This window comes from Janthinobacterium sp. PSPC3-1 (assembly GCF_049896105.1).
In the GTDB taxonomy this organism is placed as follows: Bacteria; Pseudomonadota; Gammaproteobacteria; order Burkholderiales; family Burkholderiaceae_D; genus Janthinobacterium.
The window spans coordinates 1-177,361 of the sequence record NZ_JAFCTQ010000013.1 but is presented as its reverse complement, the minus strand read 5'-3'; the positions used below and the strand labels follow the sequence as shown (position 1 = coordinate 177,361).

Here is a 177,361-nt window from a genome sequence, read left to right as displayed (position 1 = left end):
GTTGTTGAGCGTGTCATAAGTTCTCCAGTTGGTGAAGTTTACCAAACTAGAGTGTCCGAAAAAGTCAGGGTACCTCAAACAGTCTGCTTAGTTAGGTGAGCCGAGTTAATTAGCCCATACGGTCCCCGCAGTAATGAGCCGATCACGACTGCATCCCCTGAGCTGTTCCCCAAGCGTATGTTTTTAATCTCATCGCCAGAGAGTGTTGGACGAGCCGCGTAGCCGCGAAGCAAGTTACGCTTCTTGCGATCTCTGATCTTTCCGACCAGTTTATGGAAAGCCAAAGGGCGATTTATGCCAAATTTTGGGGTATGTATTTTCGCCAATTTGCACTAACAAAGGAATTAATGTGGCACTAAGTATAAGACATTTCCCCATTGGAAATTGGAATTTATTTCATGAATTCCCCGGCAATCCTCTCATTTTTAGAGGGCGCTAAAAATAGAGGTTAAGCGGCCAAGGCAAGCTTCTGTTTTGGTGTGATGCCGCTAAGTGCCATGTTGGGCTGGTCGCGATTGTAAGTCCACAGCCAGCGGGTTGCAAAATACTAGATATCATCGAACGTTTCAAACAGGTGATGGGCAACCATTCTTAGCGCACCGTGCGGTTATAGCGCTCGACATAAGCATTCTGCTGCGGCTGGCTAGGCTGAATGAAGTCGATGCAAATGCCGCGTTTGGCGGCCCAAGCCCACGTCACAGCGCTGATGTATTCCGGACCGTTATCGCAGCAATTGACTTGGAGTTTGATGATCCTGTCGAGGGACGTTAGGACGCCAAGGAGAAATCAACCTCGATGCCGAGACCCTCACAGTTGTAATCGACAATCACCTTGAAGGAGGACATGGACTAATGCATTAGACGCCGTAAAAGCATGCTCAGTCGATACCTAATTACAGCCACGGACGCGCGCCGCAGGCGCGCAGCGGCATAGGGGCACCAAATTTCAGCAACGCCCGATAGATACGATGGCTGTGCTGCCATTGTTTGAGCTGTATTGCCCGCGACCGGTGCCTGAGCCATTCATCGAGTCGCCACCAGATACTTGGTGCCTATGCCAATCGAACGCATCCTCGCCATCAATTCTATATCCGTCGGCTTCTATCACTGCAAGCGTATTCAGTACTGGGCAATCTGCCGCCCTCTGCCTACGAACAGCAATGGCAGAGCGTGAACCTATCGTTGTATCCGAAATTACTTGACCACCGCGCCAAGGAGCAACGATTAGATATTTTTAGCCCATGGAGCGAGGTCCGCCATTCAGACACGGACTCATGCATCGGCCGCCGCAGAAGCACACACGCCAAGCATCGCCTCAACCCTGGCCAGCATGCACCACATCTGACGGTGCGGTAGCAAGTTCTATCCCGGCACGTCTCCGTCCGACCCGCGCCGTTCCTGCACTGACGCGTCGATGAGGTTGCTGCGCAGCCTGACGATCGCTTTTTGCAAGATGCGAAATTCTTCCGGCGACAGGCCAGCCGCTTTCGCCGTCACCTCTCGATACGCAAACGCTTTTTCCCGCACGCTGCGGCCTGCATCGGTCAACGCCACGCGCACACTGCGCTCATCCTTGCTGTCGCGCTCGCGCCGCACAAAGCCCATCGCCTCCAGCCGCTTCAGCATGGGCGTCATCGTGCTCGCTTCCACGAACAGCTTCTCGCTCAGGCCCTTGACGGTCTGGTTGTCTTCTTCCCACAGGCAAATGATGGTGATGTACTGGGGGTAGGTCAAACCCAGCTGTTCCAGCACGGGCTTGTACACGCGCGAGTAAGCGAGGTTGGTCGAGTACACCGCGAAACACATGAAGTCGCCAAAGCGCACGGCTTCCTTGTCGCTCTCTGCTTTCTTGTCCATATGACAACCCCCCATTCAATTATCACGATAATCATTATTGTACTTGATCTTTCCAGGCCTACCGCATATGATTATCTTCATATTCATTATCAAGATAATTAATTTACTGTAACGGCATCGTGCCAGCCCTGGAGAATCATGTGAAAAAGACTTACTGTGATCGTGCCCGCTTTCTTGCCCTGGCTGTGTTGTCGCTGGCCAGTTTGTCGGGAGCTGTGCAAGCGCAGCCGACCGGCGCAACACCCGCCATCAGCGCGACTGCCAGCCTGGCGCTGCCGGTTTTTCAGCACATCCGGCAGATCAAGGCCGGCGTGCTCGATGTTGGCTACGTGGACGAGGGGCCGTCGAATGGGCCGGTGGTCATCCTGCTGCATGGCTGGCCGTACGATATTCATAGTTATATCGACGTCGTGCCGATGCTGGCCAAGGCCGGTTACCGCGTCATCGTGCCGCACCTGCGCGGCTATGGCACGACGCGCTTCCTCGATCCGCACGCACTGCGCAACGGCCAACCTGCGGCGCTTGCTTCCGACGTGATCGCCTTGATGGATGCGCTGAAAATCGACCAGGCCACTGTCGCAGGATATGACTGGGGCGCGCGCACGGCGGATATCGTCGCGGCATTGTGGCCGGAGCGGGTGCGCGCACTGGTGTCCGTCAGCGGGTATTTGATCGGCAGCCAGGACGCTGGCAAGCAACCGTTATCGCCAGCTGCCGAGCAGCAATGGTGGTACCAGTTCTACTTCGCCACGGAGCGCGGCCGCGCCGGTTATGAAAAAAACCATCGCGACTTTGCGAAACTGATCTGGAAGACCGCGTCGCCGCAATGGCACTTCGACGACCGTACGTTCGCGCGCAGCGCCGCGGCCCTGGACAATCCCGACCATGTCGCCATCACGGTACATAACTACCGCTGGCGGCTCGGCCTGGAAAAAGGCGAAGCCAGATATGACGCACTCGAAGCACGCCTGGCGCAATTGCCAGTGATCACCGTACCGACCATCACGCTGGAAGGGGACGCCAATGGCGCGCCACACCCGGAGCCGGCGGCCTATGCGCAGCGCTTCACCGGCAAGTACCGGCATCAACTGATTGGCGGTGGCGCGGGTCACAACCTGCCACAAGAAGCGCCGCGCGCGTTTGCCGATGCCGTCATCGCGGCAGATCAGCTCTGATCACGCTCATTTCTACCTCATCGAAAGGAAACCATGAACAATATCGACAAAGTCCTGTACACCGGCAAAACGCATACCACCGGCGGCCGTGACGGCGCCGCACACAGCGACGATGGCCGCCTGCAGATCCGCTTGTCGCCCCCAGGCGGCAACGGCGAAGGCACCAATCCCGAACAGCTGTTTGCCGCCGGCTGGTCGGCCTGCTTCATCGGTGCAATGGGGCGCGCCGCGAAGGAGAAAAACATTGTTTTGCCGCCTGACGTGGCCGTCGATGCGGAGGTGAACCTGGGGTCGGGAGAAGGTGGCTTTTTCCTGCAGGCGCGACTTCGCATCAGCCTGCCTGGACTGCCGCGCGAGCAGGGGCAAGCGCTGATCGAGGCGGCGCACCAGCTGTGTCCGTATTCCCGTATGTCGAGGGGAAACATCGATGTCACCCTTTCCCTGGCCTGAAGGAGCAGCGTTCATCATGGTATCTACTCCCCTCTCGCGGCTGCGCCGCTGCCTGGCGCTTGCGCTGTTTGCCGGCGCGGCCATCGTGCACATTGCGCCAAGTGCCGCCGCCGGACCCAGCGGCTTGCCGTCCCTCGGCGCGCTTCCTGCACTGACCGGCGCGACCACCTGGCTGAACTCCGCGCCGCTGACCCCGGCGCAGTTGCGTGGCAAAGTCGTCCTGGTCGACTTCTGGACCTACTCCTGCATTAACTGTATTCGCACCCTGCCTCATGTACGCGCGTGGGCGGAAAAATACCGCAGCCAGGGCCTGGTCGTGATTGGCGTGCACACCCCGGAATTCGGCTTCGAGAAGGATGCCGCTAACATCAACAAGGCAATTGAGCGCTTCAAGATCGATTACCCGATTGCGGTGGACAGCAACCACCAGATCTGGAATGCCTTTCATAACAATGCATGGCCGGCGTTCTATCTCGCCGACACCATAGGGCAGATCAGGGCGCGTCTATCGGGCGAAGGCAATTACGAAAAAACCGAGAAGGCCATTCAGGCGCTGCTTGCCGAAGCAGGCAGACTTCAGCCGATGGGTGCGCTCGCCACGCCTCAAGGCAGCGCTGAACAGGCTGCGCCGGACATCGCCAACCTGCGCTCGGGGGAGGCATATGTCGGCTATGCGCAAGCGTCGAACGATGTGACGCGCAGCGGCTTGAAGCGGGACGTCGCCCACGATTACACGACGACAGCGCCTGGCCTGAACCAATGGGGCTTGTCGGGCAACTGGACGGTAGGCGCTGAACACGCCAACCTGAATCAACCCGGCGGCACAATCGTCTACCGTTTCAATGCGCGCGACTTGCACCTGGTATTACGGCCCCGCGCCGATGGCAAACCGGTACGTTTTCAGGTCAGGATCAATGGCAGCACACCCGGGAAAAACCATGGCGCGGATACCGATGCGCAAGGCAATGGCAGCGTCACCGATACCCGCCTGTACCAGTTGGTGCGGCAGGCCGGCGGCGTCAGGGAAAGCACTTTCGAGATTCGCTTTCTTGACGCGCGTGTGGGGGCGTTTGCGTTTACTTTTGGGTGATTGGATGCCGGGGTCACATGCATTGGGCGCTTTGGAAGCATGCTGAGTCGAAACCTGATTAGAACCACGAACGCGCGCCGCAGGCGCGCGAGGCTGCCGCGCAGCGGCAGCAGTTGGCCGATTCGGAAAGGGCCGGGCCAGTAGGCCCGACCCTTCGAATCCCCCGCGCAGGGCGCGCAGGCGCCCTGCTTCTCTCCGCCTGCAGACGAAAAAAAAGCTACCCGAGGGTAGCTTTCTTTTTTTCGTCTTTGGCGGAGAGAGGGGGATTCGAACCCCCGATAGAGTATTACCCTATACACGCTTTCCAGGCGTGCGCCTTCAGCCGCTCAGCCATCTCTCCTGCATGCAATGCTGGCGTACTACTTGCATTGCTACTGTTTCCGCTTGTCGCGAAGCCGCAGATTATAGCAAGGAATCCACATTCTGCCAAAGATATTTACCCTAGAGTAAAAGTAACCCTGGATCTTGGCTTGGGGTTCAGGCAGCTACCAAACCACGCATCCGATTACGACGCCTCTTTCAGCTGATCCAGGATGGCCGGATTTTCCAGGGTGGAGACGTCCTGCGTGATCGTCTCGCCCTTGGCCAGCACGCGCAGCAGGCGGCGCATGATTTTGCCGGAGCGGGTTTTGGGCAGGTTGTCGCCGAAGCGGATCTCTTTCGGTTTCGCGATCGGGCCGATTTCCTTGCCGACCCAGTTGCGCAGCTCCAGGGCCAGCTTCTTCGCTTCTTCGCCGGTCGGGCGGGCTTGCTTCAGGACCACGAAGGCGCAGATCGATTCGCCCGTCGTGTCGTCCGGGCGGCCCACCACCGCCGCTTCGGCGACCAGCGGGTTGGCGACCAGGGCCGATTCGATTTCCATCGTGCCCATGCGGTGGCCGGAGACGTTCAGCACGTCATCGATGCGGCCGGTGATCGTGAAGTAGCCGGTATCCTTGTTGCGGATCGCGCCGTCGCCGGCCAGGTACATCTTGCCGCCCAGCTCTTCCGGGAAGTAGCTGGACTTGAAGCGGTCCGGGTTGTTCCAGATGGTGCGGATCATCGATGGCCATGGGCGTTTCACGACCAGGATGCCGCCCTGCCCGTTCGGCACGTCCTGGCCCGCTTCGTCGACGATGGCGGCCATGATGCCTGGCAGTGGCAGGGTGCAGGAACCCGGCACCATCGGCGTCGCGCCCGGCAGCGGCGTGATCATGTGGCCGCCGGTTTCGGTTTGCCAGAAGGTGTCGACGATCGGGCATTTTTCGCCGCCGATGTTTTTGTAGTACCACATCCACGCTTCAGGGTTGATCGGCTCGCCGACCGTACCCAGCAGGCGCAGGCTGGACAGGTCGTAGTGTTGCGGATGGACTTTCGGGTCCACGTCGGCCGCCTTGATCAGCGAGCGGATGGCCGTCGGTGCGGTATAAAAAATGCTGACGTTGTGTTTCTTGATGGTTTCCCAGAAGCGGCCCGCGTTCGGGTAGGTCGGGATACCTTCGAACACCACTTGCGTGGCGCCGACGGCCATCGGGCCATACGCGATGTAGCTGTGGCCGGTGACCCAGCCGATGTCGGCGGTGCACCAGAACACGTCGTCGGGCTTGATGTCGAAGCTCCACTTCATGGTCAGCGCGGCCCACAGCAGGTAGCCGCCGCTCGAATGCTGCACGCCTTTCGGGGTGCCGGTCGAGCCGGAGGTGTAAAGAATAAACAGTGGATGCTCGGCATCGACCCATTCCGGCTCGCACTGCGCGCTCTGGCCTTCGACCAGGTCGTGCAGCCAGGTATCGCGGCCTGCCACCATCGGCAGGTCGCTGCCGGTGCGTTTGTAGACAATGACGTTTTTCACGGACTCGCAGCCGCCCAGCGCCAGTGCTTCGTCGACGATGGATTTCAAGGGCAGCTTCTTGCCGCCGCGCAGTTGTTCGTCACCCGTGATCACGGCCACGGCGCCGGCGTCGATAATGCGTTCTTGCAAGGATTTGGCTGAGAAGCCGCCGAACACCACCGAGTGGGTGGCGCCGATGCGCGCGCAGGCTTGCATGGCGGCCACGCCTTCGACCGACATCGACATGTAGATGATCACGCGGTCGCCCTTGGCGATGCCCTTGGCCTTCAGGCCGTTGGCGAACTTGCAGACTTTTTCGTGCAGCTGGCTATACGTGGCTTTGGTGACGGTGCCGTCGTCCGCTTCGAAGATGATGGCGGTCTTGTCGCCCAGGCCATTTTCGATATTGCGGTCGAGGCAGTTGTACGAGACATTCAGCTGGCCGTCTTCGAACCATTTGTAGAACGGCGCGTTGTCTTCGTTGAGGGTGCGGGTGAACGGTTTTTTCCAGCTCAGGTTTTCGCGGGCCAGCTTGGCCCAGAAGCCTTCGTAGTCGCGCTCGGCTTCAAGCACCATGGCCTGGTAGGCGTCCATGCCCGAAATGGTTGCCTGCGCAGCGAATTGCTGGGAAGGTTCAAAGATGCGGGACTCTTCCGGTCCCTGCTGCTGCGTGCCTTGGTTTTCTGTCGTGGCCATGCTGATCTCCAGTGTAGTAATTGTTTGCTAATACCATATTCCCAGCGTCTTACGGACGCCTTACAGCCTGGTTTTTTTCATGCTCCTGCTCTTACCATACTCGCCCGCATTGATGAGCGTCAAGCACGTGACGCCCCATATAGTGGCCCGAAAAGATCTGACTGTCTGTTTATCTTGGGCCTGCTTGTGTTTCATCAAGACCAAGAACTCGACATGGGGGCATGCGCAGTGACTATCAGCAAGTGTAAAATGTCGGCATGCCAAAAAATGGGCATTAATCCCAGGACTCTCCACATGATCGACCACTCAAACAAGCCCTCACACACCAAGCTGCACCCCTTGTCTGCTTTCATCTTCATGTCGCGCTGGCTGCAATTGCCGCTGTACCTGGGCCTGATCCTGGCGCAATGCGTGTATGTATTTCATTTCTGGGTGGAACTGTCCGACCTGATCGGCGCCGTGTTCGGCAATGATGCGGCCCTGCAGCACATCCTCACCGCCGTCGCCGTGCCCGGCAATCCGCTGCCGACCAAGCTCAACGAAGCGACCATCATGCTGGTGGTGCTGGGCCTGATCGACGTGGTGATGATCTCGAACCTGTTGATCATGGTGATTATTGGCGGCTACGAAACCTTTGTGTCGCGCATGCACTTGGACGACCATCCGGACCAGCCGGAATGGCTGTCGCACGTAAATGCGTCGGTGCTGAAAACCAAGCTGGCGATGGCCATCATCGGCATCTCGTCGATCCACCTGCTGAAGACCTTCATCAACGCAGGTTCGTACAAGATGGACGTGATCATCGCGCAAACCGTGATCCATATGGTCTTCATCATTTCGGCCATGGCAATCGCCTACACCGACCGCATCATGACCGTGACGCAGAACCAGGCGCGTCCACCGCACTAACTCATGCAGTAACCAGTTTCATCCTTCTTATATCTCGCGAGAACACCATGACTGTCATAAAGCAAGAAGACCTGATCGAATCCGTCGCCGCAGCGCTGCAATACATCAGCTACTACCACCCTGCTGATTACATCGAACACCTGGCGCGCGCCTACGAGTCCGAGCAGAGCCCGGCCGCAAAAGATGCGATCGCGCAAATCCTGACCAATTCGCGCATGTGCGCGGAAGGCAAGCGTCCTATCTGCCAGGACACGGGTATCGTCAACGTCTTCCTGAAAATCGGCATGGGCGTGCGCTTCGAGGGCTTTAGCGGCACCGTCACCGACGCCGTCAACGAAGGCGTGCGCCGCGCGTACAACTTCGACGACAACAAGCTGCGCGCGTCGATCGTGGCCGACCCGCATTTCGACCGCAAGAACACCAAGGACAACACGCCAGCCGTGGTGCACATGGAACTGGTCGAAGGCAATACCGTCGACGTGAAGGTGGCGGCCAAGGGTGGCGGCTCGGAAAACAAGTCGAAGATGATCATGATGAACCCGTCCGACTCGCTGGTGGACTGGGTCATGAAGACCGTGCCGACCATGGGCGCCGGCTGGTGCCCACCGGGCATGCTGGGCATCGGCATCGGCGGTACGGCCGAAAAAGCCATGCTGATGGCAAAAGAGGTGTTGATGGAAGACATCGACATGTACGAGCTGAAACAGCGCGGCCCGCAGAACAAGCTGGAAGAACTGCGTATCGAACTGTGCGACAAGATCAACTCGCTGGGCATCGGCGCGCAAGGCCTGGGCGGCCTGACCACCGTGCTGGACGTGAAAATCATGATGCACCCGACCCACGCCGCCTCGAAGCCGGTCGCCATGATCCCGAACTGCGCCGCCACCCGCCACGGCCACTTCGTGCTGGACGGTTCGGGCCCTGCCTACATGACGCCGCCACCGCTGTCGACCTGGCCTGACGTCAGCTGGGCGCCGGACACGGAAAAATCGAAACGCGTCGACCTCAATACCTTGACGAAAGAAGAAGTCGCTTCGTGGACGCCGGGCCAGACCCTGCTGCTGAACGGCAAGATGCTGACCGGCCGCGATGCCGCGCACAAGCGCATCCAGGACATGCTGGCCAAGAGTGAAGAATTGCCGGTGGACTTCAAGAACCGCGTCATCTACTACGTCGGCCCGGTCGATCCGGTGCGTGACGAAGTGGTTGGCCCGGCCGGCCCGACGACGGCCACCCGCATGGACAAGTTCACCGACATGATGCTGGAAAAAACCGGCCTGATCGCCATGATCGGCAAGGCCGAGCGCGGCCCGGTCGCCATCGAATCGATCCAGAAACACCAGTCGGCCTACCTGATGGCGGTCGGCGGTTCGGCCTACCTGGTGTCGAAAGCCATCAAGGGCGCGAAAGTGCTGGGCTTTGCCGACATGGGCATGGAAGCGATCTACGAGTTCGACGTGGTCGACATGCCGGTGACGGTGGCGGTGGACTCGAAAGGCACTTCGGTGCACAACACGGGTCCGAAGGAATGGCAGGCCAAGATCGAGCAACTCAATAGCGTCAGCAAGATTCCCGTGACGGTTGCTTAAACAGGCACTACCATGAACGCCGCGCGGCACACAGCTTGCGCGGCGTTTTTCATTTCCATCGGCCCCGGCTTACCATGACTTTTACTTTACGCGACGCCGCCATCGGCGTCTTCGACTCCGGCGTCGGCGGCCTGTCGGTGCTGCGCCATATCCGCGCGCAACTGCCGCACGAAGACCTGATCTACGTGGCCGACTCCGGCTACGCGCCGTATGGCGACAAGACCGAACAGCAGGTCATCGACCGTTCGCTGGCCGTCGCCGCCTATCTGGTGCAACAAGGCATCAAGGCACTGGTGGTGGCCTGCAACACGGCCACCATCGCCGCCATCAAGGCGCTGCGCGCGCGCTACCCCGAGCTGCCCATCGTCGGCGTGGAGCCGGGATTGAAACCGGCGGCCGCCATCAGCCACAACGGCAAGATCGGCGTGCTGGCCACCGAGCGCACCTTGCGCGGAGAAAAATTGCTGGCCTTGCGCGAGCAGGTCAGCACCGCCACCGGCGCCACTTTTCTTTTGCAGCCCTGCGTCGGCCTGGTCGAACGCATCGAGCAGTGCGCCATGGGCAATGAACCGGGTGACGCCACCAGCGCCATGCTGGAGCGCTATATCGCCCCGCTGCTGGCGCAAGGCGTCGACACCCTGGTACTCGGTTGCACCCACTACCCTTTCGTGCAGGAAGCGATTACCCGCACCGTGCGCGCCCATACCCAGCAGCCGGTGACCCTGATCGATACCGGCGAAGCCGTGGCACGCCAGCTGGCCCGTTTGCTCGACGCAGCCGACCTGCGCCGCGACCTGAACCACGCGCCGCAACTGCAGGGCTACACCACCGCCGGCGTCGAAGCATTGACGACCGCGTTTGCCGGTTTGCTGGAACTGCATCCGCCCGTGGCACACCTGTCCATCTAGGGGAAACCAGGCGTTTTCAGGCAATCTTTCGAATAATTAAAAAAGACTGCATTTAGATTTGCCACTTCGCCGAGTTCTTTGTATAATTCGGCACCTGTTCAGCAAAACACTCGCTGAACTAGCAGTAAGACAGTGGTGGCTGTAGCTCAGTTGGTAGAGTCCAGGATTGTGATTCCTGTTGTCGTGGGTTCGAGCCCCATCAGCCACCCCACAGAATTAGTAGGAAAATCAAAGGGTTACATGCTTCGGCTTGTAACCTTTTTTTTGCATTTTCCAACGCAATCTCAAATCAGCGTGCGGCGGCGGTGAGGACAGGACGTGCACTTTCCAGCGCCAATAATACGCAGTACGCCAAGGGTGTGATCAAGGCAAGGCCTTTCACCGACATCATGCAGAACGGACACCGAGGAGGACGTGCGGACGATCTCACGCAGCCAGGTGGTGCGTTTTTACCTGTGCTCGCTGCGCCAGACCGACACTTTCCGCAACCTGGGCGGTGCATCCATGCTCAGCTACCTGACCGGCTTTCGCGCGGCCGAGGTGCTGCCAAATCGCGGGCAAGACGAAGGAAGGCGCCATCGTTACCAGCTTGCGCCTGGTCGTCGCGCGCGCAGAGCTGACGCACATTGGCAATTAACCAATTTCCTTGCGCGATTTCACCATGGTTTTTGAAAGCCCGGAGAACGCTTTTTTTGCGAGCGACACGGAAGGCTTATCTAAAAATATGTATATGAATCCACCCAAGACGATACTAAACGAAAGAGCAATGGCAATTCCAATTGGAGATTCTATCGTTAGCCCGTTAGTGATCCGGGGCAAAAATCTCTTGATTAATTCTACTGCGATTGTATGAGAAATATAAATGGCATAACTGGCGTCACCTACATGAATCAACATCCTGAAAAAAACAGAATTAAGTCTCGATAAAAGTGGCTCCAGTTGAATTGCCAGCAAAACAATTAAAAATGATGGAATGCCAAATTCGATAAACCTGTTCACAAAACCAGTTATCTCGATTAAAGACATAATTGCATAAAGCAAGAGGATTATAATGGCAATAATCCATAGTGGAATCTTGCGAAGATAAGTGGAATCCTTGAGCTTGAATGCCGCCATGCCAAGCATGAACTCAAAGAGCAGATTTGATCGTAAAAAATCAGCGTAGGGCGTTCCATCAGGTAGCAGGTACCCCATCCCAAACAGCGAAACCACTAATGCACAGGTAACGCAATAGAATCGGGTCGGGCTAATGGACAACGAAACAGCAGCCATTGCATAGAATATCATTTCATAATTCAACGTCCACCCAACCCCAAGTAGTGGCTGAAGCTGGCCGTTGTCGTTGAAGTACGGAATGAAAAAGATTGATTTAAAATAGTTCGGGATGCTTGCCGTTGTTGAATTAAACAAGTCCGGGCGAAGGATCAATACCATCAGCAGTAGAGTCGTCATCAGCCAGTAGAGCGGCACCACCCGCGTGATGCGGTTAATTGCGAACTGGATTGCGCCGACGTTCTTTTCGGACGCCATGGCGATTACAAATCCGCTTAAAACAAAAAATAGATCAACGCCGAAGGAGCCAAAGGTAGCACCCTTTCCTATGTGAAAATATACTACGCTAAGCGCAGCTACTCCTCTCAGGACTTGAAGTGACTGGAGTTGACTGGCCGCTGCAGGCCGGGCAGTTGGATACATGAATTCCCTTTTATTCTACTTTTATCTTTCTTGGAGTTCTATCGCATCCTGAGACGTAACGCGACTTATTCCTTGTTTTTCTTGCAACTATAGCATGGTTAACCATATATTAATCATCGGTACCTGCTTGGCTATACTGATTTGTGGCTTTTTTCAGAAATACCCAATGCGCAGCTGAATCACGCCCCAGGTAAACTATCGGCATGAGTACATCCAGCAAACCAACGTTTTGACACGCATGGCGCAGGCGCGAAAAAAAGCCGGCACGCGGCCGGCCTCGCTTTTTCACGCCACGCTGTTTATGCCGCCAGCACCGACTGCACCGTCGTCGCCAGGTCTTCCATGCGTACCGGCTTGACGAGGAAATGGCGGAAGCCGACCGTCAGCGCGTCGTCCATATACATCGGCAGGCTGTGGCCGGTGACGGCGACCAGCACGGCGTTCGCGGTCTCCGGGTTGTTGCGCAGGCGGCGGCCAATTTCGATGCCGCTGATGCCGGGCATTTCGATGTCCAGGTAGACTGCGTCGGGCACGCATTGCTTGACTTGCTCGACCGCCATTTGCCAGTTGCGCACCACCACCACGTTATGGCCAAAGGTTTCCAGCAGCATGGCCAGCGACTCGCCCACTTCCTGGTTGTCGTCGACCACCAGCAAATTGAGTTTGCGGGCCGGTGCGGCGGACTCGCCCTGGCGGCGTTCCGTGGAGGGATTTTCGATTGTTTGGCTCATGTCGGTGTGGTTTCTGGCGTCGGCGAAAACGGCAGTATACAAGAAGGGGCGCTTGCACACCGCACGCAAGCCATCTGGCGCGCAGGCCAGGCGCGTACCACGGCCACAACAGCCACGCAAAGGCCGATTGACGGCGAGAATGAGAATCACTATCATCCAGTCCCCTGCCATCGGAGATACCGCCATGCCCCACCCTGTTCCTTTCACCATGCGCCCGTGCGCGCTGGCCATTACCGTTGCCTGCCTGGCCTTGCCGCTGGGTGCGCAGGCGCAGCAGGGCAGCTCGGCCGACGATGCGGGCCCGGTGCTCGAAGCGATCCAGGTCAGCAGCAATCTGCTCGGCACCAGCATGGCGGCCAGCACGAAAAACTTTGCCGGCGCGCGCAGCGTGGTGCAGAAGGAAGAGATCGAGAACTCGGGCGCGTCCAGCGTCAGCGATGTGATGCGCCGCATCCCCGGCGTGCAGATCAGCGACAACTCGGGCAGTTCGGGCAGCGCCGTATCGTTGAATATCGGCGTGCGCGGCTTGCCTGGGCGCTACTCGCCACGCAGCACGGTGCTGCTCGACGGCATCCCGATGTCGGTGGCGCCTTACGGCCAGCCGCAGCTGTCGTTCGCGCCCGTCAGCCTGGCCAATGTGGAAACGGTGGACGTGGTGCGCGGCGGCGGCGCGGTGCGCTTCGGGCCGCAAAACGTGGGCGGCATCATCAACTTCAAGACCCGCCGCATTCCCACCACCGAAGGCATCACGGGCGACGCCAGCGTGCGCCATAACAGCTATGGCGAGGGCGACGGCCACAACACGCAATACAGCGTGTTTGCCGGCAGCCAGCTCGATAGCGGCCTGGGCCTGGCCCTGCTGTATTCGGGCATGACCGGCAGCGACTGGCGCGTGGCCAGCGATGAAAAACTGAACGACTTCGCGCTGAAGTTCCGCTACGACCTCAGCCCGACTGCCGAGATCTACGGCAAGCTGTCTTACTACGACGTCACCTCGCACACGCCGGGCGGGCTGACGCAGGCGCAATACCGTCTTGACCCGTTCCAGAACACCCGCCGCAGCGACTTCTGGAGCGGCGAGCGCAAGGCAGCCGACGTCGGCTACTTGAACAGTATTTCCGCCACCCAGGAACTGGAAGTGCGCGCCTACTACAACGAGAGTTCGCGCCAGAGCACCCTGATCAATGCGGCCGGCACCGGCCTGGGCCACCAGCCGCGCAATTACGAAACGGCGGCGTTCGAACCGCGCTACACGCAGCGCTTCAAGGCGGCCGGCATGACGCATGACGTGACGGTGGGCTACCGCTACCTGCGCGAACGGGCCGACGAAACGATCTATAACGTGGTGGTCGCCACCGGCGTGCAACAGGCGCCGACGCGCTTTGCCGACAACAGCACCGACGCCCAGGCCATCTATATCGACAACAAGATTGCCGTCAACGCCTGGCGCATCACGCCCGGCGTGCGCTACGAACATATCAAGACGGTGCGCATCAATCACCTGCCGCAGGAAGAGAAAATCGAGCTGCTCAACAACAAGGCCCTGCCCTCGCTGAACCTGGCTTACTTGCTGAGCAATAACGTGACCGTGTTCGCCAACTACAACAGTTCGTTTGGCGCCGTGCAGAACACCCAGCTCAATGCGCAATCGGCAAAAAACCCCTTGCAGCCGGAACTGGCGAAAACCATGGAACTGGGCGGCCGCTGGAAGAGCGCCAGTCTGTCGGCCGAGGCCACCTTGTTCAACATCAAGTTCGACAACCAGATCCAGTCGGTGGGCAGCGGCACCAATGTCACCTTCTTCAACCGTGGCGCCACCCACCACCAGGGCCTGGAAACGGCGCTCGACTACCGCTTCGACGCGTCCGGCCCATTCGCCGGCCTGAACGCCTACGCCACGTACACCTACACCAAGGCGACCCTGGAAGAAGGCGCGAACGCGGGCAACGACGTGCCGTATTACTCGCGCAATACCGATACGGTGGGCCTGCACTACCAGCGCGGCGGCGAGCGCGGCGGCTGGGGCTTCGATTTGTCGAGCACGCATCAGACGCGGCAGTTCGCCGATGACGCCAACACGGTACTGGAAAACCGCGCCGGCGACCTGGGCGTGATTCCCGGCTACCGTACCTGGAATACGCAGGTGAAATGGAAGGTGCCGGGCCAGACTGGCCTGGAACTGCTGGCGGGCGTCAACAACCTGGCCGACAAGCGCTACTTCACGCGCACCTCGGATGGCAACCTGGGAAAAATGGTGGGCGCGCCGCGCATGGTCTACCTGCAGGGACGGCTGGCATTCTGAAGATTTCTATCGGGAAATAAATTGTTGTAGAAAGTATACTTTCCGTTTCAAGAATGAAAATAAACTGAAGGAACAACTGCTCGGCTAGCAGGTTTTAATGCTACCATTTGCATGTCAATCGGGAAACAAGATTATTTTTAAACCAACAAACGGAAATACCATGAAATTGCCAACCATCTTCTTGAACATTGCCGCCCTGGCGACCCTGCTGTCGGCCGGTGCCGCCAGCGCAGCAACCGAGCTGGTGGTCAACGGCAGCTTTGAAAGCAACTCGATCAGTTCGTCGTCGGCACAGCTCAGCAGTGTTACCGGCTGGACCTCGTCAATCAGCGGCAATTCGGCATTCGAGATCCAGAAAGGCTCGACCCAGGGCGGCGCCAGCGGCTTCATGCCAACCGCAGCCAACGGCGTGCAATACCTGGAATTGAACACCGACCGCCTGACCTCGATTTCGCAAACCATCAGCACCACCGCCGGCAGCAGCTATTTGCTGTCGTTCGCCTACTCGGGCCGTCCCGATACGGCGGGCAATGCCAGCAGCCTGATGAATGTGTACTGGGGCAACACGCTGCTGACCGCCAGCCCGCTGGTCGGCACCACCACGCCAACCTGGCAGACCTTCAGCCAGACCGTCAGCGCCCTGGGTTCCTCGACCGTGCTGCGTTTTGAATCGGTCGGCCCAACCTCGGCGCCTACCTACGGCTCCTACCTGGACAATGTCTCGGTGTCGGTGTCGGCGGTGCCGGAACCACAAACCTACGCCATGATGCTGCTGGGCCTGGGCCTGATGGGTTTCATCGCACGCCGCAAGCGCCAGGCATAAGCATCACGTACCAGCGCACCGTTTTCTGACGAGCCACCCCGCAGCCATGCCGGGTGGCTTTTTTCATGGGCGCGACACCATAAAATTCGGTCCTTGTTGCCCAATAGAATTAGATTGAGGCTACAATACTTTACTTATGTCAAACAATGCCAAGCGCGCATTGTTCCGCCGGGGCCGCCACCGCGCCTTGATTACCAATACGCATTGATAGAACAGGATGGCGAGCGCCATCAGTACCGACCATGGCTGAAGAAAAACCGACTACTGAAACGAGTTCCTACGGCAAGGACACCCCTGTGGGCCGGCCGGATATCGATGGCCGCGCCGGCGTCTTCGTGCCGACGGAAGAGTTTGACATCAACAATACGACCACCTTCCGCAAGGGGGCCGGGATCGTCGGTTTCGGCAATCACGACGGCACCCTGACCGTGTATTTCGAATCGAACCGTTTCGATGAAAGCAATCTGCACAAGTGGGAAAACAAGGCGCGCAAGGCGTATGACCGCATGGTGATGGGTGCGCCGACGGTGTCAAAAGGAAAGTTTGACGCGCGCTTCCTGGAGCAGGTCGGGATCATCGATGGCATGGGCATCAATCTGAAGCACCCGGAACGGCTGACGCATTGGCTGGCGGTATCGAACCTGCCCGACACGGCGCCGGAAGAGCCGGTGGTGCGCTGGAAAAATCGCTGAAACGGGCTGTCAACCAGCTATAGCTGAGTCCGCAAGCATTTGTCCTACACGGTGGCGGACATTCATCTGATTCTTGTAGGAATTAAAGATAGCTATGATGGAGTCATACCGTTAGCGCACAAGCGCTCAACTTGCCACCCATCAGGAGTCCATCATGTCCCGCCTTATTCCCTTCAGCTTTGGTGCCTTCCAAATCAGTCTGGCTGGCGCGGCCGTGTATATCCTGTGCTCGGCGGACGTGTTGCACCAGGCGTCAGTCTACTTCCACTGAAACGCCTGAGGTTGCCACTGCTGCCACTGCCGATCAGCGGCGGCCGTGATAGCGGCCATGCCCGCCCCATCCGCCACGCGGGCCACGGTAGCCCGAGCGCCCGAAGCCGAACATGAAGTCCAGCCCGATCGATACGGGCGGATTGTAATAATAAGGCTGCGGCGCATACACGGGCGCCGGCACATACACCGGTTGCTGCACATACACAGGCTGCTGCTGCACGTACACCGGTTCACTCGTATATTCCACCCGCGGCGCGCTGACCACGCGCGACGACTGCACCGGCTCGGACGAGACCGTATGCCACTGATAGGGATCGTAGGCCGCCTGCGGCGCACGCGTGCCATAGTAGGCCGGGCCGGGCGGCGCCACCACGCAGCCGCCGAGGGCGGCCATCGAGATTACTGCCAACAAGGTTTTCATCGCACACTCCTTTTCCAATCTAGTAGTGTAAGAAATAAAGCGTCCCGGCGCTGCGGATTTACCGAATGTTACACGCCGATGCAGAGCGCAACATGAAGCGTGGCGCGCTCGCGACAAAGCGGCGCCAGCGGCTTCAGATAAACGGAATCTCGCACTTGTCGATCGCCTTGCCGGACGCGTCATGGCGTTGCGCGCACACCTGGTAGCGCACGCCGAAATCGAGTTCGATCTGCTCCACCTTGCCATACTTCAAACCGATCGTGTGTTGCACCTGCTGCTTGCCGGCCAGCGCCGCCACGTCCTTCGGGATCGCCATGGCCGTCTGCACTTCGTCCTGGCGCGCTTCCTGGCGCCGCGCCACGTCGATCGCCAGCGCAAAAGTCATGTTGACGCCGCCATCGGCATAGGCGAACGACGGTGCGCTGCGCTGGGCCCGCATGACGCCCCAGGCGCACTGCTTGTCCTGCGCCTCGCAGCGCTTGAGTTGCGCCAGCGGAAAATACTCGGCGGCCACCTTGCCATGCTTGATGGGCCAGCTGGTCCGTACGCCATCGCGTTTGCCGCTCATCGGATTGACCCAGCTGAGGCTGTTGACGAGCGCCACCGTCTGCCCCGTTTCCAGTCCGGGCGGGGTGCTGAAACCGGCGCAGGCCGACAGGGAAACGACAGTGGCGGCGGCAAGGGATAGTTTCAAGATGGAATGCATGATGGCCTCTGGGCATGAAAGAAACACGGCAGTATAGTGCCGAGCGTAACAGATACGGCGCGCCGTGGCGTGGCGTACATGACAGAACGGGCGGCTCCGCAATCGCGGCACCGCCCGTCAGGGGTGACAAACATCGATCCGGCCAGGGCGAACCTGGCCGGCGGCGATCAGTCCAGCTTCCAGTTGTAGTCGACCTTGGTCCAGGTCTGTGCCGCAGCGCCATCCTTGGTGCCCGGCTTGAACTTGCATGCCGACAAAGCCTTGATGGCGGCCTTGTCCAGGTTCTTGAAGCCGCTGCTCTTTTCGATTTTCGAATCGGCAACGCTACCATCGGCATTGACCAGGAAGGACATCGACACCGTGCCCTGCTCCTCGTTCATCAGCGATGCTTTCGGATAATCGGCCTTGCAGGTCTTGGCATCGAAGGATGCGGGAACCTCTGCCGCAAAGCTAGCGGACGAGACAGAAAACAGCAATGCAGCTGCAACACCCATATGACGCATACTTTTAGACATTTGTTTCCCCAATAAAATCAAACAGAGTGATTACAGCTTCCAGGAATAATCGACCTTGGTCCAGGTTTGGGCCACGCTGCCATCCTTGGTGCCTGGCTTGAACTTGCAGGCGCTGATGGCCTTGACGGCGGCCTTGTCCAGATTGCGAAAACCGCTGCTTTTATCGACTTTCGAATCGACCACCTTGCCGTCGGCCGAGACCAGGAACGACATCGTCACGTCGCCCTGCTCTTCATTGACGAGCGAAGCTTTCGGATATTCAGCCTTGCAGCTTTTTGCATCGAAGGTCGCTGGCACTTCGCTGGCCAGGACGGTGGCGCTCACGCCGGAGAGGAGTACAGCTGCGATAACACTACGCTTATTCATAGTTACACTTTTTCAACAACGTTAAACAAATTCGTAAAACCGGCTGCGCGATTGACCGCGCAGCCCAGGACTCTACTGCCACCATGGCACTGCTACTGGATGCTGCTACAACTTAAAACTCTTCCCACTCGTCATTGCTGGTGCTGGCCGCAGCGGCACGCTTGCCGGCCTTGGGCGCGGCAGGAGCGGCAGGGGTGGCCGCTTCGGTCTTGCGTGCCAGCGACTTGACCGGACGCAGAGGCGCGGCCGGCTTGCGTACCACCACCGCTGCCGGGGCTTTTACCTGCGCTGGCGCCGGCACGTAGGCCGCCGCGCGCTCTTCGCCCTCGACCAGCTTGAAGATGCTGACCACATGCGACAGTTCGGCCGCCTGGTCCTGCAGGCTTTGCGCCGCAGCGGCCGCTTGCTCGACCAGCGCCGCATTCTGCTGCGTCATGCCGTCCATCTCGATGATCGACAGGTTGACCTGTTCGATGCCGGCGCTCTGCTCGGCGCTGGCGCTGGCGATCTCGCTCATGATGTCGGTGACGCGGCGCACGCTGTCGACCACTTCACCCATCGTCACGCCGGCCTGGCCGACCAGGCGCGTGCCGCGTTCGGTCTTCTCGGCCGAATCGTCGATCAGGATCTTGATTTCCTTGGCGGCGCCGGCCGAACGCTGGGCCAGGTTGCGCACTTCGGAGGCCACCACGGCAAAGCCGCGGCCTTGCTCGCCGGCACGTGCCGCTTCCACGGCCGCATTGAGCGCCAGGATATTGGTCTGGAAGGCGATGCCATCGATCACGCCGATGATGTCGACAATCTTCTTGGCCGATTCGTTGATCGAGCTCATGGTATCGACCACTTGCGACACCACCGAGCCGCCCTTGATGGCGACGTCCGACGCGGTGGCGGCCAGCTTGTTGGCTTCACGGGCGTTGTCGGCGTTCTGTTTCACGGTCGAGGTCAGCTCTTCCATGGCGGATGCGGTTTTTTCCAGCGCGCTGGCCTGCATCTCGGTGCGCGAGGACAGGTCGATATTGCCGTCGGCAATTTCACGCGAGGCCGTGCCGATGGTTTCCGTGCCCACCCGCACCTGGCCGACGATGCCGACCAGGCTGTTGCGCATTTCCTTCATTTCCGCCAGCAGGCTGGAATTGTCCGAGCTTTGCGTATGGATGCCGATCGACAGGTCGCCCTTGGCGATGCTGCCGGCGATCGATGCCGTGTAGTCGGGTTCGCCGCCCAGCTGCTTGAGCAGGCCGCGGGTAATCACCAGTGCGGCCGCCACGCCCAGCGCCACGGCCAGTACGCCCAGCACGATCATGAACAGGCGCGCGCTGTCGAAAGCCTTGCGGGCATCCGATTGCATCTGCTCGTTGAGCTTGTCTTCCAGGGTGGCCAGTTGTTCCAGCGCATCGATCCATTTTTTCTGGACCGGACGGATTTCCTTGATCATCACGCGCGTCGCCGCTTCGGCATCGTTGGCCATCCACAGCGCCGAGGCCTTGGCTATCGCCGGCATGGCGGCCGCTTCATATTCCTTGATGGAAGCGAGCAAGGTTTTTTCTTCGGCCGTCGATTCGATGGCGAACTTGGCTTCCAGCTTTTTCTGTGTTTCCTGGTAGGTATTGGTCTGCGCCTTGATGCGCGCCATTTCCGGCTCCATGTCGCCCGAGTCTGTCATCAGGGTCAGGATGCGCAGCGAAGTGATGCGGTCGCTGACATTGCCACGCATGTCGATCACCAGGCGGGTGACGACGTTGTTGACGTTAATGACGTGATCGAGACGTTCCTGGATTTGCGCCATGCGCGCAATGCCGAGTATCGTCACAGCCACCAGCAGAACCAGTACCAGGGCGAACCCCAGGCCCAGGCGTGTACCAACCTTCATTTTTGCTAAATTCATTTCGGCTCTTCGTAAATGAAACTATTGATAAGAATTTTGCCCGGCACGACAAGACGAACGCTGCACAACGCCAATATCCGCCAAGGGCCTGATCAGCCCGCCAGCGGTACCGGCTGCACGCAACACGGTGTGATTCCTGTCCCGGCAGCCCTGCGAATACCGCAGTGACTGCGCATGCAAATTTGCCTCTCATATTGCTTTCTATCTACGATTAATTCCACCGCGACATATAAAATACACATGAGAAATATTTGTCTATAATCAATTATAGGTGTAAATTTTGCCTCAAAGCAAGCATTAACTGCCTGAATAAGTTGCAGATTAACTTTCTTCGGGGAAATGACAACATCGCCGTTTCTTGCACCGTAGAAATGCCCCATGACTGTGCAAGGGTGTGCCAAAACAGCACATTGTCAACATGCGATGCCATGCGAACGGGCGTTTTTTCACCAGAAAAAGGCAGGAATGAGGGCGGCGGGAAGATGCCTGAAAAACAGTATTAAGGACCTGATATGGCGTAAAAACGACGCCTCAGCTATCCCAGCTGCAATGCAGCAAACAGGCGTGACCGGCAACGCCAAACACATACACGCTCGAGATGGCACCCAGCTGCCCGGCCAGGCTGCGCCGGCCATCGGACACCAGCCGATACCATTGCGGCTCGGCCTCGAACATGTCAAATAATTCGCGCTCGAAACCTTCGAACAGGCGGGTATCCAGTGGCTGGCGGTCAAGCTCGCTCATCGGGCGCAGTCGCTCGAGCAGCCACTGGCGCGGCGTACAGGCGGCGCCGCTGCAAATCACCGTATCGAGTCGCGGCAGGGACAGGCCTTCGGGCGACAGGCCCAGCGCATCGCACAGTATCGGCAACGCCGCAGCGGGCGAGACGGCGCCCAGATATTCACACAGAAAAGCGCTGCCATCGTCTTTCAACGCGCTGACCGCTTGCAGGTAGCCGTGCAGCTGGCGCGCCTTGTCGTGCATCAGCCATGCGCCGGCGACAGACGCGCCGCCGCTTCGAGCAGCAGGCGCGGGTCGCCCGAGGCCAGTTTTTTTGAATCGGACAAGGTCTGGCGGAACCCGCGCGCGCCGGGCAGGTTCTGCATCAGGCCCAGCATGTGGCGCGTGATGCTGTTGAGCTTCATGCGGTCCTCTTTTGCCAACTGCGCACTGATATACGGAATCATGGCTTCGAGCACCTGTTCGCGCGTTTTGACGTCGGACGCATCGCCGTAATAGCGCTGGTCGAACTGCGCCATCACATACGGGTTGTGATACGCCTCGCGGCCCAGCATCACGCCGTCCAGGTGCTGCAGATGCAGGTCGATCTCGTCCAGCGTCTTGATGCCGCCATTGATGATGAATTCGAATTGCGGAAAGTCGCGCTTGAGCTGATAGGCGTACTCATACTTCAGCGGCGGCACTTCGCGGTTTTCCTTGGGGCTCAGGCCTTTCAGGATGGCATTGCGTGCATGCACGATAAAGGTCTTGCAGCCGGCCTCGGCCACCGTGCCGACAAAATCGCGCACGAAGTCATACGACTCGCTGTCGTCGATGCCGATGCGGTGCTTGACCGTGACGTCGATATCGACCACGTCGCGCATGGCTTTCACGCAGTCGGCCACCAGTTGCCGCTCGGCCATCAGGCAGGCGCCGAATGCCCCTTTTTGCACGCGCTCGGACGGGCAACCGCAGTTCAGGTTGATCTCGTCATAGCCCCACTGCTGGCCCAGTTTCGCGCTGGTGGCCAGGTCCTTCGGATCGCTGCCGCCCAGCTGCAGCGCCACCGGATGCTCTTCCTCGTTGAAGCGCAGATGGCGCTCCACGTCGCCGTACACCAGCGCGCCGGTGGTCACCATCTCGGTATACAACCAGGTATGGCGCGTGATCTCGCGATGAAACTTGCGGCAATGGCGGTCGGTCCAGTCCATCATCGGGGCGACGGACAGCACCCGACTACCTACTTTAGATAAATCCATTTGATTTCCAAACGTAAGTTGCTTTCTTGAATTTTTTAAATTTATTTCAATTTAATACAAAAATATTGATGATTTTTTATGCTCAAATTCACCAGCTAAGCTCCTCAAGATGCCAAGCACATGATTTATTGCCGCGTGATATCGGTATATCAATAGAAGTCGCCTGAGTAGAAAAATCTTGATATATTCAATGAGCAACACCAAGACGATTCAATGTTGCGAATAAATGAGCAAGCAATATTTCAAGATATTTCACCACAAACAGAGCGATTACTCCATTACATGAAATATCCATGCGACGCAATAGATTTGACGCGATTATCAAAAATGCAGAAGACATACGGAAAAGAATTCCATAGTTAAACTATGGAAAATTCCGTAGAAATATGGATCAAATGGAGGCGAGTTGGAAATATCTTAGAGCTATGCTTGCAAACCGGAATCAAGGAGAAAAATACTTCAGAACACTTGATTAGATGGCTAACTGCTTATATATTAGGTCATTGAGCAAGCGTAATACTAACTGAACAATGTAGTGATATAACAATCAAATAAAAAATTAGCTTATTTTATTTGGTTTCATCAAAAAGGACTTGAGTCTGCGAAGCTACATCTTGTAGATCCTTGGCATCCAATGGCGTCTTGAGATAGTAATCCGAGTCAACACGCTTACCGCACAGAAAGCGTAATAGCTTGCCTATAGCTACAGATTGATCTTTTAAATCGTCTTCCAACTTCGGATCTGGATATGCAAGTTGATTGATAAGCTGTTCGTGCTTTCCAGTTGCTGAACGTACCGACCCAGGACGAGGCAGCGCCACATGATACGCAAAACAACGGTGATAGGCAGCATAATAATGTCTACTGAGCGCGGCACGAATCATCGCCTCATCAGCTGCGGTCTTAGCAATAGCAGTCGCTGCACCAAACAGTTGCTCAGGCGTACTCATGAGCGCTCGCAATTAAAACGTCAAATGCAGGAGACTTACTAATATCAAGCTCGCGCTCCTTTCGTGCTAGCGCCTTATTCAGCTGAAAAACCTCTGATGGTGTGCCTACAACTCGCAAAACCATGGTAATGCCAGTCAAACCACCAGCAATATTACTCGTTACAATATCACCTGCAAGCACATCGAAAGCTTTGTGAGCGCGGAGTACTGCACCGGCCGCTTCCATGTGACTCACCACATCCTTATCAGACAAACCAGCACTCTCCATTATGGCCGCAGCCTCGCTAATCAATCCTTCAGGCATGGCGGAAATATCCAAACCCATCTCACGAGCACGCTTTAATTGATCGTTTATCATTTTGAAGGCTCCTATTTCCATCCCGGTAAGAACTCCGGTCTTGAACTCACCATTCTCTGGCTGAAGAACCTCCACAAGTATATCTAGAGCTTGGGTATAGCAACCAAGTGCAGATAGCGAAGAACACCAGTTCAGTAAAAAGGTAAGTTCACGGGAAAGCTTCAATGCTCTGTTGAAACAAGCATTTACCTCTGCTATGTCACCTGTGGTTGCATATAGCATACCCATGACAGCCCAACCGCTTGCGGCATCAACGGCAAGCAACTTCTCGCAATCACGCTTCAACTGCCTCCACGCAAACGTGTTTGGATCAGCGTAACATCCAGTGGACCGGAGTACGTTGAGGCTATCAATCAGTTCGTTGGTTTTGGTGAGTGGTTGTGCGGACATTTCATCTATTCTAATCGTTCAGCCGTGCTAACGCCGCACGACTTACATCTGTTTACTTGTTTCCAACCGATAATAACAGAAGTTAACTTCAACCGCTCACCTCAGGTCAAGATTCGATGAGAAGTAGCGACGAAACGACGGCGATTTTGGGTTACGTCTTAGCAAACCGTCCCATACTAAATTTTCATTGACCCGTCTTACCTCACCTAGTCTACCACCTATGCGTCCGGAAGAACAAGACGGATGAAGTCATGGTTGCCATGAAAACAGGGCTGCAAACGACAAACCCGCTGCGCGCATCACCGGTTAGTGTCATGCGGCGCAGCGGGTTTGGATGCAGCATGGCCCACAGGCCATGCTCGCACTACATATTACGCGTCACGCGACGCTTTTTTACGCTCGTGCTCTTTCAGGAAGCGCTTGCGCAGGCGGATCGATTTCGGGGTGATTTCGACCAGTTCGTCGTCCTCGATGAATTCGACCGCGTATTCCAGCGACATCTGGATTGGTGGTACCAGGCGTACCGCTTCGTCGGTACCCGACGAACGCACGTTGGTCAGCTGCTTGCCCTTGATCGGGTTGACGACCAGGTCGTTGTCGCGCGAGTGGATGCCGATGACCATGCCTTCGTAGACCGGATCGTTGTGCGACACGAACATGCGGCCGCGGTCCTGCAGTTTCCAGATCGCGTAGGCAACAGCGGCGCCGTCGTCTTGCGAGATCAGCACGCCGTTGCGACGGCCGGCCATTTCGCCACGGCTGTTATCGACCGGTGCGTATTCGTGGAACACGTGGCTCATCAGGCCGGTGCCGCGGGTCAGGGTCATGAATTCGCCCTGGAAGCCGATCAGGCCACGCGCAGGGATCAGATACTCGAGACGCACGCGGCCCTTGCCATCCGATTCCATGTTCTGCAGGTCGCCACGACGACGGCCCAGTTCTTCCATCACGCCGCCCTGGTTGGCTTCTTCCACGTCAACCGACAGGTTTTCAAACGGCTCGTGGCGCACGCCATCGACCATCTTGAACACCACGCGTGGACGCGATACGGCCAGTTCGAAGCCTTCGCGGCGCATGTTTTCGATCAGGATGGTCAGGTGCAGCTCGCCGCGGCCCGATACTTCGAAGATCGTGTCGTCGTCGGTTGGCGCTACGCGCAGGGCAACGTTGGCTTTCAGTTCGCGGTCCAGGCGGTCGCGCAGCTGACGCGAGGTCACGAATTTGCCTTCGCGGCCAGCCAGTGGCGAGTTGTTGACCATGAAGTTCATGGTCAGGGTCGGCTCGTCGACGGTCAGCATCGGCAGCGCTTCCGGGGTATCCGGTGCGCACAGGGTCGAACCGATGCCGATTTCGTCGATACCGTTGATCAGGCAGATGTCGCCGGCCACCGCTTCGTCCACCAGCACGCGCTCCAGGCCCTTGAAGTTCAGCACCTGGTTGATGCGGCCTTTGACTGGCGTTGCGCCTGGGCCATTGATGACCAGCACGTCCTGGCCGACCTTGACGGTACCGCGGTTGACGCGGCCAATGCCGATCTTGCCGACGTACGACGAGTAGTCCAGCGAGGTGATCTGCATCTGCAGCGGGCCTTCCGGATTGTCGTCACGCACTGGTACGTGTTCCAGGATGGCGTCGAACATCGGCTTCATGTCGCCGCTGCGGATATCTTCCGTCAGGCCGGCGTAGCCGTTCAGGCCCGAAGCGTAGACGATAGGGAAATCGAGTTGTTCGTCGGTTGCGCCCAGCTTGTCGAACAGTTCGAACGTCTGGTTGATGGCCCAGTCCGGACGTGCGCCTGGACGGTCGATCTTGTTGACGATGACGATAGGCTTCAGACCCAGTGCCAGCGCCTTGCGCGTGACGAAACGGGTTTGTGGCATCGGGCCTTCTTGTGCATCGATCAGCAGCAATACCGAGTCAACCATCGACAGCACGCGCTCCACTTCGCCGCCGAAGTCGGCGTGGCCTGGGGTGTCGACGATATTGATGTGGGTGCCTTCGTACTCAACAGCGCAGTTCTTCGACAGAATCGTAATGCCGCGCTCCTTTTCCAGGTCGTTCGAGTCCATGACTCGGGTGTCGACCGCTTGGTTTTCACGGAAGGTGCCGGACTGGCGCAGCAGTTGATCCACCAGCGTGGTTTTGCCGTGGTCAACGTGGGCGATGATGGCGATATTACGAATTGCGCGTTTTGTAGTAGACATGGTCGTTATATTTGCTGAAAAACTGCAGGGAGCGTACGGGGTGTACGGTGCGTTTCGATACTGGCTGAAACTGGAACCGCGTAGTATAGCATGTTGCGTTGCGGCGCTATTTAAAAATGCTTGCGGGTCCAGACTTCAGGAATGGTTGGGTTAAAAATGCAACATAACCCATTAACGGCTGGGATCGGACCCTGAGGGTCCGATCCCGGTACTTGCTTCGGGTTACTGGTGCGCGGTAGCAATCAAGCGTTCCGGCGCCAGGATGCTGTACTCCTGCAACTGGCCCGTGCCCAGCAGTTTGGCGTCGTGATATACGCGCACCCTGCCCGGTTCGGCTGGCACGACGACCTCTTCCTTGCCCAGCGCAATACGCTGGCCATGCAAAAAGCGCTTGGCCAGTTCCTGCGTCAGTTGCACCGCCGGAAAACTCGACAGCAAGGCGTCGACCGGAGCAAGCAAGCTCAACGGTTCGGCATGCGCCGTCAGTTCGTCCAGCGTAATCACGCCATCGAGCGTCAGTTCGCCCACCTGCGTGCGGCGCAAGGCGTTCAGGTGCGCACCGCAACCCAGGGCATTGCCGATGTCTTCGCCCAGCACGCGGATATAGGTACCCTTGCTGCACATCACCGACAGTTTCAGGAACGGCGCTTCGTAGCTGAGAAACTCCAGCTTGTGGATGGTCACCGGGCGCGCTTCGCGCTCCAGGGTAATGCCGGCGCGCGCATATTCATACAGCGGCTTGCCGTCGCGCTTCAGGGCCGAGTACATCGGCGGCGTCTGCAGAATCGGCCCGCGGAACTGCGCCAGCACGGCGTCGATCTGCTCTTGCGTGACGTTCACCTCGCGGGTGGCGATGACGGTGCCTTCGGTGTCGCCCGTGTCGGTGGTCAACCCCAGATGCACCAGGGTTTCATAGGTCTTGTCGGCTTCGAGCAAATCCTGCGAAAACTTGGTGGCCTCGCCAAAGCACAGCGGCAGCAGCCCGGTGGCGAACGGGTCCAGCGTGCCGGTATGGCCCGCTTTCTTGGCGTTCAGCACGCGCTTGGACTTGATCAGCGCATCGTTGCTGGACCAGCCGACCGGCTTGTCCATCAGCAGCACGCCGTCGACCAGGTCGCGTACGCGCTTGATGCCGGGTGGTCGTTTCGGTCCCGCCACGTTTATTGCTCGCCTGCTTTATCTTCCGGCTTCTCGTCCGGTTCGGCGTCCGCCGCGCGGGTGGCGTTGGCCTTGTCGATCAGCAGCGACATTTCCATGCCGCGCGAGGTCGAGCTGTCGTGCACGAAATGCAGCATCGGCAGGGTGTGGATGTGCAGGCGCTTGCCCAGCAGGCCACGGATGAAGCCAGCGGCGGCCATCAGGCCTTCGGTGGTGTTCTTGATGGCTTCCTTGCTGTCTTTCAACATCGTGAAAAACACCTTGGCGTGCGCGTAGTCGGGCGTGATCTGCACTTCGGTAATGGTGATCATCGTGCCAACGCGCGGGTCTTTCAGTTCGTAGGCGACGATTTCGGCCAGATCGCGCTGGATCTGGTCTGCCACGCGCAAGCCGCGCGCCGGCATGGTTTTGCTATGTTTGGCCATGATTATGGTGTCCTAAGTGCCGCAGGGCGCATGGATCAAACGGTTGCCCGTTGACCAATGCGCCCCACGTGTTGTGCGCGGACAGGGTGCTGTCCGCGCGATTGTTCTTGCTGTGATTACAGGGTACGAGCGATTTCCTGGACTTCGAACACTTCCAGGGTGTCGCCAACCTGGATGTCGTTGTAGTTCTTCAGCGACAGGCCGCACTCCAGACCGGCGCGGACTTCTTTCGCGTCGTCCTTGAAGCGTTTCAGGGACTCGATCTCGCCACTCCAGACCACGATGTTGTTGCGCAACAGGCGGACCGACGAAGCACGCTTGACGACACCATCGGTGACCAGGCAACCGGCAATCGCGCCGACTTTCGAGACCAGGATAACCTGGCGGATCTCGACCTGGCCGATGACCGTTTCGCGTTTCTCTGGTGCCAACATGCCCGACAACGCCGAACGGATCTCGTCGATCGCATCGTAAATGATGTTGTAGTAGCGAATGTCCACGCCGTTCGACTCGGCCAGCTTGCGTGCCTGGGCATCAGCACGGGCGTTAAAGCCGATGATGACCGCTTTCGAGGCGACCGCCAGGTTGACGTCCGATTCCGTGATGCCACCTACCGCCGCGTGAACAACTTGTACGCGCACTTCGGAGGTCGACAGTTTCTGCAACGAACCGACCAGCGCTTCCTGCGAACCTTGCACGTCGGTTTTGATGATCAATGGCAAGTTTTTCACTTCGCCTTCGGCCATCTGGTCGAACATGTTTTCCAGTTTCGCGGCTTGCTGCTTGGCCAGTTTCACGTCGCGGAACTTACCTTGACGGAACAGACCAATTTCACGCGCCTTGCGCTCATCGGCCATCACGACCACTTCTTCACCGGCGACCGGTACTTCGGTCAGGCCCTGGATCTCGACCGGGATCGATGGACCGGCTTCGGCAATCGCCTTGCCGTTTTCGTCCAGCATGGCGCGCACGCGGCCATACGAGGAACCAGCCAGTATCACGTCGCCACGGCGCAAGGTACCCGATTGCACCAGGATCGTTGCGACCGGGCCACGGCCCTTGTCCAGACGGGCTTCGACCACCAGGCCACGGGCCGGTGCATCGACGGGCGCCGTCAGTTCCAGCACCTCGGCCTGCAGCAATACTTGTTCCAGCAGATCGTCGATACCCTGGCCCGTTTTGGCCGAGACCGGCACGAATGGCGATTCGCCACCGTATTCTTCCGGCACGACTTGTTCGGCAACCAGTTCCTGCGTCACGCGGTCAACGTTGCCACCCGGCTTGTCGACCTTGTTGATCGCCACCACCAGCGGTACGCCGGCTGCTTTCGCGTGGGCAATCGCTTCTTTGGTTTGCGGCATCACGCCATCATCGGCGGCAACCACCAGAATCACGATGTCGGTCGCCTTGGCGCCACGGGCACGCATGGCGGTAAACGCTTCGTGACCCGGGGTGTCGAGGAAGGTGATCATGCCGCGTGGCGTATCGACGTGGTAAGCGCCGATATGCTGCGTAATGCCACCGGCTTCGCCCGACGCGACCTTGGCGCGGCGGATGTAGTCCAGCAACGAGGTTTTACCATGGTCGACGTGACCCATGACGGTGACCACCGGTGCGCGCGGCTTGGTTTCGAAGTGCGCGTGTTCGCCCACATCGGCCAGCAACGCTTCCGGATCGTCCAGTTCGGCGGCAAACGCCTTGTGGCCCATTTCCTCGACCAGAATCATGGCCGTTTCCTGGTCCAGCACCTGGTTGATGGTGCACATCTGGCCCAGTTTCATCAAATGCTTGATGACTTCGGAGGCCTTGACGGACATCTTGTGCGCCAGTTCGGCCACCGTAATGGTTTCCGGCACGTGCACATCCTTGATGACGGCTTCGGTCGGCGCCTGGAAGTTCGATTCGCGGTCGTCATGGTGCGTCGGGCGACGGCCCTTGGCACCGCCACGCCAGCTGTCACGACCCGCAGGGCCGCTGTTGCCGCGTGGCTTGGGACCACCGGTGGTGCCGCGTTTTTTCGCGTCATCGGACCAGGTGGACGACACATTGGCCGACTTGATCGATTTCTTGTCTGCCACGGCAGGCTTCTTGTCGCCCGGCTTGTCGCCAGGTTTCTTGTCGGCCGGCTTGTGCAGCGTGCCTTCCGGCGCTTTCGGCTTGACCGGCACCGGTACTGGCTCAGGTGCCTTGATGGCGCGGCGTGGCGCGTTCATCATGGCCTTGATCTGGGCGACCTCGTCCGCCACGGCCTTGCGGGCGCGTTCGGTGGCTTCGGCTTTTTCAGCGGCTTCCTTGGCGGCAACGGCAGCGGCGGCGGCTTTTTTCTTGGCTTCTTCGGCGGCGGCGGCTTTTTTCGCTTCGGCGGCGGCATCGTCGGCGACTGGCGCGGCGGTGCTGGCGACCGGCGCGGCGGCGGCCTTGGCGGCGGCTTTCTTCGCTTCGGCTTCGGCTTCTTTCTTGGCGGTCAGTTCAGCCTGTTGCGTGGCTTTCGCCTGGGCTTCTTTTTCCGCGTCGAGCTTGGCCAGGCGTTCCTGTTTCTCACGCAGATCGGCTTCCTGGCGTGCGATCAGTTCAGCTTGCTTGCGAACTTCTTCTTCACGACGCGCCACTTCGGCGGGATCGATCACCGGCGCGGCAGGCGCGACCGGTTCAGGCGCAGCGACAGGCGCCGCTTCGTCGCGCTGGACGAAGGTGCGTTTCTTGCGCACTTCCACCTGGATGGTGCGCGACTTGCCGGTTGCATCGGCTTGCTTGATTTCAGTCGTTTCCTTGCGGGTCACGGTGATTTTTTTCTTTTCTGTGTCAGCCGCTGCGCCATGGGTGCGGCGCAGATGATCCAAAAGCTTGTCCTTATCATCTTTCGACAATGGATCTGACGTCGAACTTTTCTCGACGCCGGCAGAACGCAGCTGCGTCAGCAGCAAATCTGCAGGCATCTTCAGTTCGGTGGCAAATTGGGCTACGTTGTTACTCGCCATTCAGTCCTCTTTTCTATGTGTCGCGGAGATGATAAAGATACTCAAATTAAGCCTTTGCGGATTCAGCCTGACTCCATGCCTTGGCTTGCAGCGCCTTGGCACGATCGTCGTATTTCGAGTCAACCAACTTCATCTCATCGTCGGTCACATCTTTAAATTCACTTGTAATCAGTTCACGCGCACGGTCCGCAGACAAGGCCAGGATTGCGCCAAATTCGTCGTATGCCAGTGCTGCAAATGCTTCAACAGTCTTGATACCAGCCAGACCCAGCTTGCCAGCGGTGACGCGGTCCATGCCTTCCAGACCCACCAACGCCTCGTCCATGCCTTCCAGACCCTCTTCCGAAGCGATCGCTTCGGTAACCAGCGCATCACGCGCACGGGTACGGAGTTCATTGACGGTATCTTCGTCAAACGATTCGATTTCCAGCATTTCGGAAATTGGCACGTAGGCGATTTCTTCCAGACTGGCGAAACCTTCTTCCACCAGAATGTCTGCAACTTCTTGATCGACATCGAGCTTTTCCATGAACAGGATGCGCACGGCAGCCGTTTCCTGGGCAGCTTTGTCGGCCGATTCTTCGGCCGTCATGATGTTGATCTTCCAACCGGTCAGGTCGGCGGCCAGGCGCACGTTCTGGCCCGAACGGCCGATCGCGATGGCCAGGTTTTCTTCGTCGACGACCACGTCCATCGCGTGCTTTTCTTCGTCGACCATGATCGACGACACGTTCGCCGGCGCCAGGGCGCCGATCACGAACTGCGCCGGATCTTCCGACCACAACACGATGTCGACGCGCTCGCCGCCCAGCTCACCGGTGACGGCCTGCACGCGCGAACCGCGCATGCCGACGCAAGTACCGATCGGGTCGATGCGCTTGTCGGCCGTGTAGACGGCGATCTTGGCGCGGACGCCGGCATCGCGGGCGGCCGATTTAATTTCCAGCATGCCTTGTTCGATTTCCGGCACTTCCAGTTCGAACAGCTTCATGATGAAGTCCGGCGCGGTGCGCGACAGGATCACCTGCGGGCCGCGCATGTTGCGGTCGATGCGCAGGATGAAAGCACGCACGCGGTCGCCGATACGCAGATTCTCTTTCGGGATCATCTGGTCGCGTGGCAGACGCGCTTCGATTTTGCCGGACTCGACGATTGCATCGCCGCGTTCCATGCGCTTGATGGTGCCGGTGACGAGCGAGTCGCCGCGTTCCAGGAAGTCGACCAGGATCTGTTCGCGCTCGGCGTCACGCACGCGCTGCAGGACCACCTGTTTGGTGTCTTGCGCAAAGCGGCGGCCGAATTCGACGGACTCGATCGGTTCTTCGATATGGTCATCGACTTCGATGTCGGCGATCTGTTCTTTCGCCTCGAAGTGCAGGATCTCCTGATCCGGCAACTGCAGGCCGGCTTCGTCAGGCACCACGTGCCAGCGGCGGAACGATTCGAATTCGCCCGAATCGCGGTCGATCGAAACGCGGATGTCCACTTCACCCTCATATCGTTTCTTCGTGGCTTGCGCCAATGCGAATTCCAGGGCGCCGAAGACGACATCCTTATCGACGTTTTTTTCACGCGCCAGCGCGTCTACCAATAATAAAACTTCGCGACTCATGCTTTGCGTCCCTTAAAAACCACCTGCGGCACCAAGCGTGCCTTATCCACGTCGGCGAGCGTAAATTCCAACATCGCCGGACCATCCTTACCTTCAAATTCCAACGACAAATTCTCGCCCACGGGTTCTTGCAAGATCCCCTGGAACGATTTCCGGTTGTTCGTACCCGGCATCGCCTCGCGCAGCTTGACGATGATTTCCTGGCCTGCGAAACGGACAAAGTCTTCCAGCTTGCGCACCGGCCGGTCCAGGCCCGGGGAAGAAATCTCGAGGCGTTCGTAAGGAACGTTCTCTACCGTCAACACATGCGATAACTGGTGACTGACCGTGGCACAGTCTTCGACCGTGATCGGACCTTTTTCAGCGGCATCGGCGGCGCTGAAATCAATAAAGACGCGCAGCATTCCGCGCTCGGCACGTTCGACATCAACGAGCTCGTAGCCCAGACCTGTGACTGTCTTTTCAATTAATCCCAACTGCTGCAAGAAATTCTCCAGAAATAAGGCCCGTTTTCGCCCGATATCGCGCTCGGAAGCGCCAGACACCTGCAAAAACACGCATTCAATCATATATGGCCCCTCGCGGAGCCATTACAAACGGTTCAACAAAAAAAAAATGGGCATCTGCCCATCTTCTTGTATTTCCCCAACCAGATGAAAGCACTCCCCACCGAACAACCCTGCGGAGAACTTTTATTAGGCTGCAGATTATAACCTCTTATTAACTTCGCCGCAATGCCGCGCATGCGCGCAGGACCGACTTACAACAGTTACAAGAGTGTGCGCAGCCGGGGCAAAACCCCGGTTTGCGCTACAAGAAAGGCCCTTTTTTAACCTTTGGTACGGCGGCGCGGCATGCCATCCATGCCACCGCGCGGCTGGCCACCGGAACGCACCTGGCCGGCGCTACCACCGCCGCCAGTACGGCGCGGGCCGGTATTGGCAAAGCCGAATGCCGTTTGCAGCGGATCGGGCTGGCGCGGACCGCGCTGCGGCGCACGGCCTTCGCCGCCTGGACGGCCCTGGCCACCCTGGCCGGCCACGCGCGGGGCGCGGCCCTGGCCTGGCTGCGCACCGTCGAAGGAAGCAGCCGAACGCGGCTGGCCACCCTGGAAAGGACCTTGCGGCTGGCCACGGCCAGGACCACGCGCTTCGCCCGGACGACCCATGCCGCCTGGACGGCCCTGGCCTTGCGGACGGGCGAACTGGCCCTGTGGCTGGCCACGGCGCGGCGCGACCGGGAACGGATCGGCGTTGCGGTTGCTGACATCGATGCGGTTGCCGTTCGGCTCGTCATCACGCTCCTTGCGGTCGACCTTGCGTGCTTCGCGGCCCTTGGCGGCGCCAGCGGCGCGCGGGTCACCCGAGGCCGGCATTTTCTTTTCGATACCGTAGGCGGCCAGCAGGTCGCGCACGGTGTTTTCATCCATCTCCTCCCAGCGGCCACGTTTCAGGCCGCTCGGCAGGGTCATGGCGCCGTAGCGGGTACGGATCAGGCGCGAGACGGTCAGGCCGATCGCTTCGAACATGCGGCGCACTTCGCGGTTACGGCCTTCGCCGATCACCACGCGGTACCACTTGTTGATGCCTTCGCCGCCGCCATCGGCGATCTTCGAGAACTGCGCCAGGCCGTCTTCCAGCTCGACGCCGGCCAGCAGCTTCTGGCGCATGCCTTCTTCCAGCTCGCCCAGGGTACGCACGGCGTATTCGCGGTCGATGCCGTAGCGCGGGTGCATCAGGCGGTTGGCCAGGTCACCGGAAGTCGTGAACAGCAACAAGCCTTCGGTATTGAAGTCGAGGCGGCCAACGGCCAGCCATTTGCCGGCCTTCATGGTCGGCAGGCGGTCGAACACGGAAGGACGGCCGTCCGGGTCGTTGTGGCTGACGATTTCGCCGGCCGGCTTGTGGTACACCAGCACGCGCGGCGGCTTCTTGCTGACGCGGCGCTGGATCAATTTGCCATTGATGCGCACATGGTCGGACGGCAGGATGCGCTGGCCGATATGGGCCGGCTCGCCGTTGACGGACACGCGGCCCGAAATGATCAGGTCTTCCATGTCGCGGCGCGAACCGAGGCCGGCTTCGGCCAGCACCTTGTGCAGCTTCGGCGCATCGTCGTCGGAGGTCAGGTCGCGGCGCACGGCGGTTTTCTGCACGCGGCCGGCGCCGCCCTCTTCGCTGTCGAAGGCGTCGGAGGTGACGAACGAGAAGATCGCATCGGCTTCGTTCAGCTTGCCCGGCGCGGCCTGGCGGCCCTTGCCCTTTTTACGGCTCTTGCCGGCGTTCTTGCCGGTGCCCGGCATGTCGTTGCGCGGCGCGCGCGGCTGGCGTCCTTGCGGCGCCGGCGATACCAGATTGCCTTCGGCATCGAACACATCGGCGACCGGCGCGGCCGCTTCCACTGCAGCGTCTTGTGGCGCGACTTCAGGCCTGGCGGCTTTCTCGGCCTTCGGGCGTGGCGGCTGGCGCAATGCGCGTTCGGCCTGTACACCGCGCATCTGGCGCGGACCACGGGTCGTGCGCGCCTCTTCGGTTTTTTCAGCAACAACTTGCGGAGCCGTTTCAGCTTCCACGGCGGCGGCCTTGGCGGCGGCGCGGGCGCGCGGCGGACGCGGCGCCGGTGCGGCAGGTGCCGCGCCAGCGTCGGCGGTCACGGCATCGGCCGGCGCTTTCGGCGCGGCCTTGGCGCGCGGTTTTTTCACGGCGGGCGCTGCCTCGGCAACGTCGACGGCAGGCGCGGCGGCGGCGGCATCAGCAGCGATCTCGGCCTTGGTGCGGCGCTTCGGCTTGGCAGCGACGGGCGCGGCCTCGGTGACTGCGGCGGCTGGCGCAGCGGCGGCAGCGGCTTCGATCTGAGCCTTGGTGCGGCGCTTGGGCTTGGCAACGATGGCTTCGTCGCTGGCGGTAACTGTCTCGGGTGTGTTCGGATTATTCATTGTTCGTTTCTTGGCTGTGCTGACCTGGCGCAGCGTCAGCCGTTAGTTCTGGCGCAGGGTCGTGAGTATAGGCTTCGTCCGTGGGCGAAGCATCGGGGCCGGCATCAGGGCTTGCTGTCACTACTGTCACAGCCGTACTGCTACCTGCACCAAGCGGTACTGCAACGTCATTCGTTGCTTTGTCAAAATTTTCTTGCAGGGCGGCTTCCAGGGCTTCGAGCCCGTTGCCCTGCATTTCGCTGATTTGCTGCAACGGCGGCAGCTGGGACAGCGAGCTCAAACCCAGGTCGTCCAAAAATTGTCTGGTGGTGGCCAGCAAGGCCGGCCGGCCCACCACGTCGCGGTAGCCGATCGCATCGACCCAGCCGCGGTCTTCCAGCATCTTGATCGTCTGCGAATTGACGGCCACGCCGCGAATTTCTTCGATGTCGCCGCGCGTGACGGGCTGGCGGTAGGCGATGATGGCCAGCGTTTCCAGGGTGGCCCGCGAATACTTGGGCGGCCGCTCGGGTGTCAATCGATCGAGATACATCTTCATTTCAGGGCGGCTTTGAAAGCGCCAGCCCGACGCCAGGCTGACCACTTCGATGCCGCGCCCTTCCCACTCCTGCCGCAATTCCTCGAGCAGCTGCTTGATCGTATCGGCGCCGACACCAACCCCGCGCACGCGGCCATTGTCATCGGCATCGACGAACAGCTTTTTCAGGCTGTGGATCGTCAGCGCTTCACGCGCGCACAGCAACGCTGTTTCGAGGACTTTCTTGGCCTCAATGGTGTTCATAGCAATTCTGTGCGGATATGTATTGCAATTCGTATGCAGAGAAAGAAATCAAAACGTTCATTTCAACGTAACAGAGGGCATGCATCGCTGACGATGTCATGCTGGGTTACAAGTTGAGGCTGTTTTTCCGACGCCTTGGCCTAAGCGCGCAAAGCGGGAGTCTTGCGGATGCGATGAAAATCCTGCGATCCATGGCGCTGGCCTTAAATAACCAGCAATGAAACGAACTCCGGAGCAGCTGCTTCGCTGATGGCGGCGTACAAGCCGGGCGCGCGAGACAGTCGTCGTTTCATCCAACGATGCCAATTGTACCTGATAAAAAGCGGAAAAGCGCAAAACCGGGCAAAACAGCATTTTGCCCGGCGTAAACGCTACAGACCGGCCCGCCTCGGGCCGGACTTCCTAGTGCGACGACAGTTTCTCGGCCAGGATGGCCGAGGTGCCGAGGAAGGCCGGGTATTGCGCGGTGATCACGAAAGTGGGTACCTGCGACACGTAATTGGCGAAGCGGCCCTTGCGCTCGAAACGGGCGCGGAAGCCCGAACGGTCGAAGCGCGCGCCCAGGCGTGGCACGATGCCGCCGCCGATATAGATGCCGCCCAGCGCGCCCAGGGTGACGGCGACGTTGGCCGCCACCGTGCCCAGCATGCAGCAGAAGGTTTCGATGACGTCGTCGCACAGCTGCGATTCGCCGGCCAGCGCGCGGCGCGTGATCTCGGCGGCCGGCAGCTTTTCGTCCGCCACGCCGGCACGGTCGGCCAGCGCGCGGTAGATCAGTTCCAGCCCATCGCCGGAAATCAGGCGCTCGGCCGAGACGTGTTCGAATTCGCGCCAGGCAAACTGCAGAATCGACACTTCCAGCTCATTGAAGGGCGCGAAGTTGACATGACCGCCTTCGCTTTGCAGCGCGATCCAGCCGCCGTGCGACGGGATCAGGCCCGATACGCCCAGGCCCGTGCCGGCGCCGATCAGGCCGATGGCGGTGTTCGGACGCGCGGTGCCGGCGCCCACCTGGTGCTTTTCGCTGCTGGAGAGCATCGGCACGGCGCGCGCCAGGGCGGTGAAATCGTTGACCACGTCCAAGGTGGTGAAGCCGCACTCTTCGCGCATGGCGCGGATCGAGAACGACCAGTGATGGTTGGTCATGCTGAGGAAATCGCCCGACACCGGATTGGCGATGGCGATCATGGCGTGGCGCACGGCCTGGCCACCGGCGGCGACAATCTGCGGCAGGGCCAGGTAGGCTTGCAGGGCGGCCGCCAGACTCGGATAGTCGGCGCAAGGCAGCACTTCAACCTGGCCGATCTGGCCGGCGGCCACTTCCAGGGCAAAACGGGCATTCGTGCCGCCTACATCGGCCAGCAGGCGCGGACCATCGGCGTAGGCGGAAGTGGGCAATGCGGGAGTAGACGAAGCGCTCATGATTTTAAGTGTAAGTGGGACGCATGGGACGCCAAGCTTAAAGGATGAATGAGCTTCGAGGCAAGCAAAGTTTGTAGTTTAAGTACATCAAAAGCCGCATTTATCGGTAGTTCCACTCCAAATACGACAGGCAATCACCGGGCATCCAAATGAAGCAAGCGCTCACACTTGCTGTACGCCAGCAAACCATGTTGCGCAGCAGCAAAGACATCCTCCATCCGCCGCACGACAGGCCAGCCGTGCGCTACCGTCAGGAATGACGGATTGCCCCTGCTTTCGTAGGATTACTACCAATTCCCGACAACAAATCAGGAGGCCAGGCCTTCGTTGAGCAGGCCGGCAGGCGCCGGTTGGTCGGAGCGGTAGACGGCGTTCCAGGCATCGAGGCCGCCATGCAGGGGCTTGGCGCGGTGGAAACCATGTTCATTGAGCAGCTTGGCCACTTGCGCGGCCGTCACGTCGTTGGGGCAGCTGCAATAGACGACGATATGGCGGTCCTTGTCCAGGCCGATCAAGGCCGGCACCGGTTCCTTGCCATTGAAGAACAGGGCACCCGGCACGGCAGGTTCGAGCGACTGCGCCGTGGCGCTGCGCGCATCGACCAGCAGCGGCTCATGACCCTGTTCGATCAGGTCCAGCAATTCGGTAATGCTGATGCGTTCGACCTGCAAGGCCTGGCGGAAGCGGCGGCGTTCCAGGTATTTATACATCAGGAACAGGCCCAGCAAGGTCGCCAGCACCAGCAGCGCGGTGCTGCCCATGGTGCTGAGCAGGTCCAGCACCCGCTCCACGCTGGCATGGAAGATCACGCCGACCAGGATGCCGGTGCCGCACCACAGCAAGCCGCCCAGGCCCGCATACAGGAAGAAACGCGACGCCGGGGTGCCCATGGCGCCCGACATCGGCGCGGCAATCGTATTAAAACCGGGCACGAACTTGGAGACGATCAGGGCTTTCGGGCCCCAGCGCTTGAATTTGTCTTCCGTCTGGCTGACGCAATAGTCGGGCGACAGCGAGATGCGGCACAGCAGGCGCAGGATGCGCTTGCCGAAATGGCGCCCTGCCCTGAACCAGGTCAGGTCGCTGATCAGGCAGGCCGTCAGGCCCGCCGCCAGCACCAGCGCGCCGTTCATGTCGCCATCGACCGACAGCGCACCCGCCACCACCAGGATAGGGAAGGCGGGAATCGGCAAGCCGAGCTGCTCCACCAGCACGATCCCGAAGACGATCAGGATACCGTAGTGTTCGAGCAGGAAGATAAGGTTGGGCATGGCGCTATCTTACCGCAAAAGCACGCTCAATTTTGCACACCTCTTGGTATGGCGCTCAGTAAAGTACGGGTATACGGATGGACGGGGTTGCGATACAGCTCGTCCGAATCGGCCAGTTCCACCACTTTGCCCTGATGCATCACCATCACCTGGTCGGCGATATATTTCACCACCGACAGATCGTGCGAAATGAAGATGTAGGACAGGCCGAATTCATCCTGCAAGTCCTGCAGCAGATTGAGCACCTGCGCCTGCACCGACACGTCCAGCGCCGACACCGATTCGTCGCAGACCAGGATTTCCGGCTGCATGGTCAGGCAGCGCGCAATTGCGATGCGCTGGCGCTGGCCACCCGAGAACTCGTGCGGATAGCGGTGGAAGGCCTGTTCCGGCAAGCCGACTTTATCGAGCAGCCAGTAGGCCTTGGCGATCCGCTCCTGGTCGTTCGCGCCGATCTTGTGGATGCGCATCGGTTCGAGCAAAATCTGCCCCACCGTAAAGCGCGGGTTCAGCGAGGCATACGGATTCTGGAAGATGATCTGGATCCGACGTTTATAGGGCAAATATTCCTTGTTCGGCATGGCGATCAGGTCCTTGCCGTGGAACATGGCCGTGCCGCCGGTGGCCTGGTGCAGGCGCAGCAGGGTCAGGCCGACCGTGGTCTTGCCGGAACCGGACTCGCCCACCACGCCCAGCGTCTTGCCGCGCGGCAGGGTGAACGACACATCCTTGACGGCCTGGAACTCGCGCTTGCCAAATAAGCCTTCGCGCATGTAAAAACTCTTGCTCAGGTTATTGACCACCAGCACCGGCTCGTCGCCCGGCGTATAGCCGCGCGAGCGTTGTTTGATTTCCACACCGGGGCCGGCCTTGCCTTCCATATAGTCGGCAATCACCGGCAGCCGCCAGGGCCGTTCGTCCAGCGACGGGCGGCAATGCAGCAGCGCCTTGGTGTAGGCGTCGGTGGGCGCCTCGAACACCTGGCGCACTTCGCCCGTTTCGCGCACTTCGCCGTGGCGCATGACGATCACATGGTCGGCGATCTCGCCCACCAGGCCCAGGTCGTGGGTAATGAACAGCACCGACATTTGATGTTTCTTTTGCAGCGCGGCGATCAGGTCCATGATCTGTTTCTGGATCGTCACGTCCAGCGCCGTGGTGGGCTCGTCGGCGATCAAGAGTTTCGGCTCGCAGGCGATCGCCATGGCGATCATCACGCGCTGCTGCTGGCCGCCCGACATCTGGCTCGGGTAGGCGTCGATCTTGTTGGCGGGATCGGGAATGCCGACTTCGTCGAGCAGTTCAAGCGTGCGTGCGCGCGCCTGCCTGCGGTTCATGCCCATGTGCTGGCGCAGCACTTCGGCGATCTGGAAGCCGACCGTAAACACCGGGTTCAAGGATGACATCGGCTCCTGGAAGATCATCGAGATATCCTTGCCGCACATGTCGCGCCGCTCGGCGATCGACAGCGTCAAGAGGTCGCGCCCGCCAAAGAAGATGCTCGATTGCGGGTCGATGATCGTGTTGTCCGGCGGCAGCAAGCCCATCACGGCCAGCGAACTGACCGACTTGCCGCTGCCCGATTCGCCCACCAGCGCCACCGTGCTGTTGCGCGGGACGTTGAAGGAAATGCCCTTGACGGCTTCGAAGGTGGTCTTCTTGTCGAGACGGAAAGTGACGCGCAGGTCGCGCACTTCCAACAGGTTATTCTGGTCCATGAGCAACTCCTATTTCACTTTGGGGTCGAGCGCATCGCGCAAGGCATCGGTAAACAGCGAGAACGCCGTCACCAGCACGGCCATCGCCGTGGCGGCGGCCGTCAGCTGCCACCATTTGCCCAGGATCAGTTCATTTTGTGCTTCGTTCAGCATGCTGCCCCACGAGACGGTACCGACCGGCACGCCAAAGCCCAGGAAGCTCAAAATCACTTCGGCCTTGATGAAGCCCACCACCAGGATCGACATCTGCACCAGCGCCACGTGGCTGACGTTGGGGAAGATATGCGAGAACATCTTGCGCCAGTGCGAAGCGCCGATGGCGTCGGCCGCCATCACGTATTCGCGCGCCTTGTGCTTGATGTATTCGGCGCGGATCAGGCGGTACGGCCCGGTCCAGCCGGTCAGCCCCAGGATCAGCACGATGGTCAGCACGCCTTTTTGTTGCAGCACGGCGGCGACCGTCAGGATCATCAGGATCGACGGTATCGACGTGAAAATGCTGTAGAACCAGTTGAAGAAATCGTCGACCAGGCCGCCGAAATAGCCGGAGACGGCGCCGAAGATGGTGCCCAGCACAACGGCCAGCAAGGCCGCCACCAGGCCCACCACGATCGACGTTTCGCCGCCCTTGATGGTTTTCTGCAGCACGTCGTGGCCCCATTTGTCGGCGCCGAACGGCAAGGTGGCCGCCTTGTGGGCAATCACTTTTTTCGCCTTGCCCATCGTGCCGCGCAGGGCGGTGATGTCGTCGGCCAGCGGATCGGTCACGCCGTACATCTCGACGCCGGCCGATGGGCTGCTGCCCATCTGGGCGCGCAGTTCGGCGATATCGTCGGCCAAAGGATCGAGCACATTGACGGGCGTCGGCAGATTGCGCTCGTCACTGACGGGGATCGCGCCGTCGACACCGGCAACCACCGGGTCGGCGCCGGCAAAGGTGGGCGGCGCATAGCTGACGGCCACTTCATCTTCCCAGTTGGCGCCCACCAGGCCGCCGCTGGATGCCAGCACCAGCAGGAAAAACGCGCCGACCACGGCCAGCGATACCATTGCGATTTTGTCGCCGCGCAAACGGCGCCACGCCAGGGCCCACAGGCCCGGCGATGTATGAGGTTTCGACATCGTCACTTTCTACTTCAGTTGGACACGTGGATCGACCGCCTGGTACATCAGGTCGGTCAGCAGGTTGAAGAGCATGGTGGCGGCGGCGACATACACGGTGATCGCCTTGATCACCGGAAAATCGCTGCGCTCGACCGCCAGGATCACTTCACGCCCGATGCCGGGAATGCCGAAGAAGCGTTCCAGCAAAAAGGCCCCGATCAAGAGCGCCGGCAGATTGGACATCACGTAGGTAATGATGGGAATGGCGGCATTGCGCAGCACGTGGACCCACATGATGCGCCCTTCCTTCAGGCCCTTGGCGCGCGCCGTGCGCACATAATCCTGGTTCGCTTCGTCCAGCACGAAGGTGCGGAACAGGCGCAGGGTCGGCGCGATCGAGACGGCCAGGCCGATCAGGATCGGCAGGGTGGAATAGCGCAGCAGGTTTTCCCAGAAGCTGTCGCCCCAGCCCTGCACCGGGAACAGGCCCAGCTTGTAGGCGAAGCCGTACTGGAACACGATGATGTAGACCAGGATGGAAATCGACATGCCGACCGTGCAGGCGATCATCACGGCGCGGTCCGTCAGCGAACCGCGGACAAAAGCGATGGCCAGCGCCAGCGCCACGCCGAAAAACGTTTCCAGCACGGTCAGTGGAATCAGCACCATCATCGACGGCCCCAGGCGCGAAGTGATGATATGCGAGACGGTCTCGCCGGTGGCCCAGCTCTGGCCGAAATCAAACGTGACGATCTGCTTGATGAAGATCCACAGCTGCACGTAATACGGCTGGTCGACGCCGAGCTGGCGGCGGATATTGGCGATGCTTTCGGCGCTGGACATCTTGCCGGCCAGGATATACGCCGGGTCGCCGCCGACCCAGTTGAACAAGATAAACACCAGCAGCACCACGCCCAGCATGGTCGGCAGCATCTGCCACAGGCGGCGCAGGATATAAGCAAACATAATGATTCCTTAGCGTTATAAGCTGCGTTTATTTAGCGGCTGGCGCTGGAACCGGTGCACCGTTGCTGTCGATATCCATGAAGGCCCATTCCTGGAACAGGATCGGATGCTTCTTGTAGCCCAGCACCGATTTTTGCGCCAGCATATTGCGATAGCGCGCGTAGCCGATCAGGGCGCCGGCGTTCACTTCCAGGCGGCGCGCCATTTTATGGTACAGCTGGTCGCGCTCGAGGCTGGCCGGCATGTGCTGGCTGGCCGCATACCACTGATCGTACTCGGGGTCCTGGTAGCAGCCGTTGTTGTTCTGGTGCGTGTTCGGGCCGTAGAACAGCTGCATGAAGTTGTCGCCGTCAGGGTAATCCGCCAGCCAAGGCGCGGTGCGCGTCTGCATCTTGCATTGCTTTTCCGTCTTTAAAATATCGGAAAAGATCATGCGGTCGTTTTCCATGCGGATGCCCAGCGAGTTATACGTCTTGCGCCACATTTCGGCCTGCAGCACGCCGTTGGCTTCATTGCGCGAGGCGTAGCGGATCACCAGCGGCTTGCCGTCCGGCAAGGTACGCCAGCCGTCGGCGCCCTTCTTGTAGCCGAATTTATCCAGCAGTTTATTCGCCAGCACGGGATCGTATTGCAGCAGGCTCTTGTAGTGCGGATCGTAGCCGACCACGCCCGGCGGTATCGGATAGTCGAGGCGCTTGGCCTGGCCGTTCCAGATGATGCGGATTTCTTCGTCGATATTGTGCGCCATGGCGATCGCGCGACGCAGGGCGATTTTTTCCTTGCTGAAACCACCGAGGATGGGGTCTTCCATATTCCAGTAGTAATAGCTGATCTCCGGGTCCAACAGGCGCGACAGTTGCACGCCCTTCTCCGCCAGCTCGGGACGCAGCTTGCCGTTCAGCAGCGCTTTTGGCGCCAGCGGTCCGTCGAGCCAGAACACGTCGGTGCCGCCGCTCTGGAACGACAGCCAGCGCGACTGGTCTTCGATCATCACGGTGATTTCGATGCGGTCGATGGCGGGGATAGCCTTGCCCTGCATCTGGCGCACGATGCGCTGGTCGTCAGGGTCGTCGCCGGCCAGGAAGTTCCAGGTTTCGGGCAGGTGCTGCGGATTCTTGTTGAGCACGATGCGGTTGCCGCGCGTCCATTCGCCGAGCGTGTAGTAACCGGTACCGACCGGGTTCGAACCCACCTCCCCTTTCACGTCGCCGTATTTTTCCACCACTTCGCGCGCCACGGCGGCGGTCGGCACATAGGCCAGGATCATGGGGAAGTTGAAATCGGTCTTGGTCAGGGTGATGCGCAAGGTGTAGGGGTCGAGGATTTCCAGGCCCGCCACTTTCTTGCTGTAGTCGAACTTGTTGGTCTTGGCCGCCTCTTTCGCGACATCGTCGAGGCCGACGATCTTGCCTTCGAACAGCCAGCTGTGCGGCGAGGCCAGGCGCGGATCGAACAGCCGCTTCCACGAATACACGTAGTCGGCCATGGTCAGTTCACGGCGCTTGCCGCCGAACGCGGCGTCGGGCGTGTACAGGATGCCTTTTTTCAGGCGGATGGTATAGGTCTTGCCGTCGCTGGACACTTCCGGCAACGCCGCGGCCGCCTGCGGCACCACCTTGACGGGACGCGCCAGGTAGTCATAGGTATACAAGGTATCGAACACGGCTTGCGTGATGTGGTTCGAATACAGGTCGCGCGCGGTGGCCGGATCGAAACCCGTCTCGGCGGCCGGCAGGATGTAGCGCAGCGTCTTGGCCGGCTTGGCACTGGCGGGGGCGTCGGCGGCGGCCAGCAGCGGCAGGGAACTCAGGCAGGCGAGCAGCGCCAGGCGCCGCATCCATGGTGACTTCATGTAATACCCTTCATCTTGATTATCTGTCGCACCGTATTGGTGCGCTTGTACTGGCTTCGCCCTGTGATACAGGATTCCACCGCCAAAACCAGTCCATCCACGCAAGATCCATGCCTTGTCACTAGCGCCACGGCGCCCGTCTTGGCGACCCGTCCTGACTGTCCGAAAAACGCGTAACGATAACGCATATTGTGCCCACCAGGCAAAAAGCCGCGCTGCCGCGCACCGGCCGCCGCCGTGCGCCATCACTGCTGACGCAAATATTGCGCACTGCAGCATTGAAAGTTCCAGTAAGCAAAATTGCGCATATGTAGAAACCCTTACATGCAAGAATGAAAAGAATTCGTGGCCCGTCCAAGAAACCCTATATCGCACTGCAACATTCCCCACATTGTAAAAAATAAAATAAAAATATTTTCACACTTGGCTGTTGTTTCCGTGATGAATAGGCATGGCGCCGCGTTGACAGGGCTTCGCGCCAAGTGGTCTGATGACTTCCGGCGTTTTAAAAAACGCCGTGCGACATTAACGATTGCCGACGCAGCAGTCATGATTCATAACAAAGCAAAAGTTGGCCGTACATCGGCCAATCAGTGACCCTTCAGGAGATTGAGAATGATGATGGAAACAGTGATGTCCCGCTCGGTACGCCTGATCTGCTCAGGCAGCGTGGCAGCGGTCAGCCTGGGCCTGATGGCACCAGCAATGGCACAGGACGCGAACGTCCAGCGTGTCGAAGTGACCGGCTCCAGCATCAAGCGGGCGACGGCAGAGACGGCCTCGCCCGTGCAAGTGATCAGCCGTGACGACTTGATGAAATCAGGCAAGGCCACCGTGGCCGAATACCTGCAAACGCTGACCGCCGACGGCGCCGGCTCCCTGCCTACCGGTTTCGGCAATGGTTTTGCCGCAGGCTCGACGGCGATTTCGCTGCGCGGCCTGGGCGCCACCTCGACCCTGGTGCTGTTGAACGGACGCCGCATGGCGCCGTTCGCGCGTGCCGATGATGGCCAGAAAAGCTTTACCGACCTGTCCACCGTGCCGATGCAGATCGTCGAACGGATTGAGATCCTGAAAGACGGCGCCTCGTCGACCTATGGCGCCGACGCGATCGCCGGCGTGGTCAACATCATCCTGCGCAAGGATTTCCAGGGCGTCGCCCTGAAAGCGGACACCGGCATTTCCGGCGACAGTGATGCCCAGCAGCACCGCGCCTCGATGACCTTCGGCAAAGGCGACCTGGAAAACGACAAATACAACTTCGTCTTCAACGCCGAATACAGCAAGTCGGACAAGCTGATGAACAGCGACCGCGCCGACCGCAAATGGATCGGCAAGGGTGACTTGCGCGCCTACGGCTACCCGATCGGCACCCAGTTCGCCTCCGGCTATATCAGCGGCAACAACAACGCCGCCGCCAGCCCGGCCGGCTCGATCCGCGATCCGAACACGCTGAACTACGTGTCCCTGCCTGGCTGCTCGACCCTGTCGAACTCCACGCCGCAAGACCCGAATGGCGGCTGCCTGTGGCATCAGGACCAGTTCCGTTCGATGCAGCCGAAGATCGAATCGATCAACCTGTACACCCGCGGCACCTGGCAGGTCAATGCCGATACCCAGGTCTATGCGGAAGCGGGCTACTCGAAGCGCGACACGGCATTCACCCTGACGCCACCGTCGATCACGCCGACCATCGCCTTCCCGCCCAACGCCTCGAATCCGAACGGCGTGATCAACTACGGTTCGGGCGCCGGCACCACCATCGTGCTGGCCGCCAACCATCCGCAGAACCCGTACGGCGTGCCGGTACGCGTGCGCTATGCGGCTTTCGACGTCGGCCCGAGCACGCGCACGGCCAACAACGAGTTCAACCGCATCGTGCTGGGCATCAAGGGCACGGCCGCCGGCTGGGACTATGACGCCGGCTACACGCACTCGGAATCGAAGCTGCACCTCGATTACAGCAACATGCTGAACATGGCGGTCGTCAAGGATGCGCTGGGCAATCCGAACAGCCCGTACTTCCCTTACTACATCGGCGCGCAGGCCGGCAAGAACCCTGCCTCGCTGTACGCGGCGATGGTGACGAATGCCACCTCGGACTCGACCACCAAGCTCGACATCATCGACTTCAAGGCCACGCGCGAACTGATGCAGCTGCCAGGTGGCGCCATGGGCCTGGCGGTCGGCGCCGAGCACCGCCGCGACAAGCTGGACAATCCATCGCTGTCCGGCACCGCAACCGGCCAGATCAACTCCAGCTATGTGGCGGCCAAGGGCGACAGCAAGGTCTCGGCCGTGTACCTGGAAGTACTGGCACCGGTGATCAAGACGGTGGAACTGTCGGGCGCCGTGCGTTACGACAAATATGACCGTTTCTCGTCGACCACGCCGAAACTGGGCGCCAAGTGGACCCCGCTGAAAACCTTCGCCTTGCGCGGCACCTATTCGGAAGGTTTCCGTGCGCCAGGTCCGGCAGAGAGCAATGCCGACTCGCAATCGACCGGCACCTCGACCGTGCGTGACCCGATCCGCTGCCCGAACGGCACGCCGCTGGCCGGCGCGACCTCGACCGACTGCGCCGCTTCGGTGGCCGCCGTGAAGATCGGCGACCCTGGCCTGAAACCGGAACAATCGAAGGGTTACACCCTGGGCCTGGTCTGGGATCCGTTCGATGGCACCAGCCTGTCGCTGGACGGCTGGAAGATCAAGCGTGAAAACGAGATCAACCCGCTGCCGTACAACCAGGCCGCCGCCCTGCCGACCGCGATTCGCGCCGACAACAACCTGACCATCAACGGTGTCGTCGTGCCTGGCACGGGTACCCTGTTGATCACCAAGGCGCCGTACCGCAATTCCAGCTTCACGGAAATCAAGGGCGTCGACCTCGACATCAAGCAGCGCGTGCGCCTGGGCGACTACGGCCGCGCCATGTTCGGCCTGACCTGGACCCATGTCGCTTCGTGGGTACGCGCCGAGTCGGACACGGTACGCTATCAGTACGCCGGCACGCACGGCAACTGCGACACGTCGAACTGCGCCGGCACGCCGAAAAACAAGATCAACCTGACCGGTTCGTGGGACATCGGCAACTGGAATCTCAGTGGCGTCGTCAACTACCGTTCGGAGATGAAAAACACCTTGTTCTCCGGCGACCTGTGCGCTTCGCACCTGGCCAGCGGCGCCGATGCACCGAATGGTTGCAAACTGGCCTCGTTCACCACGCTCGACCTGTCGACGCGCTGGAACGTCAGCAAGCACGTGCAACTGTACGCATCGATCAACAACGTGACCGACAAGATCGCGCCGCTCGACCCGCTGACGTATGGCGGCATGAGCTACAACCCGATGGACGCCAGCGGTGCGATTGGCCGCTACTTCAAACTGGGCGCCAGCTACACCTTCAACTAAGCTGACACATCAGTAAGAAGCCTGCAAGGCGGTGAGCGATCACCGCCTTTTTTATTGCGTTAACGCAAAACCTCCTGTTGTCGCGGCTGTTAAAAGTCAGCTTTGGCCATCCGGCCGACAACCCGCAACAGGAGACTCGCATGACATGCAAGCATATCGCCCCGCCCTCTTTACGCCTGCTCTGCACGGCCATGCTGGCGGCAAGCAGCCAGGCCGCGCTGGCACAATCGGCCGAGGAAACCACCGCGCCCGCCATGCAGCGGGTGGAAGTGACGGGTTCCTCGATCAAGCGGCTGGTGTCGGAAACGGCCACGCCCTTGTCCATCTTCCGGGCCGAGGATTTCGCCCGCCAGGGCTTGAGTACCGCGCAGGAAGTGCTCGGTAAAATTCCCTCGAATGCGTCGAGCATGGGCAGCGGCAACGCCGTCGGCGGCAATACCAGCGGCCTGCCCACGGGCGGCCAGGCCAGCGCCGACTTGCGCGGCCTGGGCGGCGACAAGACCCTGGTGCTGCTCAATGGCCGGCGCATCGCCAACCATCCGTATGACGGCGCCAGCGTCGACCTGAACATCATTCCGATCGCCGCGCTGGAACGGGTCGAGGTGCTGCGCGACGGCGCCTCGGCCATCTACGGCACCGACGCCATCGGCGGCGTGATCAACTTCATTACCAAGCGCTCGGTCAACACCACCAATATCACGGCCGAAGCCGTCGCACCCCAGCACCGCGGCGCGGACGAACAGCGCCTCAACCTGTCCTCCGGCATCGGCCAGCTCGATACCGATGGCTACAACCTGTTCGGCGTGATCGATTATCACAAGCAGGACGTGCTCACGTCCCAGGACCGCGCCTTTTCCAGCACCGGCATCATTCCCGGCCGCGGCCTGTCGGTCACCAGCGGCACCACCTTTCCCGGCAATTATTTTGATGCGGCCGCCAACGGCGGCGCCGGCCTGGCCGGCAATCCCTACGCGGCCAGCGGCTGCCGGCCGCCGCTGTCGGTCGCCGCCGCCAATGGCACCTGCCGCCAGGATTACACGCGCCAGATCGACGACCTGCCGGCGCAGCGGCAACTGGCCCTGTTCGGCAAGGGCAGCGTGAAGCTCGGTGGCGGCCACCTGGCCACCTTTGAATATCTGCATTCGGAGAACAAGGTCAAGGCGCGCACGGCGCCGCCACCGCAAATCGGCTTGATACTACCGGCCAGCAGCCCCTGGTATCCGGGCAATGCGGGCGGCGTGCCGGCCCAGGCCGGTTTGTCGGGCCAGCCGCTGAGCGTCAACTGGCGCCCGGTGGAGGCGGGCCAGCGCCAGATCGACTCGCGCGGCAAGGCCGACCGCCTGGTGCTGGCACTGGAAGGCGAGCTGGCCGGCTGGGATTACCAGGGCGCGCTGGTGCGCGCGGTCAGCAAGTCCTCGGAAGACTTTACGGGCGGCTATGTGCAGGACGCCTCGTTTGCCGCCGGCGTGCTGAGCGGCATTTTGAATCCCTTCGGCGAACAGAATGCCGCTGGCAAGGATTACCTGGCCAGCACGGCCTTGCGCGGCGAAGTGCAGAACGCCAAGGTCACCACCACCGGCATCGACCTGAAAGCCAGCCGCGAGCTGATGCAGCTGGCGGGCGGGCCGCTGGCCCTGGCGCTGGGTGCGGAGTTGCGCCGCGAAAAGGCGCAGTTCAATGTCAACCGCGATATCGCCGGCCAGGCCAGCAGTTCGGGGCTGTCCGGCTCGCTCTCGAAAAACGGCGAGCGCGATATCGAAGCTGTGTTCGGCGAACTGAACCTGCCGTTGGTCAAAGACCTGGAAGTACAGCTGGCGGCGCGCTTCGACCACTACAGCGACGTCGGCAGCACCACCAATCCGAAAATCGGCCTGCGCTACCAGGCCAGCGACAAGCTGGTGCTGCGCGGCTCGGCCAGCACGGGGTTTCGCGCGCCGACCCTGTTCGAGAAAAATGCGCCGCCGTCGCGCAACGATACCAACGACAGCTATGACGACCCGATCCTGTGTCCGGGCGGCGTGCCGCAGCCGGGCGCCAATCCGCTGCGCGACTGCGACCTGCAGCAGTACAAGCTGCAAGGCGGCAATGAAAACCTGCGGCCAGAGAAGTCCAAAACCTTTGCCTTCGGCATCGTGCTCGAACCGCTGCGCGAGGTCACCGTCGCGCTGGACTACTGGAATATCCACCTGAAGGACAAGATTGCCTCATTGCCCGAACAGGCGATCTTCGGCAACTATGAAAAATACAAGGCGCTGTTCCTGCGCAACCCGGACGGCTCGCCGAACGCCATCCTCGACCTGAACGACAACCTGGGCAAAGTCAAAACGGACGGCGTCGATGTCAGTGCCAACGCCCGCCTGTGGCGTGGCGCGTATGGCGAGCTCGGCGCCTCGTTCGACGGCACCTGGATCCACCGCTACGATTACCAGAACGAACGCGACGGCGAGTTCATCAACAACGTGGGGCGCTATGCGGACAATAACCCGGTGTTTCGCTGGAAACACACGGCCACCCTCAACTGGCGCCTCGGTGCTTGGGGCGCCACGCTGTCGCAAGCGTACAAGTCCGGCTATACCGACCAGAACAGTGTCGACGCGGCGTACCGGCACGACGTGTCGTCATACAGCCTGATCAATGTATCGGGCAGTTATGCGCGCCAGGGCTGGCTGCTGACGGCCGGCGTGAAAAACCTGTTCGACCGCGAACCGCCATTCTCGAACCAGGGCACGCTGTTCCAGAAAGGCTATGACCCGCGCTACACGGACCCGGTCGGCCGCGCCTGGTACTTGCGCGGCAGCTATACGTTTTAAGGGGGGGGGGCGGCGGCAGGGGTAGCAGCGGGTGGCAAGCGAGATGGTTGGAACGGTGCCAGCAGCGATGCTGAGCGCCGTTTTATTTTACGCTCCTTTACACGCCTGACAAGAGCACGCGATAGTTTATTACTGAAGCAATGTAAAACTAACAAAATAATGTTGCATTTCGTCCAAAGATAAGAGCCGAAATTGACAATTCAAACCATGAATGCTCTGATGACGGGCCTGAAAATATTCCGAATTTTCATTGGCCAATTTGGATATCAGCAAATTAATTATCATAAGACAACAAGTTATCTCAAGATAATTGCCGTGTCTATTACAAAAACAAGGAATTTCAAATCATGGTCGAAAATGTAATCGCGCGTTCGCTGCGCGTCATGTTTGCCGGTAGTCTTGCCCTCGGCATGCACGCCGCGTATGCGCAAGAAACAACAGAAGCGCCGATGCAGCGCGTGGAAGTCACCGGTTCCAGCATCAAGCGCATCGCTTCCGAAGCGTCGCTGCCGGTGCAGTCGTTCAATCAGAAAGACATCAAGAAATCGGGCGTGACCACCGTCACCGATTTCATCCAGCAAATCCCGGCCATGCAGGGCTTTTCCGTGGCGGCCGATTCGGTCGGCGGCGGCGGCGGTGGCGTGACCACGGCCTCGCTGCACGATATCGGTTCGGCTTACACCCTGGTGCTGCTGAACGGCCGCCGCCTGGCGCCTGCCAACTCGGGCACCACCATCGACCTGAACTCGATTCCCCTGGCCGCCATCGAACGCGTCGAAGTGCTGACCGACGGCGCCTCGGCCCTGTACGGCGCCGACGCGATTGCCGGCGTGATCAACTTCATCCTGAAAAAAGGCGCAGCGCCACTGGAACTGAACGCCAAGTACTCGCGTCCTGAAGAAAAAGGCGGCGCCAGCAACTCGTTCTCGATCAGCAAGGGCTTTGGCGATATCGACGATGATGGCTACAGCATTTTCGTGTCGGCCAGCCATGACGAACAGAAGGCGCTGAAAGCATCGCAGCGCAGCTTCGCGCGCAGCGGCATCATCAACTTCAACGATCCGAAGACCGGTCAGGCGCTGCAATTCATCAATGGTTCCTCGCGTTCGGCCCCGGCCAATGCCAGCGTGAACTACAACCGTACCGATGCAAACGGCAATCTGGTGATCAATCCGGAGACCAGCAAACCCTTTGTCGACAGCGTCAACCTGGCCAACCCGTATGCACTGGCCAATGGCGGCAAGTGTGCACCCAGCAATATGGACTTCTACGGCAACGGCAATTGCTATTTCGACTCGCCGGGAACCATCGAGATCAATCCGGAATCGAAACGCGATTCGCTCTTCAGTTCCGGCTCCATGAAGCTGGGCAAAACCGGCTGGCAGGGTTTCTACGACCTGGCCTACACGGAAGCGAAAATCGTGTCGAGCATTGCCCCTTACCCGGCTGACTTCTCGATCTCCCCGACTTCTCCGCTGTTCAGCAAGTATCTGGCGCCGCAACTGACCCCGACGCAGCTGGCCAATGCCGTTAGCGGCGTTGCCACCTACCGCTTGTCGGAAATGGGCAACCGCGTGTATGACTACGGCACCAAGGCCACCCACCTGGTCGGTGGCGTGGAAGGCAGCGCTTTCGGCTGGGATATCAACACCGCCGTGACCTACTCGAAAAACAAGCAGACGCAGAAATACGTCAGCGGCTTCCCACTGGCCGACCAGTTCAACGCGCAGATCGACGCCGGCAATATCGATCCGTTCGCCTACCCGGTGGGCAGCATGCCCGACGCCATGCGCCAGGCACTGCTGGGCACCGGCTTCAGCGGCACCTACAGCACGCAAACCGTGGAAATGAAGGGCATCGACGGCCGCGCGTCGCGCGATGTATTCAAGCTGCCAGGCGGTACCGCCATGCTGGGCGTGGGCGCCGACTACCGCAACACCTCGTACAAGGTGCGCCAGGCCGACGTAGCCCGTGAAGCACAGATACTGTTCGACAACCCGCAAGTCGACAGCGACTACTCGCGCGACAATGCCGGCGCCTATGCCGAGCTGATGATGCCTGTCACCAAGAAACTGGAACTGACCGGTTCGGTCCGTTACGACCAGATCAGCGCCGTCGACAACAAGCTGACCGGCAACAAGGTTGGCAAGACCGAAGATGCAGCCACCTGGAAAATCAGCGGCAAATACTCGGCCACCAAAAACCTGATGTTCCGCGCCGCCGCCGGCACGGGCTTCCGCGCCGCCAGCATGCAGGAAATCGCCGGCCCGCTGGAAGACTGGGGCGTTACCGGTGGTAACTACCAATGCCCGCTGACGGCAGCCAATGGCATGGCCGGCCACCCGCTGGCAGGCTATTGCAACAATGTCGGTCGTCAACAGTTCGAAGCCTTCCAAGGCGGCAATCCCGACCTGAAACCGGAAAAATCGAAACAGTGGAGCATCGGCACCGTATTCGAGCCGTTCGACAGCCTGTCGATGTCGTTCGACCTGTGGAATGTCGAGATCCGCGACCAGGTAACCGCCGTATCGGAAGGCCTGATCTTTGCCGACCCGGCCAAGTACGCTTCGCTGTTTACCACCAAGCACATCAGCTCTACCGGCCGCGACGTGCTGGCCATCAAGTTGCTGCCAATTAATATCGGCAAAGTGGAAAACCGCGGCATCGATTACGACTTCACGCACAAGATGAAGTTGCTGGACGGCCGCCTGACCAGCCGTCTGTCGGGTACCTACCTGCTGCGTTCGCGCTACACCACGCCAGGCACCGACGATCAATGGGAAACCAGCTTGAACCGTTACGGTTCGAACGACAAGGTCAGCTTCCGCAATATCATCAAGGCCACGACCTCGTATGAAACCGCGAAGTTTACGCACACCCTGAGCGCCAGCTACCGCAACGGCTACACCGACGTCAATCAGAGCGCGGACGATTGCGCCGTGATCGTCGCCGGCCAGCCAGGCGCCTGCTACGGCGTGCAGCTGGAAGTGCCGAGCTACACGACGTTCGACCTGCAAAGCGCGTACCGCCCGATGAGCAACGTGGAAATCACGGCCGGCATCCTGAACATGTTCGACCGCAATCCGCCGTTCACGCTGCGCAATACCGGCTCGCACCAGGTGGGCTACAACCCGGCGTACTCGAGCGCCCTGGGCCGCCAGTTCTACCTGAGCGGTTCCTACAAGTTCTAAGCATTCTTTACGCTGAAAACTGAAAAGCCCGGAAAGCTTCACGCTTTCCGGGCTTTTTTCATATTGAACGTAAAGCGCTTATTCCTTGTCGCCCTGCAAGCGGCGCTGCTTGACGGCGGCCGCCAGGTTTTCCAGCACCGCCACGCTGGCGCTCCAGTCGATGCAGCCGTCGGTCACGGACTGGCCATACACCAGTTCCTTGCCCGGCACCAGGTCCTGACGCCCCGCCACCAGGTGCGATTCGACCATCACGCCGACGATGCGGTCGTCGCCGCCGGCAACCTGCGCGGCGATGTCGGCACAGACGGGCACCTGGTTTTCCGGTTTTTTCGAGCTGTTCGCATGCGAGGCGTCAATCATCAAACGCGACGCCAGGCCCTGCGCGGCGATCGCCTTGCAGGCTTCCTCCACGCTGGCCGCGTCGTAGTTGGGCAGCTTGCCGCCGCGCAGGATGATATGGCAGTCTTCATTGCCATTGGTCGAGACGATGGCCGAGTGGCCGCCCTTGGTGACCGACAGGAAATGGTGCGGCTGCGAGGCGGCCTTGATCGCTTCCACGGCGATTTTGACATTGCCGTCAGTGCCATTCTTGAAGCCGACCGGACAGGACAGCCCCGACGCCAGTTCGCGGTGCACCTGCGACTCGGTGGTGCGCGCGCCGATCGCGCCCCAGCTGATCAGGTCGGCGATATATTGCGGGCTGATCACATCCAGGAATTCCGTGCCGGCCGGCAGGCCCAGTTCATTGATGTCGCGCAGCAGCTCGCGCGCCATGCGCAGGCCGTCGTTGATGCGGAAGCTGTTGTCCATGTACGGGTCGTTGATCAGCCCCTTCCAGCCGACCGTGGTGCGCGGTTTTTCGAAATACACGCGCATCACGATTTCCAGCTCGCCGGCAAAGCGGGCGCGTTCCTTGACCAGCAGGCGCGCATATTCCATCGCCGCTTTCGTGTCGTGGATCGAGCAAGGGCCGATGACGACCATCAGGCGGTCGTCCTGGCCATGCAGGATGCGGTGCAGGGCCACGCGGGAATCGGCTGCCGTCTGGGCGGCAGCTTCCGAGCAGGCAAATTCGCGGATCAGGTGGGACGGCGGAGTCAATTCCTTCATTTCGCGAATACGCAAATCATCGGTGCGGGGCATTATTTTCTCCAAAATTTGAACAGGGGTAAAACATCTGGGTAAAAAAAAACCGCCATCAGTGGCGGTTTTTCAGAATTTGCTGGGATCTCGTTTTTTGCTGCTACGTGAACCGACCGCTACTCCACCGCCTTTGGGTTGGAATTGCTAAAGTAAAAATAGGCGGTAAAAAAGTGGCGAGCGAACATGCGAGTCATCCGTAAGTGATGAACGACTATAAACCCATTCTGTAAAGCTTGGCAAGCATATTTGTCGGCAAAGCCGCGGTTGGCTGTCGTTTCAGGCGGCAAAGTGGGAAGAAAACCGCAAAAAGTTGCGCGCCCTATCCCCTCCTTACCTAACTTTACATCGCCGCCCGTGACTGTCGCCAGGGAGGAAAGCGCGTGAACTGTGTCCAAATGTAAGCGTTGCATTTCACATACTGAAGTTCCCCGCACACCGCATGTTGCCAGCGCCAGCCATCCGGCAGGGCTCCGGCGCGCCGCCGCCCACGGGCCAAGATGCACGAACGCTTCTTTACAGCTGTGATGTTTGGCGACTGTTGTTCGTTTTCACACTTGATTTTCTGGTCATTGCTGCGTCACTTTTCACATGTTTTGATGGCTGCGCTCGCTATCCCAGGAGGATGGCCAGCACATCGCATCGGCGACGTATCCGCCTAGCCGAACAATCAAACTCAAGAATTACCTCAGGAGTATCAGCCATGATGATAGAAAGCGTGTTGTCCCGATCCCTGCGCCTCATGTTTGCCGGTTCGCTGGCGCTGGGCGCGCATGCCGTCCAGGCGCAAACCCTGGCCGGCGATGCCGACGGCGAGATGCAGAAAGTGGAAGTGACGGGTTCCAGCATCAAGCGGCTGTCATCGCAGACGGCGCTGCCGATCACCTCGATCAAGGCGGAAGACTTCATCAAGCAAGGCTTGACCACCGCGCAGGAAGTGATGAACACCATCCCGATGAACCAGAGTTCGACCGGCAGCAGCCAGTCGGTGGGATCGGGCACGGGCGGCATGTCGAGCGCCGACCTGCGTGGCCTGGGCAGCGACAAGACGCTGGTGCTGCTCAATGGCCGGCGCATCGCCAGCCATCCGTTCAACGGCGCCGCCGTCGACCTGAACATCATCCCGCTGTCGGCGCTGGACCGGGTCGAAGTGCTGCGCGACGGCGCCTCGGCCATCTATGGCACCGACGCCATCGGCGGCGTGATCAACTTCATCACCAAGCGCTCGGTGCAGGGCGCCACCGTCAGCGTCGAGCACTATGCGCCGACCAGGAGCGGCGGCGGAGAAGAGTCGCGCATCAACCTGTCGGGCGGCTTCGGCAACCTGGCCACCGATGGCTACAATTTCTTTGGCGTCGCCGACGTGCACAAGCAATCATCGCTGGCGGCCACCTCGCGCGCGTTTTCCAGCACCAGCGTGATTCCAGGCCGTGGCGTGGACAACAGCAGCGGCACCTCGCAGCCGGCCAATTTCTATTCCGCCAACGGCCTGACCGGCAATCCGTATGCGGCATCGAACTGTCCCGGCACCGGCCTGATCACCACCGCCAGCGGCACCTGCCGCACCGATACCGTCAAGTATATCGACGACATACCCGAAACCAGGCAGGAATCCCTGCTGGGCAAGGCCACCTTCAAGCTGAGCCCGGACAATATCGCCACCGTCGAGTACCTGCACTCGCGCAGCACCAGCACCTCGAACATCGCGCCCTCGCCATTGACCGGCATCAGCATGACCTCGGCCAGCCCGTATTATCCGGGCAACGGCAATGTGCCGGGCGTGGCGGGCCTGGCCGGCGAAGACCTGACCCTGAACTGGCGCACGGTGGCGGCCGGCAAGCGCACCGGTTTCGATACCAGCACCTCGGACCGCCTGGTGCTCGCGTCCGAAGGCCTGATAGGCGGCTGGGACTACAACGTCGGCCTGACCTATTCCGTCAGCAAGGCGGCCAGCGCCTTTGTCAACGGCTATACCAATGACAGCCTGGTGAAAGCCGGCGTGCTGGACGGCACCTTGAACCCGTTCGGCGAGCAATCCGCGGCCGGCGCGGCCTACCTGGACGCGGCCCAGTTGCACGGGCAATACCTGGGCGCGAAAATGACCAGCACCGGCGTCGATGCCAAGGTCAGCCGCGAAATCTACCAGTTGCCGGCCGGCGCGGTCGGCTTTGCCGTCGGCACCGAGTTCCGCCATGACGAGGCCGAGTACAAGGTCAACCGCGCGCTGGCCTCGCAGGCGCAAAGCTCGGGCTATGCCGATGCGCAGGACCAGGCCGGCTCGCGCAATATCGCCGCCGTGTATTCGGAACTGAGCGTGCCGCTGCACAAGGACCTGGAGCTGTCGCTGGCGGCCCGCTACGACCACTACAACGATGTCGGCGGCAGCTTCAATCCGAAGGTGGGCCTGCGCTGGCAGCCAAGCAAGCAGGTGCTGCTGCGCACATCGTACAACACGGGTTTCCGCGCGCCGACCCTGTATGACCTGCACGGCCCGGCCACCTCCACCTTCACCGGCAACTCGTATGACGATCCGGTGCTGTGCCCGGGCGGCACGGCCGTGGCCGGCGCCAACCCGAACGTGGCCTGCGGCCAGCAGCAATACATCCGCAGCGGCGGCAATGCCAACCTGAAGCCGGAAAAATCGAAGACCTTCAGCGCCGGCATCGTGTTCGAACCGGTCAGTTCGGTCACCATGTCGCTGGACTATTTCAATATCAAAATCCGCGACAAGATCGGCACCGTGGCCGAACAGACGCTGTTCGACAACTACGAGAAATACCAGTCGGCCTTCGTGTATTCGGCCGATGGCAAGACGCTGCAGTATGTCAACGCCGTGCTCGATAACCTGGGCGAAGTCCATACCTCGGGCATCGACACCAGTTTCACCTGGCGCCTGCCACGCAGCAGCTATGGCAACCTCACCTTCCAGTTCGACGGCAGCTGGGTGCACAGCTACAAGTACCAGAACGAAACGGGCGGAGAATATATCGAAAACGTGGGCGTGTATGCCGACAACAATCCCGTGTTCCGCTGGAAGCACAACGCCTCGCTGACGTGGGCGCTGGGCAAGTGGAGCGCCAACCTGTCGAACAAATACATGAGCGGCTACCGCGACCAGAACTATGTCGACGCCGGCTATGAACAGAACGTGAAAGCGTATTCCACCTTCTCGCTGTCGGGCGCGTATTCGGGCTGGAAAAACACCGATATCACGATCGGCGTGAAAAACCTGTTCGACAAGAACCCGCCGTTCACCAACCAGGGCACGGTGTTCCAAACCGGCTACGATCCGCGCTACACCGACCCGCTGGGCCGTACCCTGTACGTAAAGGCTTCGTACAAGTTCTGATGATCTGCTGATGTACTGTCATGCCCGCAAGGTCTTGCCTTGCGGGCATTTTCTTTTGGGGCTACGGCTGTGGCCGTCGTGGCCCGGGCACCACATGCCGCGCGATATGCACAGGTCAAGCGGCGTACAACTGATGCAGATCGAATCCGGGACAGGCCGCGCCACCGACACTCAAGGCGCATCGACGGTTTTTTCCGTCCGACCTTTTTCGGAGACCAGCATGATCCACAGTCTATCCGCACGTCCGCTTTCCTTTCCACCACCACCTCTGGGCCTGGCCCTGGCCAGCGCCCTGCTGGCGCTGCCGCTGCTGCCCGTCCTGCCGGCGCTGGCGCAAGATGCGCCAACCGCGGCGCCGATCGCCAGGGTTGAAATCACCGGTTCCAACATCCGCCGCGCCGAGGCGGAAACGGCCTCGCCGGTACAAACCCTGAACGCGGCCGATATTGAAAAATCGGGCAAGTCCAGCGTCGCCGAATTGCTGCAAACGCTGGCCGTCGACAACCAGGGTTCCGTGCCCACCACCTTTGGCGGCGGCTTTGCCTCGGGCGCCTCCGGCATTTCCCTGCGCGGCCTGGGCACCTCGTCAACCCTGGTGCTGCTCAACGGCCGCCGGGTGGCGCCATATGGCCTGGCCGACGATGGCCAGAAGGTGTTCGCCGACCTGAACATCATCCCGCTCGAGGCGGTCGAACGGGTGGAAATCCTCAAGGACGGCGCCTCGGCCATCTATGGTTCGGACGCGATCGCCGGCGTGGTCAACGTGATCCTGCGGCGCGACTTCCAAGGCACCACCGTGCGCGGCAACTATGGCAAGACGAAAGACTGGGACGGGCGCGATGCGCGCGCCGCCATCACCCATGGTTTTGGCGACCTCGACACCGACCGCTACAACGTGCTGCTGAACCTCGAATACAGCGAAAAAGCCGCCATCTGGCACCGCGACCGCGCCGGGCGCGGCGCCGTCGGCCGCAGCGACTTGCGCGACCTGGGCTTCAGCGCCCAGGAGTCGCTGAGCGGCGCCGGCGCCATCACCACCAACAACGCGGCCGGCAGCGCCGTCAACGGCAATGTGCGCAATCCGGCCACGCTCGACTACTACAACCGCGGCAACCTGGCCGGCGCCGGTTTTACGCGCACCTTTCCCGGCGCCGCCTGCGGCAATTTCACCAGCCATCCGCAGGGCGACCCGGGCGGCGGCTGCCTGACGGATGCGGCCCAGCAATACGGCCAGATCCAGCCCAAGCAGAAGAACATCAATTTCTTCGGCCGCGGCGCCTGGCAGCTGACGCCGGCCCTGCAGACCTATGCCGAACTGAACGTGTATCACAGCGAATCGACCTCGACCACCACGCCATCGACCATCAGCGGCTCGGTCGGCTATCCGGGCGGCCCCGTCAGCAATGCCGCCGTGGCGCTGGGCGCCGCCCACCCCGACAACCCGTATTTCGGCAGCGTGGCGCGCCTGCGCTACCTGGCCGCCGACGTGGGCCCGCGCGTGTCGGACATCGAATCGACGTTTTCCCGCTTCGTGGCCGGCATCAAGGGCACGGCCGCCGGCTGGGATATCGACAGCGCGCTGCTGTACTCGGAAAACAAGGTGTCCAATGACCGCAGCGGCTACCTGCAGCGCGACGTGGCGTTTGCCCTGCTCAATCCCAGCGCGGCCAATGTGGCGGCCGCCAGCCTGAACCCCCGCTATGCCGCCCTGCCACCGGGCAGCGTGTGGCGCATCGCGGAAAACGCCGGCCTCAATTCGGCCGACCTGTACGGGGCGCTGTCGCCCACCATCTCGAACGACGCCCGCACCCGCATCGCGCAGGTCGACTTCAAGGCCAGCCGTTCCATGGCCAAACTGTCCGGCGGCGACCTGGGCGTGGCGGTGGGGGCGGAATTCCGCTATGAATCGACGCGGCTGGAGCCGACCGCCGGCACCGACCGCGGCAATATCATCGGCCTCGGTTATTCCGCCTACCGGGGCAGCCGCCGGGCCTCGGCCGTGTATGCGGAAGTGCTGGCGCCGGTGCTGGCCAACCTGGAACTGTCGGCCGCCATGCGCGCCGACCATTTCTCCAGCATCGGCAATTCCTGGACCCCCAAGGTCGGCGCGAAATGGACGCCGGTGCGCCAGCTGGCGCTGCGCGGCACCTTTGCCAAGGGTTTCCGCGCGCCCAACGCGGCCGAAAACGGCGTCGGCGGCCTGGCCGCGTTTTCCACCGCCGCCGACCCGGTGCGCTGCGCGCTGGGGGTGGAAGTGGCGTGCGATCCGGCCTCGATCGCCGTGATCACCTCGCCCAATCCGAACCTGGCGCCGGAGCGCTCGCGCAGCCATTCGATCGGCGCCGTATGGGACCCGCTGCCGCGCACCAGCGTGTCGGTCGATTTCTGGCAGATCCGCCGCAAGAATGAAATCAACCAGGAGCAGACCGACGCCGCGATTGCCGCCGGCAACGTGGCGCGCGACCCGTCCACCGCCACCGGCATTCCCGGCGACCCGGGCGCCATCACGGCCGTGCTGGCCAGCTATGTCAATTCGGCGCAAACCAAGGTGCGCGGCATCGATATCGACGGCCGCCAGCGCTTTAACTTGAACGGCGACATGGGCAACCTGACCTTCGATGTGAAATGGACCCATCTGTTCAAATGGCTGCGCATCGAGCGCGACGGCACCGAGCGCGATTTCGCCGGCACGCACGGCAACTGCGACGTCTCGAACTGCATGGGCACGCCGGACGACCGGGTCAACCTGGGCGCCACCTGGGAACGCCGCAACTGGCGCGTCTCGGCCAACGTCAACTACCGCGCGCCGCTGGACAACGTGCTGTTCAAGAACGACCCCGACGGCTGCGCCACCCACTACGCCGACGGGTCGGATGCGCCCGGCGGCTGCCGCATCGCCTCGTTCACCACGGTGGACCTGACGGGCCGCTGGCTGGCCACGCCGCAGCTGGAAGTGTTTGCCTCGGTGCAGAACCTGTTCGACAAGGTCGCGCCGCTCGATCCGCTGACCTATGGCGCGACAGGCTACAACCCGCTCGATTATGCCGGTGCGGCGGGGAGGTTTATCAGTGCGGGGTTGAAGTATAAATTCTGATCAGCTTGCTTACCCCAAGCAGCAGAAATCCGGCTCGGTCGCCGACACAGGCTCACCGGGCCAAGCGGACCTGAAAAATGTCGAGGGCAAGGCGCAGCGACGAAGACAGTACGCATGGTCGGCGAGGAGCTGCAACGCCGCCATCGGCATTTTCTCAGGCCCGCGTCTGAACTGACCCCCGAAAGTTGGACACGAACTTTCGGGGTTTTTTATGGCAAAGTACAGTATGCAATTCAAACTGGACGTTATCCAGCAATGTGTACGAGGTGAAGCAGGAGCCAAGACGGTCGCCCGCCAGTACGGCATCCATCATTCGATGGTTGAACATTGGCTCTCTTTGTATAACGTTCATGGGCAAGCTGGTTTGGAGAAGAAGTTTACCCACTATCCGGTAGAGCGGCGCTTGCAGGTATTGGAGCACATGTGGGCCAACAAACTCTCTTATCGCCAGACTGCAGCAGTATTTAATATCCGCGGCGGGAAATGCATCTCGCTATGGGAGCGCTGCTATCATAGTGGCGGTATAGACGCTCTGAAGCCGCGACAGCGCGGCAAACCTAAAAATATGCCTACCCCTCAGTCGCCTCAGCCTGTAACCCACGTAGATGATGAAACTCGTAGCCGCGAAGAACTGCTCGCGGAGGTCAACTTCTTGCGCATGGAGAATGCCTACCTAAAAAAGTTGAAAGCCTTGGTTCAGCAGCAGCAAGAGCAGCAGACAACAGTGCGAAAAAAGCACAAGTAGTCGCCGAACTAAGGCAGCAATTTTCTCTGACAGACTTGCTCAAGCTGGCCGGCCTGCCGCGCAGTACCTTTTACTATCAGCAAAAGGTTGCGCAGGTGGCCGACAAGCATGATGCATTGAAGCAGAAAATTCGAACCATTTTCGCACGCCACAAGGGGCGTTATGGATATCGACGCGTGACACTCGCTCTTCGGCAGTTGGGCCAGCAAGTCAACCATAAGACTGTACAACGCCAGATGACCCAGCTGGGCTTGAGGTCATTGGTACGGCCGAAGAAATATCGCTCGTACAAGGGCGAAGTTGGCCAGCCAGCGACCAATATCTTGCAGCGTCAATTTCAGGCAGAGGTAGCGAATCAGAAATGGGTAACGGACGTGACGGAGTTTAACGTCGCTGGCGAGAAGCTGTATCTGTCGCCGGTGATGGACTTGTATAACGGTGAAATCGTTGCGTTTGAAACGGCTAGGCGGCCCGTGTTCACTCTGGTGAGCTCCATGCTCCAGAAGGCGCTGACCAAACTGAAAGCGAAAGACAAACCTTTGCTACATTCTGACCAGGGATGGCAATATCGGATGCCTGCATACCAGAAAATGCTGAGCGGTAAGGGGCTGGAACAAAGTATGTCCCGCAAAGGAAACTGCCTCGACAACGCAGCCATGGAAAGCTTCTTCGCCGTGCTCAAGACCGAGTTCTTCTATCTGAATAAATTTACTAGTGTCGAGGAACTACAGCGGGGCATCAAAAAGTACATTCACTACTATAATCATGACCGTATCAAGCTCAAGCTAAAAGGGCTGAGTCCTGTGCAGTACAGAACTCAGTTCTTGATCAGCTAGCAAATTAAACCGTCCAACTATTTGGGGTCAGTTCACTCCCCCCGGCCCGCCGTTTTTACGCCTTGCGCCTTTCAATGCGCCGGCCAGCGTCACTTGACGGCATTCAGGTTCACCCCGGGCATGCCGACCTCGGTTGCATGTCAAGCCGTGCCACCGACCGTAATGCCATCAAGCCTCAACGTCGGCTGCCCCACCCCCACCGGCACGCTCTGCCCTTCCTTGCCGCACACGCCCACGCCCGAATCCAGGCGCATGTCGTTGCCGATCATCGAGACGCGGTTGAGCACGTCGGGGCCGTTGCCGATCAGGGTCGCGCCCTTGACCGGGTAGCTGAGCTTGCCGTTTTCGATCATGTACGCTTCGCTGGCCGAAAAAACGAATTTGCCATTCGTGATGTCGACCTGGCCGCCGCCGAAGTTGACGGCATACAGCCCGTTTTTCACGGACGCCAGGATCTCGCCCGGGTCCTTGTCGCCACCGAGCATATAGGTGTTGGTCATGCGCGGCATCGGCAGGTGGGCGAACGATTCGCGGCGCGCGTTGCCCGTCACCGGCATCTTCATCAGGCGCGCGTTCATGGTGTCCTGGATATAGCCCTTGAGGATGCCGTCTTCGATCAGGGTGGTGCACTGCGTGGGGTTGCCCTCGTCGTCGATATTGAGCGAGCCGCGCCGGCCTTGCAAGGTGCCGTCGTCGACCACCGTCACGCCTTTGGCCGCCACCCGTTCGCCGATGCAGCCGGCAAAGGCGGACGATCCCTTGCGGTTGAAGTCGCCTTCCAGGCCATGGCCGATCGCTTCGTGCAGCAGGATGCCGGGCCAGCCCGGTCCCAGCACGATGGTCATCGGACCGGCCGGCGCGGGGCGCGCCTCCAGGTTGACCAGGGCCGAACTGACGGCGTCGGCCGCATATTGTTCCAGCACGGCGTCGGTAAAATAATCATAGCTGTAGCGCCCACCGCCGCCGGCCGAACCGGTTTCGCGGCGGCCGTTCTGCTCGGCGATCACGGTCAGCGACACGCGCACCAGCGGACGGATGTCGGCCGCCAGCACGCCGTCGCTGCGCAGCACCAGGACCACGTCGTATTCGCCGGCCAGGCCCGCCATCACCTGCACCACGCGCGGATCTTTTGCGCGCGCCATCTTTTCCACGCGTTCCAATAGTTGCACCTTGGCGGTGGCGTCCAGCGAGGCCAGCGGATCGTTGGGCAGGTACAGGGAGCGACCGCCCTGCGGCTGCATGCTGCCGGCAATTTTGACCTTGCCGGTGCCGACGCGCGCGATCGTGCGCGTGGCGGCGGCCGCTTCCAGCAGGGCCCGTTCGGAAATCTCGTCGGAATACGAAAACGCCGTCTTGTCGCCCGACACGGCACGCACGCCGACGCCCTGGTCGATGGAAAAACTGCCGGTCTTGACGATGCCTTCTTCCAGGCTCCAGCCTTCGCTGCGGGTCGACTGGAAATACAGGTCGGCGTAATCGACCTTATGGGTGAACATCGTGCCCAGCGCCTTGAGCAGCTTGTCTTCGTCGAGGCCGAATGGCGTGAGTAAAATAGTGCGCGCCACGGCCAGGCTGGACAGATTCGGTTCGAATGGGATCATGGTTTGACTCTCCAACAAGATTACATGGTGCGGTGTGCCAGCGCGGGCAGCGATTCGCGCACGCCGGCCAAAAATACCGGATCGATCTGTCCGCTCACCACGCCCTCGCCTTCGTCCAGCACCGCCTTGACTTCGCCCCAGGGGTCGATCAGCATGCTGTGGCCCCAGGTGCGGCGGCCGTTCGGATGCACGCCGCCCTGGGCCGAGGCCAGCACATAGCACTGGTTTTCGATGGCCCGCGCGCGCAACAGCACTTCCCAGTGGGCGCGGCCGGTGGTGTGGGTAAATGCGGCCGGCACCACGATCAGCGCGCAGTCGCCCAGCGCCCGGTACAGCTCGGGAAAGCGCAGGTCGTAGCAGATCGACAGGCCGACCCTGCCCAAGGGCGTATCGACGCTGCGCACCTGGGCGCCGGCGACGATGGTGCGCGACTCATTGTAGGACTCTGCGCCACGGGTAAAACCGAACAGGTGGATCTTGTCATAGCGGCCGGCCGGCGCGCCTTGCGGGTCGTACACCAGGGTGGTGTTGAGGACCTTGCCGGCCTCGGGCGACGCCAGGGGCAAGGTGCCGCCGATCAGCCATATGCCGTGCTCGCGCGCCATCTGCGCCATGCCGTCCTGGATAGGGCCGCTGCCGGGCTGCTCGGCGTGGCCCAGCTTGTCCGTTTCATGCTGGCCCATGATGGCCCAGTACTCGGGCAGCATCACCAGCATCGCGCCTTCGCTGGCCGCCTGCGCCACCAGGCGCCTGGCGGTGGCCAGGTTTTCCGTGATGGACGGCGTGGAAATCATCTGTATTGCGGCGACTGTGTGCATCGATATCCCCTGTGTTCGACTATTGCCTGGTCTATTGCGCCGCGGCCGGCACGGACGCCGGCAGCGTGATGGTGGGCTCCAATTTACCACTATCGAGCTTGGTCACCACGGGCGACTTCCACGGTCCGGCGATCTGCATATGATAGGTCAGCGCCTTCATCACGGGCGCGCGCAGGAACAATTGCGCCAGGAAGCTGCCGATGCCGATCACCGGATTGACCGCCAGCGCATACACCAGCGGCCCCGTGCCCAGGTTGAATTCGGGGATCACCACCACGTGCAGATTGGTGGTTTCGTTGGCGATATCGGCCGTGCCGTCCATCAGCACGGTGGCCGCCACGCCATGCATTTTGAGGTTGTCGGTGGTCACCACGCCGCGCTTGATGCTGGCGTTGGCCGTGATGCCGTCAAACGCCAGCCCTTCCGAAAACACATCGTGGAAATCGAGTTTCAGCAAACGCGGCAAGGCTTGCAGGCTGAGCACGCCCAACAGCTTGGCCGCGCCCGGATCCTGCTTGAGGAACTGGCCCGATTCCACGTTCATCTCGATCTGGCCCGACAGGGTGGGAATGTCGAGCGAATACGGCAAGCCGTTCCAGGCGATGTCGCCACTCAGTTTGCCCTTGCCGCGGCGCACGGTGTCGGCAAAGCCGAAACGGTCGAGCAGCTTGCCTGCATCGACGATATCGAGGCCGAAGCGCAAGCTGGTGGTGCTTTGCCCATCCTTGACCACCCATTTGCCGTTGCCGCTGAGGGCGCCATCGGCATTGGCCAGCAGCAGCTTGCCGACCCGCCACTCGCGCCCGCTGGCGGCCATGGTGTTATAGGCCTGCAATTCCAGCCGGCCGATCTGCTTGTTGAATAACTCGAAACGCTCGGCAACGATATCGAGCGAAGGAATCGATTGCGCGCTGCTTTTACCTTCGAGCAGGCTTTTCACGTCATTCGCGGCCGACTCGGGAATGATCAGCGACGACAGCCGGGCCGTCATCTTGCCCAGGCCCGACGGCGTTTCCAGCCAGGTGACGTAGCCCGACACCTGCTTGGCGTCGATATTGGCCTGCCATACGTCTTTCTGATGGGTGGCGCCGACCACGACGTTTTCCAGCTTGCGCTCGCCCAGCATCAGTTCGCCGGCGCGCGCGGCCATCATGTCGGGCACCACATACTGGGCGATATCGGGCGCGTCGTCATCGGCTGCGGCGTCGGCCGGCGCAGCGCCGCTGCCGGCAATCGCGCTGCCGGCGGCGATCCAGCTGTCGACATCAAACGTCTTCAGGTTCACATTGAGCATCATGCCGGTGTCCGGTTCGGGCGCTGGCGTATTCACGCCGATGCCGCCGTGCACCAATCGCCATGGTTCCTTGCCCTGCTTCTGGCGCTGGTAGCGCGCGGCCAGGCCGGTCCCCAATGCGATGCGGATCTCGTCGGTGCGCAAGCCGGCCGCATTGGCGGCATTCGCGCTCAAGGTGAATTTCACGGGCATGCTGTCGGCGGCCGGCTTTTTCAAGGGCGCCGGGAAGTCCAGACCCAGGCCCGCCAGGCTGCTGTCGACGCTGACCACCAGCTGATGGTCGCGCGCCGTGATCAGGCCGCTGTAACGGGCGCCGCCATTCAGGTGTTTTGCCAGCCGCTGCAGCACCGGCGCGGGGTAGGTTTTGCGCAAGCCGTCGATCGTCATGGCGCCGCCTATCTTGACCTGGATCGAGTTGTCGGGCTGGGTGCCGCCCGAGATGGCCAGCGGCCCGCCGAGCAGGTTGCCGTTCAGGCCATTCAGGTTGACGCCTTTTTCATTGAACTCGATCTTGCCCTGCGCGCCCAGCACCGGCGGCAGGTCGTTGAACAGCACCACGTCGTTGCCGGCCAGCTGCAGGCCGCCCTGCACTTTCGCTTCCAGCATGCGCTCGATCGGCAGGTGCAGTTTCAACGCCAGCTTCGCATTGCCGGTGGCCGTGGTCTCGTCGGTAAAATGGTCGATCCAGGCCAGCACCGGGCTGGCGCTGACGTATTTGAGGAATTCCTGCATCGGGCCCGCCGCATTGCCTTCGATATCGAGCAGGGTGTCGAAGACGGTCAGGTCGGGTATCACGGCTTTCACGTTGGCCAGCGCCACGCCGCCGGTGGTGGCCGTGTCGCCGCGAATTTCCATGCGCGCGCGCTCGAACACAAAACTGCCCTTGATCTTTTCCGCTTTCGGCCACAGCGGCGCCTTGCCGGCCAGCGGGCCGCTTTCGGCAAATTCACCGGGCGCGTAATTGAGCGTGCCATTGTCGATCTTGCCGGCCACGCGGAACTCGCCCTGCTTGCGCTGGGCGGGCGTATCGGCCTTGAACGGAAAGTGTTCCAGTTCCCCGCGCAGACGCAAGGTGACGTCGCGCGCCACGCCGCCTTCGAGCGCGCCGGTCAGCCAGTGGCGCAGGTGTTCCGGTGTCTGCAGCGGCAGGTAGCGGCCGATGGTGTTGATTTCAAAATTGTCCAGCGTGCCGGTCAGGTCGACCTGACCCAGGTTCTTGCCGTCGAGCGGCATGCGGTGCGTGCCGCGCAGGTTGGCGCGCAGGCCTTGCTGGTTGAACGCCAGCTGCGCCAGGTCCACCTGCAGCATATTGTCCGCTTCGAAGGCCCAGCGCGCCTTCATCTGGAATTGCTCGAACGGCAAGGCAGGTTCTGTCAGATAGGAAGGAAACTGCAGCAACAAGTCCTGCGCGTCGATCTCGATCTGGCCGCCCTGCTCGCTGGCGTCGATGCTGCCGCTCAGATTCTCAAAGCCGGGAATCGCGGGCGCCGCCGCCTGCGCGGGGCTGCTGGCGGTTTTTTCCATCGCCAGGCGCGCCGGCTGGGCGTTCAGTCCCAGTCCCAGCAGGCGGCCGCGCAGCCGATAGCTGCTGGCGCTGGCGACATCGCCCTGCCACTCGGCCGAAAAATCCTGCAGGCGCCCGCGCGGCGCCAGTGCCGCCAGCTGGGCGCGCTGCGCCACGCTCAAGGGCAATTTTTCGGCCAGCGCGGCCAGGGTCTGCAAGTCCAGGGCCTTGGCCGTGATCTGCGTCTGTGCCGGCTGGCGTTTGGTGGCGGCCACATAACGTTCGGACAAGGTGGTCGGTGGCAGGCTCAGGCCGTCGCGCGTTTCCAGCGCAAAATTGGCCAGTTCCACCTGGTGGCCGTTGGCGCCAAACGTCGGCTTGCCGTCCGGCGCCGAGGCCGACAAGGTCTCCTTGGCCGATACGCGCCCGCTGACGCTCAACAGATCAAGCGCGGGAATGTCCTTGCCCAGCCGGGCTTGCACATCGCTCAGGCTGGCATCGGCCGTGAAGCCGGCCAGGCGCGCATGGTCGAGGTTCAGCCAGGCGCGCAAGGCGCCCTTGCCCTGGCTCAGTTCGAACGGGTAGTCGAGATAAGCGCGCCAGGCGGCCAGGTCGGCATTCTTCAGGTCGGCGTACAGCTCGCCCTTCCACATCGACACATCGGAAATGCGCGTGCTGAAGGCGGGATGGGTGAAGTGGGCGCGCACATCGATGGGCGCGGCCAGGCTGACCGGCGGCGTGGCCTGCAAACCCAGGCGGTGGCTGCGCCAGCGGTTGCGCAGCAGCAGGTTGACCTGCTCGAGCGCCAGTTCGGGCGTGCCGCGCAGCTCGTCCGTCCAGCGCACGCGGCCGTCGCGGATGATCACGTCATGCTGCGACAGCAGCCAGTCGGCGCCCTTGCCATCGCCTTGCGCCTTGTTGTCGACCAGCACGCCGGCCACATACAGGGCGCCATCCTTGCTGCGCCGCACATCCAGGTCCGGGCGCGTGATTTCCAGCCGTTCGAAACGCACCGAACCGAGCACGCTCCACCACGACACGGTGGCCGAAATACTGGGCACGCTCAAGGCCGGCCGGCCCGCCTGGTCGCGCAGGGTGACGTCGCCGAGGAACAGATTGGGCCGCAAGCCATGCCAGGAGGCATACACGCGGGCGATGCTGACGGGGTTGCCCAGCGCGCGGCTGGCGGCCTGTTCGATATCACCTTTGTAATAATCGATATTCGGCAGGATGGCGTAGCGCAGGAACAGGAACAGGATGGCAAACGCGAAATACGCCAGCACCACCGCCTTGACGGCAAAACCGAGCGCGTGGTGGGTGGCCAGGTTGGCCATGCGCCAGGCGGCACGCAGCCGCCGCCAGCGCAGGGCCAGCGGCATATGTTCTGTCGGGCTTGCTTCTGGCGATTTTTGCATCAATAAGCTAATAAACTGGCCTGGCGTCAAATAATGGCAAAATCGCCTGGTTTCCTGGGGCTTGCCATGCTGCTGGCGTCATCCTTGCACTTGCATCCGGACTGAGCCTCCCTTACCATCGTCCGGGAGAGCACGCACACTGCCAGGCAGTGCCGGGCAAACTGTGCAGCGGCCCAATTTTACCGCATCCCCTGCCGTGCGCAGGCAAGCCCGGCGACAAAGTACGCACTTTAGCCACGATAACCGATCAACACCATAGAAACCGCCACCATGAGCCACCCGTCCCTGACTTCCGCCTCGCGCTTTTACCAGCGCTGGCTCAATGCCGCCCCGGAACGCGCCGCGCAAGCCGCGCAGCTGGTCGGCATGCCGCTCGACGGTCTCGATTTTGCCGTGGAACTGGCCCGCCTGGCCAACGCCGCCACGCCGCCGCTGCCGCTCGAGCGCGCCATGCGCCAGCTGCGCAACCTGCTGGTATGCGGCCTGATCGCGCGCGACCTGGACGGCCAGGCCGACCTGCACGAGGTGGTCACCGCCATGACGGGCTTTGCCGACTTCGCCATCGGCCGCCACTGCGACGCCATCATGGCCGAGATGGTGGCCGCGCACGGCATGCCGGTGGGCGAGGAGTCGGGCCAGCCTCAGGAACTGATGGTGCTGGCGATGGGCAAGCAGGGCGGCGGCGAACTCAATGTGTCGTCCGACATCGACCTGATCTTCGTCTACCCGGAGGATGGCGATACGCAAGCGACCCAGCCGGGCCAGCGCAGCCTGTCGAACCACGAGTTTTTCATTCGCATGGGCAAGAAGCTGATCGCCGCCCTGGCCGAAATCACGCAGGACGGCTTTACCTTCCGCGTCGACATGGCGCTGCGGCCGAACGGCAACTCGGGACCGCTGGCCGCCAGCCTGGGAATGGTGGAACAATATCTGATCGTGCAGGGCCGCGAATGGGAGCGCTATGCCTGGGTCAAGGCGCGCGCCGTCACCGGCAAGCCGGAAGACATCGCGTCGCTGGACGCGATCGTGCGCCCCTTCGTGTTCCGCCGCTACCTGGACTTCGGCGTGATCGATGCGATCCGCAACATGCATGGCCAGATCCGCGCCGAGGTCAACCGCCAGGAGCGGCTGCACCCGGACCGCAGCAACAACGTCAAGCTGGGCCGTGGCGGCATCCGCGAAATCGAATTTTTGGCGCAGGTATTCCAGTTGATACGCGGCGGACGCGACGCCGAGCTGCGCGAGCGCTCCACGCGCGCCACCTTGCGCACGGTGGCCGAAAAGGGATATCTGGAACCGGCCATCGTGGAAAAACTGCTGGCCTCGTATTCCTTTTTGCGCAACCTGGAACACCGGCTGCAATACCTCGACGATGCGCAGACCCACACCCTGCCCGCCAGCGAGGCCGACCGCCTGGTGGTGGCGCAGATGATGGGTCTGCCCGATACGGCCACCCTGCTGGCCCAGCTTGAAGCGCACCGCGTGTTCGTCGCCGGCCAGTTCGATGAAATGTTCAGCGACAAGACCAGCGGCGCGCCGCCGGCCGACACCGGCATCGACCCGCAGGCCTCGAACGACTGCGCCGCCTCGGACCAGCAGGAAGCCATCGAAGCGCGCTTCGCCGCGCTGGGCTTTCACGAGCCGGCCGCCTGCGCGCGCCGGCTGCTGGCCACCTGGCAGGCGCCGCGGCTGCAGTCGCTGCCCGAAGCGAGCCGCACGCGCCTGGTCGCGCTGGTCAATGCCGCCCTGCCGTTGATCACCGACTGCTCCATGTCCAACGGCAACGCCAGCCAGCTGGCCACCCTGGGCCGGCTGCTCGATTTCCTGGAAGCGATCGCGCGCCGCTCGGCCTATCTGTCGCTGCTGACCGAATACCCGCATACCCTGGAACGCGTGGTGCGCATGGTGTGCGCCAGCGGCTGGGCCGCCACCTTCCTCACGCAACATCCTATCCTGCTCGACGAACTGCTCGATGAACGCATCCGCCACAGCGTGCCCGACCCCGCCGCGCTGGCGCTCGACCTGCAGCGCCAGCTCGACGACGCGCCCGGCGACACCGAGCGGCAGATGGATATTTTGCGCGAAACCCATCACGCGCAGCTGTTCCAGTGCCTGGCGCAGGACCTGGCGGGCGACCTGAGCGTGGAAAAGCTGGCCGATTATCTGTCGCAGCTGGCCGACATCATCGTCGCCGCCACCGTGCAGGCCGTCTGGCAGACCCTGCCCACGCGCCACCGCGAAGTGCCGAAATTCGCCGTCATCGCGTATGGCAAGCTGGGCGGCAAGGAACTGGGCTATGTATCCGACCTCGACGTCATTTTCCTGTTCGATGACGACGACCAGGAAGCGCCCGGCCTGTACGCCAAGCTGGCGCAGCGCTTTATTACCTGGATGACCTCGCATACCTCGGCCGGCATCCTGTTCGATATCGATATCGCGCTGCGCCCGGACGGCGCGTCGGGCATGCTGGTGTCCAGCGTGCAGGCCTTCGAGCGCTACCAGGGCAGCGCGGCCTGGGTATGGGAACACCAGGCGCTGACGCGGGCGCGCTTTTGCGCCGGCGACGTCACCATCGGCAAGCATTTCGAGCGCATCCGCGACAGCATCCTGCGCAAGGAGCGTCCCGAAAACGGCCCGCTCAAGGGCGAGGTGGTGGCGATGCGCAAGCGCATGATCGACGCCCATCCGCCGCGCCCCGGCAGTTTTGACCTGAAGCAGGACCCGGGCGGCATGATCGATATCGAGTTCATGGTGCAATACCTGGTGCTGCAGCACGCGGCGCGCTATCCGCAGCTGACAGCCAACGCGGGCAATATCGCCCTGCTGCGTTTATGCGGCGAACTGGGTCTGATCGACGCCACCCTGGCCGCCGGCGTGGCCGACGCCTACCGCGCGCTGCGCAAGCTGCAGCACCAGCTGCGCCTGCAGGGGCAGGACCTGGCACGCGTGGCGCCCGAGCGGGTACAAGTGCATGCCGACCATGTGATGCGTTTATGGCACACCATCTTTGCCAGTGTGATTGCGTAAATAGAACAGCGGCGTATGATGCAAACAGGCAACTTCGCTTCCCAGTAGTGCCGTACAGGCCGCGCCGGGGTTGCCGATCATCCCAGGAGACAGCAATGAATACATGTGTCAAAACGGGCGTGCACGCCCTGCTCGCCGGCTTTCTCGTCTGCGCCGCCCAGGCGGCATGGGCGGCGCCCAAGGGCACGGCCGACGAGGCCATCGCCATGACCAAGCGCGCCGTGGCCATGATCAAGGCCGACGGCAAGGACAAGGCCTTTGCCGCGATCAGCGATCCGGCCAACACCAGCTTCCATGACCGCGACCTGTATATCTATGTGTACGACATGAACGGCCTCACCCTGGCGCACGGCAACAACCCCAAGATGGTCGGCAAGAACCTGATCGACATGAAGGACAATGAAGGCAAGGCCGTGATCCGGGCGCTGATCGCCACCGCCGGCAGCAAGGACGGACGCGGCTGGGTCGACTTCAAGTGGCCCAATCCCATCACCAAGGTGGTCGAGCAGAAATCCGGCTATATCGAAAAGGTCGACAACATGATCGTCGGCTCCGGCATCTACAAATAAGCACCCACGATACTGCGCCCGCTGCATGGCCCTCCATTTCCTTTTTCGATTGAGCGGTGCAGCGCGCGACGCGCAAGCGAACCTGCAGCTGGGCTGCGTGCTGGCGCTGGTGGCCGGCGCCGTCAATGCGGGCGGTTTTCTCGCCATCGGCGGCTACACCTCGCACATGACGGGCATCGTCTCGGGCATGGCCGATGACCTGGCGCTGGGCAATGTGACGGTGGCGCTGGCCGCGCTGGGCGCCTGGCTGGCCTTTGTCAGCGGCGCGGCGGTGACCGCCATCATGGTGAACTGGGGCCGCCGGCGCCGGCTGCACAGCCAGTTCGCCATGAGCCTGCTGCTCGAAGCGCTGCTGTTGCTGGTGTTCGGGCTGACCGGCAACTACCTGGCGGCGATGCCGAATGTGCTGGGACCCGTCACCATCCTGCTGCTGTGCTTTGTGATGGGGCTGCAGAACGCCATCATCACCAAGCTCTCGGGCGCCGCCATCCGCACCACCCACGTGACGGGCATCTCGACCGATATCGGCATCGAAGTGGGAAAAATGCTGTATTACAACCGCCACCAGCTGCCGGACGGCCCCGTGCGCGTCAACCGCAGCAAGCTGATCACGCACAGCCTCGTCATCAGCTGCTTTTTTATCGGCGGCGTCAGCGGCGCGCTGGCCTTCAAGCATATCGGCTTTCCGGCCGCCACCATTATCCTCGCCGGCGTCTTGAGTCTGCTGGCCGGCATGCCGGTGCTGCATGACGCGCGCCAGCTATGGCGTGCCTACCGGCGCCGGCTGCGCACCGGGCATTGGTAAAAATATTTTTCTTCATGGCAACAAATTACTGATTTTAATGCTAATATTTTTCTGCGCCTGGCGGCCGACATGGCCTGCACGGCGGTCTTTTGATGCGACACCCTACCGTTGTCCAATTTTGAAAGCGAGAAAATGATTTCCATTAAAAAAGCCGTATTTGTCTTTGCCACCGCCGTCGGCATCGCCGCTTCCTTCTCCAGCGCCGCCGCCGTGCGCTCGACGGTTCCTTCGGAAAGCTGCGCCTACATCCTGAACAGCTGCTACCAGGGCGTGCAGGAAGCGTGCGAGATCTGGTACGACAAATGCGCCAATGAGGGCGCGCAATAGAACTGACCGTAATGGCAGACGAAAAAAAACGCCCGCAAGGGCGTTTTTTCATGGGCTCGGCAGCTTACTTGGCCGACATCAGGGCAACCGTGGTGTCGAGCATGCGGTTCGAGAAACCCCACTCGTTGTCGTACCACGACGACACTTTCACCAGGCGGCCCGACACTTTGGTCAGGGTCGAATCGAAGTTCGACGACGCCGGGTTGTGGTTGAAGTCGATCGATACCAGCGGCTCGGTCTGGTAGGTCAGGATGCCTGCCAGCGCGCCTTCCGATGCCGTTTTCATCAGGGCATTGATTTCTTCGACGGTGGTGTCGCGCTTGGCGATGAAGGACAGGTCGACCAGCGACACGTTGATGGTCGGCACGCGGATCGCGAAACCATCCAGCTTGCCATTCAGTTCAGGCAGCACCAGGCCCACCGCCGCGGCGGCGCCGGTCTTGGTCGGGATCATGCTCATGGTGGCCGAACGGGCGCGGCGCAGGTCTTCATGCATCACGTCGCTCAGTACCTGGTCGTTGGTGTAGGCGTGCACGGTGGTCATCAGGCCGGTTTCGATGCCGATCGCGTCGTTGAGCGGCTTGACCAGCGGCGCCAGGCAGTTGGTGGTGCACGAAGCGTTCGAGATGACGGTGTCGGTCGATTTCAGCACGTCCTGGTTCACGCCGAACACGATGGTGGCATCGACGTCCTTGCCGCCCGGTGCGGAGATAATGACTTTCTTGGCGCCGCCCTTCAGGTGAGCCGACGCTTTTTCCTTGGTGGTGAAGAAGCCGGTGCACTCGAGCACCACGTCCACGCCCAGCTCGCCCCATGGAATTTCAGCAGGATTGCGCTGCGCAAATACGCGGATCGGATCGCCATTGACGATCATGTTGTCGCCTTCGACGGTGACGGTGCCCGGGAACTTGCCGTGCGCGGTGTCGTAGCGGGTCAGGTGGGCGTTCGATTTGGCATCGCCCAGGTCGTTGATCGCAACGATCTGGATGTCCTGTTTCTTGCCGCCTTCGTAGAAAGCGCGCAACACATTACGGCCGATACGGCCGTAGCCATTGATTGCAACTTTGATCGTCATACTCTGCTCCTGATTGAAATAGAAAGACTTGGCACATTAAAAAATCTGCTGCCGCCGCGTCCATCTGCGGGACGCTGGCGGCGGAACTACCTTATCCGGCGATGACAGCCTTCACCTTGGCTACCACGTTTTCGACGGTGAAACCGAAATGCTTGAACAGCACGCCGGCCGGGGCCGACTCGCCGAAGGTATCGATACCGACCACGGCGCCTTCCAGGCCCACGTATTTGTACCAGAAGCTGGTCACGCCCGCTTCGATCGCCACGCGCGGCACGCCTTTGGTCAACACGCTGGCCTTGTAGGCAGCGTCCTGGCGGTCATACACGTCGGTCGACGGCATCGACACCACGCGCACGTTGATGCCTTCCGAAGCCAGCGCGCTGGCGGCGGCAACGGCCAGTTCCACTTCGGAACCGGTGGCGATCAGGATTGCTTTCGCATCGGCCACATCGTTCAGCACATAGCCGCCGCGGAAGATATTGGCGATGGTGTCGCTGGAACGCTCCTGGTACGGCAGGTTCTGGCGCGAGAAGATCAGGGTCGACGGGCCATCCTTGCGGCGCACGGCAGCGCCCCAGGCCACGGCCGACTCGACCGTATCGCATGGACGCCAGTTGTCCAGATTCGGGATCAGACGCATCGACGAGACGTGCTCGACCGACTGGTGGGTCGGGCCGTCTTCGCCCAGGCCGATCGAATCGTGGGTAAACACGAAGATCGAGCGCAGTTTCATCAGCGCGGCCATGCGCAGCGCATTGCGGCTGTAGTCGGAGAACGTGAGGAAAGTGGCGCCGAACGGGATGTAACCGCCGTGCAGGGTGATGCCGTTCATGATGGCGCTCATGCCGAATTCGCGCACGCCGTAGTTGACGTGGTTGCCCGGTTTGCCCGAACGCACGGGGATCGATTCTTTCCAGTTGGTCAGGTTCGAACTGGTCAGGTCGGCCGAGCCGCCCAAAAATTCCGGCAGCGACGAGGCCAGTGCCTGGATCGCGTTCTGGCTGGCCTTGCGGGTAGCGATGTTTTCCTTTTTCTCGACGCAGGAAGCGATCGCCGCGGCCAGCGCGGTTTCAAACGCTTCCGGCAGGTCGCCCTTCATGCGGCGCGACAATTCGGCGGCCTGCTGCGGGAATTCGCGGCTGTAAGCGGCAAAGCGGTCGTTCCAGTCGGTTTCCAGCAAGGCGCCCTGCTGTTTCGCATCCCAGGCCGTGTACTGCTCGGCAGGAATCTCGAACGGTGCCGAATCCCACTGGATGTATTCGCGCACGGCGGCGATTTCCTTGTCGCCCAGTGCGGCGCCGTGGACCTTGTCGCCGCCCTGCAGGTTAGGCGAGCCCTTGCCGATGATGGTCTTGCAGCAGATCAGGGTCGGTTTGGTGGCGGACTTGGCGGCGGTAATGGCGGCATCGACAGCGGCGACGTCATGGCCGTCGACGGCGCGGATCACATTCCAGCCGTACGCTTCGAAGCGGGCCGGGGTGTCGTCGGTAAACCAGCCTTCGACCTTGCCGTCGATCGAGATGCCGTTGTCGTCGTACAGGGCGATCAGCTTGTTCAGGCCCAGGGTGCCGGCCAGCGCGCATACTTCGTGCGAAATGCCTTCCATCAGGCAACCGTCGCCGACAAAGGCGTAGGTGTAGTGGTTGACGATGTCGTGGCCAGGCTTGTTGAATTCGGCGGCCAGCAGTTGTTCGGACAGCGCCATGCCGACCGCGTTGGCCAGGCCCTGGCCCAGCGGGCCGGTGGTCGTTTCCACGCCCGGCGTGATATCGACTTCCGGGTGGCCCGGGGTTTTCGAATGCATCTGGCGGAAGGCCTTGATGTCGTCCATCGACAGGTCGTAGCCGGTCAGGTGCAGCAGCGAATAGTGCAGCATCGAGCCGTGGCCGTTGGACAGCAGGAAGCGGTCGCGGTTCGGCCATTTCGGGTTCGCCGGGTTGTGGCGGTAATGCCCACTCCACAGGGCAACTGCGATCTCGGCCATGCCCATCGGCATGCCAGGATGGCCGGAGTTAGCCTTTTGTACAGCGTCCATTGCCAGTGCGCGGATCGCATTGGCCATTTTGGTAGTCGGGAGCGTAGTTGTCATGGTGGTGTGGGTCAGTCGCGAGTTTGGGATTCGTTTGCAGCAGCGCGGACAGGCGGCCGGCCGCTTTTGTAGTCAACTATTTTACCAGACTGGGGGAGTGCAAATTAGAATTGCAGCGTACTGCCAGGCCAACTCGCTATACTTTCGTGTCTGTTTATCCATCTTTTTCCCTGTTTAGGAATTGCATGCCGCGTTTTTTCTGCCCCCAGCCGCTCGTCGCCGGCACCACCATCGCCCTGCCCGAGGCCGTCGCCCACCATATCGCGGTGGTGCGCCTGGCGCCTGGCGAGCTGATCACCCTGTTCAATGGCGAGGGCGGCGAAGTGCAGGCCAGCATCGTCTCGGTCGCCAAGCGCAGCGTGACCGCTGCCGTGCAGACGCACATCGCGCGCGAAGCCGAGCTGCCGTTTGCCGTGACCCTGGCGCAGGCGCTGCCGGAAGCGTCCAAAATGGACTGGATCGTCGAAAAGGCAATCGAGCTGGGCGCCGCCGGCATCGTGCCGCTGGCGGCCCAGCGCTGCGTGGTGCGCCTGTCCGCCGAGCGGGCCGAAAAGAAACTGGCGCACTGGCAGGGCATCATCGTCTCGGCCTCGGAGCAAAGCGGACGCAACCGCCTGGCGCAGCTGGCGCCGCTGCAGGAGTTCAATCAGTGGAGCCGCCAGCAGGATCTGCACAAGCGCATCATATTGACGCCGCGCGCGCAGCGGTCGCTGGCCGACTGGGCGCGCCACCAGCCGCCGCAGGCCGTCACGCTGATGGTGGGACCGGAAGGCGGCTTTACGGAGGCGGAAGAACAGGCGGCCATCGCGGCCGGTGCGATTGGCCTGGCCATGGGACCGCGCATCCTGCGCACGGAAACGGCGGGCTTGAGCGCGCTGGCCATCTTGGGCGCCTTGTGGGGCGGCATGTAAGCGGCAAGACTGGGCATCAGATGTCTTGCCGGAAAACACCGGAAAAAAAAGCCATGTCAGCGGTAAAGTGACATAGTCAAAAAAAACACCCCCTGGGCAAAACTGCGCAGAGGGTGTCGAATGCATGTCCAGGCACAGCCTGCATTGCAGGCCATGCTTCGTTGCAAAGATCAGAACTTGTGGTTGTATTCCACCGACAGTTTGACTGTACGTGGTGCTTGCAAGGTACGGTTTTCGTTGTAGTTGGCCAGGATGCCTTCGCCGCTACCGTCGTCATAGGTTTCTTGACGGGCAGTCGCAGTTTGCGAATTGGTCACGTTGAAAACGTCGATCTTGAACTCCACGCCTTTCAGGATGGCTGGCTTGTATGCCACGTTCAGGTCCAGACGCTTCTCAACCGGCATGCGGCCAAGGCTGCCACGTGGGGTCGGCACGCCACCGCAGAAGTAGTATTCAGCGCCGTAACCAGGACCGCCGTACGGATTGTCTTCTCCCGCATCGGCAACCGGATTGGTACCCAGGCAGGTTTTCGGACGACCCGACTGGATCAGCAGATTGCCGCCAACCGACCATTCGTTGGTGAACTCGTAGTAACCGAACGCTTTCAACTGATGGCGACGATCATTCGGCAACAAGCCCATCGAATCCGGGGTGAATTCCGGGAAATCCCAACCAGCCGAGGTACCAACATCGGTTTGACCGGTATCGGAACGGGTCTGGCCTTCCATGTTGCCATAGCTACGCGACCAGGTGTAGTTGATCTTGCCATACCAGCCATTGCGGAATGGATGTTCGGCAAACAGGTCCACAGCAGCGTAGGTACGCTTGACTTTCGGGAAGCCCAACTCTTCTTTGGACAGCGTAACGTAACGGCCAGTGCCATCGGTGCCATTCAGCCAGACCGTTGCCTCTTCGCCCGGATTGAAGATGAAGCAAGGAATATCCGTAGCCTCGACAGCGATGCCATTTTTGGCAGCATAGGCGCGCAGCGGACGGGTGTCGCAGCTATCATCGATACCGGCACCGAGTTTGCGATAGGTCGCTTTGGCGCCAAAGTTAAAGCTTGGATTGAACGCCTTTTCAAAGCCCAGCGTGACTTCATCCTGATAGTTCGGCTTGAGGTCCTTGACGACGACGCTGCGCACATCCTTGCGCTGGCCGTATTCATTATCCGGCGACACAGGGGTATTGATGGCAACCAGGCCCAACGGCTGGCCACGCTCATCGATGCCGGTGTACGTGAAGTCCTGCGTGATCAGCGTCGAGCGGCTGGCGGCACGGGCAGCAACCTGGGTAGGCAGTTGCAAGTGATAGCGGCCAGCACTACCGAAGACCTTCAACGATGCGTCGCCATTGACGTCCCACGATGCGGCCAGACGTGGCGCGATCTGGTTTTTCACGTCGATGAATTTTTCACCGTCACCATTACGGTTGGTGTATTGCTCGTTACGGATACCTGCGGTGATCAGCAGGTTTTTCGTCACCTGGTAACGGTCCTCGAGGTATTGCGCCGATTGGGTTGCCGAAGCATCCGTCACGCTCGAGAAGTCCGACAGACGCACGTAGTAGCCACGCGTGCCGTAACCATTGAAGTTACCGACCACGCCCGGACGACCGCCCGACAGATTGACAGGGCGGAAGGCATTGGCTTCGCCCACCGTGCGATAACTCCACGAACCGCCACCGGCGCGGAACTGGCCAGCGTTGACAGAATCAATTTCATTGTGGTCGACGCCGACGCGCAGGGTGTGATTGCCCAGTTTGTATTCGAGGTCGGCACGGAACGATTTCACTTCATCGCTACCTGGCTTGGTGATATTGCCGGTAGCACCAGAATATTTCTGATAGTTGCGATACAGATTACGCGCATCGAGTTCTGGCACGCGGCCGGCCACCGTCGAAGTGACGGAGCGCAAAATGCCGTTAACATCATAATCTTCGTACGTCGTGCTGCGTGGCGCCTTGGAAATGCCATACAAGGTGGTGAAGACCAGATCGTCGGTAAACTGACCCGTATACTTCAGCGCATTCGACTCGGCACCGTTACCGCCGCCGTTCTTGTCGTTCTGTTCCGAATACTTCACACCATTCGAGGTATAGCTGTCGACGTTCAGGCCATAGTTGCGCTGACGGTCCTTGGTGGTGTCGCCGATCGAAGTCCATTCCAGACGATGATTGTCGGTAATGTTCCAGTCGAATTTGGCGAGGTAGCGGGTCTGCTCGACATGGCGGTCAGCCCAGCCATCACGCTCAAGCGTAGTGCTGGCGGTACTGGCGCCTATCCCTGTTTTCGTCGCGGTCTGGTCAACTGCGACAAACATGAACAGCTTGTCCTGGATGATCGGGCCGCCGACGTATGCGCCATAATAATTCTGGGTGCTTTTGCTGGTGTCGCGACGGAAATGCAGCGCACCATCGGTGTCCGGGTTGACGCCCGTGTTCGGATAGTAGATGTTCTTGGCGTCGGAGCGCAGTTTGTTCGGGGTAATGGCAGCAGTTGCACCAAATTCCCAGTTATTGGTACCGCTCTTGGTGGTCACGTTCAGTACGCCACCGATCGAACGACCGAATTCCGCGCCAAAACCGCCCGTCAACACTTGCGCCTGTGCAATCGCACCAAACGGCAATTCCGACGAACCCAGCTGGGTCAGAGGATTGGTGACTGGGAAACCATTGACGTAAAAAGCATTTTCAGACGCGCCGCCGCCGCCGATACTGGTGCCGCCATACGCGGAGTCTGCACGCGTGGTGTTCGGAGCCAGCAGAATGATCGAACTCAGGTTGGTGGCAACTGGCAATTTATCCAGTTCCTTGGCCGTAAAGATGGCGCCATTGTTGGTATTGGATACGTCGATACGGTTGCGGCGGCCCGTTACCTGCACCGCTTGTACTTGCGAACCGAACGAAGCATCAACACCCTGACCAATCACGACGTCGGCTTCCTTGCTATCGACGATTTTGCCATCGCGCAACAACTCAACCTTGTAGCGACCGATAGGCAGTGCCGTCACCGTATAGCGGCCAGTGGCATCTACATTGGTGGTGCGTTTCAAGCCGGTATCGAGGTTCAGCAGCGTGACGCTGGCGCCCGCCGGTGCATCGACCGTACCAAAAATGGTACCTGCGGCATTCGACTGCGCCATGACTGGAGCGACGATCATGGTGGACATGGCTCCGGCACTGAACGCAAGCGCCAGAGCGCGAACTAAAACTTTTTCTCTCAACATGTGGTTTCCTAATTATTAGAATTTAAGCGCCTCTGATAGAGCTGCTCGTTAAATTTTAAGCACTAAATCATGTTTAATACGTTTTTTATTTCCGGTTTTAGTTTTTGAATCGTTGATGTTTCTCCCTGCCGCTGATGGGACAGGTTTCGGAAGAGATTTAACAGCCCATCCAAGCGATATATAGAACCATGGCGCGCTGAGCAGTGTCAATACAGGATGTAAAATGATGTAAGGAAACAACAAAAAAGCACCAAAGTGAAATACCACAATGGTGCAAAGCTGCACGAATTTGATGCATTGCAATAAAACGAATATCGATACTTAAAAAATGCGCTTACAAAAACATGAATAAAGGCAGGGATGAGTCGCGGCAGGAGGGAAGCAAGCAGTTTGCTGCAGTGCGGATGCGCGAGCTTGCCACTCGACCAGCGATGAATTTTTCGTTACGTAAAAACAACAATGATGAAATTACACTTTGAAATACTCTCTTTTTCCATTACATTTTGTTTTTGGAGATCTTACAAATATGCCGATACACCAGTGTCCATATTCGTGCGGCCTCACTACAATTTCCCGGATTGGAATTTGTATTTGCATATTCAATTTTCAGATAAACCATTCTTGAAGTTTATCGATAAAAACACGCGTCAATTTTTTCTTCGAATGTTTTTTTATAATCCGCAATACCAATTCAATCAACTCCCGAATATCGGCCATGCCTGTTTGACGTAATACGACGAGTAATTGCGCAATCAATATGCATGCCTTGGCAATAGCCCGCCGTCGCAAAAAAATCGTCGCCTCGCAACAACAACACTGACTGATAGCGCACGCCTGCGCTCACTTTGCCTGCAACAGCCCGACAAGCAGCATGTGCTGAAGGTAAAATAACGCCTTGCGCTTTCTGGAACGAGGAAGCACAGACTCTCCGCTAACTACGGAGCCCGGCAATTTTAGAAAAAAATACTGACCATGTTGCGACTCAACGAAGTAAAACTCCCCCTCGAACACGACGAGGCGGCCCTGCCCGCCACCATCCTGGCGCGCCTGGGCATTGCTAGCGCCGACCTGCTCGGCTTTACCGTCTTCAAGCGCAGCTATGACGCCCGCAAGCGCAGCGCCGTGGTGCTGATCTACTCGCTGCACGTCGAGGTGCGCGATGAAGCCGCCGTGCTCGCGCGGCTGCAACACGACATCCATCTGATGCCGGCGCCCGATACCGGCTACAAATTCGTCGCCGGCGGCGAACGGCTGGCCGGCCAAAGCAGCGAGCCGCGCCCGATCGTCATCGGTACCGGCCCCTGCGGCCTGTTCGTGGCGCTGATCCTGGCGCAAATGGGCTTGCGCCCGCTCATCCTCGAGCGCGGCAAGCAGGTGCGCGAACGCACTGTCGACACCTTCGGTTTCTGGCGCAAGCGCGAACTGAACCCGGAATCGAACGTGCAGTTCGGCGAAGGCGGCGCCGGCACTTTTTCGGACGGCAAGCTGTACAGCCAGATCAAGGATCCGAAACATTATGGCCGCAAGGTGCTGACGGAATTCGTCAAGGCCGGCGCGCCCGAAGAGATCATGTATGTGAGCAAGCCGCATATCGGCACCTTCCGCCTGGTCAAGATGGTGGAAGAGATGCGCGCCGAAATCGAGCGCCTGGGCGGCGAATACCGTTTTGAAAGCAAGGTGGTCGATATCGATATCGTGCCGGGTCCGGACGGCGGCCAGGTACGCGGCGTGGTGCTGGCCAGTGGCGAGACCATTGCCAGCAACCACGTGGCGCTGGCGATCGGCCACAGCGCGCGCGACACGTTTGAAATGTTGCACCAGCGCGGCGTGTATATCGAGGCAAAACCGTTTTCGATCGGTTTCCGCGTCGAGCACCCGCAGTCGCTGATCGACAGCTGCCGCTTCGGCCCCAGCGCCGGCCACCCCATCCTCGGCGCGGCCGACTACAAGCTGGTGCACCACGCCAGCAATGGCCGCTCGGTCTACAGTTTCTGCATGTGCCCTGGCGGCACGGTGGTGGCGGCCGCGTCCGAACCGGGCCGTCTGGTGACGAACGGCATGAGCCAGTATTCGCGCAATGAACGCAACGCCAACAGCGCCATCGTGGTCGGCATCACGCCCGCCGACTATCCCGGCGACCCGCTGGCCGGCATCGCGCTGCAGCGCGAGCTGGAAGAACGCGCGTTTGCCTTGGGTGGCGGCAACTACGATGCGCCGGGCCAGCTGGTGGGCGACTTCGTGGCCGGCCGCGCCTCGACCGAGTTCGGCAGCGTGGTGCCGTCGTACAAGCCGGCCGTGCACCTGACCGACCTGGCCAGCGCCCTGCCCGAATATGCGATCACGGCCTTGCGTGAAGCGTTTCCGGCCTTTAACAAGCAGATCAAGGGCTATTACAAGGCCGACGCCGTGCTGACCGGGGTGGAAACGCGCACCTCGTCGCCGATCCGCATCAAGCGCCGCGACGACGACCTGCAAAGCCTGAACACGCGCGGCCTGTTCCCGGCCGGCGAAGGCGCGGGCTATGCCGGCGGCATCCTGTCGGCGGCCGTCGATGGCATCAAGGTGGCCGAAGCGGTGGCGCTGTCCATCGCGGCCGCCAAATAAAGCCGGCCGTCAGGCTGCCAACGGCAGCCTGACATGAATGTGGCAGCCGCTGGCGCGGTCGATGGCGCGCACCTGGCCGCCCAGCTGCTGCACGATGGTATGCACGATATGCATGCCCAGGCCAGAGCCGCCCTGGCCGCGCTTGGTGGTGAAGAATGGTTCGAACATGTGCTCGCGCACGGCGGGCGCCAGGCCGATGCCGTCATCGCAAAATTCCAGCGACAGCCACTGCCTGACACCCTCCGCTTCGACACCGGCGCGGATGGTAATCTGGCCCGGACCGCCGTGCGGATAGCCGTGGCGGGCACTGTTCATCAGCAGGTTCGACAGGATTTGCGACAATTTTCCGGACGCCATGCGCACGCGGCAGGCGGGGTCGATGTCGAGTTGTACCCGCAGGGCCGACTTGCGCAGCTCGGGGCTGTGCGCCGACACCAGGCCGTGCACATAGTCGTACAGCACCAGGTCGGCCACGTATTCGCTGGCCTGGTCCACCGCCAGTTGCTTGAAATTGCCGATCAGCTCAGCCGCCCGCGTCAGGTTGCGCTCGACCAGCGCGGCGGCGCCCGTTAAGGCCTGGGCGATGTCGATCAGCTCGGTACGGCTGACTTTCGGCGCGCCCAGCATCTGCACCAGCTGATCGGCATAACTGCCCATGCTCGACGCCGCCGTCAGCGCCACGCCGATCGGCGTGTTCACCTCGTGCGAGACGCCGGCCACCAGCGAACCGAGCGCCGCCATCTGTTCCTGCTCCAGCAGGCTGGCCTGCGCCGCCAGCAGCGAGTCCGTGCGCTGGCGCACGATGTCTTCCAGCTGGCGCGTGCGTTCCTGGTGCTGCAGCTCGGCCGCGCCACGGGCCGAAAAAATCGACAGCAGCAGCAGCGCCAGCAGGCGCTTGTCTTCATCGATGGGGCGCGTGTCGATGGCCGACAAAATGCCCAGCGTACGCCCTTCCGTATCGATCAGGGGCATGCCGACATAGCTCTCGGCGCGCATGTCGACCAGCATGGTATCGAGCGGAAAGCGGCGCTGGATGCCGTTGCCGTGAAAACACATGTCCTGGCAGGTCACGTCCTGGCAAGGCGTGTGCCGCAGGCTGTATTCGATATTGTCCTGGTAGCCATCGCCGCCCCACAGCGCCAGGGTGCGGATGGCTTCGCCACCATCTTCCTGCCGGATCAGGCGGCCGGCGATCACATAGCGCACATCGAGCGCTTCGGCCAGCTCGCGCACCAGGATGCGCAGGAAATCGTCACCGCGCGCATGCGCCGTCGAGGCGGTAATCGAGCGCAGCGCCGCTTCGGCCAGGGTGCGCCGCTGCGCCTGGTCGAACAGGGGTTCTTGCGAATTGACATCAAACAGCGGAATACTCATGCATGCTCCTGCACAGCCCGGCAAGCGGTTCCTCCTCGCGGGCCAGCGAAGGCGGACCCTCGCTGATTGTACCTCCGGAAATTATTAAATAATACAGATGTGCGGAAATTTTTATAGCCAGCCGGAGCGCTTGAACAGGTAATACATATAGCCGCAGGCGCCGCACATCACGGCCACGGCGGCCGGATAGCCATAGTACCAGTCCAGTTCCGGCATGTATTTGAAGTTCATGCCCCAGATGCCGGCAAAGGCGGTAAACACGGCAAAGATGGCCGCCCAGGCCGCCAGTTGCTTGTTCACTTCGCTCTCGTCGATGGCCACCATCGACAGGTTGACCTGGATCGCCGTGCTGATGGTGTCGCGGATCGAGTCGAGCGTGCCGTTGATGCGCGCCAGGTGATCATGGACGTCGCGGAAATATTCCTGCGTGTCGTGCGCCAGCGGCGGCACCCTGCCGCCGTGCAGCTTGCCGACCGCCTCCATCAGCGGCGCCACCACATGGCGCAGCACCATCACCTTGCGTTTCAACTGGTACAGCCGTTCGATATTGACGCGTTCGGTGCCGGAATCGAACATGCGGTCTTCGATCGCCTCCAGCTCGGATTCGAGCGCGTCGAGCACCGGAAAATAACGGTCGACCACCGCGTCCATCAGCGCATACAGCACAAAGGCCGATCCCTGGCGCAGCAGGTGCGGTTCGCGCTCGGCGCGCGCGCGCACGCCAAGGAAACCCTGCGAGCTGTTGCTGCGCGACGACAGCACATAGTTGGCGCCGACAAAGATATCGACTTCGCCCAGCACCAGCTCGTCGCCGACCATTTCCACGGTTTTGACGACCGCAAACAGCGAATCGCCATATTCCTCGATCTTCGGGCGCTGGTGGCCGCGCTGCGCGTCTTCCACCGCCAGTTCGTGCAGGCAGAATTCGTGCTGCATCTGTTTCAGTTCGTCGGGCGTGGCGTCGAGCAGCGCGACCCACACGAAGCAATCGGGACGTTCCACGTAATCGCTGATATCGTCGATCGGCAAGTCGGCCAGTTTCTTGCCATCCTGGTAGGCCACACAGTTAATCAGCATACAATTCCACAGTTCAAGTTGACGCCGGACGACACAGTCCGGCAGGCGCCAGCTTACCCTATCGTTCGCCTGATTTGTGGGGTGTGGCGTGCAAAGTCGCCGAGGGGGAGGGAAAGCGGACGCGGCAGAAGGCCGCGCCCGATGTACCGAGGTCAGTCTTCCTTGGCGCCGTCGATGCCCAGTTCCGAGATCTTGCGGGTGATGGTGTTGCGGCCGATGCCCAGGCGCACGGCGGCGTCGTTCTTGCGCCCGTGCGTATGCTTGAGCGCCGTCTTGATCAGGGCCGACTCGAACTGGCGCCCCAGCACCGCCATCACTTCCTGCTGCCCTGCCCCCAGCATGCCGGCCGCCTGCAGTTCCAGCAAGCCGATCCAGCCTGGCGGCGCGCCATTGACCGGTGCCGCGGCGTCGAAGACCTGGCCGCCATGCGGCGCGCTGGCGGCCTGCGGCTCGCCGTGCGATTGCAGCGGCGCCGGCGGGTTGATCATGCCGGTCGACTCGCCCTGCCCTTGCGTCAGCTCCAGCGGCAGGTCCTTGATTTCCACCGTCTGGCCCGGCGCCATCACGGTGATCCAGTTGCACAGGTTTTCCAGCTGGCGCACGTTGCCGGGCAAGTCGAGACTGCTGAGGAACTGCATGGTCGGCTCGCTCATGCGCTTCGCTTCCACGCCCAGCTGGCGCGCGCTCTGCACCAGGAAGTGGCGCACCAGAATGGGGATATCTTCGCGCCGCTCCCTCAAACTGGGCAGGCGCAGCCGGATCACGTTCAGGCGGTGATACAGGTCTTCGCGAAACAGGCCGTCGCGCACGCGCTGCTCGAGGTTCTGGTGCGTGGCGGTAATCACGCGCACATTGGCCTTCATCGGCTGATGGCCGCCGACCCGGTAGAAATGCCCGTCCGACAGCACCCGCAGCAAGCGCGTCTGCAGGTCGAATGGCATGTCGCCGATTTCGTCCAAAAACAGGGTGCCGTTCTCGGCCTGCTCGAAGCGGCCGCGGCGGGTCGTCTGCGCGCCCGTAAACGCGCCCCGTTCGTGGCCGAACAGTTCCGATTCCAGCAAATCCTTCGGGATCGCCGCCGTGTTCAGGGCAATGAACGGCTGGGCCGCGCGCGGGCTGTGCTTGTGCAGCGCGCGCGCCACCAGTTCCTTGCCGGAACCGGATTCACCGGTGATCAGCACCGTCACGTTCGATTGCGACAAACGGCCGATGGCGCGAAACACTTCCTGCATGGCCGGCGCCTGGCCGAGGATTTCCGGCGTTTCCGACGGCCCCGACTCGACGCTGGTCTCGCGCAGGCTTTCTTCCAGCGCGCGGCGTATCAGCTCGACGGCCTTGTCGATATCGAAGGGCTTGGCCAGGTATTCGAAGGCGCCGCCCTGGAAGGCCGCGACGGCCGAATCGAGGTCGGAAAAGGCGGTAATGATAATGACGGGCAAGCCGGGAAAGCGCGTCTTGACCATTTGCAGCAGGTCGAGCCCTGACGCGCCCGGCATGCGGATGTCGGACACCAGCACTTGCGGCGTATCGAACTCGAGCGCGGCAATGGCGTCGCGCGCATTGGCAAAGCTCTTGGTGGCCAGGTTTTCACGGGCCAGGGCTTTTTCCAGCACCCAGCGGATTGATTCGTCGTCGTCAACTATCCAGATTGGCTTCATTAGTGTGTGCGTCCCGCAATGGATTTCATGAGTGGGATACGACGGCAGGTGCTTCCCACGCTTATGGCAAAGGTAAAACGATCCTGAAATCGGTATATCCAGGCCGGCTTTCGCATTCGATCACGCCCAGGTGCTGTTGCACGAAGGTCTGTGCCAAGGTCAGTCCCAATCCGCTGCCGCCTTCCCGTCCCGATACCAGCGGGTAGAAAATCCGGTCACGGATCTGGGGTGCGATGCCCGGTCCATTGTCAATGATATGCAAGTCTAATGCCAGGCCGTAGCGGACCTTGGCCAACGTCACCTGGCGCGCCACGCGGGTCTTGAAAATCAGCTCCGCATCGCCCGCTTCGATCCGCTCGGACAAGGCTTGCGCCGCGTTATGGGCGATGTTCAGCACGGTCTGGATCAGTTGCTCCTTGTCGCCACGGAACTCGGGAATCGAGGCGTCATAGTCGCGCGAGATGGTCAGGCCGCTGGGAAACTCGGCCAGGATCAGGCTGCGCACGCGCTCGCACACTTCGTGGATATTCACGTCGCCGACGATGTGCGGCCGGCGGTGCGGCGCCAGCAGGCGGTCGACCAGGGTCTGCAGCCGGTCCGCTTCCTTGATGATCACCTGCGTGTATTCGCGCAATTCGAGCAGGTGCAGCGCCGGCAATTCGAGTTCCAGCAGCTGCGCCGCGCCGCGGATGCCGCCCAGCGGGTTCTTGATTTCATGCGCCAGGTTGCGGATCAGCTCCTTGTTGACCTGGCTCTGGTCGAGGATGCGCTCTTCGCGGTCCAGCTTGAGTTGCTGCACGTTTTCGCGCAGCTCGATCAGGATGCTGTCCTCGGGTCCGTCCAGCGCGCTAATGATGCTGTGCACGCGCAAGGGGTCGCGCCCCAGGCGCTCCAGGCTCAGGTCCTGGCGCAGGTCGGAAAACTTGTGTTCGCGGGCCTGGGCGCAGATGCCGGCCAGCTCCTCGGGATTGACGAACAACGCCGTCAGCTTTTGCCGCGACAGCGCCTTCAAGGAACTTTCCAGCAGGTTTTCCGCCGCCGCATTGGCGTAGCTGATGCGGCCGTCCATGTCGAGCACGATCACGGCCGAGGCCAGCAGGTCGAGTCCGGCCAGGTGCGGCGCACGGCGCGGGGGGGTATGGGCTTCGGTCATCGGATATTCGCAATCTCACGTTTGAGGGCCTCGACGTTTTGCTGCGTCCGGCCGAGGTTGTCTTTCAATTGGGCCACCCGTTCCTGGTACTTGGCATAGTTGCGCTCGTTGCCCTGGCGTTCAGGCTGGCCCTGGTTGAACTCTTGGCGTTGCGCGGCCAGCTTCTGCTCTTCGCTGCGCAGCTCGTCCTGCAGGATCTGGCGCCGGTCCAGGTCGCGCGCGCGTTGTTCGGCGCCATCGACGCGGGGAAAGTTGCCCGCGCCAGTGGCGGCAGCCGGATTGGCGGCCGGCGCGGAGGGCCTGGCGTTTGCTGCGGCCAGCGGCGCGCTCCTGCGCGGCGGCTCCGTCATGGCGCCGGGCAAATCGAGCAGCTTGCAGGCCGCGCTGTCGCGCTTGTCGGTATAGGTTTTATGGCCCTGGGCATCACTGCAGACATACAATTGCCCATGCGCCAAGCCGGCGGCGCCCAGCAGGGCCGCCGCCAGCGCCATCCTGTAATGCTTGTTCACTTTCCACTCCTGTCAGCTCTCACGGTACCGGGCGACTATACAACATCATGCCCGCGTGCCCATGAAAAAACGCGGGGAAGACCGAAAGCCTCACCCCGCGTTTTGATTGCTTGCCGGCAGTGTTGCCGGCATCACGCCATTACAGCGAGTAGTACATGTCGAACTCGGCAGGATGCGTGGTCATGCGCATGCGCTGTACGTCCTGCATTTTCAGTTCCAGGTAGGCATCGATCATCGAATCGCTGAACACGCCGCCACGGGTCAGGAACTCGCGGTCCTTGTCCAGTGCATCCAGGGCTTCTTCCAGCGAAGCGCAGACGGTAGGGATCAGTGCATCTTCCTCAGGCGGCAGATGGTACAGATCTTTCGAGGCGGCTTCGCCCGGATGGATCTTGTTGGCAACACCGTCCAGGCCGGCCATCAGCAACGCGGCGAAGCACAGGTATGGGTTGGCCAGTGGATCCGGGAAACGTGCTTCCACGCGGCGGCCTTTTGGATTGGCAACGTGTGGAATACGGATCGAAGCGGAACGGTTTTTCGCCGAGTACGCCAGTTTCACCGGTGCTTCGTAGCCTGGTACCAGGCGCTTGTACGAGTTGGTGCCCGGGTTGGTGATCGCGTTCAGTGCCTTGGCGTGCTTGATGATGCCGCCGATGTAGTACAGGGCGAAATCGGACAGGCCGGCATAGCCGTCGCCGGCGAACAGGTTCTTGCCATCTTTCCATACGGACTGGTGCACGTGCATGCCCGAACCGTTGTCGCCAACGATAGGTTTCGGCATGAAGGTGGCGGTCTTGCCGTAGCTGTGGGCCACGTTCCAGACCACGTATTTCAGGTTCTGCGTCCAGTCGGCGCGCTCGACCAGGGTCGAGAACTTGGTGCCGATTTCATTCTGGCCGGCGCCAGCGACTTCATGGTGGTGCACTTCGACCGGGATGCCCAGCGATTCGAGAATCAGGCACATTTCCGAACGCATGTCCTGGAAGCTGTCCACTGGTGGCACCGGGAAGTAGCCGCCCTTGACGGTAGGACGGTGGCCGCTGTTGCCGCCTTCGATGTCCTTGCCGGTCGACCACGAACCTTCGTCCGAACCGATCTTGACGAAGCAGCCCGACATGTCGATCTTCCAGCGCACGCTGTCGAAGATGAAGAATTCCGGCTCAGGGCCGAAGTAGGCGGTGTCGCCCATGCCCGACGATTTCAGGTAGGCCTCGGCGCGTTTCGCGATCGAGCGCGGGTCGCGGTCATAGCCCTTGCCATCCGACGGTTCGATCACGTCGCACTGCATGAACAGGGTGGTTTCTTCCATGAACGGGTCGATATTGGCGGTGCTTGGATCCGGCAGCAAAATCATGTCGGACGCTTCAATGCCCTTCCAGCCAGCGATCGAGGAGCCGTCAAAGGCGTGGCCCGATTCGAATTTGTCCATGTCGAAGTGCGACACGGGCACCGTTACGTGCTGCTCTTTACCACGGGTGTCGGCAAAGCGGAAATCAACGAATTTGACTTCGTTCTCTTCTACCATCTTCAAGACTTCTGCGGCTGTCATTGCCATGCGTATCTCCTAAATGAATGTGGGGTGAGCCGACCTGAATGCGTCTGGGCTGATGATGTTAAGCAAAGATTGCGTGCCACCAAAACTCACAGGAATCATAGCAGATTCCATGCCAGCTTTTAAGTCCCCAGGGCCGGCACGGGCAAACCATGGCTATCCCTGTGAAAGTTTGATCGACGTTAATTTATCGACATGTATTGCGCTAAATCAAAAATGCACTATGCAAGTGCGAAAAACAAATAATGCACCAATTTGTAGCGTTTACAACGAAAAATCTGAAAATGCCCGATTCTGGTGCAGTACGCAGGGTCGTTTGCGGTGCGCGTCCGGCGCACTATAATCATTTCCACCATTCCCTTACCTGGAGCCTGTCATGAGTACCCCCGCCGACATTCTGACTATTGCCCGCAGCCGCGCCAACGAGGGCACACCGTATGCCGGCGCCGTCACGCCGCAGGAAGCCTATGAGCTGCTGCAGCTCGACCCTGCCATCAAGCTGATCGACGTGCGCACCAATGCCGAGCGCGACTGGGTCGGCCGGGTCGATATCGCCGACACCCAGCACGGCGCGGTACAGTGGGCCACCTATCCGGGCGGCGTGCCCAATCCCGACTTCGTGCGGCAACTGGCCAACCAGGCCGGCCAGGACGACATCTTGCTGTTCCTGTGCCGTTCAGGCGTGCGCTCGCGCCACGCGGCCAAGCTGGCCACCGAACACGGCTACCCCAACAGCTACGACATCCTGGAAGGCTTTGAAGGCGACAAGGACGCCGATGGCCACCGCAAGGAAATCGGCGGCTGGTGCAAGGCCGGCCTGCCGTGGCTGGGCGCATAAAGACACACGCTGTTTGACATGACAGGCCACGCGCCGGCCTGAGACCGGTTACAACCATCCATGGCCGTTTGCAAAAGCGGCGCAAATTCTCCTTGCGAAATAGTACCTTATATAGTACAACGTAGAGGTGCGTCATGGATGCTTCCCACTTGCGGCAGATTAGCCTGCTGTTCTATGCGAACGGCAACGGCGGCGAACCGGTGCGCGACTGGCTCAAGAGCCTGCCCGCCCTTGAACGCCATGTGATCGGGCAAGACCTGATGCATGCACAGTGGCGCTGGCCGGTCGGCATGCCGCTGTGCCGGCACCTCGGCCAGGGATTGTGTGAAATTCGCAGCAGCCTGTCCGGCAACCGCATCGCCCGTGTATTGATCTGCCAGCATGGCGACTGCCTGGTGGCGCTGCACGGCTTTATCAAGAAAACCCGCACCACGCCCGACGACGACCTGGCGCTGGCCCGCAAACGATTGAAGGAACTGTGATGAACCACGCGCATCCCCATCTGGGCAGCAGCCTCGACGACTTCCTGAAAGAAGAAGGCATCTTCGAGCAGACGCAGACCCAGGCCATCAAGGAAGTCATCGCCTGGCAATTGACGCAGGCGATGCAGGAGCAATCGCTGTCGAAAACCCGCATGGCGGCCATGCTGCAGACCAGCCGTTCGCAGCTCGACCGCTTGCTCGACCCCACCAGCGACGTGACCCTGTCCACGCTGGAGCGGGCCGCCACGCTGGTCGGACGCAAGCTGTCGATTACTCTGGTATAGCCGCCACCGTCTGCTCGCCCATCAGGGTCAGGATACGCTTGCGCACGAAATTGATATGGCTGCGCAGGCCATACAAGCCATCGGCAAACGACAGCGGTATCGAGATCTGGTTGACCATTTCCTCGATCTCGTCGAGCCGTTGCAATTGCTCCGCATACACCTGCGCGCGGCGTGCTTCCGGCACATCTTCCAGCGCCTGCTCCACCGTGCGCAACTGCCCGTACCAGCGGTACACGCGCGAGCGGATGCGCCAGACATACAGCGGCGGCACCACGCGCGACAGCGGCAATATCAGCGCACCGAGCGCCACCACCAGCACCCACATGCGGTCGAAGAAATTGGCCAGCCAGAAGCTCATGTAGCGCTGCAACACCGGTGCGCCGTCCTTGTAGAATTTCAGCGCTTCCGGCGCCACCGGAATTTCCGTATAGCGCGCCGACGGAAACTGCCCCTGCTGCTGGAACCAGCCGGTGCCGCCATGGATGCTGGCTGCCGCCTGCACGAACAGGTCCACCAGCGCCGGATGCAGGTCCTCGCGCGCCACCAGCGTAGCGGTGGGCGCGATCAGATGATAGTCCTGCGCCGGGATATTGCGCCCCAGGTCGACAATGCCGCGCGGCAGCACCACATGGGTCAGGAAGGGCAAACGCCGCGTATAGGCTTCCGCCTGGGAAAAGTCGAACAGACGGATGCCTGGTGTCTGCAACAGCATCTGGATCAGCGGCGCTTCCGGCGCCGAGCTGAACACCAGCCCATCGATACGTCCTTCCAGCAGTTCCACCGTGGCCGGCGTGTTTTGCAGCGCACCCACCGTCAGTTCGTTCGGCTCGACGCCATTGACGGCCAGCAACTGGCGAAACAGGCCCGGCACACCCGTGCCTTCCGGCCCCAGGTTGATCTTCATCCCTTTAAGCTGCGTCAGCTCGGTGACCGCCTTGTCTTCGCGCAGGAACAGCCAGACCGGTTCCGTAAACAGGCTGCCGAGGGAAATCAGGCCATGGCGCTCGGCGTCCGCATGTTCGGTCGAGCCGCTTTGCACGAAGGCGATGTCGGTCGTGCCGGCGTTCAGGCGCTGCAGGTTTTCCTGCGAGCCCAGCGAGGGCTGCAAGCTGACCTTGATGCCGTGCTTGGCCAGGGTGGCCGCGTACTGCTTGCCGAACTCTTCGTAGGCGCTGTTGTCCTGTCCGGTCGACAGCCTGACCTGGCGCGGCGGCGCCGGATCGACCAGCCAGTAGGCCAGCGCGCAGACGGCCGCGATCAGCAACAAGGTGGGGCCGGCGGTGGCGAGAAAGTCGCGTACGGAAAAACGGCTGAACGCGAGGATTTTGGACATATGGTGGCGCATGGGTTTCATGGGGGGCTACCTTGCCAAGAAATGGGCAACTATGCAAGCTGCTTTCGCCTGCGCTACATTAGCAGTCTTGCCACTCACACGGAGCCATGCATGTTGAAAATCCTGGGAAAAGCCGCATCGATCAATGTCCGCAAAGTATTGTGGACCTGCGAGGAACTGAATCTGCCGTATGAACGCGAGGACTGGGGCAGCGGCTTCAAGGCGACCAGCGAGCCGGCCTTCCTGGCGCTCAATCCCAACGCGATGGTGCCGGTGCTGGTCGATGACGAGCTGGTGCTGTGGGAATCGAACGCCATCTGCCGCTATCTGTGTGCGAAGGAAAGTCGCGAGGACCTGCTGCCGGCGGCACCACGCGCGCGCGCCGAGGTGGAAAAATGGATGGACTGGCAGATGGGCGAGCTGAACAACTCCTGGCGCTATGCCTTCATGTCGCTGGTGCGGCACAGCCCCGCGCACCAGGATGCGGCGCTGCTGGCGGCCGGCATCGCCGGCTGGAACGCCATGATGGGTATCCTGGAACAGCAGTTGCAGCGCACCGGTGCATACGTATGCGGCGAGCGCTTCACCTTGGCCGATATCGTGCTGGGCCTGTCCGTCAAGCGCTGGCGGATGGCGCCGCTGCAGCATCCCGATTATCCGGCAATCGCCGCCTACCATGCGCGCCTGGCGCACAAGACGGCGGCGTTTGCGGGCTAATTGAACGACTGCTTGACCGGCAGTTTGTCTTCAGGTTTGTCTGCCTGATTGACCGGCGGCTTGTCTGCCTGCTTGACTGGCGGTTTCTCCGCCTGTTTGGCTGGCTGCTTGACTGGCGGTTTCTCCGCCTGTTTGATCGCCTGCTTGTCCACCGGCTTGGCCGCCGGTTTCTCCGCCTGTTTGACCGGCTGCTTGACCGGCGGTTTCTCCGCCTGCTTGGCTGGCTGCTTGACCGGCGGTTTGGCCGCCGGCGCCACCGGCTGTACGACCGGCGGTTTGACCACTGCATGGACCGGCGCGTCCGGGTCGATCAGCGGCATCAGGCTGGGCGCCAGCGAAACGAGCAACTGCACCGGCAAGGCGCTGGTGAAGTCGTAGTTTTTCGACTCCGGCCCGCGCACATAGGCCGTCATGCTGCCATAGAAACGCTCGCCGATATTGAAGACAAACGTGGCCGAACGGTTCACATAGCGCGACTCGATCAGGCGGCCACCGGCGCCATACACGTCGAAGCGCTGGTCGCCAGTCCCCGTCTTGCCGCCGACCGGGATCGGCAGGCCGTCGGCGCCAACAAACGCGGTTTTCGCGCGCTTGGCGGTACCGTCCGAGACCACCGCGCGAATCGCCTTGGCCACCGCGCGCGCCACGTCCGGCGACAGCACCTGCTCGGCCTTGACATTGGCGGCGCGCTTGACCATGGTGTCATATGGCGTGCTGGCGGCAAAGTGCATGGAGTCGATGCGCACGCTCGGTTTGCGCACGCCGTCATTGATGATAATGCCCATCAATTCGGCCAGCGAAGCAGGACGGTCGGCCGAGGCGCCCAGGGTGGTGGCAAACGACGGCACCAGCGAATCGAAGGGATAACCCATCTTTTTCCACTGGCGATGGATCTCCAGGAAACCTTCAACCTCCAGCAAGTCGGCGATGCGGCGGTCCTGGGCATGCTTGCGGTGCGTATTGAACAGCCATTTGTACACTTCCTGGCGCTGCTTTTCACTGGCCGCCACCATCTGCGACAAGGTCGCGCCCTCGTTCTGGCGCAGGAAAGCCACCATCCACAATTCCAGCGGATGCACATTGGCCAGGTAGCCGCGGTCGGCCAGCGACCAGTTTTCCATCGCATACTGATCGTACATCTTCGCCACGCGCTCGGGCGGCACTTCGTTCTGCGACGGCAGGTTGACGTTCAGGAAGTCGGCGAACTCGGCACGCGTGCCTTTCGGATTGATGGTGCGGTAGATATTGGCCAGGCGCACCGGTGTCGGCCGTATGCTGGCCAGCAACACTTTTTCCTGCTCGTCGACGCTCTTGCCGCGGTACTTCTGGTAGAAGCGGTGCAGGAATTCGCGTCCTTCCTTGTCGGCAAAACGGCTCAGGTACTGGGCCCGGCGCGGATCGTCGGCGTCGGCCAGCAAGGAAGCCGAGGAATCGGGGCGCGAGAACATGTAATAGCGCGCCACGTCGCGCATCAGGCGCACGAACACCAGGTTGGTCGACTGTTGCAAGGCATGCTGCACCGTCATGATGCGGCTGTCGTCAAGCTTGGAGAAATTGCCGAAGTGATGCAGGCCGCCGCCCGTGAAGAAACCTTCGCCGGGGTTGCCAGAGTACTTGCGCTCCATCGCCGCTGCCAGCATGTCCGGCAGGTTGCGCGCCTCTCCCAACGGTTTTGACGACAGGTAAGCGATCCCCCACTGCGTCAGCATGTCCTTCGGATCAACGGCGATTTTCGACAGTTCTGCCGCCGGCAACTCCCTGTAGCGCTGCTGCAGCTGGTCGACGATGTCGAGGTAGCTGACCAGGGTGCGCAGCTTGGCGGTGGAGCCGAGGTCCAGCTTGGCGCCTTCGTTGATGTCGAGCGGCTGGTCGAAGTTATCGGTCTGCACGCGCAGCAGGTTGGCCTGGTCGCCTTTTTGCAGCAAGGTAAAGCTGTACACCACATTGGCCGGGTCGCCGTTGCCCAGCATGCCCTTGCCGGTCAGGCCGGCCGCTTTCGCCACTGCCGGATCGCGCAATTCGCGCAGCACTTTCGTCACCGCATTTTGCGCCTGCGCATCGAGCGTGCTGACCACCTTCAGGTCGAGCCGGTCGAGGTTGTACAGGCGCGGGTCGCCCAGCATGCCGGCCAGGTGATTGCGCACGGCGTTCGAGGCCTTGCGCGTGACAAACGATGTGGCCGCTTCCGACTGCACGCCAGACGCCGCCGACGGACGCAATGGCTGGGCCATGGCGGCGTCGCGCAGCTGCGGCGTGATCACGCCGGCTTGCGCCAGCAGGCGCAAGTGGCTGTTGGTCAGCGCTTCCAGGTCGGCGCCGCCGGCCACCAGGTAGTGCGAGGGACGGCGCTGGGCGATCAGCAAGCTCAGCGCCTGCTTGTAGGCCAGCGCACTGCCCGGCTGGTCCAGCCTGGCATTGAGTTGTTGCTTGACGTCATCGAAGTTGCGGCCATACCAGACCCACATGCCGTCGCCGATGCCGTTGACTTCGCCAAAGCCGCTTTTTGCCGACAGCGGCACGGTATTGAGGTAATTGAGCACGATCTGGCGCCGCACGGCCATGGTGTTCTCGCCATCCTGGTACGAGCGCAGGCTGGCCGACAGCATCTGGAACAGCTTGTCCTTCATGGAACTGGTGCGGCCGTCTTCCGAATGGCGGTATTTTTCGATCTGCGTGGCCAGGGTGCTGCCGCCGCCGCCGCGATGGCCGCCCACCATATTGAGCGCCTTGTCGAGCACGGCCTTGCTCAGGCGGTCCCATTCGACGGCCGGATTGCGCTCGGGCGTGCCCGGGTCGAGCAATTCGCGGTTCTCGATGAACAGCAGGCTTTGCACCAGCGCCGGTGGCGCCTCGGCGAAACCGTTGAAGGCACGCTCGGGATAGACGGCCGAAAACAGCGGCGCGGCGCGCCAGTCGAGGATGGTCAGGCCGGCGCGGCTTTTCTCGCGGTAGGTGGCGAACACGCCCATGTCGGCCAGTTCTACCATTTTCGGCGACATGCGCGCCTGCGCCGTGACGGTATAGTCGCGCGCGTTGAGCTTGCCGATAAAGTCGGGCAGGCTGGCGTAACCGAGCCGCTCGTCATAGGGTCCGTGCTGCGGATAACGTATCGCGCCGGCGGGGCTGGGGCCAGGCTCGACCTTGTAGGTCAGCTGGCGGCTCAGGCGGCTGAAAAATTCCGCCTGCAGTGCCGAGGTACGCACTTCGCGCACGACAAACCAGGCGATGCCGGCAATCAGGGCCAGCACGATCAGCAGGAAGATCGGCCACACGCGCGAACGGCGTTTCTTGCGCGGCGCGGCCGGCGGCGGCAGGTCGGCACCGGCTGCGGTTGCCGGGATCGTTTCCGGATCGGATGGAGGCCGTACTTGCGCATGGGCCAGGTTGTCGCCTGTGTCTTTCATGGGATGCTGGGGGTAGGTTGGGTAAGAGTGACGCGGATCAGGCGGCTACGGCAGATGCGGCCGGCGTGCTCTGCGCAAGATAAGACGGTGGCCAGGCGAGGCCGGTAACGATGCAGCTTGCTTGACATGATATCCAGACCGGTAAATCAACAATACGCCACAAAACGCCGCTTGCTTGGGTACGGTGGCGATGACGCGTAGTCCTGATCACCATTGCACCACATCGGCATGGCAAGGATGGACGAGCGCGCACAAAAATCTTTCTACGCTGAAGATTTTCGCAAAAAAACAACGACCGGACTGTACGCTTGCATACATAGCTGCAAGGCGGGCTGAACGCCGGCTGATGAAACGCCGGCGCCGGGCTGGCAGGGTTCAGATGGCGTGGTATTCGGCTTGCATGGTGTCGAGCGCCGCGCGCATCTCGGCAAAGGCGGCCAGCGCCTGCGCCGGCTCGCCTTTCACGCCCAGTTCGATATGGCGGCGCGTCTGCGCGTCGCCCACGCTGGGCAGGCTGAATACCTTGATCTGGGGATACTTCGCTTCCAGTTCCACCATCAGCGGCGTCAGCAAGGATTCGGCCGTTTCATACACCAGCAGCGCATGTTCCGCATGCGGCACCTGGTTGAACAGGTGGGCGTAATGCGTATCGAGCACCCATTCGATCATCGGCCACGACATGACGGGAAAACCGGGCACGAAATAATGCTCGCGCACGGCAAAGCCGGCAATCTTGTTGTACGGGTTCGGAATCAGCTCGGCGCCTTCGGCAAACTCGGCCATTTTCAAACGATGCAGGTTTTCCGGCGAGTCCAGGTCGACCGCCACGCCCGCTTCCGCGCCCATTTCCGTGATGCGCTGCTGGATGTTGCGCTTGCCTTGCGGATGCAATACCAGCGGCAGGCCCAGGGCGGTGGCCGCCGCCTGGCGCGTATGGTCGTCCGGGGTCGCGCCGATGCCGCCAAAGCACAGCACGATGTCGCCGCTGGCAAAAGTACGCTGGAGCAAGGCGACGATGCGCTCCGGCTCGTCACCCACATATTCCGCCCAGCTCAGCTGCAAGCCGCGCGCCTTGAGCAATTGCACCACTTTCGGGAAATGCTGGTCCGTGCGCTTGCCCGACAGGATTTCGTCGCCAATGATGATCAGTCCGATAGCCATGTCACTCCCTTGTTCGATTCGATATGATAATTGGTGTATCAGGCATCTGCCGCCGGCACGTCCTTCATGCCGCGCACGCCACGCAGCGCCGCCAGCGCTTCCAGGCAGTAGTACTGGAACCACAGGCCCGTGAAAATAAAGATCAGCACATACAGCCAGATGGCGAACCCCGCCAGGAACGGGAAGAACACCACCGACATCACGCCGCCCATCCACAGCATGCCGGGCACGGCGCCGGCCACGCCGGACACCAGGCCAATCACGAACAGCTGCGTGCGGCGGTCGCGCATGATGGCCTGGCGTTCTTCCACGCTGGCGTAGTCGGCCATGGCGTCATACGCCATCACGCGGTAGGTCAGCCAGCCCCACAGCACGGCCTGCCCCACCAGCGCCGCCGGCGGAAACGCATACAGCGGCAACATCACCAGCCAGGCGAGAATGAACAGCAAAAACGTGGCCAGCGAGGTGCCCACGCTGCCCAGCACGCTGCCGCCATGCTTGTGTTCCAGCTGCGGAAAATGCCGGCCGCCCACGTGGCGCGCAATCGCCGGCATGGCGAACAGGCCCATGAAGATCAGCGCCGTCAATATCATCAGCGGCAACAGCAGGAACATGGCGATCAGCGGCACGATCACCGATTTCAGCATGCCCAGGCCAAACGTGGCCAGCACGGCGCCGCTGGTGCGGAAGAAATCGTATTCGGCAAACCAGGCGTGCAGGCTGTCGATCAGCGGCTGCAGGCCGAACCACAGCAAGGCGCCCCACAACAGCAGCGACAGCACAAACGGCAGCGCGCTCAGCAACAGCATCTTGCCGTGCAACTGGGACAGCAGCGCGCGGCCATAGGAATTGATTACATTGCGCATCAGGGCGTCCCTTCATGTACGTCGTCAAACAAATCGGTGCGAGGCGCGATGATAGCAATAATCGACGACACACTGATGACAAAATGGTCGAGCGCGGTGGCGGCCGGCACGATAACGCGCCCCGTGGCGCATTCGCGGCCCATGCTCTACAATCTGTAGCTTTCATCGTCTTCATAAGGAAAGTCATGTCCATCACCACCACCGCCTCCGGCCTGCAATACACCGACACCGTGATCGGCGACGGCGCCGAAGCCAAGGCAGGCAACAATGTTGTCGTGCATTACACGGGCTGGCTGCAAAACGACGACGGCAGCGCCGGCGCGAAATTTGATTCCAGCAAGGACCGCAATGATCCATTCGAATTCCCGCTGGGCGCAGGCCGCGTCATCCAGGGCTGGGACGAAGGCGTGCAAGGCATGAAAATCGGCGGCAAGCGCCAGCTGATCATTCCTGCGGCACTGGGCTATGGCGCGCGCGGCGCCGGCGGCGTGATTCCACCGAACGCCACCCTGATTTTCGACGTCGAACTGCTGGGCGTGTAATTCCCCCCTTCAGCCGCACCCTGCGCCGCCTCTTCAGGCGGCGTTTTTTTTGAGGCGGCCCTCTAATGCGCCGCGCGGTTTTTTCACTATGATGTCAGGCACCGCGGCAGGCACGGTGGCCACTCCGCCGCAGCCGCCGCTTGACCGTTACCGTGATCCACCCAGCATTGAGGAGCCAACATGAGTTTACAAGAGCAATTCGACCAAGCCCAGCTCGATTCCAAGACCCTGTCCGAACGTCCGGACAATATGACCTTGCTGAAAATCTATGCCCTGTTCAAGCAGGCATCCAGCGGCGACGCCACCGGTGATCGCCCTGGCATGACCGATTTCGTCGGCCGCGCCAAGTTCGACGCCTGGGCCGCCCTGGCCGGCACCTCGAAAGAAGAGGCGCAGCAGCAATATATCGACCTGATCGACGATTTGAAGGATTAAACGGGTCAAAAATGAGTGCTGAGCTCGCTTTTGGCGCCGAAATCGTCAAAAACTGCTGAAAAACTCTCGAATAACCACCAAAACAGGCGGTTAACGCAAAAGTGGCTACCAAATCGGTAGCCACTTTTTTATTGTTCAAATACTAGTTTTTGGCCGCCGCCAGCGCCTGCGCGATCCAGCCATCGAACTCCTGCTGGTGGAACTTGATCCAGCCGGCCGTATGGCGGGCGATATCGGCCTGGGTGTTGGCACCGGTACGCATGCGCTCGTTTTGCGCATTGATGTCGGCGATCGGCAAGCGCATGATTTCAAACAGTTTCACGGCCGCCGGATTTTTCTCGGCCCAGGCGCGGTTCACGACGATGCGCGTGGTGTTGACGGCAAAGCCATAATCGCTGCCGTCGTCGAGACGGGTATTGGTCTTGTCCGGATTCGACGAGAACGGCACTTTCAACCAGACCACATCCTTGCCCGGCACCAATACGCCACTGACCCAGTACGGCGTCCAGGTGTAGTACAGGATAGGTTCGCCGCGCTTGTAGCGGCCGATGGTGTCGGCGATCAGCGCCGAATAGCTGCCCTGCACATGCTGCACGGTCTCGCGCAGCTTGTAGGCGTCCATGTGGTTTTCGATCATCGCCTCGCAGCCCCAGCCCGGATTGCAACCGGTGAGATCCGCCTTGCCGTCGCCATCGTGGTCGAACAGCTTGGCCAGGGTCGGGTCGCGCAGCTGGTCGATATTGGTGATGTTGTACTTCTCGGCCGTCGCCTTGTCGATCAGATAGCCTTGTGCGGCCGGGCCCGCATACTGGCCGGTGCGCAGCAGCTTGGCGTCGCCACCCGCATTTTCGTAGTAATCCTTGTGCAGCGGGTCCCAGTGCACCGCCAGAAACGTCGCGTCGCCATTGGCGATCGCGATGTGCGCGGTCGGATACTCCACTTCCTTGATCGGCTGCATCTCGTAGCCCAGCTTTTCCAGCGCGCGCTCGACCAGCATGGTCTGGAAAGTTTCTTCCGCGATCGAGCTTTGCAAGGCTTGCACCTTGATGCCCTTGCCGGGCAGGCCGGCATCCGGCGTTTGCGCCATGGCCAGGCTGGTGCTCAGGGCCAGCGCGGCGATGCCGAGGAACGACAGCCACTGGAACTTGCGTTGCGATTTTTGCGTGATTTTGAAATGTTCAGTCTGATGCATGTAAATCCTTTCTCGTTCTTGTTATCGGGCTTAGTGGGCGGCGCTGGCCAGCGGCGCTGGCGCGGCAACCTCGCCGCGCGTGCCGCGCACCAGGCGCATCACGAAACCGGCCGGGCCCGTCTGGTACCAGTGGCGCACGCCGCGGCGGGGCTGGCCCATCGCCTGCGTCAAACGGTCCAGCGTGATGGCCAGCAGCACGATACCAAGACCGCCGACAGTCGCCAGGCCCATGTCCAGGCGGCCAATGCCGCGCAAGACCATCTGGCCCAGGCCACCGACGGCGATCATCGAGGCGATCACCACCATCGACAGCGACAGCATCAGCGACTGGTTGATGCCGGCCATGATGTTCGGCATGGCCAGCGGGAACTGCACGCGGGTCAGCAACTGCCATGGCGAAGCGCCATAGGCACGCGCCGCTTCGATCAGGTCCGGACGCACCTGGCGTATGCCGAGGTTGGTCAGGCGCACCAGCGGCGGCAGGGCGAAGATGATGGTGACGATCACGCCAGGCGCATTGCCGATACCAAACAGCATCACCACCGGCACCAGATACACAAAGGCGGGCGTGGTCTGCATGGCGTCCAGCAGCGGGCGCAGGATGTTTTGCGCGCGGTCGCTGCTGGCCAGGAAGATCCCCAGCGGCAAACCGATGATCATGCAGAACACCAGCGAGGTCAGCACCAGCGACAGGGTGATCATGGCTTCCGGCCAGATGCCCAGCATCGATACCAGCAGCAAGGCCAGCACGGTGCCGATCGCCAGGGTGCGGCTGGTAAATTGCCAGGCCAAGAGACCAATGATGGCGATGACCGTCAGCGATGGCGCGGCCAGCAGCACGTCGCTGACACCAGTCAGGGTGGCGTCGATCGGCGCGCGCACGGCCTGGAAAAACGGACGGAAATTGGCCACCACCCAGCCCAGGCCCTGGTTGATCCAGGCTTCCAGCGGCAGCGAGCCATCAACAATCTGTGTCAGGTGAAAGCCGCCGGCGGCGTGCTCGGGCGTGACGGCCGGTGCGGCGGCGTCCAGCCACGAGGTATCGGTCGGCGCGGACGGCAGCCACGGATTGATCTGGGCCGCCTGTTCTACGACGGGTTCTACGGCAGTAACGTTAGCTGGATTCATGCTTGTCCTTTCTGTAATTGTGGCTCGGCAATGGCTGGCGTATCGCGGTCGAGGAACTTCAGCAAGGTGGTCTTGCTGATGGCGCCGCGGAAGCTGCCGTCGTTGGCCACCACAGGGACGGCATAAGGCAGTTGCGCCACCTGGCCGAACAGGCCGGCGACGGGTTCATCGGCATTGATGGTCTGCACCTCGGGCAAATAGGCGTGGGCCAGGCCCAGCGGGCCGACATGGCCGTCGAGCGCATTGCGCAGCGAATCGGCCGATACCACGCCGAGAAACTTGCGCTGCGGGCTGACGACATAGGCGTAGGCGCGATCCTGCTCTTCCAGCATCGACAGCGCGGCGCGCGAACCGCGGGTGGGCGACTCGGACACCACGATCTGGCTCTTGCGGGCAATATCGCTGGCCTTGAAGACGGCCGCCGCATCGACGCCGCGCACAAAGTTGCGCACATAATCGTTGGCGGGCTTGCGCAGGATTTCTTCCGGCGTGCCCACTTGCACCACATGGCCATCCTTCATGATGGCGATGCGGTCGCCGATGCGCATCGCTTCATCGAGATCGTGCGAGATGAAGACGATGGTGCGGCGCTTGATCTGTTGCAGGCGCAGCAGTTCCGATTGCATTTCCGTGCGCATGATCGGATCGAGCGCGGAAAACGCCTCGTCCATCAGCAGGATGGAGGGATCGCAGGCCAGCGCACGGGCCAGGCCCACGCGCTGCTGCATGCCGCCCGACAATTCGTCGGGATAGCTGGCGCCGTAGCCGTCCAGGCCTACCTGCTCCAGCGCTTGCTGGGCCAGCGCATGGCGCTCGGCCTTGGGCATGCCGGCCAGTTCCATGCCGAAGGCAGTATTGTCGAGCACGGTAATTTGCGGCAGCAGCGCGAACGACTGGAACACCATGCTGATGTCCTTGCGGCGCAGCGCGCGCAACTGGGCGTCGGGCAAGGTATTGATGTCGTTGCCGTCGATCAGGATGCGGCCGTCGGTCGGCTCGATCAGGCGGTTGAGCATGCGCACCAGGGTCGACTTGCCGGAACCGGACAGGCCCATGATGACGAAGATCTCGCCCGCTTCAATCGTAAAGGTGGCGTCGAACACGCCGATGGTGCAGTCGGTCTGGGCCAGGATATCCTGCTTGCTGGCGCCCTGACGGACCAGTGCCAGTGCTTCTTTCGGCTGGTCGCCGAACACTTTGAATACATGGTCGATGATGATTTGTTTTGCCACGTTGTGGTTCTCCCTCGATTTGACGAATGGAATGAAACCCTGCAGGCCACTAGCCTGCGGCGGGAATCAGCAAACCTTTTTCCGTCGGCTGTGCACCGGCGCAAAAAGCGCACGGGAGCGACTGGAAAAAGGGGTGACACGTGTAAGACCGGTGCATGGCGCTAGCCATGCCGGAGTGCCGTCTGCGCGCTGAAAGAGGCTGGGGTTCAGGACTGTCAGCAACGCGGGCGCCATGCAAAAACATGGCACCAAATGTATTTTGACCAAGAATTTCTGGTCAAACTTCTAGTGAATGCGGGTGCGAAACCCAAGGATTGGTTTACTACCGAACTAGCGGAGCGGACTGCGAAGCAGAGTGTGCTACAGGGGTTATCTGTTGTAAATATGCGTCAAGTATAGCGCAAAAAGATGCAAAAGTCCAATAGCTTTCCAAATTGAAATATGTTAGCAATGTTCGCCAACACACATAAGGCGGGAGAATACGGGGAAAACCAGCGGGTAGGCAGTGCTACCCGCCGGGCAACGAAGGTGTTGTTTTTACCATCGCAATGCGGTGCACGGAAGTAATCAGGCCGCCTCGGTAAACACCTTGCGCATCTTGTCGGCGATCTTGCCTTCGATCATGGGCGCAAAGGCGCTGAGCATGAAACCGAGCTTCAGCGTGAGCTGGGCCTGGTCTTGCTCCAGGGTCAGCGCGCCATCGACGCCGCTGCGCTCGAAGCGCAACACATCGCCATCCCAGGCGCACGATAAATCATATTCCTGGGCCAGCTTGTCGGCCACCTGCTGCGCCGCCGCACGGGCTTTTTCCGCTGTCAGCTTATGTTGCTGAACTATATTTATATCCGCCATCAAACCTTCCTTTTCGTCAAAACGGGTAGTAGCAAGGCCGCCATGATACCAGCCGTCCCCCTTCCCTCACATCGTTTGCGCCGTATCAAACCCCGCAGCGCCGCGCAGGCCGACTATTCCAGTTCCAGTCGCCCCTGTCGTGGAGAGCCATCATGGACCAGAAAGTCATCGTGCCGGTCGAAGCCGTGCTGACCCAATGCGTTTCACTGCCGGTCGGCTATGTGCCGACGCCATCGGCGCCCTACCGCCAGCACCGCAAGCAGGCGCAACTGACCCTGCAGCCGGGTCCGCCTCGCCTGAATGAGCCTGGCGTGCGCAAAGCCGCGGCCGTCGCCGCCGGCGCGCGCGTGCTGATATGGAAGCAGGACCCATCGGTCAGCGAACTGGGCACCCGCAAGGCTTTCCTGCCGGGCCTGATCCTGGAAGGGCCGCACGATGCACGCATCACGTTTGGCACGCCCGGCATCGCCCAGGTCAGCCCGAACGCCTTTGGCGACTTCATCGTCTCGCCCAATACCGATCAGTTCGACGCCGTGCATACCTTTGCCATCGTGCGCATGACCCTGACCATGTTCCAGCGCGCACTGGCCTTGGACGGCACGGCCGCGCCGCTGCCCTGGCAATGGAACAGCGCCAGCAATACCGATCCGCTGCGCGTGTTTCCGCACGGCTTGCCCAATGTCATGAACGCCTATTACAGCCGCCGGGAACAGGCGCTGAAATTCGGCGACTTCATTCCCAGCGGCGCCACCGAGCGCGTGTACACCTGCCGTTCGCTCGATATCGTGTCGCATGAAACCGGCCACGCCGTGCTCGATGGTTTGAAACCGAACTGGCTGCTCAACAGCAACCCGCCGCAAACGGGGGGGCTGCATGAATCGTTCGGCGACCTGACGGCCATCTTCCTGGCCTTGTCGCAGCTGGACCAGGTCGAAGCGGTGATCACGCAAACCAAGGCCGACCTGCACGACAAGACCTTCCTGGCCGACCTGGCCGAACAGTTCGGCCTGGCATTGGGCCGGCCCAACGGCTTGCGCAACGCCGACAACGACATCAAGCTGTCGCAGGCGGGCACCGAGGTGCACGCCATCTCGCAGGTATTTACCGGCGCCATCTACGACATCCTGGCCGACATCTTCGACCATGAACGCCGGCCACAGCTGAAAGACGACGCCGCCGTGCTGCTGGCCTGCGGCGACTACCTGTGCAGCCTGGTGCTGCGCGCCCTGCTGGCCGCTCCCGGCCGCGCGGCCACCTACGCCGACGTGGCCAACCACATGCTGTCGCTGGCCCGGGCCGATGGCAAGGACGCCTACCTGGACTTTATCCGCAACAGTTTTACGGTGCGTGAAGTGCTCGGTGCGCAGCTCGATGGCGGCGAAAATGAGCTGCCGGGGTTTGCGCCAGCCGCCGAGGATGAAGACGACGCCGTGCAGGACCGCCGCGCCTGCTGCGGCACCATGAACAACGCCCAGTACAGCGCGGCCGACCAGGCATTCGATGCGGAACGCGAGGCGCTGGCCGCATGGTGCCGCGACTATGGCCCGCGCCACGCTTGAGCCGGCAATCCGACCAACCACCACAGGAAACGACATGAAAATTTCAGCAACCAGCAGCGGCGGCTTTGCCGGCCTGCGCGAGCACTACGAAATCGACACGCGCTCCCATCCCGCCGGCCAGGCGCTGGAGGCGGCGCTGGCCGGCTGCGGCTTTTTCACGGCGGCGCCCGCCAGCGACATGGCGCACGGCAGCGAACCGCTGGGCGCCGATATTGCGCAATGGCGCATTACCGTCGAGGCCCCCGACAGCCAGCACACGATCACGTTTGCCGAAGATGGCGGTGCGGACAGTGCGCGCTGGCAAAACCTGGTGGCAAAAATCCGCGCCAGCACCTGAATTCATGTAAATCGTTGATCTCAATAAACACACGGCGCGATGGGTGTGGTTTTTTTGCCCATCTTCGCCGGCGCGTTTCCTGAACACGGCAACACTCCCCCTTGCAGAGCGTGGCGCGGCCAAAAAAAATGAATTTGCTTATATGTATTGTATATAAAGCGGATTTGTGAGAAGTAGCGAATTGCCTTAAAATACGGTGCTTTGCTTTAGTATGCGCCGTTGAAGTTCCTGCAGGCGCTACAGCACCTCCCCATTTGATAGGACTGTTATGACCCACGTTGTCACCGAATCCTGCGTCGCCTGTCGTTACACCGATTGCGTCGATGTCTGCCCGGTAGATTGTTTCCGGGAAGGCCCGAATTTCCTGGCGATCGATCCGGACGAATGTATTGACTGCGCAGTGTGCGTGGCCGAATGCCCGGTGAACGCGATTTTCGCGGAAGAAGACGTGCCGGGCGACCAGCAGGCCTTCATCAAGATTAACGTCGACCTGGCGCGCAACTGGCCGTCGATCACCAAGACCAAGGCGGCCTTGCCGGAAGCCGAGGCCATGAAAGACGTCAAGGACAAGCTGCACCTGCTGGTCAAGTAACGGCAGCAGGCAAGCCCCCCGGAAAAGCAGCGGAAACGCTGCTTTTTTTATTTTAAAAACATGGTTGCAGGACTGCCATGCAAGTGTGGCGCGATTGCAGACAGAAAGCCGCAAAGTGTGGCCCTGTGCGTGTTAAAGCACATTTTGCCCTCAACAAATGTCATAGAATTGGATTATGATATTTGAGCCGCATTGGCGCTTGGAATAAAACAAGGACTCTATATGCTTTACCAACTGCACGAACTGCAACGCTCTTTCCTCACTCCGGTGATGCAATGGGCAGACATGTCCTCCAAGTTATTTACCAACCCGGTTTCCCCTCTGGCCCATACCCCGTTTTCGCAACGCATCGCAGCCGGCTACGAGCTGATGTACCGCCTTGGCAAAGACTACGAAAAACCCCGTTTTGACATCAAATCCGTGCTCGTCAAAGGCGAGAGCGTCGACATCCACGAACACGTTGTCGTGACAAAGCCATTTTGTCGCCTGATCCACTTCAAAAAAGAGTCACCCGGTGTGCAACAGCCCAAAGTGCTGCTGGTTGCCCCCCTGTCCGGTCATCACTCGACCCTGCTGCGCGACACTGTGCGCGGCTTGCTGGCCGAACATGATGTCTACATCACCGACTGGACCGACGCGCGCATGGTGCCGTTGACCGAAGGCCCGTTCCACCTCGATGACTACATTTACTATGTGCAGGAATTCATCCGCCTGCTGGCGCCCGACCTGCACGTGATCTCGGTCTGTCAGCCGACCGTGCCGGTGCTGGCCGCCATCTCGCTGATGGCGACGGCAAAAGATCCGCACATGCCAAAAACCATGACCATGATGGGCGGCCCGATCGATCCGCGCCGCTCGCCGACGCAAGTGAACAACCTGGCGACGGAAAAGAAATTCTCGTGGTTTGAAAACACCGTGATCTATGCGGTGCCGCCGAACTACCCGGGCTTTGGCCGCAAGGTCTATCCGGGCTTCCTGCAGCACGCCGGCTTTATCGCCATGAACCCGGGCCGCCACGCGCAAAGCCACCGCGAGTTCTACATGCACCTGGTGACCGGCGACGACGAGCCGGCGGAAGGCCACCGCCAGTTCTACAACGAGTACAACGCGGTGCTGGATATGCCGGCCGAGTACTATCTGGAAACGATCAAAACCGTCTTCCAGGAATTCAGCCTGCCGATGGGCACATGGAAAGTGGGCGGCCAGCTGGTGCGTCCGCAGGACATTACCAACGTGGCGCTGTTTACCGTCGAAGGCGAGCTGGACGACATTTCCGGCGCCGGCCAGACGCAGGCCGCGCATGACCTGTGCAGCGGCATTCCGGCCGACATGCAGCAAGACTTCGTGGCGCCGAAATGCGGCCACTACGGCATTTTCTCGGGCCGCCGCTGGCGCGAGATCATTTGCCCGAAAATCGGCGAATTCATCCAGAAGCACGGCTGATCAGCCATGCCTCCTGAAAACGGCACGCCGGCGCACGCCAGCGTGCCGTTTTTTCATGTGTGCGCGGTTTCCAGCTTTACCGTCGGGTGCGTATTGACATAAATCTGCTCCACCGGCGGTTCGCCCGGCCCCGGCTTTTTCATCGCATAGCCGTTCACGGGTTGCGAGCGGTTCACCCACAGCGCGTAATACAGGTGGTCGGCGCGCGGATCGTCCGTATTCGGGTGGATCAGTATTGTCAGGCCCAGGCTGTTCAATTGCAGCCACGGCACGATCACCGGCAACAGCTCATTGGTAAAGCCGAAGTAGAACGAGGGAGTGACATGCGGACCGCGCGGCTCGGTATTCCAGTCGCCCAGCTCGACGCTGAAGCGCTCGGCCGCCCATTTGCGTATCAGGGCCGCCTTCTGGAAACTGTCTTCATCGAAATAGATATGCGCGTGATAGCTCTCGATATCGGTGTACGCGCGCGGCGCGGCAGGCAAGTGCTCTTCGCCGGGGCGCACATTGGCCGGGCGCGGCGTGGGCGCCGTGTCGGTGTGCTCGCCCCATGGACTCTTGCCGGGCGCCGCTTTCAAGCGCGGCGCCTGGCGCGCATCCTGCGCCAGCGCCGTGCCCGCGAGGCCGGATGCGGCCAGTGCCGCCAGCAGGCCGCCACGGCGCAGCAGGCCACGCCGTTGCGGCGACAACAGATTGGCCCATTCCAGGTCGATGGTGTCGCGGCTGGCATTTGGCGCCGCGGCCTGATTCAGTTCTTGCATACGTCCACATCCTTTCAATCGCCATCAGCACAAGCAGCTCAGATTAAGGGATGGTCAAACAAACAAGAACGAATCGTTACGCATGAGCTTATGCCAATTCTGAAGAGATGCCGCAGCGTCGTCTTCAGGGCGCGGGCGGCACGCCGGCCAGCGACTGGTCCAGGCGTTTCCAGTAATCGCGTTCCAGCCTGGCCAGGTCGACTTCGCGCGCGGCCTCGTTGAAACGTTTTTGCTGCAGCGCGCCGCCAGCATCGCGCTTGAAGCAGACATGCACGGGACGCTCCTTGAACACCGTATCGACAAAGGCGATGCGCTCGCGTTCAGCCTTGCTGAATTCCGGCCCCATCAGCAAGTGCTGCAGCACGTGACGCTCGATGACGATCACGCGGTAACGCTTGATCAGCAGTTTTTTCAGATTGGTCGCATCGTTCAAGCCTTCTTCGGTGCTCAGCTCGCCGCGCGCCACCATGGCGTCGAACTGCTCGCCATTCGCATAGCCGGCCACCGTGCCGACGCGCAACTTGCCCAGTTCCTGCAGGCTGGCGCCGGGTGGCCCATCCTCCTTCAGATAGGCCAGTACGCCGAGGGTATTGCCAACCGGGACAGAAAAATGACAGAGCTTTTCCCGCTCGGGCGTACGCCACACCGCCATGAAACCGGCGTAGCGCGGATTGCCGAGGCCAAACTGCATGGTCCGTTTCCAGGGAAAGTATTCGTATTTGACCAGATAACCCATGCGCTCGAACACGGCGCTGACCATGGCGGCCGACATGCCGTCGGCCGGCAGCCTGGGCGACACGAACGGCGGCCAGTCATCGGCGGCAAAACGCACGATGCCGGTGGTCGGCGCCACCTGCGCCTGCAGGACAGGCGCGGCGCAGAAAGTGAGCAAGGACAAAACCACTGTCCGGAGAAAAGACATGTACTGCTCCTGTCACCCGGCGTATCAGTGGAAACGTGATGGCGTCAGGCAATACGGTCGGTTTTTGACGATAAACCATCGTCCCATACAATAACAATTTTTCAAAGTTGTTTATCGATAGTCATTAATTCCTGTTGGAAATAAAATACACGGTGAGTGCCGGCTATCCCTTGCGTCAGGCAGGTTTTTCACTTGTGCCGAGGCCAGATGGCCGATAATACGGTTTTACCGTATTGAAGATCGCCGTGCCGCACCCAGCTCCCCCCTCCCTTGCCGACCAGATAGAAGACTTGCTGCCGCAAACGCAATGCACCAAATGCGGCTACAACGGCTGCCGACCGTATGCGGAAGCGATTGCCGCAGGCAGCGCCGAGATCAACCAGTGCCCGCCCGGCGGCGCGCAAGGCATCGCGCTGCTGGCCAATTTACTGGGCAAAAAGGTCATTCCGCTCAATCCGGTCAACGGCCTGGAGCGCCCCCGTTCGGTCGCCTACATCGATGAATCGCTGTGCATCGGCTGTACCCTGTGCATCCAGGCCTGCCCGGTCGACGCCATCGCCGGCGCGGCCAAGCAGATGCACACGGTGGTGACCAGCCTGTGCACCGGCTGCGACCTGTGCGTGGCACCCTGCCCGGTCGACTGCATCGTCATGTATCCGGTCAGCGGTGACGCCACCGGCTGGGATGCCTGGAGCCGGCTGGATGCCGATGACGCCCGCGCGCGCCACGATGGGCGCACCGAGCGGCTGCGCCGCGAAGCCGAGGAGAACGACGCGCGCCTGGCCGCCAAGGCCGTCTCGAAGATGCAGGAACTCAAGCAGGAAGTGCCCGTGACGACAGCCGAAATGGCAGAAAAAGAACGCAAGCGCGCCATTATCGCCGCCGCCATGGAACGGGCGCGCGCCAAGGCCGCCGCCGCCAGCGCCCCTCCCACCCCCGACACGCCGGAAAAAGACGCATGAACGCCGCCAAACGCCTGGAAATCTTCACGCGCTTTCGCGCCGCCAACCCTTCCCCGAAGACTGAACTCGAGTACACCACGCCGTTCGAGCTGCTGATCGCCGTGCTGTTGTCGGCGCAGGCGACCGATGTCTCGGTCAACAAGGCCACCCGCTTGCTGTATCCGGTCGCCAATACGCCGGCCACGATACTGGCGCTGGGGGTCGATGAACTGGCCAGTTATATCCGCACCATCGGCCTGTTCCGCACAAAAGCAAAAAACGTCATCGCCACCTGCCAGATCCTGCTCGATCAGCATGGCGGCGAGGTGCCGCGCGACCGCGCCTCGCTGGAAGCCTTGCCCGGCGTGGGCCGCAAGACGGCCAATGTGGTGATGAATACGGCGTTTGGCGAACTGACGATGGCGGTCGACACGCATATCTTCCGCGTCTCGAACCGCACCGGCATTGCACCGGGCAAGAATGTCGAGATCGTCGAGCAAAAATTGCTCAAATTCGTGCCCAGGGAATTTTTGCTCGATGCCCATCACTGGCTGATACTGCACGGCCGCTACACCTGCATCGCGCGCAAGCCGCAATGCTGGAATTGCATGATCGCCGACCTGTGCGATTACAAGGAAAAAACGGCGATGCCGGCGCTGACCTGAAAAAAAACGGCCCATCGGGCCGCCTCGCCCATTACAGCAATACCATATTGTCGCGATGGATCAGCTCGTGGCCTTCGATAAAGCCGAGGATCGCCTCGATCTCATTGGACGGCTTGCGCATGATGCGGCGCGCTTCGCCGCTGGTGTAATTCGACAGGCCGCGCGCCACCGCCACGCCGGCCTCGTCGAGGCAGGTGATCACGGCGCCGCGGCCAAACTCGCCCTGCACCGCCACCACGCCGATCGGCAGCAGGGACTTGCCTTCCCGGCTCAGCTTTTGCACGGCGCCCGCATCGAGCACCACCGCGCCGGCCGTCTGCAGATGATCGCTCATCCATTGCTTGCGCGCCGTCAATTGGCCCGTCTGCGCGCGCAATTCGGTGCCGATCGCTTCGCCTTGCGCCAGGCGGCTCAGCACGTCGCTGTCGCGGCCCCAGGCGATGATGGTGTGCGCGCCCGACTTGGCGGCGCGCTTGGCGGCCAGGATCTTGGTCAGCATGCCACCACGGCCCAGGCTGCTACCGGCGCCGCCGGCCATCGCTTCCAGGGCCGGGTCGCCCGCCACGCCCTGCGTGATCAGGTAGGCGTTCGGATCCTTGCGCGGATCGGCCGAAAACAGGCCGTGCTGGTCGGTCAGAATCACCAGCGCATCGGCTTCGATCAGGTTGGCCACCAGCGCACCCAAGGTATCGTTGTCGCCGAACTTGATTTCATCGGTGACCACCGTGTCGTTTTCATTGATGATCGGCACCACGCCCAGGCGCAGCAGGGTGGTCAGTGTGGAGCGGGCGTTCAGGTAGCGTTCGCGGTCGGCCAGGTCGGCGTGCGTCAGCAGCACTTGCGCCGTGCCCAGGCTGTGCGCGCGAAAACTGCTTTCGTAGATTTGCGCCAGGCCCATCTGGCCGACGGCGGCGCAGGCCTGCAATTCGTGGATATCGGTCGGGCGGCGCTCGAAACCGAGGCGCAGCATGCCTTCGGCGATGGCGCCGGAACTGACCAGCACCACTTCCTTGCCGAGGGCGCGCAAGCCGGCGATCTGCGCGGCCCAGCGCGCGATGGCGGCATGGTCGAGGCCACGGCCGTCGTTGGTGACCAGCGAGGAGCCGACCTTGATGATGATGCGGGTAGCTTTTTGAATCACGGAATCCATGGAGGCTCTTATCTGTCAGCGCGCCGGACGCAGCAGCAGCAACACCAGCCCCGCCGCCAGTTCCATCGCGCACATGTACAACACCAAACCCTGGGGCAAGCCGAAGCTGATGGCCGCGAACAGGCGGCCGGCTGGCTGCGCCAGGACCAACATTGCAGTGATATCGCTGAAGACGGGCGTTTCGCCCTGCCGTGCCGCGAACAGCGCCAGGAACGCGGTAGCGCCCCACAGGCCGACATGCGTGGCGTAAAACTGGCTGTAGCCGTTCACGCCATTGAGAAAGATGCCCATGCCGGCCGCCATCTCATCGGCGAACAGCAGGCAGGCAAATGCACCCAGCCCGTAGGCAGCGGTGATCAGCTGCAACACACGGCGCCGCCAGCCCAGCTTGCGCAGGGATGCCGCAGCGCCGGCCTGTACCGGCATCAAATGCTTAGTCCAGGATCTTGAAACGCGGATCGTCCGGGTCGATCGACGAGATGCCGCGTGCTTCTTCGGTCATCTGCGTTTCTTCGGCACGGCTTTCGCTGTGTTTCTTCTCTTCCAGGTGCTGGTAGATGGCATTGACCAGTTCCGGGCAACCCTGGTGGTTCAGCGCGGAGATCTCGAACACGGGACCTTTCCAGGCGAAACGCTTGAGGAAGTCCTTGACCAGCTTTTTACGGTCTTCTTCCGGCACCATGTCGAGCTTGTTCAGCACCAGCCAGCGCGGCTTGTCGACCAGCGACTCGTCGTACTTCTTCAGCTCCTTGACCAGCGCCTTGGCTTCCTTGACAGGATCGACATTGGTTTCAAACGGCGCCAGGTCGACGATGTGCAGCAGCAGACCGGTGCGTTGCAGATGGCGCAGGAATTGATGGCCCAGGCCCGCGCCTTCGGAAGCGCCTTCGATCAAGCCCGGAATATCGGCGATCACAAAGCTCTTCTCGTGCGACACGCGCACCACGCCCAGGTTCGGGTGCAGGGTGGTAAATGGGTAATCGGCAATTTTCGGGCGCGCGTTCGAGACGGCCGAAATAAAGGTCGACTTGCCGGCGTTCGGCATGCCCAGCAGGCCCACATCGGCCAGCACCTTCAGTTCCAGGCGCAGTTCGCGGCGTTCGCCTTCCTTGCCCTCGCCCTTCTGGCGTGGGGCGCGGTTGGTCGAGGACTTGAAGTGGATATTGCCCCAGCCGCCTTCGCCGCCCTTGGCCAGCATTTCGATTTGACCGTGTTCGGTCAGGTCGGCCAGGATTTCACCGCTGGCGTGGTCGACGATCAGGGTGCCGACCGGCATGCGCAGGTGAATATCGTCAGCGCCCTTGCCGTAGCAATCGGCGCCGCGGCCAGGCTCGCCATTGCGCGCCTTGTGCATTTTGGAGAAACGGAAATCGACGAGCGTATTGATATTGCGGTCGGCGACTGCCCAGATGGTGCCGCCCTTTCCGCCATCGCCGCCATCGGGACCGCCAAAAGGTCGGAATTTTTCACGGCAGAAAGAGGCACAGCCGTTGCCGCCATCGCCCGCGATGACTTCGATTTTTGCTTCGTCGATAAACTTCATAATTTTGCCGCCATAAAACTAAAAAGGCTCTACCTTGGGCAGAGCCTTTCGATTGAAGGCTTGCGCCTTACATCATGCGATTCCAGCGGAGCCGAACTGGCTCCGGGCTGGAATTACGCTGGTACTGCTTCGTTTGCTACAACGGTCACGAATTGCTTCGAGCCAGCACCTTTGACAACGAACTTCACTTTGCCAGCGATCAACGCGAACAGAGTGTGGTCCTTGCCCATGCCTACGCCTTCGCCGGCGCGCACTGGGGTGCCGCGTTGACGAATGATGATGCCGCCGGCATTGATGGTTTGACCGCCGTAGACTTTGACGCCCAGACGTTTTGATTCTGAATCACGGCCATTTCGCGTTGTGCCGCCGCCTTTTTTGTGTGCCATTTAAGACTCCTTGATAGCTGATTAATTCAAACAGCGGCGATTAGCCGTTGATCGAAACGATTTGGATTTCGGTAAAATTCTGGCGATGGCCTTGATGCTTCTGGTAGTGCTTACGACGACGCATCTTGAAAATTTTGACCTTATCATGGCGACCATGCGCCACAACCGTAACCAGTACCGTTGCACCTTCGACCAATGGCGCACCAAATTTAATGGTGTCGCCCGCGCCTACTGCGAGAACTTGATCGATGGTGAGTTCGGAACCAATGTCTGCCGGTATCTGTTCTACTTTAAGTTTTTCGCCAGCGACAACTTTGTATTGTTTGCCACCGGTTTTTATGACCGCGTACATGATTTGAAACCTCATCAAATGTTGAAAGAATTTATCCCGCTGCCATGAAAAGCAAGCCGTGCACAACAGGGGGAACCAGCGATTATACACGGCCTGAGAAATCGCGTCAAAAACTATTCACAAAGCTTGATGATCGTGGTATGTCGACAACCTGGACACGATGTCAGGCCCGCGTTTCGATGATCGGAAAGTCAATCATTGTTCTGTTGCCATAGGCAAACGGCACGCAGGCGCAAGCCATGTCGTATAATCGCCGCACCCACAATCTATTGCAGGTTCGCCTTGTCTGACGCTCACAAACACGTTAACCAAAACACCATCGTGGAAACGATTGCCGCCGATATGGACGCAGTCAACACGGTGATCCGCCAAAAACTGCATTCCGATGTCATTCTAATCAACCAGATTGCCGAATACATCATCAGCGCAGGCGGAAAACGCATCCGCCCCGTGTTGATCTTGCTGGTCGCCAATGCCCATGCTTATCGCGGCACGGCGCACCATGAACTGGCGGCCGTGGTCGAATTCATCCATACCGCCACCCTGCTGCACGACGACGTGGTCGATGAATCGTCGATGCGCCGTGGCCGCCAGACGGCCAATGCGCTGTTCGGCAATGCCGCGTCGGTGCTGGTGGGCGACTTCCTGCACTCGCGCTCGTTCCAGCTGATGGTTGCACTGGACAATATGCGCGTGATGCAAATCCTGTCGGACGCCACCAATGTGATCGCCGAAGGCGAAGTGCTGCAGTTGCTCAACATGCACGATCCGGACGTCACGCAGGAAAGCTATCTGACCGTGATCCGCTCGAAGACGGCCAAGCTGTTCGAAGCCTCGGCCCAGCTGGGCGCCCTGATCGCCGGCGCCAGCGAAGCCGATATCGAAGCGGCCGCCGAATATGGCCGCTCGCTGGGCACCGCCTTCCAGCTGATCGACGACGTGCTCGACTATGCAGGCGACGCCGCCGAAATCGGCAAGAACGTGGGTGATGACTTGCGCGAAGGCAAACCGACCCTGCCGCTGATCTATCTGATGGAAAACGGCACACCGGAACAGCGCGCGCTGGTACGCAGCTGCATCGAGCAGGGCGACGAACAGCATTTCGACGCCATCCTGGCGGCCATCACCAGCAGTGGCGCGCTCGACTACACGCGCACGCAGGCAGAAATCGCGGCCAAGCGCGCCGCCGACGCCATCGCCGGCTGGCCCGACAGCGTGTACAAGCAATCGATGCTGCAACTGTGCTCGTTTGCCGTGGCCCGCAATCACTGATCGCGGTACGGCAGTCACTTGCAGAAACGGCGCCGATGGCGCCGTTTTTCATGCTGGCGGCAAAATCTCCCTGACCTTGTCGGCTGGCCGGCACAGGCGCACGCCCAGCTCCGTCACCACGAAGGGCCGGTTGATCAGTATCGGATGGGCCTGCATGGCGTCGAACAGCCCGTCGTCGCTCAACCCAGGATCAGCCAGGCCCAGCTCGTCATACAAGCTCCCCTTGTCGCGCATGGCGGCGCGCACACTCAAACCGGCGCGCGCGATCAGGTCGACCAGCTCGGCGCGCGCCGGTGGCTGTTTTACATAGTCAATAATGACCGGTTCGATGCCCGCATCGCGGATCAGCTGCAAGGTGGTGCGCGAAGTGCCGCAGGCGGTGTTGTGATAGATGGTGACGCTCATTTGTGCTCCTGTATGCCGATGCCGCCGATTATAAGTGAAGCGGCCAAGCCGCCATGGCCTGCCGGCTTACGTAAGCTACCGTACCGACCAGCATGGGCAAATTCTCTACATTGATTTAAAAATCATGATGATCGGGATCCTATGGCACGCTCAAAACCTTTGAAAATCTTCGGCTGGACCCTGGCCACCCTGCTGGCGCTGATTCTTCTGGTCATCATTTTCATCCTCACCTTCGACTGGAACCGCGCCCGTCCCTATATCAACCGCAAGGTCTCGGAAAGCACGGGCCGCGAATTCGTCATCGGCGGCGACCTGCAAGTCAAATTCCACCAGGGACTCAAAACCGAAGCCGGCTGGCGCCGCTACGTGCCGCGCCCGACCATTACCGCCAACGATGTGCGCATGAGCAATCCTGACTGGGCCACGGCCGGTCCGCAGATGGCCAGCGCGCAGCGCATCGTCGTCTCGACCCATTTGCTGCCCTTGCTCGATCACCGCGTCGTGCTGACCGACCTGGCGCTGGACGCGCCGCAGATCGCCCTGCAGCGCCGCGCCGACGGCAGCAACAGCTGGACCCTGAAAGACAATGGTCCGTCGCAATGGGACGTGGAAATCCAGCGCATGGCGTTTGCCGCCGGCACCATCCGCTACCTGGACCAGGCCATCGCCCTGGACCTGAACGCCAAGGTCAGCTCGACCGCGCCGGACGCCACGCCAAATGATGCTCCGGCAGGTGACAAGGTGGAAAAATTCGGCATCGCATTCACCCTGGGCGGCACGTACAGAAAAGCGCCGGTCACCGGTGGCGGCAAGGCCGGCGCCGTGCTGTCGCTGACGGGCGACCATACCGTGTATCCGGTACAGGCCAACGCCGCCTCCGGCAAGAACAAGATCAGCGTCGACGGCACGCTGACCGACCCGCGCACCCTGTCCGGCATCGATTTACAGCTGAGCCTGGCCGGCGCCAGCATGGCCGACCTGTATCCGCTGACAGGCGTGCTGCTGCCGGAGACACCCGAGTACGCCACCAAGGGCCGGCTGCTGGGCAAGAAGGATGGCGAGACCTGGAACTGGACCTATGAAAAATTCAAGGGCAAGGTGGGCCAGAGCGACCTGGCCGGCACCCTGCAATACCTGCCGCGCAAGCCGCGCCCGCTGCTGCGCGGCGAACTGACCTCGCAGCAGTTGCGCCTGGAAGACCTGGGCCCGACCATCGGCGCGGAAAGCAACGCCAAGAAACAGACACGCGGCAAGGTGGCCAACCAGCCGGCCGACAAGGCCTTGCCGGTGGAACAGTTCAACACGGCCAAATGGGATGCGCTCGATGCCGACGTGAAATTCACCGGCAAGAAACTGGTGCGCACGCACGATATCCCGTTCAACGATATCGTCGCGGAAATCCACATGAAAGACAAGGTGCTGAGCCTGACGCCGCTGAACTTCGGCATGGCCGGCGGCGACATCACGTCCAACATCACGCTGGACGGCCGCCAGAAAACCATCGCCGCGCAAGCCAAGGTGGCGGCCCGCCATCTGAAGATCCGCGAACTGTTCCCGAAACTGCAATCGATGCAGGCCAGCTTTGGTGAAGTCTATGCCGACGCGGCCCTGACCGGCCACGGCAATTCAGTGTCGTCCATGCTGGCCAGCGCCAACGGCGAACTGGCGGCCACTGTCAGCGAAGGCTCGGTCAGCCAGTTCATTCTGGAACTGGCCGGCCTGAACCTGGCCAACGCCGTGTTCGTGAAAGTGTTCGGCGACAAGCAGGTGCAGCTGAACTGCCTGGCCAGCGATTTCGCCGTCAGGAACGGCGTGGCCGACGTGCGCCGCTTCGTGCTCGACACCGACAATGCGGTGGTCAACGTGACCGGCAACGTCAGCCTGGCCAACGAAACCCTGCACCTCGACATCCGTCCGAAAACCAAGGGCGCCCGCGTGTTCTCGCTGCGCACGCCGCTGTATGCGCAAGGCACCTTCAAGGAGCCGAAGGTCGGCCCGCAAAAAGGCCCGCTGGCCCTGAAAGCGGGCGCCGCCGTGGCCCTGGCCACCGTGGTCGCGCCGGTCGCCGCCATCCTGCCCCTGATCAACGTCGACCGCGCCCCCGACACCGACTGCGGCGCCGTGATGGCAGAAGCGAAGGCCGTGCGCAAGACGGCAAAGTCGCCGGCCACCAATGCGCCGGCGAAAAAAGTGACGGAAGCGGAAATCAAGAAGGCGCAACAGGAGAAAAAATAAGCTGCTTGATGCAGTCGCTTGAAACCCGCCCCCTCACCTGCTGTAATGAGCAAAGCAGGTCACGGGGTGTGGCTCAGCCTGGTAGAGCGCTGCGTTCGGGACGCAGAGGCCGGAGGTTCGAATCCTCTCACCCCGACCAAAAATACCGCTAAGAGCCGCATTTTTCCGTAGATGCGGTTTTTGCCAAATTGCAACAGCCCCCAAAAACAGGAACAATTTGGCAAAAAATTTGGCAAACAAATCTCTTTCGACGCGTCGAGGCGGTATCATCAAAGCCCCTGAACGCTCGAAAGACGAATATGGCCCGCTCCAAGCCCATTCCCCGAGGCATTAAAGAAATCGATTGGCGAAACACGCTCGACAACAGCACGAGCCGACGCTATCGCGTGCGGCTTGTTCGCGCTGCCGAAGACTTCAAGCTAGATCGCCTCTGCGACACGCTAGACGCAGCTATCCGCTTGCTCGACGATGCCCGCACGCCCGAGGGACGCGCTCGCATCAACAGTGGCACGGACGCCGACGCGCTCAGACGCGCCAAGAAGCCAGAGGGGACGGCAGAAGAGGCAGCACTCGACGAGCAAGACGTGCTAATCGGGGAATGGATGCGCGACAAATTTGCAGGCAAATTCGTAACAATTGGCGAAGTTGTCGAGCACTATATCCGCGACAACCTCACACCAAAAACCGAGCGCGCAACGTTCCCCGACGTTCGAGAGAACGAGCGCAAGCGAGCGCTGTCGGCACAAATCCGATTAAGAAAAGCCATGGCAACGCCGCTCCCCTACCTTCCTCCCGAGGCGCCCGCGCCGTTCACGCGCGAATGGGAAAAGCATCAGCGAGGACGCAAGCCAGACTCTAAACTCTTCGGCGACTGGCCGCTAAGCGAGGTCAATCACAAAACTGGCTATGCTTACATTGAGGAGCGGGCCAAACCATACTATTGCGAGCGGAAGAAACGCGAGCATGTGCGTGCTCTAAGTTCGATCAAGCGGGAAATGTCAGAACTTGATCGCGTGATGCGTCAGCTAGAATTTGCAGACCCCCACCAGTGGGCATTGCTTGGCGAAAAAAACCCGCTCGCGGGCAGCGCCAAAAAATTTAGCGATCCGATTTTTGCAGGGCGGCCGCGCAAAGCAAAGAAGCGATGGCGCATGCTCAGCATCGCCGAGGAGGCGGCGATTTTGTCAGCCCTGGGCCAACCCGAGAAGAACCCCGAACTTGCGCAAATTTTCAATTTGTCGATGGCGACGGGCATGCGTCTATCTGAGTGCGTCTTGCTCGAGTGGAGCTATATCAATCTCGCAAGCAACGCGATTCACTTGCCGGACGAAGCAGTTAAAACCCAAGCGCGCCGCGTTCTCATCGACTCCCACGCTCGCTCTATCATTGAAGCAATTCCGCGCAAGCCTCGCGCCGTGCGCGTCTTCTCCTACACTGTCGAGGGATTCCAAACAGTATTCGGACGCATCACCGACGCTCTCGGCATCAAAGACTTTCGCAATCACGACATGCGACGGACATATATATCGCGACAGATGGCCCTCATGGCCTCGCCCGTTGCTATCGCTCTTGCTGCTGGGATTAAAGACGTCGAGCACCTCGAACGCGGCATGATGAAAGACATTCTCGACGATGCTCCCTTTCAGCGCGGGAGCATTCAGAACGAGAACGAGCTGCGAGCAAGCGTCGCCCATCGCAGCGCGCAGATGACCCACTCTTACGCATCGACGGAGGGCCAAGGTGGCCCCGAAGAAGGCAAGGCATAGGCACCGATAACCGCCGCACCAAGGCCGCTTTTGCGGCCTTTTTCAATTCGCAAAGGGATCGATTCGCCGCCTCCGCGCCTCCTCCACCGTGGCCGCGCCTGCCGCAGCCACAGGCGTGGAAGCATCTAATTCTGCCAACTCCAACTGCGTCAAATGGTTTTCGATTAATTTTGCAAGCTCGGGATATCCGCCATCGCGGGCAAACGTGCCTGCCGTCTCTCCGCGTCCATTCTTAGCAAGAGGGTCAACATAAGGCAAGACGGCCTCAATGACCGAAGGCTGTTTGCTCATCACCGCAAAATGAAGTAGCGAAAATTGACCGACGCCGCACCTTCGAGCTTTTAAGTCAAACGTAGCATCCATCTTCGCTTCGTCGATAAGTATTTGAGCAATTCTCAGAGCAATGAAATCGCCGCCTGCTTCTTTCACATGACAACATGCAAAGCTAAACAAATCTACCGGCTCACCATCCACCGTCCACAGCTCGCGCGGTGGGATATATCTGACGCGCGCAGCACTCAAAAGTGGAGCCACCCCCTCCGCGTCCCCGTCCATCACTTTTTCACAGACACTCATCCATTCGTGAAACTCGGCCCGCGCCACTGCCGCCTCTCGCCGCAGCCTATCCCGCTCCGCTTTCTTCCCCGCCATGTCCATCCTTTCAGCGCGTGGCCGTGCGTGAAAAATTCAACGCTCGCCGTGTGCTTTCTTTGCAATTATGAGCGCCGCAATTATTTCCGTCGAGCAAATTTGTCAGAGTCACTTTTCTGACATTTTTCTGACAACTTCGCCGCGCTGTTTCTCCTATGAGAATTAACGCACAAAATTCAAATTGTCAGACTGTCAGACTGTCAGAGGCCCCCCCCCCTTGTCAGCAGCCCCGGTTTGTCAGAGTCACTTTTCTGACACTTTTCTGACAACTTCGCCGCGCTGTTTCTCCTATGAGAATTAACGCACAAAATTCAAATTGTCAGACTGTCAGACTGTCAGAGCTACCCCCTCACGCTGTCAGAGAAAACCGACGGACGGAGCTGACAAGCCCGCATAGTTGTGAAAAGGTGAAGGCATCCAACAACAACAAAAAAGAGGATGCCATGACCAAAAAAGCCCCCGCCACAAAGAAGCCCGCGACAGCCACGCCGCCGCACGCGGTCGAGCGTCAAATGGTTGACAGCTACCTGCGAGCCATCGCCCTCGACGACACTGCTCAGCAGATCGCCGATATTCTGATGCTTGTCGATAATCCGTTGGTCGATGTTCAAACCAATGACGCCATCAGCATGATCTTCCATCGCTTCTACAAACACACCAACGCCCACCCAGCCTTGCCAATCTTTACATTCCTTTCTATGGTCTCGGCGTGGTGCGTCGAGAACAAGGCGACCTGCAAAATCCCGAAGACAAAAAAGGCGACAGAGCTAGATACATGGGTCATGCTGTTGAGCGACACCGGGGCAATGAAATCTCTTTCCGCTTCGATCATCACAGACGCAATGCCCCGCGACTTAGCAACGGGACGCCCCCTGGTTGAGTCCAATTTCGTGCAACCCGTCTCGAATGGGTCATACGTTCAACAACTCGACGACCTCCCCGACCATCGCGGTTTCTGGAAGCAAGACGAGGCTAGTCAGTTCATTAAACAAGTGGACGCAACGACCGGCGCTCTTGCAGGCGTCAATGGCTCAATGCTGCTCACAAAAGACCACGGCAGCATCGGCTACGGAACGAAAGGCGATGCAATGTCAGTCGATGGCCCCGTTTTGACCGTGCTAATGATTAACACTATCAAAGCGATGATTAGCGCTATCTCAGAGGAGTCAATGAACAATGGAATGTTTCGCCGCTTCACAACAGCGTGGGCAGGCCGCGACAGCTTCGAGAGCGGCAAATCATTTGCTGACACGGCGCTTTTTGACCTCGAGGCCATCGGCGATGAGATTCTGCAAGACGAGCTTGCCGCCATCTTCACGCAATCAATTGAGGGCAACGCTTACACCTTTTCCTTGCCGTGCACCCGGCTTTATTCATCAACTTTCAAGACGTTTTGGGAGCGGCAATATTCGCGCTTCCTCTCAAACCATGAAGTCTACTATCGGACATACATGATGGAATCATGGCGCTACGCTGTCTTTCATCACATCTTGCACAAGAAGCCGGGGCTTGTCGTCGATGAATACAGCTTGCAATGGGGCTTGAAAGTTTCCATGTATTTGTTGAACAGCTTGCAGCAATTCATCAACGCCCAAGCCAACCGCGCCGAAGTCCCGAACGTCAAACAAAAAATTGACAAATTCATAGACTTCATTCGAGTCAACGAGGGCAAGCCCTATTTCGGCATGCGTGAAATTTCCCGGAAATTCACAATGAAGAAAGAGGAAATTTTCGGCATGCTTCGATCAATCAAAGTCCACGATCCGAAATTCAAAACCTCGCTCTTTGAGCTGTTGAAAGAAGCCGACGCCACCCCCGCCAAATGCCCACGCGGCAACAAAAAAGGAGCATGAAAATGGCTAAGAAAATCAACAAACATTGGGCGCTCATCGAGAGCATGGGCTACACGATCCAGCGCACGCTCGGAGGCAATTTTCCCGCGCAAAGATATGAAGCCGTCCCACTACTCGACAGCGTTGCATGGCAAATCGGCAGCGCAAGCGGCTGGGCCGCTTCCCGGCCACTCGACCACCTTGCCCCGGGCCGGGGCAGCGATCTGAGCAAGCGGGCATTGCGCACAGTCTCGCACGCAAAAGCTATCGGATTCGGCAATCTTGACGGCGCCCAATGGCGCGCGAGAAAACATTGCAGCGTCTGCGCAGACTGCCACGGCTTTCTTTGCCTCGCCTGCGCGACAGCGATCATTACCCCCGAACTTGCCCGCAAATGCAACGGCGAGGCCGCATGGGCAGCAGCCAGCAAAGACGGCGCACTAGATAAGGCCATGGCTGAAATGATCGCAGCAACGCCAGCTCTCCGGACGGAGATAGAGCGGCGAGCGTTGGCCGCACTCATTCCGGCAACGCCCGCCGCCCGCCGCTCTGGCTGGCTCTAATAACAAAAAAAAAGGAGACACACATGAAGAACAACAAGAGGCCAAGCCAAGCCCAAGGCTATTCACTGCTTGAAATTATGCTCGTCCTTGCAGGCGTCTCAGTGATGACTGTCGGAGCCATTCAGCTCGCCGCCGTCGTCTCGCGACGCTCAGACATTGCGAGCGCAACGGAGACAGCAAGCAGCATTGTCAAAGGTGTAGAAGCTCGCTATTCAGTGTTTGCAAAATATTCGGGGGTAGGAACAGAGCCGCCGACATTTGTCGATGACGCAAAGATCGTCGGCAACGCCATCGCGACGCCTTGGGGTCTAGCGACGCTCTTAGCAGAATCCGACGAGCGCCCCGGCGACCGTTGGAGCGTCACTTTTGACGACATCCCGCGCAAGGCCTGCGCTGCCTTTGTCACACAGGCCTCGCCGCTCTTCGCGTTCACGAGCATCAACAAGCAAGCTAACACAGCAAAAGAGGGCGAAGCCGTAGCGCCCGACGAGGCCGCGAAGCACTGCGATCAAGCGGCGAACTCTGTGCAATTCTTAGCCCGCTCGCTACTCACAAGAGCTGCGGGCGTCGAGCCGCTCTTCGTCGCTCCCGCGCCTTCTTCTTTGCCGCCATGGATCGCCCCGCCGCCCGCAAATACAAACGGCGGCGGGCTTGGCGACTCTACGACCCTCCACCCCATCCCCGCCCCGGCGCCTGCCCCATCGCCCACGCCTGCCCCAGCGCCCACGCCCACGCCAGCCCCAGTCCCGGCACCAACACCAGCACCGGCCCCAACCCCAGCACCGATTCCAACACCAGCACCGGCCCCAACACCGGCACCGGCACCGGCACCAACGCCCACCCCGACGCCTGCCCCAGCGCCCACGCCAACGCCAGCACCGGCCCCGATGCCAATACCCGCCCCCACGCCAGCGCCCGCACCGGCTCAACTCTGCCCGCTCGCTCAGGGCGGGGAGGAGGGAAAAATTGGACGAAAATACTCGCCGTGCGACGTAAACAACGGTTCAACGGGCTATCCGAAGGGTGAGACATACACTTGCACGGCCACGGGCTGGAAGCACAATTTTTCGGGGTCGAAGATCATGATGTGGTGCGACTAGACCGAGCGAGCCAACACCGCCGCCGCCTTGAAGCGGGGGCGGTTTTTTTTTCAAAATCAGCAGACGAAAAAAAAGCCGCGCAAGCGGCTTTTTTGTTGGCGAACTTTTTACGGCTTCGGCTTGCCCGAAGGCGTCGCCCCCAAGGCCTTGGCAGCAGCATTGCCAGCTTTCGAAGAATCCGACGCCTTGGCGTCCTGTTTTTCTTTGACATATTTGCGCAGCGCTGCATCGCTAACGTCGAGCTGCCCAGAGTCGCGGAATCGTTGAGCAATCACGCCCACGGGGACGCCAGCCGCCATGGCCTTCTCGATCAAAGGCCAAAGCGGGTCAAGATGATCTTTGAGGACTTTCGGCCGGAAATTTTCAGGAGCTGCAATCATTTCTTCGAGCAGACCTTTCATTGCGGCGAGGTCATGCTTAAATTCGACAACTGACGCCAGCGCTGCCGCTGCTTCTTTTCCAGCTTCTTTCTTAGCCATTTGCTGCTCCTGTTGTTGCGTTTGGGAAATTGCATTATTGCGCACATTTGAAAATCTGACAACGCCGAAGCACTGCCGCAATTTAGCGAGCGCATGCGACTGAACCAAGGGCGCTCTTGCCCGATGCTAAATGCGTAAATTTGCAGCTAACTGTCGCAGCGGACTTCGAGCAATCTTGCTCCAGTTTTGCTGCGGGCGTATACCACGGTGAAGCGGGATTCCATGCCGGAGCGGCGCCCAAGGTTGCTTCAACAGAAAAGCCATCAGGAGCTAAGCCAGCTGCAAAAAACGGAGCCAATGCGGGCAGTGTGCAAGCTGTTGGCGAATTCATAGCGATAGCCTTGGAGCTACCGGCAGCTTTCGCCATTGCGTTAGTGTGCGATGCCGCCGAAATAGTCGCCGCCATTGTCGCAGCCACCGACGCCCCCGCCTCGCTTTTTATATCGATCATTTTTGGCACAGCAACCGCCGCCAGTATTCCCAAAATCAGGATGACAGTGACTAGCTCGACGAGAGTAAATCCCGACTGGATTGCTTGCTTATTTTTCGACATTTTTAAATCTCCCTTGAATGATTTCCCGACGAATTTCGGACGCTAAAAGCATCGCGCATCGACGACCCTCAAACAATCCCATGACGAACTTCACGCGACGAACGGGGCGACGGTTGGCGATGATATAGCGATGACATGGAGACGCATAGGCCACGGGCCGGGCTGGTGGAGCCAGCCCGGGGAGACGGTGGGCCAGCCCCATGCGGGGCTGGGGGCGGTGAACCGAAGGAACGCCCGGCTGGCGCCCCCACTTCGAGCGGCTCGGGCTTATCCAAAAGGTCTTGCAGAATCGAGCGGGAAGCGATCGAGCCGCGTCGAAAAATTCAGGAGCAAGCAGCGGGATATTTTCAAGAAAGCAGGCGGCGAGCGAGCGGGAAAACAAAAAACATGAGCGGGTGAGAGCCATCCGAGACGCGGGAAATTCCCCCCTCTTCGCCGTCAAAAATTTCAAAGACCGAGCGGCAAGCGAGCCAAAGAAACAAAAACACGAGCGGGCAAGGGCCAGTCAAGGCGCCAGAAATTTTTCACGCTTCGCCGTAAAAAATTCAAACATCGAAAAAAAAGCCGTGCACGGGAAAAAATCAAGAACGGGGCAACAGAGAAAAATCTGGCCCGCGCTTGGTGCGTGTCTCACAAGTGAGACCCACCCCAAGCGCTCGAAGCAGAAAAATCAAAAGCTGATACTCATGGACATTACTAACCTCCGGTTAAACACAAGAGCGACTCAAAAGCAAGATCGGCGACACACTCCACACCCCAGCGGATACGCGACAAACCCGCAGCGGCGCCAGCTATTCGGCGGAATGTGCGGCGATTTGTGCTCGCATTATTTGATGACACAGACACGCAGGAAAAGCGTAGAGCGAAATAGCAACGAACACGCGGCAAACCCGCAGCGGCTGAGGCGTTGCCGCGTGTTCGCTGGATGCGTCGCCGACGCTGCTACGCGTTTCCGACCAGCGGCCATTGTGTCCCATTCCAACCCATGAGAGCTTAGAGAGAGTTAAAAGGGGGAGGTGTGTCTATTCTTGACACACTAGAAAAGCGCGCAGGTAACGCTGTGCAAAAACGGGGAGCATAAAAAGATGATTTTCAAAAATTCGGTGCTTGCGCACTTCAAAATCCCGGAGGCGGTGGCCGCTGGGCTTCCGTCTCTTCTGAAATTCAGGGGCATGAGCGAGAAAAAATTTTTTGAAATTGCAGCGGTCAAGTTCTTCGAAGAGCTTGAAGAAGAGACGCAAGAAGCTATGGAAATGTTGGAGAGCGAGAGCAAGATGGCCGGGCAATCTCTTGCACTAGACGCGGCTCTTGCAGACGCTCGCAAGCAAATCCGGAACTCGAGAGGGCAACAATGAAAAACCAAAAAATAAAAGCAAAGCCAAAAAGCATGGCGGCGGTTCATGTTCGCCTCGCCGTCGATCTCGTCGAAGAGCTGGACGCACTGGCGGCGGGGGCAGGAAAGACTCGGGCCGAGCTGATCCGCGACGCCCTGGCCGGGCATTGCCAAGCCTCAAAAATGTCGGAGCAAGCAGAGCAGCGGCACGCGGCAATCGTTCAAATTCTTGAAGAGCAAGAGCGGCGAAGAATTTCGGAGAAACTACAACGCGACGAAGATAGCGCTATCATTCATCAAGCTATCGAAGGCCTCGGCGATCTTCTCGGAATCGAGAGGCAAGAGGAGCCGAAGCGATGAAAAAGCCCGCCCTGGCTTTCAAGAATATGACCAAAGCCCTCGCCGCCTTTCGAGCCGCGAGGGCTTTAAAAATTTCGGCGAGGCAAGAGATTTGTGACATTCTGAGAACAGATGAATACATCACAGAAGAGACGCTTAGAGCGCTAGAAGAGCGAGCGGACAACGCGGCGAAAGCGGCAAGAGAAGCGGCGAAAAAACTTGCAGCTATCAAGCTTGAAGCGGACAAGCAGAAGAAAAAAAAGAGGGGAAAGCTATGATGGCCGCGCCGCATGTCATCAACAGATCAAACGCGGAAGGCGCTAAAAGCTATCTGCTTGAATCCGTCCGCTCGGCTTATTACGTCAAGAAAGACGGCTCAGAAAGCAGCCCGAGCGTCTGGCTGGGCGGGGGAGCAGAGGCCTTGGGAATCGCAGGCAAAGCAGTGACAGCGAAAGGATTCGAGCGATTGCTTGAAGGTTTAAATCCGAGCGACGAGAGCAAGCTAACAACAAACGCGGGCAGCAAGAAAAGGGAAAAGCTGGGCTTTGATTGCGTGATGACGCCGCCAAAAAGCGTCGATTTGCTAATGGCCTTTGCGTCAGAATCGACCCGGGCAAAGATCATTAAAGCGCACACCGAGGCGAACGCGGTGGCAATCGAATGGATGGGGACGCAGCTAGAAATCGGAACAGGCCAAGGCGGGCAGCAGCGCGAGAAGTGCGACGGCATGGCCGTTGCGAGCTTCTTACACTTCGCGACTCGCGAGGGCGAGCGCGGCATAGACCCCAATTTGCACAGTCACAACGTCATATTTGCAGCGGCGCGGCGTGAGGATGGAACGTGGGGAAGCCTCGACGAGCGAGACATTAGAACACTGCGAAAAGAAACGGGCAGCATCTACGCAAGCGTGCTTGCGATGAAATTAGCCGGGCTTAGCTTTGGCATAGAAGAAAGCCCGCGAAACGGCTGGGCCTTCAAAGTCGTGGGAATCAGTGAAGAAGCCGAGCTAGAATTTTCGCAGCGTCATGCAGAAATCGCGGCATACGCAGAAAAGCGAGAGCTAGACTTGGCTAATCCAGCGGCCAAAAAAATGGCGTGGGCAAGCACTCGAAAAGCGAAAGAGGAGCCGACCCCGGAGGAGATGCGGGAAGGCTGGGCTATTCGCGGAGCGGCTTTTGGTCTCGACGCGAGGGCCATTGAAGCGCTCAGAAAAGCGCCAAAACAAAATGCCCTAGCGGCGCTCAATGTTCAAGAGCTTGCGGACGCGCTCACAGAAAACAAAAGCACTTTTGAGCGAAAGGATTTGCTTTGCGCTGTCGCTCAGAAAGCAGCCCGCAACGGCGGGCTATCGCGTGACGAGTGCATAAGAGTCACTGACGAGTTTTTGAAAGATGCGGCTATCTTCGATTTGGGCTTGCACGAACTCAAAAGCGACAAGATCAACGCATTGCGGCATGCTCGAAAAGTCCCACAAGCGCCGAAGCGTCGCAAGCTCTACACAACAGCCGCCGCCTTGGTCGAAGAAATCAAATTGGCGAAGCTCTACGAAGCGGCAACGCAAGACCACCGGCATGACCGCAGCGAAGAGGCCACGGCGGCGGCAATGATTCGCTACGAAGCGAGCATGTCGATCAAGTTCGGCAAGCCCGTGAAGATCAAAGACGAGCAGCGGAAGATGGCCGAAGCGCTCGCAGTGTGCGGGCGGGTCGGGCTAGTTCAAGGTTCAGCAGGCACCGGCAAATCGTTTGCGGCGGGAGCGGTTCGCGATCTTGAAGAAGCAAGCGGGCAGACCGTGCACGGCGTCAGTCTTGCGGCGGTAGCGGCGGAGGGCTTGAAGAGTGGAGCGGGCATCGCCAAGGGCGGGACGCTGCATAGCCTTCTTTTTTCAATCAAGAGCGGCAAGACGAAGCTAAGCGAGCGGGATACGATCATAGTGGACGAAGCCGCAATGGTCGGCAGCGCTCAAATTTTGGAGCTGTTGCAAGCGAGCGAGGCGACCGGCGCCAAGCTGATTTTCATCGGCGACAAAGCCCAGTTTGGAGCCATCGCGCGCGGCGGCGGCTGGTTCGCGAGCATGCAAGAGACCCACGCCCACGCCACCCTATCGGACATTGAGCGGCAAAAAATTGGCTGGCATCTTGCCGCAGTTCACGACATGAAAGAGGGTCGAGGCATTGAAGGCTTGACGGCATTCGCAGCAAATGATTGCTTTAAAGCGTTCGAGAATTCGGGCGCAGCACTTCGGGCCTTGGCCCATTCATACATCAACGACGAGAACCCCATGGACAAAAAAATCGCAATGGCAAGCACACACAAGCAAGCAAAAATCGTCAATGACGAGGCCCGCCGCCTGTTAATCGAGCGCGGCGAGCTGGGCAGGGTGGCCCACTTCATGCAATTCGAGAATTCAAAGGGAACGGAGGCCTTCGCTGTGGAAATCCGCACCGGCGACCGCTTGAAATTCACGAAAAACAAAAAGCTCAAAAGCGGCGAGCAAGTCCGCAACGGCGAGACCTGCACCGTCTCGCACGTGGGCAAGGCGCCAAGCGGCGAGACCTTCCTGACGCTGCAACACGCGAACGGGACAGAGCTAAAAATTGGCTTGCGAGATTATGCTAATTTCTCTTATGCGTATTGCTCGACCGCTGTCGGAGCGCAAGGCGCGACAGTCGCAAAAGCGTTCGCATACATCGACGAGCGAGCTTGTCAGCAAAACGGCTATGTCGCGGCGTCACGCTCGACCGACGAAACCGTCCTATTTGCCTCGAAGACTTTCGACGGCAAAGGCAAGGACACGACTCTAAAAACGCTGGGCCGCGCTCTCAGCGTAGACAAGAGCGCCGACTATTCGCTGGACTATCTCGACGACAATCAACGCAAGACCATCGAGCAAGCACTAGACAAGCCTGGCGCCATGGCCGAGGCACTGGCCGAGGCCAAGCACCCGAAGAGCGAGAGCCAGCCGCCAGCCATTCCAGCGCTCCCCAATGCCTTGCCCACGCCAAAGGCCGAGCAGCGTCCGAGAGCCTTGTCACCAGAGGCGCCCAAAAACCCGCATGAATCCCCTTGGCGGGCCAAGGCCAAGGGCACGCCCATCACCGACAAGCCCGCCGAAATCGCTGCGGAAGCGGCGGGGCTTACGCCGCCGCTCTCGTCGATGGCGGCGCGGCTCGCAGAGCGGCGACAGCGCGAGGCGCAGGCGCCGAGCGCTCAACCGACGCGAGGGCCGCGAGCGTAAAGCAGCCGGCGAGCGTTGCGAAGCAACCCCAAGCGGCGAGGCCAGAGGCCGAAGCGCTCGCCGAAAATCAGGCGCTGAACGGCCTGGCCCACGCTCTTTTCGTGTGTTAAAAATGAACACACATAGGAGAAAATCATGGCAGAACCTCGCAGCGAAATCATTCAAGCGCTCAGGCGCGCCCCGGGCTATGTCGTTCGGACAAGCCTCGTTGTTGCCTTTTTCATTTGTGCCATCATCGTCGATTTTCTTAAAAATGTCTTTGAGCGAATCGCCCAAGCCCCGACCATGGTGGCCCTTATTATTGTGCTCGGGTTTGGCCTCATCGCCCTTTGGCAATACTCGCCAAATATTTGGCGCATGTGCTGCCGCCCCCACACTCACTTCGACAGAAAGCTAAAACGCGAGAGCGGCGAACGCGAAGCGAAGCGGCTGGCGAAGCGTCAAGAGAAAACGAAAAAGAGGGAAGAAGAGGAGCGGAAGCGGCTGGCGGAGTTTGACCGCAAGCAGCGCCTCCGAGCGTTGATCGGATACGACAAGGGAACGAGCGAACAACAAAAACAAAAGGGAGGGCAACAATGAAAAGCACGACGAAATGGGCCGCGAGAGCTTGGCAGTTCCTCGCACTGCTGGGCCTTGGCCTCTTGCCAAGCGTTGCCAATGCGGCGCCAAAATTCTTTGAGGTCTCTTGCACGTCCCGAGCCGTCGCGGATTTTCTTGTTCCCATTTTCGGCTCGATGTTCGCCGAGTGCGGAGGCGCGGCGAACGCTTTCGAGAAGACGCTGGGAATTTTCAACGCTGGAATGTTGACCATTGGCGGGTTGATTGCAGCGTATACGCTGATCGTCGGCACGATGCAGACAGCCCACGACGGCGACGCGCTGGGACGGCAGTGGAGCAGTATGTGGATACCCATCCGAACCGTCTTGGGCGTCTCTCTTGTCGTGCCAGTTTCGGGCGGCTATTGCGTCGCGCAATTGCTTTTCGGCTTCTTGATTGGGCAAGGCGTAGCGCTCGCTGATAACGTTTGGAGCGGCTACATCGACGCGACAAGCACGCCGAAGGGACTCGCCCCGACAATCGTCATGCCAGCGGTCGCAGAGCTTGCCAAGGGCGTGCTTATCTCGCAGCTATGCGTCGAGGGCTATAACAGCAGCGTTATCGACGGAATGAATTCAAAAATGACGACAAAGAGCAGCGCGGGCGCGCGATACTACGGCATCAATGGCGGCAACGATTGCGGGGGCGTCGCTTACAGCACGATCAGATTAACAGCAGCAAAAGCAAAGGCCGCGCTTCTTGGCTCAACAACAGACCCCACCGCGCTCAACGCTGTGCAAGATGCTCACATGTCGGCCCTGGCGAGCTTGGAGCATGACATGAACAAGACCGCCCGCGAGGTCGTTGCATTCACGAACGACGGCGCCAAGGCGCCCGACGTCATTGCAGCAGTAAACGCCGCCATCGCTAAATATCAAAATAGCGTCGCCGCTTCCGCTTCGGTCTTCACGCAAGCCGACGACATGAAAAAATTCATGGACGGAGCGAAAGCGGACGGCTGGATGTTGGCAGGGGCGTGGTTCATGAAATCGGCACAGATGCAGGACGAAGTGCGTCGAGCAATCGCCGACGTTCCGACAGCCTCGGCGCCCAGTCTCGACTCGAAGAGCTATGCGGCGGGCGGGGATACCGGCAAATTTGTCGAAGCACTCGCGGGCATCGTGTCCCGCAGTGGCGGCGCTCGCATCGCAGACAAAGACGTTGGAGAAGCGGCGGGGCGCGTCGGAGATTCGAGCAATCCGCTCTCGCGTGTCGCAAAAGATTTGAGCGCCTCAATCTTCGCCGACGGCGTGCTAAGCGCGCTCACGCTGAACCCTGACCGGCATCCGCTCATGAGCATGAAAGACTTCGGCGATAATTTAATGGTAGGCAGCGAGCTAGGCATCGTCGCGGGTGTGGCGATGATCGGAGTAAGCGAAGGAACGAAAGCAACGAACGGCAGCGCGTGGGGCGAGGTGCTCGGCGTGCTCACGCTCGGCACATCGAAGGCCATTGCGGGAGCGGCAGTGGGCGCTCTTAATGCTGTCGGGTGGATCATGATCGCGATATGTTCAGCGCTCTTCGTCTTCGCCGCGAGCGTCGCTGTATTCCTACCAATGCTGCCCTTCCTGCTCTATTTTGGCGCCGCGATTGGCTGGCTACTGCTCTGCATTGAAGCAGTGATAGCGGCGCCGCTCTGGGCGGTGATGCACTTGAATCCGCACGGCGATGGCCTAGCGGGCAACGCCCGAGCGGGCTATCTGTTGCTCCTTGGCGTGCTCTTGCGCCCTGCATTTATCACGCTGGGATACGTCGCCGCGCTCACGGCCCTAGCGCCAGTGCTCGGCGCGTTTAATGCCGTCTTCGCATCAGTCTTCAAGCTGTCGCAAGTCGGTTCACTCGTCGGCCTTGGCACTTCTATCATGATGATTGCAATTTACTTCGGCGCGGTCGTCTATCTCATCAAGCACGTGATCGGATTCATTCACAAAATCGGCGACAATTTGATGCGTTGGGTTGGCGGTGGACGCGAGCAAATGGGCGAAGCAGCGGCAGGCCTTGGCGGTGCGGGCGAGAAGATCGCAGGCGCGGCAGGCGCGGCCAGCGTCGCAGCAGCAACGAAATCAACCACCCGCCAAGGCGGCAGGGGCGGCAGGCAGGGAGGCGGCGAAGGTGCGGAAGGCGGCAAGGAGCAGCCGGGGGCTGCAACGACTGAGAAGCCAGCCGCACCGACGAAGGACAGCGACAGCCCAAGCGCTCGGGAAGCGTCTGCAAGCACACCAGAAGCCGCGCAGGCGACGACGCAGGCCAAGCCCGAGGGAATCCAGCAGGCGCCTGCTAGACGACCGCAGGCGCGCTCTGTGCGCGGCTCTGGCGCGTAATAGACGCAAAAAAACGCGTCGCGGAATCATCCGGGGCGCACTTTTTTGTGCTTTAACGACAGAGACGGTATTGGGCAGGGGGACAACCATAGCCCGCGTTAGGTATAAGAGCTAGGTTCACGCTATGCTCCGGTTTTCGGTATGTAGGCAAACATGTAGTAAGCACATAGCGGCCAGCCGATGAATCCGGCAAGACTGAGTGTCTGAGTGCCAATAATACGCTCCGCGATTACACCCACAAACGTCCCCAAGATGCCGATGACAAAAATGACGATTGGCACCCACCATGTTGTTGCAATTCCATAATTGACAAGATACAGCAGCCCAACAATCATCCCAATACCAATTGATAGATTTAACGCCATGTGGAATCCCTCGCTATCACCCTGAAAATTCTTGGTGTGTAGCTGCTGGTAGTAGACGAAAATTCCAAACGCAACGTAGAACAAAATGGACGTCCATGAGAACGATTGCATTGCTGACTCCAAAAAATGATTTTCATCAATATAGCATCGTTGCTCTTATGGCATTGAACTTTTACAGTTCAGTCATTTGACCAGCTAGATATTTGCTCTTGCCTGTCTAAAATACGTATTTTTGGCAAAAAATCTGGCAAAAATCCATTTTTTGCGAAAATCAAAAACACCTAAATCGTTTAAAATCAACCGCTTAATACTCTAAGAGCTGACCGTTCGGGACGCAGAGGCCGGAGGTTCGAATCCTCTCACCCCGACCACGTCAGTTTGCACGTCCCTATTGCAAAGCTGCGTGTACATTACAGTTAAGCAAGGTTCATCGAATCGCCTTGCTCACGTCAACATCCCCGCTAACATGAGTCCAGTCCTTACTAAAACCCTGCCATGACCATCCGCCTGAAACTGTTGAACCTGCTTTTCTTCAGCCTGTTTTGCTCGGCAGCCAATGCCGCCGATTGCCTGAAATATGAACCCGATACCGTGGCCTTGAGCGGCACCTTGCATCGGGCAACGTTTCCTGGCCGCCCCAACTTTGAAAGTATCACCGACGGCGATGAAGCTGAAACCGGCTTTTACCTGACGCTCAAGCAGGCTATCTGCACGCAAGGCAATGGCGACCCGGAGCGTGAGCCGCACAAGGACGTGCGGGAAATCCAGCTGGTGCTGACGCCGGCGCAGTACGCCACGCTCAGGCCGCAATTGGGCAGGCAGGTCCAGTTGCGCGGCAAGTTGTTCTCCGGTTTTACCGGCCATCATCACGCTGACGTCTTGCTTCGGGTAGCGCAGTAGTCAAGCACCTCAGCGGCCTCATGGTCGAGCACGCCCACATACATCAGTCCAGCGATATATGACGCGGCTCAGGAGTGGTTCGTGGTAAGCGGGCTCAGGTAATCGTCATCGCCGACCTTCTCCAGCCACACCACGTTCACGCCATCGAGCGCCTCCTGAATCGCCATATGCGTCATGGCGGTGCTGGCCGTGGCGCCGTGCCAGTGCTTGTGGCCGGGCGGGCACCAGATCACGTCGCCAGCGCGAATTTCCACCTTGGCCTCGCCTTCGCACTGGGTCCAGCCGCAACCCGAGGTAACGATCAGGGTCTGGCCCAGCGGATGCGTATGCCAGGCCGAGCGCGCGCCCGGCTCGAAGGTGACGCTGGCCACCGACACGCGCGACGGCGCGGGGGCGCTGTTGAGCATGTCGATCCGCACAGTGCCGGTGAAAAACTGCTCGGGTCCTTTGCTTGACGGCTGCGAGCCGACTCTTTTGAGTTGCATGGCTATTCCTTGAACGTGGTGAATGACGCAGCCACTATAGGCGCGCCACGCTCATGCGCATACCCGTGCATGAATCAATAGCGACATGAGCTGCCGTCATGAATCATGACCTCACACGCGCAGCGCATCGAGCACCACGGTGAACACCAGCGAGGGTTGCCGGCGGCTAGAGTAGTACAGATGGTAGCCGGGAAAGGTAGGGCTCCAGTCCTGCAGGACCGGCAGCAAGCGCCCCGCCGCGACATGCGCGACCACCAGGTCTTCCGGCACCCAGGCCAGGCCGTGGCCTTCCAATGCGGCTTGCACTTTTTGCGGCGTGGTATTGAAAATGCACTGGCCATCGACGCGCACGTCCAGCCGCTGGCCCTCCTTCATGAATTCCCAGGACGACAGATTGTCATAGGTGGGCAGGCGCAGATTGATGCAGCGGTGTGCCGCCAGGTCGTGCGGCACGCGTGGCGCTGCGCGCTGCGCCAGGTAAGCGGGCGAGCCGACCACCACCATGCGCAAATCGTCCGAGATGCGCACGGCGATCATGTCCTGCGCCACCTGGTCGCCCAGGCGCACGCCGGCGTCATAGCGCTGCGCGACGATATCGATCAGGCCATACTCGATATTGAGCTCCACTTTGATATCGGGATAGCGCGCCAGCAGCGGCGAAATCTTCGGCCACACGACCGTGCTGGCGGCATGGTCGTGGGTCGTGATGCGGATCGTGCCGGCCGGCTTTTCACGGGTTTCCGTCAGGCGCGTGACGCTGGCCGCGATGCCCTCGTAGTGCGACTCGATCGACGCAAACAGGCGCTCGCCCGCCTCGGTCGGCGACACGCCGCGCGTGCTGCGTGACAGCAGCCGCACGTTCAACTGCGTTTCGAGCCGGCGGATGGTGTGGCTGAGCGCCGATTGCGACACCCCCAGCTGCAGCGCGGCGCGCGTAAAACTGCGCTCGCGCGCGACCATCACGAACGCCTGCAGGTAGTTGAAATCGATTTTATCCATGATGGTGAGGACCCCTTGATTGCGTTGCGACGCTGTCCTGCATCGGATCGATAAAGGCATGCAACTTCGGCGTGACGGAATATAGCGCGCAACGAGCGAGCGTGGCAATTGAAACGCTCACTGCGGTGAACATCAAGACGGCGCAACCGGAAATGAATCGAACCTTGACGCGGCGGCTTGAAACGATATCCGTCGCCGGTTGTAATGGGTTCAGCCTGCAAGAAGGCCACCATCGACATCACGCGCCGCTCTTTTCGACGAGCTACGACGATCACGTGATTGGGCAAACAATACTCCGGGAAGGCATCAGGGCCATGTTCAATCACCCAGCGGGTCACGGCATCAAATTCTATCTCCTGGGGCTACTCATCGGGTTTCTGCCCGTGATGGCCTTTTTCGTGCTCTTTATTGATCGACCGACTGATATGTTGGCGATATTCACAGGTATCTCTTTGCCCAAGTTCAATGACAGGCCGCTGAAACTTCCGCTTGCGCTCCTCGCCCTGAGTTTCTTTCTCTGGGCATCGTTCAAGCTGTACAAATCGCGCAGGCTTACGGTCGGCGAGCAGTGCGGACTTGTGTTCATCGCGACACTCATCATGGGGGTGGGGTTCTGGATTTTCTTGATACGGTTGCAAAAAGAGCTGAGAGGCTTGGGATGGTAAGCAGTGCTACCAAATCCATCCTTGCCGGTCGCTCAGTCCCCACTCACACCAACCCGGTCAGATAATACGTCCCAATCACCAAAAACACGATCGCCGTCTTGATCAGGGTAATGCCGAAAATATCGCGGTACGACTGCCGGTGCGTCAGCCCCGTCACGGCCAGCAGGGTGATCACGGCGCCGTTGTGCGGCAGGGTGTCCATGCCGCCGCTGGCCATGGCCACCACGCGGTGCATCACTTCCAGCGGAATGTTGGCCTGCTGGGCGGCGGCGATAAAGCTGTCGGACATGGCGGCCAGGGCGATGCTCATGCCGCCCGAGGCGGAACCGGTGATGCCGGCCAGGGTGGTCACGGAGACGGCCGCGTTGACCAGCGGGTCGGGCACGCTGCGCAGGGCGTCGCGCACCACGATAAAGCCGGGCAGCGCGGCGATCACGCCGCCGAAACCGTATTCGGAAGCCGTGTTCATGGCCGCGAGCAAGGCGCCACCGACCGCGCCCTTGGTGCCTTCGGCAAAGCCGTCCTTGATGCGCTTGAAGGCGGTGGCACAGACCAGCAAGATCCCCAGCAACAAGGCGCCCTCCACTGCCCAGATGCCGACCACGGCATTGATCGAGGTCGTCACGGGCGCGTGCAGGCCCGGCAGCTCGCTGCTGGTGATGACGTGGCTGGCGCCATACCAGAGCGGAATCCAGTGGCTCAGCAAAAAGTTCGCCACGCCGACCAGCACCAGCGGCGCCACCGACAGCAGCGGCGACGGCAGGCTGGCCGGGTCGGCCGAAGCCACTGGCTGGGTATCGGTGCCATAGCCTTCGCCGCTGGCCATCACCGAGCGGCGCCGCCATTCCAGGTAGGCCAGGCCGGCCACCACCGTCAGCACGGCGCCGATGGTGCCCAGCCACGGTGCTGCCCAGCCGGTGGTTTGAAAGAAAGTGGTGGGGATGATGTTCTGGATCTGCGGCGTGCCGGGCAAGGTATCCATGGTGAAGGTGAATGCGCCCAGGGCGATGGCGCCCGGCATCAGGCGCTTGGGGATATTGCTCTGGCGGTAGAGTTCGGCCGCGAACGGATAGACGGCGAACACCACCACGAACAGCGACACGCCGCCATAGGTCAGCGCGCCGCACACGGCGACGATCACGGCATTGGCACGCGAGCGGCCGATGTAGCGGATGGCGGCCACCACGATGGACTGCGAAAAGCCCGACATTTCGATCAGCTTGCCGAACACGGCGCCCAGCAGGAAGACGGGGAAATACAGCTTGATAAAGCCCACCATCTTTTCCATGAAGATGCCGCTGAACACGGGCGCCACCGCCGACGCATCGGTCAGCAGCACGGCGCCCAGGGCGGCCACGGGGGCAAACAGGATCACGCTGTAGCCGCGGTAGGCTGCCAGCATCAGAAAGGCCAGGGCGGCCAGGACGATCAGGAAAGACATGTCGGTCGGACCTTTAGCAAAAGTAATCGATTCATAAACATGCCAAAACTATCATGACTTGGATCAATTTCCTATTGGCAATGTCAATTTATCCGCGCCTGCCACTTTTTTTCACGGTGGACGTCAGGTTTTGCGCGCCTGATGCGTCTTCCTTCCATGGGCGCCGATCCGGGCGCCAGCCACCTCTGGAGAACCACGCCATGCACCAGCCCACTCTTCCCTCCCCCCGCCGACTGGCCCTGCATGAAGGACGGCTTGCGCCAGTCGATGGCCTGGCTGCACACCTGGGTCGGGCTGAGCTGCGGCTGGCTGCTGTGCGCGATTTTCTTCACCGGCACGGTCAGCGTGTTTCGCGAACCGATCACGCGCTGGATGGAAGCGCGGCCCTTGCTGTCCGACACCGCCACCGGCGCGCCGCTGGCGCTGGACGCGGCCATCCGGCATTTATCAGCCACCGCGCCCAAGGCCAGCTTCTGGCGCCTGGACCTGCCCAGGCAGCCGGGCGACGCGCTGCAGCTGGTGTCAAGAGTCGGCAAGGGCAACCAGCAGGCGGCGCTGCACCCGCAGACCGGCGAACTGCTGCCCGGACCGTGGGGCCGCAAGACCGAAGGCGGCCGGCACTTCATGAGCTTTCACTACACCTTGCATGGGGGCGTGCCGGGCTACTGGCTGGTGGGCTGGATCGCCATGTGCGCGCTGGCGGCGCTGGTGTCGGGCGTGATCGTACACCGGCGCATCTTTGCCGACTTCTTTACGTTTCGCCCGCGCAAAGGGCAACGCTCCTGGCTCGACGCGCATAACGCCAGCGCCGTGTTTACCTTGCCCTTTTTGCTGATGATCGTCTACACGGGAGTGGCGTTTTTCTACAGCAGCTACATGCCCTGGCCGCTGCAAACGGCCTATGGCGGCGATGAACCCTACGCCCGCTACCAGCAGGAACTGGCGCACGACGCGGCGCCGCCGGTTGCCAGGAAACGCTCGGGCACGCCGGCGCAACTGCTGCCGCTGGCGCCCATGCTGGCGTCGGCGCAGCTGCTGCTGGGCAAGCCAGTGACCATGGTGCTGGTGCAGCAGCCGGGCGACCTGCAAGCGACAGTGCGCGTGTTCGCGAACGCCGAGGTGGGCAGCCATGGCGGCACCATCCTGCAGGCGCCCGGCATCGTCACGTTCGATGGCGTCAGCGGCGCCGTGCTGCAGGTGCAGCGGCCCGAACCGCCCGCCGGTTTTGCCAGCGAACAGGTGCATCACGTGATGGAAGCGCTGCACGTCGCGCGCTTCGGCGGCTGGCCGATCAAATGGCTGTACTTTATCAGCGGCCTGCTGGGCACCGTGATGGTGGCGACCGGCGCCAATCTGTTCATGGTCAAGCGGCGCCGCAAAAGCGCACTGGAATTCGGCGCCGCCACCGGCGCCGTGTATCGCGTGATCGAAGCGTTCAGCGTGGCGGCCATGGCCGGCATCTGCATCGCCTCGATCGGCTATTTGTGGGGCAACCGTTTGCTGCCGGCCGAACTGGCGCAGCGCGACATATGGGAAATCCGCGTCTTCCTGTGGCTATGGGCGGCCACCCTGCTGCATGCGCTGCTGCGCTCGCCGGGCCGCCCCTGGGTCGAGCAGTTTGCCGTGGCGGCCGCGCTATGCCTGGCGCTGCCGCTGCTGAACCAGGCCACCACCGGCCAGCAGCTGTGGCGCTATGCGCTGACCGGCGACGCCATGCGCTTTGGTGTGGAACTGACGGCGCTGGCGCTGGGGGTGGCCTTCGCCGGCTGCGCCTGGCGCATTCACCGAGTCTGGCAAGACAAGGCGGCTGTGAAACAGGTGCCGAGGGAGGCGCGCGCATGAGCAAACCGGCCAAAGGCAAGATGGGCGCCGCCTGGCGCTGGAGCATCGCCAGCCGCGTACTGGCCGCCGCGCTGGGCGGCTATGGCCTGGCAGCCTTGTTGTCGTCCGCGCTGGCGCTGCTGCTGCCGCGCGTCTCGAACGCCTCGCGCGCCGACGCGGTCTTGATCGCCAGCCTGCTCAGTTTTGCGGTGTACACGGTGGCGGCGCTGTGGGTGTTTCATGCGCGCAGCGCCAGCCGGGCATGGGCCGGACTGGGACTGTGGGCGCTGGCGTCGGGGATGATGATACTGGCCCTGCGAGCGGGGAGTTAGGACCGCAGAAACTCGCGCAGCGCGGCGCCAAATGCCGCAGGCGCTTCGACGTTCGACAGATGCGAAGCGTCCAGGGTGGCCAGGCGGGCACCCGCGATCGCCTGCCGCAGCTCGTGCGCGTCGTTGACGGTGGTGACGGGGTCATGCTCGCCGGCGATGACCAGTGTGGGCACCGTGATGGCCGCCACCCAGGCACGCAGATCGGCCTGCGCCAGCGCCTCGCAGCAGGCGGCGTAGCCACCCGCATCCTGCCGGCGCAATGTATCGACCATGCGCGCCACGGTGGCCGTTTCGCGCGCGATAAACGGCGCGGTAAACCAGCGCCCGGCCGCGCCATCGGCCACCGTATCCATGCCTTCGCTGCGCACCAGCGCGGCGCGCCCCTGCCAGCCCTCGACGCTGCCGATGCGCGCCGCCGTATTGGCCAGCACCAGGGCAGTCAGGCGCTGCGGATGGTGGATCGCCAGCCATTGCCCGACCAGCCCGCCCATCGAGATGCCGCAGACCGCGGCGCGTTCGATGCGCAGATGGTCCAGCAGCGCGATCACGTCCAGTCCCAGCCGGTCAATGCCGAAGGATTCCGCCCCCAGGCCCGACTGTCCATGGCCACGACTATCATGGCGCACCACAAAAAAGTCTTCGGCAAGCGCGTCGGTCTGGGCATCCCACATGGACAAGTCCGTGCCCAGCGAATTGCACAGCACTACGCAGGGACGGGCGCGATCGCCATCCAGGCGGTAATGCAGGGAGGTTCCGTCGATGATCAAAGGCGGCTGCATGGGCTCTCCTTATGCCGTCGCGCGGGGACGCTCGACCAGCGCCGTGGGCAGCGCGGCGCTGTCGCGGCTCAAATGAAAATCGAAGTCGATCGAGGCGTACGGCTGGTCCAGGCGCAGTGCGTCGAGTTGGGCCGGATCGTCGATGCGGGTAATGGCCGGCACCAGGCCGTCACGGGTGGCAAACGCGAAATCGTCCCACAGATAGGCGTCGCCATCGATATTGATCTGCGTGGTCAGCTTGCGGTGGCCGTCGGCACTGATAAAGAAATGGATGTGCGCGGGACGCTGGCCGTGGCGGCCCAGCAAATTCAACAGCTGCTGGGTGGTGCCGTCCGGCGGACAGCCATAGCCGACCGGCAGGATGCTGCGGAACTGGTAGCGGCCCTGTTCGTCGGCGACAATGGTGCGGCGCAGGTTGAAATGCGATTGGTTTTGGTCGAAGAACGAGTAATTGCCCATCAGGTTCGCATGCCACACTTCGACCTGGGCGCCCGGCGCCGGCCGGCCGTCGGCGTCGAACACGGTGCCTTGCATGAACAGCACTTCGGCGCGGTCGCTTTCGCTGCCGTCATCGAGGCGCGCGAAGCCCACGCTCTCCGGTGCGCCCGCCACATACAGCGGCCCTTCGATGGTGCGCGGCGTGGCGCCCGACAGGCCCGCCTTCGCTTCCGCCTCGTCGGCGCGCAGGTCGAGAAAATGTTCGAGTCCCATGCCCGCCGCCAGCAGGCCCAGTTCATTCGCAGCGCCTGCGGCTGCCATATACGAGATGCCGCTCCACACTTCGTTCGGCGTCAGGTCCAGGTCTTCGATGGTCTTGCACAAGTCGCCCAGCAGGCGCACCACCACTTGCTGCACGCGCGGATTGGCCGGCTTGTCGGCCGCTTCCACGATCCACTTCTTGACGAGGGTATCGATTTCGGTATGGTTCATTTGATGTCTCCGTTGATGGTGATGATGGTGATAAAAGGCCTGCGAAAAAAATCAGGAATCATCGTCGCGGATCGCGGACGGATGGCGGCACAGCGGCATCACTTCGATCTGCATGTAGGGGAACAGCGGCAAGGAGGTCAGCACGGTGTGCAGTTCGTCCACGCTGGCCACGTCGAAGATGCTGACGTTGGCGTAGTGGCCGGCGATGCGCCACAGGTGGCGCCATTTGCCCTCCTGCTGCAGGCGCTGCGCCAGTTCTCTTTCGGTCTGTTTCAGTTGCGTCGCCCGCGCCTCGGGCATCTCCAGCGGCAGGTTTACGGTCATGCGTACATGGAATAACATGGATTCTCCTTATTTGCGCCGCATTACCTGCAGCTTGTCGGTGTCGATCTCCACGCCCAGCCCTCGCCCGCTCGGCACCTGCAGCATGAAGTCGCGGTAGACCAGCGGCTCGCGCAGCAGTTCCTGGGTCAGCAGCAAGGGGCCGAACAATTCGGTGCCCCAGGCCAGTTCGGCAAAAGTCGAGCACACATGGGCGGTGGCGGCCGTGCCGATGCCGCCTTCGAGCATGGTGCCGCCGTACAGTCCCACGCCGGCCAGGCGCGCCACGGTGGCCACTTCCAGCGCCGGCAGCAGGCCGCCGGACTGGGTGATTTTTACGGCATACACGTCGGCGGCGTCCGCACGCGCCAGCGCCAGTGCATCGTCGGGGCCATGCAAGGCTTCGTCGGCCATGATGGCCACGTCAAAACGCTGTTTCAGGCGCGCCATGGCGCCATGGTTGCCGGCCTTGACAGGCTGCTCGATCAGGTCCACGCCGCCCGCTTCCAGCGCCGCGATGCCGCGCACGGCGTCCATCTCGCTCCAGGCCTGGTTGACGTCGACCCGCACGCTGGCCCGCTGGCCCAGCGCCCGCTTGATTTCCAGTACATGGGCCACATCGTCCATCACGTCGCGCAGGCCGATCTTCAATTTGAAGATGCGGTGGCGGCGCAGTTCCAGCATCTGCTCGGCTTCGGCGATGTCCTTGGCCGTATCGCCACTGGCCAGGGTCCAGGCCACCGGCAGTTCGTCGCGCACCCGGCCGCCCAGCAATTCGGACAGCGGCACGCCCAGCCTGCGCGCCTGGGCGTCGAGCAAGGCGGTTTCGATCGCACACTTGGCGAAACGGTTGCCCTGTATCGCCTTGCGGATCTTGGCCATCGCGCGCGCCACCTGGCTCGCCTCCATGCCCAGCAGCAGCGGCGCGAAATAGGTGTCGATATTGGTCTTGATGCTCTCCGGGCTTTCCTCGCCATAGGCCAGGCCGCCGATGGTGGTCGCCTCGCCCCAGCCTTCGATGCCGTCGGCGCAGCGCACGCGCACCAGCACCAGGGTCTGCGTATGCATGGTGGCGACCGACAATTTGTGGGGCCGGATGGTCGGCACATCCACCAGGAAGGTCTCGATATATTGAATCATATTTATTCCGTATAATTTTGAGCAGCCATGCCACGATATTCCCCGGCATCTGCCGTGTCCAACACTGTTTTGGTATGAAATCGATACCTGGAAGGTATGAAAAGGAAAAAACATGGAACTACGTCATTTGCGCTACTTCGTCGCGGTGGCCGAAGAAAGGAATGTCACGCGCGCCGCCGCGCGGCTGCACATGGCGCAGCCGCCATTGAGCCGGCAGATGCAGCAGCTGGAGGAAATGCTGGGCGTGGCGCTGTTCGAAAAAGGGTCGCGCCCGCTGGCGCTGACCGAAGCCGGCAGCTTCTTCCTGGCCCATGCGCGGCCCCTGCTGGACCAGGTGCGCGACCTCAAAGCCATGACGCAGCGTATCGGCAAGCTGGAACGCACGCTGGCGATCGGTTTTGTCGCGTCCACCTTGTACGGCCAGTTGCCCGACATCGTGCACCGCTACAGCGAACTGCATCCGCAGGTGGACGTCAGCCTGCACGAGATGACGACGATGGAACAGCTGGCGGCGCTCAAAGATGGCCGCATCGACGTGGGTTTCGGCCGACTGACGGGCGAAGACGCCAGCATCCGGCGCATCCTGCTGCGCGAAGAGCGGCTGGTGGTGGCGCTGCCGCCCGGCCACCGGCTGGCCGCCAGCGGCGCAGGCCTGCGCCTGACCGACCTGCTGCACGACACGCTGCTGGTATATCCGAAAGCGCCCCGGCCCAGCTTTGCCGACCAGGTGCTGGCCATGTTCAGCGCCGGCCATTTGACGCCGGGCCGCGTGACGGAGGTGCGCGAACTGCAGATTTCACTGGGCCTGGTGGCGGCCGGCCAGGGCATCGCCATCGTGCCGGAAAGCGTGCAGGCCATGCACCACCGCAGCGTGGTCTATCGTCCACTAGAGGACACGCATGCGTATTCGCCCATCCTGTTCAGCGTGCGCCAGATGGATCATTCACCGGAGCTGGCGAACATGCTGGCGGCCGTGTATGCGATCTACGACGAGCAGGGTATTGCGCATGTGAAGGAAAGCCTAGGCGGCATCGACCAGTAATTCCGGCCGCAACGCGCGGATGCGCAACTCGGTGAAATAGCCGCCGGCCTCGTTGTAGCGCAGGTAGTGGCGGCCGCAATTCAGGCAGCGCGCCACCTGGCTGCGGTTGGCCGGATAGTAGCGCGGCGCGATCGGCGCATCGGGACTGTCGTCGCGCGTGCCCTGCGGGTGATATTCCTTGAAACTCGGCTCGTCGTAGGCGTCAACGACCAGCGTACCCACTTCCTCGAAGCGGTCCAGCTCCAGCGAGGTGGGCAAACGCTGCCAGGCGTCGAGCGGCACGGCGCAGCAGCTGCACGGTTGCGTGATGCCGGCCGAGGTGGCGGCCAGTGTGGACAAGGTAGCAAAATCAATCAGTGACATGTATTTTCTTTCAAATGGCGGGACAAACGGCATTGCCCGCGCCGAAACCGCGCACCACATCGGCCATCTGTTTCGATATCGATTGCACGGCGCGGCGGTGGCCCAGCACCAGTTCGTCATAGCCGGCGCCCGTCTTTTCATTGGCCACCGTGCGGCAGGTGACGACCTTGTTGCTGGCCAGCTCGCGCACGCTCCACACGGCGTCGATCAGCGCATACTGGTTCATCACCGATTCGAAGCGCTGCACATTGGTGCTGATGCGGTAGACCGGCAGCTTGTCCGGATACGGCGTGCGGAACACGTCGATCGCGCCCAGGTCACCCGTGACTGCGGTCGACAGCGCCTGGCCGATCTCGCCGGCCAGGGGCCCGGCCCAGCGCTGCTGCTCCAGCAGTTCGATGCGGCCCGACGGCGCCGTCACCACGAACTGGTTGCGGCTGACCTGCTGCGGCACGCTGACGGCCAGCATCTCGACATAGTACTGCACCGGCTTGGCCGGCTGCAGGTTCGACTGGCCGCCGCCGGACAGCGTATAGAAATGCTCGGGCTGCGGCGTGGAGCAGGCGCCCAGCAGCACGGTGGCGGCCAGCATGGCAAAGATCGTCTTCATTTCTTGTCATCTCCTTGTTTGCCACGGATCAGCGACTCGGGGTGGCGTTCCAGGTAATCGGTCAGGGCGTTCAGCGATTGCAGGGTTTGCGTCAGCTGCTGCAAGGCCTGGCGCACGTCGGACTGCAGCGGCGAATCCTTTTGCAGTACCTGTTCGGCCATACCAAAGGTATTTTTTGCCGCCGTCAGGGTGCCGCGCATTTCCGGCACCACCTGGCTGTCAAGCTGCTTGAACAGCGCGTTGGCTTCCTTGATGGTAGCGTTCAGATTATTGCCGATATCGGCAAACGGAATCTGGTCGAGCTTCCTGGCGATGCTGGCCACCTGCGTCTGCAATTCGTCGAGCGTGTTCGGCACGGTGGGCACTTCCAGCGGATACTTGCTGGTGTCGAGCGCCACCTTGGCCGCTTTCGGGAAGAAGTCGAGCGCGATATACAGCTGGCTGGTGAGCAGGTTGCCGGTGCGCAGCTGGGCCCGCAAGCCGCGGCTGACCATGCGTTCGAGCATCTGGTGGCTGCTGGAGCCTTCCGCATCGGCCACCGCCGTCTGGAAGCGCATGCCCAGGCGCGCCGGATACAGGTTCACGGTGACGGGCATGCGGAAGTTCTTCCTGACCGGATCGAATTCGATGCCCACCGAGCGTACTTCACCGAGCACGATGCCGCGGAAGTCCACCGTGGCGCCCGGCTGCAGGCCGCGCAGCGACTGGTCGAAATAGAATACGGTGGTGATGGCCTCGCCATCGGGCGCGCGCATGGCGCTGGCCTCGTCGGGGGCCAGGCGGAAATTCGTATTGGCCGGCGCGGGCAGTTCGGGCTTGCGGCCGTTTTCCGCCTCGAAGGCGATGCCGCCCACCAGCAGCGCCGCCAGCGATTGCGTGTTCAGCTTGAAGCCGTTCGAATCGAGGCGCACGTCGACGCCGCTGGCATGCCACCAGCGCGCGTTCTTGCCGACGAACTGGTCGTACGGCGCATTGACGAACACCGTCATGGAAATGCCGTTGCCGTCCTTGTCCAGGCTGAAGCTGACCACCTTGCCCACGCGCAGGCGGTGGAAAAACACGGGCGAACCCACGTCGACCGAACCGAGGCTTTCCGCATGCAGGGTAAACAATTTCCCCTTCTGGTCGCCATCGACGGCGGGCGGACTTTCCAGGCCCGTGAAGCTGTCCTTCTTGGCCTCGGACTTGCCCGTGTCAACGCCGATATACGCGCCCGACAGCAAGGTGCCCAGGCCCGTCACGCCGCTGGCGCCGATCTGCGGGCGCACCACCCAGAAGCGCGAATCGGCGGTGGCGAACCGGCGCGCCTCCTTGCTCATTTCAATGGTCACCAGCACGCGGCTCAGGTCCTCGCCCAGGTTGATGGCGCGCACCTGGCCGATATCGACATCCTTGTACTTGACCTTGGTCTTGCCTGGTTCGAGCCCCTCGGCGCTCTTGAAGCTGACGGTCACCGTCGGCCCTTGGTCGAGGATGGACTTGGCGGCCAGGCCGGCGCCGATCAGCGCGGCCAGCAGCGGGATCAGCCACACCAGCGACGGCAGCCAGCGGCTGGCCTTGTCCACGTCCGGTTCCGGCAATTGCCGCGTGTCGGGCGCGCGTACGCCCTCTTCCTTGTCAGACATGGTGTTCTCCAATTGCCAGGTTTTTTACAGCGGGTTGATGCGGTTTGGCGGCATCGTCGACCGGGTCCCAGATCAGGCGCGGATCGAACTGCATCGACGCCAGCATGGTCAGCACCACCACCGCGCCAAAGGCCAGCGCGCCCGGGCCGGCCGTGATCACGGCCAGCGCGTCGAAGCGCACCAGCGCCACCGTCAGGGTCACCACGAAAATATCGAGCATCGACCAGCGGCCGATGAATTCGACCATGCGGTACAGTTTTGTGCGCTGCTCCGGGCGCCAGCGTGAACGGCGCTGCGCCGTAAACGCCAGCAGCGCCAGGGTTGCCAGTTTCAGCATCGGCACCACCACGCTGGCGATAAAGATGATGATGGCCAGGCCTTTCGAGCCGCTGGTCCAGAAGAACACCACGCCGCTCATGATGGTGTCATCCTCGACGCCGAACAGCGAGTGGGTATACATCACGGGCAGCAGGTTGGCGGGGATATACAGGATGGCCGCCGCGATCAGCAGCGCCCAGGTGCGGTTGATGCTGTCCGGATGGCGCCCATGCAAGGTGGCGCCGCAGCGCACGCAATGCGGATGCCTGGCCGTGCCGCCCGGTGGCGCCACCAGGCCGCAGCTGTGGCAGGGCAGCAATGCGTCGCCCGGTTCAAATGACTTGTAACGGATGCCGGGCAAGGCCTGCCGCGCCAGGTCGTCGCCCGCGTTCCACAGCGCCTTCGGGTCGAACGAGACGACGATCGCCAGCATCATGGTCAGCGCGCCAAAGGCGAACAGGCCCGGACGCGGCACCACGGTGGCGAGACTGGTCATCTTGATCACGGTGATCAGGATGCCGATCATCAGCACTTCCGTCATGCCCCAGGCGCGCGCCGTCTGCACCGCGCGCAGCACCAGGCTGAAGCCAGGCACTTTCACGCCCAGCCGCAGGCCCAGCGACACATACAGCAGGGAGCCCAGTTCGATGGCGGGAAACAGCATGGTAAATAAAAACACCATGGTGGCCACCACGTGCATCTGCTCGTGCCACAGCACGCGGATGGCGCCCAGCAGGGTGGCGCTGGAGGTCAGGCCATTGACGTCGAGTTCGACGATGGGGAAGAACTGGGCGATCAGGAAGATAAAGGCGGCGCCCAGGGTCAGCGCCACCACGCGATTCAGGTCGGCCGACGTGCCGCGGTAGAGCACCGAGCGGCAACGCACGCAGCGCGCCTTTTCACGCGGACGCAACGGGCGCTTTCGGTACAGCACGCCGCATTCATGACAGCTGATCAGGTCGTATCGGAGCACAGTGTGTAGTTTGCCGGCACGCGGTGCGCGACTTTCCCATATCAATGCCAGCTATCATATTACAAACAGGCATTCTTCTGCGCCCCGTCGTGTCTACCGTTCGCGCAACAGCGCCTCCACCGAACGGGCGATGGCCAGGATGCGCGCGTCCCTGCCGTTCAGGCCGCAGATGGACAGGCCCACCGGCAGTTCCCCTTTGTCATGGCACGGCAGCGACAAGGCGCAGCCATCGAGGAAATTGATCACGCTGGCATTGCGCAGCACCAGGCCATTGGTGGCAAAGAAGGTCGCATCGTCGGCCTCCAGCGCCGCCACTTCCGGCGCGACGATGGCCACGCTGGGCATCAGCCAGGCGTCGTACGGCGCCAGCCTTTGCTGCGCGATGGCGCGCAAATGCGCGCGCGCGTCGAGCAGGTCCAGGTACTCGGCCGCGCCCTGCTGCTGGCCGCGCCGGATGCGGGCCGCCACGCGCTGGTCGTACTGCGCGCCGCGCGCTTCGAGCAGCTCGCGGTGCCAGTGCCACGCTTCGGCCGCCACCAGGCCGCCGCCGCCATTGATGGCCGGCAGCTGCAGCAGTTCGGGAAAATCGAACTGTTCCACCAGCGCGCCGGCCGCGCGCAACTGCGCCAGCGCGGCATCGAAGGCCTGCCGCACCTGCGCATCGACGCCGGCGCCCACAAAATCAGCGGTATAGCCGAAGCGCAGGCCGGCCAGCCTGGGCGCCTCGGTGGACAGCTCCTGGTCGGACAGCGCCGCATGCAGGATGGCGCAGCAATCGACGCTGTTGGCGATCGGGCCGGCCGAGTCCAGCGAACGTGACAGCGGCACCGTGCCCGCCAGCGGCACGGTCGCCGCCGTCGGCTTGAAGCCCGTCAGGCCGCAGAACGCGGACGGAATGCGGATCGAGCCGCCCGTATCCGTGCCCAGCGCGCCGGCCGCCATCTGCAGCGCCACCGTCACGGCGCCGCCCGAGGTGGAGCCACCGGCCACCCGGCGCTCGTCGTGCGGATTGCGCGGCGTGCCGTAATGGGGATTGAGACCCAGGCCGGAAAACGCGAATTCGCTCATGTTGCTGCGGCCCAGCAGCACGGCGCCGGCCGCCCGCAGCCGCGCCACCGCCACGGCGTCGCTGGCGGCCGGCGGCGCGTCGGTCAGCGCCAGGGACGCCGCGCTGCTGACCTGGCCGCGCACGTCGAACAGGTCCTTGATCGAAATCGGGATGCCGGCCAATGGCGACGCCACCACGCCGGCGGCGCGCAGCGCATCGCTGGCGCGCGCTTCTTTCAAAGCCTGTTCGCCGTCCAGGCTGACATAGGCATGGCCGCCCTCGGCACGGTGCGCTTCGGCGCGCGCCAGCATCTCTTGCGTGAGCGCCACGCTGGTGAGGCGTTCCGCGGCAAGGTCTGCCGCCAGTTCACGGATTGTCTTTGTCATCTCTTATCCTTCCACGGGCAGGGTTTGCACCGCATAGCGATGCCGCAGGCGGCGCTGCAAGGCTGGATCATACAGCTCCAGCTCAAAGGCGTCGCCATGGCCCATCTCGCCGATGATGGGCTGGGTGCCGCAGAACATGGCGCTGCCGACCGGCAGCGTGGCTTGTCCCGTGTAGCGCCTGATCAAATCGTCCGGCGCCAGCATGCGCGTCACCAGCCCTTCCTGGTACAGCGCGGGGGCGCCATCGCGCTCGCGCCACGCGCGCATCTGCAACTGATCCCAGTGGCCGGCCACGTCCTCGTGGCGCCACAGGGTAGCGCCCACCGGTTTGCCGCACATCTGTTTCGACACCGTCACGCCATAGCTTTCCACCTTGCGGTCGGTATGGTCGGAGCCGATGCCGACCAGCAGGCCCAATGGCGTCGAGAACAGCACGAATTCGGCCTCGCCCGAGGAGTCCGTGCCCGGCACTTCGATGGCGGCGTCGCTTGAGAGCAGCGCGGCCGCCACGCGGTAAAAAGTCGGCACGCTTTTCGGGCGCGCCACGCCGATCGCTTCCAGTTCGGCGATATGGTGTTCGACCATGGCCGCGTCGCGGCCGGTCCAGCCGGCGATGATCAGCTGGTCGATGTCAAAAGTCACGGGGCCGTGGCCGGCCAGTGTAAAGTGCAGTGTCGTCATGTCATTCCTCCAGTGGGCCACGGCCCGTCTCACGCGCGGCATAGACGGCCGCGCCGGTGACCAGCAGCGCGGCGGCCACATACAGCGACACGGCCACGGTGCTCGCATACGAGCGGTACAGGCTGGCGATGATCAGCGGTGCAAAGCCGCCGCCGATCACGCCGGCCAGGGTGTAGGCCAGCGAGGACCCCGCATAGCGCACCCGGGTCGGGAACTGCTCGATCACGAACGCGGCCTGCGGGCCGTACATGATGGCGTGGATGACCAGGCCCACCACCACGGCGATGACGATGGCGGCCGGACTGGCCGTGTCGAGCAGGGTGAAGAAGGCAAACGCCCACACCAGGCCCAGCACGGCGCCCAGCGCATACACGGGGCGCCGGCCGATACGGTCCGACAGCGCGCCGAACAGCGGTACAGCCAATGCGTTGCAGGCGGTGCCGATCATGATGGCCGTCAGGGCCAGGGTCGACGACAGGTGCAGTACGGTCGTCACATAGGTCAGCGTAAACACCACCACCAGCGCATACAGCACGTCCGAGCCGATGCGCACGCCGCCGGCGATCAGCAGGCGGCGCCAGTAGAGGCGCAGCACATCGCCGATCGGCGCTTCCGCTTTCGCATCCTGCTGGTCCAGTTCCTTGAACAGGGGCGTCTCTTCGATGCCGCTGCGTATCCACATGCCGAACACCACCAGCAGCAGGCTGGCGACAAACGGAATGCGCCAGCCCCAGGCCATAAAGTCCTCATGCGGCAGCAGGTAGGTGATCAGGCCGATGCAGCCGGTCGCCAGCAGGGTGCCGAACGACGGCCCGACCTGGGTCCACGAAGCATTGCGCCCGCGCTTGTCCGGTGCGCCATGTTCGACCGAGATCAGCACGGCGCCGGCCCATTCGCCGCCGAGGGCGATGCCCTGCACGAAGCGCAGCGCCACCAGCAGAACCGGGCTCCAGATGCCGGCCGTTTCATAGGTCGGCAACAGGCCCATCAGGCCGGTCGTCACGCCCATCAGCATCAGGGTCACCACCAGCACGAAGCGGCGTCCCAGCTTGTCGCCCAGGTGGCCGAAGATCACGCCGCCGATGGGACGCGACACATAACCGACCGCATAGGTGGAAAACGCCAGGATGGTGCCCGTCAGCGGGTCGAACGACGGGAAGAACAGGTGGTTGAAGATCAGCGCCGCCATGGTGTTGTAGACCGTGAAGTCATACCATTCCAGGGTGGTGCCGACCATGCTGGCCGTGGCCAGGCGGCCGGTCTTGGCCTTCCCGGCGGCGGCCGGGGCGGCGTGTGTATCGCTTGCCGTGGTAAATGTCGTCATTGCCTACCTCTCGTCAGTTTTTTATTGCAGCTCCGGCGCGCGGTGCGGTGCCGCGCGCCGTGGTCTGTGTCTCGTTTTATCGGTGCAGCGACAGCCGTTTTCTTACGCAGCCCGCAGGTCGGTGTCGCGCAGCTGCCACGACAACTGCAAGATGGCCGCCTCCTCAGGATCGAGGCCCAGCGCCGCGCTGGCCTGGGTCACCGCCGCCACGGCCGCGCTTTCGGACGAGGCGTCGATCAGGAACAGCGGATCGAGCACGCGGCCCTCCTTCCGCTCGGCCGGCAAGGGGCCGGACAGGTTGGCATCGGGCGTCAGCAGGCGCGCATATATCACGCCGTCGAGCTGCAGCAGCGCGCGGCCCAATTCTGCCACCCTGGCCACCGCCGCGCCGTCCTGGCCGATGGCACTGGCGCCCAGGCGCAGCACGGCCAGCCAGGCGCCCGTGCCGGCACCGGCTTCGGCCTCGATCGCGCACACGCGGCGCATCGGGTCGCGCATGCGCTCCAGGTTGGTCAATGACCACGGCGTCTGCTGGCCGAAAGCCTTGAAGTAGTCCGGCGTCTGGAAGGCATTGAGCGACGTGGTGCGGTACAGGCCCAGGTATTTGCGCGGACCGCGCACGCTCTGGTAGCGCGTGCCGCTGACGAAACCGGGGATGCGCACGCGTTCTTCCACGTGTTCGCGGTCGTACCAGCGGTTGAAATCGAGTTCGTGTTCCGGGTCGGCGCTGGTCCAGACAAACAGGATGCCGGGCAAGGTAGGGGTGGAAGTGGTCATGATAATCCGTTCGATGGTGGGTGCAGTCCCAGAATAGGGTGCGGCCCAGCGCATGGCAAACGGGTTATTCTGAACGCGACTGATAAGTTTTTCTTGTGGCTGGCCCGCTCACCCCATAAGCGTCGCCAAGTCCCAGCGTAAACCTGGCCGCCTCCTCGCACGCCAGCATGGCCACCAGCTGAATCGCTTCGGTCGTCAGGTCCTCGCTGTAGCTGATCACGATGCGCTGCGGCGCGAGTACGCTGGCGCACGGGATCAGCGCGATATGGCCCTGTTCGATCTCTTCGCGCAGGGGCGCCAGCGGCAGCACGGCGATGCCGAAGCCCGCTTTCACCAGGCGCACGATGGCCGAAATCGAGCTGACGCAATGCACCCGCCCCAGCTGCACGCCCTCGTCCTGGCACAGGGCCTTCAAGGCCGAATGCGGCTGCGAGCCGCGGTTCATGGTGATGATGGGGTGCTGCGCCAGTTGCGCCACGGTGAATGGCGTGCCGGTATCGGGCCAGTCAGCCTTTCTACCCGCCCAGCCCATGGCAATGGCGCCGCTGCCGGTGCTGCGGATATGGTCGCCCGTCAGCATGTCGGTCTGCAGCGCGATATCGAGTTCGCCCTGCTGCAACTGCTCGTGCAGGCGGCGCGTCGATTCGGACGTCAGCTGGATCTCGATGCCGGGATAGCGTTCCTGCACCCGCTGCAGGAACGGAATCAGCCAGGTGTGGACGATGGTTTCGATCACGCCGATGCGCACTTCGCCCGTGATGTGCGAGGGCGAGGAATTGGCCGCATACATGTCGCGGCACAACTCCAGCATGCGTTCGGCATAGCCGAGCAGGTTGCGCCCGGCGAAGGTCAGGCGGATCTCACGCGCGTCGCGGTCGAACAGGCGCGTGCCGAAGTCCTGCTCCAGCGAGGCGATGCGGTTCGAGATGGCCGCCTGCGTGATATGCAGCTTGTCGGCCGCCGTACGGAAACTGCCCAGCCGCGCGGCCCAGACAAACGCTTCGAGAAAACGGGTATTCAATTTGGCTCTTCAATCAATGAGGTTCTTCTTCACGGGTGGTGAGTTCGCCCCATTGTATGCCAAAGCACCGCCCTATTTCGCTGCCAGGAAGTCCAGCAGGGCCAGCGCCACGCTGCCCAGCAACAGCAGCACCGCCAGCACGCGCATGAAGCCAAAGCTGCTGCGCGTGCCGTGCTGGTGTTCCAGCCAGGCCGTCCACAGGCAGCACAGTCCCAATAGTCCCGCCAGCAGGGCATACATCGCAAGATTGCTCATGGGTTCACGCGATCAGTGCGCCGATGACAATTTCATCAGCACCAGTCCGGCGGCGATCAGGGCCACCGCACAGACGCGCGCCACGCTCAGCTGCTCGCTCAGAAAGACGATGCCGACCACGAAGGCGCCGATGGCGCCGATACCGGTCCAGATGGCATACGCCGTCCCCAGCGGAATGGTTTTCATCGCCATCGACAGCAGCGCAAAACTGGCGATCATCATCACCAGCGTGACGCTGGACGCCCACGGCTTCGTGAAGCCCTCGGACAGCTTCATCGAGTATGCCCACACCACTTCAAACAAACCCGCTACCAGCAAGAACAACCAGGCCATCGCACTTCTCCTTGTACCGGGCCGTCCCGGAAAACATTCCCGATCCCGGGGGAGGTCGTCCTCCTGCTCAAAAGATGGTGCCATTCTAGTTCAGTCATTTTTATAATACAACTGTTATGTTAAAAAGAATGAGCATCCATGCCCTGGACGATCCACGCCAGGCCACAGGGCACGCATGCTATGATTTATGCCCTCTCCGGACGATCAACACGATGCCAAAAATTGTAGACCACGAAGCGCGCAAGGCGGAAATCAGCCGCATGATACTGCGCGCGATTGCCAAGCAGGGCATCAACAATGTCACCGTGCGCAGCATTGCAAAGGAAGGCGGCGTGAGCAGCGGCACACTGGCGCACTATTTCAGCGACAAGAACGAGATGATCAATTTTGCGATCGAAGCGCTCACCGAGGGCGTGTACGTACGCATCGGGCAGAGGATGGCGGCCTGCCGCACCGCAATGGAGAAGATCAGGGTCATCGTCGACGAGCACCTGCCCTCGCCCGCCGAGGAGTCGATGGCCATGATTTCACTGGCCTTCTGGAGCAGCGCCGTCCACGATGCGGCACTGGCCGAGCGTTTTGTGCAGATCTACGATCGCTGGCGCGGCTACCTGGAGCGCCACCTGCGCGAAGCGGTCAAGCTGGGCGAAATCGCCCCCGTGGCCAGCATCAAGGATGAAGTCGACCTGATCGTCGCCCTGACGGACGGCTTCCTGGTTTCCTACACCCTCAATCCACAGCATTTTTCAGCCGCGCGCCGCGCCAGGATGACCGAGCAGATTTTTGCGCGCCTGACTGCCTGAGACCCTGGCCTTACTTCGCTGCCAGGAAGTCCAGCAGGGTCAATGCAACGATCTTGCTGGCACGGCGCAAATCCTCCAGCGCCAGCCGCTCGTCGGCCTTTTTCGCATTCGACTCGGGCACCGTGCGCGGCCCTGCGCCATACAGCACGGCGGGAATGCCATGCTCGCCGTACAGGCGCGCGTCCGCATACAGGGGCGTGCCCTGGGCGGGAATGGTCTCGCCCAGAATCGCCAGCGCATTCTTCTGCAGATTGGCCACCAGCTGTTCCGAGCCCGGCAAGGGCCGCAGCGCATGCGACAGCAGCAGGCGGCGGATCTCGATGCGGATGCCCGGCTCGCCCTGCACGGCGTCTTCGATCAGCGCGCGCACCTGCGCTTCGACCGCCACAGGATCTTCTTCGGGGATCATGCGGCGGTCCATTTTCATGGTGACCTTGCCCGGCACCACATTGGTATTGGTGCCGCCGTCGATGCGGCCCACCAGCATGGTCGGCGAGTCGATGCCGGGGACCTTGGATTTGATCTTTTTCAGTTCCGGCAGCTGGCCGTAGAGGGCGTTCAGGATCTTGCTGGCCGCCTGCAGCGCATCGACGCCGGTTTCCGGCATGGCGCCATGACCGGACTTGCCGTGCACCGTGATTTCCAGCTGCAGGCAGGCGTTATGGGCCGTGACGATGTTGTAGCTGAAGCCAGCCGCGATGACGAAATCGGGCTTGGTCAATTTTTGCTCGAGCAGCCAGCCAGGTCCCAGCAGGCCGCCGAATTCCTCGTCATACGTAAAGTGCAATTCCAGCTGGCCTTGCAAGGGAATGCCCAGCGCCTCCAACGCGCGCGTGGCAAACACATAGGTGGCGAAATCGCTTTTCGAGACGGCCGCCGCGCGCCCGTACAGGTAGCCGTCAACCACTTGCGCGCCGTACGGCGGATAGGTCCAGTTGTCGCCGGGCGGCACCACGTCGCCGTGGGCGTTCAGGGCCACGGTGGGGCCACCGGCCGCGTACGGCCGGCGCACGATCAGGTTGGTGATGCTTTGCATGCCATACGCCTCGACCTGCTCGCTGGGTACCGCATGCTGCTCGGCCTCCCAGCCGTAGGCTTCCAGCAGTTGCGCCACCCTGGCCGCATGCGGCGCGTTATTGCCCGGCGGCGTGTCGGTGGGCACTTGCACCACCTGTTGCAGGAAAGCGACTTCCTCGTCGAAGTGGGCGTCGATCCAGGCCGTGATTTGTTGTTCTTGCGTGCTCATTTTGTTCCTTGCAGTGTCTGTTGCAGCCAGGCGCCCAGCTCCGTGCGCTCGGCGTCCGTCATATTGGTCAGGTTGCCGATCGGCATGGCTTTCAGCTCGATGGCCTGCTTGTAGATCTGCGCCGCATGCTGGCGGATTTCCGTTTCATTATCGAGCATCATGCCGGCCGGCGCCGTGGCAAAGCCCGCTTGCGTGGGTTTCGCCGAATGGCAGGTGGCGCAGCGCTGGGCAATGATCGCATGCACGGACTTGAATTGCGCGGCCTGGTCGACCACCGGCGCGGCGGCAACAGCCACCGGCGCCTTGGGCGCGATCGCCACGGCCACGCCCACCAGCAGTGCCACGCCGAGGGCCGGATAGCGCCATTCCACCCGGCCCTTGTGGCGCAGGTTGAAGAAGTGGCGGATAAACACGCCGGCCGCCATGATCAGCGCCAGCACCAGCCAGGCGTGATCGTTACGGTAGGTCATCGCATAGTGGTTGCTGATCATGATGAACAGCACCGGCAAGGTAAAGTAATTGTTGTGGACGCTGCGCTGCTTGGCCTTCAGGCCGTGTTTCGGGTCGGGCAGCTTGCCGGCCGCCATCGCTTCGACCATCTTGCGCTGGCCGGGTATGATCAGCATCAGCACGTTGGCCACCATGATGGTGCCGATCATGGCGCCCACATGGATATACGCCGCGCGTCCGCTCAGCAGATGCGTCAGCGCATAGGCGGCCCCCACGATCAGCGCGAACACCACCACGCCGAACCACAGTTCATGTCTGGCCAAGGGCGAGCGGCACAGCAGGTCGTACACGGTCCAGCCGATCACCAGAGTGGCGATGCCGATGCCGATCGCCTGGCCGCTCGACAGGTCCATCACCGACTTGTCGATCATCATGGCCTGGGCGTTGAAGTAATACGCGATGGTGAGCAAGGCAAAGCCGGACAGCCAGGTCGAATACGCCTCCCATTTGAACCAGTGCAGTTCCTTCGGCAGTTCGGCGGGCGCCACCAGGTATTTTTGCGGGTTGTAGAAGCCGCCGCCATGCACGGCCCACAGCTCGCCCGACACGCCCTTCTTTGCCAGCTCGGAGCCGGGCGCGGGCGGGCGGATGGAATTGTCGAGCCAGACGAAATAGAAGGAAGCGCCGATCCAGGCGATGCCGGTAATCACGTGCAACCAGCGGACGATCAGGTTCAGCCATTCAAGGCCGTAAGGGATCAGGTAGGCAAACACTTCCATATTATTCCTTGAGTTATTCCTGGAGCTACGGCAGAACCAATATTCGTGCCAATTTACACAAGATAGCCGGATTCATCGCCCGCCACATGAAAAATATCGTATATTTGACATATCCGAATCGATATACAACCCAGCCACCGCCCATGTCCAGCCTGCCGCAACACCTCGACCTGCACCTGATCCGCATCCTGTACCTGCTGCTGGTGGAGAAGAATGTCTCGCGCGTGGCGCTCAAACTGAACCAGCCGCAGCCGTCGATTTCCGCCTCGCTGCGCAAGCTGCGCGAGCTGACGGGCGACCCGCTGCTGGTGCGCGGCGCGCGCGGCATGGTGCCGACCCAGCATGGCGAAAGCCTGCTCAATCCCGCCAAGCGCATCCTGGACCAGACGGAAAGCCTGTTCGTGCGCAAGACACCGTTCGTGGCGCAGGAAGAGGCGCGCACCTTTCATATCGCCGCGCCCGACTACCTGGACAGCCAGTTCCTGCCCAACGTGGTGGCGCTGCTGCGGCGCGGTTCGCCGAAAAGCCGCGTGGTGCTGCACAGCCTGGGGCCGGGCATCGACCATATCCGCCAGCTGTCCGACGGCGGCCTGGACCTGGTGATCGCCAACTGGGACGAGCCGCCCGCCCATTTGCACATCTCGAAACTGTTCGAAGATCCCATCATCTGCGCCATGCATGCGGAAAACGCCTATGCGCGCCGCACCGCCAGCGACGCGATGACGCTCGATGATTACCTGAGCCTGCCCCATGTGGCGCCCTCGCCCATGATGCCCGGCTACCACGGCGTGATCGACTCCTTCCTGGAACGGCAAAACCTGCAGCGCAATGTGGTGGTGGAATCGGCCTACTTCGGCCTGATCCCGTATATGCTGACGCAGACCGACCTGGTGCTGACCACCGGCCGCCAGTTCATGCGCTTCTATGAAAAGACCCTGCCGCTGAAAACGTATACCGTGCCGCTGAAATTTCCGCCGATGCGTTTTTACCAGCTGTGGCACCAGCGCGTGCACCAGGCGCCCGAACACAAATGGCTGCGCGACCAGGTCAGCGCGGCAGCCAAAGCGCTCATCAAGAGATAAGCCTTATCAGCGCGCGCATATAACGCACACGGCCACCCGGCGCTATCATCACCGCTTGCATGATTGGATACCCATGACTTCCCTTTCCGACCTGAACGCCAGCAGCGCCGAACAGTTTGTCCAGCAACTGCACGGCATCTACGAACACTCGCCCTGGATCGCCCGCCGCGCGGCAGCAGCAAGGCCGTTTGCCAGCCTGACGGCGCTCAAGCGCGAACTGCAGCGGGTGCTGGGCCTGGCCTCGCCTGCCGAACAGCTGGGCCTGATCCGTGCCCATCCGGAACTGGCCGGCAAGGCCGCGATTGCCGGCCAGCTGACGGCCGAGTCCACGCGCGAACAGGCGAAGTCCGGCCTGCACCTGTGCAGCGCGGAAGAATTTTCCACTTTGCAGCGCCTGAACGCCGACTACAACGCCAGGTTCGGCTTCCCCTTTATTCTGGCCGTGAAAGGCCCGACCGGCGAAGGCCTGACGCGCCAGGACATCATCACCACCTTCGCGCGGCGCCTGAAAAACCGCCGGCCCGACGAGCTTGCCGAATCGCTGCGCCAGATCAAGCGCATCGCCGAACTGCGCCTGAACGACCTGCTCGATGTCCGCCTGCCTTTCGGCCCGGCCATCATGCGCCACTGCGAAACCCTGGCCGGCCACAGCGACAGCAGCTACAACCTGACCTGCGCCTACATGACGCCGGCCCACCAGCAGACGGCCGCGCAACTGGCCGCCTGGATGCGGGAGGCCGGCATGCAGGTGACGGTAGACGCGGTCGGCAATGTGGTGGGGCGCCATGAGTCGAACGTGCCGGGCGCGAAGACCCTGATGACGGGCTCGCACTACGACACCGTGCGCAATGGCGGCAAATACGATGGCCGGCTCGGCATCGTGCTGCCGATCGCCGTGGTGCGCCATCTGCATGAACAGGGAGAAAAGCTGCCGTTCCACTTCGAGATCGTCGGCTTTGCCGAGGAAGAAGGCGTGCGCTTCAAGAGCACGTTTTTGGGCAGCACGGCCGTGACGGGCAAGTTCGACCTGTCCTTGCTGGAGCAGCTCGACGCCGATGGCGTGAGCATGCGCGACGCCCTGGGCGCGGCCGGCCATGACGCAACAAAGATCGGCGCCATCGCGCGCAATCCCGCCGACCTGCTCGGCTATGTGGAGGTGCATATCGAACAGGGACCGGTGCTGCTGGAACGCGACCTGCCGCTGGGCGTGGTGACGGCGATTGCCGGCAGCTCGCGCTACCTGGTCAAATTGAACGGCCTGGCCAGCCACGCGGGCACCACGCCGATGACCATGCGCCGCGACGCCGCCAGCGCCGCCGCCGAAATCATCCTGCTGGTCGAGCAGCGCTGCAACCAGGGCGAGGCCCTGGTCGGCACCGTCGGCCAGCTGAACGTGCCGAATGGCTCGGTCAACGTGATCGCCGGCGCCTGCCAGCTGTCGCTCGATATCCGCGCCGCCAGCGACGCGGTGCGCCAGGCTGCCGTCGACGACATCCTGGATGGCATCGCCGCCATTTGCGCGCGGCGCCAGGTCGACGTCGACCTCGAACTGCTGCTGTCGGCCAGTGCGGCGCCGTGCGCGCCATGGCTGATGACACAGCTGGAATCGGCGGTTGCCGCCGTCGACGTTGTGCCTTACAGCTTGCTGTCCGGCGCCGGCCACGATGCCATGGCGATGGCGGCCATCACCGACGTGGCCATGTTGTTTACGCGCTGCGGCAATGGCGGCATCAGCCACAATCCGCTGGAAACCATGACGGCCGACGACGCCGATATCGCGGCGCAGGCGCTGCTGCATTTCCTGTGTAACTTCCAGCCAAAAGTTTAACGATGCTGCTGGCGCCACAGCGCCAGTTCTTCGGCGACGTGGCTGATCAAGGGCGCCCAGCCACCGATGGCGGGCTGGCGCAACAGCCGCATGGCCGGATACCACGGCGTATCGAGGCGGCCCACAAACCAGCGCCAGTCCGGCAGGTAGTCGGGCAGCAGCAGCCAGCATGGTTTACCGAGCGCGCCGGCCAGGTGGGCCACGGCCGTATCGACGCTGATCACCAGGTCGAGGTTGGCGATCAGTGCGGCCGTATCGGCCATATCGGTGAGCGCCGCACCGCCGGCGGCCAGGCTGAAGGCAGCCGACACATCGTTCTCGCCAGCGCCCTTCTGCAGGCTGACAAATTGAATACCATCCACCGCCGCCAGCGGCGCCAGCGCATCGAGCGAGGCCAGCGAGCGCGCATCGTCGTTTTCAAATTGTGCATTGCCTTTCCAGGCCAGCCCCACGCGCAGCCTGGCCGGCGGCAAACGGCAGGCCCAGTCCTGCACCGCCGGCGTCTGCGCATGCAGATAGGCGACGGATGACGGTATCGTTTCCAGCGTGGTGCCGCACAGGCCGGGCAGGCTCAAGACCGGTGCCCAATAGTCCCAGCCTTCCGCCGGCACCGCCTCGCCGATGGCCAACACGGTATCGACATCGGCGAGGGTCTGCAACAGCGTTTTCAGCGGCGCATGGCACAGGATGGAGACGCGCGCCGCGCCCAGCTGGCGCAGCACGGCCCCATAGCGGCACAGCAGCAGCATGTCGCCCATGCCCGCCTCGGGACAGATCAGGATGGATTTGCCGGCCAGCGCTTCGCCCTGCCAGCGGGGAAAACGAAAATAGTCGCCAAAGGCAGTCGGCTGCGGACGCGCTTCCAGCATCCGCCAGCCTTCAGGCAGACGGCCCTGGCGCAGCAGCAGATAGGACAGGTTGTAGCGCGCATTGGCATAAGCAGCATCGAGTTCGATGGCATGGCGGTGGCAACGTTCGGCCTGGGTCTCGCGCTGCAGGGCAGCCAGCAGCGCACCGAGATTCGACCAGGCGGAAGGCAGTTCCGGCGCCAGCGCCAGCACACGCCGCATAAGGCGCTCGGCCTCGACAGGACGGCGCAGCCGCATCAACAGCGCCCCCAGGTTTTGCAGCAGATGCACGTCGTCGGGTGTTTGCGCCAGCGCCCGCAGATAATAACCTTCCGCTTCCTCGAAACTGCCCTCCTGCCCGCGCATCCAGGCCAGGTTAGCCAGCGCAAACACGTTGCATGGGTCCGACTGCAAGGCCAGCTGGAAGGCCGCCTCGGCGCCAGTCGCATCGCCGGCGGACAACAGCTCGCCGCCGCGCAGGGCGTGCGCGGCGGCGAGCGGCAAGATGGCGTCAGGTGAAATCATGGCGCCAGCATAGCACCGCCGGCGCTACACGGCGACGGCACGCTCCAGCATCGCCAGCAGCAGCACATTGCAGCCCGCTTCCAGGTGGCCGGGTTTGGCGTCCTCGATTTCATTGTGGCTGATGCCGTCCTTGCAGGGCACGAAGATCATGCCGGCCGGCGCCAGGCGGGCCGCGTAGATGGCGTCATGGCCCGCGCCCGAGACCACGTCCATCACGGAATAATCGAGTTGCTCGGTGGCGTTGCGCACGGCGCCCACGCAGTCGGGGTGGAAAGGCGTCGGCGCGAAATACGACACTTGTTCGAGCGTGATGCCGAGACCCGTGTCACTCTGCGTGCGCCCGATAAAGGCGCGGATATCCGCGTCCATGGTGTCGAGCAGCTCGTCATTCACATTGCGCAGGTCGATGCTGAATTTCACTTCGCCGGGGATCACATTGCGGCTGTTCGGGAACACCTGCACCATGCCGACCGTGCCGCGGCCATATGGCGGGTAGCGGTGCGCAATCGCGACGACTTCCTGCATGATGCCGGTGGCCACCTGCAGCGCATCCTTGCGCAGGCCCATTGGGGTCGGACCGGCATGCGCCTCCATGCCGTTAACGGTGCAGTCGTACCAGCGCAGGCCCATCACGGCCGGCACCACGCCGATGACGATATCGGCGTCTTCCAGCACCGGACCCTGCTCGATATGGGTTTCAAAATAGGCGCCGATCGGATGGTCGCCCGGCACTTGCGGACCCTTGTAACCGATGCGTTCCAGTTCCTCGCCGACCGTCTTGCCTTCGGTATCCTTTGCCGCATACGCGGTTTCCAAAGAGAACGCGCCGCAGAAGACGCCCGAGCCCATCATCACCGGCACGAAGCGCGATCCCTCTTCATTGGTCCAGAAGGCGACCTCGATCGGCGCCTGGGTCTTGATCTTCAAATCGTTCAAGGTGCGCACCACTTCCAGGCCGGCCAGCACGCCGTAATTGCCGTCGAACTTGCCGCCCGTGGGCTGGGTGTCGATATGGCTGCCCGTCATCACCGGTGGCAAGGTGTTGTCCACGCCGTCGCGGCGCATAAAGACATTGCCGATCTGGTCGATGGTAATGCTCATGCCGGCCTCGCGGCCCCAGCGCACCACCAGGTCGCGGCCCTGTTTGTCGAGGTCCGTCAGCGCCAGGCGCTTGACGCCGCCTTTTGCCGTCGCGCCGATCTGCGCCAGTTCCATCAGGGAGTCCCACAGGCGTTCGCCGTTGATACGCAGTTCAGTCATAGTCAACTCCTTCGTTATACGGTGGTGGCGGAAAAAGCCGGGCGTTCGATATAGCGCCCCGCCCCTTCCACCGCCATCAGTTCACCCTTGTGGAACACCACCTTGCCGGCGGCAATCGTGGTGACGGGAATGCCGCGCACGGTGCGCCCTTCGAAGACATTGAAGCCGCCCTTGGCAAACTGGGTGGCGGCCGAAATCGTGCGCGTGCCTTGCGGGTCCCACAGCACGATATCGGCGTCGCTACCTGGAGCGATCACGCCCTTGCGCGGATAGATATTGAAGATCTGCGCCGCATTGGTCGAGGACACCTTGACGAATTCGGACGGCGTGAGCGTGCCGGAATTGACGCCCGCATCCCACACCACGGCCATGCGTTCCTCGACGCCGCCGCAGCCGTTCGGAATGCGCGTGAAGTCGTCCTTGCCGGCCGCTTTCTGATCAAAGCAGAAGGTGCAGTGGTCGGTGGCGGTGGTGTGCAGGTTGCCGCTTTGCAGGCCGTGCCACAGCGCCGCCTGATGGTGCTTGCCGCGAAACGGCGGACTCATGACGTGGCCGGCCACGTAGTCGAAATCGTCGCTCTGGTACACGCTGTCGTCGATCACCAAATGGCCGGCCAGCGCCTCGCCATACACGCGCTGACCGTTGGCACGGGCGCGGGTAATCGCGTCGAGCGATTCGGCGCAAGAGACATGAACGATATACACCGGGGTATTCAAGACATTGGCGATCGCGATGGCGCGGTTGGCCGCTTCGGCCTCCACCGCCGGCGGGCGCGACAGCGGGTGCGCCTGCGGCCCCGTAATGCCTTTTTTCAGCAGGTCCTGCTGCAGCTGGTAGACCAGTTCGCCGTTCTCCGCATGCACGGTGGGAAGGGCGCCCAGCTCCAGCGAGCGGGTAAAGCTTTTGATCAGCGTCTCGTCGTCTGCCATGATGGCGTTCTTGTAGGCCATGAAGTGCTTGAAGCTGTTCACGCCATGCTCGCGCACGAGCAGGCCCATCTCTTCATGTACCTGCTCGCTCCACCAGGTGATCGCCACGTGAAAGGTATAGTCGCCGGCCGACTTGGCCGACCACGCGCGCCACTGGTGATAGGCCTCGATCAGCGACTGCTTCGGCGCGGGGATGACGAAGTCCATGATGGTGGTGGTGCCACCGGCCAGGCCGGCCGCCGTGCCCGTGAAAAAGTCGTCCGAGGTCACCGTGCCCATGAAGGGCAGGTTCATGTGCGTATGCGTGTCGATCCCACCCGGCATCACGTACAGGCCGGCCGCGTCGATGATGGTGGCCCCGGCAGGGACAGCAAGATTGTCACCGACGGCGGCGATCAGATCGTTTTCGATCAGCACATCGGCGCGAAAGGCCCGGTCGGCATTGACGACGGTGCCGCCGCGTATCAGGGTAGTCATATTGCTGTCTCCTTTTTTAATGAAACACGAGCAAATCAGGCCAGCGGCGCTTGCTGCAAGCGCGCCGGCGCCTTGCCCTTCATCATGACGCCGTAGACCACGGCGGCAATCGCCACGCCGACGAACCAGGCGTAGGTATAAATCGTCTTGAATGCTTCGCCCACGCCAGGGAAGGCTGCAGGAAACGCGGCGTTCAAAAAGCCCGGAATATTCGGCAGCACGGCGATGATGAACGCGACCAGCGCGGCCATGTTCCAGCCATTGCCATACGAGTACACGCCATCGTCGCGGTACAGCTGCTTCACATCGAGCTCGGTCTTGCGCACAAAATAATAGTCGACGATCAGGATGCCGGCGATGGGGCCCAGCAGCGCCGAATAGCCGATCAGCCAGGTGAAGATATAGCCCTGGGTCGATTCGAGCACCTTCCACGGCATCATGACGATGGCGATAAAGGCCGTGATATAGCCGCCCATCTTGTACGACACTTGCTTCGGCGCCAGCGATGAGAAATCATAGGCAGGGCCGACCAGGTTGGCGGCCAGGTTGACGCTGACGGTGTCGATCAGCAGGATGATCAGGGCGATCAGCACGGCGGCGCCCGTCATGCGGCTGGCCAGGTCGACCGGATCCCAAATGGCCTTGCCGTACATGACGACCGAGCCGGCGGTGACGATCACGGCCAGCATCGCCAGCAGGCCCATCGGCACCGGCAGGCCCACCGACTGGCCGATGATCTGGTCGCGCTGGGTTTTCGCAAAGCGCGTGAAGTCGGGGATGTTCAGCGCCAAGGTGGCCCAGAAGCCCACCATGGCCGTCAGCGACGGCCAGAAGACGACCCAGAACTGGCCGGCCTTCTTGCCGCCTTCGATGAATTGCGACGGTTGATCAAGCAGGCTGCCGACGCCGCCGGCCTTGCTGTGCACCCAGTACAGCAGCACGAAGCAGATCAAAATTTTCAGTGGCGCGGTATACGTTTCCAGCTTGCGGATCGCCTCCATGCCATGCAGGATGTAATAGAACTGGATCGCCCAGAACGCCAGGAAGCACAGCAGCTGGCTGCCGTTGATGCCCAGGCCGGAGATCTTCTCGCCGCCCAGTTCATGGCCCAGCAGCACGCCCATCAGGGTGTAGATCATCTGGCCGCCGAACCAGGTCTGGATGCCGTACCAGCCGCAGGCGACAATCGCGCGCATCAGCGCCGGCAGGCGTGCGCCGGTGGTGCCAAACGAGGAACGCGCCAGCACCGCATACGGAATGCCGTACTTGGTGCCGGCATGGCCGATCAGCAGCATCGGCAGCAGCACGATGGCGTTCGCCAGGAATACCGTCAGCACCGCCTGGTAGCCGGACATGCCGCTATCGATCAGGCTGGCCGACAGGGTGTAGGCGGGAATGCACATCACCATACCGACCCACAGCGCGGCGAAGTGATACCAGCGCCAGGTACGTTGGGCGGCCGTGGTGGGCGCCAGATCTTCATTCCATAGCTGCGTGTTGCCTGAATAGTCGTGGTTCACAGGTAGACTCCATCGGTAGCGGGATACGGCAAAGGGGAACTGCGGCAAGGGAACTGCATCAAGCAATCGAGCTTACCGCAATCAGCAGGGAATGTTTATATATTAAACACACGCAAAAAGCATGCCCTACGCCGTTTCCAACACCGCCCGCGGGTTTCGTGGATCCTGGGTCCAGTTCATGTACGGCTTGCCCGTGGTCTGCGGCACCATCGTGATGCAGCCCTGCACCGGACAGGTGATTTCGCACAGATTGCAGCCCACGCATTCTTCCTTGATCACCTCGTAGGTGCGCGTGCCGGCCGCGTCGATCAGCTGCGCGATCGACTGGTGCGAAGTGTCTTCGCAGGCCACGTAGCACTTGCCGCATTTGATGCAGTCGTCCTGGTTGATCTGCGCGATCACCTGGTAGTTCATGTCCAGGTATTTCCAGTCGGTCGTGTTGGCCACGGCCTTGCCTGAAAAATCGCTGATGCGCTCATAGCCCTTCTCGTCCATCCAGCGCGACAGGCCGTCCTTCATCTCGTCGACGATGCGAAAACCATGCAGCATGGCGGCGGTGCAGACCTGCACGCAACCGGCGCCCAGCGCCAGGAATTCGGCCGCATCGCGCCAGTTGCCGATGCCGCCGATGCCGGAAATCGGCAGGCCATGCGTGAGCGGATCGCGGGCGATCTCGGCCACCATGTTCAGCGCAATCGGTTTGACGGCCGCGCCACAGTAACCACCGTGGGTGCTGGCGCCGCCGACAATCGGCAAGGCCACCATGCGGTCCAGATCGAGCGAAGTGATCGAGTTGATGGTGTTGATCAGGGAGACCGCGTCGGCGCCGCCGGCCTTGGCGGCGCGGGCCGGCATGCGCACGTCGGTGATATTCGGCGTCAGCTTGACGATCACCGGTAATTTGCTGTGCTTCTTGCACCAGCTAGTGACCATCTGCACGTACTCGGGCACCTGGCCCACGGCCGCGCCCATGCCGCGCTCCGGCATGCCGTGCGGGCAGCCGAAATTGAGCTCGATGCCGTCGGCGCCGGTCGCTTCCACTTTCGGCAGGATATCGGCCCAGTAGTGCTCTTCGCACGGCAGCATCAGCGAGACGATCATGGCGCGGTCGGGCCAGTCTTTTTTCACCTGCGTGATTTCGCGCAGGTTGATCTCCAGCGAACGGTCGGTAATCAGTTCGATATTGTTGAAGCCGACCACCTCGCGGTTCTTGCCGTACAGGGCGGAATAGCGCGACGAGACATTGACGGCGGCCGGGTCTTCGCCGAGGGTTTTCCACACCACCCCGCCCCACCCCGCTTCAAACGCGCGCACCACGTTGTAGGCCTTGTCGGTCGGTGGCGCGGAGGCCAGCCAGAAAGGGTTCGGCGCCTTGATGCCGCAAAATTCGATGCTGAGATCAGCCATTATGCAGCCTCCACTTTATTCAAGATATCGGAATGGATGGCCAGTGCGGCCAGCTTGCCATGCTGCACGGCTTGCACCGTCAGGTCCTGCCCCGGCGCCACGCAGTCGCCGCCCGCATAGATGCCGGGCAGCACGGTGCGAAAACCCGCGTCAACAAAGATCTTGTCGCCTTCGCGGCGCAAGAGCGCCGCCATCGGATCGACCAGCACCTGCGTGTCGAAACTCTGGCCGATGGCCTTGAAGATGGCGTCGGCCGCCACGTCCAAGGTTTCGCCGGTGCCGGTCAAACGCGTGCCGTCCAGCGCTGTCTTTTCAAAGCGCATGCCGGCCACCTTGCCTTCTGCGTCCAGCAGCACCTGCTGCGGCTGGGCCCAGGTCAGCATGCGCACCTGGTTGGCCTTGGCGATCTCCTGCTCATGGTGGGTGGCCGTCATGGCGTCGAAGCCGCGGCGGTACACCAGCGTGACTTCCCCGGCGCCCAGGCGCTGGACCTGCACCGCCATGTCAATCGCCGTATTGCCGGCGCCGATGACGATGGCGCGCTTCGGCACGGGCAGCGCGGCCAGGTCGTCGGCCTGGCGCAGCGCGCTGATATAGTCGACCGCCGCCAAGAGGCCCGGCGCCTCTTCGCCCGTCAGCCCCAGCTTGCGGCTGGCACCCAGGCCCAGGCCCAGGAACACGGCGTCGTACTGCGCATGCAGCTCGCGCAGCTGCAGGTTGTCACCCAGCAACTGGCACCATCGAATGGTGATGCCTCCTATCCCCAGCAGGAATTCGACTTCCTTCTGCGCGAAGTTATCCGTCAGCTTGTATTTGGCGATGCCGTATTCATTCAGCCCACCCGCTTTGCTCTCTTTTTCAAAGATCACCACGTCATGGCCCAGCATGGCCAGGCGGTGCGCGCAGGACAGTCCCGCCGGACCCGCGCCGACGATCGCGATGGTCTTGCCGGTGGCGGCCGCCCGCTTGAACGGATGACTGGCAAACCGCATGTGGTCGACCGCATAGCGCTGCAGCAGGCCGATTTTCACGGGCTGGCCTTCGGCGTCGTGGTTGCGCACGCAGACGTCCTCGCACAAGATCTCGGTCGGGCAGACGCGGGCGCAGCTGCCGCCCAGGATATTGCTTTTCAAAATACCGGCCGCAGCGCCATTGATATTCTTGTCGTGGATATTGCGGATAAAGCTGGCCACATCGATTTCGGAAGGGCAGATGCGGCTGCAGGGCGCATCGTAGCAATACAGGCAGCGCGCGCTTTCGATGGCCGCCTGGCGCGCCGTCAAGGGCGGCGCCAGGTCCGTAAAGTGGCCGGACAGTTCGGCACTGGGCAGGGCCGCATGCGGCAAATAATTCAGGGATTCGATCATCACGCTTTCCTCTTGTTAGCTACGGTAAATGGTGGGTGACGCCCTTACTTCATCTGGGGAAAAGCAAATTCCACACCAGCACTTGCCGTGTTCGGCCAGCGCTGCATCACGGCCTTGTGGCGCGTGTAGAAGCGCACGCCTTCCGGGCCATACGCATGGTGGTCGCCGAACATGCTGCGCTTCCAGCCGCCGAAACTGTTGAAGGCCATCGGCACCGGCAGCGGCACGTTGACGCCGACCATGCCGACCTGGATCTGGCGCACGAATTCGCGCGCCACGCCGCCGTCGCGCGTATAGATCGCCACGCCATTGCCATACTCGTTGGCGTTGATGAGGTCCACCGCATGCACCACGTCGGGCGCGCGCAGCACGCACAGCACCGGGCCGAAAATCTCTTCCTTGTAGATGCTCATGTCGGGCGTGACGTGGTCGAACAAGGTGCCGCCAACGAAGAAGCCGTTCTCGCGCCCCGCCACCACATGGTTGCGGCCATCGACCACCAGAGTCGCGCCCTGCTCCACGCCTTCGCCTATCAGTTTTTCGATGCGCTGCTTGGCGGCACTCGACACGACCGGGCCCATTTCCGCACCATGCTCCATGCCGTCGCGCACTTTCAGTGCGGCCGTGCGCGTTGCCAGTGCAGTGACCAGTTTGTCGCCCGCGTCGCCGACCGCCACCACCACGGAAATGGCCATGCAGCGCTCGCCGGCCGAACCGTAGGCCGCGCCGATCAGCGCGTCGACCGTCATGTCCATGTCGGCATCGGGCATCACCACCATATGGTTTTTCGCGCCGCCCAGGGCCTGCACGCGCTTGCCGCTGGCGCTGCCGCGCGCATAGATATATTCGGCAATCGGCGTCGATCCCACAAAGCTGATCGCCTGCACCACCGGGTGGTCAAGCAAGGCGTCCACCGTCACTTTATCGCCCTGCACCACGTTGAAAACGCCATCGGGCAAGCCCGCTTCTTTCAGCAGCCTGGCATGCAGCAAGGACGCCGACGGATCGCGCTCGGACGGTTTCAATACAAAGGTATTGCCGCAGGCGATGGCGACCGGGAACATCCACATCGGCACCATCACGGGGAAGTTGAATGGCGTGATGCCGGCCACCACGCCCAGCGCCTGGCGCATTGACCAGGCGTCGATACCGCGCGAAATCTGGTCCGTGAATTCGCCTTTCAACAGTTGTGGAATACCGACGGCAAATTCCACCATCTCGATGCCGCGCGCCACTTCGCCCTGGGCGTCGGCAAAGGTCTTGCCGTGTTCACGCGTCAGCATGGCGGCAAATTCATCGGTGTGCTGCTGGCACAACTGCAGGTAGCGAAACAGCACCCTGGCACGCGTCAGCGGCGGCGTGGCGGACCACGACGGAAAGGCGGCGGCGGCGGCCTGCACGGCCGTGTCGACATCTTCCGCAGTGCCCAGCGCCACGCGGGCCACCGGCTCGCCCAGGGCGGGGTTGTAGACGTCGCCGTAACTGCCACTTTTTGTGTCGACCTTGGCGCCGTTGATGTAATGGGTGATGGTGTCGAGATCGTTCATGATGCTCCTTAGTCGAGATTTTTCAACACGGTGGCCAGCTTGCCGAACAGCTCGTCGATATGCTGTTTTTCCAGCACCAGCGGTGGCGACAGCGCGATGATGTCGCCGGTGGTGCGTATCAGCACGCCGTCGGCAAAGGCCTGCTTGAAGGCGGCAAAGGCGCGCGTGCCGGGCTTGCCGGCGATGGGATCGAGCTCGATGCCGGCGATCAGGCCGATGCTGCGCAGGTCGATCACATGCGGCAGCCCTTTCAATGAGTGGACCGCATCCTGCCAGTAGGCCTGCATGCTTTTCGCGTGGCCCAGGATGTCCTGTTCCTCGAACACCTGCAGGGTCGCCAGCGAGGCGGCGCAGGCCAGCGGGTGGCCGGAATAGGTGTAGCCATGGAACAGCTCGATGCCGGGCGGCGCGTCCATGTAGGCGTCGTGGATATATTGTTTGCTGAACACGGCGCCCATCGGCACCATGCCGTTGGTGAGACCCTTGGCGGTGGTCATCAGGTCCGGCTCGACCTCGAAATAATCGGCCGCGAACGGCGTCGTCATGCGCCCAAAGCCGGTGATCACTTCGTCGAAGATCAGCAGGATGCCGTGCCTGGTGCACAGTTCGCGCAGGCGCTTCAAGTAACCCTTGGGCGGAATCAGCACGCCGGTGGAGCCGGCCACCGGTTCGACGATGACGGCGGCAATCGTCGAGGCGTCATGCAGGGCGACGATGCGTTCCAGTTCGTCGGCCAGGTGGGTGCCGTATTCGGGTTCGCCCACCGTGTAGGCGTTCTTTTCCAGGTTGTGGGTGTGCGGCAAATGGTCCACGCCGGCCAGCATGGGGCCGAAGGTCTTGCGGTTGCCGGCGATGCCGCCGACGGAAATGCCGCCAAAGCCAACACCGTGATAACCGCGCTCGCGGCCGATCAAACGCGTGCGCCCGCCCTCGCCGCGCGCCTTGTGGTAGGCCAGCGCGATTTTCAGGGCCGTGTCGACGGCTTCGGAACCGGAATTGGTATAGAACACGTGGCCGAATTTATGGCCCGTGTAGTCCATCAGTTTTTCCGCCAGCTCGAAGGCGGCCGGATGGCCCATCTGGAAGGTGGGCGCGAAGTCGAGCTGGCCCACCATGTCGCGGATGGCGCCGACGATCTTCGGCTGCGCATGGCCGCAAGGCACGCACCACAGGCCGGCCGTGCCGTCGAGGATGCTGTTGCCGTCGACGTCCTTGTAGTACATGCCTTCGGCCGACACCAGCAGGCGCGGATTGGCCTTGAAGTCGCGGTTATTGGTAAACGGCATCCAGAATGCCGACATCGATTCCGGCCTTGCCGTGTGGCTCAATTCGCTCATGAAACTCTCCCAGGAATGCTGACATGCCGCCAAACATTGTTTTTGACGGTGCGTAAAATAATTTACCAGTTGGCAAAAAGCTGATGTAATAATAGGCAGGCCAGCGTCGATAAGCACAGATACACAAACGGCAAAAAACCCCAACCGTACAGGTCATAAAACCACTACAGTTTTTGTGCAGGCAGCATAAGGAGCCACCTTGAAGCACAACGAAGAGGCGGAGCAAGTGCCGGAAGCCGCAATGGAAACAGGGAGCGGCTGGCCGGTGCTGGAAATCGGCCGCCACAAGAAAGGCGGGCTGGTCGAGCAGATCGTGATCGCCATCAGCGTGATGGTGGGCAGCCGCGCCTTGCGCATCGGCACCCGCATGCCGTCGGTGCGCCAGTTTGCCAAATGCAATGGCGTCTCGACCTTCACCGTGGTCGAGTCGTATGACCGGCTGGTCAACCTGGGCTTGCTGTCCTCGCGGCGCGGCTCCGGCTATTTCGTGGCGCGCCACGACGTGGCGGGAGCGCCGCACGCCGCCGCCCACGCCAGCGCCAGCCCGAGCGCCATCGACGCCCTCACGCCGGACCTGTATTCGGGCGTGTCCGAAGCGCTGCCGGTGGGCGCCGGCTGGCTGCCACCGGAAATGTATGGCGAAGCGACCATCCTCGACGCCGTGCGCCAGGCCATGCGCATCCCGGCCAGCCGGCTGCGCGGCTACGGCCATCCGCTGGGCTTTGCCTCGCTGCGCCAGCACCTGGCCAGCACTTTGTCGGAAGAACTGTTCCAGGTCGAACCGGACCAGGTATTGCTGACACACGGCGCCACCCACGGCTTTGATCTGATCCTGCGCAGCCTGACCAAGCCGGGCGACACGGTGCTGGTGGAGGACCCCGGCTACAGCAATCTGCAGTCGCTGATACGCCACCACGGCTGCATTCCGGTCGGCATTCCGCGCGGCGAGGCTGGGCTCGATCTCGATGCGCTGGCGGAGGTGGCCGCACGCACGCAGCCGAAGATCATGTTCGTCAACACGGTGCTGCAAAATCCTCTCGGCACCTCGCTCAGCCAGGCGCAAGCGCACCGGCTGCTGGCGCTGGCCGAGCAGTTCGATTTCTGGCTGGTGGAAGACGATATCTACCGCGAACTGGCCGCGCGCGGCGAGGCGTCGCTGGCGGCGATGGACGGCTTGCGCCGCGTGATCCGCGTCGGCAGCTTTTCCAAGACCCTGTCGCCGGTGCTGCGCGTGGGCTCGATCTGCGCCTCGCCGTCGCTGGTGGCCGAACTGGTGCGCGTAAAAATGCTGGCCGGGCTGACCACCTCGGAAATCAATGAGCGCGCGGTGCTGCACGCGGTCTCGGCGCGGCCCTACAAGCGCATGATCGAGCGGCTGGTGGCGCAGCTCGACGCGGGGCGCGAGCGCAGCATCGACTGCCTGGCGCAGGCCGGCATGGCGCCTGTGGCGCGTCCGCGCGGCGGCATGTTCGTCAGCGCCGGCTGGCCCGACATTCAAACGCCGCAGTGGAACGGCAAGCTGGTGGCCGACCTGGCCCTGAAGGCGGGCATTTTGCTGTCGCCGAATGAATTTTTCATGCTGCGTGCACCCGAAACCGTGTGGTTCCGCTTCAACGTCGCCTACACCGATAGCCCAGTGCTGCAGGCATTCCTGCAATCGATACGCCCACGCTAAAGACCCTACCATGGCCAGCGACAAATCCCCTGCCCCGCAGCTGAAAAGCGCCAGCGGCCGGCGCATGCAAAACCGCGACCGCCTGGAAAGCGACATCCTGCGCCAGGCCGTGCGCGTGTTCGCCGAAAGCGGCTACGAAGGCGCGGCTATCGCCACCATCGCCGAACGGGCCGGGCTGTCGAAGCAGAACCTGATGTATTACTTTCCCACCAAGCAGCAGCTGTACCAGCGCGTGCTCGACGATGTGCTCGACGACTGGCTGGCGCGCATGGACCTGCTGGCCAACCCGGAGGACGAACCGCGCGACGTGCTGCGCGCCTATATCAGTGCCAAGCTGCGCTTTTCACGCGAACAGCCGTGGGCCTCGCGCGTGTATGCGCTCGAAGTGATCAATGGCGCGCCGCTGTACGGCGAACAGATACGCGAACGGGTGGTGCCGCTGCTGCGCAAGGACATCGCCGTGTTCGAGCAATGGATAACGGCCGGCAAGATCGCGCCCGTCAATGCCACCCACCTGATGTTTGCCATCTGGGCCATGACGCAGTCGTATGCGGATTTTTCGGCGCAGATGGCGCTGGTGCTGGAACGCAAGCAGCTGCTGCGCCAGGACTTCGACGACGCCGAACAGCTGATCACGCGGATGGTGCTGGCGGCCGTGGCCGTGCCGGTAAACTCGACCGGCGAAAAAAAACCGCCGTGACCGGCGGTTTGTGAAACAGGCGGCGCAGGCTTACGCCGCGGCCTTGTGCTTGCGGCGGCGCACGGCGAAACCGACCAGGCCCAGGCCGGCCAGCAGCATGGCGTAGGTGCCTGGTTCCGGTACCGGCGAGACGGCGGCCGCGAAACCGGTCACGTCAGTCGCCTGGAAGGCGGTGCCAGCGTCAGCGTGCAGGGTGGTGCTCGACGCCCAGTTGCCGACCACGGCGCTGCCGTGGATATCGCCGCCGCTGCTGGTAACAGTTGCCAGAGGCGCCAGGACGGTACCATACAGTGCTACACTGCTGAAATCCAGCGTGGTTGCTTCATAGAAGTTGTATAGCACATTGTAGTTGCCGAAACTGCCACCGCCCTGCATCTTGACATTGGTGCCGCTAACATTCAGGATCAGCGTTTCTTTCGCGCTCAGATTGGCGAAATTGAAGTAGTTCACCGCAGCCAGATCGGTCGACTTGATATCGAATACCTGCACGTTACCGCTGCCGCCGGTCAGCGTCATGCCGCCGTACTGCACCGTCGTGGCACCCGTCTTTGCAACTGCAGCCAGCGCCGTCGAGGTGCTTTTCATCGTCGTCGACAAGTCGGCGAATATAGTGGATCCACGATTTGAGACAGCAGTTTAAGCTATGGTCCTCAACGGAGGATGGCAGGGAATGACAGAAGCAA

At 61.3% G+C, this 177,361-nt stretch carries 145 protein-coding genes, 3 tRNA genes and 1 pseudogene; 58 read left to right on the top strand and 91 right to left on the bottom strand.

Going from position 1 to position 177,361, the window contains the following annotated elements:
- Positions 1-448 precede the first annotated feature (448 nt).
- Positions 449-848 (bottom strand): annotated as a pseudogene (locus tag ACP7B7_RS15990) (integrase core domain-containing protein); the annotation flags it as partial.
- A gap of 513 nt (positions 849-1,361) precedes the next feature.
- Positions 1,362-1,856, bottom strand: coding sequence for a MarR family winged helix-turn-helix transcriptional regulator (locus ACP7B7_RS15985; RefSeq protein WP_426077288.1), 495 nt, complete (start codon positions 1,854-1,856; stop codon positions 1,362-1,364).
- A gap of 140 nt (positions 1,857-1,996) precedes the next feature.
- Between ACP7B7_RS15985 and ACP7B7_RS15980 the strand changes: the two genes are divergently transcribed.
- The 3 genes from ACP7B7_RS15980 to ACP7B7_RS15970 are packed head-to-tail and all read left to right on the top strand — an operon-like array spanning position 1,997 to position 4,571.
- Positions 1,997-3,031, top strand: a complete 1,035-nt coding sequence (locus ACP7B7_RS15980; RefSeq protein WP_426077287.1) for an alpha/beta fold hydrolase — start codon at positions 1,997-1,999, stop codon at positions 3,029-3,031.
- Positions 3,032-3,064: 33 nt separating this feature from the next.
- The gene (locus tag ACP7B7_RS15975) at positions 3,065-3,481 is read left to right on the top strand and encodes an organic hydroperoxide resistance protein (protein ID WP_426077286.1); all 417 of its coding nucleotides are present in this window, start codon (positions 3,065-3,067) and stop codon (positions 3,479-3,481) included.
- Positions 3,459-4,571, top strand: a complete 1,113-nt coding sequence (locus ACP7B7_RS15970; protein ID WP_426077285.1) for a thioredoxin family protein — start codon at positions 3,459-3,461, stop codon at positions 4,569-4,571. Before ACP7B7_RS15975 ends, ACP7B7_RS15970 begins: the two co-directional genes overlap by 23 nt.
- 249 nt (positions 4,572-4,820) lie before the next feature.
- Here the strand turns inward: ACP7B7_RS15970 and ACP7B7_RS15965 are convergent.
- Together ACP7B7_RS15965 and acs are read right to left on the bottom strand one after the other, a co-directional pair.
- Positions 4,821-4,911, bottom strand: a tRNA-Ser gene (locus tag ACP7B7_RS15965).
- A gap of 165 nt (positions 4,912-5,076) precedes the next feature.
- Entirely contained in the window at positions 5,077-7,077 is a 2,001-nt protein-coding gene (gene acs / locus ACP7B7_RS15960) for an acetate--CoA ligase (RefSeq protein WP_426077284.1), read from the bottom strand.
- Positions 7,078-7,371: 294 nt separating this feature from the next.
- Here acs and ACP7B7_RS15955 point away from each other — a divergent pair, with 294 nt between their 5' ends.
- The 4 genes from ACP7B7_RS15955 (at position 7,372) to ACP7B7_RS15940 (ending at position 10,694) form a co-directional block, all read left to right on the top strand.
- Positions 7,372-7,986, top strand: a complete 615-nt coding sequence (locus ACP7B7_RS15955; protein ID WP_426077283.1) for a YqhA family protein — start codon at positions 7,372-7,374, stop codon at positions 7,984-7,986.
- Between the two features lie 47 nt (positions 7,987-8,033).
- Entirely contained in the window at positions 8,034-9,575 is a 1,542-nt protein-coding gene (locus tag ACP7B7_RS15950; RefSeq protein WP_426077282.1) for a fumarate hydratase, read from the top strand.
- A gap of 74 nt (positions 9,576-9,649) precedes the next feature.
- On the top strand, positions 9,650-10,483 hold the full coding sequence (gene murI / locus ACP7B7_RS15945) for a glutamate racemase (protein WP_426077281.1): 834 nt from the start codon (positions 9,650-9,652) through the stop codon (positions 10,481-10,483).
- A gap of 135 nt (positions 10,484-10,618) precedes the next feature.
- A tRNA-His gene (locus ACP7B7_RS15940) sits at positions 10,619-10,694 on the top strand.
- 422 nt (positions 10,695-11,116) lie between these two features.
- On the opposite strand, the gene ACP7B7_RS15935 is transcribed toward ACP7B7_RS15940, so the two are convergent.
- Positions 11,117-12,178, bottom strand: coding sequence for an acyltransferase family protein (locus tag ACP7B7_RS15935; protein WP_426077280.1), 1,062 nt, complete (start codon positions 12,176-12,178; stop codon positions 11,117-11,119).
- A gap of 299 nt (positions 12,179-12,477) precedes the next feature.
- On the bottom strand, positions 12,478-12,909 hold the full coding sequence (locus tag ACP7B7_RS15930; RefSeq protein WP_426077279.1) for a response regulator: 432 nt from the start codon (positions 12,907-12,909) through the stop codon (positions 12,478-12,480).
- 184 nt (positions 12,910-13,093) lie between these two features.
- On the opposite strand from ACP7B7_RS15930, the gene ACP7B7_RS15925 reads away from it, so the two are divergent.
- From ACP7B7_RS15925 to ACP7B7_RS15915, 3 genes are all read left to right on the top strand, one after another.
- On the top strand, positions 13,094-15,211 hold the full coding sequence (locus ACP7B7_RS15925) for a TonB-dependent receptor family protein (protein WP_426077278.1): 2,118 nt from the start codon (positions 13,094-13,096) through the stop codon (positions 15,209-15,211).
- 160 nt (positions 15,212-15,371) lie between these two features.
- The gene (locus ACP7B7_RS15920) at positions 15,372-16,034 is read left to right on the top strand and encodes an FxDxF family PEP-CTERM protein (protein ID WP_426077277.1); all 663 of its coding nucleotides are present in this window, start codon (positions 15,372-15,374) and stop codon (positions 16,032-16,034) included.
- Positions 16,035-16,276: 242 nt separating this feature from the next.
- Positions 16,277-16,726: a hypothetical protein gene (locus ACP7B7_RS15915; RefSeq protein ID WP_426077276.1), complete on the top strand. Its 450-nt coding sequence runs from the start codon at positions 16,277-16,279 to the stop codon at positions 16,724-16,726.
- A gap of 304 nt (positions 16,727-17,030) precedes the next feature.
- Here ACP7B7_RS15915 and ACP7B7_RS15910 read toward each other — a convergent pair whose 3' ends face one another.
- The 23 genes from ACP7B7_RS15910 to ACP7B7_RS15800 all read right to left on the bottom strand — a co-directional run bounded on the left by ACP7B7_RS15910 (position 17,031) and on the right by ACP7B7_RS15800 (position 44,998).
- Positions 17,031-17,420, bottom strand: a complete 390-nt coding sequence (locus ACP7B7_RS15910) for a hypothetical protein (RefSeq protein ID WP_426077275.1) — start codon at positions 17,418-17,420, stop codon at positions 17,031-17,033.
- A 133-nt stretch (positions 17,421-17,553) separates the two neighbouring features.
- Positions 17,554-18,114 carry a hypothetical protein gene (locus tag ACP7B7_RS15905; RefSeq protein WP_308922797.1) on the bottom strand — a complete coding sequence of 187 codons (561 nt, stop codon included), beginning with the start codon at positions 18,112-18,114 and terminating at the stop codon, positions 17,554-17,556.
- Positions 18,115-18,293: 179 nt separating this feature from the next.
- Complete coding sequence (locus ACP7B7_RS15900; RefSeq protein WP_374694331.1) at positions 18,294-18,629, bottom strand: energy transducer TonB; 336 nt, start codon at positions 18,627-18,629, stop codon at positions 18,294-18,296.
- A gap of 42 nt (positions 18,630-18,671) precedes the next feature.
- Complete coding sequence (locus ACP7B7_RS15895) at positions 18,672-19,007, bottom strand: energy transducer TonB (RefSeq protein ID WP_308922799.1); 336 nt, start codon at positions 19,005-19,007, stop codon at positions 18,672-18,674.
- A 112-nt stretch (positions 19,008-19,119) separates the two neighbouring features.
- Positions 19,120-20,895, bottom strand: a complete 1,776-nt coding sequence (locus tag ACP7B7_RS15890; protein WP_426077274.1) for a methyl-accepting chemotaxis protein — start codon at positions 20,893-20,895, stop codon at positions 19,120-19,122.
- A 531-nt stretch (positions 20,896-21,426) separates the two neighbouring features.
- On the bottom strand, positions 21,427-21,879 hold the full coding sequence (locus tag ACP7B7_RS15885) for a hypothetical protein (protein WP_426077273.1): 453 nt from the start codon (positions 21,877-21,879) through the stop codon (positions 21,427-21,429).
- Positions 21,879-22,874 (bottom strand): tRNA dihydrouridine(20/20a) synthase DusA, encoded by a 996-nt coding sequence (dusA, locus tag ACP7B7_RS15880; RefSeq protein WP_426077272.1) that lies wholly within the window; start codon positions 22,872-22,874, stop codon positions 21,879-21,881. The genes ACP7B7_RS15885 and dusA overlap by 1 nt, the downstream gene beginning before the upstream one ends.
- Before the next feature lie 569 nt (positions 22,875-23,443).
- A complete protein-coding gene (locus tag ACP7B7_RS15875; RefSeq protein WP_308922803.1) occupies positions 23,444-23,824 on the bottom strand; it encodes a hypothetical protein in 381 nt (126 codons plus the stop codon).
- A complete protein-coding gene (locus ACP7B7_RS15870; RefSeq protein ID WP_308922804.1) occupies positions 23,811-24,572 on the bottom strand; it encodes a hypothetical protein in 762 nt (253 codons plus the stop codon). Before ACP7B7_RS15870 ends, ACP7B7_RS15875 begins: the two co-directional genes overlap by 14 nt.
- 371 nt (positions 24,573-24,943) lie before the next feature.
- Complete coding sequence (gene typA / locus ACP7B7_RS15865; RefSeq protein ID WP_426077271.1) at positions 24,944-26,776, bottom strand: translational GTPase TypA; 1,833 nt, start codon at positions 26,774-26,776, stop codon at positions 24,944-24,946.
- 222 nt (positions 26,777-26,998) lie between these two features.
- Positions 26,999-27,934 carry a tRNA pseudouridine(55) synthase TruB gene (gene truB, locus ACP7B7_RS15860; protein WP_426077270.1) on the bottom strand — a complete coding sequence of 312 codons (936 nt, stop codon included), beginning with the start codon at positions 27,932-27,934 and terminating at the stop codon, positions 26,999-27,001.
- Positions 27,935-27,936: 2 nt separating this feature from the next.
- Entirely contained in the window at positions 27,937-28,359 is a 423-nt protein-coding gene (rbfA, locus tag ACP7B7_RS15855) for a 30S ribosome-binding factor RbfA (RefSeq protein ID WP_308922807.1), read from the bottom strand.
- Between the two features lie 116 nt (positions 28,360-28,475).
- Positions 28,476-31,337 carry a translation initiation factor IF-2 gene (gene infB, locus ACP7B7_RS15850; RefSeq protein WP_308922808.1) on the bottom strand — a complete coding sequence of 954 codons (2,862 nt, stop codon included), beginning with the start codon at positions 31,335-31,337 and terminating at the stop codon, positions 28,476-28,478.
- Positions 31,338-31,383: 46 nt separating this feature from the next.
- Positions 31,384-32,949 carry a transcription termination factor NusA gene (gene nusA, locus ACP7B7_RS15845; RefSeq protein WP_308922809.1) on the bottom strand — a complete coding sequence of 522 codons (1,566 nt, stop codon included), beginning with the start codon at positions 32,947-32,949 and terminating at the stop codon, positions 31,384-31,386.
- Positions 32,946-33,434: a ribosome maturation factor RimP gene (gene rimP / locus ACP7B7_RS15840; protein ID WP_065307322.1), complete on the bottom strand. Its 489-nt coding sequence runs from the start codon at positions 33,432-33,434 to the stop codon at positions 32,946-32,948. Before rimP ends, nusA begins: the two co-directional genes overlap by 4 nt.
- A 344-nt stretch (positions 33,435-33,778) precedes the next feature.
- Positions 33,779-35,884 (bottom strand): 23S rRNA pseudouridine(2605) synthase RluB, encoded by a 2,106-nt coding sequence (rluB, locus tag ACP7B7_RS15835; RefSeq protein WP_426077269.1) that lies wholly within the window; start codon positions 35,882-35,884, stop codon positions 33,779-33,781.
- The gene (gene scpB / locus ACP7B7_RS15830) at positions 35,877-36,665 is read right to left on the bottom strand and encodes an SMC-Scp complex subunit ScpB (protein ID WP_308922811.1); all 789 of its coding nucleotides are present in this window, start codon (positions 36,663-36,665) and stop codon (positions 35,877-35,879) included. The genes rluB and scpB overlap by 8 nt, the downstream gene beginning before the upstream one ends.
- Positions 36,666-37,067: 402 nt before the next feature.
- On the bottom strand, positions 37,068-38,087 hold the full coding sequence (locus ACP7B7_RS15825; RefSeq protein ID WP_308922812.1) for a glucokinase: 1,020 nt from the start codon (positions 38,085-38,087) through the stop codon (positions 37,068-37,070).
- 308 nt (positions 38,088-38,395) lie between these two features.
- Positions 38,396-39,358, bottom strand: a complete 963-nt coding sequence (locus ACP7B7_RS15820; protein WP_426077268.1) for a VTT domain-containing protein — start codon at positions 39,356-39,358, stop codon at positions 38,396-38,398.
- Positions 39,359-39,384: 26 nt separating this feature from the next.
- Positions 39,385-41,076, bottom strand: a complete 1,692-nt coding sequence (locus ACP7B7_RS15815) for an ABC transporter ATP-binding protein (RefSeq protein ID WP_426077267.1) — start codon at positions 41,074-41,076, stop codon at positions 39,385-39,387.
- Between the two features lie 9 nt (positions 41,077-41,085).
- Positions 41,086-42,198, bottom strand: coding sequence for an ABC transporter permease (locus ACP7B7_RS15810; protein ID WP_426077266.1), 1,113 nt, complete (start codon positions 42,196-42,198; stop codon positions 41,086-41,088).
- A 9-nt stretch (positions 42,199-42,207) separates the two neighbouring features.
- Positions 42,208-43,146, bottom strand: coding sequence for an ABC transporter permease (locus ACP7B7_RS15805; protein ID WP_094445700.1), 939 nt, complete (start codon positions 43,144-43,146; stop codon positions 42,208-42,210).
- A 28-nt stretch (positions 43,147-43,174) separates the two neighbouring features.
- The gene (locus tag ACP7B7_RS15800) at positions 43,175-44,998 is read right to left on the bottom strand and encodes an ABC transporter substrate-binding protein (RefSeq protein ID WP_426077265.1); all 1,824 of its coding nucleotides are present in this window, start codon (positions 44,996-44,998) and stop codon (positions 43,175-43,177) included.
- Positions 44,999-45,343: 345 nt separating this feature from the next.
- Here ACP7B7_RS15800 and ACP7B7_RS15795 point away from each other — a divergent pair, with 345 nt between their 5' ends.
- The 4 genes from ACP7B7_RS15795 (at position 45,344) to ACP7B7_RS15780 (ending at position 54,410) form a co-directional block, all read left to right on the top strand.
- Positions 45,344-45,595 (top strand): hypothetical protein, encoded by a 252-nt coding sequence (locus ACP7B7_RS15795; protein WP_308922817.1) that lies wholly within the window; start codon positions 45,344-45,346, stop codon positions 45,593-45,595.
- Positions 45,596-45,613: 18 nt separating this feature from the next.
- Positions 45,614-48,409, top strand: coding sequence for a TonB-dependent receptor (locus tag ACP7B7_RS15790; protein ID WP_308922818.1), 2,796 nt, complete (start codon positions 45,614-45,616; stop codon positions 48,407-48,409).
- A gap of 140 nt (positions 48,410-48,549) precedes the next feature.
- Complete coding sequence (locus tag ACP7B7_RS15785) at positions 48,550-51,219, top strand: TonB-dependent receptor (RefSeq protein ID WP_426077264.1); 2,670 nt, start codon at positions 48,550-48,552, stop codon at positions 51,217-51,219.
- A gap of 347 nt (positions 51,220-51,566) precedes the next feature.
- A complete protein-coding gene (locus ACP7B7_RS15780) occupies positions 51,567-54,410 on the top strand; it encodes a TonB-dependent receptor plug domain-containing protein (protein WP_426077263.1) in 2,844 nt (947 codons plus the stop codon).
- Positions 54,411-54,488: 78 nt separating this feature from the next.
- On the opposite strand, the gene aroG is transcribed toward ACP7B7_RS15780, so the two are convergent.
- A complete protein-coding gene (gene aroG / locus ACP7B7_RS15775; RefSeq protein ID WP_426077262.1) occupies positions 54,489-55,553 on the bottom strand; it encodes a 3-deoxy-7-phosphoheptulonate synthase AroG in 1,065 nt (354 codons plus the stop codon).
- A 700-nt stretch (positions 55,554-56,253) separates the two neighbouring features.
- Between aroG and ACP7B7_RS15770 the strand changes: the two genes are divergently transcribed.
- From ACP7B7_RS15770 to ACP7B7_RS15760, 3 genes are all read left to right on the top strand, one after another.
- Complete coding sequence (locus ACP7B7_RS15770; protein ID WP_426077261.1) at positions 56,254-58,899, top strand: TonB-dependent receptor plug domain-containing protein; 2,646 nt, start codon at positions 56,254-56,256, stop codon at positions 58,897-58,899.
- A gap of 220 nt (positions 58,900-59,119) precedes the next feature.
- Positions 59,120-61,993: a TonB-dependent receptor gene (locus ACP7B7_RS15765; RefSeq protein WP_426077260.1), complete on the top strand. Its 2,874-nt coding sequence runs from the start codon at positions 59,120-59,122 to the stop codon at positions 61,991-61,993.
- A gap of 211 nt (positions 61,994-62,204) precedes the next feature.
- A protein-coding gene (locus ACP7B7_RS15760; protein ID WP_426077259.1) for an IS3 family transposase occupies positions 62,205-63,574 on the top strand; the annotation gives its coding sequence in 2 pieces (ribosomal slippage) (positions 62,205-62,682 and positions 62,682-63,574; 1,371 coding nt in all).
- Between the two features lie 140 nt (positions 63,575-63,714).
- Here the strand turns inward: ACP7B7_RS15760 and tldD are convergent.
- Genes tldD through ACP7B7_RS15745 form a run of 3 tightly spaced genes read right to left on the bottom strand, consistent with a single transcriptional unit; the run spans position 63,715 to position 70,206 of the window.
- A complete protein-coding gene (tldD, locus tag ACP7B7_RS15755) occupies positions 63,715-65,175 on the bottom strand; it encodes a metalloprotease TldD (RefSeq protein ID WP_426077258.1) in 1,461 nt (486 codons plus the stop codon).
- 20 nt (positions 65,176-65,195) lie between these two features.
- Positions 65,196-65,993 (bottom strand): carbon-nitrogen hydrolase family protein, encoded by a 798-nt coding sequence (locus ACP7B7_RS15750; protein ID WP_426077257.1) that lies wholly within the window; start codon positions 65,991-65,993, stop codon positions 65,196-65,198.
- 31 nt (positions 65,994-66,024) lie between these two features.
- On the bottom strand, positions 66,025-70,206 hold the full coding sequence (locus tag ACP7B7_RS15745) for a YhdP family protein (protein WP_426077256.1): 4,182 nt from the start codon (positions 70,204-70,206) through the stop codon (positions 66,025-66,027).
- A 270-nt stretch (positions 70,207-70,476) separates the two neighbouring features.
- On the opposite strand from ACP7B7_RS15745, the gene glnE reads away from it, so the two are divergent.
- From glnE to ACP7B7_RS15725, 4 genes are all read left to right on the top strand, one after another.
- Positions 70,477-73,233, top strand: coding sequence for a bifunctional [glutamate--ammonia ligase]-adenylyl-L-tyrosine phosphorylase/[glutamate--ammonia-ligase] adenylyltransferase (gene glnE, locus ACP7B7_RS15740; RefSeq protein ID WP_426077255.1), 2,757 nt, complete (start codon positions 70,477-70,479; stop codon positions 73,231-73,233).
- Positions 73,234-73,328: 95 nt separating this feature from the next.
- Positions 73,329-73,802, top strand: a complete 474-nt coding sequence (locus ACP7B7_RS15735) for a cache domain-containing protein (RefSeq protein ID WP_426077254.1) — start codon at positions 73,329-73,331, stop codon at positions 73,800-73,802.
- Positions 73,803-73,827: 25 nt separating this feature from the next.
- Positions 73,828-74,607 carry a YoaK family protein gene (locus ACP7B7_RS15730; protein WP_426077253.1) on the top strand — a complete coding sequence of 260 codons (780 nt, stop codon included), beginning with the start codon at positions 73,828-73,830 and terminating at the stop codon, positions 74,605-74,607.
- Between the two features lie 132 nt (positions 74,608-74,739).
- Complete coding sequence (locus ACP7B7_RS15725) at positions 74,740-74,934, top strand: hypothetical protein (protein WP_426077252.1); 195 nt, start codon at positions 74,740-74,742, stop codon at positions 74,932-74,934.
- A gap of 64 nt (positions 74,935-74,998) precedes the next feature.
- On the opposite strand, the gene gap is transcribed toward ACP7B7_RS15725, so the two are convergent.
- Positions 74,999-76,009: a type I glyceraldehyde-3-phosphate dehydrogenase gene (gene gap, locus ACP7B7_RS15720; RefSeq protein ID WP_426077251.1), complete on the bottom strand. Its 1,011-nt coding sequence runs from the start codon at positions 76,007-76,009 to the stop codon at positions 74,999-75,001.
- A gap of 91 nt (positions 76,010-76,100) precedes the next feature.
- Positions 76,101-78,098 (bottom strand): transketolase, encoded by a 1,998-nt coding sequence (tkt, locus tag ACP7B7_RS15715; RefSeq protein WP_426077250.1) that lies wholly within the window; start codon positions 78,096-78,098, stop codon positions 76,101-76,103.
- Positions 78,099-78,283: 185 nt separating this feature from the next.
- Here tkt and ACP7B7_RS15710 point away from each other — a divergent pair, with 185 nt between their 5' ends.
- On the top strand, positions 78,284-79,009 hold the full coding sequence (locus ACP7B7_RS15710; RefSeq protein ID WP_426077249.1) for a 16S rRNA (uracil(1498)-N(3))-methyltransferase: 726 nt from the start codon (positions 78,284-78,286) through the stop codon (positions 79,007-79,009).
- A 170-nt stretch (positions 79,010-79,179) separates the two neighbouring features.
- On the opposite strand, the gene ACP7B7_RS15705 is transcribed toward ACP7B7_RS15710, so the two are convergent.
- Positions 79,180-82,236: a TonB-dependent receptor gene (locus ACP7B7_RS15705; RefSeq protein ID WP_426077248.1), complete on the bottom strand. Its 3,057-nt coding sequence runs from the start codon at positions 82,234-82,236 to the stop codon at positions 79,180-79,182.
- 972 nt (positions 82,237-83,208) lie between these two features.
- Between ACP7B7_RS15705 and ACP7B7_RS15700 the strand changes: the two genes are divergently transcribed.
- Entirely contained in the window at positions 83,209-84,840 is a 1,632-nt protein-coding gene (locus ACP7B7_RS15700) for an NAD(P)/FAD-dependent oxidoreductase (protein WP_426077247.1), read from the top strand.
- Between the two features lie 9 nt (positions 84,841-84,849).
- Here the strand turns inward: ACP7B7_RS15700 and ACP7B7_RS15695 are convergent, their stop codons facing one another.
- The 6 genes from ACP7B7_RS15695 to glnA form a co-directional block, all read right to left on the bottom strand.
- On the bottom strand, positions 84,850-86,214 hold the full coding sequence (locus ACP7B7_RS15695; RefSeq protein WP_426077246.1) for an ATP-binding protein: 1,365 nt from the start codon (positions 86,212-86,214) through the stop codon (positions 84,850-84,852).
- 111 nt (positions 86,215-86,325) lie between these two features.
- Positions 86,326-87,291, bottom strand: a complete 966-nt coding sequence (gene corA / locus ACP7B7_RS15690; RefSeq protein WP_426077245.1) for a magnesium/cobalt transporter CorA — start codon at positions 87,289-87,291, stop codon at positions 86,326-86,328.
- A gap of 152 nt (positions 87,292-87,443) precedes the next feature.
- On the bottom strand, positions 87,444-88,949 hold the full coding sequence (gene ntrC / locus ACP7B7_RS15685; protein ID WP_308922841.1) for a nitrogen regulation protein NR(I): 1,506 nt from the start codon (positions 88,947-88,949) through the stop codon (positions 87,444-87,446).
- 61 nt (positions 88,950-89,010) lie between these two features.
- Complete coding sequence (gene glnL, locus ACP7B7_RS15680; protein ID WP_308922842.1) at positions 89,011-90,102, bottom strand: nitrogen regulation protein NR(II); 1,092 nt, start codon at positions 90,100-90,102, stop codon at positions 89,011-89,013.
- Positions 90,099-90,611 carry a DUF4124 domain-containing protein gene (locus ACP7B7_RS15675; protein ID WP_308922843.1) on the bottom strand — a complete coding sequence of 171 codons (513 nt, stop codon included), beginning with the start codon at positions 90,609-90,611 and terminating at the stop codon, positions 90,099-90,101. Before ACP7B7_RS15675 ends, glnL begins: the two co-directional genes overlap by 4 nt.
- A 139-nt stretch (positions 90,612-90,750) precedes the next feature.
- Positions 90,751-92,166, bottom strand: coding sequence for a type I glutamate--ammonia ligase (gene glnA, locus ACP7B7_RS15670; protein ID WP_065307351.1), 1,416 nt, complete (start codon positions 92,164-92,166; stop codon positions 90,751-90,753).
- 373 nt (positions 92,167-92,539) lie between these two features.
- Between glnA and ACP7B7_RS15665 the strand changes: the two genes are divergently transcribed.
- The 3 genes from ACP7B7_RS15665 (at position 92,540) to ACP7B7_RS15655 (ending at position 93,767) form a co-directional block, all read left to right on the top strand.
- Positions 92,540-93,001, top strand: coding sequence for a rhodanese-like domain-containing protein (locus ACP7B7_RS15665; RefSeq protein WP_308922844.1), 462 nt, complete (start codon positions 92,540-92,542; stop codon positions 92,999-93,001).
- A 134-nt stretch (positions 93,002-93,135) separates the two neighbouring features.
- Positions 93,136-93,483, top strand: coding sequence for a type II toxin-antitoxin system RelE/ParE family toxin (locus ACP7B7_RS15660; RefSeq protein WP_308922845.1), 348 nt, complete (start codon positions 93,136-93,138; stop codon positions 93,481-93,483).
- Positions 93,483-93,767, top strand: a complete 285-nt coding sequence (locus ACP7B7_RS15655; RefSeq protein WP_308922846.1) for a Fis family transcriptional regulator — start codon at positions 93,483-93,485, stop codon at positions 93,765-93,767. Before ACP7B7_RS15660 ends, ACP7B7_RS15655 begins: the two co-directional genes overlap by 1 nt.
- On the opposite strand, the gene ACP7B7_RS15650 is transcribed toward ACP7B7_RS15655, so the two are convergent.
- Complete coding sequence (locus ACP7B7_RS15650) at positions 93,754-95,100, bottom strand: TAXI family TRAP transporter solute-binding subunit (protein WP_308922847.1); 1,347 nt, start codon at positions 95,098-95,100, stop codon at positions 93,754-93,756. The genes ACP7B7_RS15655 and ACP7B7_RS15650 overlap by 14 nt on opposite strands.
- A 111-nt stretch (positions 95,101-95,211) precedes the next feature.
- On the opposite strand from ACP7B7_RS15650, the gene ACP7B7_RS15645 reads away from it, so the two are divergent.
- The gene (locus ACP7B7_RS15645; RefSeq protein ID WP_308922848.1) at positions 95,212-95,817 is read left to right on the top strand and encodes a glutathione S-transferase family protein; all 606 of its coding nucleotides are present in this window, start codon (positions 95,212-95,214) and stop codon (positions 95,815-95,817) included.
- On the opposite strand, the gene ACP7B7_RS15640 is transcribed toward ACP7B7_RS15645, so the two are convergent.
- The 3 genes from ACP7B7_RS15640 to ACP7B7_RS15630 form a co-directional block, all read right to left on the bottom strand.
- Positions 95,814-99,221, bottom strand: a complete 3,408-nt coding sequence (locus tag ACP7B7_RS15640) for a transglycosylase domain-containing protein (protein WP_426077243.1) — start codon at positions 99,219-99,221, stop codon at positions 95,814-95,816. The two genes, ACP7B7_RS15645 and ACP7B7_RS15640, sit on opposite strands and share 4 nt — an antisense overlap.
- 375 nt (positions 99,222-99,596) lie before the next feature.
- On the bottom strand, positions 99,597-100,382 hold the full coding sequence (locus tag ACP7B7_RS15635; RefSeq protein WP_308922850.1) for a competence/damage-inducible protein A: 786 nt from the start codon (positions 100,380-100,382) through the stop codon (positions 99,597-99,599).
- 38 nt (positions 100,383-100,420) lie between these two features.
- Entirely contained in the window at positions 100,421-101,248 is an 828-nt protein-coding gene (locus ACP7B7_RS15630) for an EI24 domain-containing protein (protein WP_308922851.1), read from the bottom strand.
- A gap of 185 nt (positions 101,249-101,433) precedes the next feature.
- Between ACP7B7_RS15630 and ACP7B7_RS15625 the strand changes: the two genes are divergently transcribed.
- Complete coding sequence (locus tag ACP7B7_RS15625; protein ID WP_308922852.1) at positions 101,434-101,790, top strand: FKBP-type peptidyl-prolyl cis-trans isomerase; 357 nt, start codon at positions 101,434-101,436, stop codon at positions 101,788-101,790.
- A gap of 180 nt (positions 101,791-101,970) precedes the next feature.
- Positions 101,971-102,225 carry an acyl-CoA-binding protein gene (locus ACP7B7_RS15620; RefSeq protein ID WP_308922853.1) on the top strand — a complete coding sequence of 85 codons (255 nt, stop codon included), beginning with the start codon at positions 101,971-101,973 and terminating at the stop codon, positions 102,223-102,225.
- Positions 102,226-102,367: 142 nt separating this feature from the next.
- Here the strand turns inward: ACP7B7_RS15620 and proX are convergent, their stop codons facing one another.
- The 4 genes from proX to ACP7B7_RS15600 all read right to left on the bottom strand — a co-directional run bounded on the left by proX (position 102,368) and on the right by ACP7B7_RS15600 (position 106,629).
- Complete coding sequence (gene proX / locus ACP7B7_RS15615; RefSeq protein ID WP_308922854.1) at positions 102,368-103,417, bottom strand: glycine betaine/L-proline ABC transporter substrate-binding protein ProX; 1,050 nt, start codon at positions 103,415-103,417, stop codon at positions 102,368-102,370.
- Between the two features lie 30 nt (positions 103,418-103,447).
- Complete coding sequence (gene proW, locus ACP7B7_RS15610; protein ID WP_426077241.1) at positions 103,448-104,545, bottom strand: glycine betaine/L-proline ABC transporter permease ProW; 1,098 nt, start codon at positions 104,543-104,545, stop codon at positions 103,448-103,450.
- Positions 104,542-105,777, bottom strand: a complete 1,236-nt coding sequence (gene proV, locus ACP7B7_RS15605; protein WP_426077240.1) for a glycine betaine/L-proline ABC transporter ATP-binding protein ProV — start codon at positions 105,775-105,777, stop codon at positions 104,542-104,544. The genes proW and proV overlap by 4 nt, the downstream gene beginning before the upstream one ends.
- A gap of 567 nt (positions 105,778-106,344) precedes the next feature.
- The gene (locus tag ACP7B7_RS15600; protein WP_308922857.1) at positions 106,345-106,629 is read right to left on the bottom strand and encodes a polyhydroxyalkanoic acid system family protein; all 285 of its coding nucleotides are present in this window, start codon (positions 106,627-106,629) and stop codon (positions 106,345-106,347) included.
- A 152-nt stretch (positions 106,630-106,781) separates the two neighbouring features.
- Here ACP7B7_RS15600 and ACP7B7_RS15595 point away from each other — a divergent pair, with 152 nt between their 5' ends.
- The 4 genes from ACP7B7_RS15595 (at position 106,782) to ACP7B7_RS15580 (ending at position 110,560) form a co-directional block, all read left to right on the top strand.
- A complete protein-coding gene (locus ACP7B7_RS15595; protein ID WP_426077239.1) occupies positions 106,782-108,188 on the top strand; it encodes a hypothetical protein in 1,407 nt (468 codons plus the stop codon).
- Between the two features lie 34 nt (positions 108,189-108,222).
- Entirely contained in the window at positions 108,223-108,525 is a 303-nt protein-coding gene (locus ACP7B7_RS15590) for a protealysin inhibitor emfourin (RefSeq protein WP_426077238.1), read from the top strand.
- A 268-nt stretch (positions 108,526-108,793) separates the two neighbouring features.
- On the top strand, positions 108,794-109,117 hold the full coding sequence (gene fdxA / locus ACP7B7_RS15585; RefSeq protein WP_308922860.1) for a ferredoxin FdxA: 324 nt from the start codon (positions 108,794-108,796) through the stop codon (positions 109,115-109,117).
- A gap of 222 nt (positions 109,118-109,339) precedes the next feature.
- Entirely contained in the window at positions 109,340-110,560 is a 1,221-nt protein-coding gene (locus ACP7B7_RS15580) for a polyhydroxyalkanoate depolymerase (RefSeq protein ID WP_308922861.1), read from the top strand.
- 53 nt (positions 110,561-110,613) lie between these two features.
- Here the strand turns inward: ACP7B7_RS15580 and ACP7B7_RS15575 are convergent, their stop codons facing one another.
- On the bottom strand, positions 110,614-111,321 hold the full coding sequence (locus ACP7B7_RS15575) for a DOPA 4,5-dioxygenase family protein (RefSeq protein ID WP_426077237.1): 708 nt from the start codon (positions 111,319-111,321) through the stop codon (positions 110,614-110,616).
- Positions 111,322-111,445: 124 nt separating this feature from the next.
- Positions 111,446-112,243: a substrate-binding periplasmic protein gene (locus tag ACP7B7_RS15570; RefSeq protein WP_308922863.1), complete on the bottom strand. Its 798-nt coding sequence runs from the start codon at positions 112,241-112,243 to the stop codon at positions 111,446-111,448.
- Between the two features lie 239 nt (positions 112,244-112,482).
- Here ACP7B7_RS15570 and rsxB point away from each other — a divergent pair, with 239 nt between their 5' ends.
- Positions 112,483-113,205 carry an electron transport complex subunit RsxB gene (gene rsxB, locus ACP7B7_RS15565; RefSeq protein ID WP_426077292.1) on the top strand — a complete coding sequence of 241 codons (723 nt, stop codon included), beginning with the start codon at positions 112,483-112,485 and terminating at the stop codon, positions 113,203-113,205.
- Entirely contained in the window at positions 113,202-113,849 is a 648-nt protein-coding gene (gene nth, locus ACP7B7_RS15560; RefSeq protein WP_426077236.1) for an endonuclease III, read from the top strand. The genes rsxB and nth overlap by 4 nt, the downstream gene beginning before the upstream one ends.
- A 31-nt stretch (positions 113,850-113,880) precedes the next feature.
- Here nth and proB read toward each other — a convergent pair whose 3' ends face one another.
- From proB to rplU, 5 genes are all read right to left on the bottom strand, one after another.
- Positions 113,881-114,999 (bottom strand): glutamate 5-kinase, encoded by a 1,119-nt coding sequence (proB, locus tag ACP7B7_RS15555; protein ID WP_426077235.1) that lies wholly within the window; start codon positions 114,997-114,999, stop codon positions 113,881-113,883.
- Between the two features lie 15 nt (positions 115,000-115,014).
- The gene (locus ACP7B7_RS15550; RefSeq protein ID WP_426077291.1) at positions 115,015-115,425 is read right to left on the bottom strand and encodes a hypothetical protein; all 411 of its coding nucleotides are present in this window, start codon (positions 115,423-115,425) and stop codon (positions 115,015-115,017) included.
- A 7-nt stretch (positions 115,426-115,432) separates the two neighbouring features.
- Positions 115,433-116,542 carry a GTPase ObgE gene (gene obgE, locus ACP7B7_RS15545; protein WP_308922867.1) on the bottom strand — a complete coding sequence of 370 codons (1,110 nt, stop codon included), beginning with the start codon at positions 116,540-116,542 and terminating at the stop codon, positions 115,433-115,435.
- A gap of 113 nt (positions 116,543-116,655) precedes the next feature.
- Entirely contained in the window at positions 116,656-116,928 is a 273-nt protein-coding gene (gene rpmA, locus ACP7B7_RS15540; RefSeq protein ID WP_094445744.1) for a 50S ribosomal protein L27, read from the bottom strand.
- Positions 116,929-116,968: 40 nt separating this feature from the next.
- Positions 116,969-117,280, bottom strand: a complete 312-nt coding sequence (gene rplU / locus ACP7B7_RS15535; RefSeq protein WP_054268134.1) for a 50S ribosomal protein L21 — start codon at positions 117,278-117,280, stop codon at positions 116,969-116,971.
- Positions 117,281-117,562: 282 nt separating this feature from the next.
- Here rplU and ispB point away from each other — a divergent pair, with 282 nt between their 5' ends.
- Positions 117,563-118,552 carry an octaprenyl diphosphate synthase gene (gene ispB, locus ACP7B7_RS15530; protein WP_426077234.1) on the top strand — a complete coding sequence of 330 codons (990 nt, stop codon included), beginning with the start codon at positions 117,563-117,565 and terminating at the stop codon, positions 118,550-118,552.
- A 48-nt stretch (positions 118,553-118,600) separates the two neighbouring features.
- Here the strand turns inward: ispB and arsC are convergent, their stop codons facing one another.
- Positions 118,601-118,957, bottom strand: a complete 357-nt coding sequence (gene arsC / locus ACP7B7_RS15525) for an arsenate reductase (glutaredoxin) (protein ID WP_426077233.1) — start codon at positions 118,955-118,957, stop codon at positions 118,601-118,603.
- A gap of 141 nt (positions 118,958-119,098) precedes the next feature.
- Between arsC and ACP7B7_RS15520 the strand changes: the two genes are divergently transcribed.
- From ACP7B7_RS15520 to ACP7B7_RS15510, 3 genes are all read left to right on the top strand, one after another.
- Positions 119,099-121,192, top strand: a complete 2,094-nt coding sequence (locus ACP7B7_RS15520) for an AsmA family protein (protein ID WP_426077232.1) — start codon at positions 119,099-119,101, stop codon at positions 121,190-121,192.
- Between the two features lie 62 nt (positions 121,193-121,254).
- A tRNA-Pro gene (locus tag ACP7B7_RS15515) sits at positions 121,255-121,331 on the top strand.
- Between the two features lie 160 nt (positions 121,332-121,491).
- A complete protein-coding gene (locus tag ACP7B7_RS15510) occupies positions 121,492-122,958 on the top strand; it encodes a hypothetical protein (protein ID WP_426077231.1) in 1,467 nt (488 codons plus the stop codon).
- A 42-nt stretch (positions 122,959-123,000) separates the two neighbouring features.
- Here ACP7B7_RS15510 and ACP7B7_RS15505 read toward each other — a convergent pair whose 3' ends face one another.
- Positions 123,001-123,609 carry a hypothetical protein gene (locus ACP7B7_RS15505; RefSeq protein ID WP_426077230.1) on the bottom strand — a complete coding sequence of 203 codons (609 nt, stop codon included), beginning with the start codon at positions 123,607-123,609 and terminating at the stop codon, positions 123,001-123,003.
- Between the two features lie 443 nt (positions 123,610-124,052).
- Between ACP7B7_RS15505 and ACP7B7_RS15500 the strand changes: the two genes are divergently transcribed.
- The 3 genes from ACP7B7_RS15500 to ACP7B7_RS15490 are packed head-to-tail and all read left to right on the top strand — an operon-like array spanning position 124,053 to position 127,104.
- Positions 124,053-125,462 (top strand): hypothetical protein, encoded by a 1,410-nt coding sequence (locus ACP7B7_RS15500; RefSeq protein WP_426077229.1) that lies wholly within the window; start codon positions 124,053-124,055, stop codon positions 125,460-125,462.
- 2 nt (positions 125,463-125,464) lie between these two features.
- Positions 125,465-126,004, top strand: coding sequence for a hypothetical protein (locus tag ACP7B7_RS15495; protein WP_426077228.1), 540 nt, complete (start codon positions 125,465-125,467; stop codon positions 126,002-126,004).
- Between the two features lie 23 nt (positions 126,005-126,027).
- Positions 126,028-127,104, top strand: a complete 1,077-nt coding sequence (locus tag ACP7B7_RS15490) for a type IV pilus modification PilV family protein (RefSeq protein ID WP_426077227.1) — start codon at positions 126,028-126,030, stop codon at positions 127,102-127,104.
- A gap of 107 nt (positions 127,105-127,211) precedes the next feature.
- Here ACP7B7_RS15490 and ACP7B7_RS15485 read toward each other — a convergent pair whose 3' ends face one another.
- Positions 127,212-127,583: a hypothetical protein gene (locus tag ACP7B7_RS15485; protein WP_426077226.1), complete on the bottom strand. Its 372-nt coding sequence runs from the start codon at positions 127,581-127,583 to the stop codon at positions 127,212-127,214.
- An 82-nt stretch (positions 127,584-127,665) separates the two neighbouring features.
- A complete protein-coding gene (locus tag ACP7B7_RS15480) occupies positions 127,666-128,136 on the bottom strand; it encodes a type II secretion system protein (protein WP_426077225.1) in 471 nt (156 codons plus the stop codon).
- A 1,085-nt stretch (positions 128,137-129,221) separates the two neighbouring features.
- Between ACP7B7_RS15480 and ACP7B7_RS15475 the strand changes: the two genes are divergently transcribed.
- The 6 genes from ACP7B7_RS15475 to ACP7B7_RS15450 all read left to right on the top strand — a co-directional run bounded on the left by ACP7B7_RS15475 (position 129,222) and on the right by ACP7B7_RS15450 (position 135,964).
- Complete coding sequence (locus tag ACP7B7_RS15475; protein ID WP_426077224.1) at positions 129,222-129,491, top strand: hypothetical protein; 270 nt, start codon at positions 129,222-129,224, stop codon at positions 129,489-129,491.
- On the top strand, positions 129,488-129,829 hold the full coding sequence (locus tag ACP7B7_RS15470; protein ID WP_426077223.1) for a ribbon-helix-helix protein, CopG family: 342 nt from the start codon (positions 129,488-129,490) through the stop codon (positions 129,827-129,829). Before ACP7B7_RS15475 ends, ACP7B7_RS15470 begins: the two co-directional genes overlap by 4 nt.
- Positions 129,826-130,086 carry a hypothetical protein gene (locus ACP7B7_RS15465; protein ID WP_426077222.1) on the top strand — a complete coding sequence of 87 codons (261 nt, stop codon included), beginning with the start codon at positions 129,826-129,828 and terminating at the stop codon, positions 130,084-130,086. Before ACP7B7_RS15470 ends, ACP7B7_RS15465 begins: the two co-directional genes overlap by 4 nt.
- Positions 130,083-133,046 carry a MobF family relaxase gene (mobF, locus tag ACP7B7_RS15460; protein ID WP_426077221.1) on the top strand — a complete coding sequence of 988 codons (2,964 nt, stop codon included), beginning with the start codon at positions 130,083-130,085 and terminating at the stop codon, positions 133,044-133,046. The genes ACP7B7_RS15465 and mobF overlap by 4 nt, the downstream gene beginning before the upstream one ends.
- 135 nt (positions 133,047-133,181) lie before the next feature.
- Positions 133,182-133,625 (top strand): hypothetical protein, encoded by a 444-nt coding sequence (locus tag ACP7B7_RS15455; RefSeq protein ID WP_426077219.1) that lies wholly within the window; start codon positions 133,182-133,184, stop codon positions 133,623-133,625.
- Positions 133,622-135,964 (top strand): DotA/TraY family protein, encoded by a 2,343-nt coding sequence (locus ACP7B7_RS15450; RefSeq protein WP_426077218.1) that lies wholly within the window; start codon positions 133,622-133,624, stop codon positions 135,962-135,964. Before ACP7B7_RS15455 ends, ACP7B7_RS15450 begins: the two co-directional genes overlap by 4 nt.
- 122 nt (positions 135,965-136,086) lie before the next feature.
- Here ACP7B7_RS15450 and ACP7B7_RS15445 read toward each other — a convergent pair whose 3' ends face one another.
- Entirely contained in the window at positions 136,087-136,440 is a 354-nt protein-coding gene (locus tag ACP7B7_RS15445; RefSeq protein ID WP_426077217.1) for a hypothetical protein, read from the bottom strand.
- Between the two features lie 384 nt (positions 136,441-136,824).
- On the opposite strand from ACP7B7_RS15445, the gene ACP7B7_RS15440 reads away from it, so the two are divergent.
- Positions 136,825-137,229, top strand: coding sequence for a DUF4431 domain-containing protein (locus tag ACP7B7_RS15440; protein ID WP_426077216.1), 405 nt, complete (start codon positions 136,825-136,827; stop codon positions 137,227-137,229).
- Between the two features lie 68 nt (positions 137,230-137,297).
- Here the strand turns inward: ACP7B7_RS15440 and ACP7B7_RS15435 are convergent, their stop codons facing one another.
- Positions 137,298-137,714: a (R)-mandelonitrile lyase gene (locus ACP7B7_RS15435; protein WP_308922884.1), complete on the bottom strand. Its 417-nt coding sequence runs from the start codon at positions 137,712-137,714 to the stop codon at positions 137,298-137,300.
- 111 nt (positions 137,715-137,825) lie between these two features.
- Positions 137,826-138,713, bottom strand: coding sequence for a LysR family transcriptional regulator (locus tag ACP7B7_RS15430; protein ID WP_308922885.1), 888 nt, complete (start codon positions 138,711-138,713; stop codon positions 137,826-137,828).
- A gap of 101 nt (positions 138,714-138,814) precedes the next feature.
- Here ACP7B7_RS15430 and ACP7B7_RS15425 point away from each other — a divergent pair, with 101 nt between their 5' ends.
- On the top strand, positions 138,815-139,378 hold the full coding sequence (locus ACP7B7_RS15425; RefSeq protein ID WP_426077215.1) for a hypothetical protein: 564 nt from the start codon (positions 138,815-138,817) through the stop codon (positions 139,376-139,378).
- A gap of 43 nt (positions 139,379-139,421) precedes the next feature.
- On the opposite strand, the gene ACP7B7_RS15420 is transcribed toward ACP7B7_RS15425, so the two are convergent.
- Positions 139,422-140,819 carry a GntP family permease gene (locus ACP7B7_RS15420; protein WP_426077214.1) on the bottom strand — a complete coding sequence of 466 codons (1,398 nt, stop codon included), beginning with the start codon at positions 140,817-140,819 and terminating at the stop codon, positions 139,422-139,424.
- 141 nt (positions 140,820-140,960) lie between these two features.
- On the opposite strand from ACP7B7_RS15420, the gene ACP7B7_RS15415 reads away from it, so the two are divergent.
- Entirely contained in the window at positions 140,961-142,661 is a 1,701-nt protein-coding gene (locus ACP7B7_RS15415) for a PepSY-associated TM helix domain-containing protein (RefSeq protein ID WP_426077213.1), read from the top strand.
- On the top strand, positions 142,658-142,972 hold the full coding sequence (locus tag ACP7B7_RS15410; protein ID WP_426077212.1) for an iron transporter: 315 nt from the start codon (positions 142,658-142,660) through the stop codon (positions 142,970-142,972). The genes ACP7B7_RS15415 and ACP7B7_RS15410 overlap by 4 nt, the downstream gene beginning before the upstream one ends.
- On the opposite strand, the gene pcaD is transcribed toward ACP7B7_RS15410, so the two are convergent.
- Genes pcaD through ACP7B7_RS15390 form a run of 4 tightly spaced genes read right to left on the bottom strand, consistent with a single transcriptional unit; the run spans position 142,969 to position 146,142 of the window.
- Positions 142,969-143,751: a 3-oxoadipate enol-lactonase gene (pcaD, locus tag ACP7B7_RS15405; RefSeq protein WP_426077211.1), complete on the bottom strand. Its 783-nt coding sequence runs from the start codon at positions 143,749-143,751 to the stop codon at positions 142,969-142,971. The two genes, ACP7B7_RS15410 and pcaD, sit on opposite strands and share 4 nt — an antisense overlap.
- A gap of 9 nt (positions 143,752-143,760) precedes the next feature.
- Positions 143,761-144,681 carry a catechol 1,2-dioxygenase gene (gene catA / locus ACP7B7_RS15400; RefSeq protein ID WP_426077210.1) on the bottom strand — a complete coding sequence of 307 codons (921 nt, stop codon included), beginning with the start codon at positions 144,679-144,681 and terminating at the stop codon, positions 143,761-143,763.
- Between the two features lie 51 nt (positions 144,682-144,732).
- On the bottom strand, positions 144,733-145,023 hold the full coding sequence (gene catC / locus ACP7B7_RS15395; RefSeq protein WP_426077209.1) for a muconolactone Delta-isomerase: 291 nt from the start codon (positions 145,021-145,023) through the stop codon (positions 144,733-144,735).
- Between the two features lie 9 nt (positions 145,024-145,032).
- Positions 145,033-146,142, bottom strand: coding sequence for a muconate/chloromuconate family cycloisomerase (locus ACP7B7_RS15390; protein ID WP_426077208.1), 1,110 nt, complete (start codon positions 146,140-146,142; stop codon positions 145,033-145,035).
- A 112-nt stretch (positions 146,143-146,254) separates the two neighbouring features.
- On the opposite strand from ACP7B7_RS15390, the gene ACP7B7_RS15385 reads away from it, so the two are divergent.
- A complete protein-coding gene (locus tag ACP7B7_RS15385) occupies positions 146,255-147,184 on the top strand; it encodes a LysR family transcriptional regulator (protein ID WP_426077207.1) in 930 nt (309 codons plus the stop codon).
- Here the strand turns inward: ACP7B7_RS15385 and ACP7B7_RS15380 are convergent.
- The 11 genes from ACP7B7_RS15380 to ACP7B7_RS15330 form a co-directional block, all read right to left on the bottom strand.
- Positions 147,164-147,547, bottom strand: coding sequence for a hypothetical protein (locus ACP7B7_RS15380; protein ID WP_308922896.1), 384 nt, complete (start codon positions 147,545-147,547; stop codon positions 147,164-147,166). The genes ACP7B7_RS15385 and ACP7B7_RS15380 overlap by 21 nt on opposite strands.
- Positions 147,548-147,557: 10 nt before the next feature.
- The gene (locus ACP7B7_RS15375; RefSeq protein ID WP_426077206.1) at positions 147,558-148,157 is read right to left on the bottom strand and encodes a PqiC family protein; all 600 of its coding nucleotides are present in this window, start codon (positions 148,155-148,157) and stop codon (positions 147,558-147,560) included.
- Entirely contained in the window at positions 148,154-149,782 is a 1,629-nt protein-coding gene (locus ACP7B7_RS15370; protein WP_426077205.1) for an intermembrane transport protein PqiB, read from the bottom strand. The genes ACP7B7_RS15375 and ACP7B7_RS15370 overlap by 4 nt, the downstream gene beginning before the upstream one ends.
- Positions 149,775-151,034, bottom strand: a complete 1,260-nt coding sequence (locus ACP7B7_RS15365; protein WP_426077204.1) for a paraquat-inducible protein A — start codon at positions 151,032-151,034, stop codon at positions 149,775-149,777. The genes ACP7B7_RS15370 and ACP7B7_RS15365 overlap by 8 nt, the downstream gene beginning before the upstream one ends.
- Positions 151,035-151,166: 132 nt before the next feature.
- On the bottom strand, positions 151,167-152,507 hold the full coding sequence (locus ACP7B7_RS15360; RefSeq protein WP_426077203.1) for an amidase: 1,341 nt from the start codon (positions 152,505-152,507) through the stop codon (positions 151,167-151,169).
- Between the two features lie 3 nt (positions 152,508-152,510).
- The gene (locus ACP7B7_RS15355) at positions 152,511-153,188 is read right to left on the bottom strand and encodes a DUF2848 domain-containing protein (RefSeq protein WP_308922901.1); all 678 of its coding nucleotides are present in this window, start codon (positions 153,186-153,188) and stop codon (positions 152,511-152,513) included.
- A gap of 1 nt (position 153,189) precedes the next feature.
- On the bottom strand, positions 153,190-154,512 hold the full coding sequence (locus tag ACP7B7_RS15350; RefSeq protein ID WP_308922902.1) for an MFS transporter: 1,323 nt from the start codon (positions 154,510-154,512) through the stop codon (positions 153,190-153,192).
- Positions 154,513-154,614: 102 nt separating this feature from the next.
- The gene (locus ACP7B7_RS15345) at positions 154,615-155,289 is read right to left on the bottom strand and encodes a DUF4286 family protein (protein WP_308922903.1); all 675 of its coding nucleotides are present in this window, start codon (positions 155,287-155,289) and stop codon (positions 154,615-154,617) included.
- Positions 155,290-155,353: 64 nt separating this feature from the next.
- A complete protein-coding gene (locus tag ACP7B7_RS15340) occupies positions 155,354-156,310 on the bottom strand; it encodes a LysR family transcriptional regulator (RefSeq protein WP_426077202.1) in 957 nt (318 codons plus the stop codon).
- A gap of 72 nt (positions 156,311-156,382) precedes the next feature.
- Positions 156,383-156,565, bottom strand: a complete 183-nt coding sequence (locus ACP7B7_RS15335) for a hypothetical protein (protein ID WP_426077201.1) — start codon at positions 156,563-156,565, stop codon at positions 156,383-156,385.
- Positions 156,566-156,577: 12 nt separating this feature from the next.
- On the bottom strand, positions 156,578-156,898 hold the full coding sequence (locus tag ACP7B7_RS15330; protein WP_426077200.1) for a DMT family transporter: 321 nt from the start codon (positions 156,896-156,898) through the stop codon (positions 156,578-156,580).
- A 212-nt stretch (positions 156,899-157,110) separates the two neighbouring features.
- On the opposite strand from ACP7B7_RS15330, the gene ACP7B7_RS15325 reads away from it, so the two are divergent.
- A complete protein-coding gene (locus ACP7B7_RS15325; RefSeq protein WP_308922907.1) occupies positions 157,111-157,701 on the top strand; it encodes a TetR/AcrR family transcriptional regulator in 591 nt (196 codons plus the stop codon).
- A gap of 10 nt (positions 157,702-157,711) precedes the next feature.
- On the opposite strand, the gene ACP7B7_RS15320 is transcribed toward ACP7B7_RS15325, so the two are convergent.
- Together ACP7B7_RS15320 and ACP7B7_RS15315 are read right to left on the bottom strand one after the other, a co-directional pair.
- Positions 157,712-158,947 (bottom strand): M20/M25/M40 family metallo-hydrolase, encoded by a 1,236-nt coding sequence (locus ACP7B7_RS15320; RefSeq protein WP_426077199.1) that lies wholly within the window; start codon positions 158,945-158,947, stop codon positions 157,712-157,714.
- Positions 158,944-160,176 carry a urate hydroxylase PuuD gene (locus tag ACP7B7_RS15315; protein WP_426077198.1) on the bottom strand — a complete coding sequence of 411 codons (1,233 nt, stop codon included), beginning with the start codon at positions 160,174-160,176 and terminating at the stop codon, positions 158,944-158,946. Before ACP7B7_RS15315 ends, ACP7B7_RS15320 begins: the two co-directional genes overlap by 4 nt.
- Positions 160,177-160,319: 143 nt before the next feature.
- Between ACP7B7_RS15315 and ACP7B7_RS15310 the strand changes: the two genes are divergently transcribed.
- Both ACP7B7_RS15310 and ACP7B7_RS15305 read left to right on the top strand, forming a co-directional pair.
- A complete protein-coding gene (locus tag ACP7B7_RS15310) occupies positions 160,320-161,258 on the top strand; it encodes a LysR substrate-binding domain-containing protein (protein WP_426077197.1) in 939 nt (312 codons plus the stop codon).
- A gap of 73 nt (positions 161,259-161,331) precedes the next feature.
- Positions 161,332-163,086 carry an allantoate amidohydrolase gene (locus ACP7B7_RS15305; RefSeq protein WP_426077196.1) on the top strand — a complete coding sequence of 585 codons (1,755 nt, stop codon included), beginning with the start codon at positions 161,332-161,334 and terminating at the stop codon, positions 163,084-163,086.
- Here the strand turns inward: ACP7B7_RS15305 and ACP7B7_RS15300 are convergent.
- The 8 genes from ACP7B7_RS15300 to ACP7B7_RS15265 form a co-directional block, all read right to left on the bottom strand.
- Positions 163,083-164,459, bottom strand: a complete 1,377-nt coding sequence (locus tag ACP7B7_RS15300) for a tetratricopeptide repeat protein (protein ID WP_426077195.1) — start codon at positions 164,457-164,459, stop codon at positions 163,083-163,085. The two genes, ACP7B7_RS15305 and ACP7B7_RS15300, sit on opposite strands and share 4 nt — an antisense overlap.
- A 24-nt stretch (positions 164,460-164,483) precedes the next feature.
- Entirely contained in the window at positions 164,484-165,719 is a 1,236-nt protein-coding gene (locus tag ACP7B7_RS15295) for a Zn-dependent hydrolase (protein ID WP_426077194.1), read from the bottom strand.
- 14 nt (positions 165,720-165,733) lie between these two features.
- Positions 165,734-167,125 carry a dihydropyrimidinase gene (gene hydA, locus ACP7B7_RS15290; RefSeq protein ID WP_426077193.1) on the bottom strand — a complete coding sequence of 464 codons (1,392 nt, stop codon included), beginning with the start codon at positions 167,123-167,125 and terminating at the stop codon, positions 165,734-165,736.
- Between the two features lie 35 nt (positions 167,126-167,160).
- Positions 167,161-168,645 carry an NCS1 family nucleobase:cation symporter-1 gene (locus ACP7B7_RS15285; RefSeq protein ID WP_426077192.1) on the bottom strand — a complete coding sequence of 495 codons (1,485 nt, stop codon included), beginning with the start codon at positions 168,643-168,645 and terminating at the stop codon, positions 167,161-167,163.
- A 126-nt stretch (positions 168,646-168,771) separates the two neighbouring features.
- On the bottom strand, positions 168,772-170,052 hold the full coding sequence (preA, locus tag ACP7B7_RS15280) for an NAD-dependent dihydropyrimidine dehydrogenase subunit PreA (RefSeq protein ID WP_426077191.1): 1,281 nt from the start codon (positions 170,050-170,052) through the stop codon (positions 168,772-168,774).
- On the bottom strand, positions 170,052-171,419 hold the full coding sequence (locus ACP7B7_RS15275) for an NAD(P)-dependent oxidoreductase (RefSeq protein ID WP_426077190.1): 1,368 nt from the start codon (positions 171,417-171,419) through the stop codon (positions 170,052-170,054). The genes preA and ACP7B7_RS15275 overlap by 1 nt, the downstream gene beginning before the upstream one ends.
- A gap of 44 nt (positions 171,420-171,463) precedes the next feature.
- A complete protein-coding gene (locus tag ACP7B7_RS15270) occupies positions 171,464-172,966 on the bottom strand; it encodes a CoA-acylating methylmalonate-semialdehyde dehydrogenase (RefSeq protein WP_308922918.1) in 1,503 nt (500 codons plus the stop codon).
- An 8-nt stretch (positions 172,967-172,974) separates the two neighbouring features.
- Positions 172,975-174,303 carry an aspartate aminotransferase family protein gene (locus ACP7B7_RS15265; RefSeq protein WP_426077189.1) on the bottom strand — a complete coding sequence of 443 codons (1,329 nt, stop codon included), beginning with the start codon at positions 174,301-174,303 and terminating at the stop codon, positions 172,975-172,977.
- A gap of 241 nt (positions 174,304-174,544) precedes the next feature.
- Between ACP7B7_RS15265 and ACP7B7_RS15260 the strand changes: the two genes are divergently transcribed.
- Together ACP7B7_RS15260 and ACP7B7_RS15255 are read left to right on the top strand one after the other, a co-directional pair.
- Positions 174,545-175,978, top strand: a complete 1,434-nt coding sequence (locus tag ACP7B7_RS15260) for a PLP-dependent aminotransferase family protein (protein WP_426077290.1) — start codon at positions 174,545-174,547, stop codon at positions 175,976-175,978.
- 10 nt (positions 175,979-175,988) lie between these two features.
- Positions 175,989-176,678 (top strand): TetR/AcrR family transcriptional regulator, encoded by a 690-nt coding sequence (locus ACP7B7_RS15255; RefSeq protein ID WP_308922920.1) that lies wholly within the window; start codon positions 175,989-175,991, stop codon positions 176,676-176,678.
- Between the two features lie 30 nt (positions 176,679-176,708).
- Here the strand turns inward: ACP7B7_RS15255 and ACP7B7_RS15250 are convergent, their stop codons facing one another.
- Positions 176,709-177,287: an FxDxF family PEP-CTERM protein gene (locus tag ACP7B7_RS15250; RefSeq protein WP_426077289.1), complete on the bottom strand. Its 579-nt coding sequence runs from the start codon at positions 177,285-177,287 to the stop codon at positions 176,709-176,711.
- Between the last annotated feature and the right edge of the window lie 74 nt (positions 177,288-177,361).

Coding starts and splice junctions, on each gene's coding strand:
- ACP7B7_RS15985 (WP_426077288.1), bottom strand. CDS start 1,856: ATGGACAAGAAAGCAGAGAGCGACAAGGAAGCCGTGCGCTTTGGCGAC.
- ACP7B7_RS15975 (WP_426077286.1), top strand. CDS start 3,065: ATGAACAATATCGACAAAGTCCTGTACACCGGCAAAACGCATACCACC.
- ACP7B7_RS15970 (WP_426077285.1), top strand. CDS start 3,459: ATGTCACCCTTTCCCTGGCCTGAAGGAGCAGCGTTCATCATGGTATCT.
- acs (WP_426077284.1), bottom strand. CDS start 7,077: ATGGCCACGACAGAAAACCAAGGCACGCAGCAGCAGGGACCGGAAGAG.
- ACP7B7_RS15955 (WP_426077283.1), top strand. CDS start 7,372: ATGATCGACCACTCAAACAAGCCCTCACACACCAAGCTGCACCCCTTG.
- ACP7B7_RS15950 (WP_426077282.1), top strand. CDS start 8,034: ATGACTGTCATAAAGCAAGAAGACCTGATCGAATCCGTCGCCGCAGCG.
- murI (WP_426077281.1), top strand. CDS start 9,650: ATGACTTTTACTTTACGCGACGCCGCCATCGGCGTCTTCGACTCCGGC.
- ACP7B7_RS15935 (WP_426077280.1), bottom strand. CDS start 12,178: ATGTATCCAACTGCCCGGCCTGCAGCGGCCAGTCAACTCCAGTCACTT.
- ACP7B7_RS15930 (WP_426077279.1), bottom strand. CDS start 12,909: ATGAGCCAAACAATCGAAAATCCCTCCACGGAACGCCGCCAGGGCGAG.
- ACP7B7_RS15925 (WP_426077278.1), top strand. CDS start 13,094: ATGCCCCACCCTGTTCCTTTCACCATGCGCCCGTGCGCGCTGGCCATT.
- ACP7B7_RS15920 (WP_426077277.1), top strand. CDS start 15,372: ATGAAATTGCCAACCATCTTCTTGAACATTGCCGCCCTGGCGACCCTG.
- ACP7B7_RS15915 (WP_426077276.1), top strand. CDS start 16,277: ATGGCTGAAGAAAAACCGACTACTGAAACGAGTTCCTACGGCAAGGAC.
- ACP7B7_RS15910 (WP_426077275.1), bottom strand. CDS start 17,420: ATGAAAACCTTGTTGGCAGTAATCTCGATGGCCGCCCTCGGCGGCTGC.
- ACP7B7_RS15900 (WP_374694331.1), bottom strand. CDS start 18,629: ATGCGTCATATGGGTGTTGCAGCTGCATTGCTGTTTTCTGTCTCGTCC.
- ACP7B7_RS15895 (WP_308922799.1), bottom strand. CDS start 19,007: ATGAATAAGCGTAGTGTTATCGCAGCTGTACTCCTCTCCGGCGTGAGC.
- ACP7B7_RS15890 (WP_426077274.1), bottom strand. CDS start 20,895: ATGAATTTAGCAAAAATGAAGGTTGGTACACGCCTGGGCCTGGGGTTC.
- ACP7B7_RS15885 (WP_426077273.1), bottom strand. CDS start 21,879: ATGCACGACAAGGCGCGCCAGCTGCACGGCTACCTGCAAGCGGTCAGC.
- dusA (WP_426077272.1), bottom strand. CDS start 22,874: ATGGATTTATCTAAAGTAGGTAGTCGGGTGCTGTCCGTCGCCCCGATG.
- ACP7B7_RS15875 (WP_308922803.1), bottom strand. CDS start 23,824: ATGAGTACGCCTGAGCAACTGTTTGGTGCAGCGACTGCTATTGCTAAG.
- ACP7B7_RS15870 (WP_308922804.1), bottom strand. CDS start 24,572: ATGTCCGCACAACCACTCACCAAAACCAACGAACTGATTGATAGCCTC.
- typA (WP_426077271.1), bottom strand. CDS start 26,776: ATGTCTACTACAAAACGCGCAATTCGTAATATCGCCATCATCGCCCAC.
- rbfA (WP_308922807.1), bottom strand. CDS start 28,359: ATGGCCAAACATAGCAAAACCATGCCGGCGCGCGGCTTGCGCGTGGCA.
- infB (WP_308922808.1), bottom strand. CDS start 31,337: ATGGCGAGTAACAACGTAGCCCAATTTGCCACCGAACTGAAGATGCCT.
- nusA (WP_308922809.1), bottom strand. CDS start 32,949: ATGAGTCGCGAAGTTTTATTATTGGTAGACGCGCTGGCGCGTGAAAAA.
- rluB (WP_426077269.1), bottom strand. CDS start 35,884: ATGAATAATCCGAACACACCCGAGACAGTTACCGCCAGCGACGAAGCC.
- scpB (WP_308922811.1), bottom strand. CDS start 36,665: ATGAACACCATTGAGGCCAAGAAAGTCCTCGAAACAGCGTTGCTGTGC.
- ACP7B7_RS15825 (WP_308922812.1), bottom strand. CDS start 38,087: ATGAGCGCTTCGTCTACTCCCGCATTGCCCACTTCCGCCTACGCCGAT.
- ACP7B7_RS15820 (WP_426077268.1), bottom strand. CDS start 39,358: ATGCCCAACCTTATCTTCCTGCTCGAACACTACGGTATCCTGATCGTC.
- ACP7B7_RS15815 (WP_426077267.1), bottom strand. CDS start 41,076: ATGGACCAGAATAACCTGTTGGAAGTGCGCGACCTGCGCGTCACTTTC.
- ACP7B7_RS15810 (WP_426077266.1), bottom strand. CDS start 42,198: ATGTCGAAACCTCATACATCGCCGGGCCTGTGGGCCCTGGCGTGGCGC.
- ACP7B7_RS15805 (WP_094445700.1), bottom strand. CDS start 43,146: ATGTTTGCTTATATCCTGCGCCGCCTGTGGCAGATGCTGCCGACCATG.
- ACP7B7_RS15800 (WP_426077265.1), bottom strand. CDS start 44,998: ATGAAGTCACCATGGATGCGGCGCCTGGCGCTGCTCGCCTGCCTGAGT.
- ACP7B7_RS15790 (WP_308922818.1), top strand. CDS start 45,614: ATGATGATGGAAACAGTGATGTCCCGCTCGGTACGCCTGATCTGCTCA.
- ACP7B7_RS15785 (WP_426077264.1), top strand. CDS start 48,550: ATGACATGCAAGCATATCGCCCCGCCCTCTTTACGCCTGCTCTGCACG.
- ACP7B7_RS15780 (WP_426077263.1), top strand. CDS start 51,567: ATGGTCGAAAATGTAATCGCGCGTTCGCTGCGCGTCATGTTTGCCGGT.
- aroG (WP_426077262.1), bottom strand. CDS start 55,553: ATGCCCCGCACCGATGATTTGCGTATTCGCGAAATGAAGGAATTGACT.
- ACP7B7_RS15770 (WP_426077261.1), top strand. CDS start 56,254: ATGATGATAGAAAGCGTGTTGTCCCGATCCCTGCGCCTCATGTTTGCC.
- ACP7B7_RS15765 (WP_426077260.1), top strand. CDS start 59,120: ATGATCCACAGTCTATCCGCACGTCCGCTTTCCTTTCCACCACCACCT.
- tldD (WP_426077258.1), bottom strand. CDS start 65,175: ATGATCCCATTCGAACCGAATCTGTCCAGCCTGGCCGTGGCGCGCACT.
- ACP7B7_RS15750 (WP_426077257.1), bottom strand. CDS start 65,993: ATGCACACAGTCGCCGCAATACAGATGATTTCCACGCCGTCCATCACG.
- ACP7B7_RS15745 (WP_426077256.1), bottom strand. CDS start 70,206: ATGCAAAAATCGCCAGAAGCAAGCCCGACAGAACATATGCCGCTGGCC.
- glnE (WP_426077255.1), top strand. CDS start 70,477: ATGAGCCACCCGTCCCTGACTTCCGCCTCGCGCTTTTACCAGCGCTGG.
- ACP7B7_RS15735 (WP_426077254.1), top strand. CDS start 73,329: ATGAATACATGTGTCAAAACGGGCGTGCACGCCCTGCTCGCCGGCTTT.
- ACP7B7_RS15730 (WP_426077253.1), top strand. CDS start 73,828: ATGGCCCTCCATTTCCTTTTTCGATTGAGCGGTGCAGCGCGCGACGCG.
- ACP7B7_RS15725 (WP_426077252.1), top strand. CDS start 74,740: ATGATTTCCATTAAAAAAGCCGTATTTGTCTTTGCCACCGCCGTCGGC.
- gap (WP_426077251.1), bottom strand. CDS start 76,009: ATGACGATCAAAGTTGCAATCAATGGCTACGGCCGTATCGGCCGTAAT.
- tkt (WP_426077250.1), bottom strand. CDS start 78,098: ATGACAACTACGCTCCCGACTACCAAAATGGCCAATGCGATCCGCGCA.
- ACP7B7_RS15710 (WP_426077249.1), top strand. CDS start 78,284: ATGCCGCGTTTTTTCTGCCCCCAGCCGCTCGTCGCCGGCACCACCATC.
- ACP7B7_RS15705 (WP_426077248.1), bottom strand. CDS start 82,236: ATGTTGAGAGAAAAAGTTTTAGTTCGCGCTCTGGCGCTTGCGTTCAGT.
- ACP7B7_RS15700 (WP_426077247.1), top strand. CDS start 83,209: ATGTTGCGACTCAACGAAGTAAAACTCCCCCTCGAACACGACGAGGCG.
- ACP7B7_RS15695 (WP_426077246.1), bottom strand. CDS start 86,214: ATGAGTATTCCGCTGTTTGATGTCAATTCGCAAGAACCCCTGTTCGAC.
- corA (WP_426077245.1), bottom strand. CDS start 87,291: ATGCTGATTAACTGTGTGGCCTACCAGGATGGCAAGAAACTGGCCGAC.
- ntrC (WP_308922841.1), bottom strand. CDS start 88,949: ATGAAGCCAATCTGGATAGTTGACGACGACGAATCAATCCGCTGGGTG.
- glnL (WP_308922842.1), bottom strand. CDS start 90,102: ATGACCGAAGCCCATACCCCCCCGCGCCGTGCGCCGCACCTGGCCGGA.
- glnA (WP_065307351.1), bottom strand. CDS start 92,166: ATGGCAATGACAGCCGCAGAAGTCTTGAAGATGGTAGAAGAGAACGAA.
- ACP7B7_RS15665 (WP_308922844.1), top strand. CDS start 92,540: ATGAGTACCCCCGCCGACATTCTGACTATTGCCCGCAGCCGCGCCAAC.
- ACP7B7_RS15660 (WP_308922845.1), top strand. CDS start 93,136: ATGGATGCTTCCCACTTGCGGCAGATTAGCCTGCTGTTCTATGCGAAC.
- ACP7B7_RS15655 (WP_308922846.1), top strand. CDS start 93,483: ATGAACCACGCGCATCCCCATCTGGGCAGCAGCCTCGACGACTTCCTG.
- ACP7B7_RS15650 (WP_308922847.1), bottom strand. CDS start 95,100: ATGTCCAAAATCCTCGCGTTCAGCCGTTTTTCCGTACGCGACTTTCTC.
- ACP7B7_RS15645 (WP_308922848.1), top strand. CDS start 95,212: ATGTTGAAAATCCTGGGAAAAGCCGCATCGATCAATGTCCGCAAAGTA.
- ACP7B7_RS15640 (WP_426077243.1), bottom strand. CDS start 99,221: ATGAAAGACACAGGCGACAACCTGGCCCATGCGCAAGTACGGCCTCCA.
- ACP7B7_RS15635 (WP_308922850.1), bottom strand. CDS start 100,382: ATGGCTATCGGACTGATCATCATTGGCGACGAAATCCTGTCGGGCAAG.
- ACP7B7_RS15630 (WP_308922851.1), bottom strand. CDS start 101,248: ATGCGCAATGTAATCAATTCCTATGGCCGCGCGCTGCTGTCCCAGTTG.
- ACP7B7_RS15625 (WP_308922852.1), top strand. CDS start 101,434: ATGTCCATCACCACCACCGCCTCCGGCCTGCAATACACCGACACCGTG.
- ACP7B7_RS15620 (WP_308922853.1), top strand. CDS start 101,971: ATGAGTTTACAAGAGCAATTCGACCAAGCCCAGCTCGATTCCAAGACC.
- proX (WP_308922854.1), bottom strand. CDS start 103,417: ATGCATCAGACTGAACATTTCAAAATCACGCAAAAATCGCAACGCAAG.
- proW (WP_426077241.1), bottom strand. CDS start 104,545: ATGAATCCAGCTAACGTTACTGCCGTAGAACCCGTCGTAGAACAGGCG.
- ACP7B7_RS15600 (WP_308922857.1), bottom strand. CDS start 106,629: ATGGCGGATATAAATATAGTTCAGCAACATAAGCTGACAGCGGAAAAA.
- ACP7B7_RS15595 (WP_426077239.1), top strand. CDS start 106,782: ATGGACCAGAAAGTCATCGTGCCGGTCGAAGCCGTGCTGACCCAATGC.
- ACP7B7_RS15590 (WP_426077238.1), top strand. CDS start 108,223: ATGAAAATTTCAGCAACCAGCAGCGGCGGCTTTGCCGGCCTGCGCGAG.
- fdxA (WP_308922860.1), top strand. CDS start 108,794: ATGACCCACGTTGTCACCGAATCCTGCGTCGCCTGTCGTTACACCGAT.
- ACP7B7_RS15580 (WP_308922861.1), top strand. CDS start 109,340: ATGCTTTACCAACTGCACGAACTGCAACGCTCTTTCCTCACTCCGGTG.
- ACP7B7_RS15575 (WP_426077237.1), bottom strand. CDS start 111,321: ATGCAAGAACTGAATCAGGCCGCGGCGCCAAATGCCAGCCGCGACACC.
- ACP7B7_RS15570 (WP_308922863.1), bottom strand. CDS start 112,243: ATGTCTTTTCTCCGGACAGTGGTTTTGTCCTTGCTCACTTTCTGCGCC.
- nth (WP_426077236.1), top strand. CDS start 113,202: ATGAACGCCGCCAAACGCCTGGAAATCTTCACGCGCTTTCGCGCCGCC.
- proB (WP_426077235.1), bottom strand. CDS start 114,999: ATGGATTCCGTGATTCAAAAAGCTACCCGCATCATCATCAAGGTCGGC.
- ACP7B7_RS15550 (WP_426077291.1), bottom strand. CDS start 115,425: ATGCCGGTACAGGCCGGCGCTGCGGCATCCCTGCGCAAGCTGGGCTGG.
- obgE (WP_308922867.1), bottom strand. CDS start 116,542: ATGAAGTTTATCGACGAAGCAAAAATCGAAGTCATCGCGGGCGATGGC.
- rpmA (WP_094445744.1), bottom strand. CDS start 116,928: ATGGCACACAAAAAAGGCGGCGGCACAACGCGAAATGGCCGTGATTCA.
- rplU (WP_054268134.1), bottom strand. CDS start 117,280: ATGTACGCGGTCATAAAAACCGGTGGCAAACAATACAAAGTTGTCGCT.
- arsC (WP_426077233.1), bottom strand. CDS start 118,957: ATGAGCGTCACCATCTATCACAACACCGCCTGCGGCACTTCGCGCACC.
- ACP7B7_RS15520 (WP_426077232.1), top strand. CDS start 119,099: ATGGCACGCTCAAAACCTTTGAAAATCTTCGGCTGGACCCTGGCCACC.
- ACP7B7_RS15510 (WP_426077231.1), top strand. CDS start 121,492: ATGGCCCGCTCCAAGCCCATTCCCCGAGGCATTAAAGAAATCGATTGG.
- ACP7B7_RS15505 (WP_426077230.1), bottom strand. CDS start 123,609: ATGGCGGGGAAGAAAGCGGAGCGGGATAGGCTGCGGCGAGAGGCGGCA.
- ACP7B7_RS15500 (WP_426077229.1), top strand. CDS start 124,053: ATGACCAAAAAAGCCCCCGCCACAAAGAAGCCCGCGACAGCCACGCCG.
- ACP7B7_RS15495 (WP_426077228.1), top strand. CDS start 125,465: ATGGCTAAGAAAATCAACAAACATTGGGCGCTCATCGAGAGCATGGGC.
- ACP7B7_RS15490 (WP_426077227.1), top strand. CDS start 126,028: ATGAAGAACAACAAGAGGCCAAGCCAAGCCCAAGGCTATTCACTGCTT.
- ACP7B7_RS15485 (WP_426077226.1), bottom strand. CDS start 127,583: ATGGCTAAGAAAGAAGCTGGAAAAGAAGCAGCGGCAGCGCTGGCGTCA.
- ACP7B7_RS15480 (WP_426077225.1), bottom strand. CDS start 128,136: ATGTCGAAAAATAAGCAAGCAATCCAGTCGGGATTTACTCTCGTCGAG.
- ACP7B7_RS15475 (WP_426077224.1), top strand. CDS start 129,222: ATGATTTTCAAAAATTCGGTGCTTGCGCACTTCAAAATCCCGGAGGCG.
- ACP7B7_RS15470 (WP_426077223.1), top strand. CDS start 129,488: ATGAAAAACCAAAAAATAAAAGCAAAGCCAAAAAGCATGGCGGCGGTT.
- ACP7B7_RS15465 (WP_426077222.1), top strand. CDS start 129,826: ATGAAAAAGCCCGCCCTGGCTTTCAAGAATATGACCAAAGCCCTCGCC.
- mobF (WP_426077221.1), top strand. CDS start 130,083: ATGATGGCCGCGCCGCATGTCATCAACAGATCAAACGCGGAAGGCGCT.
- ACP7B7_RS15455 (WP_426077219.1), top strand. CDS start 133,182: ATGGCAGAACCTCGCAGCGAAATCATTCAAGCGCTCAGGCGCGCCCCG.
- ACP7B7_RS15450 (WP_426077218.1), top strand. CDS start 133,622: ATGAAAAGCACGACGAAATGGGCCGCGAGAGCTTGGCAGTTCCTCGCA.
- ACP7B7_RS15445 (WP_426077217.1), bottom strand. CDS start 136,440: ATGCAATCGTTCTCATGGACGTCCATTTTGTTCTACGTTGCGTTTGGA.
- ACP7B7_RS15440 (WP_426077216.1), top strand. CDS start 136,825: ATGACCATCCGCCTGAAACTGTTGAACCTGCTTTTCTTCAGCCTGTTT.
- ACP7B7_RS15435 (WP_308922884.1), bottom strand. CDS start 137,714: ATGCAACTCAAAAGAGTCGGCTCGCAGCCGTCAAGCAAAGGACCCGAG.
- ACP7B7_RS15430 (WP_308922885.1), bottom strand. CDS start 138,713: ATGGATAAAATCGATTTCAACTACCTGCAGGCGTTCGTGATGGTCGCG.
- ACP7B7_RS15420 (WP_426077214.1), bottom strand. CDS start 140,819: ATGTCTTTCCTGATCGTCCTGGCCGCCCTGGCCTTTCTGATGCTGGCA.
- ACP7B7_RS15415 (WP_426077213.1), top strand. CDS start 140,961: ATGCGTCTTCCTTCCATGGGCGCCGATCCGGGCGCCAGCCACCTCTGG.
- ACP7B7_RS15410 (WP_426077212.1), top strand. CDS start 142,658: ATGAGCAAACCGGCCAAAGGCAAGATGGGCGCCGCCTGGCGCTGGAGC.
- pcaD (WP_426077211.1), bottom strand. CDS start 143,751: ATGCAGCCGCCTTTGATCATCGACGGAACCTCCCTGCATTACCGCCTG.
- catA (WP_426077210.1), bottom strand. CDS start 144,681: ATGAACCATACCGAAATCGATACCCTCGTCAAGAAGTGGATCGTGGAA.
- catC (WP_426077209.1), bottom strand. CDS start 145,023: ATGTTATTCCATGTACGCATGACCGTAAACCTGCCGCTGGAGATGCCC.
- ACP7B7_RS15390 (WP_426077208.1), bottom strand. CDS start 146,142: ATGATTCAATATATCGAGACCTTCCTGGTGGATGTGCCGACCATCCGG.
- ACP7B7_RS15385 (WP_426077207.1), top strand. CDS start 146,255: ATGGAACTACGTCATTTGCGCTACTTCGTCGCGGTGGCCGAAGAAAGG.
- ACP7B7_RS15380 (WP_308922896.1), bottom strand. CDS start 147,547: ATGTCACTGATTGATTTTGCTACCTTGTCCACACTGGCCGCCACCTCG.
- ACP7B7_RS15375 (WP_426077206.1), bottom strand. CDS start 148,157: ATGAAGACGATCTTTGCCATGCTGGCCGCCACCGTGCTGCTGGGCGCC.
- ACP7B7_RS15370 (WP_426077205.1), bottom strand. CDS start 149,782: ATGTCTGACAAGGAAGAGGGCGTACGCGCGCCCGACACGCGGCAATTG.
- ACP7B7_RS15360 (WP_426077203.1), bottom strand. CDS start 152,507: ATGACAAAGACAATCCGTGAACTGGCGGCAGACCTTGCCGCGGAACGC.
- ACP7B7_RS15355 (WP_308922901.1), bottom strand. CDS start 153,188: ATGACGACACTGCACTTTACACTGGCCGGCCACGGCCCCGTGACTTTT.
- ACP7B7_RS15350 (WP_308922902.1), bottom strand. CDS start 154,512: ATGACGACATTTACCACGGCAAGCGATACACACGCCGCCCCGGCCGCC.
- ACP7B7_RS15345 (WP_308922903.1), bottom strand. CDS start 155,289: ATGACCACTTCCACCCCTACCTTGCCCGGCATCCTGTTTGTCTGGACC.
- ACP7B7_RS15335 (WP_426077201.1), bottom strand. CDS start 156,565: ATGAGCAATCTTGCGATGTATGCCCTGCTGGCGGGACTATTGGGACTG.
- ACP7B7_RS15330 (WP_426077200.1), bottom strand. CDS start 156,898: ATGGCCTGGTTGTTCTTGCTGGTAGCGGGTTTGTTTGAAGTGGTGTGG.
- ACP7B7_RS15325 (WP_308922907.1), top strand. CDS start 157,111: ATGCCAAAAATTGTAGACCACGAAGCGCGCAAGGCGGAAATCAGCCGC.
- ACP7B7_RS15320 (WP_426077199.1), bottom strand. CDS start 158,947: ATGAGCACGCAAGAACAACAAATCACGGCCTGGATCGACGCCCACTTC.
- ACP7B7_RS15315 (WP_426077198.1), bottom strand. CDS start 160,176: ATGGAAGTGTTTGCCTACCTGATCCCTTACGGCCTTGAATGGCTGAAC.
- ACP7B7_RS15310 (WP_426077197.1), top strand. CDS start 160,320: ATGTCCAGCCTGCCGCAACACCTCGACCTGCACCTGATCCGCATCCTG.
- ACP7B7_RS15305 (WP_426077196.1), top strand. CDS start 161,332: ATGACTTCCCTTTCCGACCTGAACGCCAGCAGCGCCGAACAGTTTGTC.
- ACP7B7_RS15300 (WP_426077195.1), bottom strand. CDS start 164,459: ATGATTTCACCTGACGCCATCTTGCCGCTCGCCGCCGCGCACGCCCTG.
- ACP7B7_RS15295 (WP_426077194.1), bottom strand. CDS start 165,719: ATGACTGAACTGCGTATCAACGGCGAACGCCTGTGGGACTCCCTGATG.
- hydA (WP_426077193.1), bottom strand. CDS start 167,125: ATGACTACCCTGATACGCGGCGGCACCGTCGTCAATGCCGACCGGGCC.
- preA (WP_426077191.1), bottom strand. CDS start 170,052: ATGGCTGATCTCAGCATCGAATTTTGCGGCATCAAGGCGCCGAACCCT.
- ACP7B7_RS15275 (WP_426077190.1), bottom strand. CDS start 171,419: ATGATCGAATCCCTGAATTATTTGCCGCATGCGGCCCTGCCCAGTGCC.
- ACP7B7_RS15270 (WP_308922918.1), bottom strand. CDS start 172,966: ATGAACGATCTCGACACCATCACCCATTACATCAACGGCGCCAAGGTC.
- ACP7B7_RS15265 (WP_426077189.1), bottom strand. CDS start 174,303: ATGAGCGAATTGAGCCACACGGCAAGGCCGGAATCGATGTCGGCATTC.
- ACP7B7_RS15260 (WP_426077290.1), top strand. CDS start 174,545: ATGGAAACAGGGAGCGGCTGGCCGGTGCTGGAAATCGGCCGCCACAAG.
- ACP7B7_RS15255 (WP_308922920.1), top strand. CDS start 175,989: ATGGCCAGCGACAAATCCCCTGCCCCGCAGCTGAAAAGCGCCAGCGGC.